A 230,686-nucleotide genomic window follows, 5' to 3' on the forward strand; every position below is an offset into this window, starting at 1 on the left:
TACAATAAAATTTGAAAAATTTGGCTGCTGCTGGTCTTTCAGAGCGCCGGCAGAAGCCGCCCGTGCCCTTTAGGGTATAGATTTTTCTTTCCCTCCCTTAGACCAGGGGCACTGTATTTTATAAGGTCTGACAGCAAAAAAAAAACAAGTCCTGCTTCAGTCGCAGGACTTGTTACCGGACTTATTGCTATTGGGCCTGACCGCTAAATTTGGACTTAACCTGAGCGATATCCTGGGGATTGGCATTTTGAACATTATAGTAGCCTTTTTGCTGCATAAGGTCAAAAATTTGTTTTTCCTGATTATGAACATCGCCTAAAATAGTCATATAGTCGCGACGGAGAGTTTCGTTGGCAGCCTCAAGGGCAAAAGAATTGACAGCGGCTGCGGTATATTTGCTTTCATTGAGGGCAAGCTGCAGGTACTCACGCTCGGAAATGCTGACGCCCTGGCCGCTCATCCCGCTCTGGGTGCTTTGCCCGGATTGTTGACCCATTTGTGCCATTGTGATTTTTCACCTCAAATTATTGTAAATTTTGTCCGGCATTTAAGTGCTTGCTGATCGTTTGGAAATGCTGCTGACTTTTTTGGGCAAGCTGCTGAAACAGTTGCTTAGTCTGGGCATCCTGTACATTGCTGGCAAAGAAATTCATCGTCTTGGCGCAGTTTTGCTCCAGGCCCAGGAAGTCTTCCAGGTGCATCAGCTCTTTTGATGATAACACAGGTAATCCCTCCTTTCCGTTACTCGTCAATAGCATGCGTAAGTCTGGCGCCAATTATTCTCTTTGCGGCCATAATTTGTCTGACCGGCTAACTACCGATGGCACTCAACCCGGTTTCGACCTGTTTGTTTCGCCCGGTACAGGGCCTGATCAGCGGCATCAATCAGACTGGTCCTGGGATTCTCCCAGTCAGTATGACTTTCGAAAGTGGCTACGCCGAGGCTGATGGTAATGGTAATCCTGTCGGCATCCACTGCAAATTTAGTTTCTTCAATATATTGCCGGAAGTTTTCCGCCAAAACGGCGGCTTCAGCGAGACAAGTCTCTGGTAAAACAACCGCAAACTCTTCGCCACCATAACGGGCACTCATATCAGTCAGACGGAAACTCTCCTTAATCATTGCCCCCATCTTTTGCAGAATCACGTCACCCGCCAAATGGCCCCAGGTATCATTAACCTTTTTAAAAAAGTCAATATCCAGCATAATAAGACTCAGTGGGCGATGATAGGTGAGCGTCCGGCTGATTTCACGCTCAAGATATATTTCCAGCTGACGCCGGTTACCCAAACGGGTCAGCGGGTCAGTCAGGGCCAGCGCCTGAAAATGTTCGTAGAGGTAAGCACGCTCAAGACCAATTGCGGTCTGGCTGGCAATGGTACTCAGGGCCAGTTCTTTACCTGGCGGAATTTCCTGTTTCGTATTATTCCAGCCAAGTACAATCAACCCTTGTAGCTTTCCGCTCGCCAACAGCGGTAAAATATTAAGGCGCCTTACCATAAACACCGACATAGTAATCAAACCATACTTATGCTCGCCGGCTGCCGCCTCATCAATGGCGCTGAGCCCGCTCCAGGGCCAGGACGTTTTGCTGTCCGAGAAGACCCTTTGCATATGATCAATCTCTTTTTGTTCAAAACCAATGTCAAAAACGGGCTCGGTATGAATGCCATCATCCCGGTGATGCATGATAAAAGCAACCGCACCATTGGCAGAAAACAGATTATATAGTTTTTCCGCTACTTTAGTCAGAATACCGGCTGGCGACTGCAGGCTGGCCAAATCCTTAACAATATCATACATCAGACTAAGCTCGGCAAAGTTTTCTACCGTTGTTTCATAAGCACGCGCGTTTTTAATTGCTTCCCCGGCATGATGGGAAAACACACTGAGGAACTGAGCATCATGCTGGGTAAAATCCCGTTCTTTACGGGAAAATATTTCAAGAACACCAATGACATCCCCGTTGTGCCTGATGGGCGCACCAACCATCGATTTTAGGCCGGCTTGCCGAACGGCCTCAATAATACGTTCAGGCAGGCTATCAATGTTATCGATAACGATCGGTTTCTTTTCGGTAAATACCTTGCCCATCAGACTTTTATCGGTCTGAATTTTCTCAGATGGTTTAAAACTGCTGACATAGGCCACAATTCTCAGCGTATCGTTTTCAGCCAGGGCCAGATAAACATGATCACATTGAAACACCGTGCCGGTAGCTGTAACAACCTGTTGCAGCATAGCTTCCAAATCGTTTTTAGTTGCCAGGGTTGCGCCGAGCTGGATAAAGGCCTGCTGCAATATCCGCTCACTGTCCTTGGTCTCTTTATAGAGGCACATGTTTTCCGATGCCATATTTCGCAGCGCACGATTTAAGCGGGAAATGCGCATGTACGGGCGCAAAATTGAGGTTTGCATAAGTGATTGCAGAATACAATAATAGGCCAATACCTTATATATATGGCCCACAAGACTAAAACTATCCTGCGCATTTACATGCAGTGTACAGGCGATACCGCCCACAAAGCTGAAGACCAGACTGACCCGCAGCAAAAAAACCCACTGCTGGGACGGATTGCGGTAGCCGTACAAATAAATTGCCAGGAGGTTCAGCAGCATAGCGACATACTCAAAAACGATCTTTTCGATTGTCTGCCCCTGTTCAGGCATGAACATTGGCATCAGGGCACTTTCAAACAGCAGTACCACCAGGATAAGAGTAAAGCTGCATGCTGCAGTGACTGACAAAAGATAGATACGATGGAATATTGGATTTCTGCTATGCCGGGGGATATACACGGCTGCTAGCAACCCAATACTGCCCAGCAGCCGGCCGATGATCCAATACAGTGACGCTTTGTTCTCACTGTTGCTAGTTATAAAATCTGGCATTCCTGTATATGACAGCAGATGGGAGAAATCAAAAAAACCAACAGCTAAAAATACCATGGCAATAACCAAGTCGCGGCTGTTTCTGGTTTGAGGCCAGCTAAACCACACTACACAAAACACACTTAAGGCAATTACCAGACAGCTGACCTCCGCAACTGTATGCATAAAAAGGTAAATATCATCAGGGAACACTACATAAAAAAGACGCGGCATCCAGGATATTAAGCCTAATATTCCAAACAACACTGACGTAAGTGCCGCTAAAAAAACATTGGCTTTCAGCGAAGTTACTAAAAGCGACATCCTTTATCCCCCCTTTGGCCTGGGTCACTTTTTCATCTACTCTCCTACTAACATAATATGCATAACAAAGCCTGTTGTGCTTTATGTATAGAGATCAGACCAAAGTCCCGGATAACCAGGACTTTAGAATATTTCCTTTCTCAGGTATTTTATGTATAATAATGGTAACATGATAAGGAGGACTGCCTTATGCTTATCAGCGAGGTAAAAGCTGGCATGGTGCTGGCACAGGATATTGTTGATGACAGGGGCAATCTGCTTTTAGAACAAGGCATGGCCCTTACCGACTACTATCTTAAACGGCTTCAACAGCTGGGAGTTAACAATATCCCGGTCTATGACCCCTATGCCGCCGAATTAAAGAAAACAATGCTTGTTGCTCCTGAAACCAGAGAACAGCTCAATGTCTGCTTCCGCGCTTTATTTAATAAAAAAAACCAGGAGATCATAAACCCCGGTCTTAATACAGTGTACATAAAACAAATTCAACTGGCTGCCGGCCAAATGATTGATGAGACCGAAAAAAATCTTGCCTATATTGTTAATGTCCAGGTACGTCAGCCAACCGCTGATGAAATCGGCCACGCTGTCAATGTCTGTTTACTGGCGGTGGCGGCAGGGCTGTATATTAAGCTGCCCCGGCCGGTACTGCTGGATTTGGCGCTGGGAGCGCTGTTTCACGATTTGGGCAAAGCAGTTGTCCCCAACATTAATAACCCGGCCTTTGACCAGGAACGCCTGCACCCTATTTACGGGCAGCAGCTGCTGCTGAAAAACAAGATTGGCTCCATTCCTGCCCGGATCGCCGCTGAGCACCATGAGCGGTATGATGGCCAGGGATATCCTGCCGGCCTGGCCGGCAAAGAGATTCATCCGCTTTCACGGCTGGTGGCCATTGCCAATTACTTTGATAATGCCATCAATGCCGCCGGTATATCAGGTGCGCCGCGTCACACCATTACTGAAGAAATGCTGAAAAATGGTAATTCTCAGTTCGACCTGTACCTGTTACGCGCTTTTTTCCATACGACGCCCCTCTACCAGGTAGGCAGCCTGGTCCGGCTCACGACCAACCAACTGGCGTATGTGGTAAAAAATAAAGTGCGTTTTGCAGCTACCCCCACTGTTGAGCTTGCTGAACAGAATGTCCGGCCCGGAATCCTAACCGCTACCGGCAAACTGATAGATCTGGCTTTGCGGCCAAATATTGCGATTGCCGGGGTAATTGCAGAATAATGATAAAACGTCACGCGAATTATGCGTGACGTTTTTAAGTTCACAGCCACTTGCCGGAGGCAAATCGCCGCCACAGAATAACGCTCCTGATTAAAAAATCGCCGGCGGTAATATACCAGGCTGCAATAACATCATAGTTCCACACAACAATAAACAGATATACCAGTGGCAGACGGAACAGCCAGACGCCGGTTGTTGTTACATACATCGGCCAGCGGGTGTCCCCGGCGCCGCGGAGAGCCCCGCCCAGTACAAAGCAAAGGGCCAGGGTCGGCTGCTCCAATACGGCGATCATAACACATAAAGAACCCCAATAGACCACCTGCGGATCGTTAGTAAAAAAAGCTGTCAGCGGTTTGGCCAAAAGAAAAATAACGCCCCCCATAACCGCCATACTCCAAAAAGCAAGCTTAGTGGTCAGCCAGGCATATTGGATCGCCCGGTGCGGCATTCCTCGCCCTAAATGCTGACCAACAAGGGTCATGGCCGCCACGGAAAACCCAAAACCGGGCATAAAGGACATGGACTCAATCTGCAGGGCGATTTGATGACCGGCAAACTGTATAGCCCCCACCCCGACCAGCATAAAAACAAACACCAGCCGCCCGCCCTGCATGGCCAGCTGTTCCAAAGCGGCTGGCACACTGATATTGATAATGCTTTTTAGCGTTTCTTTTTTTAACGGTAGTATATGCCGCCAGGATAGGCGAACCTGGGGAAGCTTGCCAAGCACAATTAATGCCGCCATACCGCCGGCCAGCTGGGCCAGCCCCAGCCCCCAGGCGGCACCATAAGCGCCAAGCAACGGCACTCCCTGACCGAATACCAGGAGATAGGAGATAAACACGGCCAGGACATTATTAAAAATAGTAATATAAAAAGCCGTTTTGGTCTTACCCATCCCGCGCAAAGCGGCATTGGCAACAAACATAATTAAATAAAATGGCGTAAACATAAACGTGATCTTCATTAAACCGGCCGCTAATCCGGCCACCGCCGGTTCTGCCGCCGTCAAAGACAAAACCTGTTCCGCCGCCAGCTGCCCAAATGCCGCCAACAAGACCCCAAATACGGCCCCCAGCAGGATTGCCTGACCGGTTATATAGCGAACTTCCTGCCAGTTGCCCGCACCGCTTGCCCTCGCAATCAGGGCCGCTGCCCCTGTACCGGCAGCGGCAAAAACCATGGCTGCCGAAAACTGCAGCATAGTTGCCAGACCAACGGCAGCCAGCGGCACAGCACCAAGCTGGCCAACCATGGCGGTAACCAATACATTTACCGCCATAATTCCAACCCCTTCGGAGATGACTGGCCAGGCAAGCATAATGATCTGCCTGCGCATATAGTGTTTAATCGATATAATCACAGGTATGAGTCCCCTTTACAGCTCCAATTCCACTACTTTCTCCACCCCTGAATAATAACCCTTTTCTCTAATATAATGCCTATCTATTGTTCTAATTGTGCAAACTGATTATAATAATAAAGTTAGGATAACTTATGAATAAAGATGGTGAACATATGCTTATTAGTGAAATACCTGCCCTGATTGCCCGCGAACTGGGCGTTAAACCCCACCAGATAACAGCAGCCACCGCCTTATTGGACGACGGCAATACAGTCCCGTTTATTGCCCGGTACCGCAAAGAAGCCACCGGTGAGCTGGATGAAGAACAGATTCGCACAGTCGAAGAGCGTACTCTATATCTTAGGAATCTGCATAAGCGCCAGGAAGAAATTCTTGCCAGTATTGAAACTCAGGGTAAATTGACCGTTGAGCTGACTGCTGCCATTCAGTCGGCAAGCAAACTGCAGGAGTTAGAAGATCTTTATCTCCCTTACCGCCCCAAAAAACGGACCCGAGCGCAAATCGCCCGGGAAAAAGGGCTGGAACCATTGGCAGGCATCATGCTGGCTCAGCAGTTGGCCGACGGTGATCCCCTGGCTATTGCCAGAGATTACATTAATGCCGAACAGGATATAACCACGCCCGAGCTGGCACTGGCCGGCGCCCAGGATATTATTGCCGAAACAGTCAGCGAACAGGCCGGTATCCGGGCGCTGCTCCGCAAAGAGCTGTGGCAAAAAGCCGAAATTACCAGCCATCTTGCCACGCCGGAAACCGATGCCAGGGAATTTCTTATGTACAAAGAATACCGGGAACCGGTTAAACGCATGCCGGCCCACCGGATTCTGGCCATCAACCGGGGGGAAAGCAAAGGTACGCTCAAGGTTGACTTACTGGCCGACCATGAAACGAATACCAGGCTGATTACTCAGAAAACCCTTACCGGTCATTCAATATTTAATGAAGCTATTAGAGCAGCGATTGCCGATGGCTACAAACGCCTGCTGTTTCCGGCCCTTGACCGGGAAATTCGTGCCCTGCTGACAGAAAATGCCGAAAAGCAGGCCATCCGTGTATTCGGCCTGAATCTTCGCCAATTGCTCCTGCAGACCCCTCTGGCCGGCCATACGGTTATGGGCCTTGATCCCGGCTACCGCACCGGCTGCAAAATGGCCGTTGTCAGCCCTACCGGCGCCGTATTGACCTATAATACCCTGTACCTGACCATGAGCGAACGTCAGCGGGAAGAAGCCGCTGCCAAAGTCCTTGATGCCATCAACACCCATGGGGTAACCCTGATTTCGATTGGCAACGGCACGGCCTCGTACGAAACGGAAGAATTTACCGCCACCCTCATCAACACTCATAACTTAAATGTTCATTATGTCATTGCCAACGAAGCCGGTGCTTCGGTCTATTCGGCTTCCAAACTGGCCCGCGAGGAGCTGCCTGAGCTTGATGTTACCATCAGGGGCGCCGTGTCCATTGCCCGCCGGATTCAAGACCCGCTGGCCGAACTTGTTAAAATTGACCCCAAGTCGATCGGGGTTGGTCAGTATCAGCATGACGTAAATCAAAAAGAACTGGGCGGCGCGTTAACCAATATCGTGGAATCCTGCGTCAATCATGTTGGCGTTGAACTCAATACCGCTTCGCCGGCGCTGTTAACCCATGTGGCCGGCATAACCGCCAGTATTGCCAAAAACATAGTGTCTTATCGCCTGGAGAAAGGCACTTTTACCAACCGCAAAGAACTTCTGAAGGTAGCCCGGCTGGGGCCTGCCGCCTTCACCCAGTGCGCCGGGTTCCTACGTATTGCCCAGGCGGCTAATCCCCTGGATAATACGCCTGTCCACCCCGAATCCTATGCATTGGCGGAGGCTGTTCTAGGCCACCTGGGTTTTACATTACAGGATTTATCCAACAAAAATAGGCTCACTGCCTTGCAGCAGACAGCCCCCGCCGCGGATGCCGCCAAACTGGCGCTGGCCCTAAACGCCGGCGAGCCGACAGTCCGCGACATTTTATCGGCGCTTGCCAAGCCTGGCCGCGACCCACGTGAAGATGTTCCTCCGCCTCAAACCCGTAAAAATATTGTTAAACTGTCGGACATTACCCCCGGTACTATGGTAAAGGGCACTGTGCATAATGTCACTGACTTTGGCGCCTTTGTTGATATTGGCATTAAAATTAACGGCCTTATTCACCGCTCCGAGCTTAGTCACCGGCCTTTCCGTCATCCTATTGACGTGATCTCTGTCGGTGACATCATTGATGTAATGGTGATCAGTATTGACGAAGAGCGCCAGCGGATTGGCCTGAGTTTAAAGCAAGTGCCAAAAGCGTAGGAAAACCCTGTATCCAGGTTTGCCCTGGATACAGGGTTTTTATTTGGCACAGCAGCGTGGTTAGCCCCGTAAAACACTAAACGGCTCCCGGCCATAAACAGTACCTTCAAGACCACCCTTAAGCTCATCGGCAGCTAATTTTAACAGATAAATCTGGCCTTTGAGCGCGCTAACCAGGGCCTCATCGTCAATTTCACTCAGGTTAATCGCTGCACTGAGCAAGCCGCCGGTAATCCCGGCATGAGCCGCAGCCGCACCGGTCATTAAATCACTGACCACCAGTTTGTCTACCCTGTTTACTATTGCCTTGCCAATCTCAATGACTTCCAGGCAGGTCCTGGCCGTTTCCAGCGGTACCTCAGCGGCCTGTTTCAAGGCTTTTTGCAAGGCTGTATTGCGCGACTGCCTGGCTTCAGGTGTCAGGTCAGGCAGTCCGGCAGCCGCCAACAACCCCCGCAGGGCCAGCGCATCCCGGTCAATAAGAATGGTTAGCTCAATATGCAGTCTGGCCAATTCGGCCTGTTTGGCAATCAGCAGTTCATGGTGCTCCACTAATTGAGGACTCTGTAATGAATGATTAATCGATAATTCCAGGAGCGCAGCTGCCGTCAATCCATACATAGCAGCGGCACTGCCCCCTCCCGGCGGCCCATCACCGACAGAAATTTTTGCGGCAAATTCAGTAATGCTAAGTGAGCTGAGCATCGTTTTATCCTCTCCTCATCAATCCGGTGTCGTCGCTTATACAATTATAAGACCGGTTCACTCTACACTGACAATAAACTGATAATGTGGTTGGCCGCCAAAATATACCTCAATCTCAACGCTGCTCAGGGTAGCCTGCAGCAGGCCGGCCAGGGCCTGAGCCTCAGACTTGGCCAGTCCGGCCCCGTAATACAGGCTGATCATTCCGGTCTCAGGTCCGGTCAAATATTCCGCCAGCGCGGCAAGCGCCCCTTGCAGGCTGTCGGCCCAAACGGCAACACGGCCTTCAATTACGCCAATATATGAACCTGCCGGGACTGTCTGGCCCCGGACCTGTGAATCACGGACAGCAATTGTCACACTGCCGGACTTAACTGTTGCCTGCGCCTCAGTCATCAGGGCGATATTGGCATCAAGCTCACGTTCAGGATCAAAAGCCAGTACGGCAGCCAGGCCTTGCGGCACATTAACTGTCGGTATAATAGCAACTCTATCGCCTAACAGCTTCTTGGCCTGGGCAGCAGCCAGTACTATATTTTTATTGTTTGGCAGAATAATATATTTTTCCGCCGGTCCATTATGAACGGCAGCCATAAAATCCTCAACCGGCGGATTCATAGTTTGCCCGCCGGAAATAATGACACCGGCCCCCATCTGGCGCATAATATCGATAAGGCCAGCCCCTGATACAACGCTGATAACCGCCAAAGCGGCCTTGGCCGGCAGCGGTTCCGCCGCCGCATTAAAGGTGGCTAACGGCTCGTTTTGGATAGTTTCTCGGTGTTGATCAGCCATATTGTCAATCTTAATATCATGAAGGGTTCCCCAGGCTATGGCCGACTCCAGTACGGCACCGGGATGAGCCGTGTGGATATGGACCTTTAACACACTTTCCCCCTGGGCAAGGACCAGAGAATCGCCCATCTGCTCCAGTTGCCGTTTAACCTCATTCAGCCCGGCGGTAAAACGCTTGACAAGGAACTCGGTACAATAGGGATGGGCAATGTTCGTTTCCGCCGCCACGGCCGGTACAGTCAGTGTGCGGCCAAAATCAGCCTCAGGTCCGCTGAAACGGCCTTCCAGCCCTTCCAGGCAGCCGGCAAGAAACACAATCAAGCCTTGACCGCCGGCATCCACAACGCCGGCAGCTTTGAGGGCCGGTAAAAGCTCCGGTGTACGTTTAAGCTCCTCCTGGCCGGCACGAATGGCCTCATTGAGAATATCAGCAAATGCCAACCGTTCGCGAACCGCCCGGTGTGCGCCTTTGGCGATGCCTTTGGCTACCGTCAGGATAGTACCCTCTACCGGCCTGGCAACAGCCCGGTAGGCGTAAAGTACCCCATATTGAAACGCTTTACCCACCTCAGCCGAGGTTGCTTTATCTTTGCCGGACAGCCCCCGGGCAATCCCCCGCAGGAGCTGGGACAGAATTACACCGGAATTGCCCCGTGCCCCCATAATTGCGCTGTCTGCCGCCCGGCGGGAAAGGGAACCAATCCCTTCATCCGGCGCCTCAGCCACCGCTTTCGCCACCGCCCCCAAGGTCAGCAGCATATTGGTGCCTGTATCACCGTCCGGAACAGGGAAAACATTTAAACTGTTAATATATTCGTGTTCGCGCATAAAGGCATTATAGGCGCCGGCGATCATGCGGCGAAAATCTTTGCCATCGATTACATCAATACTTGGCTGCAATACATCTACCCCCTTTGAGAAGTTATTCACACTTATGCTGAAATATCAGGCCAATAATTCCTGGTCCTAAGTGCGCTCCCAAACATGAACCGATGCTGGTCAACGATACAGGCACACCGGGATATTGCTGTTTGACAGCATCATACACTTCCCTGGCCACCGCCGGTGCTTCGCCATGGGCGATACCAATATAGGCAAGCTCCCCATACTTATTCAGTTCTTCAATCATCCGCGCCAAAGCCCGCGTCCTGGTCCGGACCTTATCCAGCACCTGCACTTTGCCGGCGCATAGCGTAAGTATTGGCTTGATTTGGAGAATCGAGCCAAATAGCACGGCCGCGCCGCCAATCCGGCCGCCCTTATGGAGATACTCCAGTGAGTCAGGCAGAAACAGGGTATGGGTAGCGTCAGCCATTGTCTGCAGCCGCCGGGCAATGGTACTCGCAGGCTGGCCTGCTGCTGCCATCGCGAGGGCGGCTTCCGCCATTTTTACCATGCCAATAGCAGAGGTACAGGAATCAATTACATAGATCTCGCGGCCCTTAAACTCCCGGGCGGCGGCGAGGGCGCCATTGACAGTTCCGCTCAAACCACCGGCAACCCCGATCATAATAATAGCAGCCCCGTCAGCCGCCGGCGCAAAGGCCAAGGCGAAATCGCCCGGAGCCGGTTGCGAAGTCCGCGGATGAATCCCCTGTTCCCGGACAAGACGAAATAGTTCAGCCGTGCATAGCTCCGGTTCATTCCACACACTGTCTCCCAATATAACTTTCAGCGGCACGACGTGGAGATTGGGATAAAGGGACAGTATTTCTGGCGACACATTGGCAGTGCTGTCTAGCACTATATGTATATTTGACAACTTTCGTAAACTCCTCTCTTAATGCCTAAACTATATTTTACCAAATAATCCGGCGCAAATACATAAAAATATTACCGGACTGTCCTCGCAAAAGATATAAACAAATACGATAATATTATCTTTTCTGACAGGAAACAGGCTGTGCGGCAGCGAAAATACCACTAAATACAAGTTATGCAGCCTACTGATGCCCACTAGTAAAGCGATCCATGCTGCACTGTGCCGCAAAAACATCGCCCAGGCGGGGTATTTGCAAGCTGCCGTAAGGAGTACCTAATGGATGATGATAACCAACTTCTGTTTGCATTAGATATCGGTACGCGCAGTGTCGTTGGCTTAGTCGGCAAAACTGAGAACGGAGTAATTACGCTCTTAGCCTCGGACCGTGAGGAACATCATACCCGGGCGATGCTGGACGGTCAGATTCATGATGTGCAGGAAGTGGCCGGCGTATTGGCAGCAGTTAAAGCGCGGTTAGAGATCAGCACCGGTCCGCTGGCCAGGGTTGCCGTAGCGGCCGCCGGCCGGGCCCTGTGCACACTGAGGGGCAGCTCTGAGCTTGAAACCGCTGCCCGCGGTACCCTCACCCTGGACGACGAACGCTTGCTGGAACTGGCTGCAGTCCAGGCTGCTCAGGTGGAACTCGCTACCTCGGGCGCCATACCGGACCCGGCCGGTTATTACTGTGTTGGCTATAGTGTTGTTAGCTTTACCCTGGACGCCAGCCGCATTAAAAGCCTGATTGGCCAGCGTGGCAAACGTGCCGGTATCGAGGTAATTGCTACCTTTTTACCCCGGCCGGTAATCGATTCACTGCAATCAGCCATCCAGGCTGTCGGCCTGGAAATGTCCACTCTTACTCTTGAGCCTATTGCCGCAATCAATGCCCTGATTCCCTCAACGATGCGTCATCTTAATCTGGTCCTGGTCGATGTTGGTGCCGGTACATCAGATGTGGCCATTACCCGTGATGGTTCGGTTATTGCCTATGGCATGGTACCTTTTGCCGGTGATGAGATTACCGAAACACTATCCCAGCATTTCCTCTTAGATTTTAATATTGCAGAAACAGTTAAACGTCAACTGGGCGGCAAAAATAAGAAACTTACTTTTACAGACGTACTGGGCATGGTTCACAAGCTGCCGACTAAAGATATTATTGCTGCCATGACCCCGAAAGTAGGTGAATTAGCGCAAGCAATCGCCACTGAAATTTTAACCCTCAATACCGCGGCGCCGCAAGCCGTACTCTTAGTTGGGGGTGGTGCGCTAACGCCACTGCTGCCGGAAGCCCTTGCCCAGGCACTTGATATACCGCAGGCCAGGGTAGCCATCCGTCGCCCTGATTCAATGGAAGGCTTCACCGGCATACCAGCAGAATTGTGTACCCCTGATGCTGTAACCCCGCTTGGTATTTTAAAACTAGCCAGCGGCCGGGCCTTAAACTTTGTTAATATCTTTGTTAATAAGCAGCCAATCCGTCTCTTTAATCTCAGCCAGTTGACAGTAGCCGACGCCCTCTTGGCTGCCGGCATTGATATTCGGGCACTTCGCGGTCGCCCCGGTATGGCCCTGACCATTACTGTTAACGGCGAAACCCGGTTTATTGCCGGCAGCCACGGCACTCCCGGCCAGGTATTGTTAAATGGCCAGTCAACCCCGCTGACCGGCGCCTTACATGACCAGGATATTCTGGAGGTTACACTCGGCACTGACGGCACAGAACCAAGGCCGTTGCTGGCAGAGGTAATTGCGGTGCCGGAACCGTTATCCATCCGGATCGATGGCCAAAGCTATACCGTCAGTCCGCCGCTGACAGTCAATGGCCAGCCGGCAACAACGGCTACGGTTTTATGTGACCGCGATCAGATTGTTTCCCCTTCCGCCCTTACCTTGTTGCAAACCCTCGAGCTTTTAGGCCTCAAACCCCAACCGGCCGAATACAGCTATCAGGTCAATGGCAGGCTGCGCGCCTATAAGGTCTGGCCTAAATATACCATAAACGAAACTCTCGCCTCATTTGACCAATTGTTGCATTCCGGGGATGCAGTTGAAACTCTCCAGCTGCCGCTGCCTACGCTGGCGGAGGTTCTGGGGATTAGCACCACTCAGCTTATGCCAGCCGTCAGTGTGCTATTTAATGGTGTGAATTGTCCGGTCCCCATCCGCCGCCACACAGTGATGGTTAACGGGCACCAGGCTGAACCGGCTCAACCGGCTCAGCCTGACAGTGCTATTGAATTGATCACCGCCGCCAACCCTCAGCCCCTAATCAGTGATGTGCTGCTGGCCGCCGATTTTGATCCGTTGCGCCTGCCGGCAGCAAGCAAGGTAACTATACTTTTGAATGGGCTGCCAACTGAATTTACAGCCTGTGTTAAAAATGGAGACAGGGTGGACATCGATATTAAGCAATACTAACATAAGCTCACACGGGACTGTGACGCACGTCACAGTCCCGTATTACTTACCTCTATAATGAAGCAAGAGGGCTTTTACCATCAGCTAAAACACAACACACCGGTTGCGCCCTTGCTTTTTGGCACGATACAGAGCGCTGTCAGCCTCACGGAAGGCATCTTGACAGTCTGCACTCGGATTTTTGCAGGACACGCCAATACTGATGGTAATTTTAACAGACTCGCCATTATGAAAAAAATTACAATTAGCCACCTGATATCTGAGGCGCTCTGCAATCTTAAGCCCCAGCTCCAGGGCTGTGCCCGGCAGCACCAGGGCAAACTCTTCACCGCCATACCGAAATGCCATGTCCTTATTGCGAATACCGATTTTTATAATATTGCCGACAGTTGTCAGTACCTGGTCACCAAACAGGTGACCGTAAGTATCGTTAAGTTTTTTAAAGTGATCAATATCAATCACTAACAATACATATTGCGGTAAGTCAGCGGTTTTTTCCAGATAAGCCCGGTGATTCAGCAAGCCTGTCAGCTCATCTGTATGCGCCATTGCATAATGGTGGGCATTTTGCCGCTTAAGCTCGGCAATTTGACCTTCATGCTGCATTTGCATTTCCATGACCTTACGCATATGGAGCGCCGTAATCGATAAAACAGCAAAGCCCATCACATTATAAACCATTTCCAGTAAAAAAGCTGCCGCCACAAAATCAGCCCTGATTATATTAGCGGTCAGATACACCAGGGTAATAGCCATAGTCCGCATGGCCCGGTCCCGCCCACGCCCAACCTTCAGCACCATTTGCATTAAAAGCAGATGGTACAGAACATTGCTGTATAATGCCCCCGCCAGCGTCAGGCCGGCACACAGCGATAGATTGGCAGCAAACTCACCCAGTTTAGGCTGCCTCCGCCGCCAGGATAATATGATATTATAAATGGCATAAGCAGAGCTTAGCATAACAATAATAGCCCAGTGCGGCCCCGGATTGAGCACTGCAGCCACCATCGTAAATACTGCTGAAATACTACTTATTCGCCTGGTTATAATCTGCAGCTGGGAGGCAGAATCACCCCATTCACTCGCAGTATGCACACGGTTTATTGCACTCATTCCCCTAAACCCCTTTACAATCCAGGAGCAAATTGGCATCTCTAGTAATATATTATCTTACTAATCAGAAGAAATGTAAAGGTCTACCACGCTCTATGAATTAAAATAATAACGCAATTTTCTGGAAATTTCCACAAATTTCGTCAAAAAAAGTAATTCCTATGTTATATTTAAATAACATAGGAATTACTAATTCCTGAATTTTATTGCTGACGATAGTACTTGGCCACTTTGGCAAAAGCATTACCGCTGGCCGCAATAGTAGCACCAATATCGGCATGGGTATGGGCACCTGACATAAATGCAGCTTCAAACTGGGATGGTGCCAGGTAAATGCCCTGCTCGAGCATGGCATGGAAAAACACATTAAAAGCCGCAACATCTGAATGCCTGGCACTATCATAATCATATACCGGTCTATCACTAAAGAACAGCCCAAACATGGAACCGGCCTGATGAAACTGGAAGTTGAAACCAAAGGCCTCGGCCTGTGCCTGCATGCCGGCGCATAACGCAGCCGTCATTGTTGTCACCTTCTCATAAAAATCAGGATTCTCCACAAGTAATCGCAAGGTAGCGATCCCGGCCGTCATCGCCAGTGGATTACCACTCAGCGTTCCGGCCTGATATACCGGGCCGGCCGGGGCGATGAGCTCCATAATATCCCGCCGGCCGCCATAGGCACCAACTGGTAAGCCGCCGCCGATTACCTTGCCAAGGCAGGTCAGGTCCGGGGTGATATTATAGACCTCCTGGGCCCCCCCGTAGGCAACCCGGAAACCGGACATAACCTCATCAAAGATCAGCAGGGCACCGTAGCGCTCTGTCAGCCCCCGAACCTGATCGAGATAGCCGGACCGGGGCAGCACCAAGCCCATATTACCGGGGACAGGTTCAATAATTACAGCCGCAATATCCTCACCGTGTTGTGCGAACAGTTCCGTCAAACCCTTGATATCATTATATTCCGCCGTCAGGGTATTGCCGGCAATACTTTCCGGCACTCCCGGGCTGTCAGGTACACCCAGGGTTGTAGCCCCTGAGCCAGCCTTGACCAGCAGGCTGTCATGATGACCATGATAACAACCGGCAAATTTTACGATCTTGCCGCGTTTCGTATAAGCCCGTGCCAGCCTGAGCACGCTCATGGTGGCTTCGGTGCCGGAGTTGACACAGCGAACAAGTTCCATCGACGGAACGGCTTCAGAAATCAGACGGGCCAGTTCAGTTTCTAACAGAGTGGGGGCTCCGTAGCTGGTTCCCCGTTCCAATGCTTCTTTTAACTCACCGACAACCTCAGGGTGAGCATGGCCTAAAATCATAGGCCCCCAGGAACCGACATAGTCAATATAGCTATTGCCGTCAATATCATAGATACGGCTGCCGGCCGCTTTGGCAATAAAGGGCGGCGTGCCGCCAACGCCCCGGAACGAACGGACCGGGCTGTTGACACCGCCGGGAATATATTGCTTAGCCTCAGCAAAGGCTTTAGCTGATTTATCTAATTTGAATGCCATTGTTTTTCTCCTCCTACAACCAGCGTACAGCATCTAAGGCATGATAGGTAATAATCGTATCGGCACCGGCCCGCTTCATACTAGTGAGTGTTTCAATAACCAGACGCGGTTCATCAATCAGGCCCTGGGCCGCCGCCGCCTTAACCATTGCATATTCACCACTGACATTATAGGCAGCAACAGGCAGCAGGAATTTATCCTTCACCTGACGGACAATATCAAGGTAAGCCAGGGCCGGCTTAACAATAACAATATCCGCCCCTTCGGCGACATCAAGCGCAACTTCTTTAAGCGCCTCCCGCGAATTAGCCGGGTCCATCTGATAAGCCCGGCGATCGCCAAACTGCGGCGACGAGTCGGCGGCATCCCGGAAAGGACCGTAGTACCCGGAGGCATACTTGGCCGAATAGGACATAATGCTGACATCACTGCAGTCCGAACGGTCCAACAGCTCCCGGATAGCGGCAACCCTGCCGTCCATCATATCCGACGGCGCAACCATATCGGCCCCCGCCTGCGCATGGCTGTGCGCCACCGCGGCTAAGAGCGGCAGGGTCGGGTCATTATCCACTTTATCGCCGTTCAGCAGGCCGCAGTGACCATGATCGGTGTATTGGCACAAACAGACATCGGTAATAACAACAAGCTCAGGTAAGGCTTGTTTAATAGCCATAACCGCCTGCTGCACCGGACTGTTCATGTCCCAGGCGCTGCTGCCGCGCTCATCTTTGTATTCAGGCAGACCAAAAACCAGGATGGCCGGAATTCCTGCCGCATAAACCGCTTTGGCGATGTCAACAGCCATATCAGGTGACAGATGATAATTACCCGGCAAAGACGCAATCTCCTTTTTAACCTTGGAGCCAGGAACAACAAACACCGGATAGATCAGATCGGCAGCCGCGAGTGCCGTCTCCCTCACCATGCTGCGGATGCCGCCGGAAACTCGCAGCCGCCGGGGACGCTGAACAATAGCCATATTTACTCCTCCCTGTACATAGCCGTAATAGCGGCAATTAACCCTTTAATGGTATATTCCTCGGCAATAACATCCGGTGTAATGCCATTTGCCAGACAGGTCCCGGCGGTAATTGGGCCGATACAGGCCACCTTGGCTTTAGCAACAAGCCCGGCCCCCGCAGGGCCCAGCAGGGACAGCAGGTTGGTAACAGTTGATGAACTGGTAAAGGTAACAAGTTCAATCTCACCCTGGTTTAACTTTGCTGCCAGTTCCTGGCCGTCTGTATCAGCGGTTAGGGTACGATACGCCGGAACGACATTAACAACAGCCCCCTGTTCTGCCAGTTTTACCGGCAAAATATCCCGTGCTACCAAAGCCCGGGGAATCAGCACCTTCACACCGGGTTTTATGTAGGGTCCTATCGCCTCAACGACGCCCTCGGCCCTGAACTCGGCCGGAACGATATCAGCCCTGATACCGTAATTCCTCAACAGATTTGCTGTCGGCGAGCCGATAGCAGCTATCTTGGCGGCAATTGCCCTGGTATCCAGCCCGGCAGCTGCCAACCGGCGGAAGAAATGTTCGACACCGTTAACACTGGTGAAAATCAGCCAGTCATATTCTTTTAGCCTGGCAATGGCCTCATCAAGCGGACCATAGCTTTCAGGCGGTACTATCTTAATGGCCGGGGCTTCCATACAGCAAGCGCCTAGTTTAGCCAGCCCGGCGGTAAGCACGCTGGCCTGTTCACGGGCCCTGGTCACAAGTACTTTCTTGCCAAACAGCAGTTTATTGTCAAACCAGGCCAGTTTATCGCGCAAAGCAACCACCTGCCCGACAATAAAAATCGCCGGCGGTTTTAAGCCCCTGGCGGCAACAGCCTGCGCCGCCTGGCCAACATTGGTTACCAGTACTTGCTGCTCAGGTTTGGTGCCCCAGCGAATGACGGCTGCCGGCGTATCCGCCGGACGACCATGTTCCATCAGCTTGCCGGTAATATAGGGCAGATTCTCCACCCCCATCAGAAATACTAAGGTATCCACAGCAGTAGCCAGTTTATCCCATTGGATTGTCGATTCGGCCTTGGTGGGATCTTCGTGGCCGGTAATGACGGCAAACGAGGTGGCAAGCCCCCGGTGTGTTACCGGAATACCGGCATAGGCCGGTACTGAGATAGCCGAGGTAATTCCGGGCACGACCTCAAAAGGAATGTTATGCGCTAACAGTGTTAGCGCTTCTTCCCCGCCGCGTCCGAAAACGAAGGGGTCACCGCCTTTAAGACGGACAACCGTTTTATGTTCCCGGGCTTTATCTACCAGCAGTTGATTAATGTCCTCCTGCCGCATGGTATGATCGCTTGCGGCTTTACCGACATAAACAAGCTCAACATCCGGCCGGGCATGCTCCAGCAGGCAGTCATCCGCCAGCCGGTCATACACGATGGTGTCAGCCTCTTTAATGCACTCTATTGCCTTTATGCTAATTAGCCCGTAGTCACCAGGACCGGCACCGACTAAGTAGACAAATCCCTGTTCCATTGGCATCCCCCTTACCCCTATCTCAATCATCTATAGTAGCAAATAAAGATTTATTTTGTTGTAAACAGCTGGGCCAGTATTTCACGCCCGCCATTGTCCAGCATACGCACTGCCAGTGTCTGTCCCAAAACCGCCGCCGCGGCCGGGCGGCCATGGGCCGTGTCCCGAACCACTTCTTTGCCGTCAGGCGACATAATAACTGCATTAAGGCTAAGCTGCCCCGCCCTGTCAAGCTGCCCGTAAACGCCGATCGGGATCTGGCAGCCGCCTTCAACCTCAGACAGAAAGCTTCGTTCAGCCAATGTAGCCTGACGGGTCGGCTCATGATCCAGGAATTGCAGCATTGCCAGGGTCGCAGTGTCCTCAGCGCGCGCTTCCAGTGCCAGTGCCCCCTGTCCGACAGCAGGCAGACAAATATCCTGCGGCAGTATCTGTGTAATATGTGCATCCCAGCCCAGGCGTTTGAGCCCGGCCACCGCCAGCAGGATAGCGTCAAGATTTTCGGTTGTCAGCTTTTTCAGCCGCGTATCCAGGTTGCCGCGCAGGTCAACAATCACCAGGTCAGGCCGGGCATTCAGCAGTTGCGCCTTGCGGCGGAGGCTTGAGGTCCCTACCCGGGCATTAACAGGCAGATTAGCCAGGGTTTTATAGGCCGGGCTGATGAGGGCGTCACCGGGGTCAACCCGGTCGGTAACTGCCGCCAGCACCAGGCCGGCCGGCAGCTCGGTGGGCATATCTTTCAGGCTATGCACTGCCAGGTCGATTTCTCCGTTCAGCATAGCCACTTCCAGCTCTTTCGTGAACAGTCCCTTGCCGCCGATCTTAGCTAACGGCACATCAAGAATCCGGTCACCTGTTGTTACCATATTCTTCAGGACAATTTCCACTGCCGGGTAGCGAGCCCGCAGGCAGCCCGCCACATAATTGGCCTGCCACAACGCCAGCTTACTGCCGCGCGTACCGATGACGAGTTTTTGTTTCACTGTTTTGTTCCTCTCCTAAATAGTCTTCCTGTTCACGTGCCATTTCCAGCGCAATATCCAGCTTAAACATCTTCCGGAGAGCATCCTGATAGTGATGCTCCTTGTCGGTACCGGCAGCTTCGTTCAGCCTGACAATCGGGTCGCGGAGCAGCTTTCTTACAATCATTCTTGACATATTCTCAAATATCTTGCGCTCGTCGGCGGTAATACCGGGCAGCTTAGCCATGGCCCGCTTAATTTCCCGCTGCCGGATGCGCTCGGCCTTATCGGTCAGGCGGACCAGTGTTGGCTGGTACGATAAATAGCGGAACCTTTCAATAATTCCGGCCATTTCTTCATCGATCAGCTTTTCGGCTTCAACGGCCTCCTGCTCCCGTCCCCGCATATTTGATTCAACAACCGCTTCCAGGTCATCAATGTTATATAAGGAGGCGCCGGCAATCGCGCCGACCTCAGGTTCAATATCGCGCGGTACGGCAATATCAATAAACAGGATCGGACGGCCCTGCCGTTTCGGCATCAGATGGGCCACATCCCAGGCATGGATGATATAGTGGGGCGCACCGGTGGAGGTAATAATAATATCGGCCTCAACCGCTGACTGCATAAAATTCTCAAAAGGTACAGCCACCCCGCGGAACTTATCCGCCAGGGCAGCGGCCCGGTCATAGTTGCGATTTGACACAAAAACCGTTTTGACGCCGCTCGCCACAAGGTGTTTAGCCGTCAGCTCACTCATCTCGCCGGCTCCCAGCACCAGGACATTGGCGGCCGACAAATTCCCCAGTATCTTTTTGGCCAGCTCGACGGCCGCATAGCTGACAGACACAGCACTGTAGGCAATCCTGGTCGTTGTCCTGATTTTCTTGCCGACAGCAATCGCCCTGTTGAATAGGGTATTCAGCACGGTGCTGGTGGTACCGGCCGTCCGGGCCATAGCATAGGCAGTCTTTACCTGACTTAAGATCTGCCCTTCACCCAGCACCAGTGAATCCAGACTGGCACTAACCCGGAACAGATGCCGGATACATTCCTCTTCCTGAAAATAAAACAGATAGTCATAGCTTGTCTCAGCTAACACACCCGGGGCCATATGATCGAGAAACTCCTGCATAACCGGCAGGGCATCATCAGCCTCTTCAACGACCGCGTACATCTCAGTGCGGTTACAGGTAGACAAAATAACGCATTCCCGGATATCATCATATTCGGGCAGACGCTTATAGGCTGCTCTGATTTTTTCTTCAGAAAAGGAGAAGCATTCTCTGACTTCTACCGGGGCAGTTCTATGATTCAGGCCCAGTACAACAAGCTGCATGTCGTATTCTCTCCTCTGCCTCGCTAAACTTACCACTTTTAATTAAATTTAGCGCCTCATGGTCAATAGTCTCGCGCCAAAATTTTTCCCGCTCTTTCGCTGTTGACAGACGGCCTTTTATCTCAGGCCGCAATTTGGCAATCAGTGCCAGGTAATGGCCGTATTCCGGACCATACCTGGCAGCAATGTCCTCTTTCAGGCGCCTGGCCAAAGCGGGGCTGCCGCCACCTGTCGAAACGGTAATGAGTAAATCGCCGTGCACAATATGAGCCGGCACGTAAAAATCAGACAGTTCAGGTGCATCCGCACAATTTACTAACGCACCGGCTGCCCGCGCCTCGGCAGCGGCCTGCCGGTTGGCATCAGGCTGATCGGTAGCGCAGAATACCAGAAAAAAACTATATAAATCCCCCGGGTTATAGGCGCGTGGCACCCAGGTCAGACGCCTGGCTTCAACCAGGCTGGCAAGACCGGGTGTAAGCACCGGGCTAAATACGCTCACTTCAGCAGCAACTGCCATAAGCAGCATTACTTTTCGCGCCGCAACCGCACCGCCACCGACAACAGCACAGCGCCGTCCGGCTAATTTTAGATTGATTGGGTATAACTCCATTTATTTCACGTCCCGGGATGAGTTATTGTGCCACCAACATCTTATCATATTTCGCGGTTGAATGGTAATTTTCCTTTTGGCATAAATAAAATAATGAACCAGACAGCAAATCTGGTCCTGCCTGAACTGCACCTGAACCTAATCTGTTTTGACGGGCGGCGGCAGTGTTTTACCCGGTATGGAAAAATACGACTCCAGTACCCGCCTGGCAACAGGGGCCGCGGCCATGGACCCTTCACCCCCGTCTTCAACAAACACAGCCACGGCAATTTCCGGTTTTTCCACAGGAGCATAGCAGACAAACCAGGAATGAGTGGTACTCCGACCGGTTTCGGCTGAGCCGGATTTTCCGGCCACAGTTTGGGGAAACCCTTTAAAAGTGGCGGCACCGGTGCCGCTGGCGGCAACGGCAATCATCCCCTCACGGATTGTCTCCCAGACCTCAGGCCGCAGATATATTGTCCGCAGAATCTCCGGCTGCAGCTTGTCGGCTAGGTTGCCCTCAGGCGTCAGCACCTTGTCAACCAGCATTGGTTTATAGACAACCCCACCGGTGGCAACCGCCATAGCCAGCAAAGCCTGCTGCAGAGGCGTTACCAGATAGTACCCCTGGCCAATGGCGGCAATCAGCGTTTCGCCCGGATACCAGCCTTCGCCATAAGTAGCCTGTTTCCATGCGGTAGTCGGCACAATCCCCTTTTGTTCGCCGGCGAGCTTAATGCCGGTCTTTTGACCCAGACCAAAGGTCAGGGCGTAAGAGGCCAGATTGTCGGCCCCCAGGCGACGGCCCAGTTCATAAAAGACCGGGTCGCTCGACCAGGCCAGGGCCCCGCTGACTGTCAGTTTGCCCAGGCCTTTGGTATCCCAGCCGTAAAAGCTCCAGCCGTTTAACACATACACCCCGCGGTCATCGAATATTTCCCCGGGGGTGGTCAGATTCATCTCCAGTGCAGCAGCTAAGGTAACAATCTTGAACACCGAGGCCGGCGGGTAAGTATTCTGGATAGCCCGGTTATTGAGCGGGGTATTGGCGGTGGCAATAAGCTTGTTCCACTCCCGGCTGGAAATGCCGCCGGCAAAAACATTGGGGTCAAAGGCCGGGTTGCTGGCCATGACCAGTACACCGCCTGTTTTTACATCAAGGGCCACAATGGCCCCGCCTTTAGCCGGTGCGCCCTGCTGCCGGCTGGCCGCTACCTGAACAGTCAGTGCTTCTTCAGCGGCCTTTTGCAGGTTGGCGTCAAGCGTCAGCACCAGCCCTTTGCCGGGAACAGCCGCCTGGTCCCCCAGTGACCGCACCTCTTCCCCACCGGCATTCACTTCCAGCTTCAGACCGCCGTCTGTACCGCGCAGTGCATCTTCCCATTCCCGCTCCAGGCCATCCTTGCCCACTAAATCGGTGGCACTAACTCCCTGACTTTTGCGCCTGACATATTCCTCTGCACCAATACTGCCGACAAACCCCAATACGTGAGCCGCCAGTTCTTTGTACATATACTGCCTGACCGGAATGGCCTCAATGATCACACCAGGCAGATAATCCTGCCTCTCCTCGACTTGGGCGATCATGGCAGCATCAATGTCCCGTTTGATCCGCACCGGGGTATAGAGGGAATCCTCACTGCCTTTTAGCAGCTGTTCAATCTCATCAGCGGGAACACCGGTAATCGCCGCCAGCAGCGGAGTAGTCTCCGGTGGATTTGTATACTCACCGGGAATAATTGATATGGCAAAACTAGGCCGGTTAGCCACAATCACGGCACCGTTCCGGTCATAGATTGTCCCCCGCGGGGCCTGGTCGGTAATTTGCCGGGTACGGTTTTGTTCGGCAATTTTTTTATATTGCCCGCCCTGAAACAACTGCATCCAAACCAGCCTAAGCACCAATACGCCGACAATACCGGCGGCAATGAGGGCTAATATGCCAATCCGGCGGCTTTTCTCGTCCCACATATCTATCCCCTTTTCTTAGTACCGTGCGTCACCTAAAAGTTCGGCTTATATTGCGGTCTTTTTCCGCACTGCTTCGTTGTCGTCGCCTTACAGATTGCCGATCTGCGCGGCCCGCGCAAGTAATAAGAGACCTATCACCTACCGGCCTCATTACAGCAGATCTTACTGAATCAGTTAGCGTCCTCCGCCTTGCATTGCGAAAAAATCTACGTTGTCTAAAACTAACATCTAACTGTGCCAGGGTACTAGCACCCAATTTATATTACTTAGTATCCCGGATTAAGCAAAAAAAATAGCAACCCTGTGGCCGGCGCCTGGTTGCTATCGCCCGTATTAAGAACTTTCAGGAAAACTTTCGCTTACTGCAGGTAATCTTTGCCGACTATGACCCGGACGGTATTGGCTTTGCTAGCATCCCGGTTAACCTGCAGCACATAGCGGAATGGCAGTCTTGTTAACTTGCTGCTGGCTTCACTGCTATTGGCAATGACCACCGTATTTCTGTTAGCGGCTCTACTGCCAGCCACACTGATCACATCATACCCCTGATCGCGGAGTGCCGCGGCCATCTTTTCACCGGCTCCCGGCGCACCACTGGCGTTCACCACTTCAAACCGCAGCTTACTGCCAGCGGCCGGCGGTTTGGCTTCCGGCACTTTAGGTTTGCCGGTTTCTTTAGGTTTGCCGGTCTCTTTAGGTTTGTCGGTTTCCTGCGGCTTATCAGGATCTTCAGAATCAATAATCGCTTTTGGTTTGGGGTCTTTTACCGCCGCCGGCTTTTTCGGCACGTCAATGATTTTCATTTCCTGCGGCACAGACCTTTCATACTGAGCTGCGGTGGAGCGGGCGGCGGCCACAAACTTGTCATCGGCAGTCATACCCTGGGAAAAAATCACATAGTTTCTCAATCCAATAATATCAGGCAGCCAATAACTGATATCCGCAATATAGGCCGGTTTTCCCGGCACCATATCCGCCTTTAAGCCGACCTTTGACGCATCATTTAACAGTTTCGCCAGATTTAGCATTTCTGCTGTTGTCATATCGGTATCAAGAGCTGCGTTTACCTCCCGGATAATGCCCGGTATCCGGGGCAGTATGAACGGGCTGCTTGCTTCTTTGAGCATCGCTTTAATAAACTTCTGCTGGCGCTCAATCCGGCCGATATCGCCATCCTCGTCACGGTAGCGAACATATTTAATTGCGGTCCTGCCGTCCATTTCCTGCAGGCCGGGCTTAAGGTCAATCAACAGGTTGTCATAGGGATCTTCGTAATACATACGTTTTTCAACATCAACGGTAACGCCGCCGACGGCGTCAACTATTTTGTTAAAGGCAGCAAAGTTAATGATCGCATAATAATCCATAGGAATACCCAGCAAATCCTCAACTGCCCGTTGTGACAGCTTATGGCCGCCTTCTGCATAGGCATGATTAATTTTGTCCCAGCCGTAACCGGGGATTCTGACCCTGGTATCCCGGGGTATGGACAGCAGGGTCACTTCTTTGGTGCCGGTGTCGGCAGTAATGACAAACATCGTATCCGAACGGCCGACATCATCACTGCGTTCATCTACTCCCAGTACCAGGATATTGACTTTGTGCGGCAGTCCGGTTACATTCGCCCCTGCCGGCCGGGCCTTTTCAAAGGTACCGCCTGTTGACCAGTAATAGGTGGCACCAGCCACGGTAATAAACAAAAGTAAGCAAATGAGTATCAGCAAAAAATGGCTGCGCCGGCTTTTGCGCTGATCAACAAGCCGCTTTTCGAGGCGTGATGTCATAACACAATCACCCTTCCATCGTCTTTATATTACCTTTTACTACATAACAAGACAAGCCCCCTGTCGCCGGGGACTTGTCTTGAAGTATAGCAAATTACAGTTTAAAAGGTCAAGCATTTTTACAAAAAAGAGCAGGCCAGCATTACAGCTTGTCGGTAACAGCCTTGATTTTCCCGGCCATAGTCAATTCTTTGTCCCGCCTGTCGTCAATTCTGATTGTCGTCATAACCCGCTGTGCATCGCTCATAAATGGCACTTCGTGCATTTGTCGAATAACCGCTAAAATCCGGTCAAGATCCCCTTCAATGACAGTTGACATTGGCGTTAATTGATATTTTAGGTCTGGGGCCTGTTCGAGGACTTTGTGGCAGCCGGCCACAAAGTGACTGACACTAGGGGAGCCTGTACCCAACGGGGCAATGGTAACTTCAACAACAGCCATAGCTATCTTCCTCCTTGCGTAAGAAATTAAGCCTTTACTGCCAGATATTCTCGCTATAGCAAAAAAAACCTGCCGCCGATGCGGCAGGGTGCCATTACTGTTCTTTGGGAAACTTCTTGTCGATAATGCCCCAAATCTCCGGTTGTTCCTGGCCAAGACGCCAGATCGCGATACCGGCCGGGTTATATTTGGCCACTATGTCCAGTTTAGCCGCTGTACTTTTATCGTTTTCAAACCATACTTCATGATTTTTGTATTTGAACCACGGTGCCTGTGCTTTGTCATCATAGTTAATTTTAGCACCGTTTTTTTCGGCCAAGACAATGGCATCCACATATTTAATGGTTTCCCCTTCTTTGCCCACCCAGTCATAGCCATAAGCGCTGATACCGATGATGACTTTATGGGGGCCGCCGGCTTGCTCAATTGCATATTTAACGTTTTTTTCAAACCACTCCACCGGCGCCACCGGCCCTGGTTCCGAGGTAGCCCAATGGTTATCATAAGTCATAATCTGCAGAAAATCGGCATTGGGGGCCAGTTGCGGATAATCGTAGGCCCCGGAAACATCTTCCGCCACCTCAACCCGGGGGAATACCGAAATAATCACTGTTTTATTTATGGCCTGCATTTTGGGATACAGTTCAGCCATAAAAGCAGTCAGGTTGTCTTTATGTTTGGGCGGCAAAAGTTCAAAATCAATATTGATGCCGTCATAGCCTTTTTCCTGGACCAATTTAACAATACTGTCGGTAACTTTGGTGCGTACTGCCGGATCGCCAAGGACCTCATCAGTAGAGCCGGTTTTGTTGGTTATTAACGGATACATCTTAAGACCGGATTGACGGGCAGTATCATAGACCATTTGGCTGTCCTTGGCCTCTAAGGTACCGTCTTTAGTAGCTTTATACCAAAAGGGACCCACAGCCGATAAACTCTTCGCATGCGCCTTCATACTGGGGAAAGAACCGCTCTGGTCAGGGGTGCCGGGCCAGGGGTTTTCATAATAGCCAATCACCATCCGCGGGGGCATAGTTACATTGCCAGGTGCTTGCTGGTTTTGATCCAGCGGTTTGGGCGCCGGTTTATTGCCGGTGCCACAGCCACCAGACAAAACAGCAGCTAAAACAAACAGGATGATGAGAATACTGACGATACTTTGTAAGCGACTGTTAGTACACAAAAACTCTCACCCTTTCCGTAACTTAAATTGATTTATTCAATCTTAGTATTGGCGGGGTGAAAGTTCTTATGCCCTATTTTTAAAATTTAATTATTTAAGGAAGTTTTGTTGCCAGCGCCTGGGCAACCAGTTCTAGTGTCTCCCACTTTTTGCAGAAGCAAAACCGGACCTGGTGGCTGCCTTTGGTTTTGTCAGCGTAAAAAGAGGATCCCGGGACAGTAGCAACACCGGTCAGTTCAATAAGTCTGCGGCTAAAGGCGGTATCATCGGTAAGCTTTAGCTGTTTCATAATACCACTGGCATCGGCAAGCACATAATAGGCCCCTTTAGGCAATTCACACTGGAAACCGGCCTCCCGGAGAACACGGAGGAAAAAATCACGGGCCTCGGCATAGTGATTTTTTAGTCCGGTATAATATTCTGGTTCAAAATTCATGGCCTCAGCAGCGGCGTGCTGGAAAGGGGTCGGTGCACCGACGGTAAAGAAATCATGGACTTTCCGGATCCGCTGCGTAATCCGGGGCGCGGCAATCGCCCAGCCCACCCGCCAGCCGGTAACAGAATAGGTCTTGGAAATAGAGTTAATCGTAATTGTCCGTTCGGCCATGCCTGGCAAAGAAGCCATCGATATATGCTCGGCCTCATCGTAGAGGATATGTTCATAAATCTCATCAGCAACAACGTACGTGTCCCATTTAACAGCCAGTCCGGCAATTTCCTGCAGTTCAGATCTGGTAAATACCTTGCCGGTCGGATTATTGGGCGTATTAATAATAATTGCCTTGGTCTTTTCATTAAAAGCAGCAGCCAGTTCGGTCGATGAAAAATGCCAGTCGGGTCCGTACAGTGTAATATAGCGCGGGGTGGCACCCGACAGGATGGAGTCAGGACCATAATTTTCATAGAAGGGTTCGAAAATAATGATTTCATCGCCTGGATTAATCAGCGCTTTCAGCGTGGCAATCATCGCTTCCGTGGCACCACAGGTAACCGTGATATCTGTGGCCGGATCACAGTCAATCTGATTATACCGGCGTACTTTGCGGCTGATGGCCTCCCGGAGTTCAGGCTCGCCAAAGGTAACCGGATACTGGTTGTACCCGGCTGAGATAGCGCGGATGGCAGCTTCCTGAATGGCCTGGGGGCTGTCAAAATCGGGAAATCCCTGGGAAAGATTATAGCCGCCGGCCGCATCGCAAATCCTGGTCATTTCCCGAATCACTGATTCGGAAAATGTTTCGGTAATCCTGGATAAGTTTTTCATAACATGCTCCCTCCGCCTTAGGTATTGGTATTGGCAGCCTTCCAGGCTTCCTCCCTGATAAGCCTCATAACCTGACGCTTGATTTGCGTAAATTGTTCACTCAGCTTCAGGTCAAAGGTGCGCTGATTCGGCAGGTCAACCTCTATTCTGGCTTTGATTCTCCCTGGCCGGGCTGTCATAATATAGATCGTGTCACCAATAAAAACGGCTTCATCAACATCATGGGTAACAAAAAGGATCGTCTTATGCGATTCATCCCATACATCCAGCAGCAGTTCCTGCATGACTGTGCGGGTTTGGGCATCCAGGGCACCGAATGGTTCATCCATTAACAGCACCTCAGGGTCATTAGCCAAGGCCCGCGCAATAGCTACCCGCTGCTTCATGCCGCCGGATAAATCACGGGGAAAGAAATTTTCAAAGCCTCTCAGGCCAATTTTATCAATATAGTGCTCAGACACCTCTTGGCGTTCTTGCCTGGTTTTGCCGGCAACATCCAGCCCAAACTCAATATTTTCCCGCACCGAAAGCCAGGGAAACAGGGTGTAGGTCTGAAATACCATGCCCCGGTCCCGCCCGGGTTCTGTGATTTCACGCCCGTCTAAGAGTACCCGGCCGGAAGTAGGGGACTCGAGACCGGCGACAATCTTTAAAATTGTAGATTTACCACAGCCTGACGGTCCGAGGATGGTAACAAACTCACTGGGTTTAACGGTAAAACTGGCCTCCGCCAAAGCCGTAACCTGACGGTCTTTCCCGGTGAATGTTTTACTGACGCCGTCAATGATTAATCTTGCCTGCGCTGTGTCTGTCATGCTACCGGCCTCCTTTCCCCAGCCAGGGGAACATCCTGGCATACAGCCATTTAAATGCCACATCGATGAGTATGCCAATTACACCGATAACAATAATGCCGACGATGATATTCCCGGTCTTTAAAAAGCGCTGGGACTGCATAATCATGTACCCCAGACCAGAGCCGGCAGCAACGATTTCGGCAACAACCAGGTACGTCCAGGCCCAGCCAAAAGCAATTCTCAGAGTATCAACGATACCCGGCAGGCTGGCCGGCAGGATAACCCGGCGGAACACGCCAAGCCGTGAGACACCCAGCGTATAGGAGGTGTCAATAAGGTCATGGGCCACATTTTTAGTAACATCCATAACCATCAGGGCCAACGGGAAAAAGGTGCCGAAAAGAATAACGGCAATTTTTTCGCTTTCACCAATACCGAGCCAGAGAATAAACAGCGGTATAAAGGCGGATGCCGGCATATAGCGGATAAAGCTTAACAGCGGCTCAACCAGCGCTTCACAAACCTTGAGGCTGCCCATCAAAATCCCCAGCGGCACTGCAATCACCGCCGCCAGCACAAAGCCGACCGTAACCCTGACAACACTGGCCCAGATATCAGCCAGCAGATCAAACTCAGTAAATAATAATACCCCATCTTTGAGAACTTTGTCCGGCGGGGGTAAAAACATAGGAGGAATAAGGTCGCTGTAAGTAAGCGCCGACCAGATGACGCCTAATAGAACAAAGGTCAATGCGCTCAAAGTTACGTACAGCGGTGCGGCAATTTCAGCTTTAGGTGTTAACAGTTTGCACTTGACCATAATTCCAGCCTCCTTATGGATTATATTCTTATATCCGGGGAAAAAGGCCGCGCAGAAGCTGAAAATGCCTCTAGCACGGCCGTATAGCCTTACCGGCTACTTAACCTTGGTTATAAAAGTGTTGTCGATATATTTGTTCAGATCCGGGGCCTGGGATAAAAGTTTTAGTTTAATATAAAAGGCACTGGCCCGGTTGCCCACTGCATAAATTGCTCCCGGCTTTTCCTGGGTGCCATAAAACTCCAGATTATCTTGCAAGCCATAAAACTTGACGGTCTGGCTATCGGCAGCCACCTCTTCGGGTTTCATCTTGAAGGCGGCTGCCAAAATTTTATTGGCTTCTTCGGGATTTTTACTAATAAATTCAGTGGCCTCAGCCAGAGCCGCCACCACAGCCTGTACGGTTTCAGGATTATTTTTAGTGATATCTTCCCGGAAAGCTAATACATCGGCAATAAGACCCGGGGTATCTTTGGTAGTAGCCAGCACTGTTTCACCGGCAGCCTTGGCCTTACCTAAATGCGGTTCCCAGGTAACAGCAGCATCTACTCTGCCGGCCATAAAGGCGGCGGCAGCTTCGCTGGCCTTCATATCAACGGCTTTAATATCACTGTCTTGCAGGCCGTTTTCCTCAAGCAAAGTGTTTAAAAAGAAATGCGCGGCCGATCCCCGATGGAAGGCAATCTCTTTGCCTTTCAGATCAGCAATGGTTTCAATACCTTGCCCTTTTTTTACAATCAGGCCGTCGGCGCCATTAGATGCATCAAATGCCCAGACAAATTTCATCGGCACACCTTCGCCGGCAGCGGAAACCGACACATCAAGGGAGGCAGCCATCGCTTGAATCTTGCCGGCCACCAATGCCTGTTTGCGGTCACCGACACCTTCGATTGACTGCAATTCGACATCAACGCCCCGGTTTGTAAACATGCCTTTTTCTTTGGCAACAAACAGGGCGCCATATCCCGTCCACGGGGTATAGGCAATAATGACCGGTTTTTTCTCTGCTGCCTGTGGCACTGCCTGCTGTGCCGGTTTATTGGCGCCGCAGCCGGCAGCCCCTATAGCCAGCATGGCTGCTATAAGCACCAGCAATACTATTTTTTTCTGCATAAAAATCCCCTCCGGTATAATATTTATAAAGCACAATCTTAAGGTATTTCGCCATTTTTCCCTGTATTTCCTGCCTGACACCAAAATTCATTTTGTGTTTATTTTTAGTGTTTTTATGCGAATTATCTTTAACGACTGGACGTTGCGCAGGGCACCACATTTCCTCCGTGGGGCATAATACTAATTCGAAACTCCTGCCGGCCAAGCGCTGCGGCCGCCAATTGTAAGGCAGCCTCCAGGGAAACTGCAAACAACATGCCCGCCTTTTCCAAAAAAACCTGGTTTTCCGGCTGTGAAACAATAATAACTGGCGTGGATTTGGCAATAAAGCCAAGCTTTAAGGCAACAAAGCCAGGTACTGTAAATTCCTCACGCAACGCTGTCTCACGGGCATAAAGTGTGGAATAGTCAAACCACTGACTAAAGTCGGGTGGCTCACTGATCTCCCGGCATTCCATAACAACGATCAGAATACCGCCGGCCCTGACAGCAAGACAGGCATTCTCAATGGCCTTGGATGCCTGATAGAAATTAATGTCTTTAAGATAACCACCGGCAGAAGCAATCACAACATCAGCCGGGTCCGACACCGGAACACCGGCAATCGCTGCTGCTTGGCGGCAGCCTGACAGCCAGGCCTCATACCAGTGGCCGGCAACAAAGCCGGCAAAGTCGCCGGCAGCCGTAAATACGGCATTGAGGAGAAAATCCGGCTTAACCATAGCCGCTATCTCGAGCATATCAAGATGCATCTCATTTGTCGCCAGATTACCCTGCCGGCATTCCGGGTTGGGACCGTTTCCCTGACCCGGGCTTAAGCAAAGACGGTGATTGGCCTGGATGGTTTCATACCCGGCAACGCCAGGGAGGATTGCTTTACGTCCGCCGCCAAAACCAGCCAGCGAGTGATACGTAATGCCGCCGGTCAGAATAACTTTACCGGCCTGGAGGACATGGCGGTTAATATAGACCGGTGTTCCCCGGCGGGTACAGCCGCAATAAGCAAAATCGGCCGTTTCTGCTGCACAGCTTTGGACAATATTTATCCGGTCTACGACCTCCTGGCCATAAGTCAGCTTATTGTCTTCCCAGGTATGCCGCCGGTGAGCTCCCAGCGCAGTCACCAGTGTTATATTGCTGTCAACAATACCGGCACTATTAAGTTCATCCAGCAGGTCCGGCAGGAACAGGTCATGCCGGACCCACTGCCTGGTAATATCAGAAGCGATTATTACAATTTTGTCACCTGGCTGCACCACTTCCCGTAAAGACGGTGAGGCAATGGGGTTATTCAGAACTTCACGGACAGCCAGGGAAACATCGTTAACAGGTACTGTTTCCCGGCCTTCAATGAACTCAATCAGGTTTTTCTGCGGCAGACAAATCGTTAGCTCCTGCAGCCCAAAAGCTAGTGAAATCTGTTTCATCATCTATAACTCCATTCCAACTGGATATCAATACAACTTTTCTAATTCTACCGATTTTCCTTTTATCCTTTTTTTCACTAAAGCAAAAAATAAAAAAAACACGGACTGCCTTAGCAGTCCGTAAAAACATAGCAATGATTAATCTTCATAGCTTTGCGCATAAGCCACTTGCAGTACATCGTCAGGCAGCTCTTTCTCCCAACGGGCAACAACTACGGCCGCTACACAGTTACCAATCAGATTACAGGCGGTACGGGCCATATCCAGAATACGGTCAACACCAAGAATAATGCCGATGCCTTCCACAGGCAGGCCGAAAGCGGCGGCAGTACCGGCGATAACGATCAGTGATGCGCCAGGTACCGCGGCAATCCCTTTGGTGGACAACATCAGGGTGAGAACCATAAGGATCTGCTGAGAGATATCGAACGGCACACCATAGACCTGGGCAATGAACACAACCGCCAAAGCACTGTACAGGGTTGAGCCGTCAAGATTGAAGGTATAGCCGGTCGGTAATACGAAAGTAATTATATGTTTGGGCACACCGAACTTCTCAAGCTTTTCCATGGCTATCGGCAGCGCGGCTTCACTGGAGGCGGTTGAGAAGGCGATGAGGATTGGCTCTTTTAACGCCCGGAGTAAATGGAAGAAATTCACACGGATAACAAACGAGGCACTGAACAATACCAGGAAAACGAAAGCAATCAAGGCAAAATACAGGGAACCGATCAGCTTACCCAATGGAATCAGCATCCCCAGACCAAATTTACCGACAGTAAAGGCAATCAGGGCAAATACGCCGATCGGCGCCAGCTTCATTACATACCAGGTAAACTTAAACATAATTTCGGCAACGCTGATACACATATCGACTGCCGGTCTGCCCTTAGCGCCCATAGCAGCGGCGGCAACACCGAAAAATGTCGAAAATAGGATGATTTGGAGCATATCGCCACGGCCCATGGCATCAACTATATTAGTAGGGACAATATTAACAAGCATTTGCGTCATATCAATGCTCTTGTTCGCGGCGGCAGCAGCGACACTGGCGTCACCGCCAGTAACATTAACACCAACACCGGGCTGGAAGACATTAACAACAACAAGACCGACAATCAGGGCCAACGTTGTGGCAATTTCAAACCACAAAATAGTTTTCGCGCCCAGACGGCCTAATTTCTTGAAATCGCCGGTGCCGGCAATACCCATAACCAGTGAGCTGAACACCAAAGGTACAACGATCATCTTGATCATACGGATAAACATATCCCCAACCGGCTTAAGCTCTACAGCATATTTAGGGAAGGCATAGCCAAAAATCACACCAAGAATAAGACCGATAAAAATCTGAGTTGTCAGGCCCATACCTTTCTTCGGGGCAGCTTGAGGGTGAGACATAAATTACCTCCTTATATTCTCTGCTTAAATAATCTGTCAGAATTTAATGTAAATGAGCCTCTATAAAAAACTACAAAAACATACACAAAGTTTCATTTATAAATAATAAGTATACATAATACAATGACCCCGCTTAAGCGGGGTCATTCATCTGCCAGAAACAGGAGGCCTTCGAGAAATTTCTTGATATTAATTTTTCCGTGATAGGTACCTTTGCCCTGAATAAAAGCCATCTCCTGTCTGATTTCTTTAAAATCAAACAACGCGCCGCTGTAAACCTCAAATTTGTCGTTGTGATAGTCTTCAATCCCCATATTGGCAACATTCTGCATAGCTTTCGCGATTGCCCGCCGTACCCGCTGCTCAATTGTCTTGACATCCTGGCCAATTGCCTGGGACAGCTCGTTATAGAGTTCATGCAGCTGGTAGGCCTGATGTTCATCGCCTGTTACCCGGGAGTCTACCTGTTGGATCAGTTGGTGAATGTTTTTAGCGCCCGCCTCACCAATAATGCCGAGTTCTGAAAACATCCGGTTAATCCGGTTCTTTTTGGTATTATCGTCTGCCTCGGCCGGGCGTGCTGGCGGACTGCCATATTTGGCAGTAGTCTGGGAAATCAACGACATCACGGCCCTCAGCCGCCTGCTTTCCTCAACCCTGCGGATGACGGAAACAATCTCCAGAACATTAATCGGCTTGTGAATATAAAAATCTATACCGGTTTGATAAGCTTTAGTAATCATCGGCTGGCTGGTACTCTCAGATACCATAATAAAAGAGGTATCCAGGGTGTTATCCCGCATTTTTCGAATCAGCTCAACCCCGTCCTGCCCCGGTAAAAGCATATCAATCAACGCGACATCCGGTGCATATTCTGTGATGAAAGCCTCGGCTTTTAACCCGTCACCACACTCGGCAACGACTGTCCCCAACTGATATTTATTGATAATATTGCTAATAATTTTCCGGACACTGACATCATCTTCAATAATTATAAACCGCATGGCTTATCCTACACCCCTTTATCATCCTGCCTACTTGCTCTCCCTGCTGACTGCCAGCTTGGCCAGCGGCAAAGCAACGGTAAATACTGTTTTTCCCGGTACGGATATAAAAGTGATCTCACCGCCCAGAAGTTCTGCCAGATTTTTAACATGAATTAAACCCAGGCCTGTTGACATTTGCCCGGTAACCTCGGAGAACTTTGTCGAATACCCTGGTGCAAAGATAAGTTCCCGGTCCTCAGGCCGAATGCCCGGGCCGTTATCGGCGACTGTAAGCACCAGTCGGCCACCGCTGCAAAGCCCGGTCACAGCAATGACGCCTGCAGACTGGGCGGCTTCAACCGCATTGGTAATAAGATTATCCAGGATAGAAACAATTGTATAGTATTGATCGGTAACAAGCTGGCCCTCATAGTCAAAGGTAATTGTGACCGGCTTGTCCAAACTGCTGATAAAGCGTCTGGTATTCTGCTCAACAATTTGAAAAAACTCGTCTAAGGGCAGACCTTCCTTAGTAACAGCCACATCCAGAATCTCTTCTATCCCGCGGGTTACGCGGTAGTAATCCTTTTTTACCTCATGGATGTCCCGGGCAATGGCCAAGGCCCGGGCGGCTGGCGAATCAGTCCGGGCCAGTTCACCCGGGCTGGCAGCATTAAGGGTTTGATACAGCGTATAGCCCTTTTCCATAACCAGCTCAATATCGCCTGAGGATTTTTTAAGATAAAATAACTCTGCTTTAAGCCTGGCGATAATCAGGATAAGTTCCGCATAGCGGGCTGCATGATCTTCAGCCAGTACAAAGTCCCGGTACCGTTTCAGCGAATAATAGCCGGCCACGGCCAGTAGCGCCCGCCCAACCCCCATTGATACGACACTTGTCAATACTGTCTCCAGACTTAGGCTGACCAATTCCCGGCGAATCATTAATTCAACACAATTGCTGGCAATGTCACAGATGCTCAATAACAGAACCAGAGCCGGTACATTGCCGGTATAATCCCGTATTCTGAGCACTCTGAACAAAAGACCGTAGGTAAGATAATAACAAAAGGATGGCAGATTATGGAGTGTGGCACTCAACAGTGTTTCATTAACAAAAGGATATTTGATGGCCGTACGGAATAAAAGAATGAGGCCGCCCGAGGCTGCCGCCACCCGTACAATAGGCAAACGTTCAAAATATAAGAGCAGTGTGGCAAGCACGGCCACACTGAGCGTAAACCGGAAATAACCGTCAAAGGGGTAAGTAAAAACCAGACCCGTAATACTCACTAACAGGATAATATGGGGAATCATACGTTCATAGCTCCGTCGGTGTGGTTACGGAAAGTATTCAGAAACTCCTCCAGAACACCGGCTGTCAGGCCCCAGATAACATAGTTTTTATATTGATAAAACAACACCTGGTATTTATATCGCCGCCGGTAGCCCTGAGGATAGTCGGGCGGCAGCAGGTCAAAGGGAAAACCGGCCAACGGTTTGGTTGCCATCTCCATCGACGCCACCCGCGGCTTGGTATTGAGTAAAAATTCCAGGGGAACGGTAAATACCTCTGCCACTTCAGCGGCGTTAGGTGTAAACGGTAACCCGGCCGCTAAGTGGATGACAAACGGGTAAATCATTACACCGATGGGATTAACCATAATGTCGAGCGGCCCCAGTACCTCAATCGCTTCCGGCTGCACGTACAGCTCCTCAATCGTTTCCCGTACAGCCGCAGCCAAGGGGCTGCTGTCCGCGGCCTCTATCCTGCCGCCGGGAAAACATATTTCGCCAGGCTGCCACTGCAGGTTGCCTGACCGTACCTCAAACAAAACAGAAGGGTGGCCATCAACATCAACCAGCGGCACGGTAACAGCGGCCTGCAGGTAATTATCAGCATTGGCAATCTTTACTGAGTGGCTGCGCAGCATGGCAGCCACCTGACTTCTTATTTGTTTTATATCCATAATATCCACCTAAAACTCTATTTTTCCCGTCAAACCGGGGGTTACAACTTTTTGCCCGTCATTAGTAATGAAAATAGCTTCGGTATCCGGAAATTGCTGTAATAATCGCTGACCCTTCTCAACCCCGAGCACAAACAGGGCCGTGCTTAAGACATCGGCATCATTATCGACCTTGGAGATAACAGTAACACTGATTACCTGCCGTGGCTGCCCCCCGGTACGGGGATCGATAATATGGGCATATCTCACATTATCTTTAATAAAAAAACGCTGATAATCGCCGGATGTTTCCAGTGAGTCCCACTCCGTCAGCGCCACTTTGGCGGCTAAGCCTTCCATATTCCGGGGATCCTGCACACCGACCCGCCAGGCTTGCCCGTCAGGCCTGGTGCCGACAACCCGCACCTCACCGCCGGCATTTATCAGCGCTGACTTTATCCCTTTAGCCTTTAGAACCTCAATTGCCTTACGGTTTGCATAGCTTTTGGCAACTGCCCCCAGGTCAATCCGCATACCTGCCTGAGGTAAAAACACGGTATTTTCCTGGTCATTCAGCTCCAGCAAGCGATAATTTACCAGTGGCAGCACAGCCTTAATTTCCGCCTGACCTGGTACAAATTCACCCTTATGCCCCACGCCCCAAAGCTCTGTCAGCGCCCCTACCGTTACGTCCAGCGCCCCCTCAAATTTTTCTGAGCGATCCCGGGCCAGTTTAAGCATCGCAATGATGTCCGGGTCAACTTGGACTTTGTTTTTGCCCGCGGCCTGATTAATCTTAGTAACCTGACTATTATCATCAAAGCGATTGGTTAGCTCATTAATGCGTTTAAACTCGTCAAACGCAGCTTTAACAGCTGCTTCATTACCCTGACCATAGGCTGTTATGTCGATAATGGTATCCATAAGAAATTGTGTTTCTTTGTAGGCTTTCGGTGCCAACAGCGCACCCGTTCCACAACCTGCACTAAATACGATCAGGATAGCCAAACAAACACTTATCAGTATGGGATGTAAACCCTTCATTAACAACAAGCCTCCGGATACATATTATTCTAAAGTACCTCCATAATATTCGGGTCCTAATAACTAAAAACCTGCATAATCAAAAATTTACACAATTCCGTTAATTTTTGACCTATCTTAAACTAATTAGCCTTTAACGAATAACAGCCACTCTAGTCTGAGTGGCTGTTTAATCGTTTGCTGATTAAAGAATCTCAAACACCTTATTCAGACGGGTCAGTTCAAATAATTCCTTAACAATGCCTTGAATGCCTTTAATGGCCACGCCACCACCGTTTTGCACAGCCCGCTTCTGTACAGCAACCAGCACACCTAAACCTGAACTGTCGATATAGTCAACATTCTGCATGGTGATAACAAAGCGCCTAAACCCCTGGTCAATATATTCAATTAACTTTGCTCTGATAGCCGTGGCCTCTTCCACATAAATACTGCCGGTAAGCGTGACCTGTACTTCGTTGTCCACCACTGAGAATTCCTGAAACATGCTCATCCCTCCTCTCCCCAAAAATCACACTCGCTTTTGCTATTTATTATTATAGCACTGATTTGCCGATTCGTTGATACATTAGCTGCCAACTATAAATAAAATAAAAAATTAAACCATTATAACTCTAGCAGGAATAAAGTAAGTCTATAACGAATAATTCATATTGATAAAAATATTCACAAAACAGCGTATCATGACGATACCTGAAGTTCTGAAGAGCTAACTCATATTTTATCCAACTAAATACCGGTGAAATAAGGCTACGAAAGTCTCATCCCAGCAGCAGTGCCTGGGGTTTCTTGGTAGTCTTTTTTTGTTGGTAATAGTGACCTGGCAGTCATATAAATAGTTAGGAGTTGATTTAACATGCATATGGCAGACGCATTAATCTCCCCGGCAGTCGGCGGGGTCATGTGGGCAGCAACAGCCGGTTTGGCTGCTTATGCCGCAAAAAAAGTCCAAAGCGAGCTTGATGATCGCAAGGTTCCCTTAATGGGAGTACTGGGAGCTTTCGTATTTGCAGCGCAAATGATTAATTTTTCAATTCCGGGAACCGGTTCCAGCGGCCACTTGTGCGGGGGGCTCCTGCTGGCCATTTTGCTCGGGCCACAGGCTGCCGCCTTAACGATCGCGTCAATCTTAACAATTCAGTGCTTGTTTTTTGCCGATGGTGGTCTGCTGGCCCTTGGTGCCAATATCTTTAATATGGGTTTTGTCGCCTGCTTTATCGCCTACCCTTTGATCTACAAACCATTAACGGCCAACAGCCCCTCACAGGGACGGATATTTTTTGCTTCCCTATTGGCAGCCGTCATTGGCCTGCAATTAGGTGCCTTCGGGGTTGTGCTGGCAACACTCTTCTCCGGAATTTCAGAGTTGCCCTTCTCGGCCTTCGTACTCCTCATGCAGCCTATCCACTTAGCAATCGGGTTAGTGGAAGGACTGATTACAGCGGTTATTGTTTTATTTATTATGAAAGAATCACCGGAAATTCTGCAGAAAACGGCACTGGGACAGCCATTGGGCCCTATTCCCGTCAAAAATGTTTTTATTACTCTGTTAATTGCCGCCGTACTCACCAGTGGGGCGTTAAGCTGGTTCGCCTCCGCCAACCCGGATGGGCTGGAATGGTCAATTACCAATGTAACCGGCGCACCTGAATTAAATGTCCCGGCAGGAATTCACAGTTTCTTTGCCGAAATACAGGAAAAAACCGCCTTTCTGCCTGGTTATAACGTTAAGCCGCCTGCAGAAGAAACCGCGGCGGCCTCAGTTGGAGTCAATGCAGTTGAGACGGAAGAAACGGCAGCCTGGCCGGCAGTTGACAGCGGCACCTCCCTGGCCGGGTTAATCGGCTCGGTCATGACTTTAGCCCTGGCCTATATCATCGGAAAAGGCCTCCAGCGTTTCGCAAGGTAATCGATAAGGGGATACGGCCCAACCGTATCCCCTTATCTAACCTCCCCTCACATTTATGGTTTCGTAAAAGAGGTTGATTTATGCTAAAAATTGAAGCAAACTGGCTCGATTTACGCTATCTTGATGCGATCTCCACCCAGGACACCTTGATTCACCGCCTCAACCCCTGCGTAAAGCTCATTACCACTCTTGTTTTTATCATTGCAGTTACTTCTTCTTCCAAATATGAGATTACCGGACTTTTACCTTTCTTTTTATTCCCTGCAGTTTTAGTTGCCCTCGGCAACCTGCCCTTATCATTAATTCTGAAACGATTGTTAATCATTGCACCTTTTATCGTGTTCATCGGCATTTTTAATCCGCTTATCGATCATACACCGGTTATAAACATCGGCTCACTGGTCATTAGCGGCGGTTGGATTTCCTTTGTCTCGCTTACAATCAGATTGTGCTTGACAGTCACTACGGCTTTAATCTTAGTAGCAACAACAGGCATTGATGCTCTTTGTTTGGCATTGCTGAAAATAGGCGTTCCTAAGATCATTGTGACCCAGCTGTTATTCATGTATCGTTATATACATGTCCTGGTGGAAGAATTTGTTCGCTGTATCACAGCCTACAGTCTGCGGTCTTTTCATGGCGAGGGAGTTCAGTTCCGGGCCTGGGGTTCCCTCTTAGGCCAGCTCCTGCTTCGTTCTATTGACCGTGCTAACCGTATTTATCAGGCAATGCTCTGCCGGGGCTTTGACGGCGAGGTCCGGCTGCTTCGCACCAGGACCCTGACAGGAGCAGACATAATATATCTCATCTTTTGGGTCACTTTTTTCATGGTTGGCCGCTGGTTTAATCTGCCGCAATTATTAGGCAATCTACTCATGGGGGTATATAAATGAGCCATCATATCGTTGAACTAACAGATGTGACCTACACTTATCCGGACCGGACGGAAGCGTTACGCGGCTTGTCGGTACGCATTACTCATGGGGAATCGGTTGCCATTGTTGGCGCCAATGGGTCAGGAAAAACCACGCTTTTATCCCACCTGATCGGAGTACTTTTGCCCACTTCCGGAACAGTAAATATTGGCGGTTATCCGGTCACTAAACAAACATTGCCGCATGTACGCCGGGCAGTCGGCATGGTTTTTCAGAATTCTGATGATCAGCTGTTTATGCCTACAGTGTATGATGATGTGGCATTTGGACCATTAAACCTGGGATTTCCTCCGGCTGAAGTGGATGCCCGGGTAACCGCCGCCCTAAACACGGTAGGAGCTTGGCCGCTTAAGGACCGTACTCCTTACCGGCTGTCAGGCGGTCAGAAACGGGCGGTCGCGATTGCAGCTGTTATCGCAATGGACCCGTCTATCTTAGTAATGGACGAGCCTACAGCCGGACTTGATCCACTGGCCCGCCGTCAATTAATTAATCTGCTCAAAACCTTTACACACACCAAGATTATAGCCACCCACGACCTGGATTTAGTATTGGATCTATGCCCCCGTACAGTAGTTATCGGCGCCGGCACGGTGCTTGCCGACGGGCCTACTCTGGATGTTTTTAACAACCAGGACCTTCTTAACCAAGCGCACCTGGAGAAACCTTTCCGAATGCAAGGCTGTCCGGTTTGTTGCCCCTCATAGCATAAAAAACCCCCATCATTAGCACCCGGCACGCCCGAGTCCTATGATGGGGGTTTTTATACTGTGTATACTCTGACACGATCAGTGACAGACCCCGAATAAAATTCATTCTGTCACCAATCGGCTATGTATACTTTATTCTTGTATTTATTATAACACCTGTGTATACAAAAATCAATCGGATTTTTTGACAGATTTTTGTTAGTCAAATTGCATTGGCCGGTGGCGTTTTTATCACGCAAATGAGCCGGTCTTGCGGGCCGGCTCATTGTAAGTAGAGGCTTCACTTCATATCGGCTAACAGCTGCAACTGTCTTCATCCCCGAAGCAGGTTAACAGCAATATTATGATGATAATCACAATACACCAACTGTTACCGCGACCATGCCCACCGTAACCACCAAAACCAAAGCCCATGTCATTCCCTCCTTCGTTTAACTACATTAATAAAGGTTAATTCAATGTAGTTTATGCAGTACCCAATCATTAAGTTACTAGACCCCTGGAGCCGAAACCACTTCGCCCTCAGCCGGCAACAAAAATGGATATCCTTTCGGCTATCCACAAAGGTAATTTTTTATTTTTTTATATAATCCTGGAGTCCCTCTTGCCAGGAACGGAAATAATCGCCCCCGGCCAGCTCCAGCATATAGTTGCGCAATACGGAATAAGCGGGCCTGGCTGCCGGCAAAGCCAACTCCGCCGTACTGATAGGCCTTATGTCTACGCTCTGGCCGGTAAGCCTCACAATCTCCCTGGCGAATTCATGCCAGGTGCATTGTCCTTTGTTGGACATATGATACGTACCATAGTCCCAAGTATGCACCAGGGTCATAATGCCCTGGGCCAGGTCCAGAGAATTGGTCGGTGATCCGATTTGATCATTAACAATGGTAAGAAACTCACGTTCCTTAGCAAGTTTTAAAATAGTATGGATAAAATTATGGCCCAGCCCATAAAGCCAGGAAGTCCTGACAATATAAAGCCGGGGGCAAATCCTGGCAGCAATTTTTTCCCCTTCCAGCTTGCTCCGGCCGTAAATATTTAGAGGATTCGGCTGGTCAAACTCGGTATAAGGGTGGCTGCTTTTTCCATCAAATACGTAATCAGTACTAATATATATCAATTTGCTGCTATAATGCAGACAAGCTGCGGCTATGTTCCGCGTACCAGTCACATTAACCTTAAATGCGGCGTCAGCCTGAGACTCGGCCGCGTCAACAGCGGTGAATGCACCGGCATGAATCACAGCATCCGGGCGAATTTGATTAAAGATAGTGCGAATCTGCTGGGTATCTGTAACATTTAATTCCCTGGAGCTAAAAGAGAAAAGCTGTACATCGGCGATATTTGTCAGCTCACTAAAAGCCCGCCCTAATTGGCCTGTTCCACCGGTAATTAACATTTTCATCCGTCTATCCTCAGTATTGGCAAACGCGCCAAAGGTATGGCTTTTAGTTCAGGGTACTGCTTATCTTTGACCGATAAAGCCGGTTCAGCCACTGGCCAGGTTATAGCCAACTCTGAATCATTCCAGCAAATACCGCCCTCATGTTGAGGGTAATAGAAGTCCGTGCATTTATAACTCAATAATGCCGTCTGGCTCACTACGCAAAAACCGTGGGCAAAGCCTTCAGGAATAAACAATTGCTTTCTATTGTCTGCAGTTAAGGTGATACCGACCCATTGGCCGAACGTCGGTGAGCCATTTCTGATATCTACGGCCACGTCAAACACTTCTCCCTGCAAAACCTGCACTAGTTTTCCCTGGGGATTCGGCTGTTGAAAATGGAGCCCGCGCAGAATGCCTTGTGACGATAAGGATAAATTATCCTGCACAAACGTTGCGGCAATACCTAGTTCCGCATAGCGGGAGGCATTCCAGGTCTCCATAAAGAAACCCCGGTTATCTTCAAAAATATCAGGCTCAATGACCCTTACCTCCGGCAATACCGTTGCATAGCATTTCATGATAGCGCGTCCCCCTGCGCTACATTCAGTAAGTACCGCCCATAGCCGTTATTGTTATACATTTTGGCGATGTTAAGGATTTGCTCGGCTGAAATATAACCCCTACGATAGGCAATCTCTTCCGGGCAGGCAATTTTTAATCCTTGCCTTTGCTCAATTGTTTCAATAAAATTGGCTGCTTGCAGCAGCATATTATGAGTCCCAGTATCAAGCCAGGCAAACCCCCGCCCCAGGCGTTCTACCTTAAGTTGCCCTTTAGTGAGATACAGCTTGTTGATGTCGGTAATCTCCAGTTCGCCCCTGGCACTGGGTTTAAGGCTCAGGGCCATATCGACTACCTGCTCGTCATAAAAGTACAAACCGGTTATCGCATAATTTGATTTAGGTTTTACAGGTTTTTCTTCAATGCCAATCGCTTCGCCCGCCTTGTTAAATTCAACTACGCCATATTGTTCGGGATTACTAACCCGGTAGCCAAAAACAGTAGCCCCGATATTTTTGCTGGCGGCATTTTGGAGTTTGCCCCCCAGGCCATCGCCATAATAGATGTTATCCCCAAGCACTAAGGCACAGCCGTCACTGCCAATAAAACTCTGCCCGACAATAAAAGCCTGAGCAATACCCCCGGGATACGGCTGGACTGCATAACTGATATTTATGCCCCATTGTGTACCGTCTTTCAGTAGTTGCTGGTACAAGGGCAGGTCCAGCGGTGTCGATATAACCAGTATTTCTTTTATACCTGACAGCATTAGTGTGGACAGTGGATAGTATATCATCGGCTTATCATATACCGGCATAAGCTGCTTGCTTACTACTTGAGTCAGGGGATACAGCCGGGTACCTGTACCGCCTGCCAGGATAATGCCTTTTTTAATCATCCCTCACACCCCTGACCGTTAATAAGCCCCAGACGCTCACCACGATAACTGCCTGTTGTAATTGCTTCACACCACTTCAGATTAGCTAAATACCACCCAACTGTCTTGGCGAGTCCGGTGGCAAAAGATTCCCGTGGAGCCCACCCGAGCTCAGTCTGCAGTTTAGAAGCATCAATGGCATAGCGCTGGTCATGACCGGGGCGGTCTTTAACAAAAGTTATGAGTTCACAGAAATCGTCCCTGTTCCCGCCAGGTTTCATTGTGTTCAGCAAATGGCAAATTGCCTGAGCTACCTGCAGATTAGTCTGCTCGTTATTACCACCGACATTATAGACTTCACCAGGGCGTCCACAGGTCAGCACTTTCAGTATGGCACTGCAATGATCCTGTACATAGAGCCAATCCCTGATATTGCTGCCATCACCATAAACAGGCAGCGGCTGGCCTGCGAGTGCCGTAAGGATGATTAAAGGAATAAGTTTTTCAGGGAATTGATACGGTCCGTAATTATTTGAGCAATTGGTTATCAAAACAGGCAGACCATAGGTATGAAAGTAAGCCCGCACCAGATGATCCGACGCAGCCTTTGAAGCCGAATAGGGCGAATTAGGTGCATACCTGGTTGCTTCAGTAAAATATCCTTCCGCCCCTAATGAGCCGTAAACTTCATCAGTGGATATATGGAGAAAACGAAACGATGTTTTCTTGTCCGGATCCAGATTAGACCAGTAATCACGCACACACTCCAGCAATTCAAAGGTCCCGACGATATTTGTCTGGATAAATGTTCGCGGACCGTTAATCGACCGGTCCACATGGGATTCGGCAGCAAGGTGGACAACCCCGTCCGGCCGGTATTGCTCAAGCAATTGCCGCAACAAGGTCCGGTCCTCAATAGATCCTTTAACAAAAGTATGGCGTGGCTGATGGTGCAGTGATTTCAAATTGGTCAGATTACCCGCATAAGTCAGTTTATCAAGATTGATAATGTGGCAGCCGGTATTTTCCATAATATAATGAACAAAATTACTGCCAATGAAACCAGCCCCGCCTGTAACAAGCAATGTCTGCAATAAAGTCACCTCCAGTTACTTCTGAGTTGTAGAATAAAGGATAAAGGGTTGCTGATTTATATATTTTTACCATCGGGATAAAGTGTTCCGGTATATGTACCAGGCAATGGCTCGTTAACTTTACCATAATTATTGACGGTTTGAATTACGGTACTAGCCATATTAATCTTTTGGTGAGGGCCGATAGGCAGACTTAATACCTCGTTAGCCAATAGTTCAGTTAACGGAAAATTGCCTGCTTTAAAGCCCAGGTCATGGTAAGCCCCTGACAAATGTGGCGGTATCGGGTAGTGGATTAATGTTTCAATCTCTTTGTCCTTTAGGTACCGCTGCAGCTCATCTCTACTCCTGCTTCTGATAACAAACTGATGCCAGACAGGTTCTGCCCATTCGGGAACATACGGCACTGACAGATTTTCGCCGTTTAGTTTCTGCAGGTATATCTCCGCCAGACTCCGTCTGCGGCGGTTCCATTCATCCAAATGCTTTAACTTTACCCGTAAGAATGCGGCCTGCAGCTCATCCAAACGTGAGTTAAACCCCTGAACCTCGTTACTATATTTAATCTTTGAGCCATAATTTCTTAATGACCGTATTTTTGCCGCCACCACATCGTCATTTGTTGTTACAGCCCCGGCATCACCGAAGGCACCGAGATTTTTACCCGGGTAGAAGCTAAATCCGGCCGCGTCCCCCAGGTTGCCGGTATGCCGGCCTTTATAAACCGCCCCCTGAGCCTGAGCAGCATCCTCCAGTACCTTTAGGTGATACTGTCTTGCTATACTATTGATGGCATCCATATCTGCCGGCTGGCCATAAAGATGCACAGCAATGATCGCCTTTGTATTCTGATTGATGGCTGCAGCTATTTTACCTGAATCCAGGTTGTACGTCTCCGGTTCCGGTTCTACAGGTACCGGCCGGGCCCCGGCATAAGTAACTGCCAGCCAGGTAGCAATATAAGTATTGGCCGGAACAATAACCTCATCACCGGTTCCAATCCCCCAGGCCCGCAGTACCAGGTGCAGTGCTTCCAGGCCGTTGCCTACACCAATACAATGTTTTACACCACAGTAACGCGCAAATTCGTCTTCAAAATGCCTGAGTTCATCACCCATTATATACCAGCCAGACTCCATGACACGGTGGTAAGCCACATCACATTCTGACTGGAGTTCCCGGTAAGTAGCCTTTAAATCTAAAAATGGAATATGCATATGCTCCCCCTTTAGCTGGCGGAAGTTGGGTCCTGAACGGCTTTAACAAACCCATCATAATCGCGAAAATAATCCGTTTCATCATAAAAATCAGAAGCCAGTACCATGCAGACAGACGCTGATGAAAAATTATCCAGTTCCCGCCATATCATCCCGGGGATATACAGGCCCTGATAGCTGCGGTTTAGATGTATTTTCGCTTTCCGGAAACCATCATCAACACTAACGTCAAAACTCCCCGACATAGCAACAATTACCTGCTCCAGCTTCATATTTGCATGGCCGGCGCGGGTTGCCCCGCCGGGAACATCATACAAATAAAATATTCTTTTAAACTCAAAGGGAATATGACGTCCGGTTTCAATGACACTGAGATTTCCCCGCGGATCATGGATTTTAGGTAATTCGATCAGCCTGATCTTCTCCACACCCATACACTAAATCCCTCCTAAGCAATCTATCTCATATCGCCGGCTGCCACTGTAGGTTCCCATATAATTACTAATCAGCGGCACTCATACTGCAGAGTGTCCAAAATAGAACCTGATTGACTTTTACCAGTCTCAACTTCTATCATAATATGCAGCAAGCAGGTAAAATTGACAGCGATCCGCAAAATTTAGCTGCCTGACTCCGACTTTCTGAAAAAAATAAAGCCCGCCAAGTTGTTATGAGTGTGCTCTCCTAAACAATCTGACGAAGCTTTATATTCCTGTTTGCATACTAATCAATGCTTATTTCCCTGACAACCTTGCAGGGATTCCCGGCAGCGACAACGTTAGCCGGAATATTATCCACTACGACACTTCCTAATCCGATCACTGAATTATCGCCAATAGACACACCTTTTAAGATCGAAGCATTGGACCCAATCCAACAATTCCTGCCAATACTGATTTGTCCAAATTTCCCTTTATTGCCTCTGCGGGCGTGCGGTTGAACACCATGGGCATCAAAGTCCATAATAGAAACATTAATGCCGATAAGCGTATCGTCGCCGATTATGATTTTATCAAGACAAATAGCTGTAAAATTATTATTAATCGTAACATTATTGCCGATTTCAATAAGCGCATTCTCGCTTCTTGTATCAAAATGGGAATTTCCACTCCAGTAGTGGGGTGACGGCCACACACCCAGCTTTACATTCTGCCCGCAGGCCACTCTACCCGCCCCGGTAAAAATGCAGGGATGAATAATATAGGGTTCCCCGCTGACGGCGCCGGTGCTCAGCAGGCTGTATAACCAGATTCTGGCCTGCAGGTATAAACATCCGGCTTTGCTAATATTGGCAACGTTTTTAAAGTCCATTTTGCTTCACTCCTGCCCCTCTGTATTTTCTTCAATAAAATTATTGCCATTTAACAGATACGCCTTATTGCATCTGCTGCATGTCAGTGCAGCATCTAATTTCTGACCGCAGTTACATATATAGGCCTTGAATATTGCCGGGTTGCCATACCACAAGGTGTTGTTGGGTATATGTTTAGTAACAACTGATCCGGCACCAACCATCGCATATCTGCCAATGGTATTGCCGGCAACAATCGTAACATTAGCACCAATTGTTGACCCTTCTTCGAGAAGTGTTTTTTCAAAGTGCAGCGGGTATTGCTTGGTACGAGGCCGTATATCATTGGTAAATGTCACATTGGGTCCTAAGAAGACATTGTCTTTGATCCTGACTCCATCCCAGATATACACACCGCATTTTACAGTAACATTATCGCCAATAAATACATCATTCTCAATAAATACATAAGCACAGATATTGCAGTTTCTGCCAATGACTGCTTTAGGCAATACATGGACGAATTCCCATATCCTTGTACCATCACCAATATTTTCAGAATCTACTATCGCCTGTTTGTGTTTAAAGAAAGGCATAAGCCAACCTCCTTAAACTTCTCAGTAGGCCTCTTTAGCCAAAACTGGAATAACATAACCCGCTCCGGTGTTGAAAATAGGCCCAAATAACATCACTGCTGGTAACAGGTTGCTCTTGCTCTTCCAACATTTTACCAGGTTTATGGCTGGCCGGCAGGCATGAATACAAGGTACTCAGATGCGCAGGCCAACCCAGATAATGTTTTTCAAGTATTGTATTTTTCAAATAATTACCTTGGTGGCTGCGGAAATCGGCATCACTTATTAATCTGTCGATTGCTGCAAAAAGATCGCTATAGCTGGTAAACAGCGTCTCGACAGTCCCAGGCATCACATCTGCGCTAAGGGTTGCAACATTAACGGCTAAACCAACCGCCGGAATACCTAAGACACCGGCTTCAAGTACTGCCGTCATTGACCCCATCGGCATTGAAACCAAATATATATCTGCCGCGCTGTGAAATAAATTCAGATCATGCTGAATGCCAAACGCTCTGATCCGCCCATTGCTCTCACGCTTGAGCCCGGCCCACTCACCGGCGTCGGCAGGTCCTATCACTAAAACCTCAACATTCTCGTGCAGCCTGATGATTTCACGGAGCAAACTGATAAAATTGTAATCACCACAAGGAACCAGCTTATAGGGAGTGGCGATTGTTAGAAAAACGATCTTATCTGAGCTTATACCCAGTGTTTGTTTTGCTAACTGCTTATCCTGCAGTGCCGGTGGCAGTTTAAGCGGTATGGGCAGCATAACGGATGCGGGCGAGTTTCTCCGGGTCATACTTAAAAGCTGGCCGGCAGCTCTAAGCTCCACCACCAGGTCGGCAATGCTCATCCCGATCGTAAAGGCATGGTCGGCGTGATTGAGAAACAATACCGGCGGACCGCCGTCATCACCAAAAGCAATCGGTGCAATGGGGTCATGGGGATGAATATGCAGAACAACCAAATCAGCCCAGGCCGCCGCTATATCACGCAGCATTTTTGCCCGCTGGCACAAATTAAGATTTGTGGTGTCGAGAGCATTGTACCAACCACCGGATTGCATAGCAGCTTCTATCAACCAGGGTGGATTAGTGGCGCTGTTCAGCGTACCGACCACGGAATGAACCGCTGTCTGATCCATAGTAATCCAACGCTCAACTAATCTGGTATGACCGCCGGAATGGTAACCTTGGCTCAATACATGCAAAACATTTCTCTTTTCAGTAGTTCTGGGTGGAAATGCTATAATTGGCGCAATTACACTGTCCTTTAATTTTTGCGCGACTTTGCGCAAAACTAATTCTGCCCGGGGTGAACTAAAAAAACCTGGATGCAAATGATGCGCAGCATCGGCAGCCTGCTTTACCAAGCTCACAGCGTTTTCAAGATTTCCGGTTAGCACCGAAAACTCAGCACGTTCAATTAATGCGTAAAATTTCCTTTTTGCATTTTCTATCCATTGTTTATAAAAGCTGACTTCATGCTCATAAGTAAACCATTTTTTGATCATTACATCTTGCGGCGGCTCATAAGGGGCGACAGCATGCGGCGGCAAACCCCATTTTTCGATAAACTTTTGTTTGTTGGTCTCCAACAGGCTATTATATTGAATAGCCTGTTCGCCAAAAGAAATACTGCCAAAATGATGAATAAAGGTATCCCAGCATAAGATCAGGCGATAGCCGGCATTTCTGATGCGCAAGCAATAATCGTCATCTTCATAATTGCCAGGCGAAAAAGCTTCTTCCAGTAAACCGATTTTATTGATTATTTCAGTCTTAATTAGCATGCAGTAACCAACAAGGCGGGTTCTGGGCTCCCAGAGATCCGGATTAGAATTGTTTCTCTGCCTTGCAAAATCGAGCATTTCGGCAATACTGGAATATTCACAGGGGGTGCTTTGAAAATTGGAACAGGAATTGGTTACTGCCCCGACAGCCCCTATGTCCTCGGCGCTAAACAAACATCTTCTCAGGTTAACTAGCCAGTAAGGTGTTACAATCGTGTCATTGTTTAATAGAAGTACACTATCCCCGCAGGCAGCCTTAATACCTTGATTGCAGCCTGCGGGAAAACCAATGTTTTCATTATTGGCAATTAACTTTAAATCAGGCTGGGCTTGCAGCCACTCGACCGTTCCATCTGTTGAGTGATTATCGATCACAATGATTTCATACGAACCTGGTTCTGTATAATCTCTAATGCTTTCAATGCACAATTTATTGTAGTCCAGTTTATTGTACGTTAAGATAACGATACTTGTTAACGGCTGAATAATTTCATTTTTGCCAGCTTCGTTATTTACGTTAACTGGGCCACTCTCGCCTAAGCTGTTCACTCAAATGCCTCCTCTAATTCCGTTCAGCCTGCTTCCGGGTTCCCGCCTGCCGGCCAATATAACATTTTTCATGTTTGCCCGAATATGATCCCCTTGCCTGTTTGCAAGGTCCAATATATATATGCTGACCCTCCTCAAAAATCAACTGGCGGCTGTATTAAAAAACGTTCCACCATTTCTGAAATGACAATATCAGGCTTAATTTGAGTAAGCAGCTCATAATCCAGACAGGGTGTATGGCATAAATATATTTTACTAAAGCTTTCCATAAGAAATGGTAATAAAAACTCGATAAATGAATCGTGAAAAACTACTGCCGTCGGTAAGCTGGTATTTTTGTTTAAGGTAATCTGTATTTTGCCGGAGTTAATTAGTTGATTATCATAGATTATCTGGGCCCGCGGCTGCTTCACCTTGCCCCAGGAAAAAATTGAGGTTCTGGGAGGAGTAAGTTTGTTGCCTAAATCCTGAGATGTTTCCTCGTGTACGAAGCTTATGTCGCCCCAAGCCAGAATTGGTATATTAAAGTCTTTTCTAATAATATTCATTAGATATTCATAGGCAATAAAACCGCCGATACCATTCCAATGCGTGTTCCCGGTGGGATACAGTTGATATTCGGTTTTATAAAGTTTTAGAATGTCAACCGGAAAATATAACGGTAAATTATTTAGGTTGCAGGCATTTATTAGCTGATAAACCAATCTGGTCTCATCCATTATATAATCATCAGGTAAATGTTCCGGATAGATACTCTCTTTATTAGGCGCAATCAGAAAATAATAGTTAATTCCTCTGTTTTTGAGAATAGCAAATCTGGCTTCTAAGGTCCGCAGCCATCTTCTAAGTTCAAATTCTGTTAATTTTAAAGTGCCGTTATTTTGTTCGACAACACGATTTGTATCATTCTGTAAAAAAAGCCAGTTATCTTTTCCAATTAACACTTTTATATCACTCATTACAATGCTCCTTATATCCGAACTAACTTCAAACGTGAACCGTTGCTGCCAAACACCAAACAACGAGGCTGGCCATTAGCAGTTTTTTCATCTATAGTATTCTATGTTCAACCTTATTGATATGGTTATACTGCACCACAATAGAGCGGGCTGTTGATCATAGACACTTGGCGGAAAAACAGTTATATGAGCAATCAGCTTTTAGCAAGCCGGTAATTGAAACATTTGTTCCTGTACGACAATAATAACCTTCTGCATCAGCCTCTAATTCACTTATTAATGCTATTTTATGCCCTAATTAAAATTAGTTGCCAAAAAAATTCCGCTCGCTATCAACTTATATCTTACAAAATTTGAAGTTCAAATATAGTATTAAAAACCATAAAGCAAGGCTTCGCATAGTATAATTACGAAGCCTTTTAATCCATATAAATGACGCTGAACGCTGGAAATGTGGTTGCCTTCCGGACTACGGGTATAAGCCAGTTAAATTAATAATTAGTCCCAGTATCGACTCGCAGTTGATCTAGTTAAGGAAGCTCACATACCTCCAAAGTGAAATGATCCCCGTCCTATGGACGGGGATCATTTACATAATAGCAAATATAAATCACATTGAATATATTATTAAGTATACCAATATATTCCTTCTATTTTGCAAGACATGTACTTCTCACGCAGAGCTAGATGATAATAATTTACCAGAATTTTTTAGTAGCAAGACTTTGTATGAAAGGGGGAACAGGAAATTTATTTAAATACAGAATTAGGGTATCCACAGTGTCAAAATGGACTAATAATTCAGTAGGTTTTATGCTACTTACTTGAAATGTTTAACATTAATTAATTGTATAATTGAAAACCATATCCACCCAGAAGATTACCCAATGCTGCTTCCACGATAAAATTAAGGAGGGAAAACATTCTGAGTGCAATAAGTCTTCAGCTACAAAAATTTGGAGCTGGCCAAATTCCATTAAATGGCAATGTTGTTTTTGATACTATATACAACGACTTTGGATCTGTAAGTTATGATACGTCAACTGGTGAAATAACCATAGCCAAAACAGGACGATATCTGATCAATTGGTGGATAGCCACCACTACAGGCGGAAGTACTACAGCAGCTTTTTCAATTGTAACATCTCAAGGTGATACCTTTCCCGGAGAAACACCATTAAAAAGCAATCAAATCGTTGGTTTCACAGTTATTCAGGTTGATACAGCACCTATAATAGTAAGATTAGTAAATCAATCAACAAGTTACGTAAATGTTCCGAATCAACTTAATGTTAAAGCAGCTTTAGTACTAGTTGAAGTACCTGATGAGGAGGGAGCTACTGGTGAAACAGGAGCTACGGGCACTACCGGTGTCACTGGAGCTATTGGTGAGACTGGCGCTACGGGCGTAACTGGGGCCATTGGTATAACAGGAGCTACCGGTGAAACCGGAGTCACTGGCGTAACCGGAGTTACAGGCGTAACCGGAGCTACTGGTGAAACCGGAGCTATCGGCATAACCGGCGCTACTGGTGTGACTGGAGCTACTGGGGAAACTGGTGCCACCGGTGTGACTGGATCCACTGGCGTAACCGGGGTTATCGGTGAAACAGGAAGCACCGGCGAAACCGGAGCCATCGGTGAAACCGGAGCCATCGGTGAAACCGGAGCCATCGGTGAAACCGGAGCCATCGGTGAAACCGGAGCCATCGGTGAAACCGGAGCCATCGGTGAAACCGGAGCCATCGGTGAAACCGGAGCCATCGGTGAAACCGGAGCCATCGGTGAAACCGGAGCCATCGGTGAAACCGGAGCCATCGGTGAAACCGGAGCCATCGGTGAAACCGGAGCCATCGGTGAAACCGGAGCCATCGGTGAAACCGGAGCCATCGGTGAAACCGGAGCCATCGGTGAAACCGGAGCCATCGGCGAAACTGGGTCTACGGGTGTAACCGGTGCCATCGGCGAAACCGGATCCACCGGTGAAACCGGCGCTACTGGCATAACTGGGGCTATCGGTGAAACTGGGGCCACTGGCGAGACTGGAGTAACCGGGGCTACCGGCGAAACCGGGGCTACTGGCGAGACTGGAGCTACTGGTGTAACCGGAGCTACTGGCGTAACCGGCGCCACCGGTGAAACCGGAAGCACTGGGGAAACTGGGGCTACTGGTATAACAGGAGCCACTGGAGAAATCGGGGCTACTGGAGAAACCGGAGCCACCGGCATAACCGGTGCCATCGGCGAAACTGGAGCTACTGGTACAACTGGAGCCACCGGTGAGACTGGAGCCACTGGCGAAACAGGCGCAATTGGTACAACTGGGGCTACTGGCGAAACCGGAGCTATCGGCGAAACAGGCGTTACTGGCGTGACTGGAGCTACTGGTGAAACCGGGGCCATCGGCGAAACCGGTGCTACTGGCGAAATCGGGGCTACTGGCGAAACTGGAGCCACCGGCGAAACCGGGGCTATCGGTGAAACCGGTGCTACTGGCATAACCGGCGCCACTGGTGTAACTGGGGCCACCGGTGAGACTGGGGCTACTGGCATAACTGGGGCTACCGGTGAAACGGGAGCCATCGGCATAACTGGAGCTACTGGCGAAACTGGTGCTACGGGTGAAACTGGTGCCACCGGTGAAACTGGTGCCACCGGTGAAACCGGAGCTACTGGCGTAACCGGTGCCATCGGCGAAACGGGAGCTACTGGTATAACTGGAGCCACTGGTGAAACCGGCGCTACTGGGGAAACCGGAGCCACTGGCATAACTGGAGCTACTGGTGAAATCGGCGAAACTGGGGTTACTGGTATAACCGGAGCAATTGGTGAAACAGGCGCTACTGGTGTAACTGGAGCCACTGGAGAAACCGGATCCACCGGCATAACTGGAGCTACTGGCATAACAGGAGCCATCGGCGAAACCGGCGCCACTGGGGAAACTGGAGCTACTGGGGAAACCGGGGCTACTGGCGTAACAGGTGCTACTGGCGTGACTGGAGCTACCGGTGAAACCGGGTCCATCGGCGAAACGGGGGCTACGGGTGAAACGGGAGCCATCGGGGAAACCGGAGCTACCGGTATAACCGGAGCCACTGGCATAACGGGAGCTACCGGCGAAACTGGGCCTATCGGTGAAACCGGCGCTACTGGTATAACTGGTGCTACTGGCATAACCGGCGCCACTGGTGAGACCGGAGCTACTGGGGAAACTGGGGCCACCGGCATAACCGGAGCTACCGGCGAAACCGGAGCTGTCGGTGAAACAGGCGCTACTGGCATCACTGGAGCTACTGGCGTAACCGGTGCTATCGGTGAAACAGGCGCTACTGGGGAAACTGGAGCCATTGGTGTAACTGGAGCCACTGGCGTGACTGGAGCTACGGGTGAAACCGGGGCCATCGGCGAAACGGGGGCTACTGGCGTAACGGGAGCTACCGGCGAAACTGGCGCTATCGGTGAAACCGGCGCTACTGGCGTAACAGGAGCTACTGGTGAAATTGGAGCTACCGGGGAGACCGGAGCCATTGGTGTAACGGGTGTCACTGGGGAAACTGGGGCTACCGGCGAAACTGGAGCTACTGGCATAACTGGGGCTACCGGCGAAACCGGATCTTCTGGTACAACTGGGGCTACCGGCGAAACCGGATCTTCTGGTACAACTGGGGCTACTGGCGAAACCGGCGAAACCGGGGCTACGGGTGTAACTGGGGCCACCGGTGAGACTGGGGCTACGGGTGTAACAGGAGCCACTGGCGAAACCGGTGCTATCGGTGAAACCGGCGCCACTGGTATAACTGGGGCCACTGGCGTGACTGGAGTAACCGGGACTACCGGCGAAACAGGAGCTACTGGCATAATCGGAGCTACCGGTGAAACGGGAGCCATCGGCGAAACTGGAGCTACTGGGGAAACTGGAGCCACCGGCGAAACCGGTGCTACTGGCGAAACTGGCGCTACTGGGGAAACCGGCGCTACTGGCGAAACAGGCGCCATCGGCGAAACTGGGGCCACTGGTATAACTGGGGCCACTGGTATAACTGGGGCCACTGGCGAAACAGGCGCCACCGGTGAAACCGGAGCTATCGGCATAACCGGCGCTACTGGCGAAACGGGAGCTACCGGTATAACTGGTGCTACTGGCGAAATCGGGGCTACTGGTGAAACTGGAGCCACCGGCGAAACTGGGGCTATCGGTGAAACCGGTGCTACGGGGGAAACCGGGGCTACGGGTATAACTGGTGTAACCGGAGCTATCGGCGAAACGGGAGCTACCGGCGAAACCGGTGCTACCGGCATAACAGGAGCCACTGGCGTAACCGGAGCTACTGGCATAACCGGAGCTACTGGTGTAACGGGGGCCACTGGCGAGACCGGGGCTACTGGCGAGACCGGTGCCACTGGTGTAACCGGGGCCACTGGGGAAACCGGCGCTATCGGTGAAACCGGCGCTACTGGTATAACCGGAGCTACCGGCATAACAGGAGCCACTGGCGTAACTGGAGCTACCGGTGAAACAGGTGCTATTGGGGAAACTGGGGCCACTGGTATAACTGGGGCTACGGGTGTAACCGGGGCCACTGGCGAAACCGGAGCCACTGGGGAAACCGGAGCTACTGGCATAACAGGAGCTACTGGGGAAACTGGCGTAACTGGATCTACTGGCATAACCGGCGCTACTGGCATAACCGGCGCTACTGGTATAACCGGCGCTACTGGTATAACCGGCGCTACCGGTATAACTGGTGCTACTGGGGAAATCGGGGCTATTGGTGAAACTGGAGCCACCGGCGAAACTGGGGCTATCGGTGAAACCGGTGCTACGGGGGAAACCGGGGCTACGGGTATAACTGGTGCAACCGGAGCTATCGGCGAAACGGGAGCTACCGGCGAAACGGGAGCTACCGGCGAAACTGGGGCCATCGGTGAAACCGGTGCTACTGGTGTAACAGGAGCCATCGGCGAAACTGGAGCTACGGGGGAAACTGGTGCTACTGGCGTAACGGGAGCCACCGGTGAGACTGGAGCCACTGGCGTAACCGGGGCTATCGGGGAAACAGGAGTCACCGGCGAAATCGGAGCTACTGGGGAAACCGGGGCCACTGGCATAACTGGAGCCATCGGCGAAACTGGGGCCACTGGTGTAACCGGTGCCACCGGGGAAACCGGAGCTACCGGCATAACCGGAGCTACTGGCGTAACCGGAGCTACTGGTGAGACTGGCGTAACTGGGGCTATCGGGGAAACCGGCGCTACTGGCGTAACGGGGGCTACTGGCGAAACAGGCGCTACTGGGGAAACCGGGGCTACTGGTATAACTGGTGCAACTGGAGCTATCGGCGAAACTGGAGCTACCGGCGAAACCGGTGCTACTGGTGTAACTGGAGCCACCGGCGAAACTGGAGCCATCGGCATAACCGGTGCTACTGGCGAGACTGGAGCCACTGGGGTAACCGGAGCTACTGGCGTAACGGGGGCTACTGGCGAAACCGGAGCCATCGGTGAAACCGGAGCTATCGGCATAACTGGAGCTACTGGCGTGACCGGTGCTATTGGCGAAACCGGTGCTACTGGCGTAACGGGGGCCACTGGCGAGACTGGAGCCATTGGCGAGACCGGGGCCACTGGCGAGACCGGGGCCACTGGCGAGACCGGGGCCACTGGCGAGACCGGGGCCACTGGCGAGACCGGGGCCACTGGCGAGACCGGGGCCACTGGCGAGACCGGGGCCACTGGCGAGACCGGGGCCACTGGCGAGACCGGGGCCACTGGCGAGACCGGGGCCACTGGCGAGACCGGGGCCACTGGCGAGACCGGGGCCACTGGCGAGACCGGGGCCACTGGCGTAACTGGAGCTATCGGTGAAACCGGCGCCACTGGTGTAACTGGTGCTACTGGCGAAACAGGCGCTACTGGGGAAACCGGGGCTACTGGCGAAACAGGCGCCATCGGCGAAACTGGGGCCACTGGTATAACTGGGGCCACTGGCGAAACAGGCGCCACCGGTGAAACCGGAGCTATCGGCATAACCGGCGCTACTGGCGAAACGGGAGCTACCGGTATAACTGGTGCTACTGGGGAAATCGGTGCTACTGGGGAAACTGGGGCCACCGGCGAAACTGGGCCTATCGGTGAAACCGGCGCTACTGGTATAACTGGTGCTACTGGCATAACCGGCGCCACTGGTGAGACCGGAGCTACTGGGGAAACTGGGGCCACCGGCATAACCGGAGCTACCGGCGAAACCGGAGCTGTCGGTGAAACAGGAGCTACTGGCATCACTGGAGCTACTGGCGTAACCGGTGCTATCGGTGAAACAGGCGCTACTGGTGCAACTGGAGCCACTGGCGTGATTGGAGCTACGGGTGAAACCGGGGCCATCGGCGAAACTGGAGCTACTGGCATAACTGGGGCTACCGGCGAAACCGGATCTTCTGGTACAACTGGGGCTACTGGCGAAACCGGGGCTACGGGTGAAACGGGAGCCACTGGGGAAACTGGGGCTACTGGTGTAACTGGGGCCACCGGTGAGACTGGGGCTACGGGTGTAACAGGAGCCACTGGCGAAACCGGTGCTATCGGTGAAACCGGCGCCACTGGTATAACTGGGGCCACTGGCGTGACTGGAGTAACCGGGACTACCGGCGAAACAGGAGCTACTGGCATAATCGGAGCTACCGGTGAAACGGGAGCCATCGGCGAAACTGGAGCTACTGGAGAAACCGGAGCCACCGGCATAACTGGTGCTACTGGCGTAACTGGCGCCATCGGCGAAACTGGGGCCACTGGTATAACTGGGGCCACTGGTATAACTGGAGCCACCGGTGAAACCGGAGCTATCGGCATAACCGGCGCTACTGGCGAAACGGGAGCTACCGGTATAACTGGTGCTACTGGCGAAATCGGGGCTACTGGTGAAACTGGAGCCACCGGCGAAACTGGGGCTATCGGTGAAACCGGTGCTACGGGGGAAACCGGGGCTACGGGTATAACTGGTGTAACCGGAGCTATCGGCGAAACGGGAGCTACCGGCGAAACTGGGGCTATCGGTGAAACCGGTGCTACCGGCATAACAGGAGCCACTGGCGTAACCGGAGCTACTGGCATAACCGGAGCTACTGGCGAAACCGGAGCCATCGGTGAAACGGGAGCCACCGGGGAAACCGGAGCTACTGGCATAACCGGAGCTACTGGCGTAACCGGAGCTACTGGTGAGACTGGCGTAACTGGGGCTATCGGGGAAACCGGCGCTACTGGCGTAACTGGAGCTACTGGTGTAACCGGGGCTACTGGTATAACTGGTGCAACTGGAGCTACTGGCGAGACTGGAGCCACTGGGGTAACCGGAGCTACTGGCGTAACGGGGGCTACTGGCGTAACCGGCGCCACCGGTGAAACCGGAGCCACCGGCATAACCGGTGCCATCGGCGAAACTGGAGCTACTGGTACAACTGGAGCCACTGGTGAAACCGGAGCTATCGGCATAACTGGAGCCACTGGCGTAACTGGAGCTATCGGTGAAACAGGCGCCACTGGTGTAACTGGTGCTACTGGCGAAACAGGCGCTACTGGGGAAACCGGGGCTACTGGCGAAACAGGCGCTACTGGGGAAACCGGGGCTACTGGCGAAACCGGGGCCATCGGCGAAACTGGGGCCACTGGTATAACTGGGGCCACTGGCGAAACAGGCGCCACCGGTGAAACCGGAGCTATCGGCATAACCGGCGCTACTGGCGAAACGGGAGCTACCGGTATAACTGGTGCTACTGGGGAAATCGGTGCTACTGGGGAAACTGGGGCCACCGGCGAAACTGGGCCTATCGGTGAAACCGGCGCTACTGGTATAACTGGTGCTACTGGCATAACCGGCGCCACTGGTGAGACCGGAGCTACTGGGGAAACTGGGGCCACCGGCATAACCGGAGCTACCGGCGAAACCGGAGCTGTCGGTGAAACAGGCGCTACTGGCATCACTGGAGCTACTGGCGTAACCGGTGCTATCGGTGAAACAGGCGCTACTGGTGCAACTGGAGCCACTGGCGTGATTGGAGCTACGGGTGAAACCGGGGCCATCGGCGAAACTGGAGCTACTGGCATAACTGGGGCTACCGGCGAAACCGGATCTTCTGGTACAACTGGGGCTACTGGCGAAACCGGGGCTACGGGTGAAACGGGAGCCACTGGGGAAACTGGGGCTACTGGTGTAACTGGGGCCACCGGTGAGACTGGGGCTACGGGTGTAACAGGAGCCACTGGCGAAACCGGTGCTATCGGTGAAACCGGCGCCACTGGTATAACTGGGGCCACTGGCGTGACTGGAGTAACCGGGACTACCGGCGAAACAGGAGCTACTGGCATAATCGGAGCTACCGGTGAAACGGGAGCCATCGGCGAAACTGGAGCTACTGGGGAAACTGGAGCTACTGGCATAACAGGAGCTACTGGGGAAACTGGCGTAACTGGATCTACTGGCATAACCGGCGCTACTGGCATAACCGGCGCTACTGGTATAACCGGCGCTACTGGTATAACCGGCGCTACCGGTATAACTGGTGCTACTGGGGAAATCGGGGCTATTGGTGAAACTGGAGCCACCGGCGAAACTGGGGCTATCGGTGAAACCGGTGCTACGGGGGAAACCGGGGCTACGGGTATAACTGGTGCAACCGGAGCTATCGGCGAAACGGGAGCTACCGGCGAAACGGGAGCTACCGGCGAAACTGGGGCCATCGGTGAAACCGGTGCTACTGGTGTAACAGGAGCCATCGGCGAAACTGGAGCTACGGGGGAAACTGGTGCTACTGGCGTAACGGGAGCCACCGGTGAGACTGGAGCCACTGGCGTAACCGGGGCTATCGGGGAAACAGGAGTCACCGGCGAAATCGGAGCTACTGGGGAAACCGGGGCCACTGGCATAACTGGAGCCATCGGCGAAACTGGGGCCACTGGTGTAACCGGTGCCACCGGGGAAACCGGAGCTACCGGCGAAACTGGAGCCATCGGCATAACCGGTGCTACTGGCGAGACTGGAGCCACTGGGGTAACCGGAGCTACTGGCGTAACGGGGGCTACTGGCGAAACCGGAGCCATCGGTGAAACCGGAGCTATCGGCATAACTGGAGCTACTGGCGTGACCGGTGCTATTGGCGAAACCGGTGCTACTGGCGTAACGGGGGCCACTGGCGAGACTGGAGCCATTGGCGAGACCGGGGCCACTGGCGAGACCGGGGCCACTGGCGAGACCGGGGCCACTGGCGAGACCGGGGCCACTGGCGAGACCGGGGCCACTGGCGAGACCGGGGCCACTGGCGAGACCGGGGCCACTGGCGAGACCGGGGCCACTGGCGAGACCGGGGCCACTGGCGAGACCGGGGCCACTGGCGAGACCGGGGCCACTGGCGAGACCGGGGCCACTGGCGAGACCGGGGCCACTGGCGAGACCGGGGCCACTGGCGAGACCGGGGCCACTGGCGAGACCGGGGCCACTGGCGAGACCGGGGCCACTGGCGAGACCGGGGCCACTGGCGAGACCGGGGCCACTGGCGAGACCGGGGCCACTGGCGAGACCGGGGCCACTGGCGAGACCGGGGCCACTGGCGAGACCGGGGCCACTGGCGAGACCGGGGCCACTGGCGAGACCGGGGCCACTGGCGAGACCGGGGCCACTGGCGAGACCGGGGCCACTGGCGAGACCGGGGCCACTGGCGAGACCGGGGCCACTGGCGAGACCGGGGCCACTGGCGAGACCGGGGCCACTGGCGAGACCGGGGCCACTGGCGAGACCGGGGCCACTGGCGAGACCGGGGCCACTGGCGAGACCGGGGCCACTGGCGAGACCGGGGCCACTGGCGAGACCGGGGCCACTGGCGAGACCGGGGCCACTGGCGAGACCGGGGCCACTGGCGAGACCGGGGCCACTGGCGTAACTGGAGCTATCGGTGAAACCGGCGCCACTGGTGTAACTGGTGCTACTGGCGAAACAGGCGCTACTGGGGAAACCGGGGCTACTGGCGAAACAGGCGCCATCGGCGAAACTGGGGCCACTGGTATAACTGGGGCCACTGGCGAAACAGGCGCCACCGGTGAAACCGGAGCTATCGGCATAACCGGCGCTACTGGCGAAACGGGAGCTACCGGTATAACTGGTGCTACTGGGGAAATCGGTGCTACTGGGGAAACTGGGGCCACCGGCGAAACTGGGCCTATCGGTGAAACCGGCGCTACTGGTATAACTGGTGCTACTGGCATAACCGGCGCCACTGGTGAGACCGGAGCTACTGGGGAAACTGGGGCCACCGGCATAACCGGAGCTACCGGCGAAACCGGAGCTGTCGGTGAAACAGGCGCTACTGGCATCACTGGAGCTACTGGCGTAACCGGTGCTATCGGTGAAACAGGCGCTACTGGTGCAACTGGAGCCACTGGCGTGATTGGAGCTACGGGTGAAACCGGGGCCATCGGCGAAACTGGAGCTACTGGCATAACTGGGGCTACCGGCGAAACCGGATCTTCTGGTACAACTGGGGCTACTGGCGAAACCGGCGAAACCGGGGCTACGGGTGTAACTGGGGCCACCGGTGAGACTGGGGCTACGGGTGTAACAGGAGCCACTGGCGAAACCGGTGCTATCGGTGAAACCGGCGCCACTGGTATAACTGGGGCCACTGGCGTGACTGGAGTAACCGGGACTACCGGCGAAACAGGAGCTACTGGCATAATCGGAGCTACCGGTGAAACGGGAGCCATCGGCGAAACTGGAGCTACTGGAGAAACAGGCGCCACCGGCATAACTGGTGCTACTGGCGTAACTGGCGCCATCGGCGAAACTGGGGCCACTGGTATAACTGGAGCCACCGGTGAAACCGGAGCTATCGGCATAACCGGCGCTACTGGCGAAACGGGAGCTACCGGTATAACTGGTGCTACTGGCGAAATCGGGGCTACTGGTGAAACTGGAGCCACCGGCGAAACTGGGGCTATCGGTGAAACCGGTGCTACGGGGGAAACCGGGGCTACGGGTATAACTGGTGTAACCGGAGCTATCGGCGAAACGGGAGCTACCGGCGAAACCGGTGCTACCGGCATAACCGGAGCTACTGGCGTAACCGGAGCTACTGGCGTAACCGGAGCTACTGGTGAGACTGGCGTAACTGGGGCTATCGGGGAAACCGGCGCTACTGGCGTAACGGGGGCTACTGGCGAAACAGGCGCTACTGGGGAAACCGGGGCTACTGGTATAACTGGTGCAACTGGAGCTATCGGCGAAACTGGAGCTACCGGCGAAACCGGTGCTACTGGTGTAACTGGAGCCACCGGCGAAACTGGAGCCATCGGCATAACCGGTGCTACTGGCGAGACTGGAGCCACTGGGGTAACCGGAGCTACTGGCGTAACGGGGGCTACTGGCGAAACCGGAGCCATCGGTGAAACCGGAGCTATCGGCATAACTGGAGCTACTGGCGTGACCGGTGCTATTGGCGAAACCGGTGCTACTGGCGTAACGGGGGCCACTGGCGAGACTGGAGCCATTGGCGAGACCGGGGCCACTGGCGAGACCGGGGCCACTGGCGAGACCGGGGCCACTGGCGAGACCGGGGCCACTGGCGAGACCGGGGCCACTGGCGAGACCGGGGCCACTGGCGAGACCGGGGCCACTGGCGAGACCGGGGCCACTGGCGAGACCGGGGCCACTGGCGAGACCGGGGCCACTGGCGAGACCGGGGCCACTGGCGAGACCGGGGCCACTGGCGAGACCGGGGCCACTGGCGAGACCGGGGCCACTGGCGAGACCGGGGCCACTGGCGTAACTGGAGCTATCGGTGAAACCGGCGCCACTGGTGTAACTGGTGCTACTGGCGAAACAGGCGCTACTGGGGAAACCGGGGCTACTGGCGAAACAGGCGCCATCGGCGAAACTGGGGCCACTGGTATAACTGGGGCCACTGGCGAAACAGGCGCCACCGGTGAAACCGGAGCTATCGGCATAACCGGCGCTACTGGCGAAACGGGAGCTACCGGTATAACTGGTGCTACTGGGGAAATCGGTGCTACTGGGGAAACTGGGGCCACCGGCGAAACTGGGCCTATCGGTGAAACCGGCGCTACTGGTATAACTGGTGCTACTGGCATAACCGGCGCCACTGGTGAGACCGGAGCTACTGGGGAAACTGGGGCCACCGGCATAACCGGAGCTACCGGCGAAACCGGAGCTGTCGGTGAAACAGGCGCTACTGGCATCACTGGAGCTACTGGCGTAACCGGTGCTATCGGTGAAACAGGCGCTACTGGGGAAACTGGAGCCATTGGTGTAACTGGAGCCACTGGCGTGACTGGAGCTACGGGTGAAACCGGGGCCATCGGCGAAACGGGGGCTACTGGCGTAACGGGAGCTACCGGCGAAACTGGCGCTATCGGTGAAACCGGCGCTACTGGCGTAACAGGAGCTACTGGTGAAATTGGAGCTACCGGGGAGACCGGAGCCATTGGTGTAACGGGTGTCACTGGGGAAACTGGGGCTACCGGCGAAACTGGAGCTACTGGCATAACTGGGGCTACCGGCGAAACCGGATCTTCTGGTACAACTGGGGCTACCGGCGAAACCGGATCTTCTGGTACAACTGGGGCTACTGGCGAAACCGGCGAAACCGGGGCTACGGGTGAAACGGGAGCCACTGGGGAAACTGGGGCTACTGGTGTAACTGGGGCCACCGGTGAGACTGGGGCTACGGGTGTAACAGGAGCCACTGGCGAAACCGGTGCTATCGGTGAAACCGGCGCCACTGGTATAACTGGGGCCACTGGCGTGACTGGAGTAACCGGGACTACCGGCGAAACAGGAGCTACTGGCATAATCGGAGCTACCGGTGAAACGGGAGCCATCGGCGAAACTGGAGCTACTGGAGAAACCGGAGCCACCGGCATAACTGGTGCTACTGGCGAAACAGGCGCCATCGGCGAAACTGGGGCCACTGGTATAACTGGGGCCACTGGTATAACTGGAGCCACCGGTGAAACCGGAGCTATCGGCATAACCGGCGCTACTGGCGAAATCGGGGCCACTGGCATAACTGGAGCCATCGGCGAAACTGGGGCCACTGGTGTAACCGGTGCCACCGGGGAAACCGGAGCTACGGGCATAACCGGCGCTACCGGCATAACAGGAGCCACTGGCGTAACCGGAGCTACTGGCATAACCGGAGCCATCGGTGAGACTGGAGCCACCGGGGAAACCGGAGCTACTGGCGTAACCGGCGCTATCGGTGAAACGGGAGCCACCGGGGAAACCGGAGCTACTGGCGTAACTGGAGCTACTGGTGTAACCGGGGCTACTGGCGTAACTGGAGCTACTGGTGTAACCGGGGCTACTGGCGTAACTGGAGCCACCGGCGAAACTGGGGCTGTCGGTGAAACGGGTGCTACTGGCATGACCGGAGCTACTGGGGAAACCGGGGCTACTGGGGAAACCGGGGCTACTGGCGTAACGGGGGCTACTGGCGTAACCGGCGCCACCGGTGAAACCGGGGCTACTGGAGAAACCGGAGCCACCGGCATAACCGGTGCCATCGGCGAAACTGGAGCTACTGGTACAACTGGAGCCACTGGTGAAACCGGAGCTATCGGCATAACTGGAGCTACTGGCGTGACCGGAGCTATTGGTGAAACCGGCGCTACTGGCGTAACGGGGGCCACTGGCGAGACTGGAGCCATTGGCGAGACCGGGGCCACTGGCGAGACTGGAGCTACTGGCGAGACTGGAGCTACTGGCGAGACCGGCGCTACTGGCCAGACTGGAGCCATTGGCGAGACTGGAGCTACTGGTACAACTGGAGCCACTGGCGAAACCGGAGCCATCGGTGAAACCGGAGCTATCGGCATAACTGGAGCTACTGGCGTAACCGGAGCTATTGGCGAAACCGGCGCTACTGGCGTAACGGGGGCCACTGGCGAGACTGGAGCCATTGGCGAGACCGGGGCCACTGGCGAGACCGGGGCCACTGGCGAGACCGGGGCCACTGGTGTAACCGGGGCTATCGGTGAAACCGGCGCTACTGGTATAACCGGAGCTACCGGCATAACAGGAGCCACTGGCGTAACTGGAGCTACCGGTGAAACAGGTGCTATTGGGGAAACTGGGGCTACTGGTATAACTGGGGCTACGGGTGTAACCGGGGCCACTGGCGAAACTGGAGCCACCGGCATAACTGGGGCTATCGGCGAAACCGGCGCCACTGGTATAACTGGAGCTACTGGCGAAATCGGGGCTACTGGCGAAACGGGAGCCACCGGCGAAACCGGGGCTACTGGCATAACCGGAACCACCGGGGAAACCGGAACTACTGGCGTAACCGGTGCCACCGGCGAAACGGGAGCTACTGGTTTAACCGGGGCTATCGGCGAAACTGGGGCTACTGGCATAACTGGGGCCACCGGTGAGACTGGAGCTACTGGCGAAACCGGCGCTATCGGTGAAACCGGCACCACTGGCATAACTGGGGCTATCGGTGAAACCGGTGCCACTGGCGAAACGGGAGCCACCGGTGAAACCGGAGTTATCGGTATAACAGGAGCTACTGGTATAACTGGTGCTGCCGGCGAAACCGGGGCTACTGGTGAAACTGGGGCTACCGGTGAAACGGGAGCCATCGGCGAAACTGGTGCTACTGGTACAACTGGCGCCACTGGCGCTATCGGTGAAACAGGCGCTACTGGCATAACCGGCGCTACCGGTGAAACTGGAGCTACCGGCGAGACCGGTGCCACCGGCATAACCGGGGCCACTGGCGTAATTGGGGCTACTGGCGAAACGGGCGCTACCGGCATAACCGGATCTACTGGGGAAACCGGCACTACTGGCGTGACCGGAGCTACTGGTGAAACCGGGGCCACTGGTATAACCGGAGCTATTGGCGTAACTGGAGCTATCGGTGAAACCGGCGCCACTGGTATAACTGGGGCTACTGGCGAAACGGGAGCCACCGGCGAAACCGGGTCCACAGGTGAAACCGGGGCCATTGGTGAAACCGGGGCCACTGGCGAAACGGGAGCTACGGGTGTAACCGGAGCTACCGGTGAAACGGGAGCCATCGGCGAAACGGGAGCTACGGGTGAAACTGGAGCTACTGGCGTAACGGGAGCCACCGGTGAGACTGGAGCCACTGGCGTAACCGGGGCTATCGGTGAAACAGGAGTCACCGGCGAAATCGGAGCTACTGGGGAAACCGGGGCCACTGGCATAACTGGAGCCATCGGCGAAACCGGAGCTACTGGCGAAACTGGGGCCACTGGTGTAACCGGGGCCACCGGGGAAACCGGAGCTACGGGCATAACCGGAGCTACCGGCGAAACCGGCGCTACCGGCATAACAGGAGCCACTGGCGTAACTGGAGCTACCGGGGAAACAGGTGCTATTGGGGAAACCGGGGCCACTGGTATAACTGGTGCTACGGGTGTAACCGGGGCCACTGGCGAAACCGGGGCCACTGGCGAAACCGGAGCTACTGGCATAACCGGCGCTACTGGTGTAACCGGTGCTATCGGCGAAACTGGGGCCACTGGTGCAACCGGGGCTACCGGTGAAACTGGAGCTACCGGTGAAGCTGGAGCTATCGGTGAAACCGGCGCTACGGGAGAAACCGGAGCTACTGGTATAACTGGGGCTACCGGTGAAACTGGAGCCATCGGCGAAACTGGCGCTACCGGTATAACTGGAGCTACGGGCGTAACCGGTGCTACAGGTGTAACCGGTGCCACTGGGGAAACTGGCGCCATTGGTGTAACTGGTGCTACTGGCGAAACTGGAGCCACTGGGGAAACCGGGGCTACTGGTGTAACTGGCGCCACTGGAGAAACCGGCGCTATTGGTACAACTGGGGCTACTGGCGTAACCGGTGCCATCGGTGAAACCGGAGCTACTGGTGTAACTGGAGCCACCGGAGAAACCGGAGCCACCGGCATAACTGGAGCTACTGGCGTAACCGGCGCCACTGGGGAGACCGGAGCTACTGGAGAAATGGGTGTCACCGGAGCCACCGGCGAGACTGGTGCTACTGGGGAAACTGGAGCTACTGGCGAAACCGGAGCTACGGGGGAAACTGGGGCTACCGGCGAAACCGGAGCTACTGGCATAACTGGGGCTACCGGTGAAACGGGAGCCATCGGCGTAACTGGGGCTACTGGTGTAACTGGCGCTACTGGCGAAACTGGAGCTATCGGTGAAACCGGCGCCACTGGTATAACTGGTGCTACTGGCGAGACCGGGGCTACTGGCATAACCGGCGCCGTCGGCGAAACTGGGGCCACTGGTATAACTGGTGCCACCGGTGAGACTGGAGCCACTGGCGAAACCGGGGCCATCGGTGAAACCGGAGCTACGGGGGAAACCGGGGCTACGGGTATAACTGGTGCAACCGGAGCTATCGGCGAAACGGGAGCTACCGGCGAAACCGGTGCTACTGGTGTAACAGGAGCCACTGGTGTAACTGGGGCCACCGGCGAAACCGGGGCCATTGGTGTAACCGGGGCCACTGGCGAAACGGGCGCTACGGGTGTAACCGGTGCTACCGGCATAACCGGCGCTACGGGTGAGACTGGAGCCACTGGCGAAACCGGAGCTATTGGTACAACTGGAGCCACCGGCGAAACCGGCGCTATCGGCATAACCGGAGCCACTGGGGAAACTGGGGCTACTGGTGTAACCGGAGCCATTGGCGTAACTGGCGCTACTGGTACAACTGGAGCCACCGGCGTAACTGGCGCTACTGGTGTAACCGGTGCTATCGGCGAAACCGGCGCTACGGGGGCCACTGGTGCAACCGGGGCTACCGGTGAAGCTGGAGCTATCGGTGAAACCGGCGCTACGGGAGAAACCGGAGCTACTGGTATAACTGGGGCTACCGGTGAAACTGGAGCCATCGGCGAAACTGGCGCTACCGGCGAAACCGGCGCTATCGGTGAAACCGGCGATACTGGTATAACCGGAGCCACTGGGGAAACCGGCGCTACCGGCATAACAGGAGCCACTGGCGTAACTGGAGCTACCGGGGAAACCGGGGCCACTGGTATAACTGGGGCTACTGGTATAACTGGGGCTACGGGTGTAACTGGGGCTACGGGTGTAACCGGGGCCACTGGCGAAACTGGAGCCACCGGCATAACTGGGGCTATCGGCGAAACGGGCGCCACTGGTATAACTGGAGCTACTGGCGAAATCGGCGTTACTGGTGAAACTGGATCTACTGGGGAAACCGGGGCCATCGGCGAAACCGGGGCTACGGGTGTAACCGGGGCCACTGGTGTAACTGGAGCCACTGGCGTAACTGGAGCTACCGGGGAAACCGGGGCCACTGGTATAACTGGGGCTACTGGTATAACTGGGGCTACGGGTGTAACTGGGGCTACGGGTGTAACCGGGGCCACTGGCGAAACTGGAGCCACCGGCATAACTGGGGCTATCGGCGAAACGGGCGCCACTGGTATAACTGGAGCTACTGGCGAAATCGGCGTTACTGGTGAAACTGGATCTACTGGGGAAACCGGGGCCATCGGCGAAACCGGGGCTACGGGTGTAACCGGGGCCACTGGTGTAACTGGGGCCACCGGCGAAACCGGGGCCATTGGTGTAACCGGGGCCACTGGCGAAACGGGAGCTACGGGTGTAACCGGTGCTACCGGCATAACCGGCGCTACGGGTGAGACTGGAGCCACCGGCGAAACCGGCGCTACGGGCGTAACCGGTGCCATCGGCGAAACGGGAGCTACGGGTGAAACTGGAGCTACTGGCGTAACGGGAGCCACTGGGGAAACCGGGGAAACTGGCGTAACTGGAGCTACGGGGGAAACCGGAGCTACGGGCGTAACCGGTGCTACCGGGGAGACTGGAGCTATCGGTGAAACCGGCGCTACTGGTGTAACTGGAGCCGCTGGCGAAACGGGGGCTACCGGGGAAACCGGAGCTACCGGCATAACCGGAGCTACTGGCGAGACTGGAACTACTGGTGTAACCGGAGCCACTGGCGAAACAGGCGCTACTGGTACAACTGGGGCTACTGGCGAAACCGGGGCCATTGGCGAAACCGGAGCTATCGGTGAAACCGGAGCTACTGGCGTAACCGGTGCTACCGGCGTGACTGGAGCTATGGGTGAAACCGGCGCTACTGGTGTAACTGGAGCCACTGGCGAGACTGGAGTAACCGGTGAAACCGGCGCTACTGGCGTAACCGGCGCCACTGGGGAGACCGGAGCTACTGGAGAAACGGGTGTAACCGGAGCCACCGGCGAGACTGGTGCTACTGGGGAAACTGGAGCTACTGGCGAAACCGGAGCTACGGGGGAAACTGGGGCTACCGGCGAAACCGGAGCTACTGGCATAACTGGGGCTACCGGGGAAACGGGAGCTACCGGCGAAACGGGAGCCACCGGGGAAACCGGCGCTATCGGCATAACCGGCGCTACTGGTGTGACCGGTGCCATCGGCGAAACCGGAGCCATTGGGGAGACCGGAGCTACCGGCATAACTGGAGCTACGGGTGAAACCGGGGCCACTGGGGCTACTGGCGCCACTGGTGTAACCGGGGCTATCGGTGAAACCGGCGCTACTGGGGAAACTGGAGCCATCGGCGTAACAGGTGCTGCTGGCATAACTGGGGCCACTGGCATAACTGGGACTACCGGTGAAACCGGGACCACTGGCGAGACTGGCGCTACTGGTGTAACTGGAGCCATCGGCGAAACGGGAGCTACTGGCATAACAGGAGCCATCGGTGAAACCGGTGCTACTGGTGTAACTGGGGCCACTGGCGAAACAGGCGCTATCGGTGAAACCGGAGCTACTGGTATAACTGGGGCCACTGGCGAAACAGGCGCTACTGGTCCAACTGGGGCTACTGGTGTAACCGGGGCCACCGGTGAAACCGGAGCTACTGGCGTAACCGGAGCTACTGGAGAAACCGGCGCTACCGGCGTAACAGGAGCTACGGGTGAAATTGGCGCTACTGGGGAAACCGGAGCTACCGGCATAACTGGAGCTACTGGTTTAACCGGTGCTACTGGTGTAACAGGAGCTATCGGTGTAACGGGTGCCACTGGCGAAACCGGGGCTACTGGCGATACTGGAGCCACCGGCGTAACCGGGGCCACTGGTGAGGCCGGAGCCACCGGAGAAACCGGGGCCACTGGTGAGGCCGGAGCCACCGGAGAAACCGGGGCTACTGGTGAGGCCGGAGCCACCGGAGAAACCGGCGCTACTGGTGTAACTGGGGCCGCTGGAGAAACTGGGGCTACTGGTGTAACCGGTGCCATCGGCGAAACCGGAGCCACCGGTGAAACCGGCGCCACTGGTATAACTGGCGCCACCGGTGAGACTGGGGCTACTGGTGTAACAGGAGCCACTGGCGAAACAGGCGCTATCGGCGAAACCGGGGCTACTGGGGAAACCGGTGCTATCGGTGAAACCGGCGCCACTGGTATAACTGGGGCAACCGGTGAGACTGGAGCTACGGGGGAAACCGGCGCTACTGGTATAACTGGGGCTACGGGTATAACCGGAGCCACCGGCGAGACCGGTGCTACTGGCATAACTGGGGCTACGGGTGAAATTGGAGCTACTGGGGAGACCGGAGCCACTGGTGTAACGGGTGTCACTGGCGAAACTGGGGCTACGGGCGAAACTGGAGCTACGGGCATAACTGGGGCTACCGGTGAAACAGGTGCCATCGGCGAAACTGGGGCTACTGGTGTAACCGGTGCCATCGGCGAAACCGGAGCTACTGGTACAACTGGAGCCACTGGCGAAATTGGAGCTACGGGTGTAACTGGCGCTACTGGGGAAACCGGCACCACTGGTATAACTGGGGCAACCGGCGAAACGGGAGCTACTGGCATAACTGGGGCTATCGGTGAAACTGGGGCCACTGGCGTGACTGGAGCTACGGGGGAAACCGGGGCTACTGGTATAACTGGGGCCACCGGAACCATCGGCGAAACGGGAGTTACCGGTATAACTGGGGCTACTGGGGAAACTGGCGCTACTGGAGCTACTGGTGTAACCGGGGCTACGGGAGAAACTGGAGCTACTGGCATAACTGGAGCTACGGGCGAGACCGGAGCCATTGGGGAAACTGGTGCTGGCGGCGTAACCGGAGCCACTGGCGTAACCGGAGCTACCGGCGAAACTGGGGCTACTGGTACAACTGGCGCTATCGGTGAAACAGGCGCTACTGGCATAACCGGCGCTACCGGTGAAACTGGAGCCACCGGTGAGACCGGTGCGACCGGCATAACCGGGGCCACCGGTGAGACTGGAACTACCGGCATAACCGGAGCCACTGGCGTAACCGGAGCCACTGGCGTAACCGGGGCTATCGGTGAAACTGGAGCTATCGGCGAAACCGGGACTATCGGTGAAACCGGAGCTATCGGCGAAACCGGGACTATCGGTGAAACCGGCGCTGTCGGTGAAACCGGCGCTGTCGGTGAAACCGGCGCTATCGGTGAAACCGGCGCTGTCGGTGAAACCGGCGCTGTCGGTGAAACCGGCGCTGTCGGTGAAACCGGCGCTGTCGGTGAAACCGGCGCTGTCGGTGAAACCGGCGCTACCGGTGAAACCGGGGCCACTGGCGTAACCGGGGCCACTGGCGTAACCGGGGCCACTGGCGTAACCGGGGCCACTGGCGTAACCGGGGCCACTGGCGTAACCGGGGCCACTGGCGTAACTGGGGCCACTGGTGTAACTGGGGCCACTGGTGTAACTGGGGCCACTGGTGTAACTGGGGCCACTGGTGTAACTGGGGCCACTGGTGTAACTGGGGCCACTGGTGTAACTGGGGCCACTGGTGTAACTGGGGCCACTGGCGCTAATCTCACCGCGACCTCAGGATTTGCCGTCAATACTACCGGGGCAGGTATCAATGTAATTCTACTCGGTACTTTAGTCTCACTGCCCACCCAGAATTTGTCGGCCGGTATCACAGCAAGTGGTGGTAACACAATCTTCACAGTCGCGCCTGCAGGCAGATATTATATTGCCTATCAACTTAATTTCACTTCTTCTTTGCTACTAGGATCCCGGTTAATAATCAACGGTAGTGCCAACACGGCTTCAACAATAACTCCTACTCTTTCTTCTTTATCGCGCAATAATGAAATTATCGTAACTCTAACAGCAAATTCTACCATCAGCCTTCAGTTATATGGACTCCTTGGCACTGCTACCTTAATAAACGGCGGTGCAGGAGCCGGATTAACAATTATACGTGTAAGCTAGATTCCGCTAAAGATATCACGTTGTGTAGGCATACGAAGTATTCCCCAACGTGATATCTTTTTTTCTACTTTAAAAGTATTTTAATCTATTTACCCATGGTCACTATTCGCAATTGCAGTTTCAATTACTAAACAGCCGCTAAAAGTAGTGGAATAAAGTATCACTCACTATGATATAAACTGTCACCACGCAATAGATAGGTCTTCATACTCAGCAAAGGCCTCCCCCACTAGGAATAAATTTTCAAGAATATTAAGGCATTCAGATTATGGCTTAGGGTTTTAATAAACTTGTGATAAATTAATCATTACCTCGAAATACAAATTTTTAAAAAAGCAAATTCAAGTCAATGCAGTTAACCTTTATCATTCTTTATCATATTATGTATTATGTAACTCATCCTAATAATACCAAAGGAGGGGAAAACGAATATGTCAAAAAATATTAATCCAGACTCATCTGATATCTCGCGCCATGGTCACTGGCATTATAATACTCCCTGCGATCACCATTCACCTAAACATTGTGGAGCTTGCGTGCCTTGTGTACCTACTGGAGTTACTGGAATTACTGGAATTACTGGGCCTACCGGTCCCACAGGTGTAACTGGAGCTACTGGTGACCCTGGGGTTACTGGACTTACCGGGGCTACTGGCGCTACCGGTACTACCGGCGCTACCGGAACTACCGGCGCTACCGGTACTACCGGCGCTACCGGAACTACCGGCGCTACCGGTACTACCGGCGCTACCGGAACTACCGGCGCTACCGGTGCTACTGGTACTACCGGAGCTACTGGGGCTACTAGCGCTACCGGGGCTACTGGTCCTACTGGCGCTACTGGGACTACTGGCGCTACCGGCCCTACCGGCGCTACTGGTGATGCCGGCGCTATTGGCGCTACCGGGGCTACTGGTCCTACTGGCGCTACTGGTGATGCCGGCGCTATTGGCGCTACCGGGGCTACTGGTCCTACTGGCGCTACTGGTGATGCCGGCGCTATTGGCGCTACCGGGGCTACTGGTCCTACTGGCGCTACTGGCCCTACCGGCGCTACTGGGACTACTGGCGCTATTGGCGCTACCGGGGCTACCGGTTCTACTGGCGCTACTGGCGCTACCGGCGCTATTGGCGCTACCGGCCCTACCGGCGCTACTGGCGCTACCGGCCCTACCGGCGTTACTGGGACTACTGGCGCTATTGGCGCTACCGGCCCTACCGGCGCTACTGGTGATACCGGCGCTATTGGCGCTACCGGCGCTACTGGTGATACCGGCGCTATTGGCGCTACTGGTGATACTGGCCCTACCGGTGCTACCGGCGCAGCAACCGCATTATCGGGACTTGAAGTCCAATTACAAGATCCAGCGGCTACAACTATTGCGGATGATGCTCCTATCATATTTGACACAATAGTAAATGACCTATCTTTAGACATTGCCTATGACCTGCTCGGCACAATAACTATCACAGCGCCTGGAGTATATTATATTAGTTGGTGGATCGCAACAGACGGAACAGACGGACCAGGGACTGTAACATTCTCCATAGTTACTTCCGCACCACAAACAATAGGCGCTTCAAGCCAAATGACACAAGGACAAATAACCGGAACTGCTTTAATTTCAGTTATAGCAGCCCCATTAACTCTGCAACTTATAAACAACACTGGCGGTACGGTAGGGTTTGCTGCAACGCCCTTTAAAGCAGATCTAACAATCATTAATGTAACATTTTAATTTTTAAACACACTATGAAGTTTGCCCTGCATAGTTTAAACGCGGAGGAAACGGTTGGCTACAATAAGGCACTCAATTGCAAAGACTTTTAGATGATACATTCTCTTGCTAGATTAACTAAAATTAAAACAAAATGAGATGGGTTCTAACCATATGGTAGGAACCCATCTCTCATATTAACAAATATTAACTTACTGAATAAGCTATTAAATATATATAGCTTCAGGAGGTATAATATGGAGATTGATAGAAACCAACAATCATCAATAACTATTAGTCTGTGCATGATTGTCAAAAATGAAGAGCAGACAATTGGGCGCTGCTTGAGTTCAGTACAAAGCCTTGTCGATGAAATCATAATAGTAGATACCGGTTCTACCGATAAAACTAAAGAAATCGCAAGTAAGTTTACAGACAAGATTTACGAATTTGAGTGGATTAATGATTTTGCTGCAGCCCGTAACTACGCCTTCAGACGGGCAACACTGGAATATATTTTATGGTTAGACGCTGATGATATCGTCTTGCCGGCAGACCGTGAAGCCTTACATAGTGTAAAAAGTACACTAAATCCCGACATTGATGTTATTAGTATGCCATATAATCTGGCTTTTAACGAGCACGGAAGGGTAGCCACTCAGATTCGGCGAAATCGCATTATTAAACGGCAAAAAAATTTTCAATGGCTTGGAGCAGTTCACGAATATCTGGAGGTATGGGGAAACAGACTTAGTATTGATGCAGCCGTTACCCATTTACCACTAAGTCATGATGACGGCAGAAATTTGTACATATATGAGCAGCGTCAGTTAAAAGGAGAACAATTTTCACCTCGTGATTTATATTATTTCGCTAATGAATTAAAGGATCACCAACTATATTATCGCGCAATTGAGCATTACCAAAAATTTCTCGATACTAAACAAGGATGGATTGAGGATAATATTGGTGCCTGTAGTAAATTGGCTGATTGTTTCTCTAATCTTAATGATGTTGAAAATCATCTCAAATATATATACATGTCTTTTCAATATGCTGCACCAAGGGCGGATTTCTGTTGCCGGCTTGGCCATTACCACCTTCATAGCAACCAAATGGAGCAAGCTATATTCTGGTATAAGCTAGCTACAGAATTAGAAACTCCTGGTGAATCATGGGGATTACTTAATCTACAATGTCAAACTTGGCTGCCTCATATTCAATTATGCGTATGCTACTCACGTATTGGACAATATCATCTTGCATATGAACATAATGAAATGGCTGCAACATACATTCCGTCAGATACCAGAATTGAATTGAACCGCAATTACTTACGGAGTATGATGGATATTTAAGTAGACGCCGAAAAAAGGCTGCCATCCTATAGATGACAGCCTCTTAGCTTTTTATTAAACGATTTCAAGCCCGGCACTTGCATAACCAGCGACAGTGTTAAGAAGAGTAAGTCCCGTTGCTGTTGCCGAAAATATCAAAATTAAACGGGTTTCTGCAGTTACTGGTATTGCCAAACCAGTAGTGACGCCATTACTAATAGCACCAAGTGTCACTAAGCCTGTAAGCGGTGGTGCCAATGTTACAACAGCACCTGGAATAGCAGTAAAGGTGTTGTTAGGTGTTGCTGAACTATACAATTGAGCAGTAATCGTTACCGTAGAACCCACCAGCGATAATCCAGCTGTAACACTATAGAAGGCAGCTATCGACGTAATTGTTCCATCACGTGGAACAGAAAACGCCATGTTGAGCAGGATACCAGGACCACCGGTAAGATCAACGGTTCCACCAAGTATCGATACCCCTGTAGCTGAAGCCCCAAAGCCAACAAGACTTGAAGTACCGACTAATCCGCCAGCGATAGTTGTCAATACTGTCGGAGTACCTGAGGCAAATGGAATTATTGCGCCAGCACCGTCAGCTCCGGTGGCTCCGGTAGCTCCGGTAGTACCAGCGCCCGTTGCCCCTGTGGCCCCGGTAGCTCCAAGAGCGCCGTCAGCGCCCGTTGCCCCTGTGGCCCCGGTGGCTCCAAGAGCACCGTCAGCTCCGGTGGCTCCGGTAGCGCCTGTGGCTCCAAGAGCGCCGTCAGCCCCCGTTGCCCCTGTGGCCCCGGTGGCTCCAAGAGCACCGTCAGCTCCGGTGGCTCCAGTGGCGCCTGTGGCTCCGGTTGTACCAGCGCCCGTTGCACCTGTGGCTCCCGTGGCTCCAAGAGCACCGTCAGCTCCGGTGGCTCCAGTGGCGCCTGTGGCTCCAAGAGCGCCGTCAGCCCCCGTTGCCCCTGTGGCTCCTGTGGCTCCGGTTGTACCAGCGCCCGTTGCACCTGTGACACCGGTGGCTCCAAGAGCACCGTCAGCTCCGGTGGCTCCAGTGGCTCCCGTGGCTCCGGTTGTACCAGCGCCCGTTGCACCTGTGGCTCCCGTGGCTCCAAGAGCACCGTCAGCTCCGGTGGCTCCAGTGGCGCCTGTGGCTCCGGTTGTACCAGCGCCCGTTGCCCCTGTGGCCCCGGTGGCTCCAAGAGCACCGTCAGCTCCGGTGGCCCCTGTGGCGCCCGTGGCTCCGGTTGTACCAGCGCCGGTGGCTCCTGTGGCTCCCGTGGCTCCAAGAGCACCGTCAGCTCCGGTGGCTCCAGTGGCGCCTGTGGCTCCGGTTGTACCAGCGCCCGTTGCACCTGTGGCACCGGTGGCTCCAAGAGCACCGTCAGCTCCGGTGGCCCCTGTGGCGCCCGTGGCTCCGGTTGTACCAGCGCCCGTTGCACCTGTGGCTCCCGTGGCTCCAAGAGCACCGTCAGCGCCGGTTACACCCGTGGCTCCGGTAGTACCAGCACCCGTTGCACCTGTGGCTCCCGTGGCTCCAAGAGCACCGTCAGCTCCGGTGGCTCCAGTGGCTCCCGTGGCTCCGGTTGTACCAGCGCCCGTTGCACCTGTGGCACCGGTGGCTCCGGTTACACCGGGATCACCTGTGGCTCCGGTTGCGCCCGTGGTTCCTGCACCCGTTGCCCCTGTAGCTCCGGTTGCGCCCGTTACACCGGGATCACCTGTAGCCCCTGTGGCTCCCGTGACTCCTGCCCCAGTTGCCCCTGTAGCTCCGGTTGCCCCTGTAGGTCCCGTGGCTCCGGTAAATCCAGTGAATCCGGTTGATCCGGTACATCCAGTAGGCCCATAAGGTGGTTTCGGATGACAAACCCCACATGCAGGAGCACAAGGATCATCATAATGATAGTGATTATGCCGAGAGCTATGGCTCATATTAGTTCTCTTTAATTCTTCGGATGTACCTGTGTACATGTTTTTTAATTTATCCATGATATTCTCCTCCCCTATTAATCAAATGTGTTACATAATATAATATGAAAGTCTTGTGTAAAGGTAACTTTTTTTCTATTTTTATTTTGTAATTTAATTCCTTCTAAATAAAAGGCAGCCTATACTCATGAAATTCTTAAAACAAGAGCGCCAAAACAATAAGGTGAAAAATGAACAGTCTTAATAATCTTATTGATTGGTAGAGGTTTCGAGCAATTTTTTTAGGTACGATCGATTGTGGTAAATTCGGGTATCTTCAGGAATAAAGGTACCTGCAATTTCGTTATGCTCATAGGCAAGTTCTATTTGTCCGATACGAGAGTAACACACACACAGTTGGAGATGGGGTAGCCAAGTTTGGCATTGATAATTTACCATTCCCCACGAATCAGAAGGCTTTTCTGATTTAGTAGCAAGCTTATACCAAAATATGGCCTCATCCATTTGGTTGTTATTAAGATGATAATAACCAAGTCGACAACAAAATTCAGCCCTGGGAACACCGTATCGAAAAGACATATATATATATTTAAGTTGATTCTCAACATCATTTAGATTATGAAAGCAATCTGCTAATTTGCTACAGGCGCTGATATTATCCTCAACCCACCCTTGTTTAGTTGCTAAAAATCGCTGGTAATACTCAATTGCCCGGTTAAACAGTCTATGATCAAGTAGTTCATTGGCAAAATAATATAAATCTCGTGGTGAAAACTGCTCTCCCTTTTGCAGTCTTTCTTCATAAATTTTAAGATTTCTGCCAGAATCATGACTTAATGGCTGATGTGTAACAGCTATTGTTGAATTCAAAATATTTCCATTTACCTCCAAATATTCATGCACAGCTCCAATCCAGGGGTAATTTTTTTCTCTCTTAACAAGTCGGTTTCTTCGACGTTGAAAAGTAACCTTTCCGTATTGATCAAATCCTAAATTATACAGCATACTGACAACGTCTATGTCATGATTGAGAGTTGATTTTATTCTCAAAAAAAGCTCCTGGTCCACTGGAAGAAAAACATCATCGGCATCCAGCCATAAAATGTACTCTTGTGTTGCCTGGCTAAAAGCATAGTTACGGGCGGCAGCAAAATCATTTATCCAGGTAAAATCATATATTTTATCTATAAACCGGCCAACTATTTCCTTGGTTTTGTCATTTGAACCGGTATCGACTATTATAATCTCATCGACAATATCTTTGACTGAGAGTAAGCATCGTTCTATTGTTTGTTCTTCATTTTTTACAATCATGCACAGACTAACAGTTATTGGTTTATGCGGAGTTCGTCCACATTCTTTCATATTATTGCCTCCCTGAAAATTATTTTTCCTAATAATATATTCAGGAGTTTTATACTTGTGAACGGAAGAAGAGAATGTCTAAAAAGCACTAGCCTTTTAGACATTCTCTTCTTTCATAAATACGCTATGTTAAAAGCAGTTGCTTTAATATACTGATTGGCACCACCTAAAAAACATTTGCATACACTATGACATATAGCTTAGATATTAAAACCACTGACAATTATCGGAAGCATTAAGCCTGGAGTCCCTAGCAATGAGTTAATAAAGCACTGCCTGGAGGTATTAAGATGAAATCAGCATTAATTACGGGCATTACCGGTCAAGATGGAGCATACTTGGCCAAATTGCTTTTGGATAAGGGCTATAAGGTTTATGGTTTAATTGCACGTAGAGCCACTTCAACTACCTGGCGCCTACAATTTCTAGGTATTGAAAATGAGGTTGAACTTATTAACGGTGATTTAACTGATTTGCCATCAATCGTTAGAGCAATCACTAAAGCTAAGCCCGCAGAAGTATATAATCTAGGCGCACAAAGTTTTGTAGGCACATCTTGGCAACAAACAGTCACAACTGTGCAATCTACCGGTGTCGGCGTTTTACATGTTTTAGAAGCAATACGGCTAACAGATTTGTCTATACGGTTTTACCAGGCTTCCAGCAGTGAAATGTTTGGATTAATTCAAGAGCCAATGCAGTCTGAGTCAACACCTTTTTATCCCCGCAGCCCGTATGGGGTATCTAAATTATTTGGGCACTGGATGACAGTAAACTACCGCGAAAGTTTTAATCTGTTTGCCTGCAGCGGCATCCTGTTCAACCATGAGTCGCCGGTACGTGGTATCGAATTTGTGACCAGAAAAGTTACAGATGCCGTTGCAAGAATAAAGTTAGGAAAACAGCAGGAATTAAAATTAGGTAATATTGATGCAAAACGGGATTGGGGCTTTGCCGGAGATTATGTCCAAGCTATGTGGCTAATGCTACAGCAAGATAAGGCTGATGATTACGTTGTCGCTACAGGACGCACAACTACGGTACGTGATATGTGTAAAAGAGCCTTTGAATATGTAAATCTCAAGTATGAAGATTACGTTGTTATTGATCCAGCATTTTATCGCCCTGCGGAAGTGGATATCTTACTGGGTAATCCGGATAAAGCAAAAAAGGTACTGGGTTGGGAGGCAAAAACCAGCCTAAATACATTAATTGAAATGATGGTCGAGGCAGATCTTACCCGCGTAAAAGCTGAAATATAAGAGACAAAATGGGTTCTCCAAAACAGTGTAAAATTACGCTAGTATTGGATTACTTAAATTTTATGCGCTCTTATAAATAAAAATTATGAGGTGTAAACTTAATAGAATGAAACCGACAGAATTTTTAACAATTGCTATTCTTGCAAAAGATAAAGCGCATGTCTTGCCTTTATATCTTACTTTAATTGAAAACCAGACTTATCCGGCCTCTAAAATCAAACTCTATATACGTACAAATAACAACAACGATCATACGGCAAGCGTACTTGAGCAATGGATAGAAAAAGTCAAGGATAAATACTCAGAAATTTATTATGATTCAAGTGATGTTAAAGAACCTGTACATGAATACAGCCCCCATGACTGGAACCCATTAAAGCTCGCAGTACTGACACGTTTGCGCCAGGAATCGGTGGATTGGGCTCGCACAAAAGGAACTCACTATTTTGTAGCAGATTGCGACAACTTTATTGTCCCGGAAACAATTGAAATACTTCTTAATACCAATTTACCTGTTATTGGGCCGCTGCTTCGGTTTGCCGATGAGCCAAAAGCAAATTATTCCAACTATCACTTCGTTACTGATGAAAATGGCTATTACAAACATTCAAGTCTGTATTTCGAAATATTAAATCAAACCATAAAGGGCTTGATTGAAGTAGAGGTAATCCATTGTACTTATCTGGTTCGAAATGAGGTTTTAGATTCGGTTAGTTATATTGATGGCAGCGGTCGTTATGATTATGTAATATTTAGTGACACGTTAAGAAAAGCAGGGATACCTCAATATATCGATAATCGCCGGCATTATGGCAAACTTACTTTTTGTGACACAGAAGAACAATTTAGTTTAGTTAAGCCAAAAATTTTAATTTGATTGTGCTGAAAAAAAGGCTGCCACCGTTTGAGTGACAGCCTTTTTCGATAAATATTATTGATTACACAAATTTGTATAGGGCTTGCATAAATGAGGTGGTAAAGGTTTATTGGCTCGTGCGAGTCTTAAGGAATAAACCTTAAAATTGATAAGTATTTTTATGTTTCTCGGGCTGATACGTTGAAATTCCGGAATTTCAACTAAACCTTTTAGCTGGGCATTCATTTCTGGGCGCATATGGCGGTGCCTAAGCATTTCTTCAAAGGGTAATTCAAATGAAACAAAATGTATAGGCTGCGTATCATCAGGAATACCAGCTACGTACTCAATACAAATAAGTATATGACCGGAAAAATTTATTGTTTTCTCTGCGCCTGCTCCTTTATTAATTACAGGTGTTGCCGTCACTCGTAACAGAAATTCAATATCAGGTTTATCTTCAGGTATTGTCAGGATATCGTTTATAGTAAGCTGAGTGCTTCTTTTATGATAATGCCGACTCATAATTGATTCCTCCTAAATTGTTAATATACTCTCAATATTTACTAGTAGTTTATGATCGCTAACTGATTTTGCTACTTATTTTCTTGAATCTTGCCGGCAATACAGATGATCGTTAATAATGTAATCCCTATACTTAAAATAATTATGTTTTCAATTTGATTCACAACAGCCGAAGCCACCTCGGAGTTTTAAAACAGTTTTATTCTTATGTCACCATTATTGGGAACCACTGTCGAATACACGACATATAATACTTTAGAAGGCAGTTCTTATTAAGCTCCGTAATCTGACCGCGCCTATTCCATTTATAAAATCCAAGGAGGTATGAAAATGGATAATACGTTAATCAACGTCACCGGAATTTGTGATGTATGTAAGATTGAATTACATGATGATGATAGTTGGACTGAAATAACAGTTCCAGGGAATTTAATTCTCCCTAAAGAAAAACCAGATATTGAACAGCTCATTTCATCTAAAACCATAGTGAGAATCATTAGACAAAAGGTGATTGTAACCCCTAGTACAGAAAGAGCGCCAAACTTTGAAGGCAAACTATTAACAGGCCGTAAACTCATTGTCGAGGGAGAAATTTGCCAAAGCATAACCTATACGGCAGATCTCTGTAACCAACCAGTCCACTCTGCTCGCTTTATTATTCCGTTTTCCGCTTACATCGTAACTCCAAAATGCGTAAGGATAATAGATAAAGTTACTTGTTGTGAAAGAACACTTGATTCATTATTTATCAACTATCAAATTAATCCCTGTGTAGAAAATGTATTCATTCAGGAAATTAGTAAAAGGCGGATAAGACAAAATGTATTACTATTTCTGCATGCCATACCTGTCACAACCAGTGGTCGTTAGATTAAATGGAGCAAATCCATATTAAAGGGAGGAAGGAAGATGAATAATTACTGCGACTGCAAAGAAGGCGAAGAAAGCACTGTCGCTGTTGATGGCAATGTGACCAAAAAATTCGAGAAATCGCTTGCCTGTGGATGTGAAAAAAATGACCACATGCTTATCATTAATGGTGTCTGTTCCAAAGATGAGTTGCAGTGCTTTTTAGATTGCGGAAATATCAGAAGATGGACGCAGGTATTTATACCGGAAGTTTTGTGCATACCCTGCCCCAAACCTGATATTGAACAGTTAATAAGTATTTCGGCGTTAGTAGAAATTTTATCTCAGCGAGTAATACGCACACCAGGAGAATATGGTCTCCCTCTAACAAACGAAGAATGCACTGATATCACAGGTAGAAAACTAATAATTGAAGGTGTCCTGCGACAAAAAATTATATATGCTGCTGCAGTAAAAGAACAAAGTGTTCATTCCGTACATTTCGATGTGCCTTTCTCGGCATTTATTGTGTTATCCCCATGTGATCCACTGACTAGAAAATTCGAAATAGATGTTTGTATTGAAGATATCTTTGTCACTGATATTGCACCAAGAAAAATATTTAAAAATGTTTCTTTTGTGATTAGGGCATTGCCTATTATGTGCCCAGAGATTTGCATTTAGATTAGGAGGGATACTATGAAAGCATGTCGTTGCATTGGGCAAAACGTTGTTGAGATAATAGGGTTATGCGATTTTGATCAATTTGCGATCGGCTTAAATAAGTGTGATTTAGGCCAATGGACACAAATATCAATCCCAGAAGTACTTCAGCTGCCTTGTTCCAAACCGGATATCGCAACAATTGATACAATTTTAATTGATGTGCAGATCAAGTTGGCAAAAGTTATAAGGACACCGGCAGGTGAATGCGGCTACCCTATTGTAAACAGTGAGGGTCTCAGACTAACAGGGAAGAAATTGGCAATTGAAGGTGTGTTACAGCAGAAGATAGTCTACACAGCAGCACTGTGTGACCAACCTGTTCATTTTGTTCATTTTGAGATACCGTTCTCGGCTTTTATTGTATTAGCATGCGATACATGTATGGATCAGAAATTTTTTATAGAAACTTGTGTTGAAGATGTTTTTGCAATTGATTTTAATTGCAGAGAGATATTTAAGAATGTAACATTATTTATACAAGCTATTCCCATTGAGTCATGCAGACGTAATATTTACTAATGTATATGGCTTCGTTTTTGCACAAGATTAACTCAATACAGATCAAGTTGTTTGGCCGAAATTTAATTCGGCCAAACAATTAAGGTTGTACAAACAGTTAACCTGAGCGACTTTGCAAAATAATTACTCGGCAATTGCCTTTGAATATCAGAATAAGGCAGATAAGCCCATTATAGTCCTTGCCAAGATTACTGCAGTTAGGCATTGAATGGGCTCAGAAAAATAACCAAGGAAATACTCGTATCGAGATTTTTCCTTGGTTATTTTTCTGATAATGTTACTACTGTTGCTATTATTACGTCATTATCTTAATCTTAGTTTTATGCTATGGTGCGGCGGATTTCCTAGTATTAACCAGTCGAATTGATTGTGGGAGGTAAAATTCACCATATTTAATAACTTCGTTATCCTTACTACAATTTTTATGTTTATTCTTAAATCCAGAATGGTATAGCTTATTTTTACCAATTGGATGGTGCGGCGGGCCCTCTTTATAAGCAGGATACAACGCTTCATTTTTACAGCCTAAATAATGCGTTTTATCCTTACAATCAGGAGGGTATGCTTCATCTTCACAAGCTGGATGATACGACGGCTCTTCTTTGCAAGCAGGATACACCGATTCATTCTTATAGCCTAAATAATGCGTTTTAGCTTTATAGTCAGGAGGGTATGCTTCATCTTCACAAGTTGAATGATACGCCGACTCTGCTTTGCAAGCAGGATACACCGATTCATTCTTACAGCCTAAATAATGCGTTTTAGCTTTATAGTCAGGAGGGTATGCTTCATCTTCACAAGTTGAATGGTGCGGTGACTCTTCTTTACAAGCAGAATATAGGGGTTCATTGCAGCAAAACTGGGGCTTTGATGAACAAATATGTTCATCAATATTTCCTAAATAGGAACAATGTTTCGGTGTATATTTTTTAATACGGATAAACTTGTGTAAACATAGCTTTAAGGTTATTATTTTTCTTATTGTTCTTGGATCAATAATGTCATAATGCTGAAATAAAATTTTTGTTTTCAGGCAAGCCTTCAAATTAGCACGGGCATAGCGGTGACAGAACAAACCATTAAAAGGTATTTTAAAAGCAATAAAGTAAATAGGCTGTGTACCATCTTGAGCACATGCCACATACTCCACACAAATACGTACATGACCTATAAAAATTACTTTTTTTTGCATTGTTACAGTCGTATCAATTATTGGCGTTGTTGTCACACGGAGTATAGATTTAATATCAGGTTTATGTTGGGGAATGGTAAGATTACCATTTACGGAAATTTGAGTAGCTGTGTGCCCCATATTCAAATCTCCTCCTTATCTCAATTTTAAGTTTTGAAATATTTTTATGATAAATTTATTTTCCATAATAATAACGGCCATCAACACGGATGACTTCAGTCTCATCATCTGCAGGCCACTCTGATAACGAACGGTAGTTTTTTAAATTAGCCTGAAAATTATTGTAATCTTTTTCAGGGTTAGCATAGCCGGCTGAGTTATTATTTTGACTCTTGCATGAATCATGGCATTCACAGTTGTAAGTTGAACATTCATGCTGCTTTTTAAATATCGGACATAAAAATATAATACTGGTAACCATTAAATGCCTGTTATCTAAACGTTTGATAGTTATGTCTTCTATTGCCGTACTAACTTGAATTACTTCATGTTTTATATCGCCTAACACAATGGATGTGCAAAAAGGAATTTCAAATTGAGCAGAATATACAGACCGACAAGAGTCATCAGTTGAAAATTTTATTTTAATTTGTTTTTTAGCCTCAATAACCAGCTTTTTGCCTATTGGTGTACAGATTTCTCTGGTTGAGCATATGATTACAGATACACATACTTCCAATAATTTATGAATATCAGGATTTGGATAAGGTATACATAGTTTATCAGTTTCACAGAATTGAGTATGCGGATGGCCGGGTGAACACTGTGGAAAGTGCGATGGTGGTGTAATGCCTAGCACTTCAGCAGATTTACGAGTCACTATATGTTTCCTCCTTATTGTTAAATGTATCTTCTAGTCGTTATATCTTATGGTTCCCGGCGCATTTATGCTACTCTGAAGCAAGCTATTAATAAAAAACCTTATGTTTTGTATTAATATGATATTCCTCCAACTTACAATGACATTGCAGATCAAAATAGCTTGCTAGTAACCTTTTGGCTTACAATGGCATTCAGGTCAGCAATATTTTTCCGCTCACTTTATGCATTTATTCACCTCCTTAAATTGATCCTGATACATTACATAATATTAATATATCTAACTAAGTGTTACAGTTGAAATAAGTTTATCTATTTTGAAAGAAGGCTTCTTGTTACTACCTATTCACTATTAAAGTTGTTTTTTTACTCACTAACAGAGCACACAATTTCAATATATAAATAAAAAACCACCTACAAAAAATTTGCAGGTGGCGATAAGATAACAATATATTTTTTCCTTATTCCCTGAAAACTTCACAGAAGAAAGATTTGCGCAATATAAGATACTGGTTGCCAGCTCGGAGTTACAACATACATTATGGATGTTATCGCTCCGCTCTAACTAAGCGATTCGCACAAAACAGCTTGTTCGCTATCGCTCTCACTGTTTTGGCTCTCTGCTTAAAGTCAAGTCCTCGGCCTATTAGTACCAGTCCGCTCCATGAATTGCTCCACTTCCACTCCTGGCCTATCTACCTTGTCTTCTTCAAGGGGCCTTACTTCTTGCGAATGACAGACCTCATCTTAAGGCTGGTTTCACGCTTAGATGCTTTCAGCGTTTATCCTTTCCGGACGTAGCTACCCAGCTCTACCCCTGGCGGGATAACTGGTACACCAGCGGTCCGTCCACTCCGGTCCTCTCGTACTAGGAGCAGTTCCCTTCAAGTCTCTTGCGCCCGCGATGGATAGGGACCGAACTGTCTCACGACGTTCTGAACCCAGCTCACGTACCACTTTAATGGGCGAACAGCCCAACCCTTGGGACCTACTTCAGCCCCAGGATGTGATGAGCCGACATCGAGGTGCCAAACCTCCCCGTCGATATGGACTCTTGGGAGAGATTAGCCTGTTATCCCCAGGGTAGCTTTTATCCGTTGAGCGATGGCCCTTCCACTCGGTACCACCGGATCACTAAGCCCGACTTTCGTCCCTGCTCGACTTGTCTGTCTTGCAGTCAAGCTCCCTTCTGCCTTTACACTCTTCGCGCGATTTCCAGCCGCGCTGAGGGAACCTTTGGGCGCCTCCGTTACTCTTTCGGAGGCGACCGCCCCAGTCAAACTGCCCGCCTGACACTGTCCTCAGTTTCGTTACTCCTTGAGTTAGAACTCCAGTAAATAAAGGGTGGTATCCCAACATCGACTCCATACAGACTTGCGTCCGCACTTCCCTGTCTCCCACCTATCCTGTACATCATTTACCAAAACTCAATGTCAGGTTGCAGTAAAGCTCCATGGGGTCTTTCTGTCCAGTCGCGGGTAACCTGCATCTTCACAGGTATTTCAATTTCACCGGGTCCCTCGTTGAGACAGTGCCCAAGTCGTTACACCTTTCGTGCGGGTCGGAACTTACCCGACAAGGAATTTCGCTACCTTAGGACCGTTATAGTTACGGCCGCCGTTTACCGGGGCTTCAATTCAAACCTTCGATTGCTCTAAGCTCTCCTCTTAACCTTCCGGCACCGGGCAGGTGTCAGCACCTATACGTCAGCTTTCGCTTTAGCAGGCACCTGTGTTTGTGGTAAACAGTCGCTTGGGCCTCTTTTTTGCAACTCATTCCCGCTTCGTTCGCTTCTGATCTACACGGTTTACAAGCTCCCCTTTTCCCGAAGTTACGGGGACATTTTGCCGAGTTCCTTAACGAGGGTTCTCCCGCGCACCTTAGGATTCTCTCCCCGCCTACCTGTGTCGGTTTACGGTACGGGCACCTGGTCTCTCACTAGAAGCTTTTCTTGACAGTCTGGGATCAGCAATTTCGCCATTATCTCTAACAGCTGCCCATCACTCCTCAGGTTTTAGCATCACGGATTTGCCTGTGATGCACCCTACAAGCTTAGACGCGAATTTCCATCCTCGCGCTTGCCTACCCTCCTGTGTCACTCCCTCGCTCAATCGATTCCAGGTGGTACTGGACTTTTTACCAGTTGTCCATCGCCTACGCTTTTCGCCTCGGCTTAGGGCCCGACTAACTCTGAGCGGACGATCCTTCCTCAGAAATCCTTAGGCTTTCGGTGGACAAGATTCTCACTTGTCTTTTCGCTACTCATACCGGCATTCTCACTTCTATACTCTCCAGCACTCCTTACGGTATACCTTCTCCGGGTATAGAACGCTCCCCTACCCATTCCGTTAGGAATGCCATAGCTTCGGTTCCGTACTTTAGCCCCGGACATCTTCGGCGCAGCGACACTCGACCAGTGAGCTATTACGCACTCTTTCAATGGTGGCTGCTTCTAAGCCAACATCCTGGTTGTTTTTGTATCTCCACATCCTTTGCCACTTAGTACGGCATTCGGGACCTTAGCTGATGGTCTGGGCTGTTTCCCTCTTGACCACGGGTCTTATCACTCGTAGTCTGACTCCCAGGGTTCGAGTACATCCATTCGTAGTTTGACAAGGTTCAGTAACCCATTAGGCCCCTAGCCCTATCAGTGCTCTACCGTCTGTACTTAATTTCCTGAGGCTAGCCCTAAAGCTATTTCGGGGAGAACCAGCTATCTCCGCGTTCGATTGGCATTTCACCCCTATCCACAACTCATCCCAAAGCTTTTCAACGCTCACGGGTTCGGTCCTCCACGCATTTTTACCTGCGCTTCAACCTGGCCATGGATAGATCACTGCGGTTTCGGGTCTACAATATCCAACTCTCGCCCTCTTTAGACTCGCTTTCGCTTCGGCTCCGTGTCTGCCACTTAACCTTGCTGGATACTGTAACTCGCCGGTTCATTCTTCAATAGGCACGCCGTCAGCCTCATACGGGCCTTCGACTGCTTGTAGGCATACGGTTTCAGGTTCTCTTTCACTCCCCTCCCGGGGTGCTTTTCACCTTTCCCTCACGGTACTATGCGCTATCGGTCGCCACGAGTATTTTGCCTTGGAGGGTGGTCCCCCCTGCTTCCCACAGGGTTCCTCGTGTCCCGTGGTACTCTGGATTCTGACCCTCAAACTCTGCTTTTCGCCTACAGGGTTGTTACCTTCTGCGACTCATCTTTCCAGATGATTCGGCTAAGCCTGATTTGATTGTTGTCAGTCCTCAACCCCTGTTTGGATGTTGGATGTTAGATTTTAGATGTTGGAAGTCTAAGAATATTTTACGTTCCTTTTATCCAATGTCCTATGTCTAATCTCCAACATCCAAACAGGTTTGGGCTCTTCCCCGTTCGCTCGCCGCTACTTAGGGAATCTCGCACTGTTGGCCCTTTGGGGGCCTCCAGCATTAGCAGCCTTGCGGCTGCGTCATTTGATTACTTTTCCTCCGGGTACTTAGATGTTTCAGTTCCCCGGGTGCCCCCCTAACCTAAGTTAGGTAATGGTGCATGACCACCATTGGGTTCCCCCATTCGGAGACTCATGGATCAGGGCCTGCTTGCGGCTCCCCATGACTTTTCGCAGCTTACCGCGTCCTTCTTCGGCTCTTGGCGCCTAGGCATCCACCGTATGCCCTTACTAACTTGACTTTGCTCCGACTGTCTATAAACGGCCATCTGCGTTGTTGCTCCTCAACCCGATTGTTTGCGTACGCGAGTACGCGGCACGGCTCGGGTTTCCGGGGCGCCTAGCAGCTGACACCTTCTAGCCAGTCTCCGCCTCAACTTAAACTTTGCTTGTGCTAGGTTTAAGTTTGTTAAATAAATCCTAATTGCGCTTCGTTAAGTTACTTCTACATATTTGCATATGAGAGGTAATTTTACTTTTGCTTTCTTCTGTGCAGTTTTCAAGGAACAGCAGAACATCTATGTTATCACAGCCACTTGTTGAGTTCAACAAGTAGGTTGTGGTAATTTCAGTTCCGGAACCAGCAACTTCCTACTCTCCCGGGCCGTTTCCAGCCAAGTACCTTCGGCGTTTGTGGGCTTAACTACTGTGTTCGGTATGGGAACAGGTGGAGCCCCACAGCTATCGTCACTGGATATCTTGTTTTCAGGAATATCCATGCTATCATAATCACTCATCTATTGCAACAAGTAACTTCTGGTAACACAGCCATTCCCTCAAAACCAAACAATGTAAAGGGATACTACAGCAAGCACATAAGCTCCGTCTAGTATCTTTTGCATCTGCCAAGATGTACCGACCTTGGAAGTAGTTTGGGGGTTACCCCAAACGGTTCTCCCTAGAAAGGAGGTGATCCAGCCGCACCTTCCGATACGGCTACCTTGTTACGACTTCACCCCAATCATCGGCCCCACCTTAGACGGCTAGCCCCTGTCTGGATATTGGACGTTAGATGGTGGATGTTGGATTATGGTAGAATACTGCGTATTCTGTTCATCCAATGTCTAAAATCTAAAGTCTAATATCCAGACCGGTTACCCCACCGGCTTCGGGTGTGACTGACTTTCGTGGTGTGACGGGCGGTGTGTACAAGGCCCGGGAACGTATTCACCGCAGTATGCTGACCTGCGATTACTAGCGATTCCGACTTCACGGAGGCGAGTTGCAGCCTCCGATCCGAACTGAGAGCTTATTTCTGCGTTTTGCTTACCTTCGCAGGCTTGCTTCGCTTTGTTTAAGCCCATTGTAGTACGTGTGTAGCCCAGGACATTAGGGGCATGATGACTTGACGTCATCCCCGCCTTCCTCCGCATTCTCTGCGGCAGTCTCCCTTGAGTTCCCGCCTTTACGCGCTGGCAACAAAGGATAAGGGTTGCGCTCGTTGCGGGACTTAACCCAACATCTCACGACACGAGCTGACGACAGCCATGCACCACCTGTTTTTGCGTATCCGAAGATAGGGATTCATCTCTGAACCTTTCGCTCAATGTCAAGCCCTGGTAAGGTTCTTCGCGTTGCGTCGAATTAAACCACATACTCCACCGCTTGTGCGGGCCCCCGTCAATTCCTTTGAGTTTCAACCTTGCGGCCGTACTCCCCAGGCGGGGTACTTATTGCGTTAACTCCGGCACAGAAGGGGTCGATACCCTCTACACCTAGTACCCATCGTTTACGGCCAGGACTACCGGGGTATCTAATCCCGTTCGCTCCCCTGGCTTTCGCGCCTCAGTGTCAGACACAGTCCAGAAAGTCGCCTTCGCCACTGGTGTTCCTCCCAATATCTACGCATTTCACCGCTACACTGGGAATTCCACTTTCCTCTCCTGCACTCAAGCCTGGCAGTTTCCTGCGCCCATACGAAGTTGAGCTTCGCACTTAGACACACGACTTACCAGGCCACCTACACGCCCTTTACGCCCAATAATTCCGGACAACGCTTGCCACCTACGTATTACCGCGGCTGCTGGCACGTAGTTAGCCGTGGCTTCCTCCTTTGGTACCGTCATTAGTCTACATTATTCACATAGACCACGTTCGTCCCAAACGACAGAGCTTTACGACCCGAAGGCCTTCTTCACTCACGCGGCGTTGCTCCGTCAGACTTTCGTCCATTGCGGAAGATTCCCCACTGCTGCCTCCCGTAGGAGTCTGGGCCGTGTCTCAGTCCCAGTGTGGCCGTTCATCCTCTCAGACCGGCTACTGATCGTCGCCTTGGTGAGCCGTTACCTCACCAACCAGCTAATCAGACGCAGACCCATCTCTTAGCGATAGCTTCTTCAGAGTGGCCATCTTTCTTAACTCCGTTATGCAACCGAGTTACCACATTCGGTATTAGCACCACTTTCGCGGTGTTGTCCCCAGCTAAGAGGCAGGTTGTCTACGCGTTACTCACCCGTTCGCCACTAAGTAGTTATTGCTAACTACTCCGTTCGACTTGCATGTGTTAGGCACGCCGCCAGCGTTCGTCCTGAGCCAGGATCAAACTCTCCAATAAAGTGTATAGTCGGTTACGACTATATATATTGAAGCCGTTTATCGGCTCAATTAAATCAAATTTGTGTTGGTTGTGCTGCAAGCAGCACACCGCACATCTGGCATTTGTATGATGCATTTCTTTACATTGTTCAGTTTTCAGGGAACGACGGGCATGGATGCACTAGGATCACAGACGTATCAGGACGATACGCTTTGTCTGTGACCGACGCGCATGGATGCGCTAGGATCACAGACGTATCATGTGCTTTATTGTCGCATTTTGTTACTGCTGAATGCGACAGCTTTTATATACTATCATGTTTATCTCCTTATTGTCAATGACATAATATTACTTATTAAGTTATATTATGTCAAAATATATACAATAACTTTGTTCTTAGCGTAGCATACTCTATCCTGGCATGTCAATAATTATTCACTCTATTCAGAAAAATCCACCAACAAGAAAAGAGCTGTCGATTAACAAATCACAGCTCTTTTGGTCTCCTGACCTTTACTTAAGTACGGCACCAATATTTGCAGATGAAACTAGTTTAGCATATCTTGCCAAGTATCCAGTGGTGACTTTTGGAGCTGGTTTAATCCAGGCATTCCTACGTTTGTCTAATTCTTCGGGACTAATTTTAAATTCAAGCTTACGTCCCGGAATGTCAATATTAATAATATCACCATCTTCCAGGAAAGCAATTGGACCACCTTCCATAGCTTCAGGAGAAATATGGCCGATACAGGCGCCTTGGGTAGCACCGCTAAAGCGCCCGTCTGTCAACAGCGCTACTTTAAGACCCATACCCACAATAACAGCAGTCGGATTAAGCATTTCTTTCATACCAGGTCCACCCTTAGGCCCCTCGTAGCGAATCACCACAACATCACCATTTTTAATCTTTTTACTAATTATAGCATCAATGGCTTCTTCTTCAGAGTTAAATACGCGGGCAATTCCTTCAAATGTAAGCATATCTTCCTTTACAGCGCTTTCTTTCACCACAGCACCGTCCGGGGCCAGGTTACCATTTAAAATCGCAATACCACCTGTGTGGCGATATGGTGCTTCAACTGTCTTAATCACTTCAGGTCGGTAAATAGAGGCATATTCGATTCTATCAGCAATAGTGCCATTAATCGTCAAAGCATCTGTATGAATTCCACCACACTTACTAAGCTCTTTTAACACTGCTGAAACACCGCCAGCTTCGTTAAAATCCTGAATGTGGTAAATTCCTCCAGGGCTAAGTTTAGTAATATAGGGAGTTTTGGCACTAATCTCATCAAAAAGCGCCAGCGGTAGTTCAATCCCCGCTTCATAAGCAATTGCTGTAAGATGTAATACAGTATTTGAAGATCCACCTATACCCATATCAACGGTCATGGCATTTTTAAATGCATCAAGCGTCATAATATCACGAGCCTTAATATCACGCCTGACCAAATCAACGATAATTTCCCCTGACTGCTTGGCCATCATCCGGCGAGCGCCAAAATGAGCTGCGGGAATTGTACCATTGCCTGGTAATGCCATGCCAAGTGCTTCAGTCATACAGTTCATAGTGTTGGCAGTAAACATGCCAGCACAGGAACCACAGCCAGGGCATGCAGATTTCTCCATTTGATCTAGTTCGCCGGCAGTAATCTTACCGGCTTCAAATAGACCTGCTGCTTCGAACATGGTACTCACACTGATGTCGCGTCCCTGGTAGCGTCCTGCAAGCATAGGTCCGCCACTCATTACCACACAGGGGATATTAAGCCTGGCCGCCGCCATCAGCATGCCTGGGACAATCTTGTCACAGTTAGGAATCATCACCAAGCCATCAAACCGGTGACCTATAGCTACAGCTTCGATGGAATCAGCAATAAGTTCACGGCTAGGTAACGGATATTTCATACCATCGTGCCCCATAGCAATACCATCACAGATACCTATGGCCGGAAACTCAACCGGCATACCGCCCCCTGCGGCCACGCCAACTTTTACGGCTTCAGCTACATCCCGCAGATGCATATGCCCAGGAATAATTTCATTAAATGCATTAACAATTCCAATCATTGGTTTCTCTAGTTCTTGGGGAGTATAACCCATCGCGTAAAATAGCGAACGATGAGCCGCTCTAGTTGATCCCTTTTTTACAATATCACTCTTTAGTGTCATCGCATTATTCTCCTCCCGCTGTAAGAAATCCATTTTAAAAATACATTAATACCTTTCAGGCGTCACAAGCAGTACATTGTATTATATATTCAACAAAATACAGGCAATTCCTGCTCATATTTAATCATAGTCATACTTTGCAAAGGGGATCCTTCTTAGTAAAATGAAAAGAGTCATCTCTTGTCATAAAAGATGACTCAAAAATTAATTACTTTCTTTTTTTGTTCTTTCTAGTAGGCTTTTGTTTATTAACTTTTGTAGCTACAGGCCAAGCTGCTTTAAAACGTGGTACACTCAATGTCCGCTCTTCTTCCGGCAATTCATTGATACGTGTACCCAAATATATTTCAGCAAGCGGATAAAGTGTCGCTCTGTGGTTAGTGTTAATCTCAAAGTCAAAGTTAGTTGTCGCTGCCACTTGTTTTTGGGTATAATGAGCCATAGCTAGCTCACTAGGCCTTGGTAATATATCAATTTTTTTACCGCTTTGATTGTAGATATTAATCAATATAATTAAAGCGCCAACAACAATCTCTCTAAGATCATAAGCCGGCAATGGATTATATTGATGTGCAAAAGCCATTGCTTGTCTTAGGTGTTCTGCTGCAAATTCAAATTCATCACAATCCAATAGGATTTGACCTAGGGAAAAATGCGCTTCTACTTGTCCCTTATCAATATGTAAAGCCAGCTCGTAGGCACAAGCAGCTAGCTCTGGCCTTTTGCCTTTATAATATATATTCCCTAAACGGTTCCAAAGATAAGAATCCTGAGGATTTTTTGCCAGTTTATCAAGAAAATACTTTTCGGCATCACTCCCCCAAGCAGGTGCAAACTCGCTATCAATAAGCGCTTGCCCAAAAACGATACCGGTAGCCACTTTCTCTATAGGTTCAATAGTTTCCACTGCCATTTTCCCTGCAAGTACTGTCTGCATACGCGGCGAAACTTCCCAGTCACCGGCGGCATTACAATACTTGCAGCGAAAATAGCCAACTGCCTGAAACTTATTTAGTGTATTCTTGTCAGTTATATCTAAAATCAAAGTTCCTAAATCATAATCTCCGTTTTTTCCACATATTGCACACTTTAACCGAAAAATGTTTTCCGGAAATTGGCGGTTAATTTTTTGCATAAATTTATAAGCTCTTTTAGGGTATTTACCTGGCAAGAATGCAACTGTTGGTCGCAAAGGGACATTATTTACAGGCTGACCCGCAGCTATACTGATAAGAAAAGGGTTAATACCATACTTTTGATACTTTTCCACTTTATTTTATCATTCCTTCATAATAAAATACTACTGGTAATGCTACTAAGATACTAATCTGAAAAAAGCCCACCCGTAATTAGTGGGTGGGCTTTTTTATATTCTTATTATATACTATATGCTAAGATTTGAGAAGTCTCAATTATTTAATTTATGCTTTAAATCCAATAACTAAAATGCTTAACTATATTAATATCAGACTTACGCAACTTCCTACTCTCCCGGGCCATCCAGCCAAGTACCTTCGGCTGCTACGACCGTCCATAGCACCCCAGCTGCTGCGTTGTCACTGCGGGCGCCCCCTCCGACGTACTTCCAGTACGACTACGGCGGCGTCCTCGCTCCGCCTCGCAGCTGGGGCACTCTGAACGGTCTAAGCCTTTCGCTTTCCATAATAAAAAGCACTCACTGCAACAGTGAGTGCTTTTCTTGCTAACCAGCAACTTCCTACTCTCCCGGGCCGTTTCCAGCCAAGTACCTTCGGCGTTTGTGGGCTTAACTGCTGTGTTCGGTATGGGAACAGGTGGAGCCCCACAGCTATCGTCACTGGATAAGCAGAGAACCAGGTTTTTAGGAGCGATAGCGACGCGGAAACCTGCGTAAATCGCTTAGTTCCAAGCGGAGCGCGGAACCTCCTAATTATCTCTTTGTTCCCTGAAAACTTCACAGAAGAAAGATTTGCGCAATATAAGATACTGGTTGCCAGCTCGGAGTTATAACATACATTATGGATGTTATCGCTCCGCTCTAACTAAGCGATTCCCACAAAACAGCTTGTTCGCTATCGCTCTCACTGTTTTGGCTCTCTGCTTAAAGTCAAGTCCTCGGCCTATTAGTACCAGTCCGCTCCATGAATTGCTCCACTTCCACTCCTGGCCTATCTACCTTGTCTTCTTCAAGGGGCCTTACTTCTTGCGAATGACAGACCTCATCTTAAGGCTGGTTTCACGCTTAGATGCTTTCAGCGTTTATCCTTTCCGGACGTAGCTACCCAGCTCTACCCCTGGCGGGATAACTGGTACACCAGCGGTCCGTCCACTCCGGTCCTCTCGTACTAGGAGCAGTTCCCTTCAAGTCTCTTACGCCCGCGATGGATAGGGACCGAACTGTCTCACGACGTTCTGAACCCAGCTCACGTACCACTTTAATGGGCGAACAGCCCAACCCTTGGGACCTACTTCAGCCCCAGGATGTGATGAGCCGACATCGAGGTGCCAAACCTCCCCGTCGATATGGACTCTTGGGAGAGATTAGCCTGTTATCCCCAGGGTAGCTTTTATCCGTTGAGCGATGGCCCTTCCACTCGGTACCACCGGATCACTAAGCCCGACTTTCGTCCCTGCTCGACTTGTCTGTCTTGCAGTCAAGCTCCCTTCTGCCTTTACACTCTTCGCGCGATTTCCAGCCGCGCTGAGGGAACCTTTGGGCGCCTCCGTTACTCTTTCGGAGGCGACCGCCCCAGTCAAACTGCCCGCCTGACACTGTCCTCAGTTTCGTTACTCCTTGAGTTAGAACTCCAGTAAATAAAGGGTGGTATCCCAACATCGACTCCATACAGACTTGCGTCCATACTTCCCTGTCTCCCACCTATCCTGTACATCATTTACCAAAACTCAATGTCAGGTTGCAGTAAAGCTCCATGGGGTCTTTCTGTCCAGTCGCGGGTAACCTGCATCTTCACAGGTATTTCAATTTCACCGGGTCCCTCGTTGAGACAGTGCCCAAGTCGTTACACCTTTCGTGCGGGTCGGAACTTACCCGACAAGGAATTTCGCTACCTTAGGACCGTTATAGTTACGGCCGCCGTTTACCGGGGCTTCAATTCAAACCTTCGATTGCTCTAAGCTCTCCTCTTAACCTTCCGGCACCGGGCAGGTGTCAGCACCTATACGTCAGCTTTCGCTTTAGCAGGCACCTGTGTTTGTGGTAAACAGTCGCTTGGGCCTCTTTTTTGCAACTCATTCCCGCTTCGTTCGCTTCTGATCTACACGGTTTACAAGCTCCCCTTTTCCCGAAGTTACGGGGACATTTTGCCGAGTTCCTTAACGAGGGTTCTCCCGCGCACCTTAGGATTCTCTCCCCGCCTACCTGTGTCGGTTTACGGTACGGGCACCTGGTCTCTCACTAGAAGCTTTTCTTGACAGTCTGGGATCAGCAATTTCGCCATTATCTCTAACAGCTGCCCATCACTCCTCAGGTTTTAGCATCACGGATTTGCCTGTGATGCACCCTACAAGCTTAGACGCGAATTTCCATCCTCGCGCTTGCCTACCCTCCTGTGTCACTCCCTCGCTCAATCGATTCCAGGTGGTACTGGACTTTTTACCAGTTGTCCATCGCCTACGCTTTTCGCCTCGGCTTAGGGCCCGACTAACTCTGAGCGGACGATCCTTCCTCAGAAATCCTTAGGCTTTCGGTGGACAAGATTCTCACTTGTCTTTTCGCTACTCATACCGGCATTCTCACTTCTATACTCTCCAGCACTCCTTACGGTATACCTTCTCCGGGTATAGAACGCTCCCCTACCCATTCCGTTAGGAATGCCATAGCTTCGGTTCCGTACTTTAGCCCCGGACATCTTCGGCGCAGCGACACTCGACCAGTGAGCTATTACGCACTCTTTCAATGGTGGCTGCTTCTAAGCCAACATCCTGGTTGTTTTTGTATCTCCACATCCTTTGCCACTTAGTACGGCATTCGGGACCTTAGCTGATGGTCTGGGCTGTTTCCCTCTTGACCACGGGTCTTATCACTCGTAGTCTGACTCCCAGGGTTCGAGTACATCCATTCGTAGTTTGACAAGGTTCAGTAACCCATTAGGCCCCTAGCCCTATCAGTGCTCTACCGTCTGTACTTAATTTCCTGAGGCTAGCCCTAAAGCTATTTCGGGGAGAACCAGCTATCTCCGCGTTCGATTGGCATTTCACCCCTATCCACAACTCATCCCAAAGCTTTTCAACGCTCACGGGTTCGGTCCTCCACGCATTTTTACCTGCGCTTCAACCTGGCCATGGATAGATCACTGCGGTTTCGGGTCTACAATATCCAACTTTCGCCCTCTTTAGACTCGCTTTCGCTTCGGCTCCGTGTCTGCCACTTAACCTTGCTGGATACTGTAACTCGCCGGTTCATTCTTCAATAGGCACGCCGTCAGCCGCATACGGGCCTTCGACTGCTTGTAGGCATACGGTTTCAGGTTCTCTTTCACTCCCCTCCCGGGGTGCTTTTCACCTTTCCCTCACGGTACTATGCGCTATCGGTCGCCACGAGTATTTTGCCTTGGAGGGTGGTCCCCCCTGCTTCCCACAGGGTTCCTCGTGTCCCGTGGTACTCTGGATTCTGACCCTCAAACTCTGCTTTTCGCCTACAGGGTTGTTACCTTCTGCGACTCATCTTTCCAGATGATTCGGCTAAGCCTGGTTTGATTGTTGTCAGTCCTCAACCCCTGTTTGGATGTTGGATGTTAGATTTTAGATGTTGGAAGTCTAAGAATATTTTACGTTCCTTTTATCCAATGTCCAATGTCTAATCTCCAACATCCAAACAGGTTTGGGCTCTTCCCCGTTCGCTCGCCGCTACTTAGGGAATCTCGCACTGTTGGCCCTTTGGGGGCCTCCAGCATTAGCAGCCTTGCGGCTGCGTCATTTGATTACTTTTCCTCCGGGTACTTAGATGTTTCAGTTCCCCGGGTGCCCCCCTAACCTAAGTTAGGTAATGGTGCATGACCACCATTGGGTTCCCCCATTCGGAGACTCATGGATCAGGGCCTGCTTGCGGCTCCCCATGACTTTTCGCAGCTTACCGCGTCCTTCTTCGGCTCTTGGCGCCTAGGCATCCACCGTATGCCCTTACTAACTTGACTTTGCTCCGACTGTCTATAAACGGCCATCTGCGTTGTTGCTCCTCAACCCGATTGTTTGCGTACGCGAGTACGCGGCACGGCTCGGGTTTCCGGGGCGCCTAGCAGCTGACACCTTCTAGCCAGTCTCCGCCTCAACTTAAACTTTGCTTGTGCTAGGTTTAAGTTTGTTAAATAAATCCTAATTGCGCTTCGTTAAGTTACTTCTACATATTTGCATATGAGAGGTAATTTTACTTTTGCTTTCTTCTGTGCAGTTTTCAAGGAACAGCAGAACATCTATGTTATCACAGCCACTTGTTGAGTTCAACAAGTAGGTTGTGGTAATTTCAGTTCCGGAACCAGCAACTTCCTACTCTCCCGGGCCGTTTCCAGCCAAGTACCTTCGGCGTTTGTGGGCTTAACTACTGTGTTCGGTATGGGAACAGGTGGAGCCCCACAGCTATCGTCACTGGATATCTTGTTTTCAGGAATATCCATGCTATCATAATCACTCATCTATTGCAACAAGTAACTTCTGGTAACACAGCCATTCCCTCAAAACCAAACAATGTAAAGGGATACTACAGCAAGCACATAAGCTCCGTCTAGTATCTTTTGCATCTGCCAAGATGTACCGACCTTGGAAGTAGTTTGGGGGTTACCCCAAACGGTTCTCCCTAGAAAGGAGGTGATCCAGCCGCACCTTCCGATACGGCTACCTTGTTACGACTTCACCCCAATCATCGGCCCCACCTTAGACGGCTAGCCCCTGTCTGGATATTGGACGTTAGATGGTGGATGTTGGATTATGGTAGAATACTGCGTATTCTGTTCATCCAATGTCTAAAATCTAAAGTCTAATATCCAGACCGGTTACCCCACCGGCTTCGGGTGTGACTGACTTTCGTGGTGTGACGGGCGGTGTGTACAAGGCCCGGGAACGTATTCACCGCAGTATGCTGACCTGCGATTACTAGCGATTCCGACTTCACGGAGGCGAGTTGCAGCCTCCGATCCGAACTGAGAGCTTATTTCTGCGTTTTGCTTACCTTCGCAGGCTTGCTTCGCTTTGTTTAAGCCCATTGTAGTACGTGTGTAGCCCAGGACATTAGGGGCATGATGACTTGACGTCGTCCCCGCCTTCCTCCGCATTCTCTGCGGCAGTCTCCCTTGAGTTCCCGCCTTTACGCGCTGGCAACAAAGGATAAGGGTTGCGCTCGTTGCGGGACTTAACCCAACATCTCACGACACGAGCTGACGACAGCCATGCACCACCTGTTTTCGCGTATCCGTAGATAGGGATTCATCTCTGAACCTTTCGCTCAATGTCAAGCCCTGGTAAGGTTCTTCGCGTTGCGTCGAATTAAACCACATACTCCACCGCTTGTGCGGGCCCCCGTCAATTCCTTTGAGTTTCAACCTTGCGGCCGTACTCCCCAGGCGGGGTACTTATTGCGTTAACTCCGGCACAGAAGGGGTCGATACCCTCTACACCTAGTACCCATCGTTTACGGCCAGGACTACCGGGGTATCTAATCCCGTTCGCTCCCCTGGCTTTCGCGCCTCAGTGTCAGACACAGTCCAGAAAGTCGCCTTCGCCACTGGTGTTCCTCCCAATATCTACGCATTTCACCGCTACACTGGGAATTCCACTTTCCTCTCCTGCACTCAAGCCTGGCAGTTTCCTGCGCCCATACGAAGTTGAGCTTCGCACTTAGACACACGACTTACCAGGCCACCTACACGCCCTTTACGCCCAATAATTCCGGACAACGCTTGCCACCTACGTATTACCGCGGCTGCTGGCACGTAGTTAGCCGTGGCTTCCTCCTTTGGTACCGTCATTAGTCTACATTATTCACATAGACCACGTTCGTCCCAAACGACAGAGCTTTACGACCCGAAGGCCTTCTTCACTCACGCGGCGTTGCTCCGTCAGACTTTCGTCCATTGCGGAAGATTCCCCACTGCTGCCTCCCGTAGGAGTCTGGGCCGTGTCTCAGTCCCAGTGTGGCCGTTCATCCTCTCAGACCGGCTACTGATCGTCGCCTTGGTGAGCCGTTACCTCACCAACCAGCTAATCAGACGCAGACCCATCTCTTAGCGATAGCTTCTTCAGAGTGGCCATCTTTCTTAACTCCGTTATGCAACCGAGTTACCACATTCGGTATTAGCACCACTTTCGCGGTGTTGTCCCCAGCTAAGAGGCAGGTTGTCTACGCGTTACTCACCCGTTCGCCACTAAGTAGTTATTGCTAACTGCTCCGTTCGACTTGCATGTGTTAGGCACGCCGCCAGCGTTCGTCCTGAGCCAGGATCAAACTCTCCAATAAAGTGCATAGTCGGTTACGACTATATATATTGAAGCCGTTTATCGGCTCAATTAAATCAAATTTGTTTTGCTTGTGCTGCAAGCAGCACACCGCACATCTGGCATTTGTATGATGCATTTCTTTACATTGTTCAGTTTTCAGGGAACGACGCGCATGGATGCGCTAGGATCACGGGCGTATCATGGACGATACGCTTGGCCCGGGACCGTTGTTCTTTGCTGCGCTATGTTACTGCTGAATGCGACAGCTTTTATATGTTAACACGTTTATATAAACATGTCAAGACTTAAAATGCTTTTGTTTTAAATCCAATTCTCACTGTTTATTAAGTGTTGGGATATTTTACCGCACCGATTGGCGACTTACTTATAATAGCACGTCTCTATTGATTATGTCAATCTACTTAATCTAAAATAAATTTTCTCAGGCTTGTGGACATTATTTTTCTTTCAGGCAAAACCTTTAGCAGGCTTCACATGAAACTACGCAAATCCTCTATTGCAAGCTAAATCGCTTATCACAAATATTCGTCATTAGGATCCAAATACATAGAATAATCAACTGGAAACAGAGGATAGATCAAATCAAGCATTTGCGTTTGGTCATTCCAGTCTGTTGCTACATTGTAGACTCTGCTGATATCATTTACTGATATAAACGGCTGCCCACTTATCAGTTTAACTGGCGCTGGTTTCCCACGTATAAGCAGTTCTCCGGTTTGAGACTGCCAGGTTACGCGTTCGCCTAATTCATTGGCTATAGCAAGAGCCGGTACCGCCAAGATATTGTCCATACGCTGAATACCACCTGATAGTATTTGCCCATCCAACCTGGCAACAGGCAATAGCAGTTCCAGACAATTTTGCTCATCATTCCAATTTTCCCGCCCTCCGAACAACATTGGCACATGATCAACAGTAACATATAGTTTATCACCAAGCTTAACACCTGGAACTGTCTGGTTCTGACGGGTTACTGTCCGGCTCACTGCATTCCATTGTACAGTAGTACGCAAACTATCGGCTAAAGCCAAAACTGGTATATACTTTTTACCCTCTCTGGACAGTATATGCTCAGAACGTAAGCTTCCGTTTATCTTAAGGTTATGAAGCTGAGCGAATACAACTTGATGATCGGGAACAGCCTTTATAAGAGTCCGCAGGAAATCATCGTCAACAAGATTGTCTAATGCAGCCTGCTGCAATGCATCTTTAACATCAGCCAGAGTAACTGTCTGCTGATTATATACATCGGGGTAAATGCCAATAGTGGCCTCCCCGCTGGCATTAATCCGTATTTTAATCCGCTCATATTCAATCTTGACTGGAGTATCACAATCAATAATTTCAAATAATTCTTCAGCATCTATTTCTTGCATCCGAATACAGCCGTTAGAAATTGCCAATCCAATTGACCAGGGAGCGTTCGTACCATGAATACCATACAGGTCTCCCAACCCCATCCACCGGTATCCCAGTGGGTTTTCAGGCCCGGAAGGCACGACATAGTTCTTGCCGGGAGGATACCAGGCAGGATCAACCTCTTTCTCAAGTATTGAAAAATCACCAATCGGTGTAGGTGTATCCGCTTTGCCAATGGCCACCTGATACTCTTTCACCAGAATATTATCCTTATAAAGCTCCAGGGTACGACTGGGGAGATTAACAACAATTTGAGGCGAAGCTACCTGTGCCATCGCCTGGGCATAAACCGGCGTAGCAAAAGTAATAAACCCGAAAATGAAAATTAGCCAGATAGCCCGTTTCCCTAGCTGGTTACCCATGCAGACATCCCCTTTATAAATGCCTAAGACAATAACATATATGACAGGAGAGCCGCAGTTATTCGTTAATTATTTGTACAAGCTTAGAAAAACTTGCTTGTTTCAAGGCCGTTGGCTAGATTGCCTATCCTATGCTATAGCATTGCTTTTTATAAATTCTAATAGGGTAAAAAAACAAGGGCACACATTACAAAATGTGCTGCCCTTCCTGTTAACATAATTTAAAACCCTAATTCTTCTCCAATAATAATGATCTCAACATCACTTGCCGCAGGCTTCTTGTGCATGACTGTAGTTACATTACATATCCGCGTAGGCCCTTGGCAATCCATACATTCACCAGTTACAGTACATGGGTTAGGGCGACTTAGACGTTTGTTATTAATCGGAGCGGCAAACAACTCAATCCGGTCCATGGCTGCATCAACGTCGGTAACAATCTTATTTATACCGGTTAGGACAATAACCTTTTTAGGACCAAAAATCATCGCCGCCACCCGATTACCAGCCCCGTCAACATTAACAAGTTCACCTTTCAGGGTTAAGGCATTAGTCCCGGTAAGGAAAACATCACAGGTCAGTTCCTGCCGTCGCAGTGCCAGAGATTCTGCTGGTGCCAGTCCCGGTTTATTATGGTTAAATACTGTGTTGCCCCGCTCTTCCAGCAAGGTATCAATCCCGACTTCTTTAATCGTCCACGAGCCGCCGATCCCGACAGTAGCATCCCCAGGAATCAACGCAGCCAGTTTGTCTAACGCTTCCTGCCTTGTGCTGACATAGGTGGCGGTAAAGTTATTCTTTTGCAGAGCTTCAACAACTTTTCCCGCAATCGTCTCGTTGTGCCAGTCTTTAAATTCACTCATCACAAACCACTCCTCCCAGCGTAATTTATAAGGAAACCATATGCACGCCAGCCATGTCCGCCATTGCTCCAGCAGTGTACTGGTTGTACACCATGTTAAGGTGTTTCGCGTAGGATAGGCCATTGAAGCTGCCGTTAGCCTGAGTTGTTATAGATGAATTAAGCGTATTGGCAAATTCAGGCGTCATAAATATCTCCCTCACAGCCTGTACAATACCGTCGTCAGCATTTACAAGTGTGACTTTAAGAATAGCAGAATCTGCAGCTTCTTCTGGATACACCCGAATGCCCCGCGGCACGGTATGCCAGGAGAATGGAACATCGTTCCAGTTTTCGGTTCCAAATCTAAAGAGTAAAAAAATAACAGGACCATCAATATATATACTTAGTGTAGCCATCCCATTCTGAATATTTTCTATTTCCTGGTTAATAAGTCCTGCTTTGACAATAAGAAGTCTATGACCTTCACTATCTAAACGGTACATGATTTTTTCTTCTAATTTGTTTTGGCCTGATTCGTACAGTTGTCCTGCTTTGCCTGCTCGCATCATGCTCCACCACTTCCCTCTATAGTCTGTTTTATATTATACCATTGTATTTATGGATAATAAACCAATAAACAAGCCGCCGCAGCTCCTGCCTGTTCGTAAAAAATTGCCACCATGACCGCTTAATAAAATGGTCTTTGTTTTCAGAAACTATAGCAGCGTGATATATTTAAGCTCAATAATTCTCAGGAGGTGATTTTGTATTATGTACAAAATCAGAGGATGCACTGATTGCATCGAAAGTAGTTCCTGTGAGTTTTCCTCTGAGTTTTGCCCTAAAGCAATACTTGATATCTGTTTGGATAACGACTTAGCCGCTGATCCTGTATTAAGAAAATATCAGGAACTATACCAACGCTTAGACAAATAATCTATTCGCAGAGGAGGTCGAGCCGTGAAAACTACGATCAAATATGCTCACGGTAAGGGATTTAGTAAAAACCTGTCCTCAGCTACAGTGCTGGCCAGTCCGCGTATTAACCGCGAAATTCAGGAAAACATAAAGAAAACACGCTTGCGCCAAGCCTTTAGCGAAAGCCGATGTTGCCCTTATCCAGGCGAAAGTTATACTTTCTATCAGGACAAAAGGTCCGCCCGGAACTTACCAGGCGGACGAAGCTATTAATTATGCTAAGATATTATTCAGGTATTGAAAACACGCCTGCGACTCAGGGCTGCCACTTGGCAGCCTATATTTTTTACTGCTGTTAAATCAATCCGGCTTGGCACCTTATATATTTCATCTAGAGCAACGGCCACTTCCTCTAAGGCGGCATTGCCTGACCGTTCCCCAATACCTGCAGCAGTTACACTGGCAAATACAGCTCCATTTTGCAATGCCGCTAATGTATTGGCTGTAGCCAGGCCAAAATCATTATGGCCATGAAATTCAATGGGTAATGGACAGCGAACTGTAAGGTCAGCCATAATTTCCGCGCTAGAAAACGGATCTAACAGACCAACCGTGTCTGCATAACGGATCCTTAGCACGCCAAGGCTGGCGCTAAGCTCGGCGAGTTCAAGAAATTGTTCGGAACTGGCCCTTGATGCATCTTCGGCTCCAACCGACACATAACAGCCATGGCTTTGTGCTAAAAGTATCGCAGTTCTCAGTTGAGCGATCACCCAGTCACGGCTTTTCTTTAGTTTACGATGAATATGAAGATCTGATACAGGAACAGAGATATGCAAAAATTCAAAGCCACACGCAATTGATGCCTCAATATCTTCCCGGTATGCACGATTCCAGGCAAATACGACTGCTTTTAGACGGGCATCAAGAATAAATCGCAAAGCCTCGGCTTCTTCTTGACCCATAACCGGCGTACCTGCTTCAATCCAGGTCACGCCTGCTTTATCAAGAGCAGTGGCAATAGCCAGCTTTTCCATGGCTGTAAAAACAATACCCGCTGCTTGCTCTCCGTCTCGCAAGGTGGTATCAATTAAAACAGCCTGATTGAGTTCTTGCATATATCTGCACCTCTCAGCCTGATAAGTATAGACGTTGTAATTCATCATCACTAATTGCCGACTTGTTGCGCACAGCTAGTGCCCGTACACTGGCAAGCAGCTTTTTGGACTCAACTTCTTCCAACCTTATCCCCCAGGCTGCAAACTTAGTTTTCAAAGCAGTGGTTCCTGAATGTTTACCGATAATAAGTTGCCTGCTTAATCCAACAAGCTCCGGGGCAAAGGGTTCATACAACCAAGGGTCCTTATTGACGCCATCAACATGCAAACCCGATTCATGAGCAAAAATCGCCGGGCCAATAATGGCTTTAGCTGCGGAAATCGTAAGCTGCAGGGCCGCAAGAACCTGTTGACATTTACCCGCTAAAGCAGGTGGTATTTCAATATCCTGTCCGGTAAATTGTTTAGCAGCCATAAGTGCCTCTTCCCAGGGAGCACAGCTGCCGATCCCGGCTACCGCCGTCATTACCTGCCGGACACCGGCCTTCATTGCAGCCAGTGTATTGGCAGTTGCCAAACCGTAGGCATTTCCGGCTCGGATACCGATAGGACAATGCAAATTATTTTTCAACAGGGTTATTTGATCACAGATGGTTAAATAATTGCCGCTCCCATTTTCATCTCCATAGAAAACAGTCTTTAGGGAATAGCTATTGATTTTGCCAATAACAGCTGCCAAGTCATGTTGGCCCAAATTGGCCAGACCTTCCAGCAATAGAGCAACATCCAAACCAAGCCTGCCTGCTTTGACCATTACAGCTTCCAGGTTAGCGATACCATCGTCCGGACAAAAATTACGGACCACAACTATTACCTGTTTAATACCGGCCTGTACTAACCACTCAAGTTCACAAACCGTTATATCGATTATTCCCCAAAGCTCAAGCTGTTGCCTAACACCGGACAAATCCGGACAATATTGTTGCCAGTCTGGCATATAAATACCAGCTTTCTGAACCCCTAACCCAGACAGCAAACCGGAAATCCCTGTAAGTTGGTCACTGGAAAAACGCAACTTGACGGCTGCATTTAGTGTCTGATCAATCCAGGTTGGCTTGCTCATTATACTCACCACAACTTTTTTTCTTTATTGTCAACTTAACACCGTCTGCAGCCCGCTCGGCTGTACAATCAAACTTGCCACAGGCCCAGTCAGCCTCTAACCAGGGCGGAATATGGCCGCATAAAACTTCAACAAGATAGAAATTGCCATTTAACAAGGGTTGCAATACTTGCTTAGAAGTCATGCCGGTACCGCTTTGCTGCAACTCCTTAAGTGATACCTGATAGCAGCCTGGCCCGGTCTCAACAACCGTCGGAGTTACAGCCTTGAGCGGAGCTGGCTGGCGGGCGGCAAGTTCTTCCTGAATTAATATATATTCCAGAAATTCCAGCGGACGGCCGTCAAATTCCCAAATACTGAATCCTGCCTGCTCAAGTTCTTTGTATAGAAGGCCGGAGACAGCCCGGGCAACAAATACACGGCACCGTCCGATAAATTCAATCATTGCTGCTAATTGTTGCCGTACTCCTGCCATGCCGCTTGTGGGATCAAGCTGAAGCACTGCCTCGCTAACCGGTTGCCACTTACCCTGCTGGCGCCGGTAAACAATAACTTTGCCTGGCTCTCCCAGGGCAGCAGTACTGCCATTATTCCCCACAAACACTGCTATTTCCCGCGCCATTTTTATTACCTCCCTGCCCTTAAACGGCTGCAGCTTTCAAATCCAGCTGTTCTGTTGCATACCCAAGCCCGCTTTCTATGGTATAGCAGTACTCAACTGACATAATGCCCCGCTTTAAGAGACGCTTCTGGGCCTGATAGCCGATACGCATAGTCAATACCGCATCACAGTCCGATAAAGCCATTAATATGCCATCTTTTCGTTTATCCTCATTATCGCAGGCAACATTACCCACACAATATTTTTCCAGCTGCCGCGTCTCCACCAGTTCAAAACGGCTGCCATTCACCTGGTAAATCAGGAACTCTTCTGCCTGGCCAAAATGTAAATCAACCAGCTTGCCGAATTTGCTGGTAACAGCAATTTTGTAATGGGGAACAAACGGTACCGGTTTGGCCTCAACCGGTTCCACCTGCGTGGCACAGCTCCTAAACTCACCGGCTCTGTCTTGCCCTAATAAACCAATAGCATCAGCCCGGCATTGCCGGCAATGAGTCATTTGTCTCAGTTCACTGGCACAAGCTGTACGAATGGCTGTAACATCGCGCATATTTGTTTGCGGCAGGCCGGAAAAGACACTGCCTGGCGCGGGAATAAATGGCATAATATTAGTCATGCAGGCACCTAGCTGCTTAACTTTTTTGACAACATCGGGAACATGCCAATCATTGACCAGCTTAATCATGACAATATTTACCTTGACGGTAACACCATGCCCGGCCAGATACATAATACCCTCCTGTTGATTATTCAGAAGAATTTCCGAACCCTCAACGCCAACATAACGCTTGCCCCGATAATTAACAGTTCCATAAACCTGGGCGCCAACAACCGGGTCCGTACAGTTAGCGGTTACAGTTACATGCTGCACACCTAGTTTAATTAACTCTGGTGCATATTCAGGCAACAACAGCCCGTTTGTTGATAGACAGACTATGATGCCGGGATCAACCTGCTTAATAAGCTCAATTGTCGCCCTTGTTTCCTCCCAGTTAGCCAGGGCATCCCCCGGACCGGCGATACCGACAACGCTTAGATTGGGAATTGCCGCTTTGACTTGGGCGAATTTTTCTTTAGCTTCCTGGGGTGACAGGATTTCGCTGGTTACCCCAGGGCGGCTTTCGTTTACACAGTCAAACTTGCGGCTACAGTAATTACAGCTGATATTACACCGGGGAGCCACCGGCAGATGCATGCGGGCGTATTGATGCTGAGCTAGCGCTGAAAAGCAGGGATGTTTATCGGTAAGCACGCTCGTCATAGAGCGGCCACCCCCTTTCTTTGGCGTTCATTTTTTGGCTGTTGAAAGTATTTATTAAACATATTCTTACGGTAATCTCTATATTTATCTTCCAATAGGGTATTGGTAATACGGTCTAAAAATAGTGCAGTGCCGGTATAGCCAACAGATAAAAGCCGTTGTCCTCCCACCCGGTCATGAATAGGAAATCCCAGCCTGACCAAAGGAATACCATCCCGTTCGGTAAGAAAGCGTCCGTCAGAATGACCGATCGCTATATTGGCCGCACCAGTTCCGGCCCGTTCCTGCACTAAATTAAAGTCCGGATCTGACAGCACAATAGTTTCACTGGTCATTTCATTGTCTGGCAGCAGCCTGGACAAGTTACCATTTTTATCACCAGTCACGACAATGGGGCGGATGCCATTCTCCAGACAGGCCTGCGTAACCGCATACACCAGCTCAGGATCACCAAAAATAGCAGCGCGACCGGCAAAGTTGTATTTATGAGAGTCAATCATGGCGTCAAGCAGGCGCCCCCGCTCAAGCTCAATTGCCGCCGGCCGCTTTTTGCCGCTGATTGATTCAAGGGCCGCCATAAAGGCGTCTGTATTCTCAATGCCAATTGGGATCGGCACTCTGTAGAGAGGTACGCCAAACGTATCCTCCAGGTATTTCCCCGGCGACACGCCGCCATCAATAGTAACCCCCAGTTCGATTGTCGCCGGCGCACCACTCATCCGGCAGAGATCTGCAACCGGGGTGCCGCCGGCCGGCACTTTGCTATACACAGGCAGATATGGCTGATCCATAGTATCCGAGATATCCGGGCACAGGGTATAATCAAGCCCCATTGCTGCCAAAAAGCGCTTTAGCTCACGGATATCTGCCGGACTCATACTGGGAATGATCACATTGACCTTGTTATGCCGCTCAGTAGTTGTAGCCAGTGTTTCAACAATTCGCCTGACTGTCAGCCAGTAGCCTTCGTTGTGGCTACCGCCATACCCGGGCGTACTGGCCGCAACAATCGGCATATCAATCCCGTTATCCTGCCGGTACTCTTTTACAATCCTGGCAACGTCTTCACCAATGGTCTCCGCCAGGCAGGTGGTAACAACGCCGACCAGCTTGGGCTGATATACCCGCCTAATGTTATCAAGAGCGGTGCGGAGATTAGCCGCCCCGCCATATACGGTCCCTTTTTCATTAAGGGAAGAGGAGCCGACATCAACCGGTTCGTTAAAATGCTCGGCAATATGCCGCCGCATATAAGTACTGCAGCCTTGCGAGCCATGAACAATAACCATCGACTTTTCGATGCCTTTGAGCGCCAGAATTCCACCCATCGGCATACACATATGACAAGGGTTCTCCATATCAGCCACCTCCTTTTCCCGCCGTATATTTCCACACCGGGGAACACAGGGTAGAGTAAACTTCCTGTGCAAAATTTACCGCGCCGTCATAACCGCTTAAAGGATGCTTGCGATCATGATTATGATCAATAAAGGCCAACCCCAGCTTATAGGCTAGTGGCCGTTCCTTTACACCGCCAACCAGCAGATGGGCTCCCTGACTGGTCATAAACCGCTCCAGTTCGGCCGGATTGGCATCATCCAGGATCACCGTGCCCTCGGCAACAAGCTCATGGATAGTATCGTACTCTTCGCGCCGGCCGGTTTGGGTCCCAATCATAACAACCTCAATACCGATCTCCCGGAACTGTTTGATAAGTGAGATGGCTTTAAAGCCGCCGCCGACATAGACGGCGGCTTTTTTGCCGATAAATTTCTCCCGGAACTTGTTAATGTAAGGCAACACCCGGTCGGTTTCCCGGCGAATGAGCACCTCGGCCTTAGCCCTGATCGCACCGCCCCCCATAGCAGCGGCGATACTACGCAGGGATTTAGCCGTATCCTCTATCCCCAGAAAGGATACCTGCATATACGGTATGCCATACAGTTCCTGTAACTGGGCAGCCAGATAATTCATCGAGCCTGCGCATTGTACGATATTCAGCGAGGCATTGGCGGCGCCCTTGAGGGTGGCACTGGTTGAGTCGCCAGTAAAAACAGTGTTTATCTGAACCCCCATTTGGGCCAGATAATCCCTGATGATCCAGGCTTCACCCGCCAGGTTGAAGTCGCCCAGATAATTGATTGTCCGGCTGGCCGCAGCCTGAGCCCGGTCAACCGGAGCAATCAGTTTTAACAGAGCCTCACAGGCCGCCCGGTAGCCGGCTGATTTATTACCAATAAAACCACTTGACTCGACCGGAATAACTTCTAGATTGTTCCTAAGTGCCGCAGCTTTGCAAACAGCAGCCAAATCATCGCCAATTACCCCGACAATACAGGTGGAATAAACAAACATAAGCTTCGCCGGGTGCTTGGCAACAAGCTCATCAATGGTTTTAGCCAGTTTCTTTTCGCCGCCAAAAATAATGTCTTGCTCCCGTAAATCGGTACAAAAGCTGTTGCGGTACAATTCAGAGCCACTGGACAAACTGCCCCGAATATCCCAGGTGTAGCTGGCGCAGCCGACCGGGCCATGTACCAGGTGGATTGCATCGGTAACCGGATTAAGCACCACTCTGGCACCACAGTATACACAGGCCCGCTGACTGACACAGCCGGCAATGCTGTCAGCATCACACTTTAATGAATTTTTACGCCGCCCTTTCGTGGCTATAAACTGTTCTCGTTCCGAAATGGCTACAGTCGTCTCGCTCATTTGCTTCACCCCGCTTATTTACATAACCAGTTCGAAATCTTCGTCTGCAGCATCACGGTCAGCCCGTTCTAACAACGCCCCGCTGATACTTTCAATCAGGCGCATCGCTCCCCGGTAGCCAACAACCGGCAAATAGGAATGCACACTGCGGTCCAGGACCGGAAAGCCAACCCGTACTAAAGGAATATCTTCGGCCCGCGCAATATATTTTCCGTAGGTATTGCCGATGATAAGGTCAACCGGCTGATTCTTGATCCACTGATGCAGGGTAAATAAATCACCGCCGGCTTTAACGTTAGCGCTAATCCCGGCCTGGGTCAAAAGTTCATTAATGTCATCTTCAAAGCTGCCGACTGCTGAACCCATAGCGCCTCCCGGCGTACCGGTCAGAATGTGCAGGGGCACCATCCCCAGACTGAGAACGAATTCAGTCAGTCCGGTAACCACATCAGGATCACCGAAGATTGCTACTGTTTTACCATGAAAGTGAAAATGGGTGTCTGTCATAATATCGACTAACTGGCCGCGTTCTTCTTCCAGTTCTGCCGGCACTTCCTGGGCGAAGGTCCGGCGCAGGGATAACAGCAGCGCATCGGTAGCCTTAATACCAATCGGCGTCTTAAGCACGGCTGCCGGCACCTGACATTTCTTGGTTAGTGCATCTGCTGCATCACTGGACGCAAACCGGCCGAGAGCCAGCGTTATTTTGGAGTTGCCGCTGTCTTTAATCTGGGCTACGGTAGCGCCGCCTTGGGGATACATGGTAAACTTCCCGGTCATAGGTGCATCCATAACCCCGGAGGTGTCTGGAAACATGATGAATTTAATGCCCATAGCTTTGACAATGCGTTTTATTTCCCGCATATCACCGGGATTAACGAACCCGGGAATAATATTAGCCTGCTCTTTTTTCACCGGTGAAGCAGTCTCGGCAATATAGGCAACCATACCTTTGGTCATATTGGAGAAACCCGTAATATGAGACCCCTGATAACTGGGGGTATTGGCGTGAATAACCAGCTTACCTTCAGGCACCTCTGCCGATTTAATAATACTGGGTATATCATCGCCGATCGTTTCCGTCAGGCAGGTAGTATGAATAGCCATAACAGCGGGGTTATAGATCGAAAAAACATTTTTAATCGCTGTTTTTAAATTGGCGCCACCGCCAAATACCGAAGCACCTTCCGTGAAGCTTGAGGTGGAAGCCATCGCTGGCTCCCGGAAATGCCGGGACAGGTGCATGCGATGGAAAGAGCAGCAGCCTTGCGAGCCATGGCTGTGGGGCAGGCAACTATGAATGCCAAGGGCTGCATACATGGCCCCAATGGGCTGGCAGGTTTTTGCCGGGTTAATGACTGCGCCGTGGCGTTGTTTCATCTCTTTTGGTGTACAATCCAGCATATTAGGCCACTCCTTCCTCATTTACAGTACCGCTGAGCAGGGGTTCATCCTGCCATGGCGGCACTATGAAGTTCCAGGTAGGGGAAGCAAAACCCATGCTAACATCCCTGGCAAAGTTTACTGCACCGTTGAAACCGGCATAGGGACCGCTATAATCATAAGAATGGAGTTGTTTGGCAGGGATGCCCATTTTTTGAATAACATATTTATCTTTAATACCTGATGCGAAAATATCTGGTTTGAGAATCTTGATAAATTCTTCGGTCTCAAAATGATTGAGATCATCAACAATGATGCTGCCGTCTTTCATTTCCGCATTCATACCGGCATAATAGCTGAGCGGAATCTTCTTTTTCAGTTCTTCCATCTTTGCCGGCGATACCTTCAGCCGAAAACGCCGTTCATCGGTAGTAACATGCAGTTCGGGAATATTCTTCGAATCAGCATCGGTCTTAATCGTGGGAATAACTTCACGCCCCTCATAATCGTCCCGGTGGGCGAATTCATACCCGGCCAGTACTGTTTCAATACCTAACTCGGAGAAAAGCCCCTGGTAATGATGGCCGCGGGAGCCTCCCACAAAACAAAAAGCCGTTTTGCCGTCGCAAATCTTTTTATACTGATCCAGCAAGGGCTCAACCCGTGCCACTTCCCGGGCAATCACTTCCTCGGTTTTCTGGATAAGCGCTTCATCGCCGAAGTACAAAGCCATGTTCCGGAGAGAATCTGTTGTGCCCTGGACACCGATAAAATTTACTTTAAGCCAGGGTGTACCATATTTGGTCTCCAGCATTTCCGCAATATAGTTGATGGAGCGGTGGCATTGGACCAGATTAAGCTCAGCCGTATGGGCGTTTCTTAAATCCTTATAAGTGCCGTCACCAGTCATAACCGACACGATGGTATAGCCGATTTCCTTGAGCACGCGCTCAATTTCCCAGCTGTCGCCGCCAATGTTATACTCCCCCAGAATATTGATTGCATATTTACCGGGAGCCTCTTCCAGATCAGATGCACCAATGACCTTATCCATAAGAATATTATTAGCGATATGGTGACCGGCAGACTGACTGACACCTTTATAGCCCTCACAGCTAAAAGACAGTACCGGAATACCATGGCGGCCCTCAGCGGCTTTGGCCACTGCCCCCACATCATCGCCGATAAGCCCTACCGGACAAGTGGCGGATACGGTAATCGCTTTGGGATGAAAAATTTCCACGACGTCATCAATAACCTTAGCCAGCTTCTTCTCACCGCCAAATACGATGTCGCTTTCCTGCATATCAGTAGAGAAGCTATAGTTAAGAAAATATTGACTGGGATCATCGTTTTTGGCCTTATTGCGGCGTGTACCCCAGGTATAGTAAGCACACCCGATCGGGCCATGGGTAATATGAACCATATCTTTCAGCGGGCCAAGCACTACGCCTTTACAGCCGGCATAGGCACAGCCGCGATTTGTAATTATACCAGGCACTGTACGTGTATTGGCTTCAATAATTTGAGCGCCTTGCTCGCCGTCCTTAATCAAAATATGTTTCTTGCGGTTTTTCTGAACTTTGGCTGGATATTGGTCAAGTATTTCCTGTAATTGTTTTTCAGTAACAGCCATGCTGCTTTACCCCCCTTGCACTTGCTATTTATACTGCTTCTTCACCGGATTCACCAGTACGAACCCGAATTGCATCCAACATAGGTACGACGATAATTTTACCGTCACCTACTCCGTTTTCGGTACGGTTCACCGCCATGATCGCCTCAATGATAGTGTCGGCGTCTTCATCGTGAGCCAGGATGGTGAATAGCCGTCGTGGAAACAACCGGTGCCCGTCAAGAAAACCGTCAATTAACATCTCTGCATCTTGTTCATCTGCACCAGCCAGCGCCATCATTTTTGCTTTTCGCTCGGCTACAATCGCCGGGTCATCGACTAATTGGCCACGGCCCATTACCTTAAAGGCGGTGAAACCGGCCACGCCAGCGTCTACAAGAGCTTTCTTCGTAGCGCCTGTTTTATTCATGCGCACGATGGCAATGATCTCTTTCATGGTGTCACCCTCCTTTTACAACTCTTTCATGCCGCTCGATACAGTGTATACCTCAGAAACAGGGCTGACGAAAATTTTACCGTCACCGTAAGCTCCCTTTTCGCCGGTTTTCGCTGCTTCCATGATTACTTTAACAATTTCCTGTTTGTATTCGGCCCGCACAGCCATCAATAATAAGCTTTTGGGGATTTCATCATATACGACACCGCCAATTTTGATGCCCTTTTGCTTACCTCGTCCGACGACGTCGACAACGGTAACAGCGTTAAATCCGGCTGCCGACAGCGCCGCCAATACCTCGTCTTTTTTGTCCGGTCTGATGATTGCTCTAATTAATATCACAATACTCACTCCTCATTTTATCGTCGGTCCGGCTTAGGCGATGGCATCAAGAAAACCGTGCTGCATCATCAGTTCTTCCAGGCGATCTTGGGTCATGGGTTTAGGGATAACAAACAGTCTGTTTTCGTCAATAGCTTTGGCCAGGTTACGGTATTCCTCGGCTTGACCAGCCTCAGGTTCAAAGTGAACCACTGTTTTCTTATTGATTTCCGCCCGTTGGACAACATTATCCCGCGGCACAAAGTAAATGAGCTGCGAGCCAAGCTCTTCGGCAAATGCCTTTAACAGCGGTAATTCATTATCTACCTTCCGGCTGTTGCAGATGATGCCGCCAAGCCGGACTTTACCTGATGCGGCATACTTTTGAATCCCCTTGGCAATGTTATTGGCAGCATAAAGGGCCATTAACTCACCTGATGCTACAATATATATTTCTTCGGCTTTGCCTTCACGGATTGGCATTGCAAAGCCGCCGCAGACAACGTCACCTAATACGTCATAAAACACATAGTCAAGGTCGGAAGTATATGCCCCCAGCGATTCAAGCATATTGATAGAGGTAATGATGCCGCGGCCGGCGCAGCCTACCCCTGGTTCCGGGCCGCCTGATTCAACACACATGGTATTTTTAAATCCTGGCTTTAAAATGTCATCAAGATCAATATCGTCGCCTTCGTCACGCAGGGTATCCAGTACTGTCTTTTGACAAAGTCCGTTTAGCAGCAACCGGGTTGAGTCAGCCTTCGGGTCACAGCCAACCACCATTATGTGTTTCCCGGCTTCAGCCAATGCTGCCACGGTGTTTTGGGTTGTCGTTGATTTTCCTATACCGCCTTTACCATAAATAGCAACCTGTCTCATGTAAATTTCCTCCCTTATATTAAATAATGAGATAAACTGGCTTCCGGGTTTATGTTGAAAAATGTTAGTGTGTAGAATATAATGTAGATGGGCATGTCAATAAACCCTTGCCGTCACTTGGGAATGTGATGTTGCCCCCGGCTTCACGGGTACTCGCACTACCCGTGAAGCCTTTTATTATGCACGAAAGCGATCACCTCCTTTATATTGTTGTAAAACGACAAAGGCTTACCGCATTGGTGAATGCGGTAAGCCTCATTGCTTTTGCAACCTATTCTTTTGATAAAATAAAAAGCTATAGGCAGAAAAATGCGCCATAGCTTCATTGCTGAAATCAAAGATTGATTAGCACCACTATAACATAGATAAAACGCTCCTGCAATACCCTGCATCAATATCAGAAAATTAAGTCTTACGCAACTCAGGACAAAGTAAACTTTTTTATTGCTTTTCCGCAAATATCCAGCTATAATCCCAATAGGCAAATGAAAAGGACCTGAAAATTCCCTGCCGCCTGGCAGGCAGTCTAATCCCTGTAAAAAAATGGAGGCCTAATCTAAATGGAATCAGACAAAGATCCGGTGCACGACCTGCTGACAGCAATCGTATCTTCCCTCAATAACACCCTCTATGATCTAGCAGCCGAAAACGAAAGAGGCGGCAGCAAAGTAACTGCTAAGCGCCTTGAATTCTCCCGGCAAAAAATTATGAGTGCGTGGGACGTATATAGCCAAACCCGCAGTACCAGGTAAAACAAAGAAGCTTTATGGGTTAGCGACGCCCATAAAGCTTCTCTTACATTTTGCTGAAAACAATATCCTTAACCACTTCACCGGCAATAATCAGACCAGCTACAGAGGGTACAAAGGCAATACTGCCCGGAATCTGGCGGCGTGTTGTACATTTGCGCGTTGTTCCCTGGGGGCAGACGCACCCTGCACTACAGCTAGAGTTTTCTGTTGCCAAAGGTGTAAGCGGCTCTTCTTTAGAATAGACTACCTTTAATGAAGTAACGCCCCGCTTCCTCAATTCCTGCCGCATTACCTTGGCCAGCGGACAAACGGAAGTATTGAAAATATCTGCCACTTCAAACCTGGTTGGGTCCAGTTTGTTGCCGGCGCCCATCGAAGAGATAACCGGAATACTTCTGGACTTAGCTTGCATTACCAAATCTAGCTTACCGGTAACCGTATCAATGGCATCTACGATATAACTATAATCATCGGCAAGCAGTCCGGCGGCGTTATCCGGCATATAAAACTCCTGAAAAACAGTTACTTCAGCCTTGGGGTTTATCTCCAGAATGCGGCTGCGCATCACTTCAACCTTAGATTTGCCAACTGTTTTTCTGGTTGCATGCAGCTGCCGGTTAATATTTGTGAGGCAGATACAATCATCATCAACCAGTACAAACTTGCCCACACCGGAACGAACCAGGCCTTCAGCCACAAATGTGCCTACTCCGCCAATGCCAAAAATGGCGACTTTGCTTTGGGCAAGTTTCTTAAGGCCTTCTGCGCCAATTAACAATTCGGTCCGGGAAAACTCATGCAGCATATTGTCACCCTTTATATCAAATTCATGTGTATTTATTAGTGTAACAAAATTCCCCAGACCAGTCAACGCCGCTCGGCTACTTGCGCGAAACCCGGGGTTTAATCGTTTTTCCGCATTTCGGGCAAATATGAATACCTTCCTGATCAACCTCCATAACCACACCGCATTGAATATGCACCAACATCCTGCCACCTCCTTCAATGAATTCCACAATAAACAGTATATGAGAATTAGATAAAAATAGACCAGGATAATTTTTGTTAAAAAAAGCCGACTGGCCCTTTAGTACATTTTATACCTTACCCCTAGGATGGAACGGTATAGATTCAGCCTGTATAATAATATTTTCATTCTTGGCTAACCTCGCTACAACAGCAGAACCTCCCCTGGAGTAAAAAAAACTTACCGGCAGCACCGGCAAGCTTTTCATATTCCCTTAGCAATTAAGATATACTAATGAAGGATTTTTACTGGCAACCAGTTTAAACGTGCCGCTGCCAGTGCCAAGCTGCTGAAGCAGCCAGTCACGGTTCAGGTCTTGCGGGGTACAAATACTGATCTCAAACGCTTTTCTGGCTTTCGATAAAAGTTGACCGGGGAAAGCAACATTATCAATGACCGCAACATGGATCCCTGGATTAACCTTGTCATCGGCAATATGGCCTACCTTAGCTAATATCTCAGTACTAATCTGAACGTGGTTTTTACCGGGTTCAGGCTCCACCAGCACTTGGAATACATACATTTTGTCGCTGCTCAACCAACCATCACTCCCTTACATCCGCACTATTTTCAGATACATTTTTATACAAATAATTGTATCACAACCGTTTTTTTCCTGCAATGTGCAACATGGTAAATATACATATGACACACTAACGCCCCCCCGCCATACACCCCCCCGGTATCCGGAACTTGCTAGCTGCCAATCTAAGAAATTCCATACTTGTTTTTTTTAGCAAGGAATTCGTTTATGATCATAGAAAAAGGTAAGTAAAACTCCGTTGAGCTTTTACTTACCTTTTTCGCTACTTATTCAGCTTCTTGCTCACCACATGATTTACGCTTTAACAATTCCGGTTGAAACATTACAATTGCCGGCTTTTTAGGCATGCGCGGTGCTTTTAGGCGTTTTATCAGCATCATCGCCGCTTTATTGCCCATAGCATAAACCGGCTGGGCAACAACAGTAATTGGCGGTTCAATAAGTTCAGCCCAATCCCAGTCGTCAAAACCAAGTACACTGACTTTGTCCGGTATGGCCACCCGCATCTTTTTCAGGGCTCTAACCACCGACATGGTAATCAGATTGTTGGCACAAAAAATTGCTGTCGGGCTGTTCTCGTGGCTTCCCGCCCCTACCAATGCCTGCAGTTTAGCAGCAACCTCGGTTTCATCGCCACCAGTACGTATCAGCCATTCTTCCCGGAAAGGCAACCGGTGCCCGGCTAAAGCGGCTTGATAAGCCTGAACCCGCTCCAGACGGGGGCTGATATGATCATACGGTAAAGTAACCATGGCAATCCGGCGATGGCCAACACTAACCATATGATCGATAGCCTGCCGGACACCGCAGGCACTATCGACAGTAACCGTATCTATATTAATCTCCGGAGCCTTTCTGTCAATAAGCACAACCGGGGTTTGTTGATTTACCTGGGCAATTAAAGGATTATTACAGCCGGTTGTATTGATAATTAAGCCATCAATCTGCTTATCAACAAGCATATTAACATAGTCCCGCTCTTTGGCCGGATCATCATCGGCATTACATAAAATAAGATTAAAGCCTGCTTCCTGCAGTGTATCCTCAATCCCCCGGATGATGCTGGTGGAAAAAGGATTTAGAATGTTAGCCACAATAGCGCCGATGGTATGGGTACGTTTTTGTTTCAGACCCCGGGCCAACGTATTGGGCCGATAATCAAGTTCAGCGATGACCTGAGCGATACGCTCCTGTGTATCTGCTCCCATATGCTCATACATACCATTTAAATAGCGGGATATTGTACTTTTAGAGACACCTGCTCTCCTGGCCACCTCAGCAATAGTAACAGGCATTTCCGGTTACCGCTGAACGCGCCCGGAACCATCGCCGCCCATTAGTGCTTTTACTTCACTGACAGTCACATGGTTATGGTCACCTTCAATTGTATGTTTGAGGCAAGATGCGGCCACTGCAAACTCAAGAGCATCACTATTAGAGTAGTTATTTATAAGCGCATGAACTAAGCCGCCGCCGAATGAATCGCCGCCACCTACACGGTCAATGATGTGAACCGCATAATTACGGGAGAAATAGAATTCATTATCCTTATACAACATGGCCGCCCAGTTATTATCAGAAGCGGAAATGCTGCCACGTAAAGTAATGGCTACTGCTTTAAAGCCAAACCGTTCTTTAAGCTTTGTAGCCACATCCTTATACCCCTCATGACTAAGCTTACCACCGGTAATATCGGTATTATCGGCTTTGATGCCGAATACTTTTTCCGCATCTTCTTCATTGGCAATGCATACATCAACATACGGCATAAACTGAGCCATAACCTTACCGGCTTTTTCGCTTGTCCACAGGTTTTTGCGGAAGTTGAGATCACAGCTCGTAGTCAGGCCGGCTTTTTTAGCCGCTTTACAGGCATCTAACACACACTCGGCAACAGCATCCCCCAAAGCAGGTGTAATCCCTGTAAAATGAAACCAGGTTGCACCTGTAAAGATTTTCTCCCAGTCAAAGTCTGACCTTTGCGCCCCCGAAATAGAAGAGTGAGCACGGTCGTACACTACCTTGGAAGGGCGTTGGGAAGCGCCTTTTTCGCAGAAATAGATACCCAGACGTTCGCCGCCCCGAACCATGTGCCGGGTATCAACACCATAGCGTCGCATTTCATTAACAGCAGCCTGCCCGATAGGATTCTCCGGAACCTTGGTTACAAATACAGCTTCTTCCCCATAATTAGCCAGTGATACACATACATTCGCCTCACCCCCGCCATAAACGGCTTCAAAACTGGGAGTTTGTTCAAATCGCTGATACCCCACCGGCGCCAGACGCAGCATAATTTCACCAAAACAAACGACTTTCTTCAAAATATCCACCTCTTAAAAATTTAATTATACTTATTTACCACGAGCCTGGCGTACTTTGTCAATAAATTGTCTGCCAATCTCGGTAATCGACTCATAATCACCCTTTTTAGCACCGGCCGTTAAATTACCACCAACACCGACAGCTACACACCCGGCTTTAATCCAGTCCTGCACATTATCGAGGCTGACACCACCTGTCGGCATAACCGGTGCCTGAGGCAACGGTCCCTTCAGCGCTTTGACAAAGGCTGCCCCCAAAGCTTCGCCCGGAAATAATTTTATAATATCAGTACCGGCCTCCATAGCTTCAACAACCTCTTTAATTGTCATACAACCGGCCATGATCGGTACCTGATAACGGTTGCACAGTTTGACCGTTTCAGGATTAAATGATGGGCTGACAATATATTGCGCACCGGCTAATATGGCAGCACGAGCCGTCTCCGGATCAAGTACTGTACCGGCGCCAATAATGATTTCACCCTGTTTATAAGTAGCGGCAAGGCCCTTAATTACCTCAACAGCGCCAGGCACTGTAAAAGTAATCTCAATGGCAGCAACCCCGCCTTTAAGGCAGGCATCAGCAATTTTCACTGCCTGCTCAGAGGTCTCGGCCCGTACGACAGCAACTACCCCCGCCTCCATAATTTTTTGCAATACATTTAATTTGGGTATCATTAATATCATCCCTTCTTTTGTAAACCGGTTTAGGAAACCGGTTTACATAGCTAACATTCGCTTATATTAGCCATTTTTTTAAATATTCCTGCTACATTGCAGGAATATCACCCAAAAAATATTTACTAGACTAAATGAGCTTTCCTATACAGTCAGAATAACTTGGCCGGCATTGACTTGTCTTGCTATGCAAGGGTATAATTAACCTATAATTATAATGGAGGCAATATATATGGATATTGCGGCACTTTCCTCAGCAGCCTCGCAAATGAACGTTAGTAATCAGGCCAGTATTTTAGTTATGAAAAAGGTCATGGACGCTGCTTCCGCGCAAAACCAGGGCTTGCTTGAGTTGCTCCCGGCAACAGCTGCCCGTATTTCACCGTCTCATTTAGGAAATAGTATCAATATATCTGTGTAAACTTCTGGCTGAACCAGAAGTTTTTTACATTATTAAGTATTCCTTTCTATAAAAAATAAGTAAAAATCGCTAAGGCTTCTGCCGGCGTCCTCAAGGCTTGGCACAGCCAAGTCTTTCCTCTACTTATACCCTGTACTGCAAAATACTATATAGAAAGAGAAGAGCAGGATAATGAATAAAGTATATGCGCTTATAGGCCCACCGGCTGCAGGCAAAACCACTATTCAAAAGGAACTTGTCAAATACGGCATTCCCGACATTCTCAGTCATACCACACGCAAACCCCGGGAGGGGGAACAGCACGGCGTCCATTATTATTTTGTGAGTAAAGAAGAGTTCCAGAAAACGGAGATTATCGAACGGGTTGAATATTCCGGCAGTGTGTACGGACTGAGTAAAGCCGAGGTATTAGACAAAGTTAACCGTCATCCTGTCAGTACAGTGGCAGTAGATACACAAGGCTTTATCCAACTGAAAAAGCTGCTTGCCAACCGTGTTGAATCGATATTCATTATGGTCGACTATGATACTGTGATTAGCCGGTTATTAGATCGTGGTGATGATAACGGCCTGATCAATCGCCGCCTTGAGTACGCCAATAGTAGTGGCGAGTTTAACAACTGGCAAACAGCTGACTATGTTGTAAAAAATACTTGCTGCCTGGATATTGCCGTACGGCAAATACTGGCGATTGTCGGCAAACTAACCCCTCCGCCAAATTGATCAAAAAAGAGGCCGCCATTAATGGCGGCTTTTCCTCCCTGTCAGAATGTATAAAGCTCATTGCTGTGTCTATCAGTCGGTTGTTAACTCCAGGGCAAACCGGGGAACTTCCCGGCCTTCAATAATGAGGCCTTCACAAAACATTGTCTTGGGTCTGACCCACAAACCGAATTCTCCATATAAAGCCCGATAGACCACCAGGGGTTCAAGGGTTTCACTATGGGCAGCTTCCCCGATCACCAGATACTGTTGCCCCTTATAATGCCGGTAAATACCCGGTTTTAGTTTTTCCCGCTTACCTTCAGTCATGGCCAATCTCCCTCAAATCCCTGTTAATGCAAAACAGGCGAAACTTTTTTGTATACCAGCATTGTGATTATCGAAACAACAATCCCTTTAAACAAATTGAATGGTACAATAGCAAAAACAATAAATGTTTTTAAATCAATAATTAGCGGATTCGCCACCCTGCCCATATTGACGATTGCCTCAGGCGGCAAATGCAACGCCATTTGATATAAAGGTATCAACAGCCAGTAATTAAGAGCCGCCGCTGCCAGCGTCATCGAGATCGTTCCCGCCACCAGCGCAAGCATTGCACCAGTACGGTTTTTTTTGCCTTTATAAATCATAGCAGCCGGTACTATCAAAGCTGTCCCCACAAATAGATTTGCCATCTCGCCAATGCCTGCTGTCTGCGTACTGGTTAAATGAATCAGATTTTTCAGCAATACAATCAGAAACCCGGCAAGCGGTCCTAAGGCAAAAGCGCCAATGATAGCCGGTATATCACTAAAATCAAGTTTTAAAAAACCTGGCATAAGAATAACCGGCAGTTCTAGTGCCATTAAAATTGCTGCTGCACTGGCCAGAATTGCAATTCGCGTTGTATAAGCCATGTTAGTATGCAACATTTAGCCTCCTTACAGCTTCATGAGCAACCTCTTTTGTTGATCCTATCCTGCTGATAAATCAATGTAAGGCTTGCGGATTATCTAGCATTGGGTTGTGTAAAGCCACAGCAATAAACTCAGTGAGTGCTGTTTCCATTACTGTCTCGTGGACTGCCATAATATCATTCATGTCTAACCCGTGCCGAACACTCATATATTCAAACACCCGGGCCAGGCTCTCGGCATAAACACCCTGAACCTCCTCCGGCATTTTGCCTCTAAGCACATCATAATAAAGTATTCCGTAACGCTTACTAATATCTTGCAGATGGAGGGCCAACAAATACTTATAATCTTCAATCAGATCAATCATTGGGTTCCTGCCTTTCTTCTGTTGTTAGCCTTAAACACTTTGTTCTTGCAGGCCTGAACTTCGCCAGGCTGGAAGAATAAATTTAGGCTTAACTATATTTATGTATTCGCACCGGATTGCCAAATCCCTACATACTGCCTGATAATAAATCATTGTATTATAAAACTTGGCTTGTGCCAAGTCCTGGAGAACACCGGCAGCAGCCGCCTGTGCCCTTTGGGCGTAGACGGATCTTTGGCAAAAGCGGCCGCCGCTGCCCCTTATTCGTTAGAAAGTTATACTTTCTTTCTGCCTGGATAAAAAAGCCTTTACACCATGGGGATGTAAAGACAATAAAAAGTTATACAAATTCTCCAGGGGAATCATGGCTACCCTGGCTGGTCCCCTAGTACATAATCCTAAGAATGATGGAGGTTATTATGAACAAATTAAAATGCATCCTGGTAATTTTCGCTTTATTTGTCTTTACAGCAGTAACCAATACCGACCAGGTAAAAATTTTTTCTGAACCTACACCCGCAGGCACTGTTGTAAGCGTGTTGCGGTTAGGTGATGTGGTTAAAGTATATCAAAAGTCCCCGGATGGACAATACCTTGAAGTTGAGCACAAAGGCAAGCATGGGTGGGTAATCTTTAAATATTTGAGTCCCAAAGACAATAGGTATAGCACTGAGATATGATAATGCCGCAGACGCTCAACCAGCCAGCGCTAATTTTTCTAAATACCATCTCCATAAAGCCCGCTTAAGTCTCCCGAATCATTCAATTTATCTAAGTCAAAAGGTGTACCCTGGTATACATAATAATTCAGCCAATTTGAAAACAGCAAATTCGCCGCACTCCGCCAGCGAACTACGGGTGTTTGCCGCGGGTCATCATTAGGGTAATAATTATCAGGAATATTAATTGGCAGCCCTTGGCCAACATCCCGGTCATATTCAGCTTTAAGGGTCAACGGATCATATTCGGAGTGACCAGTAATAAACAAATGCCGGTGTTTTTTATCAATGATTGCATAGATACCCGCTTCCGCCGATTCAGACAATATGCATAACTGTGGTATCTTCTCAATGTCTTCCCGCCTTACCTCTGTATGCCGGGAATGAGGCACATAGAAAACATCATCAAAGCCACGAAACAGCATTTTTTCTTTAATATTCACCGTATGAGGAAAAACACCAAACATTTTTTGGGCCAGGTTATATTTAGGTATTCCATAATGATGGTATAAGGCGGCTTGGGCACCCCAACAGATATGAAGCGTTGAATAGACATTGCGCCTGCTCCAGTCCATAATCTCACAAAGCTCCTGCCAATATACGACTTCTTCAAACGGGATTTGTTCCACAGGCGCCCCGGTAATAATCATGCCGTCATATTTACGTGTTTTTACATCGTTGAAGGTTTCATAAAATTTAACCAAATGCTCCTGTGAAGTATTTTTCGGTTCATAGGTAGCGGTATATATAAAGTCAAACTCTACCTGAAGCGGGGAATTACCCAACAGCCGCAGCAATTGCGTCTCGGTCACTATTTTGGTAGGCATCAGATTTAATAATAAGATCCGAAGCGGACGTATGTCTTGCGCATAGGCACGATCCTCGTCCATCGCAAAAATGTTCTCCTTTTCGAGGATGTTGACAGCCGGTAAATTATTAGGAATTTTAATAGGCATATTTCCCGCTCCTTTGTGGTTAAGTCTCTGCTGACAATACACAGGTTTTTTAACTGGTTCGTATATGGATATCCAAAAGGCCCTATTTGCCCTGAATTTGACAAATAAAGCCTTTTTAAGAACATTTTTAAGTTTTTTGCAGCCCCGGTAGTAACAAGCAAAAATATATCAAATTATTATAAACATTATACTCTTTACTCTAAAAACATTCAATACACAATTTATATATGTTTGCGATTTTGTTGCTGCCGGTTGTAAACAGCGACAGAGTATCTCGTACTGAGCCGGCTGTATCCTACTATGCGGGTTTTTGACAGTTGAATAATACCAAAAACGCTGGAAGCCTTGATTTAGGCTTATTTTTTTGTCAAAATCCCCACTTATATATTGCGTGATATAGCGTGATGTGGTATAATATAAGTAGTTTGGGGGTCTGCTTATGCGATTGAAAGTATCACGTTCCAAAAATTCCGCCTCCCTTTATGTCACAAAAACAGTTTATGTTGATAAAAAAGAAAAGACCATTACCGTTGAAAAGCTTGGCACGGAAAAAGAACTCCGGGAAAAGCTCAATGGGCAGGATCCTTATGTGTGGGCAAAAGCGTATATTGATAAATTAACTAAAAAGGAAAAAGAAGCAGCTGGACATATCTTTATAAAGCGATCCCAGTCCAAGCTTATCCCTAAAGGGGACCAGGTATCCTTCAATGGTGGCTATCTTTTTCTCCAACAGTTGTACCATGACTTAAACCTTCATCATATTTGCCGCTCTATTTCTGAACGCTATAAATTTTCGTTTCCCCTTGATTCGATTCTCTCAAGGCTGGTTTATGGCAGAATTCTATTTCCTGCCTCTAAGCTCAATACCTGCCAGCTTTCCAAGACGCTTCTGGAACAGCCTGATTTTGAAATCCAGCATGTTTACCGTGCTCTTGAAGTCATTGCCAAAGAATCCGATTTTATTCAAGCTGAGCTTTACAAAAATAGCCTGGCTGTCTCAAAACGCAATGATACAATTCTTTACTACGACTGTACCAACTATTTTTTTGAAATTGAGCAGGAAAGTGGCGATAAACAGTATGGCCCTTCCAAAGAAAACAGGCCCAATCCGATTGTGGAAATGGGACTGTTTATGGATGGGGATGGCATTCCCCTTGCTTTTTGCATTCACAGCGGCAACACTAATGAACAACTTACCCTACAGCCGTTAGAAAAAAAGATTCTTACGGATTTCTCTCTGGCTAAATTTATTGTTTGTACGGATGCCGGACTCTCTTCCATCGATAATCGCAAATTCAATGACAAGAAAGACCGTGCCTTTATTACCACTCAGTCTGTGAGAAAGCTGAAAAAACATCTCAAGCAGTGGGCTTTAGCTACAGAGGGCTGGTCTCTGCCTCAGGTAAGGGGAGCGTTTGATATTTCCCAAATAGCTCAGTCCGAAGAGGCCAAAGAAAACTATCAGAACGCCACCTTCTACAAGGAGCGCTGGATAAAAGAAGACGGTTTAGAGCAGAAGCTCATCGTTACTTTCTCTTTCAAATACCAAAACTACCAGCGATGTATCCGAAGCCGGCAGATAGAACGCGCCTGTAAACTGCTTGAATCAAATCCTTCCTCATTAAAAAAACACCGCCAGACTGATTGTAAGCGTTTTATCTCAAGGACAAATGTGACAACTGAAGGTGAAATTGCCAAAAATGAATTCTACACTATCGATCAGGAAATCATCGCAAACGAAGAAGCTTATGATGGCTTCTATGCCGTCTGCACAAATCTCGAAGAGGATGCTCCTGCTATTACTAAGATCAATCACAAGCGTTGGGAAATAGAAGAATGTTTTCGCCTGTTAAAATCCGATTTCAGGGCAAGACCGGTATATCTTAGCCGGGATGACCGGATTAAAGCACATTTTACAACCTGTTTTTTAGCACTAACAATCTACAGATATCTGGAAAAAAGGGTAAAAGAAAATTTTACAAGCACCGAAATCATTAGCCAGCTACGGACCATGAATTTTTATTGCGTTCCTGGAGAAGGGTATGTTCCCACTTATACCAGAACCGATTTTACCGATGCTCTACATGAGACTTTTGGCTTCCGTACCGATTATGAGATTGTAGGTACAAAGCAAATGAAAAAAATTTTTAAGTCTACAAAAAAACAATAAAAGGTACGCATTTTTTTGCTTCTTAAAATAGTCTGAAACGCCTTATATACAAGGCGTTTCAGACTATTTTTATCTCCCAACTGTCAAAGATGGGATTATACTCTTTACTCTAAAAACATTCAATACACAATTTATATATGTTTGCGATTTTGTTGCTGCCGGTTGTAAACAGCGACAGAGTATCTCGTACTGAGCCGGCTGTATCCTACTATGCTACGCCGTTAGAGCAACGCCGTCGTTGCCTGTATTGTAAATATAAGCTCCCGTTTTGAACTATAGCTTTGCCGGTAAACCGGTACCCCTGCTTACCTGAAACCGCAACCGCCTGCAAGCGGCCGGTTTCCATTAAATCTACCTGCGTTTTCTCCATTTTATACACACCAAAAACCAACTGCCTGCATTTGTTATCTGCTTTACTTTTCCCACCACAATCAAGTGAGACTCCCCCTGCCTGGGAACAGACGCTAAGCCCATAAAAGGCGATGCTAAATGCACTTCAGAGCTAAGCACGGCAGGCTGATGAGTGGCATTCAATTCAGTGCCCATGTTTATCACTCCTTGTATTAGGTATACGGTAACTAATACAAGAGTACTCCGGGAAAAGAGGATATGCTATTAACTATTTAACACTTATTAATCCCCGTCTCTGTTAAATGTTTTATATTCTTAGCTACAATGACATCTATAATTAGAGCAAGGAAATAACAGGGAGGTAAATCAAATGGCAAATAGACTCTTATGCTGTGAGATGCTACGCACCGAAGCTGAGCAGCTTTTAAAACAGAAAAATATTGAAGTGCAATACGTGGAAGCTGGTTTGCATGCGGATTTTAAAAACTGGAGTCTGCGCTAAATCCGGCTTGCAAAAGATGGGTAACAGTAAGAATATTATTGGGGTTCAGAACCATGTGTCATCCGGATATAGAAAACATTGCTGCAGACTGTGGCAGCAATACCTTGCCAGCAAAAAACTGTATTGAAATCCTGCTTGGTGGTAGATTAAAAGAGTTGGATGCCCAGGCAAAGATGTTTTATATTACAGGTGGCTGGCTTGAGAACTGGCGCAAAATATTTATTGAACAGCTTAAATGGGACAGCATTGATGCCAGGCAGAATTTGGGGATTTTACGACCGCATTCTGCTGTTTGATTCCGCCTGGTCCCAGTAGAAGATGAGCAGATATTAGAATTCTTTGAGTACACGCAAGTACCTATTGAAATTAAATACGCTTTTCCCTGCTATCCAGCTGCCCAAGCTATACTGTGACTAAATCAGCAATTTATCAATCAGTTTCAGCAGAATACATGTCCCATAACCAAGAGCCTCAGTGTTAAAGCGCATTGCCGGATGGTGCAGGCCCGGCATTACATCGCCGCCTAACCCAATATAGCAGGTTTTGAGTATAGGTTTCGATTGTTTGTAAAAATGAAAATCTTCGCCCCCTGGGGTATTAATATTCGCAAGCAGTCCTGCCGGACTCAGGATTTCCGTAATTGCCTCTCCAGCTGTGTGAATAAGCACAGTGTCATATTCTGCAGCCGGCACTAAGCCCTTAATCCGGGTCACTGCCGTTGCCCCCACCGCAGCTGACGCGGTGACCACCGCGCCCCCGGCCTTAGCGATCAAATCCGCCATTACCTGGTTATGCTGGGCCCGAAGATCCAGCGCCAGTTCGGCCCGGTCCGGAATAGCGTTAAGCGCCGGACCGCCGGCATGCAGTTTGGTTACTTTAACCGAAGCCGGCACTACGGGGTTAACATGAATTGCATTAACGGCGTGCACCACTGCCGCCGCCGCATCGATCACATTGACCCCCAGATGAGGCCTGGCGCCATGAGCAGCAACGCCGTTAATTTCCGCCTCAATAATAGCACTAGCCCCGTGGTAAAGAGCCGGGGTCGCCTGGCCAAGCCGCGCTTCCTCAATTGGACGTAAATGAATACCTATAAGTATATCCACATCTTCGATAGCCCCGGCCTCAATCAACCTGCGGGCCCCCTGTAAGGTTTCTTCGGCAGGTTGAAAAATTATTTTTAACACGCCTTTGCTGAGGCCCTTGGCAGCAATGGCCTCAGCCATAGTCAGCACCATAGCTGAATTAGCATCATGCCCGCAGGAATGAATCGCTGTTTCCCGCCCTTCTACGGTGTGCGCCAGAGCATCCATGTCAGCCCTGACCGCCACTACCGGCCCGGCCTGCGGGCCGTGCAGCCTGCCAATTACACCTGTCCCGCCGATTTGATCGGCAACCTGATAGCCGGCCTGACGCAAACCTGACGCTAAAAAGGCAGCTGTCCGCTGCTCCATGAAACCTAGCTCCGGCAGTTGGTGTAATACCTCATAATTCTCAATAACCTTAGACTTAATATCCATGCCAGCATCGCCTCCGCCGAATGGTAGGTTGGGGCTCAAATGATTTGCCGCGTCATCGCCGGCAAAGTCTTCTAGATCCGGAATGTTTCACTATATAATGTATATTTATCAATCCGCTCATGGCACAGAGCATAGCCAATACCCGGCCGGTCAGGTACCTCAATAACACCATCCTGAACGGTAACCTCAGGTTCGATCAGGTCTTCTTCCCAATACCGGCTGGAAGCAGCTGTATCTCCGGGCAAAGTAAACCCGGGCAGGGTGGTAATGGCAATATTATGGGCCCGGCCAATCCCTGATTCAAGCATACCACCGCACCAGACCGGTATACCCCTGCCCACACATAAATCATGAATAGCTTTGGCCTCAGTAAGCCCCCCTACCCTGCCCACTTTAATATTAATGATCCGGCCACTATCCAGTGTCAGTGCCTTACGGGCATCCTCAACTGAATGGATACTTTCATCAAGACAAATAGGCGTCTGTATATTTTTTTGCAATACGGCATGATCAATGATATCATCATGGGCCAAAGGCTGCTCAATCATCATCAGATTATATTGGTCCAGGGCCGCCAAGTGGGCCGAATCGGCCAGTGTATAAGCCGAATTGGCATCAGCCATCAGCTGAATTGACGGAAACCGCTGCCTGACGGCAGCAACAGTATCAATATCCCAGCCAGGTTTTATCTTGATTTTAATTCTTTTATAACCGGCCGCCACATATTTTTCTACCTGCGCCAGCAGCTTATCGACTGTACTTTCAATCCCCAGGCTGATACCGACATCAATTACTGTCCGGGTTCCCCCGAGTACCCGGTACAAGGGCATGTTTTCCGCTACAGCATACAAGTCCCAGACAGCCCCTTCCAGAGCAGCCTTAGCCATATAATTTCGGCGGATTGGGCGAAAGAGACCGGCCACTTCCCGGGGATGCCCGGGTGGCTGCTGCAGGAGTGCAGGAATCAGAAATTCCTTCAATATTAGCCAAACTGTGCCTACCGTTTCTTCATTATATAAGGGCGCTTTCATCGCTACCGCCTCGCCCCAGCCGGAACGCCCTTCTGTATCTTTGATTTCCACCAGAATAAAATCCTTATCCCACTCAGTACCAAAGCTTGTGGTAAAAGGCGCCTTCAGACGCATTCGCATCGCCCGTAAGGTCACAGCCGCTAACCGCATTCTCATCATCCTTTTCTTTTAATCTTTTTCCCAGGGGGGCTGGGTCAACCCCAACTGCTCCAGCCGCACTAAAATATATTCATTGACGGGAATTCCTGGCAAACGCCGGAAACCAGCCACAGCCCAGCCGGCAGCAAATAATGCAACAAATGCCTGCCGGGTTACCAGCCGCCAGGTTTTGGCCAAATCGTTATTGATAATTTTCATTGCCTGAATATCTGCCGGCACCACGACCGTTACCTGCACCACTTTCGCTAGAATATCAGCCGTTAGCTCAGCTGTCTCTACCGGTTCAATCAGTCCCTGTTCGCGAAGTTGCCAGCAGACAGCCTCGCAGGCTAAGCCTTGTGGCAGTCGTGGCGCCGGCGGTTGATTTAACCACCAGGCTACCTGAAACCGGTCAGAGGGCAGCCCCTGATTGAGACTATCATTCATCTCGCCATAACAATTAACAATATAGGTCGAGCAAACCGCCCCCAGCTTACTGATGTTAAGATTGGCGTTAACTGACTCCAGCGGATCATATGTCCAGGTAACCAAAGAATACCCTAAGGCTTTCGCCGCTTCAGCCTGGGCCAGCTTTAATTTTTTCCCCAACCCGCACTTGCGCCAACCCTCCCGGATCCCCAGCATATGTGAGCATAGATAAACCTGCCGGCCAAGATACCCGGGGAAACTATACAAAAGCCCAACCATAAGGCTGCCGGCAAAAGCGCCCAGCAGAATACCGCCGTTTTTAGCTACGGTTACCAGTTGATGCAGGGGTACGGAATGGGGCATCTGCCAGACCAACTGCTCCAATTCCTGCATTGCCAAAAAATCCTGAAGCCGATTAGGAGTAATAGGCCTCAATTCAATTGTACAGTCCTGGTTCAACTGTTCACTTTCGCTGCTCATTGTTCTTTCCCAACCTCACTTGTGATAAAATAATATCTTCGACTGCATTACTTAAGGCAGCTTATAACAATCTTCTAAATCCTTCCATAAAATCCTGCTTTGATTCTCTATTTATTTAACCACAGCAATAATCCAATGGCACCGGCCGGTGATAAAATGATCATTCTTTATGCCACTGGCTCTCAATAAAAATAGAAGCAAGTATTGCCTGCTGGCAATTAACCTGCTTCCATTAACACACATATTAAAAAATTTGCGGATCTTCTGTGGCGGGAGCGTGTAGGAATCGAACCCACCTTGGACGGGTTAGCGCCCAACGGACAGTTTTGAAGACTGCAGAAGCCACCAGGCCCCATCCACTCCCAACGTATATAATATATCACGGGCGGTAGAATTATTCAAGGTAGAGAGACTCTTGCCGGCAATACGAGCTTTTTTTCTACCCGCAGCAAACATTTCTTGTGTTTTCCAGAGATTTTGCTTGACACAGGCATATTCAATTTGGTATAGTGACTACAATAAGAAAATGACTTAGGCAATGGAGCCTTCGCACCTATAGCGAAGGCTCTTTCTGTCTAATTACCTGGTTTTCCGGACAATGGCGTCCTAAAGGTTTATTGACCTATAGGACGCTTTCTGTTTGGTACATGGGGGGGATGCATTGTCCAGATAACGGCTGTTACCTCAAAAAATCTAATTAAAAGGAAGGGATTACCTGTGAAGAAATTATGTACTATCTTTTCTATGTGTTTACTGTTAATGTTCATCCTGGTACCGGTAGTTTTTGCCGCCGACGCGCCCGCTGAATCGGCAATTGACACCGGCGACACTGCTTTTGTTCTCATATGCGCTGCTCTTGTTATGCTTATGACTCCTGGTTTGGCACTATTTTATGGTGGTATGGTCAGAACAAAAAATGCACTTAGCACTATCATGCAAAGCTTCTTTATACTCGGCCTTATAACTGTGCAATGGGTTCTTTTTGGTTATTCGCTGGCCTTTGGCCCTGACATCAACCATTTCATCGGCTCTTTAGACTGGGCAGGCCTTAGCGGGGTTGGCCTGGACCCGAATCCTGATTATTCTGAAACAATCCCCCATCAGGCGTTCATGATTTTCCAGGGAATGTTTGCCGTTCTTACCGTAGCTCTTATTACCGGCGCTTTTGCTGAACGTATGCGGTTTCCTGCTTTTGTTGTATTTGCTTTGGCCTGGGCAACATTTGTGTATGACCCGGTCGCTCACTGGGTATGGGGCGGCGGCTGGATCGGCGAATTAGGGGTCCTTGACTTCGCTGGCGGTACTGTAGTTCATATTATTTCCGGGGTTTCCGGTTTGGTTGTTGCTTTGATGATTGGTAAACGCAAAGGCTATGGCACTGACGTTATATTGCCCCATCATCTGCCAATGACCGTTCTTGGTGCCGCCCTGCTCTGGTTTGGCTGGTTTGGCTTCAATGCCGGCAGCGCCCTCTCCGCCAACGGCCTTGCGGCCGGTGCTTTTGCAGTAACCCAGATTGCGGCTGCAGCCGCCACCGTCTCCTGGGTGCTTACTGAATGGGTACAGCATGGCAAACCTACCATCCTTGGTGCGGTGTCCGGTTGTATTGCCGGTCTTGTTGCAATAACCCCTGCTGCCGGTTTTGTCGGCCCCATGCCCGCATTGATTATCGGTCTTGGCGCAGGTATTATTTGCTTCCTGGCAGTAGCTGTGGCGAAAGCGAAACTGGGCTATGACGATGCTCTCGATGTCTTCGGCATACATGGTATTGGCGGTACGTGGGGGGCAATTGCAACCGGTTTATTTGCCTCGACCGCAGTTAATCCGGGCGGCGCTGACGGGCTGTTCTACGGCAACGCCGGTCAGCTCACAACCCAGCTTATCGGTGTTGTTGCCAGTTGGGTAGTGGCTGCGGTGATGACCTTCATCATCCTGAAAGTCATTGGCCTCTTCATGCAAATCCGTGCTACTGCCGACCAGGAAATTCAGGGCCTTGATATCACTGATCATGGCGAACGCGGTTATGCCTATCAAGACTTTATGACTGGTTCACACATCGGACTTGGCTCAGCCAGTCAGGATTCATCTGCCAAAACAACTTCAGTGTAGCTTTAGTTTAAATTTTGCTCTGAGAAAAGGGGGAAATCGGCATGAAACCAATAACCAAAATTGAGATTATTACCCGCCCGGAAAAATTAGAAGAGCTTAAAGCAGCCATGAATAAGATTGCGGTTACCGGCATGACCGTTACTCAGGTTTACGGTTGTGGCCTCACTAAAGGACATACCGAAGTCTATCGTGGCCAGGAGTACAATATTAACCTTGTGCCAAAAGTTAAGGTTGAGATTGTTGTTTGTGAGGTACCGGTGGAAAAGGTACTGGAGGCTGCTAAGCAGGCTTGTCAAACCGGTAAAATCGGGGATGGAAAAATATTTGTATACCCGATCGCCAATGCGGTTCGTATCCGCACCGGTGAAGAAGGCGATATTGCCATTGTCGATCCGGCTGATATGCCGAAATAGGGTATTCGATGCAAAAGGACCTCAGACCTCAGTGCAAGCTGACTCTGAGGTCTTTATTATTTATACTTGCACGCCCCGCAGGAAATAGTTGCCAAAGTATTCCTGGTAAATTACACTATACTTAATAATATTGTTAGGATTAGGAGGAAAGTAAATGCGCCCAATAACAAAAATTGAAATTATGACCCGTCCGGAAAAGCTTGAGGAACTAAAAGCGGCCATGAACAATATTGGCGTTACCGGTATGACAGTAACCCAAGTGTATGGCTGCGGCCTGACAAAAGGTCACCGGGAGATTTACCGTGGGCAAGAATACAATATCAATCTGGTGCCCAAGGTTAAGGTTGAAATTGTTGTCTGCGAAGTACCGGTAGAGCAGGTGCTCGAAGCTGCTAAGACAGCATGCCGTACAGGCCAGATCGGCGATGGAAAGATTTTTGTTTACCCTATTGCCAATGCTATCCGCATCCGGACTGGCGAGGAAGGCGATATTGCCATCATTGATCCTGCTGATATGGCTAAATAATGTTACGATTAGAAAACCTGGCTTGACAAGTCCTTTTAGGCCGCCGGCGGAAGCCGCCTGTGCCTTTTAGGTAAGGATTTCTCTTATCCCTTGAAAAAGACCTCAGAGTTCCCGGCTCTGAGGTCTTTTTCATTCGTAACACTTCTTTTTTGCTTTGCACTCAGTGCACTTCCGTCACAGTAAGTCCGCAGTAATTTATGGCAGCGGGGACAACGTATCTCATCCTGCCCACATACTGTTTTACATTGCTGGCAAATTTGTTGCATTACCTACCCCTCTTCAGGCGACTACGAATATAAGTGCGATCACTGCTCCCTAGAAACTTAGTAAGTGCGGCTGCCCGGGAAATTTTTATCAGGTTCAGGTCATGGTCAAAATACCTCCGGATAAATCAATTTTGCCAACTGCTCAACCCCCTCAGCCAAACGGAAGGTCGGGCTTGAAACTAGCTTCTCGTCAACAATATAGACTTGTTCCTGTCGTACTGCCTTGATTTTATCAAAGCCCGGGCGCTGCTTAATTGCGTCGACAGTAATCCCGGGGTTCATTGGTCCCCGCTGCGCCAGAAAGACGTCTATTTCATCGGCCTTCATCAGGAGACGCTCACTGCCATAAGCAGCAATGCTGCCGGTTGTTTTTATTGCCTGCGCATCGGCAGCCACGTTGATGGCGCCGGCCAGATTAAGTACGGTCCCGGGCGTACTTGCCGGTGTAATTGTCCGGTACTCAGTGGCAGTTGACTCAAAGTAGACCTGCTTTTTAACAGGCGCCTTAGCTGTACGGTCAGCGATCTCTGTGAGCTTGTTATGAAAAGCAGCCAGACGGTCAGCAGCCTGTTGCTCCCGGCCTGTTAATACCGCGAGTTTATGAATATAGCTGTCAAAATCCTCGAATTTCTCAGGGTAAAGGCAAACGATTTTAATATTTGCCTGCTCTAAGGTTTTAATAAAATCCGGATAACTTTGTTTAATGAAAGGTCTGATAATAACAATATCAGGCTGGGCAGCCAGGACTTTCTCCGGGTCGGCGCGGTAGTCAAATACCGGTTTATTTTGAGCAACAGGATCCGATTCAGTCGTACTGACACCGATAATCTCCGGCCCCAGACCAAGGGCTATTAGGTTTTCAGTATGGGCCGAATACAAAGAAATAATCCGCTTTGCCGGCTGCGCAAGAACGATCGTTTGGTTTAAATCATCAACAATACTTATGTTGCCCTCACCCGGACTAACCGGCTGTTTAGGAGATCCACAGCCCAGCAGGGACAACAGCAGCACAACAATGCCAGTGATGCTTAGAAATTTTATTTTCATTGCCTTATATCTCCCCTTCACGAAAGTTCATCCGTTTACAAGTCGGAGAGTACGGCCAGGCCTGCCTCACCGGCACGTACTACCTTGATCTTAAACACATCCCGGATAAGTTCAGGGTTAAGTACAGCTGATGCCGGCCCCTGTTCGACCAGCCGGCCGGCCTTAAGAACAGCAGCCTCTGAACAAAAAACGCTGGCAAGATTAAGATCATGGATAATAGCTACTACTGTTAATCCCTGCTTTGCACATAATTCCTTGAGCAGATTCAGACACGTAATGCTATAAAAAATATCCATATTAGAGAAGGACTCATCTAAAAACAGGATTTCCGGCTGTTGGGCCAGGGCTTTGGCAAATAACACCCGTTGACGTTCGCCACCACTTAGTTCTGTAATAAGCCGCCCGGCAAAAGTAAGCGTATTAGTAATCCGCATGGCATTTTCAATGATTCTTAAATCGCCGTCGTTCAGACCCTGCAGCCTGGCCTTAAACGGCGTACGGCCCATGCCGACAATATCCAGACAGGTATAAGGAAACCTGATATCCATATTTTGCGGTACAACAGCAATATAGCGGGCCACTTCCTCAATTCTGTAGGAAGTGATATCCCGGGCTTTTATTGTTATCCTACCGGCAGCCGCCTTCAGCTGACCTGTCATGATATTGAGCAACGTCGTTTTCCCGGAGCCATTGGGTCCTACGATACCGGTAAAACTACCTTGACGAATAGGCAAGCTAATATCACGCAGCACTGGTTTATCACCATAATTAAATTGTATGTTTTCTACTTTAATCATCATAAACGCCCCTACCCAAGCGTCTTATTGCGTATCCTGAAAATATATACAAAGAAAGGGCCGCCTAATAGTGTTGTCAATACGCCGACAGGTATCTCAATATTGCCAACCGACCGGCCAAAAGTATCAGCTGTCAAGAGTAGCAACCCACCGGTCAGACCACATAACGGAATCAAGGCCTTATTATCCGAACCAGTTACCATCCTGACCATGTGAGGCACAATCAGGCCGACAAAACCAATAATACCGCCAATAGCGACACATACGGCCGTAATAAGTGCGCCGGCGCCCAAGAGAATTGTCCGCAGTCGTGACACGTTAATACCCAGACTGCGCGCTTCACGGTCACCGAGTGACAAAATATTGAGATCGCCGGCATAATAATAGCACAAAAAACAAGCAGCCATAATCAGCGGCCAGGCATACACCACATGCTCCCAGCTTTTAGCCGCCAAACTGCCAATCAGCCAGGTAACAATAGCTGATACCTGCTCACCGGCCAGACTTTTAACCATTGTGATTGCTGCGGACAGGATACTGCTGACAATAATGCCGGCAATAACCAGATTCGCCGATGACACATACCCCTTTACCCGCGCCATTGACATAACAATTAACAATGTAAGGACAGCACCGCCAAAAGCAAACACTGTCACAGGCAGGCCCCCCTGGGCAAAAATATTGAGATAGATGGCAACGCTGGCACCAAAAGCAGCGCCGGTTGATACACCCATGGTATAGGAGTCAGCCAGAGGATTCATCAGCAACGCCTGAAAAACCACTCCGGCCACAGCCAGGCCGCCGCCAACAGCAATAGCAGCCAGAATACGCGGCAGGCGAATATCCCAGATGATTGCCGTCTGAGCAGCATGAATAGAGCTATAGGCTTCCTGGCTGCCAGTCAGCTTACCATAAATAACAGCCGCCGCATCAACCATGCTGATATCAGCCCGGCCGAACCCAACCGCCGCTAAAGCAAACAACACCGTTGCCACCAGCAGGATCAAGCCTGCTATACGGACATTAGCCTGTTTGCGCCGCAGAAGTGCCGCTAAAGAACTGCTGCTCATGCCAATGCGTGTTTACTCACTTTGGAGCGTTTAGTAAGAATGGTCGATAAATAGTTTACTTTCTTACTGCCGGCGGTTATCAGGTCGTGAATAATTTCTTCACCCTCCAGACCACATTTCGAGACCATAACAGCATTTTCAACCATGCCATGTTTCTGCAGTTTTTCGACAATTTCCGTATAATTTTTATATACTTTCATAAGAACAACATTATCAGATACCGCCAGTACCTGCTCCAGCCGCTTTTCATCAATGGTGGCCGGTACGATGCTCAGAATATCGCCACCTTCAGCCAGTGCCACTCCCAGGCGGTTGCCAATAGCAGAAAACGAGTTAACGCCAGGAATATTAACGATTTCATGACCTGAATCTTCCAGCAGCCGATACACATACATGTATGTGCTATAAAGCATAGGGTCCCCCAAGGTTAGAAAAGCAACTTTCTTGCCGGCATCTAACAAGCCAAGGATTATGCTTTTATTGCTCACCCACGCCTCAGACAAGGCTTGGGCGTTATAGTTCATGGGAAATACCAGTTCCAAAACCTCACTGCCTTCTTGAATATATGGACGGGCAATCGACATCGCCGTACTTTCGTCTTTTTTCTCAGTCCGGGGAGCAATTACTACATCGGCCGACTTAATGGCATTAATGGCTTTCAAAGTGAGTAATTCGGGATCGCCGGGGCCTACACCGACACCGTAAAAAATTCCTGACATAATCTAAACAACTCCTTAAAAAATAAAATCTCTGTCCACGCGCGGCGTGGCAGAGATTATTTGCCGAATTGACGCAAATCCCCTCCCCATCGCGCGTGGGTGAAAACGGTGATTGTCAAACAGGCAGTTCTTCTGACTTAGGCTCATCACCAGACTACGCCTTCCCAAAATAGGTTACTATTTCAGTGGCTCATTGCAGTTGGCTCACCATTACAGCGGCGGGACCGTGCCGGATTCGCACCGGCTTCCCTTTTAAGCCCGATCGGGCGCCTGTTCCATATAGAATTACTTAAATTGTATGATTAACAGTACTAAAAGTCAAGATAATTTATGTCTACGCCAATGCAACTACAGATACATTAAATGAATTTATTTAATTATGTATAATCCCCAGGGATGCCAGGTATGCAAGCGATTAGAGCCTAACATTATTACCGTAATAACTTCATTTATTTTGTTTCATTTGTTATAATTAACAAATGAAACAAAATATGTAAAAAAAGGAGGGAGGGGAAGAAATGATAAAATATCTTTTGCTATTACTGCTATTTGCAATAATTATGTACATTTTAAGCCCCTATCTCGTTCCGGTTAATCATGTCTAGATAACCAAACCCCAGCACTTTAAGCAACATAAGCGCCGGGGTCCTGTATTACCTGATTATATCTACACCCATGTAAGGCCGTAAGACTTCCGGCACAATGACTGACCCGTCTTCTTGCTGGTAATTCTCCAAAACAGCGGCAACCGTCCGGCCAATTGCCACACCCGATCCGTTTAGAGTGTGGACAAACTCTGGTTTTGCTTTTGGCTCACGGCGAAATTTAATCTCTGCCCGCCGGGCCTGGAAATCTTCAAAGTTAGAACAGGATGAAATCTCGCGATAGGTGTTAAAGCTAGGCAGCCATACCTCCAGATCGTATGTCTTTGCCGATGAGAACCCCATGTCACCTGAACACAATAACATGGTTCTGTGCGGCAAACCTAACAGCTGCAATACTTTTTCCGCATTAAGAGTCAGCTTTTCCAGCTCATTATACGACTCTTCCGGCAGGCTGAACTTAACCATCTCTACTTTGTTGAACTGGTGCTGACGAATAAGGCCCCGGGTGTCTCGGCCGGCAGCGCCGGCTTCAGCCCGGAAACACGCGCTGTAGGCTGTATAATAAAGCGGCAGATCCTTGGCATCCAGAATTTCCTGGCGATGCAGGTTAGTAATTGGTACTTCGGCCGTTGGAATAAGATAATAGTCAAGACCTTCCAGCTTAAACATATCCTGCGCAAACTTAGGCAACTGACCTGTGCCAATCATGCTGGCTTCATTGACAATAAATGGGGGGAAAAACTCAGTGTAGCCATGTTGTTGGGTATGCAGGTCAAGCATAAAGTTGATTAACGAGCGTTCCAGCCGGGAACCCAGACCTTTGTAAAAAGTAAACCTGGCGCCGGTTACTTTACCGCCCCGCTCAAAGTCAAGAATACCTAATTTTTCACCAATTTCCCAATGAGCAAGCGGTGTAAAAGCAAAGTCACGCGGCGTACCATAGCGGCGAATTTCTTTGTTGTCATGTTCATCTTTACCCACAGGCACAGAGGCATGCGGTACATTGGGAATGCTCATAATAATAGCGGCCAGGGCGGACTCGGCTTCTTTGACTTTGGCATCAATAGCGCTAATGCGGTCTCCTACCGCCCGCATCTCCAGAATCATATCCTCAGCATTATCACCATTTTTTTTCTTTTTGCTGATTTCCTGAGACACAGTATTCCGCTTGTTTTTAAGTATTTCTACTTCGGCTAATAACCCCCGCCGCTCTTTTTCCCGGCTGATAAACTCATCCAAGCTCATGGCTGCTCCCCGGTTGGTCAGCGCCAGTTCGATTGCCCCGGGGTTATCCCGCACGAATTTGATATCTAACATGCTTATCTTCCTCCTTAACATAAAAAACTCCCGTCCCTGTGATAGGGACGGGAGTATAATTTCTCCCGCGTTGCCACCCTGATTGACTCGCTGAGTCCGCTCGGCACGCATAACGGGCGTGTTCCGTACGGCTCATCACCGCATGCTCATAGGGTGGATGACATAATTACGTTACCGGCTCGCACCTCACGCCAGCTCTCTGAAAACTCCAAATTATGCGCTGCCCTGTCATTGCAACAAACGATATTGAGATTACTATTTATTATGCATTATAAAATTATACATTATTCAATACAAATTGTAAAGTACTGGCAGTACTGCCAGTTTTAAATGCACTTAAGCATGAGCAGCGGTTAAAGTATCATACTTTTGACAGTCATTAATAAAATCAATAAAACACCGGCTTATTACCGGATCAAATTGCGAACCGGCACACCGGCTAATTTCATCCAGCGCTTTAGCGATACTAAATGGCTCCCGCCGGTAACAACGCACAGTTGTCATGGCATCGAAACTGTCACATACCGCCAGCATGCGGCTAAAAAAAGGGATAGAGTCCCCTGCCAAGCCGGTACCATACCCTTTACCATCATATCGTTCATGATGATGACGGACAATTGTGGCGATCCTATTCAGTCCCTCAACCTCAGCCAAAATATCAGCACCAACATCAGGATGCTGTCTGATAACTGCAAGTTCAGCGTCTGTCAGGTCTCCTGATTTATTTAAAATATCATCAGGAACACTGACTTTACCCACATCATGAACGATCCCGACAACATAAGCAAGGGTCACATCTTCCACAGGGAGTTCTGCATATTCAGCGAAACCAGCCATTAGGCAAGCCACATTTTTGCTATGTTCGACTGTATATCTATCCCGTTCGCCGATCACATCACAAAGCGCCTCAATTATGCTCATGAACTTTAATTCCTTTCTTGATGTGGTCCAGCCTTTTACCGGCATCTACAGTAGACAATAAAGTTTATAAGGTAATATTATGTAATTAATTCTATTCTAATTGGCAGGACAAGGAGCGTCAAGCTATTTTATTTACACTCTATTAAATTATATTGCCGGCAAAACAATTATATCCTACTATTTAATACATAAAGTTTACTAAAAATACATGCTTGCCTAGTCAATTGAGCAGCGGCAGCAGGGACTAGATTTTTTTCCATTTCTCCAAAGGAATTTTAATTTTGCAAAGCGAAATAGAATACTGAGGTGAAATCATGACACAGGACACTCACGAACAACTTGAGCAATCGCTTCTGGCTTGCAGCGCCTGCCACCTGCGCCAGGACGCGATCGGCCCCACCTCCTATAATGGTACACCTTACAGTCCGTTGGCCATTATCGGGGAAGGACCAGGCGGGGTTGAGGACGAATATGGCGTACCTCTGGTAGGCCCTTCCGGCCAGCTTCTAGATAAGGCACTTACCAGTGTCGGCGTTACCCGTGATAAGATTTATACGACTAATATCATAAAATGCCGCCCCCGAAACAACCGTACCCCAACAGTAGAAGAAGGCCTGTTTTGTGCCCTTACCTGGCTGGACAAGGAACTGGCACTGGTTCAACCTAAGATTATCATTGCGCTTGGCAGTGTGGCTTTAAAATATTTGCTGTCGCCTAATGCCCGTATCACCAAAGACCGCGGCCGGTGGTTTACTACCAAATATGGCATTCCTGCTATTGCCACTTATCATCCTGCCTATCTGCTCCGTCTGACCGGTAAGGATTTGGTCAAAGGCAAATGGGAGGTATATTATGACTTGAAAGCCGCGGTAGAAAAATGTGCAGAGCTAGCTCCCGACTATTTATTAAAATCACCTGAACCGCCTGACTTGCTGGCGTTGTACAGCCGCAGACGTGAAGAACGGCAAACGACAAAGCGACTTTAATCATATATACCTTGTTTATGGAAACAAAACGAGACTGAGCCTTACATCTGATAATGATCTGGCGGGGTTATCCCAGCCATCATTTGCGGCAGGCCAAGCAGTCTCGCTTTTTTATTTCACTTGTTTATCAATATAGGTAATCGCACTTAATACAGCTACCAGACCTTCACCGGTTGCTTTGGCAATCTGCCATGGTTTACCGGTACAGTCACCGGCGGCAAATACCCCGGGGATATTTGTCGACAGATCCCGGTATACCTTAATCACTTCACCATCAAGCTCCAGACCAGGCAGCAGGTTTTCAACCGGATCAGACTGACGCATGATAAAAACACCATGTACCTTCAATTCTTCTTTATCAGTTACCAGCTTTTCTACCTGCCCATCGCCGGTGATGGCCTTGGGCTTAGCTGTCAGAACTTTTACAGGGGAACGCAGATGGCTAAAGTCGCCCTTATACTGGGGCAAGAAGTACACATTACGACAAATTTCTCCTAAGAAAGCAGTTTCATTCTCGCCTTCCTGGGTATAGGAGATGACAGCTACATCCCGTCCCTCAAACATCCGGCCGTCGCAGGTGGCGCAGTAGCTAACCCCCCGGCCAAGCAGGTCGCGCTCCCCTTCAAAGAGCAGTGTGCTAACCACACCGGTAGCAAAAATAACAGCCTTGGCTTCATAGGTAGTTTTAGGTGTGAGTAAAGTAAACAAAGCCTCTCCCGGAAATACATTAAGCACCTTTTCCTTAATCAACACCGGTTCGTGAGCCAGCGCATGCCCGGAGAAATGCTGCATGAGCCCTTTGCCGGTTACCGCCGGCAAGCCCAGATAGTTATCTACTAAATGGGCTTTCTGCAATTTTTGGCTAAAGTCAAGGTGTTCAAATAAGGCAATCCTTTTATTACGGATACGTCCTGTCAGGGCGGCAGACAGCCCGGCTGGGCCGCCGCCGATAACAGCAATGTCAAATTTGGTTTCTTCAGCCATATTTTTTCCTCCTTGTATCTCTACCCGAGATCCTGGGCCACCTGTTTCATGCGGGTGCGGATCGGCAAATTATACGGGCAACGACTTTCGCATTCACCGCATTCAATGCAAGCAGAGGCTTTGACCTCAAGGCCTTTATACCGCATGGGAATTACATTTTTCATATTATATCTTGTATATTGATGATGAAAAATAAACGTGGACGGGATATCAATTCCTGCCACACAGGGCATGCAATATCCGCAGCGGCGGCAGAATACAGGCCCCAATGCCGCTGCTTCGGCCTTCAATATAGCTGTTTCCTCTGCATTTAACGGCTTAAAATCTTTGGTTGGCGCCAAATTTTGGTCAAGATGTTCAATTTGGTCCATACCGGGAATTGCGACCAGCCCGTCATGCTGAAGAACAAACCGCAAAGCCAGTTCAACCTCTGAAATCATGCCTCCCCCTAAGGGTTTCATAACTATGATTCCCACATCCATTGCTTTCGCCAACGGTATCAGTTCCTGCAATGCCCCCTGCTCAACACAGTTGAAAGGCACCTGCACTGTGCTGAATTCACCAGTTTTAACGGCTCTTACCAGCATGTCCATATTATGTCCGGTTATACCAATATGGCCAATTCTACCAGCTGTTTGCGCCTCCTTTAAAGCTTCAAGTGCACCGCCGGGAGCCATGGCCGTATTCCAGTCCGCTGCCGATTTGACATTATGAAGCTGATACAGGTCAATATATTCAGTCTTCATATTAGCAAGACTATTTTGGATATCAGTGGACATAGCGGCTTTCGTCCTCGCCATACTTTTCGTCGCTAAATAATATTCCTGGCGACGATTTGCTATACATACCCCGATCTTTTCTTCACTGTCAGTATATGCCCTGGCAGTATCAAAGAAGTTAATGCCGGCATCCAATGCAGTATTCAGCACCTGATTGGCCTCTGCCATTGTACACCGCTGTACAGGTAACGCCCCGAAGCTAATGGGGGTAACCATCAGCCCGGTACGCCCTAAGCGCCGTTTATCCATAAACAAACCTACCTCCTATTGGATGTCATTTCCGCCAGCGTCGGCCCCTAGTGCCTGCAGGCGCTCCCGGGCGTGAGCAGCTTCCGGTGCCTCCGGGTCGGCAAGTTGTAAAAATTTCTGATAAGCAGCAATCGCCTCGTTATCTTGTTTTTGCATTTCACAACAAAGAGCTTTGTTATGATAAGCAAGGGCATTGTTGGGGTTCAGGTCGGCTGACCTGGTAAAATCAGCGATTGCTTGGTCATACGACTGCTGGGCCGCATAGGCTATTCCCCGGAAAAAATAGGGTCTGGAATCTTGAGGGTCAAGTTCGATGGCCCGGGTAAAATCGGCAATTGCCTCAATCAATTTCCCTTGACCTAAATATACCGAGGCCCGTATGGCAATAGCCTGAATATTATCCGGTTCAAGTTCAATCACTTTATTATAATCAGCCAGGGCTTCGTCATGTAAGCTCAGCTCATAGTAAGCCTGCCCCCGTTTAAGCAGGGCCTCGGTTTCTTCAGGAAACTTGTCCAGTACCTTACTATAGTCGGCAATGGCCACGGAAAATAAATTGCGGGCGGCATAGGCATCACCCCGGTGTAAATATGACCCCAGGTCTTCCGGTTCGAGTTCAATCGCTTTATTAAAATCATCAATCGCATGCTCAGTCATACCATTATTAAGATACAATACACCACGGTTAGCATAATTAACCCAGTCCTGGGGATTGTAAAGCATTGCTTTCGAATAATCTAAAACGGCATTTTTAATGTCGTCAAGCATTGCGTAAGCGCTGCCACGGTAAGAGTAGTAGGACGCTTTGGTATCATTAAGTTCAATTGCTTTGGTATAATCAGCAAGCGCCTGTTTAAAATCACTGGTGACAGCGGCTACAACACCACGCCAGAAAAAAGCATCGCTATGTTCCGGGTCCCCGGCAAGTTCTTGCGCACACTCTGCAAGCATAACTGCGGTTTGCCCCTGTTGGTAAAGCTCTTGCATCCGTGCGTTAAAATTACTTTCCTCGGCGCCGCCACAGCTTGTGCAACCACAATCGCAAGCAGCACAAGCGTCAACATTGCAACCTGTTTCTTTATCCATACTAACAGCTCCTTTTTGATGCACAAAATTGAATTACTATTAATTACTATATAATGTTCGCGTTTCCATTTGTTAACACCTGCTATTATTGTAAAAAATCGGGTCCATTCTCCTAATGTAAACAGAGCGGTTATTAAGTGGTAAGAAAAACCGGCCTCCTAAGCTGCGGTTATTGGCACCTAGAAGACCGATGATATTATTATAAGCCTTTTTGCTCAATTCCACTATATAAAAATCCCAGATGATTCGTTGAATTCAGGAGCACCAGCCGCCACTTTCCATCTTGATATTCAAACACATTAATACAGGTATTATCCTGTTTAATCTGCCAAAAGTGAGACAAATCAATGTCCAGTATATCACACAATACAGCCTTGTTAACCGCATCGTGAGCCACTACCAGCACAGTTTGTCCCTGATGCCGGGCGGCAAAATCCCTAAACGCGGCCATAGACCGGTCACGAACAGTCGTAATATCCTCCCCGCCCTGTCCCGGCATGGTAACACCTACTACCGAACTCTTCCACTGGGCTAATAGCTCCGGATACGTTTTGCCAACATCATCACTTAGAAGACCTTCCCATTCACCATGGTTAATCTCCAGCAACCGGCTGTCGGTATTGACGGCTAAGCCATGAGCAGCCACACACATCATGGCTGTATCCACAGCCCGGGACAGGGGGCTGGCATAACAGATATCGATGGGAATATCCTTAAGGGCCTGAGCTGCCAGCTGGCCCTGCTCCCGTCCGAAGGCGGTGAGCGGTGTGTCAATCTGGCCCTGATAGCGTCCTTCCTTATTCCAGGTTGTTTCGCCATGCCGGACTAATATAAATCGGGTAACTGCCATATTTTCCTCCTTAAACTCTATCTCTTAGATCATTTGCAGTGCTGCCTGCTATGCATATTCTTTGTAAAAAGACAGCATAAATTCACGCAATGCCTGACAGGATTCATAAGGAACGGCATTATAGGCGGATGCCCGGCAACCGCCCACAGAGCGATGCCCGGCTAAACCAACAAAACCATGCCCTTGGGCAGCCTCAAGAAACTTTTTTTCCAAAGCTTCACTGGCCAGCCGGAATGTGATGTTCATTAATGAGCGCGCAGCCGGCTGGGCGTGGCCAAGGTAAAAGCCGTTGCTCCCATCAATGACATCATAAATAAGTCCCGCTTTCTGCCGATTATGCTGATAGAGGGCCGCTGCCCCGCCCTGCTCTTTTACCCACTCCAGCATCAGCTTTACCATATAAATACTAAAAGTGGGCGGCGTATTATACAGCGAGTTATTTTTGCCATAGATTCCGTACCGCAGCATTGTCGGTATATTTTTATTGGCCTTTTCCAATAAATCGCGCCGGATGATAACCACCGTCACACCAGCCGGCCCAAGGTTCTTCTGGGCCCCGGCATAAATCAGGGAAAACTTGCTGACATCAAAGGGCTTGGACAGGATATCGCTTGACATATCGGCTATGAGCGGTACGGCCTCGGTATCAGGGAACTCCTGCCAGGCTGTACCAAAGATGGTATTGTTGGAAGTAATATGTAAATAGGCCGTTTCGACATTATATTGTATCTCGGCCAGGGCTGGTATCTGGCAGTAGTTGCCGGCTTTGGCGGAAGCAGCAACAAATACCTCACCAAGCCTTTGCGCTTCTGCATACGCTTTTTCAGACCAGACACCGGTCAGGACATAACCGGCTTTTGTTCCTGCGGTCAAGAAGTTAAGCGGTACCATGGCAAATTGGAGACTGGCACCGCCTTGCAGAAATAAAACCTCATACCCTGCCGGGATTGCCAGGAGTTCTTTTAATAGCTCAATTGCCCGGTTATGGACGGCCTCATACTCTTGGCTGCGGTGGCTCAGTTCCATAACCGACATGCCTGTACCATTAAAATCAAGTAGTTCTGCCTGTGCCTTTTGCAGGGCTGTAAGCGGCAGTGCTGCCGGCCCGGCATTAAAATTATATACCCGTTTATAGTTCTTTTCCATAAATCCACCTCATAAAAGTCTCGCCCCCCATGTGACTATGAAGCAAGCAAGACAGATATTTCTCAGACCGAATATGTTTTAGCCTAAAAACAAAAAATCCCTCATCCCATTACAGGGACGAGAGCTATTTCCCGCGTTGCCACCCAGATTGCCTTTCGGCCGACTTTTGCCGCTATACCGGGCGCACCCGTCAGATTTATCATCAGCCACTTCCAGGCGGAATTAACTGTTACTCACGCCAGCTCTCACCAACCGCCGGCTCTCTGAAGATTGTAAGCAATTAACTTCCTGTTCATCATGTTAAGCAATTTAACTTGTTTTCGATTATACAGGATACGCCGTCCGCAGTCAAGTGTATTCAAGCCAAAAACTTTTAAAAAATCCAGGCTGTTTTTTATCCTGTGGCTAACCTGCTCTAAGACTTCCGCTTCGGCAAAGGGGCGCCAAGAGCGGCTGAATCCCTGGCGAAGGGCAACTACTCTTCAAATGGGGTTAAGCCCTGAAGCTAAGGGTTCCTTATACGCCGAGCACGGGCATCAAGGGCAGCGACAAGCTCATTACGGGTATTACTTAGCTGCCCGGCCTGAATTCGTTCTAACAAATTCCGCTGAAAACAACCTACACCGGGGCCACCGCCAATGGCGGCAGCAATTTCCTGCCCACTCAGCCTAAGCTGGACAGGAAAAAACGGTACCTCCTGCACAAGCCGGCCGGCAAGTTTCCTGATATTTTCCAGGCCGTTTATGTCCGGCTGGGTATGGCCTGCCAACCGGTCAGCCTGATGCAGGCTGAATAGCTGTGCCAAGGCAACAGTAAATTGACTGTTGCTTTTAAAATCACCGGCTAAACGTTTAAGCCATTTTAAAACAGCCTTACGCTCTGCTACCGGTAAAACCAGATGCTGACGAACAAGCCACACTACTCTATCCATTATCCGGCGTTCGACCCGTAACCTTGACAAAATCGTCAATGCTGCCAGGGCCCCGGCTTGATCGTGCCCAGGATCAGACGGCTGCCCAGCCCGGTTCAAAGTACGCACTCCCGGCCAGCCTTTAGCAATATCATGCAGGAGCGCGCTCCAGCGCAGGTGTAGCTCCGGCGGTGTCAGGGCCACAGTTTCCAGCGTATGACGCCAGGCATCATACAAATGATATTGCCGGTTTTGCGGTAAACCGCGCAAATGCTCAAGCTCCGGCAGAACAGGCACACTATATATTTTCCCCTGTTCTTTAGCCTGGCAGGTAGTTCCCAGCAAGCCGGTTGTTTGCAGCACTTCAAACCCTTGTGCGGGAAATTCAGCTAATAGTGTTTTTTCGATTTCGCACCGCACCCGCTCCACGGACAAACCATTCACCCGGCCCAGATTAGTTGAAATGGCAGCCATTGTGGCGGTTTCAATGGCAAAACCTAAACGGGCAGCAAAGCGGGCAGCCCGAAACATTCGCAAACCATCCTCGGCAAACCGGTCATGCGGATTCCCAACTGTTCGAATCAGTCTGCCTGCAAGGTCCTGCCGTCCCCCAAATAAATCAACAACCCTACCGTCAGCACTCATAGCCATCGCGTTAATTGTAAAATCCCGCCTGGCCAAGTCCTCGGCCAGGCCTACCCCGAAAGCAACACTTTCCGGCCGGTGGCTGTCAGTGCCATAACGTTCGCAGCGAAAGGTCGCTACCTCATAGTTACGCTCACCAATAACTACCACGACTACCCCAAAAGCAGCGCCCACGGTGACAGTCTGCCAGCCTTGACTCATGGCAACAGCCACAATCTCCGCCGGGACCGCATTTGTGGCCAAATCAATGTCGGCAGGCTCTACCCCGCGCAATATGTCCCGCACTGCACCGCCCACTATATATACTGCATGCCCTGCAGCGGCAAGGGCCTGCATAATTTCTCCTGCTGCCTGCATAGTCTCTACTCCCTTAAGCGCTGACACGCCTGCCAGTCAATTCAACAAATACATCTTCCAGATTAGTATGACGCAGCGTTGCATTTGTCGCCAGGGTTCCGGCAAAGGCCGCAGCTTCAGTCCGGCCGGTAAAGAAGCGATACTGCGTCCCCTCGCTCTCAATCCACTCCACCACATAGTTGCCAAACCGATTACAAAGCGCTTGCGGACTGTTGAGAGCAATTAACCGGCCCTTTTCCATAATGGCAACGCGCTGGCAGAGGTTCTCAGCCTCCTCAATATAGTGAGTGGTCAAAAGCACAGTCAACCCATCGGCATTCATACGGCGGATAAGATCCCACAATCGTCTTCTTACCTGCGGATCCAGACCCACTGTCGGTTCATCCAGAAATAAAACCCGGGGGTTATGCAGCAGTGCCCGGGCGATCATCAGCCGCCGTTTCATGCCGCCGGAAAAAGTATTCACCATATCACTGCCGCGTTCTGTAAGCTCAACATAATCAAGCAACTCATTAATCCGCCGTTCCCTTACACCACCGGGCATATGGTGGAGACGCCCATGTAAGTCGAGGTTCTCTTTAGCCGTCAGGTCAATGTCAAGGTTTAAGTGCTGAGGCACAACGCCAATCACTGACTTAACAGCCAGTTCATCCTGCGGCAGCTGCCAGCCATTTATAGTTATATTCCCTGCTGTTGGCCGGGTAAGCATGGTTAAAGTCCGGATTGTTGTAGTTTTACCGGCGCCGTTAGGCCCCAGCAAACCAAAAGTTTCGCCCTGCTTGATCTCCAGACTCAGATTATTCACGGCTATGCGGTCACCGAATTTTTTTATTAACCCATTAATATAAATCATAAATAACCTCGCAAAATATTAATGCTGATATTTTCAACATTGCCGGCAGTAACTCCTGCCGGCAATGTGATTTCTCCCGGGACCAAAGTCCTATATAGTCAAATTCCCACCAGTGTTATGATAAAATTACATAAGTATATTTAGGAGGTACAGCCGGGTGTGAATCAACCAGATTCCAACTTTGACGAATTTCAACAGATATTTAATTCTGCTGCTGACGGCATGTGTGTAATTGCCCGTGATTTCACTATCCTCAGAGTAAATAATGCTTTTACCGCGATGACCGGCTTCACCCGGGAACAAACGCTCGGGACAAAATGCTATGCATTAACGCCAAATCCTCGTTGCCAGACTCAGTCCTGCCCGCTGCTGCATATTGTAGAATCCTTACAACGTTTCGATTGCGATATAACTTTGAAGAACAGGACCGGGGAAGAAATAGACTGTATATTAACGGCTACTCCCTTATTAAATCAGGCGCGCGAATTAACCGGCATTATTACTTGCCTAAAAGATATTACTGAACGGAAGCGCCTTGAACATGAACTGCTCGTAATGAATGAGAAATTAGAGAAAAAGGTTGCCGAACGTACGATCGCACTTAAAGAACAAGAGAACCAGCTTGTCAGGCTACTCTATACCGATACACTAACCGGCCTCCCGAACCGCTTACGCTTACTCAGGGATGTTGCCAAATCCAAAGTCCCGGTTGTAGCCCTGATTAATATTGATGACTTTGAACAAATAAACAACTTTTACGGTTATGCAGAAGGCGATTTCATACTTGTTAGCCTGGCCCGGCTTTTACTGGATATTTTACCCAACTCTGGCTATTCACTCTATAAAATGCATGCCGATGAATATGCTATCTTTCTTGATGCTCAGTCCACGCTTAACCTGCCGATAATTTTAGATGACTTTGAGCGGCTGGCCAAACATATTGCCTTAACTATTCAATCTACCCGTTTTTCGAGTAATCGCCAGGAAGTTTTATTACGGGTAACCACCGGTATTGCCTTTGCTGCCAGTGCTGATCCGAAAAGATTGGTTATCAAGGCTGACATCGCCCTGCGCGAAGCCCGCGCAGAACGCAGACCTTATCTCTTCTTCCGGGAAACAGATGGCATTGACGCCCGCTATCAGGATAATATCAAATGGGCAAAATTACTCCAGGAAGCCATCAAACATGACCGTATTATCCCTTATTTTCAACCAATATATAACCACCGGGAACCTAATAGCCCCCATTATGAAGTGCTGGCGCGGCTAGCTGATAACCGCGGTAAGATTATTTCTCCTTATCAGTTTATTGATATTGCCAAAGCTACCAGACAATACCCGGCCATCACGAAAGCTATGGTTCAAAAATCGTTTCACCTGTTCAAGGATCTGCCCAATGAGATATCTATCAATCTTGATGTGGAAGATATGCTTGATCCGCAAACAACGGCTATGATTCAAGAACACCTGGAAAAATACAAAATGAATCATAAAATCGCCTTTGAAGTACTGGAGAATCATAGCCTGGAAACCCACACCGCCGCTGTACGCTTTTTAAAGTCCCTAAAAAAATCCGGCTGCAAACTGGCTGTTGATGACTTTGGCTCAGGGTATTCAAATTTTGCCTATGTGTTGTCGTTAGACTTTGACTATTTAAAAATTGACGCTTCGCTGATCAGAAACATTGATCATGATGTCAATTCACAATCCATTGTTAAAAGCATCGTTGCCTTTGCTCAAGACATGGGTATAAAAACAGTCGCCGAATTTGTCCACTCCGAGTCAGTATTTGCCAAAGTCCAGCAATATAATATCGATTTCTCTCAAGGTTATTATATTGCTAAACCAAGTCCCTGGCTGCTTAAGGATTAGAAAAACTTGACTTAGGCCAATTCCTTCAGGACGCCGGCAGAAGCCGTCTGGGTCCTTTTTTATCCGTTTCCTTTAAAGAACAAAAAAAGGCTTCCTGCAAAGGAAGCCCTGGATTGCAGATAATTATAACGGATAACATGGACGCGGATAACACTGGCGCCAAGGGTAGCAGCCTTGGCGTGGCTGGCAGTAACGGCGGGGATAACAGCCATAGTTATATCGCGGATTGCAATTGCGCCGCGGAGAACAGCCAAAGCCAAAGCCTAAACCCAGGCCAAGTATAAAAGGCAGCACCTGTCTGTCGTTGCTTATTCTGGCTTCTTCTTCCCACTCATCTTCCTCATCGTCCCATTCGTCAATCTCGGGCGGATCCCAATAAGGTTTTTTATTATTTGACACCTCAACTCTCCTCCTTTACCACTCACTTCAAACTAATTTTGCCTCCTGCTCATCAGGGCAATTGCGGCCAAGTAAAAGTGCGCTTACACTACATAATATGCAAATACTATGCTTTGGTTACAAAACCTGTACTTATAACTAAAAAGCCGATGGACACGATTCCATCGGCTTTTCATCGTCTATACCTTAAACCGCACCACCATATCTTTTAACTCAGCGGCCATACTTGTTAACTCCTCCGCACTGGCAGCCACTGTTTCAACAGCTGCCGCCGTTTGCTCAGCGGCCGTAGCTACATCTTTACTTAAGCCGGCAGTCTCTTGCAAACCATCAGTCAGACTGTCAATTAAAGCGACAATCTGGTTAGAAGTAGCAACCTCTTCATCAGCCACTTGCATAATCTGATTAATATCTGTAACTGTTTCACCAGCCGCTGTCAAAATGCGTTCCAAGGCGGAACTGGCGGCATCGGTAGACTTTACTACCTGTTCCATGCCTGCCCGGCTTTGTTGCGCCGCAGCTACCGCCAGCGTTGTGCTGTCAGTTACTTTACTTAAGAGGGCCCCCACATCTTGCGCGCCCTTGCTGGATTGTTCGGCTAGCTTACGCACTTCTTCGGCCACAACCGCAAAACCACGCCCTGCTTCGCCGGCGCGGGCCGCTTCAATTGCAGCGTTTAAGGCCAGGAGATTAGTCTGAGCCGCAATACCGGTTATGGTTTCGGTAATAACACCAATCTGGCTGGAATAATCATTGAGTTTGCCAATAAGCTCTTCAGTTTCTAAAATTTTAGACTGCATCGCCGTAATACTGGCGATTGTCCCGGATACTGTTGACTGTCCGTTGGCAGCCGCTTGAGAAGCCATTGCCGAAACATCTTGAGCCGACACAGCCCGTTCTTTCGCTAATGCAATCAGTGATGCCAGCTGGACCAGAACCTGAGCCGCCTTTTCAGCAGCTGACTCTCCTGATTTTGAGTTGCCTGCCACCTTGCCAATACTACCGGCAACCTCATTAACAGTCGAACTCATTTCCTCACTGGAAGCCGCCAGATGCTCGGATGCCGAAGCAATCTCCTGGCTGGCCCTCATTACCGCACCAACAAGCTCCCCCTGATTGGCAATCATACTATTAAACGATTGCGTCAATCTGCCAATTTCGTCTTGCGACTTCACCTCCGCCCTGACTGTCAAATCACCCTGGCCCACATATTGCATCAAGGCTGTCAGCTCTTGCAGCGGTTTGGTCAACTTTCGTGCAACCCAAGCTGAGAAAACAATACCGACAACAAAGATCACAAAACCAACTGCCCCCATGGTAAGCAGGCTCTTATTGCGTACCGTAACCGCCTCAACCTCTGATTTACCGGCAAAAAGCACCCCGACCGGCTGTTGATCACTGCCCAGCAACGGCTGATAATAGGTAACATAGGGCATCCCCAGAATATTGGCATTGCCGGCAAAGGACATCTTATTGCTTAACACCGCAGTGGCAATATTACTATCAAGCTTAGTGCCAACGACCCGTTTACCGTCTTGCTCAATTGTTGTGGCTACTCTCACATCGCCGGCAAAAATAGTAGTATCAACTTTATGTACTGCTTTTACTCTGTCGACAAAAACATCTTCGGAAACAATAGTTCCGGACACAACAGCCCCGACAACACTGCCATCTGTACTTTTTACCGGTACCACCGCGACACTCATAACAACCTGGCCTGGTATCGCCTCATAATAGGCAGTTGTCTGGCCTTGCTGGACTGCTTTGACAACGGCTTGACTTGTTATCGCTTTGCCATCACTGGCTACGCTTCGGCCTTGACTATCCAGCACCTGAACAAAAGAGACCTTGCCCTGACTGCTCATGCCCGCAACCGCCTGCATGGCGGCAGCAGGGTCTTGGGCAACAAGTGCTTGCCTGATATCAGGTCGTCCGGCAACCAGAGCCGAGGCTGTGCTGACACGCTCCCGGCAGTCTTCAAGCTCCAGGCTCAGACCGGCCACTCCCTGGATGGCGGCGTCACGGTTAACCCCGTCAGTATACTCAAACAAGAAGTAACTACTCGCAGCCAACAGCAGGACTGAGATTACGAGTATGATAAGACCAGTATAAAGCGATTGTTTAAACTGAATACTTTGAAACATTACACAGTACCCCCTTTTTCGTTTGTTTGGTGTAATTATTTATAAAAAATAATTATTTTTTAATATTTGCATTCTACGCAGATACAACAAATTCCTTTTTTTTATTACCTAAATAAGTCCTTTTTTTCTATAAACCGGATGCGCCGCTAACCGCCATAATGGCAATTTCCAGGCAAAAACAATGCCCCCGGCAAGGGCCAGTAATCCACTAATGAAAAATGTAGCAGGCGTGCCAATGATGCCGGCTGCATGACCGGCAAGCAAACTGCCAATCGGTGTAATCCCGCCAAAGGACAATACATATAAACTCATAACCCGGCCCCGTTTATCTTCATCTACCAGGGTTTGAATAATTGTATTGGTTGAAGCCATCTGGGCGATAAGGCCGAAGCCCATTAGAAAAGCAACAGGCAGCGAAAGCCACAATGCGTCGGAGAGGGAAAACGTAATTAGACCAACGGCGAAGAGAACGGAGTTGATCGCAATCACCTTTTCGATACCAACAATAGTTTTACGGGCTGCCAAACAAATAGTGCCAATAAGGGCCCCCAGCCCAAAAACAGCCATTAACCACCCCAGTGTCTCCGGTCCGCCCCCCAAAACCTGCCCGGCAAACAGCGGCATCAGCGGCATAACCGGAAAGCCCACCAGGCTTGTAAGCGCCAGCAGTAAAAGCACCATCCGGATCGGCAGGCAATGGTATGTATAAGTACATCCTTCCTTTAATCCCCATAGTATATTAGCGGATGTAACTGAAACCGTTTGCTGCCCAGTCAGCTTCAACGCCAGCAATGCTCCCAGGATGGCAATATAGCTCAGCCCGTTAAACAGATAGCATAAGCCCTCCCCGAAAGCGGCAATCGCCAGCCCGGCGATGGAAGGGCCAATAATCCGCGCACCATTAAACATAGCGGAGTTAAGAGCAATGGCATTGGCCAGGTCTTCTTTATCTTCGACAATCTGAGAAATAAAGGACTGCCGGGCCGGCATATCAAAGGAGTTAATCATACCTAACATGGTGTTTAGTATTACTATGTGCCATACCGCCACGGTACCGGCGAACACCAGGGCAGCCAGGGTTAACGCCTGCACCATACTTAAGACCTGAGTCCAGAGTATTACCCGGTACCGGTTCCAGCGATCTAAGAGTACCCCGGCGACAGGTATCAACACGACGCCGGCAATTTGTCCGGTAAAATCGACATTTCCCAGTATTTCCGGTGACTGGGTCAGGCGGTATACCAGCCAGATGGTCGCCGTTCGCTGCATCCACGTGCCAATTAGCGACAGGCCGTGCCCAAAATAAAACAACCGGTAATTCCGGTGCCTTAATGCCCTAAAGGTTTGTCGAATATCTAACAAAAGCACCCGCCTCATCTCCAATACGCCAGATAACTATTAGTTTATTCCCGATTATGACAGGCGTCAACTCCGGGCAGAAATTTAATTAACAAAGCCGGGGGAGGGGTTCTGCCCTGAACCCTGGTGCTTTTTAGACTATTCCCTATTTGCGGGGCAACAAAAGCCGGTCAATTCATTGTTGCTTCAAACTCTTCAGCATGATACTATCGGTTATATAAAACGTTAATTGAATTAGGAGATTGCCGTGAATAATCATCGCATTTCTATAATGCTCGTTGGTGTCATTTTCCTATGGGGCATCAATGTGGTCATGATAAAATATTTGACTAATTTTTATCCACCACTGGCCCTAGCCGGTATCCGGATGGTACTGGCTGCCGTCTTCTTACTGCCGGCAGTATTGTATCCGGGCGGCTGGCAGCCTGTACCGCGTACTGCTTGGTGGCCAATCTGCGGCGTAGCGGTTTTCTGCATATTCCTGCATCAGCTCAGCTTGTCCTGGGGCATAAAGGCTACAAGCGCCACACATGCGACCCTGATCCTTGCGCTCAATCCATTGCTAACCACCCTGCTGGCCAGCTGGCTTATCCGGGAACCGCTTAGCCGAAACAAATTACTTGGTGTTGCGTTCGGCCTGGCCGGGATACTACTGATTATTTCCGGCAAATCCGATACAGTCGGAGCCACCCTTCTTGGTGATGGTGTTATGGTCGTTGCCATGCTCACTTATGTCCTGGGTTCGCTGTGTGTAAAAAAAGGCACTATTTTTGTTCCCCCCCTCGTTATCACCACTTACAGTCATTTATTAGCTGCCCCGGCGCTGATAGTGCTCGGCTTATTCGCTAATCCGGTCTGGATGTATGAGGGCGCACTGGATTTCTGGCCTCTGTCTGTTTTGCTGTTCTCCAGTTGGTTCAGTACAGCTTTGGGAGCACTGCTATGGAATACAGGGGTTCATCATATCGGCGCCTCAACAGCTTCATTGTTTTTAAACGGCCAGCCAGTCGTCGGACTTTTTGCATCAGCCTTGTTTTTAAATGAACAATTGGGTTGGCAGCATTATCTGGCGCTCATTTTTGTGCTCACAGGCGTCAGTCTAGGCACAGGCATACTGAACAGCCGGCAAAAAGTTACTCCTTAGAATAACCTGGATATAATAAACGAGGAGAGTCCGCGGCAAGGTTGCCGCGGCTCTCCTCGTTTTATTACTTACTTAACTTTGATTTTACTGCACTAACGACCTCGCGGGCAAACGGACCAAGATCATCATCGGCATAAGCCTTCATTATCCCGGCAGCAACCTGGCGAATTGCACTTTTAATTACATCAGGGCTTGCGTAAGGTTGGCTGCGCAATGTCTCTTCAATTAATACCGCCGCCGTCAGGGCTTGTTCAGCAGCCTGCGTATTAATATACGTAACGCAGTCTGCCTGACCTAAGATTATCTTTCCTACCGGCGCAAATATCTCCTGCACCAGGGCGGCAAGTCCTGCCGGCTGCTCATCAACAATAATAATGGGCTCAGCCCCCTGTGCCATCTCTCTTGCCTGCGCAACAAACTTAGCCCCAATGCAGCTAAGATGAGTAGAAGCAGTTACCGCCAGCACATCTTTAGTGACATTAGTCGCCACATTGATCATATTAATCGGCTGCCCCAGTTGATTGAACTCTTTGATTAAACTTATGACTTCCCGGTCAGGCACAACCAGGATAACTGTGCCCAATTCGGCCAGTTCTTCCAGATTAGCGGCCGCTGTAACCCCCAATTGCCGGGAAACTGTCAGCAGTCTGTTCTTATCGCGGTCAAAAATTTTAAGATTGACATGACCAGCTAATTTACCTGTAAGCACCTTCCCCATACGACCCACGCCAATCAAACCAACCGCTTTCATCTTTGCCACCTCATCTAATCAGGTTACCTTTCCTCTCTCTCACTCATACAATATTAAGAAAAGACTTGCCTTTCGCAAAGTCCTTGAGGACGCACAGATTTAGTCTTTTCTTACATCATCGGCAAGGGATGTTTTTAATGTTAAACCAAATTCTTTGTAATATATGCCTCTTGCCCCGAGGTGGTGCAGATTGGGGTATCGGGCCGAATTTAACGTCTAATTAACAAATTACTAACATACTTAGGCCTCAGCACAAGTACAATTTAACATAGGCACCTAGTTTACCCAAACCAGTGCGGCCATATTAGCTAAAGAAGGGGGATTGCCTTTTTATAGTTAGAGCGTTACGTCATACTTAAGGGGGCCATAGTCAATGTCAAAATGTTATGTACTTGATACCAACGTTTTGCTTCATTCTCCCAATGCCTTATTCGCCTTCAACGAGCATATGATCATACTCCCGGAAGTTGTGATTGAAGAACTTGACCGCTTTAAAAAGGAAAGCAGTGAGCGTGGTGCCCATAGCCGGCACGTCAGCAGACTGATAGATAAGTTCCGGTTGCAAGGTAATTTATTAGAGGGTGTCACCCTGAACGAGTTTGGTGGTATTTTACGGCTTGAGGCCAACCACACCTGTACCGAAATGCCAGTTCACTGGGACAAGGAAAAAGGTGATAACCGTATCCTGCAAATCTGTAAAGGCTTAATGGAAAACGGCCATCAGGCAATTCTGGTCAGCAGGGATACAAATATGCGGGTCAAGGCAGCGATTCTCGAAATTCCGGCAGAAGACTTCCGCAATGATAAAGTTGCTACAATTGACCAACAATATACTGGCCGCCAAACAGTGTATACCACGAGTGCGGTCATTAACAATTTTTACAGTGATGATATTAATTGTCTGGACCCGGCCAAGCTTTTTACCTATGATGAAAACTCAGGAATAATGGCCCCTGCTAATTTTATTACCAATCAGTTCTTATTGATAAAATCATCTGACAATGACAGGCATACCGCCCTTGGACGATTTGACGGACAAAAGATTGTCCAGCTTCGTTATCGAAGCCGGAATCCTTTTGGCGTAATTCCAAGAAATGTGGGACAAATATTTATGCAGGAATGCCTGATGATGAGTGCGGAAGAGGCGCCGCTTGTCATTATTAAAGGTCCTGCCGGCACAGCCAAAACTTTTTATTCGCTGGCAGTAGGGTTGTATAAGCACATGGATTGCCGCCCGCGCGAGTACCATCATATTTTAATTTGCCGGCCTCACTGTATGCTTGATGAAGGGCTGGGTTACCTTCCCGGAACAGAAGCGGAAAAGCTGGAACCTTATATGCGGTCGATAAAAGATAATCTGTTTACCTTAATGTCAGGCAATTCAATAACCGATGATAAAGATGTTGCTCAAGCAGAAGACACTGTTAGTATGATGTTTGAAAAAGGCATTATCCAGACAGAGGCCCTGGCTTACCAGCGTGGTCGTTCACTGCAGCGATACTGGGTTATGTTTGACGAAATGCAAAATTCTACTCCCCGTCAGGCAAAGGCGGTATTAACCCGGTCAGGCCAGGGAACAAAGATTATTTTGCTGGGCGATCCGGCCCAAATTGATAATCCCCTCCTAGACAGCCAGTCAAACGGGCTATGCTATGCCGGCGAAAAAATGATTGGCTCCAAACTTTGCTACCAGCTGACGATGCTGTCTGAAGAATGTGAACGCTCCCCATTAGCCGCTGAAGCTGCTATGCGTTTGTAAAAGATAACCCCAGCCTGCTGAACTGTGCTGGGGTTATCTTTAATTATTGTATTATAATAGAGTTTTCAGGACCACTAGCCCCAACCCGGCCAGCCCACCGACCAGAACACCGTTAATTCGAATCCACTCCAGGTCTTCACCGGCTTTCTCCTCAATAAAACGATTAAGGTCTTCATCAGATAACTTCTGTAAAGCCTGCCTGGCAACGGTACCCACAAGATGATGTTCATTATTAATCAATTTATTGAGGAACGTTTTGATATAGGCCTCCGCCTGACTTTGCATCGCGGGACTCTGTTTAAAATTTTCCCAGCTGCTTTCCATCTTATTCGCCAGCCATACAGTCAAGTAATGACGGTAAGCCGATGGCGCTCCCAGTTCCTTCACAACAACCCGGATTAATGCCGTAAGCGGCTCATAAAGAGAAATCCGGATAATAAGGCTATCCTTCCAAACATTAACCGCGTTTTCCCACTCCGGAGCCTCCAATTTAACAATCAGTTCCGCAAGCTGATCTTCAAACCAAAGCCAGACTGGATGATCATCCTCATAAAGTTCATCCACCGTCTTTATGAGCTCCTGCTGTAGTGCCTCAGCAGCATCTGACAGATTGATACCATCTATACTTTCCATAAATCCTGTCACCATTGCCGATAACCAGTTTTTCTTCGCTGTTTTCTGCTTAACCTGTTCCAGGTAAAGAAAAATCGTGTCGCGGGTTTTCTCCGCCCGCGCCACTATAGCAAGTTCACCAATAATTGCTGTATACACTTGCCGGCCTTTACCTTGTTCCAAAAACCAACGAATAGCCTCGCCTGAGTGTCCGGCAACCGGTTGATGTTTTAAAAGGAACTTAATTACTCTCTCGGCATATCTTGCGGCAATATCAATGTTAACTGACATTACCAGCCCGGAAATCAGTTTATCAGCTGCTTGTTTAATGAACGGCTTAAAGGTACTGGTTTCGGACTGGGCCATTCCCTGTTTAATAATTGCAGCCTCCATAAGCCGGGCAGTTATCGACTTCTTGCTAAGAAAATCCTGCTCCACGGCACTTACTAAACCTTCAATAAGCCGTTCACGATTACGCGGAATCAGCGCAGTGTGATAAGGAAATCCCAGTGGCCGGCGAAATAATGCAGTTACTGCAAACCAGTCCGCTACACCGCCGGCCAGACTGGCTTCAGCCACAGTCAATAACAGCCGGAACCACCAGTTACCCGGATAAATATATACTAGCACCAGCGAAACCACAAACAAAGCGGCTGCTGCTAACAGGGCCTGATTTGCCCTCCCTTTAACAGCCTTCATGGTCCCACTCCGACAGCTGTTATAATGAGGAATAATACGATTCCAACCAGGCCGCCAACAATAGAGCCATTAATCCTTATCATCTGTAAATCATTCATTACCTTAGTCTCTATATATTCTACCAATTCGGCATCGCTAAAACCATCCAGCCATTTGGCTATAAAGCCTCCAATCTCGCCCTGGTTTTTATTTACCCAGGCAACCAAACAATCAATCAGCAGGGTATCAACCTTGTTTTGTCGGTCCCCATCATCGGTCAGTTCATCGGCTAGCTTTATTACCTGCCGGATTAACCACTTGGACCAGCCGGCGGCGATTTCCGGTTCAGCTGCCTGCTTTTCCCCCAACCGTGCTGCCAGCTTCACCGCCAGCGGTCTTAATTTTTGTTCAGCCTGCCGGCTAAGGACAGCGTCAGTTTGCAGATTGCCGGCAAGCTCAACCAGCCAGCCTCGCAACCGCTGACGCAGCGGATGGTCGTGGCTGTGCATTCCTTCCAGAAACTCCGCCATCTGTTCCTGGATCAGCCCGGCAACCGTAACCGGATTAAGACTGAGCAGGTTTTCTAATATCCACCCCGCCAGCTTACGCTGATTTTGCCTGGCAACATAGTCCTTGAGAGCACTGCTGTACATTGTGGCAATAATATCGGTCATATACTTCTCACCAGTCATTTGTTTGATTTCTGAAATCGTAAAATCAATTAATTCTTCAATAAAACCGCTTGCTAAAGACCATTCCAATGCCTGACCGGCCAGTGGTGCTATTTTTACTTTATCCTCATTTTCCCTCAACAATAGGTCAAGCCTGGCTGCTGCTTTCCCGATATCGATAGGGCCGCCGGCACCTAGAACAAGACCGCTTACTAAAGAATGCAACTGCTGTCTGGCTTCAACCTGGCCCGCATAATGCATGATCATTCTCGCTAAACCAACCTCACGGAGTGTTTCTCTAATATTATCAACAGTTAGGAGTTCTTCTTCAACCATAACAATAATTGCTTTTAAAATGCGTTCGCGGTTTCTGGGAATAATTGCGGTACGGTAGGGGATCTGCAAAGGTTTTCTGAACAAAGCCGTCACAGCATACCAGTCAGCCAGACCGCCAACCAGAGCAGCGCTAAAAGCACTTGTTGACAGTGCCCCCCAGAAAGTGTGCTGATAAGGATAGCTCAGAAAAAAACCAGCAGCGGCCCCCACTAAAGTTACTGTTGCAATATGACGATTGTCAGCCTTCATCGCTCCACCTTCTATCCTCTTTTTCCCAAACTATAGGCAAATATTGAAAGCAGTCTTCTATCCGGTAAAATCGTGAGATTGGACGATGCCTGAGTTCAGGACAGACCATTACTTCCTGCGGTTCCCGTTTTCGGCCTGCCACGTCTGTTGCTATCCTTGCTCCCACACGGTAAAATATGATTACTATTATTTATCGAAAGGGTGAGACAATGTCTATCACACGCTGGTTTTATCATGCAATTACCGGATGTCCGGAGACAGACCTAGACCACACCATGTACGGTACAACCCATTGCCGCACCTGCGGACGGGTTACCTTCGTCTCAGACACCCTGCCCAAGATTAGCCGCTTAAAAAAATCAAACTACTTTATCTATCGTTGAAGATAACCCCGGCTAAGCCGGGGATATTTACATAACCGCCAGGCTGGTTCCTACAGACTGGCGGTTTATTATTTCCCAATAAGCCAACCTAGTACCTTGACACAATTAAATCTTTGGTTATCTTACGGATCTTTTCCCGCGCTGCTGCGTTGTCGTCACCTTACATATGTCCGATAGGCGCGGCCGCGCAAGTAATAAGAGACATATCACCTACCGGTCTCATTAAAGCAGATCTTCCGAATCGGTTAGCGTCCTCCGCCTTGCATTGCGAAAAAATCTACGCAAACTATTTCCATGGTTTTAAGAAAGTGAAGTACTAGTTTAAAGGAAATATGTCCAAGTCTGTCGAAAATAATGGAAAATATCACAGCCCCTGGTTTTTTTACATAGTATATAGCATTGAAGAGCTTGGAGGGTTAATATGCAGTTTATTAGAAATCTCGCAACTGCCAAAAAAATAATTGGTCTAGTATTGCTGGTCACTGTCTTTTTAACTTGTGTCGGCTATGTTGGCTATCACTTTACTGCTAAGCTGAGTGACAGCTTAGACAACATGTATGCAAACAGGTTGCTGCCGGTAAAATATTTAAATGCTATGCGAGCACACTCCCGGGCCATTGAAGCAAATATCGTCGAACTATTCCTGCCCAATATTGGTAAAGCCCGTGAAAATCAGCTTGCGGCCGATATTGCCACGCGGGTTGCCGAATTTAATGAAGTTCTGACTGTTTATGAGCAAACCCCACTGGATACTTATGAACAGGAGCGGCTGGGCAAACTCAAAGAAGCCCTCAGCGCCTATCGAACTACCCGTGATCAAAGTCTCACCCTGGTCATAACCGGACAAAAACAATCTGCATATGAAAACTACGAGCAAAATGCGCTACAGTACTTAGATGCCATTAATGTTCTGCTGAAAGAACTGGCTGATTACAGTGATGACAAAGCCCATACAGCCAGCGAACAAGGCAAACAGGAATCGATAACCGCGGCAACAACGATTCTGGCAACAGTTGTTACCGCAATTATTCTGGCTTTATCTGTCGGTTTGTTCTTCTCCCGGCTGATTGTCAATCCGATTAAACGTCTGCAGGCGATGACAGTCGAAGTCGGGCACGGCAACCTGACTGTACAGGAGCATGTGGACTCCACAGATGAAATTGGGCATTTGACACAGGCTTTCAATACCATGATTGATGATCAGCGCAAGATTGTCAGCACTGTACGCCAGGCCGCGATTGAGCTGGCTGCAGCTTCAGAACAACTGGCCGCCTCCAGTCAAGAGGTGTCAGCAACTGCCACCGACGTGGCCCGCAACGTGCAGGAAGTGGCGCAGGAAGCTGAATCCGGCAATAAAGCAGTAGTGGACACCTCCAAGGTATTGCTGGAATTATCATCAATGATTCAAATTGCCAGAAAACTAGCCGAATCCTCGGTCAGAAATTCTAAAAACACCCTGAAAACCGCCACTGCCGGTTCAGAAACGGTATCTGAAGCGGTTGCCCGGATGTCAGGCATAAAAGAAAAGACAGTCGAAACAGAAGAACAAATTGCCGTATTAAGCAAATACTCCGAGCAGATCGGCCTGCTGACTGATACGATAACAACCATTGCCAGCCAAACAAATCTGCTGGCTTTAAATGCCGCGATTGAGGCGGCCCGGGCCGGTGAAGCAGGCCGGGGCTTTGCCGTAGTAGCTGAGGAAGTTCGCAAACTGGCAGAACAGTCTAACCATGAGGCCGGTGAAGTTGCCGAACTTGTTAAAAAAATTGCTGAAAGCACGGCTGCCGCCGTTGCTGTAACGCAACACAGCCGCACCGAAGTAGAGTATGGGGTATCAGCAGTCAACCATGCCGGCGAAGCCCTGAACAATATTTTAACTGCAGTTAATAGTACAGTCAATGATATTGATAGTATTGGCAATATTACTGCAGACGAGGTGGCCACATCCGACAAAATAATCAAATTAATTAATACTGTAGCTTCCGGTATTGAAACAACAGCTGCCAATGCGGAAACAGTTTCGGCCTCAACCGAGGAAACAACTGCCACAATGGAAACTATCGCTGCCAGTGCCGAAGAAATGAGCGCAATGGCTAATCACTTGCGGGATGCTGTCGAAAGGTTTAAAGTATAAAATTCACGCTTACACAATCAGCCGTTTAGTCAGCAACCTGACTGCCAGGGGCGTCAAAATGACGGCAATGGCTAACAACACCCCGGCATGCACCAGCAGGCCGGGGTTAATATTTCCTAACGCCATGGCCCGGCACACCTCAACACTATGGTAGATTGGGTTAAACCATGCCAGAACCTGCGCCCAGCCAGGCATAGATTTTATGGGAAAGAACACGCCGGAGAACAAATAAGACGGTGTCAAAAACAAAGTAACATAGTAATTAAATTTGTCAATATTGTCAGTTATCCCTGTATAGCATATGGCTAAGAGCGAGAATGTCAGACCAGGAATCACGAGAAATAGTGGTATAATTACTGCCCACCAGGATTGAACCTGCCCGAGGACAGTAATTACGCTCAGGATGACCAGCCCAAACAGCATACTTTTAAAGGTGGCATACAAAATATCAGCGGCAACGATATCGCGGACAGTCACCGGTCCAACCAACATAGCCTGAAAGGTTTTTTGATAATGAAGCCTGATAAAACTTCCGTATGTACATTCAAAAGAGGCAGCAAACATTGACGACGAAGCCACCATACCGGGGGCTATATACTGAATATAGGACAGGCCGTCAATATCCCGAACAAATGCCCCTAAGCCATAGCCCATGGCCGTAAGATACAACAGCGGCTCAATAAAATTAAACATAATATTGCCAAACCAGATCTTACGAAATACCGCCAAATGGCGGGCAAAAATTTTCAGCATCGCCATTACTCTTCTTTCCCCATGCCAGTAAGTTTTAGGAAGACATCCTCCAGGTTAGCTGGCCGCAGCAGGCAGACCTGCTTGGATAGTCCCCACTCTTCTAAACGGCTCCACAGAGCTTCACCATCAGCAGCATACAAAAAGAGACCGTCAACCACCTTGATTGCTTCACCGCCCCAGGCCCCGACCCTGGCTTCCAGACCCGCAGGTACCTGGGCCAGAGGCAAATGCACCTCAATCACAAAAGGCAAAACACAGCGTTCGATTAACTCACGCGGGCTGCCTTCCGCCAGAATAATGCCTTCATGCATAATAACTAACTGATCACATAACTGTACTGCTTCTTCCATATAGTGAGTCGTCAGGATTAAAGTAACGCCTTCAGCTTTAAGGCTCCTCAGTTTCTGCCACACTAAATGCCGGGCCTGGGGATCAAGTCCGGTGGTTGGCTCATCCAGGATAACAAGCTCCGGTCTGCTCATGAGTGCCCGGGCAATCACTAACCGCCGTTTTAAACCGCCTGATAAACTCTCAATCGAACTGTGCTCTTTATCTTCCAAACCCATAAATCCCAGCAGTTCTTTACCCCGAGCCAGTGCCTGGGTACAGGTTAAACCATAAACCCCCCCATATACCGCCAAATTTTCAATAACAGATAAATCATCGTCAAGATTATCCTCTTGCGGTACAACCCCCAGCCTGCCTTTAATGGCCGGCGGAGTTAGTCTAATGGGTTGCTCAAACAGCCAAAGTCTGCCTTCTTCAACGGTAGACATACCATAGATCATCCGCATTGTCGTTGTCTTGCCGGCACCATTATGTCCCAGAAAGCCAAAGCACTGCCCTGTTTTTATGGTAAAGGAGATTCCTTTAAGGGCCTGGAAGTTACCATATGTTTTCCCAAGATTCTCAGCTCGTACAACAGGTAAACTCATACAATCCCCTTTCATTCCGACCAATTATATCTATATGATACCACTGTAAATTCAGTTTGTCTGTAATGACCTACACTCTATGCGCTCACTGCAGGAAAAACACTGACAAAAACAGCTATGACCTCCTAATAAAAATAAATTTACGGAGATCATAGCTGCTTCATTATTTGGCCGGCACTTTAACACAACGGGTTATTCTGCATCGACATAGGCGTCCATTGCCCCGCCCGGAGCGATCATGGGTGAGACCATGTCATCTGCAGCAATATTGGCAACAATCATTGACGGCCCCTGTCGTTCCCAGGCCCTGGCAAGTGCCGAGCCAAACTCATCCGCAGTATCGGTTACAGTTGCCGGAATACCAAAAGCATTGGCAAATGCGGTAAAATCCATCCGCAGAGGCAACAAGGAGGCAGAATAGCGTTTATTGAAAAAACAATGCTGCAACTGCCTGACCATCCCCAGGCTGCAGTTATTAATAACAATGGAGATAATAGGCAATTCCTCTGCCGCGACAGTGTAAAGCTCACAGCCTGTCATTTTCAGGGCACCGTCGCCGACAATATGGATTACCCGTTTATCCGGACGTGAGAGTTGGGCCCCCAGGCTTGCCGGCAAACCAAATCCCATGGCCCCCAGACCACCTGAGGTCAGGAACCCGCGCGGACTGTTTACAGCAAGCCCCTGCGCCGCCCACATCTGATGCTGGCCGACATCGGTAACATAGATTACCTCCTTATCGCCTAGCTGACGATTCAATTCACTCATCACCCAAGGGGCCGAGAAGTCATGCCTGCCGGCAGGCGTATCATACCTGCCCTGCCAATCCCTGATCGTTTGCCACCAGCCGGACAGGTCACCTGGCTGAACGGCCTGCGTAAGTACAGTAAGAATATGATTCATCTCGCCAACTAGCGGCACCGCTGCATCGACATTTTTATGCACCTCAGCCGGATCAATATCAATATGAATGATAATTTTACCGTCGGCGTACCGGGCCCGGTCGCCTGTTACCCGGTCATTAAACCTGCTGCCGGTAACAATCAGCACATCGGCTGTGTGAACAGCATGATTGGCCGGCTTAAGCCCATGCAAGCCGGTCATTCCCAGCAGATTCGGATGATTGCCGGGCATGGCGCCGATTCCCATCAGGGTAGTTACCACCGGCAGACCACACTGTTCGGAAAACTGCTGCAGCGTCTGGCCGGCATTGGCGCTGATACACCCGCCGCCGGCAATAATAACCGGGCGCCGGGCATTGCTGATAGCAACTGCCGCTTTCGCGAGCAGGGCCGGCAAGTCAGGTGACTGTCTAAGCAGCTGCTGCCGGGGATACTCGGCTGCAAGGCCGGCAAAATCATACGTATTGGTCTGGATATCACGGGGTATATCTACAAGCACCGGGCCAGGCCGGCCGGACCTGGCTATGCAGAAGGCATGCTGCAGAATTTCCTGCAGCCTGCTGATATCCTTAACCAGGAAGTTATGCTTGGTGATGGGCATGGTAATCCCGGTAATATCAATCTCCTGAAAAGCATCCCGGCCGATCAGGTTTGTTTGCACCTGACCGGTAATCGCCACTACCGGGACTGAATCCATAAACGCAGCGGCCAAGCCAGTCACCAGATTCGTGGCTCCCGGGCCGGATGTAGCAATACAGACCCCCACCTTGCCACTGGCCCGGGCATAGCCGTCAGCAGCATGGGCAGCGCCCTGTTCATGCACTGTCAGTATATGGCGGACAGGCGATCCATACAATGCATCATACAGGGGCAAAATTGTGCCACCGGGATAACCGAATACAATATCTACCCCCTGCTTGCTCAGGCACTCGACAATCGCTTGTGCACCGGTCATAATCATAGCTTTCGTCACCTCAGTCTGGCGATTACTTGCCGGCCCATTTCTTCGGTCGATACCTTGGTAAAACCGGGCTGGAAAATATCCGCCGTCCGATAACCATCATTCAGGACCTGCTCAACCGCCTGCTCAATCATTATGGCCGCCTGTGTATTGCTGAGCGAATAGCGGAACAGCATTGCCGCCGACAATATGGTTCCCAGCGGGTTGGCTAGTCCCTGGCCGGCAATGTCCGGCGCCGAACCGTGAATTGGTTCATACAAGCCGGTACCATCACCCAGACTGGCTGACGGCAGGAGGCCAATCGAACCGGACAACACTGCGGCCTCGTCGCTTAAAATATCACCAAACAGGTTGCTGGTAACAATTACGTCAAAATTTCCCGGATTCAATACCAGCTGCATCGCACAATTATCGACATACATATGACTGAGTTCAACCTCGGAAAAATCCTGCGCTATTTCAGCAGCCACTTTACGCCATAGGCGGGAGGTGGCCAGTACATTGGCTTTGTCGACCGACGTTACCCGGCCTTTACGGCCGATCGCTGCCCGGCAGGCCAGCCGGACAATACGCTCTACCTCCGGCCGGCTGTACATTTCGCTGTCACATGCCTGCTCCACCCCGTTAACAACACTTGCCTCTTGGCGGGCACCATAATAGATGCCGCCATTGAGTTCTCTGACAATCAGGATATTTACGGCACTGACAATCTCCGCTTTTAGCGGCGACTGGCCGGCAAGAGCCGGGAAAACTTTTATCGGCCGTAGATTTGCATATAACCCCAGTTCCTTGCGCAGTCCTAAAATAGCTTTTTCAGCTCTAAGTTCGGGAGCAACATGATCCCATTGGGGGCCGCCGACCGCACCTAGCAGCACACCATCAGCCTTGCGGCAAGCCTCAATAGTCTCTGCCGGCAGCGGTATTCCATACTCATCAATCGCGGCTCCACCGGCCTGTTTTGTTTCATAAGTAAAACTGGATCCGCTTTGGGCAGCAGCCGCCTGGGCTACCTGTAAGGCCGCAGCGGTAATCTCGGTCCCAATGCCATCACCGGGAATAATAACAATGTTTTTACTGCTACTCATTTTTTTCCCTCCCTGGCCGCAAGTACTTGGCGGGTGTAATTAACCAGCCCCCCGGACTGGGCAATCTCCTGGATGAACCCGGGAAGTGCCGGCACAACAAACTCTTCACCGGTTGCCAGATTCTGCGCGGTCCCCCTGTCCAGGTCTACGGTAAGGGTATCGCCGGCTTTTATATTAACCTCACCTTCGCCCAGCTCAATCAGCGGTAACCCAATGTTAATGGCATTACGGTAAAAGATCCGGGCAAAGCTCTCGGCAACCACACAGGCAACACCAGCGGCTTTTAAAGCCCCCGGGGCATGTTCCCGCGACGAACCACAGCCGAAATTTTTGCCAGCCACAATAATATCCCCCTGCTGTACCTTACCGGCAAAAGTAGGGTCAATATCTTCCATGGCATGCGCGGCCAGCTCTTTCATATTGGCAGTATTAAGATAACGGGCCGGAATAATAACATCGGTATCCACATTATCGCCATAACGCCATACTTTTCCTGAAAATTCCATTATTTAACCTCCTCTGGTCCGGCAATTCGCCCTAATACGGCGCTTGCCGCCGCTACCGCCGGGCCAGCCAGATAAACTTCACTTTCAACATGTCCCATCCGGCCCCGGAAATTACGGTTAGTGGTCGCCACAGCCCGCTCACCCTTCGCCAGAATGCCCATATGGCCACCCAGGCAAGGTCCGCAGGTTGGCGTACTGACAACAGCCCCGGCTCTTACAAAGGTTTCCACATAGCCTAAATTGACAGCTTCGAGGTATACTGCCTGGCTGCCGGGAATGATAATTGCCCGGACATTAGCATGAACCTGACGCCCTTTCAGAATAGCAGCAGCCTGCTCCAGATCCTCAATGCGCCCGTTGGTACAGGAACCGATAATTACCTGGTTGATAGGCGTAGGCTCAAGGTCATGTACCGGCCGTACATTCTCCGGTAAGTGTGGCAGCGCAACCACCGGTGTAAGCTGACTTAAATTGATGGTAACAGTTCGTACATATCCAGCCTCGGGATCGGCAGCCACTGGTGTATAGGCTCGCGTAACCCGCCCGGACAAATACCGCTCAGTAACCGCATCCACCGGAAATATTCCGTTCTTGGCGCCGGCTTCAATCGCCATATTGGCAATCGTCAGACGATCTGTCATTGTGAGAGTCGCCACGCCTTCACCGGCAAACTCCAGGGACTGGTAGCGGGCCCCATCAACCCCAATCATACCGATAAGGTATAGTATTATGTCCTTGCCGGAAACCCAGCGAGGCAGCCGGCCTGTCAACTCAACCTTAATGCTGGCCGGAACCTTAAACCAGGTTTCACCGGTAGCCATCGCGCAAGCCATATCAGTTGATCCAACGCCGGTGGCAAAAGCCCCCACAGCCCCATAGGTACAGGTGTGGGAATCGGCGCCGATAATCACCTCGCCAGGGGCAACAAGCCCCTGTTCCGGCAGTAAGACATGCTCAATCCCCATACGGCCAACCTCAAAATAGTGAGTAATATCATGCTTCCTGGCAAATTCTCTCATCGTCTTGGCCATTTCGGCAGATTTAATATCTTTATTCGGCGTAAAGTGGTCAGGCACTAAAGCAATTTTATCTTTGTCAAACACCTTAGCGCTGATTTGCTCAAACTCTGTAATAGCCGGTGGCGCAGTAATGTCATTACCCAGTACCAAGTCTAACCTGGCCCTGATAAGTTCGCCGGGTGAAACCTCATTCAAACCGGCATGGGCGGCAAATATTTTTTCAGTCATTGTCATTGGTCTAGCCATCTTGTTACCTCCCTGCCGCCTGCTCAATTGCAGGAAACCCGCATACAGCCAGCATTTTATTAATTGCATTTACATACGCTTTGGCACTTGCTTCAATAACGTCAGTTGATAACCCCCGCCCGTTAAAGGTGCGTCCATCACGTTCAATCCATACTGTAGACTCCCCCAGTGCATCCTCACCGGCGGTTACTGCCTTAAGCTGATAATCATGAAGGCCAACCGCAAACCCAACTGCCTGCTCAATCGCCTTAAATGCCGCATCTACCGGCCCGTCGCCGCAACTGGCGGCTTCACAAATCCCCGCACTTGTTTTAAGCTGCACAGAAGCAGTAGCCAGAGTCTGATTCCCGCTCACAACATGATAATACGCTAAGGTGTACCATTCCGGGCGTACTGCTGCTTTTTCCACAATAAGTGCTTCGATATCCTTATCAAATACCATTTTTTTGCGATCAGCCAGATCTTTGAACTTAATAAACAGGTTATTAACCATATCGGTGTCAATTTCATAACCTAAATGTTTTAGGCGTTCCTCAAAAGCATGGCGGCCTGAATGTTTTCCAAGCACAATGGCGTTACGGCTGACACCAACCACTTCCGGGCTGATAATTTCGTAGGTCAGCGGATTATTGAGCACACCATGCTGGTGAATACCGGATTCATGAGCAAAGGCATTGTCGCCGACGATTGCTTTATTGGGCGGTACCGCGATGCCGGTTAGGGTACTGACAAGGCGGGATGTCCTGTATATCTGCCTAGTATTTACATTGGTTATGGCGCTATAAAACTCCCGGCGGGTATTTATGGCCATAACCACTTCTTCCAGAGCAGCATTGCCGGCCCGCTCACCCAGGCCATTGATAGTACATTCCACCTGCTCGGCCCCAGCCGCCACTGCCGCCAGTGAATTGGCCACCGCCATGCCTAAGTCGTCATGACAGTGTACACTGATCGCAGCCTGACTGATATTAGGAACATGCTCACGGATATAGGTGATTAGAGCGCCAAATTCCAGTGGTGTTGTATAGCCTACCGTATCCGGGACATTAATGACTGTAGCCCCGGCTGCAATTGCCCTGGTAAATACCTGACACAGAAAATCACGGTCCGACCTTGATGCATCTTCCGCTGAAAACTCGATATCGGCAGTCAGACTTTTAGCAAAACGCACAGCCTCATCAACACGTTCTAACAGCTGGAGCCGGGTCATTTTCAGTTTATGCTCAAGATGAATATCGCTTGTGGCAATAAAAGTGTGTATCCGGGGCTTCGCGGCTGCCTTAATGGCCTGGTAAGCCGTGTCTATGTCCTTTACATTAGCACGGGCCAAAGCTGCAATCACCGGACCTTTGACCCTCGCGGCAATCTGACTCACTGCTTCAAAGTCACCAGGCGAGGCGACCGGAAATCCGGCTTCAATAACATCCACCTGCAGTTTGGCAAGCGCCAGGGCAATTTCCACCTTTTCTTCTGTTTGCAGACTGACTCCCGGCGTCTGCTCGCCATCACGGAGAGTTGTGTCAAATATTTGAATTCTCCGAATTTCCACATCATAACCTCACCTTCATTAAATACCGACTCACGGGGACGGTTCTCTTGAGTCATTTTTTGGTGAATTAAGGGACGGTTCCGCGGCTATTGTTGCAAGGAAGTTACTAAGTCACTGGAACCGCTCCGCTTTACTCACCACAGCTAATAATTATTTTTTTAACCAGGACATCATGCCCCGCAGCTCAGTGCCAACAATTTCAATGTTGTGGGCAGCTTCCTGGCGGCGTTTGGCATTAAACATCGGCCGATTGGCCTGGTTTTCCAAGATCCAGTTACGGGCAAAGGTTCCATTTTGTATCTCGGATAACACTTTTCTCATTTCGGCCCGTGTTTCCTCAGTAATAATCCGCTGGCCGGTTACATAATCTCCGTACTCAGCAGTATCGCTGATAGAGTAGCGCATAGCAGCCATACCGCCTTCATACATGAGATCAACAATAAGCTTCATTTCATGCAGGCATTCAAAATAAGCCAACTCAGGTTCATAGCCCCCCTCAACCAACGTGTCAAAGCCTGCTTTGATTAATTCTGTTACACCACCACACAGCACGGCCTGTTCACCAAAAAGATCAGATTCGGTCTCGTCCTTGAAGGTTGTTGTCAGCACCCCGGCCCGGGCACCACCAATGCCTTTGGCATAGGCCAATGCCAAGTCCTGGGTACTGCCGTTAAAATCCTGATATACAGCCATAAGACAAGGTACGCCTTTCCCTTCGGTAAATACCCTGCGGACCAAGTGTCCCGGGCCTTTGGGAGCTATCATAAATACATCTACATTGGCCGGGGGTACAATCTGGTTAAAATGGATGTTGAAGCCGTGGGCAAAAGCTAACGCCGAGCCGGGCTTAAGGTTGGGGGCAATCTCGGTCGCATACACATTAGCCTGTTTCTCGTCAGGAATAAGAATCATCGTAATATCTGCACACGCAACTGCCTGAGCAACATTTGTGACCGTCAGGCCGTCTTCACGCGCTTTGGCTGCTGATTTGCTGCCTTCATGCAGACCTACAATAACTTTAACACCACTGTCTTTTAGGTTTAACGCATGGGCATGGCCCTGGCTGCCATAGCCAATAACAGCTACAGTTTTACCTTGAATAAGCTCCCAGCGTGCGTCTTGTTCATAATACATTTTGCTCATCATTTTCTCTCTCCTCATATTGATAAATTGTATTTTCACCCCGTTCCAGCGCTACAAGGCCGGTCTGGATGGTTTCCAAAAGTCCGTAAGGAATTAACAGTTCCGTCAATGCATTAAGCTTGCTTTCTTCCCCGGTTACCTCAAGGGTAACAGTGCTGCCGGAAATATCTACGACATTGGCCCGGAAAACTTCGGCTATTTTGAGTATCTCAGAACGATTATCATCGGCTTTGACCTTTAAAAGCGCCAACCCCCGGACTACCGAATGGTTGAGCGGTAAAATCTGCACAGCCACTACCTCTACCAGTTTTTCGATCTGTTTCTTTACCTGGTCAATAAATGCCTGATTACCGCAAACAGTTACTGTTATCCGGGAAAACTCCGGGTCTTGTGTAACGCCGACAGTCAGACTGTCAATGTTAAACCCCCGTCTGGAAAACATACCAGCCACTCTTACTAAAACCCCCGGCTGATTGTGAACTAATACCGAAAGAACGCTAGGTTGCACATTTACCACCTCCACTTGTTATAGCCTACCTTCTAAGAAATAAAAACGCCCCTATGACAGATCTGACTCTGACATAGGGGCGCCTAACGCGCGGTACCACCCTACTTTGGGCTCATTGCGCCAATGAATTTCTCATGGCTACCGGCTAACGCCCGGTGTCGCTTTTGCCTAAAGCATATTGTATATCGTATACAATATACACTTCAACAAAAGAGTTCCTGGGTGAGTATTAGCTCGCCTCACTGCACCGGTTCGCACCAACCACCGGTTCTCTGAACAGGAAGAGAGTTGTATCCCAGTCATTACTTTTACCATTATTTTACTGAAAATAGTTACAATAAAGCTCTGCGAATAGTTTTTACTTTTGATAAAGTAAGAAACTTTCCGCAGAGCCTTTTATACTCACGGTGTAACACGGCAACAGCCATGTTTTGCGTCGCTTGGCCCAGTCCTGTAAAACAGCGGAACCCTAGACACACTTTCTTACGCGATATGTAACTTTGTATACATTATGCCAGCACGGCTATTCTTTGTCAAGAGGTTTTTTATGACGAAAAAACTTATTCCTACAGGAGATGTGCTTCTAACTGTCGCCGGGTAGGCTAACCTTCCACATCGCCTTGGACAGTAACTGCCACAAACCAACGCATTGCCGCGGACCACGGGCCGGTTTCAAACCAACGCCAACGCCGTTTTACCAATAAAAATTAGGCACCGTACCGGTTTCATCCTGATATGGATCAGCCGGTCTTCCTTCGCTGTTAAGCAAACGTTCGGCTAAGGGCAGATTATCCACTTTTAATACTACCCGCGCCGTTTCGGCCGAGGTGGCCGCAAAGGCATACACATACTCAACATTAACACCGGCTGCACTGAGTCTGTCTACCTGCTCGAACAGACTGCCAGGCTGGTCGGTTACCAAAATTGTCAGCACCGGCGTAACCTTAACAGTAAAACCGGCTCCCCGCAAAATATGCTGCACCTTTTCCGGTTCATTGACGATAATCCGAAGTATGCCGAAATCAGAGGTGTCGGCAACAGCCATCGCTCGTATATTAATTTCATGCGCTTTTAAAACACCTAATACTTCGGCCAGTTTACCTCCCTGATTCTCAATAAATACCGATAATTGATGAATAATCATGCTATCCCTCCTAAATCGTTCTATGACTCATTTGATAACCGGAGCCAGAACCACCTGGACGCTAAGCTCCCGGATAACGCCAACTAATGCTTAGCGTCACCGCCAATCAAAGCTGGCGTTTATCAATAACGCGTTTAGCCTTACCCTCACTGCGCTCAATTGTTTTAGGGCCGACAAGCCGCACGGCAGCCGATACATTAAGCACACTAGCTAATTCAGCTTTTATCTTGCCCTCTAATTCCTCTAACCCACGGACTTCATCAGAAAACATCTCATCTGTCACTTCGACAAGCACAGTGAGAAAATCAAGGTTATCCTTCCGGTCTATAATCAGCTGGTAGTGGGGTGACGTTTCGCCAATACCTAAGAGCACACTCTCAACCTGTGAGGGAAACACATTTACCCCGCGAATAATCAGCATGTCGTCGCTACGTCCCAGGACTTTGCTCATTCTGACCAAAGTCCGGCCACAGGCACACTTCTCACGATACAAGACCGTAAGATCTCTCGTCCGGTATCGAACCATCGGCATCCCCTCTTTAGTAAGCGTTGTCAGCACTAACTCACCTTTTTCGCCGTCAGGCAAGACTTCCCCTGTCAGGGGATTAATAATCTCGGGATAAAAATGATCTTCATGGACATGCAGGCCATCTTGTACACAGCATTCAATGGCTACACCCGGGCCAATGATTTCACTTAACCCATAGATATCAAGCGCTTTAATGCCCAGCTGAGCTTCAATCTCCAACCGCATACGCTCAGACCAGGGCTCAGCCCCAAATATTCCCGCTTTAAGCGAGGTCTCGCGCGGATCAATCCCCATCTCCCGCATTGTCTCAGCAATATATAGCGCATATGACGGCGTACAGGCGAGAGCGGTTGTGCCAAAATCCTTCATCAACATAATTTGCCTAGCCGTATTGCCGCTTGATATCGGAATTACAGAAGCGCCCAGGAGTTCGGCACCATAATGAATGCCCAAGCCGCCAGTAAACAAACCATAGCCGTAAGCAACCTGAATACACGATTGCCTGCTCAAACCGGCAGACACTAAAGAACGGGCCGCTACTTCTGACCAAATGCCAATATCACGCTTAGTATAACCAACGACAGTAGGTCTGCCAGTCGTGCCGCTGGAGGCATGAATCCGGATAATCTCAGACATAGGAACAGCAAACAGTCCGTAAGGATAGTTATCACGCATATCCTGTTTTGTTGTAAATGGCAACTTTTCAATATCCGCTAAGGTAACGATATCTTCAGCCAACAATCCTTCTGTTTGCATCTTAGAGCGATAGAAGGGCTGTTGCCGGTACAATCGGGCGATAATCTCCTTTAAGCGCCCGGCCTGTACATTAGCCATTTCCTCCCGCGCCATTGTCTCCGCCGGTTTATTCCAGTATGTATTCATATTTTACTCCTCCCAGATAATATAAGAAAAGACTTGGCTTGTGCCAAGTCCCTAGGACGCCGGCAGAAGCCTTAGTCGTTCTTACTTATGATCAGCAACCGATATACTTTCTGATCATATGAAAAACCCCAGGCAAAGTCCTTTGCAGGAACTTTCCGCTAGGGTTTTTTTTACCCACGGTGTGACCCCTCCGGGCCCTGTGCCGCTTGGACCAGCCGCAGCGCTAACTGCCGGAACCCTAGGCACACTTCCACTCAATAGTAAATATTTTTAGTAATCTTTTGTATACTGTATTCGTGGAATATAATACCAGCTAAAAAAGACAAAGTCAAGAAATATTTGTCCCCTACCTTTATTGTCATACATTTTGATGGTATCATAAGTTATGATTAATGCTAACGAGGTGAGCCTGATGAAGAAAACCGTCGCACTCATTGCCCATGATCGCAAAAAAGAAGAAATGCTGACATTTGTATTGAAAAACAAAAAAGTACTTTCCTCCTGCCACATAATCGCTACTGCTACGACAGGAAAAATTATTAAAGAGAATGCCGAGCTGGATGTCACCACTTATCTCTCCGGTCCATTAGGCGGTGACCAGCAAATTGGTGCTCAGATAGCCTGTGAGAAAGTTGATGCCGTCATTTTCCTTCGCGACCCGTTAACTGCGCAACCCCATGAACCGGACATTACTGCACTTTTGCGGATATGTGATGTTCACAACATTCCTGTTGCCACCAATACCGCAACAGCGAATTTAGTTCTATGCTGTTTTACATCGGATAAGGAATAAATTTAATCCCCGTAAATAAGATCTCATCTGTACAGTTTGCTGTTCCTCAGATTGAGATCTATTTTATTTACCAAAAATTCATTGTTTACATAACGCGTTAACTATGATATTATTAGTATGTTGTTGCTATAAAATAATGTGATAAGGAGGGCGTGATGAAACATTTTACGCGTAATATAACACTGATTCTTCTCTTCACCCTGTTTACTACCCTGTTTATGCCGGCAGCACCTGCAAAAGCCTTCTCACTTACAGACTTAACTGGTTCTTCCGCCCAAAGCAGCAGTAGCTCCGGCGGAATACTCAACATCCTGTTAGCACTTTTGCTAGGCAAATTTCTTGGCAGCTCAGACAACAGCGGCAACGCTAATAATATATCTTCTGTCCCTGTGACTCCAATAAGCCCTAATACTGGCAATGCTTCTACTAAAGGAGCAACGATCGTCAAAAGTGCCCAAAAATATATGGGAGTACCATATGTCTGGGGTGGCACAACAACTGGCGGCTGGGACTGTTCCGGCTACACACAATATGTGATGAAAGAAAATGGAATTACTATTCCCCGGACGGCAGCAGAACAATATAGTAAAGGGGTTGCTGTAGATAAAGCTAATCTAAAAGTAGGCGACCTGGTCTTCTTTACAACCTACAAACCCGGTGCCTCGCATGTTGGCTTTTACATGGGCGACGGCAAATTTATTCATGCCAGCTCTGCGGCCAAGCAGGTAACCATTAATTCACTGTCGGAAGAGTATTATATTGAACACTATGTTGGTGCCCGCAGATATATACAATAACGTCTGACTATAAGTCATCCATTAGCTGGGTGGCTTATTTTTTTGCAATCTTTTAGAGCGGCAACCGGCTTATGTGGCGTTCAAGCAATTATATTGCATTATTGTATCTGCAGAGTTTAGCCTATAAAGATGTCTCCACCGAAAAAAAATTTCTTACTATATCTTGTATATCGCTAGGCAATTGTAAATTGTCAAAGTTATTTAAGACATAAGCCTGGAGACCTGCCAAAACTTCGGGGGTTACAACAATTGTGCTTGTATCCGGTATAGTAGGCGAAGAAGTGGAACTGACGATAGTTATGCGACTAGCTGGATTCATAAGCGCCGGCAAGTTTGTATACACAAAATTAGTTAAAATATCCTGCCAATCTGATTGAATCATATTAATATCCTCTTTTCAATCTGAATTGCGCGTTAATACGCGCTTGCACTCTTATTTCCATGCTGCCAGGAGGTTAATAGTCAAACCTAATATCAAATTTGGTGGCAGTGTCTGTCGACTCTACAATAAGCTTAGCCTTATGTCGGGCTACAATACTATAACATATTGCTAATCCCATACCCATACCTGTATCTTTGGTAGTAAAAAATGGCGTACCTAATTTATCCAGCACTTCCGGCGGTATTTTCTTGCCATCATTTTCCACTGTAAGGATTACTTCCTGATTCACCTGTGAAGTTCTTATTGTAATGGTACCGCCACAGTCAGTCGCTTCAATAGCATTTTTCACTAGGTTTAAGATTACCTGCCTAATCTCTCGGGTATCCAAAGGAATCTCAGCAATTACACCCAGCTCGGTTTGGATGGTTCTGCCTTTTTGGTCAAAGTTAGTACTTAGCAGGGGTAAAAGACCAGTAATTATTTCATTAATATTTGCTTTTGAAAATTCACTGCGTTTATTTTTGGCCATAGTCAAAAATTCAGTTATAATTGTATTGGCCCGGTCAAGTTCTTCAATCATGACAGCGGCCGCATCTGTCATGGTTATACTATCTTTTCGCCTTTGGAAAAGCTGAAGGTACCCCCTAACTGTTGTTAATGGATTTCGTATCTCGTGACCAATACTAGCAGCCATTTGACCAATAAGGTTAAGACGCTCCAGGCGCAACCATTCTCTTTCCAAACATCGACGCTCAGTAATATCCGTAAGTGTAATTAAAGCACACTTATTGATGCCAAAATCTATAATATCTGCTGACATATATGCAGTTTTTCTTTCATGGGAATTTGTAACATAATGGATTTCTTCATTCCTAATCTGTCTATGATCTCGCATTATTTGCCTGAGTTTTACTGCTATGCTGCCACCATCGCCAAGATTAACTGAGCTAATGGTTCCATTAATAATATCATCTCTACTCATACCCGTATTCTCTTGAAAGGCTTTGTTAACATCAACATATTTGCCGGCAAGAGTAACTATCGCCATCATACATGGATTAGTATGAAATAAAATAGTAAAACGTTCTTCTGCACTTTTACGATTATTAAAATAATCTCTTATTGTAGTAAAATAGATTCCTTTAAGAAAATAGAAATACCCTGCTACTTTATATATATGATAGATAATAGGATCAGAATCATTATTATATATTACATAGATTAACTCGCCGATTAATGCCAGGATAACGCCCTGAATAATATAAATCCCAGCTAGGCTCTTGGCAAACCGGTAGCGATAAACTACTATAACAAGGGTAATTGTCCGCAAAAGGCTAATTATATACTCTACATTACTTCTACACTCAGTTGGTAAATTGGGACTGGCAGGTAAAACGGTTGGTAGAAATACAACAGACCGATACCAACTTACTGAAACTACAATACCTATAACTATTAGAAATATGGCAACCGGCTTTAGCGGCTGAATGTTAATTGCCTTATCAGGTTTTGTAAAAATTAAAGTAATCCCTGTTGCTTCCACTATTCGGGCAATAGTCCAAAACCATGTCGCTGCGTCAGGGTTAAGGTCAAATGGCATTCCTGAAAATGAAAGAGTATGAAAACCATCAAATATTCCCACATAAAAAAAGAGTACACTAAACATAAATATATAGCGGGATTTAGTTAAAGGGTATATGACACATCCCAAAATAGTGATAACAAAACAAATAGCTATACTTAAAAACTCCAATAAAATGTGGATAAGCAAAAGAGAATCGGAACTAAAAAATGAAATAAATGTTTTACTATAAAAATCATATAATAGAAAAATAATCAGCGCTATTACAATTAACAATACACTGTTACGCTCATGCTTAGCAATACAGGAAGACAAACCCAACTCCTCCCTCTCTGTATATACATTGATCCTGAACCAATACATATTCCATTGAAATAATCTTCACCTACCCTTATGTTTATATGGACAGTAATAATAACTAACTTTTAAACATTAGACAATAAATTTCAAAATCCTTCCATTTTTTTGAAGCAAATTTCACCACTTTGAGACAAATTCTGTAAAACTAGTGGTCTGACTACATTGAAAGCGTAAAATAATTCACGGATTTTTTCGCAAGGCGAGGCGGAGGACGCTAACTGATTCAGTAAGATCTGCTTTAATGATCCTGTATGATATGGGCCTCTTATTACTTGCACGGGCCGCGCAGATCGGTAATCTGTAAGGCGACTTGGCTTCGAGCACTGTACTGCAGACCGTGTAATGAGCTTTACTGAAGTACTCTAACGGTCAAAACCTTGTCTTTTTACATAACAGAAAGCACTCACAAACAGTGAGTGCTTTTCTTTAACCAGCAACTTCCTACTCTCCCGGGCCCATCCAGCCAAGTACCTTCGGCTGCTACGACCGTCCATAGCACCCCAGCTGCTTCGTTGGCACTGCGGGGCGCCCCCTCCGACATACTTCCAGTACGACTACGGCGGCGTCCTCGCTCCGCCTCGCAGCTGGGGCACTCTGAACGGTCTAAGCCGTTTCGCTTTCTCATAATAAAAAACACTCACTGCAACAGTGAGTGCTTTTCTTGCTAACCAGCAACTTCCTACTCTCCCGGGCCGTTTCCAGCCAAGTACCTTCGGCGTTTGTGGGCTTAACTGCTGTGTTCGGTATGGGAACAGGTGGAGCCCCACAGCTATCGTCACTGGATAAGCAGAGAACCAGGTTTTTAGGAGCATCGCGACGCTAGAACCTGTGTGAATCGCTTAGTTCCAAGCGGAGCGCGGAACCTCCTAATTATCATCATTCCCTGAAAACTTCACAGAAGAAAGATTTGCGCAATAGTAATTTACTGGTTGCCAGTTCGGAGTTACAACATACATTATGGATGTTATCGCTCCGCTCTAACTAAGCGACTCACACATCTTCCCGTTTCGCTTTCGCTCGCGGCAAGCTGGTTCGCTGCTTATGTTTGCACGTCGTGCAAACGAGGTTAAGTCAAGTCCTCGGCCTATTAGTACCAGTCCGCTCCATGAATTGCTCCACTTCCACTCCTGGCCTATCTACCTTGTCTTCTGCAAGGGGCCTTACTTCTTTCGAATGACAGACCTCATCTTAAGGCTGGTTTCACGCTTAGATGCTTTCAGCGTTTATCCTTTCCGGACGTAGCTACCCAGCTCTACCCCTGGCGGGATAACTGGTACACCAGCGGTCCGTCCACTCCGGTCCTCTCGTACTAGGAGCAGTTCCCTTCAAGTCTCTTACGCCCGCGATGGATAGGGACCGAACTGTCTCACGACGTTCTGAACCCAGCTCACGTACCACTTTAATGGGCGAACAGCCCAACCCTTGGGACCTACTTCAGCCCCAGGATGTGATGAGCCGACATCGAGGTGCCAAACCTCCCCGTCGATATGGACTCTTGGGAGAGATTAGCCTGTTATCCCCAGGGTAGCTTTTATCCGTTGAGCGATGGCCCTTCCACTCGGTACCACCGGATCACTAAGCCCGACTTTCGTCCCTGCTCGACTTGTCTGTCTTGCAGTCAAGCTCCCTTCTGCCTTTACACTCTTCGCGCGATTTCCAGCCGCGCTGAGGGAACCTTTGGGCGCCTCCGTTACTCTTTCGGAGGCGACCGCCCCAGTCAAACTGCCCGCCTGACACTGTCCTCAGTTTCGTTACTCCTTGAGTTAGAACTCCAGTAAATAAAGGGTGGTATCCCAACATCGACTCCATACAGACTTGCGTCCGCACTTCCTAGTCTCCCACCTATCCTGTACATCATTTACCAAAACTCAATGTCAGGTTGCAGTAAAGCTCCATGGGGTCTTTCTGTCCAGTCGCGGGTAACCTGCATCTTCACAGGTATTTCAATTTCACCGGGTCCCTCGTTGAGACAGTGCCCAAGTCGTTACACCTTTCGTGCGGGTCGGAACTTACCCGACAAGGAATTTCGCTACCTTAGGACCGTTATAGTTACGGCCGCCGTTTACCGGGGCTTCAATTCAAACCTTCGATTGCTCTAAGCTCTCCTCTTAACCTTCCGGCACCGGGCAGGTGTCAGCACCTATACGTCAGCTTTCGCTTTAGCAGGCACCTGTGTTTGTGGTAAACAGTCGCTTGGGCCTCTTTTTTGCAACTCATTCCCGCTTCGTTCGCTTCTGATCTACACGGTTTACAAGCTCCCCTTTTCCCGAAGTTACGGGGACATTTTGCCGAGTTCCTTAACGAGGGTTCTCCCGCGCACCTTAGGATTCTCTCCCCGCCTACCTGTGTCGGTTTACGGTACGGGCACCTGGTCTCTCACTAGAAGCTTTTCTTGACAGTCTGGGATCAGCAATTTCGCCATTATCTCTAACAGCTGCCCATCACTCCTCAGGTTTTAGCATCACGGATTTGCCTGTGATGCACCCTACAAGCTTAGACGCGAATTTCCATCCTCGCGCTTGCCTACCCTCCTGTGTCACTCCCTCGCTCAATCGATTCCAGGTGGTACTGGACTTTTTACCAGTTGTCCATCGCCTACGCTTTTCGCCTCGGCTTAGGGCCCGACTAACTCTGAGCGGACGATCCTTCCTCAGAAATCCTTAGGCTTTCGGTGGACAAGATTCTCACTTGTCTTTTCGCTACTCATACCGGCATTCTCACTTCTATACTCTCCAGCACTCCTTACGGTATACCTTCTCCGGGTATAGAACGCTCCCCTACCCCTTTTGGATGTTGGACTTCAGACGCTGGATTTTGGATCTTTTATCGCCTGAATGAACTTGCTTGTTTGTTTTCCCAGCCGTTCATACGAATTAAGTATTTCTCTACTTTCTTCTTGGCTTATATATCCTAAATCTTTCACCATTTTTATTAAAACAGTCGTCTCATTGCATGATCCTACTGCTGTGATTAGGAAGTTCCTGAAATCTTGTTGATGTTCTTTCCGTCCATATCCTTCTGCTATGTTTAGCACTACTGATACAGCCGCTCTTCTCATTTGACTTCCTATCTCATAGGTTTCATGCTTTGGAAATTTTGTCGTTAGCTTGTGTATTTTTATGGCCATCTCATAGGCTAACTTATATATTTCTAAGTTCTCATATGACACCTTATACACGTCCTTTTTCTAACGTCCAATGTCCAAAGTCCAACATCCAAAAAGCCATAGCTTCGGTTCCGTACTTTAGCCCCGGACATCTTCGGCGCAGCGACACTCGACCAGTGAGCTATTACGCACTCTTTCAATGGTGGCTGCTTCTAAGCCAACATCCTGGTTGTTTTTGTATCTCCACATCCTTTGCCACTTAGTACGGCATTCGGGACCTTAGCTGATGGTCTGGGCTGTTTCCCTCTTGACCACGGGTCTTATCACTCGTAGTCTGACTCCCAGGGTTCGAGTACATCCATTCGTAGTTTGACAAGGTTCAGTAACCCATTAGGCCCCTAGCCCTATCAGTGCTCTACCGTCTGTACTTAATTTCCTGAGGCTAGCCCTAAAGCTATTTCGGGGAGAACCAGCTATCTCCGCGTTCGATTGGCATTTCACCCCTATCCACAACTCATCCCAAAGCTTTTCAACGCTCACGGGTTCGGTCCTCCACGCATTTTTACCTGCGCTTCAACCTGGCCATGGATAGATCACTGCGGTTTCGGGTCTACAATATCCAACTCTCGCCCTCTTTAGACTCGCTTTCGCTTCGGCTCCGTGTCTGCCACTTAACCTTGCTGGATACTGTAACTCGCCGGTTCATTCTTCAATAGGCACGCCGTCAGCCTCATACGGGCCTTCGACTGCTTGTAGGCATACGGTTTCAGGTTCTCTTTCACTCCCCTCCCGGGGTGCTTTTCACCTTTCCCTCACGGTACTATGCGCTATCGGTCGCCACGAGTATTTTGCCTTGGAGGGTGGTCCCCCCTGCTTCCCACAGGGTTCCTCGTGTCCCGTGGTACTCTGGATTCTGACCCTCAAACTCTGCTTTTCGCCTACAGGGTTGTTACCTTCTGCGACTCATCTTTCCAGATGATTCGGCTAAGCCTGATTTGATTGTTGTCAGTCCTCAACCCCTGTTTGGATGTTGGATGTTAGATTTTAGATGTTGGAAGTCTAAGAATATTTTACGTTCCTTTTATCCAATGTCCTATGTCTAATCTCCAACATCCAAACAGGTTTGGGCTCTTCCCCGTTCGCTCGCCGCTACTTAGGGAATCTCGCACTGTTGGCCCTTTGGGGGCCTCCAGCATTAGCAGCCTTGCGGCTGCGTCATTTGATTACTTTTCCTCCGGGTACTTAGATGTTTCAGTTCCCCGGGTGCCCCCCTAACCTAAGTTAGGTAATGGTGCATGACCACCATTGGGTTCCCCCATTCGGAGACTCATGGATCAGGGCCTGCTTGCGGCTCCCCATGACTTTTCGCAGCTTACCGCGTCCTTCTTCGGCTCTTGGCGCCTAGGCATCCACCGTATGCCCTTACTAACTTGACTTCTTGCTCCGACTGTCTATAAGCCGCCATCTGCGTTGTTGCTCCTCAACCCGATTGTTTGCGTACGCGAGTACGCGGCACGGCTCGGGTTTCCGGGGCGCCTAGCAGCTGACACCTTCTAGCCAGTCTCCGCCTCAACTTAAACTTAGCTTGTGACTAAGATTAAGTCATTTACATAAATCCTAATTGCGCTTCGTTAAGTTACTTCACATATTTGCATATGAGAGGTAATTTTACTTTTGCTTTCTTCTGTGCAGTTTTCAAGGAACATGTTTTCAGGAATATCTATGTTAGCATCGTTGCTTGTGTTTTGCAACAAGTAACTTTTACTAACACAGCCATTCCCTCAAAACCAAACAATGTAAATTTAATGCATCTGCCAAATGTACCGACCTGGAATGGAGCTCGCTTAATGATGTTCTTCGCTTACGCTCAGAACTAAGCGATTCGCACCAATCAGACTTCGCCTCGCGGCTCGCCTTCTTGGGCTCTCTGCTTATCCCTAGAAAGGAGGTGATCCAGCCGCACCTTCCGATACGGCTACCTTGTTACGACTTCACCCCAATCATCGGCCCCACCTTAGACGGCTAGCCCCTGTCTGGATATTGGACGTTAGATGGTGGATGTTGGATTATGGTAGAATACTGCGTATTCTGTTCATCCAATGTCTAAAATCTAAAGTCTAATATCCAGACCGGTTACCCCACCGGCTTCGGGTGTGACTGACTTTCGTGGTGTGACGGGCGGTGTGTACAAGGCCCGGGAACGTATTCACCGCAGTATGCTGACCTGCGATTACTAGCGATTCCGACTTCACGGAGGCGAGTTGCAGCCTCCGATCCGAACTGAGAGCTTATTTCTGCGTTTTGCTTACCTTCGCAGGCTTGCTTCGCTTTGTTTAAGCCCATTGTAGTACGTGTGTAGCCCAGGACATTAGGGGCATGATGACTTGACGTCATCCCCGCCTTCCTCCGCATTCTCTGCGGCAGTCTCCCTTGAGTTCCCGCCTTTACGCGCTGGCAACAAAGGATAAGGGTTGCGCTCGTTGCGGGACTTAACCCAACATCTCACGACACGAGCTGACGACAGCCATGCACCACCTGTTTTCGCGTATCCGTAGATAGGGATTCATCTCTGAACCTTTCGCTCAATGTCAAGCCCTGGTAAGGTTCTTCGCGTTGCGTCGAATTAAACCACATACTCCACCGCTTGTGCGGGCCCCCGTCAATTCCTTTGAGTTTCAACCTTGCGGCCGTACTCCCCAGGCGGGGTACTTATTGCGTTAACTCCGGCACAGAAGGGGTCGATACCCTCTACACCTAGTACCCATCGTTTACGGCCAGGACTACCGGGGTATCTAATCCCGTTCGCTCCCCTGGCTTTCGCGCCTCAGTGTCAGACACAGTCCAGAAAGTCGCCTTCGCCACTGGTGTTCCTCCCAATATCTACGCATTTCACCGCTACACTGGGAATTCCACTTTCCTCTCCTGCACTCAAGCCTGGCAGTTTCCTGCGCCCATACGAAGTTGAGCTTCGCACTTAGACACACGACTTACCAGGCCACCTACACGCCCTTTACGCCCAATAATTCCGGACAACGCTTGCCACCTACGTATTACCGCGGCTGCTGGCACGTAGTTAGCCGTGGCTTCCTCCTTTGGTACCGTCATTACCCTATATTATTCACATAGGATACGTTCGTCCCAAACGACAGAGCTTTACGACCCGAAGGCCTTCTTCACTCACGCGGCGTTGCTCCGTCAGACTTTCGTCCATTGCGGAAGATTCCCCACTGCTGCCTCCCGTAGGAGTCTGGGCCGTGTCTCAGTCCCAGTGTGGCCGTTCATCCTCTCAGACCGGCTACTGATCGTCGCCTTGGTGAGCCGTTACCTCACCAACCAGCTAATCAGACGCAGACCCATCTCTTAGCGATAGCTTCTTCAGAGTGGCCATCTTTCTTAACTCCGTTATGCAACCGAGTTACCACATTCGGTATTAGCACCACTTTCGCGGTGTTGTCCCCAGCTAAGAGGCAGGTTGTCTACGCGTTACTCACCCGTTCGCCACTAAGTAGTTATTGCTAACTACTCCGTTCGACTTGCATGTGTTAGGCACGCCGCCAGCGTTCGTCCTGAGCCAGGATCAAACTCTCCAATAAAGTGTATAGTCGGTTACGACTATATATATTGAAGCCGTTTATCGGCTCAATTAAATCAAATTTGTGTTGGTTGTGCTGCAAGCAGCACACCGCACATCTGGCATTTGTATGATGCATTTCTTTACATTGTTCAGTTTTCAGGGAACGACGCGCATGGATGCGCTAGGATCACGGGCGTATCAGGACGATACGCTTGGCCCGGGACCGACGCGCATGGATGCGCTAGGATCACAGACGTATCAGGACGATACGCTTGGCCCGGGACCGACGTGCACGGATGCACTAGTGTCACGGGCGTATCATGGACGATACGCTTGGCCCGGGACCGTTGTTCTTTGCTGCGCTATGTTACTGCTGAATGCGACAGCTTTTATATACTATCACGTCTATTCCATTGTGTCAATAACAATTTTGAGCTTTACCTATGAATTCAATTTGGCAATTATTTAATTATGGTTAATACCTTATTTAATATATAAACCAGTTATTATATATTGCACAGTTTTTTCCCCTAACCAAACAACTCCCTTTTTTACAGCCTGCATTTGCGGATATCTAACATAAAAACAAACAGCCTGACCTTGTCTTAAACCAGGCTGTTTTTCTCCATTACCAGAAGGTACGTGGCATAATTCGTTCCAGTGGCCAGACCGGATTACCCATACAATCAGCGGGGCCAATTTTCTCAGCGATCTCAGCTATTGCGGCAGTAGCTACTACAGGTATGCCTATACGGCAGGCAGCCTCGCTGATGACCTGAGCGCCACGCTGGACAATTTCAACAGTAGTTTCTTCAGCCATGTGAGTATTATTGAGTACGGCATCAACCCTTCCCAGGGTTGCGACATATTCTAAAATATTATCTACAGTTGAGGTAAAAGGGCGTGACATATTAAGTACAGCAATAATTTTAAGATAGGGGTTCTCAAATGCGCCTTCTACCAGATTAAAAATCCTCGCACCATGTACGCCATAGCCGACGTCCATAATGATATTGCCTTTACGCCGCAATACCCAACGCATTGAGCCTTTAATGACACTGCCTGCTTCTCCTAGTCCCATGGTATCATGAGTTTCCCATGCCACTACATCAAGCCCCTGATCCTCGAGTTCCTTCTTGATCGGCCGCAGAGTATAGCAAGGCTCAACCGTATCCAAATCAACAAGAGTAACAGGCAAACCCTGTTTGTTAAGATAAATAGCCCTGTTTACAGCATTTTCACTTTTACCGCTGGCATATTCGCCGACATAGGCTTCAATAATTGGTTCAGTTAAATGCACTGTTTTTACAGTATCCACCGCTTAATACACTCCTTGCCCATGCAATTATAAGCTACAGGCTTTCTCTGTGCGCAAATTTAAACCTCATCTGGCTAATTAATAAATATTTTAAACAATATCAACAAAACAACCCCCGGTAAACCCAAAAAACCTGCTACAAGCGCAGTAATGGCGTTAATACCAATCGTAAACCCGAAGTATCCGCCCACAAGATTAACAACCCAGAGCATAATCCCCCCCACTAAACCGTTATATATCAGTTTAAACACCAGTTTTATGGGCATTAAAAACATCCGGCCGATAAGGTAGATTAAAATAATACCGAATGCATAGGCAATAATAACATTAAATTCTAAACCTGCCGGTAAAAGCTGCATCTCCTCACGCCCCTTCAGAACTAGCTTTGTTTTAATTTTACCATCTAGAATACTCTGCGTATAGTTCCCGCATCAGAAATTTCTGCTATACTGACGGCCAAAGGATATCGAACACCTTCCTGCCGGGCTTGTCTGAGCAAATACATATATCTGCGTTCACAGGCTTTAGTCAGATAAATAGCATAATCGATTAAATCGGAATCAGTAACTGAATTATAATAATTCTGAGCATACAACCAGTCCCGCCGGGCCTGATCCACTACCTCCGCCAGACCGGGCAGACTCTTACCTCCAGAATGTTCGGTATCCCACAAACCCAATAGTTGCCGCCATGCCACCATCATTATCCCTCCACTAAGTAACTTAGCTGAATGTGATAAGTTACCACATTCTGCTTACAGACAATATATGTCGGCCAGTCCAAAATAATGAAAAAATACCGGAATCAAGATTCCGGTATTAGACATGCAGCTTAATTGAATGGTGCATAACGAACCCCTTCATACCGTGCGCGCTTTAACAAATATGTATATTTCTTTTCAGCAGCGTGAATAAGAAAAGTAGCATGATCGACTAAATCAACATCAGAGACATTGTTGTAGTAGTTTTGGGCACTCAGCCATTCCTGTCTTGCTTGCTCAATCTGTTGGGCCAAAGGCGGAATACGAGGAACAATCGTTACATTTTGTGGTATAAAACCATTGATAATGTTCATTAACACTGTCTTCATTTTATCTCCTCCCTGTTATAGTATTCCCATAAACAGGCAGGATAAACAGTGGCTTTACATTTCCCTGCGGTTTTCTAGCGCTTTGGACAACGTGACCTCATCAGCATATTCAAGGTCTCCCCCCACCGGCAAACCGTGAGCAATGCGAGTGACTTTAACACCAAGCTGCTTAAGCAGCTTGGCAATATACATAGCCGTAGCCTCGCCTTCGACATTAGGATTAGTCGCCATAATTACTTCCTGAATCCCCCGGTTGATCCGGTCTAAAAGCTCTTTCACCTTGATATCGTCAGGGCCCACGCCCTCAAGCGGCGACAGTGATCCATGTAATACATGGTATAAACCGTTAAATTCACGGGTACGTTCCATTGCCGTCACATCTTTAGGGTCTTCGACAACACATACAAGCGACTTATCCCGCCCTTCAGAGCGACAAATCTGACAAGGATCAGAATCTGTCAAATCAAAACAAACCGTACAATAACTAACCCGCTCTTTGGCATCGATAATCGCTTGTGACAAAGCAAGTACCTGGCTTTTATCCATTTTCAGCACATGATAGGCAAGGCGGGCCGCAGATTTAGGTCCAATCCCCGGCAAACGGCGAAAATGCTCAATTAACCTGGCAATTGGCGCAATATAGCTCATAAATTAAAACATTCCTGGTGGCAGATTAAGACCGCCGGTTAATTTCCCCATCTCCTGGGCCATCATATCATCTACCTTGGTCATGGCCTCATTAACAGCAGCCGCAACCAAATCCTCCAGCATTTCCACATCCTCAGGGTCAACGGCAGAAGGAGAAATTTTTACAGACTGAATTCTCTTTTCCCCGGTAACTACGACTTTAACTGCGCCACCCCCGGTGGATACTTCGATGGTCCGGGATTTAAGCTCTTCCTGAAGTTTGGCCATATCCCCCTGCAATTTTTGAACCTTTTTCATCATTCCAGCCATATTTCCCATATTTCCAAACATGTGTCAGCCTCCTAATTTTTTTTTTCTTCCTCTATCTTTACTATTGTACCGCCAAACATCATTTGGGCCTGTTTGACAGCCGGGTGATTAATACCAGGATCAGGCTGCACAGCAGTTACCGGCAGTGATGCTTTTGGTTTGGCAGCAGGTGTATCCTGTCCCAGTACACAAATAATTTTTACTTGTTGCCCGGTAACCTGAGCAAGCGCTTTTTCAACGATTGCCCGGTAATCGTCTTTTTCTGTCCGTTCTTTCGGAAAAGTGGCAGAAAAACGTACCGTTGCCTGATTATCAGCAAGAGCTATTAAGTGACCTTGCATCACACAGGCGTGTACCGACCGCTTACCACTAGCTAAGAGTTCTTTGAGCACAGCTGCCCATATCTCATTTAAATTGCTTATATTACCTGCCGCGTCAGAAGGAGGCGGCGGTATAACAGGTTCAGCCCCCACCGGTGGCGCCCCAGCCGGCCGGGGAGATTTCGGAGCCTGCCGGGGCAGCTCAGATGAGCTAGCGACCGGCTTGAGCGGCGTAGGCGGCGCCGGCGCCGGCTGCGGGCTTACATTGGCGGGACTTGCCTCCACCACCGCCGTTTGGTTGGTAAAACGAGACTCGAGCACGGCAATCCGCTCAATTAAAGCAGCAATATCTGTACTTACCGCCCGCCGGCATAATGTAATAAGTGCCATTTCCACAGCAATACGCGGTTCAGCCGCCCATTTTGTCTCGTTCGCGGTCGAATGCAAAAGCTCTAGCATCGCCACTAGTTCCTGATGAGAAAATTTGGCACTTTGGGCAGCTAATACTGATTTATCCTCACTGTACATTTCAATGTTTTCAATAGCGGGAGCAGCTTTAAACAACATCAGGCTGCGGGCATGTAGTGCCATTTCAACAAGCAATTGACGTACATCTTTCCCTAGATTAATAACTTCGTCGAGTTTGAGCAGCAAGCTGTGAGTATCACGTTCAGCTATTGCATCGGTTAGCTGCCACACCCATTCATGGCCAATTAATCCCAGCAATTGTCTAACATGGGCAGCCGTTATCAAACCGCTGCTATCCAAAGCAGCGCATTGATCCAAAATGCTGAGAGCATCACGCAGACCGCCGTCAGCCTGAACGGCAATCAGCTTAAGTGCCTCAGGTTCCACCTGTAAATCAGTGTGTTTTGCAACTAGCGCTAACCGCTGCTCAATTTCTCTTACACCTATGCGGCGGAAATCATAGCGTTGGCAGCGAGAGTGAATTGTCGCGGGAATCTTATGCGGCTCAGTTGTGGCTAGAACAAACACTACGTGGCCAGGCGGTTCCTCCAGCGTCTTCAGCAGCGCATTAAAGGCCTCTGTCGTTAACATATGGACTTCATCAATTATGTATACTTTATAACGCCCGTCTACCGGTGAAAATTTAACTGTTTCTCTGAGATCACGAATTTCGTCAATGCCCCGGTTGGAGGCCGCATCTACCTCAAAAACATCCATTGATGTGCCGGTGGTGATCTTTTCACAATTAGGGCAGGCGTTACAGGGGATAGCGGTAGGGCCCTGTTGACAATTTAGCGACTTCGCCAATATTTTGGCTGTAGTCGTTTTCCCTGTCCCCCGCGGCCCGGCAAACAAATAGGCGTGGGCAATCTTACCGGAGACAATCGCATTTTTCAGAGTTATACTAATATGATCCTGACCGACTAAACTGCCAAAATCCTGCGGTCGCCACTTTCGATACAATGCCACATAAGTCATTCCCACACCTCCTTGCCTTACAAGATTGTTATATTCCACACCAGTAAAATGTTTCCCTTTTTCGGGAAAATAATTAATATAAAAAGCCTGTTAGCGCATCAGTCTGCAAACTTCTTCCTTATTTATATATATAGCAAAAAAGCAGCCCTGCGTTGGCTACTTTCAATAAATCTATAGCTTTCAGTTAGTAAACAAATAGCTTTTGTTTTCCACGACGGGCCATAGCAGCAGCCAGGCACCCTTACGGCACATAAAAATGATCACTTAGCGCTGCTTCCTTCCGGATCTGACGCGGTTCATGAGTTCCTATTGCGTAAGACCCGGCACTGCTGTAGCCCGGCCTAGAAAACAAAAAGCCGTTTTAGGCGGCCTCGCGCTTGTAGAAGTTATGGCGGAGAGAGAGGGATTCGAACCCTCGGTACAGTTTCCCGTACACACGCTTTCCAGGCGTGCTCCTTCAACCACTCGGACATCTCTCCGTGTGCTCTCAACAGAAATTCATTATATACTATTCAACCAGACAATGCAAGCGCCATTTTATTACATATAACAGATATAACAGCATACTGCACAAGATCTAATCAGCCTTTGCCAGATACTTTTTAATTATAACTAGTGCTCAAAGCCTTGTCAAGCTGCTGGCAAAAACGAATTTGAGCAGCTTCTTGTCTAGTTTTTTTAATACAACACCAGTTAGACAAATCTAACGGGGGTAATATCTGCTTAGCAAAAAATCTTATTAATAATTATACTATCCGCAGGATCGCAACTTTCTATTATCTATCTTAACTGCCTATTACCGGCTAAGGCACGAGTAAAGTCCAACCCCTTGCTTAAGGGTTGGACCTTTACACCAAAATTCCAAATACAAAAAGTGCCCAAATTACGCTTGAACTCCACCTTGTTGCCGTTCTGCGATTAAATCTTCCAGACGTTCTTTTTGACGCATCAACTCGTCTATCGGAATTTCACCTACTCCCTGGGCAGTCGCCACTGGAGCAGCCGGCGCCACAATACGCATTGATTGTTCCGACATCAGCTTGTACCCAAATGCCCCAGCAATAGAGCCAACAACCAAACCTATCCAAAAGTCAGTTCTTGTAAACATCTATGTTCACCTCCTTTCCCTCCATCTACCACCGCTTTTTATGAGCCACTAAAATCCGAGCACTATTAAGCACTACCCCAATAGTCGCCGCATTATGAATAAGAGCTGAAATCATCGGATTGGTTCGCCCAATCGCCCCCAGTAACATTGCTGCCGTATTGACAGCAATGGTGGCAGTAAAGTTCTGCTGCACAATCTTCATCGTCTGCTTCCCTAATGCAACTACCTCCGACAGTACCAGCGGATCCTCTGAATTGATAGTAATAGCAGCTGACTCTACAGCAATATCGGTTCGCCGTCCGCCCATAGCTACGCCTACATCGGCAAAGGCCAAAGCAGGAGCATCATTAATGCCATCACCTACCATCAGGACCTGAGACCGCCTCTTTATCCGATTCACCAGCGTTGCTTTGTCCTCCGGCAGAACCTCGGCATAATGAGCGTCAAGATCCAGTGCGGCGGCAACATGTTTTGCTACAGGTTCAGTATCACCGGTAATCATGACAACCTCATCAACCCCCTGGCGCCGCAACTGATTAATTGTCTTTTTCAGATTAGGGCGTATAGGGTCACTGACCACCAGCAGACCCAACAACGCTTGATCTCTCGCCACATAGACCAGATTATAGCCGCATTCTGCCCCTGGATCATCGCCAAAGCCCCGGCCTTCAAGCTTGTACTCCTCCATAAACCGCCAACTGCCAACCAAAATCCGTCCGCCGCGAATATCCTCAAAATCAGGGACTTCAGCCCAAATACCGCGGGCAATGATAGTTTCAGTACTGCTGTGCGGCGGGATCTCCCAGCCTTGTGTTTCCACATGATCCAGGATAGCGCAAGCCAAGGGGTGAGCGGAATGTAATTCCGCCGAAGCGGCCAAAAGCAGCAGCTCCCGCTCAGTAATGCCTGGTGCAGTTTTAACAGCGACAATTTGCGGCTTACCAACAGTAATTGTACCGGTCTTATCCATCACCACCGTATCGATGCCAGCCAAGGCCTCCACATAATTGCCGCCTTTAATCAGTACCCCCCTGCTGGCCGCCCGCCCAATCGCCGCCGAAATAGCAGTGGCGGTAGACAGTTTCAGGCCACAGGAAAAATCAATAAACAGCATATTGAGTACACGCTGCCAGTCCTTGGTAGCCCCATAAACCAAACCGGCGGCAATAAAGGATATGGGTACCAGCATATTGGCCATCCGGTCAGCAAAATTTTGCACCGGCGCCCGGCGGGCCTGCGCCTCTTCCACCATATGCACAATACGTGCTAAGGCCGTATCGTCCCCCATTTTCTCTACCACGATCTCCAGAAAACCATTTTGAAGTACAGTGCCGGCATAAACATAATCACCGGCATTTTTTTCGGCAGGTATGTATTCACCGGTAATTGATGATTGGTCTACAGCTGCTGCCCCGGATAACACCCGGCCGTCAACACAAATTTTTTCTCCGAGATGTACACCAACCCGGTCTCCCGGCTTGAGGCTTTCCACGGCCACACGGACTTCATGGCCGTCTTCCTCGATCTTCCAGATATATTGCTGATCAAGCCGCAAGAGTGTGGAAATATGCTTACGGGCCCTCTCCGCAGTATAAGTAGTCAGCATCTCGGCAAAATTAGAAAGAGCCAGGAGCGTCAGGCTCGATTCGGGTTTTCCGCCTAAAATCGAGGCCATTACTGCAGTTGTCGTCAGCGTGTCAGCATTAGGCTGCCGTTCAACCAACAAGCTGCGCACCCCGCTGGCAATAAATTTCCGGGCTACAAAAAGAACAAAGGCACTACGCCCCCAATAAACAGCAGTGAAGGCTGCCGGCATAGCCATACGCAGCAATTGCAGCCCCACCAGACCGGCGCCTGCCAGTATTGCGTCCCGGCGATATTCAATGAACGAAGTATTTTCCTCGCCATTATACTGCTTAACGGCGACAGCCTGAACCGGACGATCCGGACGACCTGCATTCTGAATTTTTGCCACTATAGCCGACATATCTAACTGCCCGGCAAAATATACAGTCAGCTTGCCAGTGTCACCAACAAAGGCACTTCTAACAGCCGGGATTTTCCGTATACTAATCTCCAAAAGTGTTTTTTGTTGTGCAGATAAAGCCTTATTTACAGGCAAAGTAACATATCGGTATCCCATCAGTGACGTCCTCTCAGCAGAGAGTAGGCCCACCATATCATCTGTGGTCCTGATGGACGCTGGCCAAGATTCCATATTTTGGCCCCTCCGCGCACTAGCATCAATAACGCCATAATTGTACGCAAATCCAAGGTACTTGCGGTATTCTGAAATATTGTACGGTTCATTCGCCGGAAAAAACGTTGAATCTCCATGCCAATCCTGCCATAATCGGATCGTGGCCCCGGCAGCCTGTGCAGTTGCTCAAGGTACTCCATCACTAGGTCAAGGTGTTCCTCCGGTAATGTGTATTCTACAAGCAGACTGCCTGTTTCCGGGCTTACCTTAACCTGGGAAATTCCCTGGATACCGGCTAAATGGCGCTGCCATTCCAACCCCAGCTCCTTGTTTTGCAGCAGATCCTCATGCTGATACCGCCGCCGGCCTGGCAAAGCATGCACTAAAGAAAAGCCGTCTCTACGCAGCAGTTGATGGAGCTGACGTCCGGCAGAAATACCTAAAGCTAATCCGGTAAGATAAGTCATTTTGCATCACCTTCCATATTGTTCAGCAACTAGTTTCTCTATATCGCGCAGCAGCGGGTTTTGGGAAATATCTTCAGGAGAATAATGGATAAGGAGTGAACCAGTAGCAGCATTAACAGTGAAAGATTTAATTTCCGGTATTGCTTCCAGATGTTCGCTTACCTGCCGGGCTACCGCCTGATTATTCAGCAGGTGCTGTGAGAACAAACGAACACGGCCGGGCATATAATGTAAGACTTGAGTCTGCTGTAAAAAAAATTTCACTTTTGTTGATGAATTAACAACCAGGGAAGCTAGGTCCATCTCATGTCTCTCCTTGTGCAAATAATGGGTAAACTGCCTGCGATGCTGCCATGTATGAATAGTCGCCAGCAGGACAAAGCCTACTCCGAGCCACCAATGAACCCGTTTGTTAAGCGGCAGAGTAAGAATGCTCCCTAATAACGACACTACCAATCCTAAATTTATTCTTCCATGGCATAAACTCATCACATCAGCTCCTTTACCTTAGAAATGAACATCATTATCAATTAAATATTATAATTATCATACTATTGATACCAATTGATGTCAATATATTTGCCAAATTATGCTTTTAGCCCCTTGCCCACGCAAAAGCCCCCGACCTCAACGGCGGGGGCTTTGTCTTACATGGGTTACTCTTCTTGCTTGTGACAGCTGGATCCGCAGCCACCAGAGCAATGGCATTGCGATTTGCCTTGTACTTCACGCCAAACTAATCTAGCTATATAACCAACCGCAACCAAACCAATCACAACTAAAGCTATCGTATCCATCTTGTTCACTCCTTTTGTCTTAATACCCCATTAAGGTTCCAATTTGATATACCAGGAAGGACATTATCCAAGCCAGGGCCGTCGTGTAAACGCAGGCGAAGGCCGGCCATTTCCAGGAATTGGATTCCCGCTTGATAACCGCTAACGCGGCCAGACAAGGCGAGTAGATAAGCACAAACACCATCAGCGAATAAGCAACTAACGGAGTAAAGTTGGGATCGTCAGCCAGTGCTTGCTGCAGGGCAACCGAACCTTCGTCTTCTGTACCAAGATTATAAATGGTACCCATTGTACTAACCAAAACCTCTTTGGCCGCAAAGGAGGCCACTAAACCAATACCTGACTTCCAGTCAAACCCTAGCGGTTGAATTGCCGGCTCAATAAATTTACCTATCTGCCCGGCATAACTGTGTTCCAGCTTTTCATGGGCCTGCTCGCTCTCATAAGCGGCAAGTTGCTCATCACTTTCACCTTTAAGCTCTAAGTAACGGGCAGCCAGTGGATACAATTCAGGATTAGTCGTTTCCAGCTCTTTGACTTTGGCATCTTTTTCAGCTGTCAACGCTGCTAGTTCCGCACTTTCTTCCTCTAGTTCTTCACTTTCTGCGGCAAACTCCTCATCAATTGCCGTCAAATCGGCAATTAACACTTCCAGATCTTTATTATCTTCAATTGCCCCAATATTTAACGGCTTAACAATCTCCTCGTCGACTTGCTGACTAAAGCTGGCTTCAGCCTGGGCAGCCAAGGCTTCATAGTCTTTGCTGAAATCAACCTGACTCGGATAATTAACCATAAACCAAACCAGGATAGAAACAGCCAGAATTATCGTACCGGCTTTTTTCAGGTAGAGTACACTACGCTCCCACATATGCATCAGAATGGATTGTATCGTCGGTATACGGTAAGGCGGCAACTCCATAACAAAAGGCTCCGGCTCGCCGGTAAAGAGCACACTCCGGAAAATACGCGCCATAACGATAGCCAGAAATATACCTAATATATAGATGGAAAACAGAACTGTACCGGCAATACTTTCATGGAAGAAAGCAGCAATAAGCAGGGTATAGACCGGCAATCTCGCACTACAGCTCATAAGTGGTGTTACTAAGATTGTAACCAGACGGTCACGCGGGTTCTCGAGAGTTCGCGTACCCATAATTGCCGGTACACTGCAGCCAAACCCTAGCAACAGCGGGATAAATGACTTACCATGCAATCCCACCGCATGCATAACTCTATCCATGATAAATGCAGCCCTGGCCATATAGCCGGTATCTTCAAGCACTGCGATACCTAGAAACAGTATGATAATATTAGGCAAAAATGAGATAACCCCACCAACACCGCCGATTATCCCGTCAACCACCAGCGATCTCAGATCACCTTCAGGCATTGTTTGTCCAGCCCAATTGCCCAAAGCTCCCATACCCTGTTCAATCCAGTCCTGCGGATAGGCACCTGCAGCAAACACAAAATTAAATAATAACCACATAAGTCCAAGGAATACGGGTAACCCAAGCATACGATTTGTTAAAACTCTATCGATTTTATCAGAGGCAGTTAAAACCCCCTCACGTTTGGAAGTAATAACCTGCTGGCTCAGCGTGCCAACAAACTGATATCTGAGATTGGCAATAGCCAGTTCCGGATCCATGCCGGCAGAATCCTGCAAGCTTTTCCGGGCCGCATCAACAGCAGTTAAAACCCGGGCACCTTCAGCCAATCCCTTTACTGCATTAACGATCTCGGTATCGTTTTCCAGCAGCTTCAGGGCCAGCCAGCGCTGAGGATACCGCAGTTCATGCTTTACTTCGACCAATAAATTACTGATTTCAGTTATTTTGCTCTCGACGTAATCACCGTAATTAATAACAAACGTTTTTTGTGTTTTATCGCCCGCTACTTTTACAGCAGCTGCCAAAAGATCATCCAAGCCAGTGTGACGGTTGCCAATTGTGCGGACTACCGGCACTCCCAGTTTTTCGGATAACACTTTTTCGTCAATTTTTGTGCCTATGCTTTCTGCAACATCAACCATGTTAAGGGCAACTACCATTGGCCGTTCCAGTTCCAGCAATTGTACTGCCAGGTATAAATTACGTTCCAGATTACCGGCATCCAGGATATCGACAATAACATCAGGTTTATCCTGCACGATAAAATTGCGGGCCACCAGTTCATCCAGTGAGTGAGCAGTCAGGCTGTATGTTCCTGGCAAATCAACCACCAATAATTCATGATTTTTAAACTTTCGGTACCCTTCACGTTTTTCAACAGTTACCCCGGGATAGTTGCCAACATGCTGTCTGGCCCCGGTAACACTGTTGAAGATCGTTGTTTTGCCTGAATTGGGGTTGCCAGCCAGAGCAATGCTCACTTTAGTATTTTCCAACGTAAAAATCCTCCTTCTTCCTGCTCCCTATTTTACTGTAATGTTGCAAGCCAGGGAATTGTTTAGCATAATTCGACTGCCTCGAACTTTAACAATGACAGATTCATTGGTACGGCTTAGTACACAGACCGGTGTTCCCGGTGTAAATCCCAGATCGGTAAGGCGCGAGCGTACTTCCCGCGGGCCGCCCAGTGCAGCTACGACCATCAACTGGCTTGGAACAGCATTATGGATCGGCATATCTCACCACTCCCTACTCATTCAGCTTAATTTCAATATTTTTGGCTTCGACCTTACGCAGCGAAAGGTTAAAACCCATTACCTTGACTTCCATCGGATCGCCAAGCGGAGCATATTTTTGCACCTCTACTTTTGAGCCGGGTACTACCCCCATGTCAATAATACGGCGTTGGACAGGTCCATTACCATGGATCTTCGCAACTGTCCCCCGATCTCCAGGCGATAATTCACTTAATAATTTAACCATTTCTGATTCCTCCCCATTACTTTAACCTATCACCAGCACTCTGGCGTTATCTGGCTGATGAACTATATCGTGACATTAATAATCATTATCACCATAATAACACATATCGGTTAAGAAAACTATAGTACACCCCGTTTTTTTACAAGTTCGAATTCAGTTTCCTGCAAACTCGGGATATTCCGGAAATACGAAGTATAATCCTGAGCATAGCAAATTATTTTTAATATTTGGCCGGAAGCAATGACCATCTCGAGAATTTTTCTGTAGACAGGCGCACTTTTACAATGCAGTGCATTTCCACAGGCAAAATCAAAAACAATACTTGGGGGTTGATTTTGCAGTATCCCCTCTATTGCTTTTGTCAAATCGGCAAAGTCAACTGGCGCAAAATCACGTAAAGTAGTAATTCTAACAATATTCGCATCATTATCTACAGCAAACGCCATTTTGGCAGTCAAAGGTTTTTCATTGGCATTCATGACTACAGGCTCAGAGACAACAGAACTTATTCCACCGGTCGTTGCGCCTAACAGCTCATTAATGATCGACAGCAGCTTTTCCTCTGTAAACGGCTTCAAAATATAACCTTTCGCCCCGTGTTGCAACGCATCAAACACCTTATGTTTTTGGCCCAGGGCACTCACCATAACAACTCTGGCCCCTGGATCAAACGCTGTAATTTGCTCCAAAGCACCAATTCCATCCACGCCAGGCATAGTGATATCCATCGTTACCAGGTCTGGAAGATGCTTTTTGTACGCCGCAACTGCCTGTTCGCCAGTTGCAGCTTCCTCTACCACCACATGACCGGCTCTGATTAAAAACGTTCCAATTGTTTTCCGCATCATTAAGGCATCGTCAACAACTAACACCCGCGCCATTTTCCTCGCCACCTTTCACCATAAATGCGATTAAGCTTAGCTGCATTTCTCCCAAGGCAGTTAATAGCTTCCAGGAATAAATAACTGCTTCTCTATATTTAGCGGTAGCGCCTTCTGCCCAAATGGTCACCGGCGTACCAATATCTATCGCTTGTTGCCAGTCAGGCAGCTGCAACAGTGAATTGCCGACGGCAGTATTAAAAAACTCAGAGAAGGCACTTTCTAACCAGATACCCTCATAACCATCCGCAGCCAGATCTTGTAAGTAATACCTGGCAAGCTGTTTAACTAATTCCTCATTAGCACTGATCATGAGCCGGCCTAAAAAAGCCCCCTTGACATCAATAAAGGTGGAAATATCATGCATGCTGACTATCCCGGAGCTTGCTTCTTCTTGGTGGATTTCCCGTACTTGAATCCCAAATTCTCCATTTAAAAGCGTTCTGGCCTGCTGCATAACCTGTCCACCAAAACGGGAAACATCAAACCAATCTTTATGTTCATCAGCCGACAGCGGCAGGCTAAAGATAAATTGTGTCCCTTTTCCCACTTCTGTCAACACTTCAATAGATCCACCGAGTTTTTCAATCTCGTATTTGACGGCAGACAAGCCCACGCCCCGGCCAGATAGTTCACCGGCAGTTGCCACACTGGAAAATCCATCGCCGAAAATGAGTTGCACAACTTCAGCATCTGTTAGACTGCAAGCCGCCGTTTCAGTACATATCCCTTTAGTAACGGCAAGTTGCCTAATAATGGTTTCGTCAATGCCTCTGCCATCATCAGCAATTGTCACCACCAGATTCGCACCAGCCTCTTGCAAATCGCAGCGAATATAGCCGGCAATTTCTTTACCTGCCGCCAGCCGTTCGTCCGGCGTCTCCAGGCCGTGTGCTACTGCATTCCGGAAAACATGGACAAGCGATTTAGTAAAATCATGGTATTTTACCGGATCTACCAAAGTTTTTGTCCCTGATATTACTAGCGGTTTGATCTCTTTACCTTGATTTAAGGCAACATTGGCAATGTATTCGGGGAACATGCCCAGCAAATCTGCAAAGGGTTTGTATCGCAGGCGCTGCAGCTCGGCAATAAGGATTCGGGCCTGACCAGGCGAAAGCAAACGCTGAACCTTATCCTCTAATTGGCGTAGCTTGCAGCTCTCTATAACAATCGTCTCATCCTGTAAGAAAAACTGATCCCCTAAAATCCGCCGCAGCTGTGTCAGTTCTTGCTCCAGCCAACTATACAACACCTCCGGCGGGTAAGCGGTAAAGCATGCCACCAGCTCCTGCTGCTCAATGCCAGCAGCCGCCTTGTCCCGCAATTTGGCTAAATCCGACTCCAATTCATGCAGGCCTGCAGCCACACGGCACATCCCTAACTGGCCTAACGTACCTTTCCAGGTATGGACAGCCCGAAAAACCGTATTTATTTTATGTACTGCCGATTCTTGTCCAGCCAAAAGCTCTGGCAGTTCCTGCCGGCAGAACACCTCATATTCTTGCATTGCTTTGTTAAACTCTTGGTAGTGCGTAACAGCCCGCACCACCATCGACAAAACATTTTTCTCTTCCTGGATCTTTTTCTCCATGTCCCGCTGCTGGGTAATATCTGTCAGAACCAATAATATTTCCTTACGCTCCGGCTCAACGGGATGATTAATCAGCTTATAGGTTATCTGTATATAGTTATCAGCAAATTGCAGTTCATCTGGCAGCAAGGAAAAATAATTATCCCGGAGAAACACATTTTCTTCCTGGAAAATCTTCTTAAATAATGCCTCTAAAAAAACCTGCTGCCCTTTATCGTCCGGATATAATAACGCCGGGACCGGTTCTGCCTGTATCTCCTGGTTAAAGATCACCACACACTCCGCGCTATACTCACCGGCTACTTTTAAGTCTTCACCAAAGGAAAGAAAACCCTGTCCCGCATTATCTAATAAATTACGTACTTTTGCTACTGCCTCTGTTAAAGCCAGTGTCCGGCCCTGCAATTGATGTTGCACTATCAGCTGCGCCGCATTTACCGCTTCTAACTCTTTTTTCTGCAATTGAATCTCAGCCTGCGATTGTTCAAGATCACTAACGACCTGTTTAAGTTCAGACTCATGCACCTTAATGCGATGAACCATCCAGTTCATGTCCCGCATTAAATCAACTAGCTCGTTTTCATTGTCTTCTGTGTTACGCTCAGCAGGAACACTGAGCAGCACATCATAACGGCCTGTTTTTACCTGTTGGCAAAACTCTTTCATTTTTTGTATTTGATTGGAAAAAAACCAATACCGGATAAGTCCCGGCAGCAGTAGGCCAACCAGAACAGTCACCATCAACGCGATTGCCATAGTATTTTGAAATTCGCGATTCGTATTTAGCCCTGCTTGATTGCCGGCCACAACCATAATCACAATGGGCAACAACCCGAAAAACAACGAAATAACAAGGAGCCGCGTTTTTATAGTCAATTGAGTTCCCACCTTCATCATTTAGAACGGTTATTTCTGCATGCCCGCTTTATTTAGAATGAGAATTATTATCATATATATATTGTTTATATTATTACAGACATTAAAATTCCTGTCAATAATTTTTTCCATAACATTCCTTAATTTCTATTTTTATCTTTATTACTAAATAACAGCAGTTCCGCCAATGCGATGTAGTAATAGTCGTTTAGTTTTTAAATTACTGCTGTGAATGCTAAAATCAAAATGCCCTGAAAATATTAAATACAGCTGGTTCATTCATTAATGAAGCATGTATTGAATATATATATTATTGCTATAGGATTTCTAAAAAAGGGGGGCTGCTTTTGATTCCCGTATTTTGGATAGGCCAGTTTGTTTTTTCCTGGACGATGTGGCTGATCTTTGCCAAAAAAGGCCGGTGGCATAAATACCTTTCAGTATGTATATTTGCCTCCTGGCTCTCACTAGTGGCAGAAGCCATTATGGTTCATTATCATCTTTGGTCATATTCCGGTCATCCCTTAATCGGATTATTAATTAATGGTTTCGGGGTATATATAGTGACCCTTTACCTCTTTATTCAATGGTTACCAAACGACCATTCTTTTAAGACATTGTTCTGGTATTTCTTTAAATGGACCTTGGCTGCCATTATCTTTGAAATGATTCATGCCTGGTTTGGGCATATTACTTATCATAAATGGTGGAACATCGGCTTCTCGTACCTGGCAGACTGGTTTCTTTTTTGGCTATTATTCAAATATCATTTATTCGTTACTACCGAGCGGCATTCTCTATCTTAATAAATTATATATTATGTCATATTTAAGCAATAAAAAATTAGAGCCTGCCAATATTGCGAAGGCTCTAATTCTTTATTGTGAGTTTTAGGAGGGCCATTATTCTCACAACAAACAGCCGCCTCATCCCGGAGGATGAAGCGGCAAGATTTTTCTGGTTCTGGTTGCGGGGACAGGACTTGAACCTGTGACCTTCGGGTTATGAGCCCGACGAGCTGCCAACTGCTCCACCCCGCGATGTTCATTTATGGTTAACTATTTATTTAAACTTATATCTATTATAGCACACTTCACTCGAAATTATTACAATTTCAAAAAATAAAAGGCCCCTACTCCCCCGAAGGACCAAATCCACTACGCTACCGGCATCCGTCAAAGTTGATGATTTGTCAGAAACCTCCTCTTTTATCCCTGCCTAACACGTTATCCACTTGCTTTTTTTGGTTTTTGCTTACTGATTTGCCGGCTGGCCATATTTAACTTTTGTGGACAGTCAGGTTGCTTTACGGTCTTTAATGCCCCTAATCAGATATTGCCGGCAGTGTCAGATGGGGGCGAGAATCTCACCATAAAAGTAGTACCGGCTTCTCCTGTTTTTACATCTATGCTGGCATTATGCCGATGGGCGATACTGTAGCAGATGGGCAACCCTAAGCCGGTGCCCGTTTCCTTGGTTGTCAAAAAGGGTGTGCCTAACTTCTGCTGCAGTTCGGCGGGGATACCGGTGCCTTGATCTTTAATGAATAAAACCACCTGCTTATCTTCTATAAAAGTACCCACTGTCAGTTGTCCGCCTGGCGCCATCGCTTCAAACCCGTTGCGGGAAAGATTGAGCAGCAATTGCCGCATTTCTTGAACATCCAAACAGAAATCCGGGATGTCAGCCGATAATTCGGTGACAATTACCATTCCTTTGAGAAGCGCATCAGACACCATTAAGGGCAGCAGGGTTTCAATAATTTTATTAAGGCTCTGCCGAGACTGATTGACCGGTTTGTTCCTGGCGAGAGAAAGATATTCTGTAATAATGGAATTGGCTCTATCCAGCTCCGAGATCATCAACTCCAATTGGGAATTAAACAGGGCAAATTCCTTTTTGCGCAGAAAAGATTGCAGAAATCCTCGTACAGTCGTCATAGGGTTCCTAATTTCATGAGCAATGCCGGCGGCCATTTCGCCTACAAGATGCAGCCTGTCCATACGGGAAATTTCCTTTTCGATTAACTTGCGTTCGGTTGTATCGGCAATTATCGTTCTGTATTGCAGATCAAGGCCATTGGTATTTAACAGCGGCATACTAATAAGCTGGGCATCGGTTACCGCAGTGTTAAGACTGGCAAGCCTTACTTCCGTAATGACCTTTTTCTCGCTTAGTCTGCAGGACCGCAGATGGTCGAAAAATTTCTTACAACTGTCTTTAGCAATAAAAACAGCCATCGGCATACCAAGCAAGCGTGATCGCTCCATGCCTAAAAGCTTCGCGCCGGTGAGATTAATCTCCCGGATACAGGCCTTGTCATCAAACGTTACGTAGCCTACCGGCGCAAAATCATACAGGGCGGCATAACGGTTACGGGATTCCTCCAACTCCCCTAAAACATCTTGCATAGCCTGACACTGGATTTCCAGATCCAATTCCCGATCCTGCAGCTCATATTTTAACCATTGAGCTTCCTGTGTGCCGGCATTGTCCGAAGATTGGCTGGACTTGGCAAGAGCAGTACCTTCGCCCTTACCTGATTCATCAGACCCGGCCATATTTTCACCCCCTGCTGACGCGCCCTTATTTCACCTGGTACTCTGTAAATCCTGGTTAGCAATGGTTTCAAAGGCCAGAAGAATCCGTTTGGTTTTGTTGTGTACGTTCACAACCCGGCGGGCACTAATCAGCATCCTGCCGATATCCGGAAAATCGCAATTGATCGAAAAACCTTCGAAAGCCGTGTCCTGCTCCTGAATATCAGTCAGCAGGCTACGCAGTTCCGGCACGTCCCACTGACCGCCTTTCATTTGGAAGATAGATTGACCCGCTATTTCCTCAGGTGCAATCTGGAATTGCTGATAAAAGGCCTGATTGGCTGTTTTCAACAGTAAATCAGCGTCCAGAACAATTAACGGATGCCGCACGGTCTCCACAATCGCTTCAGCATATTCACGGGCTTCCTGGGCAGCCTCATAGCTTTTCTTGAGGGTGTTAATATCGGCGAAGCTAATAATAACACCCTCGATCTTATTATCTACCGTCTTATAAGGACGTATTTGCATGGAATACCAGTGTCCCCACCGATCCTGCACTTCTTGCTCCCGCCAGTTAAGGGTATCAATCACCTCCAGACTTGCCTGTTCCAAATCAGGAATATCGATATTCGGCTTGATATTGTTAATGGGTCGTCCCACATCAGTGCTGATTAAGTTAAATGCTTTTTCTGCAACAGAATTAAACCGCCGGATGCGCAAATCACTGCTCAGAATGAGAATTGGGATACTGATGCTGCGCAGCAAATTAATCATATCATTGTTAACCTGGCTTAATTCTAGATTACGGGTGCGCAGTTCCTCATTGAGAGTCATTAATTCCTCATTGGTTGACTGTAGTTCCTCTTTGGCGGTCTCTAACTCCTCATTCATGCTTTGCAATTCTTCGTTGCTCGACTGGACTTCTTCGTTAGCATACCTGATGTCCTCATTGGCAGCTTCATGCTGGGCAATGATTGACTGCAGGTATTCCTTGGTAGCTGCGATCTCCTGTTTCAGGCCCAGAATCTCAGCCGGATCCTCGGCCTGGGAAAAATTTTGGTTGGCCGCCGCAGCACTGTCAGACCTGGTTTCCGGCAAATGCTGCGATATTGTATCTCTGAATAATACCAGAAAATATTCACCTTTTTGAAAGGGGCCATTCATAGGGACAACATCGACACTGACAGGGAAAGAATGGCCGTTTTTCATGACATGCAGGCCTTCTTTTCTGACCAGAACATTCTCTTTTCGGGCTTGGTTAACGGCAGTCCGCAGCGACAGAAACAAACCGTCCCGGGCCATCTTTAAGAGGTTTACACTCGGCAGCCCCGCTGCCGGTTCAAGATAAACGCCGGTGCGCCCCCGGTACTGAATTATATCCATTTTACTGTTGATAATGACACCAGGCGGAGCGTATTTATTCACAACAATCCGGTCGGCTTCTTTTTGAATATCTAACCAGGACCCGCCACTCGGAGTGCCCTGATCCTCTTGGGTATGATTGCGTATCGTCGCCGCCTGTTCAGCCGTGGAAAAATCTGACATCAGCGGGGTGGCTACCGCCTTTTTTATATAGATTCTGTATTTTTTATCCACCAAATCAAATAAATCGGCAAAAACACCAATAGATTCCGAGGCCCCCAGAATAAGAAAGCCGCCCGGATTCAGCGCATAATGGAACAGCGGAAACATTCGCTTATGCAATGCCGGTCCGAAGTAAATCATTACATTGCGGCAACTGACGAGACTGACCCTGGAAATAGGCGGATCCTGCCCCATGTCCTGCCTGGCAAAGACGCATATGTCGCGGATATGCTTGCTGACCTGATAGCCTTGATCCACTTCAATAAAGAAGCGGCTGAGCCGCGACGGCGAAACATCGGTCATAATACTTTTCGGGTATATCCCGGCCCGGGCTTTGTCAATAACTGTTTCGTTTATATCTGTGGCAAAGATCTGAATATGCCTGTTAAGAGTATTGTTCTCCAAAAACTCCAACAAAGCGATTGCCAGTGAGTAGGCTTCCTCACCGCTTGCACAGCCCGGCACCCATAACCGAATAGGCGTATGCGGGGCAGTATTCTTAATGATTGCGGGAAAAACCGTTGTTTGCAAGGTATCAAAAGCTTGGGGATCACGAAAAAATTTCGTAACGTTAATCAGCATATCCTGCTGCAAGGCGGCAAGCTCGCTGCTACTCTGCTGCAAATAAACGGCATAATCCACAAGCTTGTCCAGCTTGTGTAAGACCATCCGGCGCAAAATACGCCGTTTTACGGTAATTTGCTTATATTCGGCAAAATTAATACCGCTGGCCTTACGCAACAGACTAATAATTCCGTCAAGTATGGCGGCGCCGTCGGGGAATAAATTACGGTCTTCTGCTATTGGGCTGGCTATAATCCGTGATCGGCTGAGCAATGAAATCTCATCGGCAATCTCCGCCGGCGGCAGGACAAAATCCACCAGGCCGGTAGCGATTGCGCTGAGCGGCATGCCTGCATATTCTGCCGACTGCGGCTCCTGCACAAATGTAAAACCGCCGGAATTTTTTATCGCCTTCAATCCGCGCGAGCCATCTGTCCCGTTGCCTGATAAAATCACGCCAATTACCCTGCCGCCTTTATGCTTGGCCAGTGATTCCATGAAAGTGTCAATCGGAGTATACCGTCTCACCCCATCCGGTTGCGCCCTAACAGTTAAAACCCCGTTAACAACAGTCAACTCGGTAGCAGGGGCAATCACATAAACATGATTAGGCTTCGCAGCTACACCAGCCTCCGCTTCACTGACCTCCATACAAGTTACATTAGCCAAAATGCTAGCCAAGGCGCTTTCATTTTGGGCATCAAGATGCTGAATGACGACAAAAGCCATACCGGTTATTGCCGGCATACTTTCAAACAGCTGCATTAAAGCCTTCAGTCCGCCAGCCGAGGCCCCGATACCGACTATCGGACAGCCCTGTGAGGTCGTCACAGCATTGGTGGCGGCAGTTGCCATCACCCTGGGTGACTGTTTGCCTGCTCGCCCGCTGGCGGTGGAGCCCTTGCCGGAATTAATCTTCTTCAAAATTGTCCTCCTGTGCGATAATCTCCAGAAACTATTATGCACCCTGTGCGCCAATAACGCAGCTGGTAACTACTATGCCAAATCTTTGCCTTTAAAACCGCATATCAATTATCTTTCTCTGTAAGTAACTTGTTCAACGTCCTGAGGCTGAATCCTCTTCAGTCCCCATTAATAGTAATTTATTAGAAAATATTTTTGCGGCAGACCTTAATTTCCGGAAAGATACGGGCCGGATTATATAACGACAAACCCTGCAATTCATTAGTTTCTGAATTGCAGGGTAATTATCATTTATATCGCAATTATTTACAACTGCTATTGCTTCCCAGCTTTCTTACTAATAGCTAATATCCACTCCAGCAGCCACCGATGGCTGATAGCAATCATCAGGTATACCGGGAAGGAATAACTAAATTTCCATGTTACTACTTGATATATACCCATAAACGCCAGCGCCGGTTCGGCAACCCAGGAAAAAATTGCCGACATGACAATCATGGCCATAATGTACGAAGACCACTGCCGGGCATACTGGTATATCAGCATATAGATGATTGGCAATATTGAATAGTTAATCGGAATTAACTGTGGATACCAGGGAATAACCTTATAGGGATAATACCATAATATTAGATCAGTGCCAAGCTCGTCCATCCAGGATGCCGTGGCGAGAACGAACATTCCGAATAAGCATATTTCGCAAAGACGTTTTCTGTCTACCAGACGCCACCATATGATCCATGGCAGAAATAAGAGGACCACAAGCAACCACCATTGCCAGGACCACAGACAATCCCCAAGCCATGCCGCCTCTCTCAGCTTGCTAAATTCCACTTGGGCCTGAAGGACTTGCCGGCTTGATTCGTGAACAGTTCCCATCTGCAAAACTACTCCTTACGCCCCAAGCTCAGGGCCAAATGACCTGACAACACCTTCTCAACCATTTCCCCTTCTGACTTTTGGCAGCCCACGATCAATAGCACTTCGTTATTGCAGGCGGCAGGCTGCCTTTGGACATATAGCTTATAATACATATATTTACAGGCAAATCCCAATGCCCCGCCGGCAAACAGGGCAATCAACCCCCAGATAATAGGTCCCCAGGTCCACATAAACCCCCACATTACCCCAAATAGCATAAATACCGTGCCTAAAACAGTGGGCAGGTCAAACATGCTCATGCCGTCTGCCCGGTGAATGGAATCAAATATTTCCATATTCTTTCGCGGGGTGTTCATCGGAATAGCACAGATATGATCCGGCGCTATACCTTTGTGCTCCAGTTCTGAGATAGCGAGTTCCAATTTGAGCGAATGCTCGAATGTGGCCGTAATATGCATGTCAGTTTCCACCCCTGTCGGCATTTTGAAATCAGGGTTTTGATAGTTCTTCTTAAAAAAAGCAGCTTGCTCTTTTTCGAACAGGCGATTATACTCCACCGTATTTACATAGGCATCATAGATGGCAAAACCATATATCGAGGGAAGGTACATAAGCCATTCCGGATCGACAATAGCCTTGGCCTGCTCAAATAATCCCAGTGCCGAATACTGGGTACTTTGAAAAAGGAAAGAATAGTAGGCTATAGCTATCCACCATATTATCAGGAAAAACCCCGTCGGTATCCGGTGCGTATAAATATGACCCAGACCAGGGGCGACAACTGACCAGACTACGGCCACCCACGGTGAGCGCCGGTCTAAAGTGTTGATCTCCATGATAGATATATGTACCGGCTGGATTGTTTCTTCGTGTCTGTCGGCCAGGATGGCTAACTGGTTGAACTGCAGTGCCAGCCGATAGCTGTCCCATATCGCAAAAATAAACACGAGGACATAAAGCAATAGCCATCTATTGTCCACTATTTCTTTGGCCATGTCATATCTGCCTGTAAACGAATACAGTATGGCTAGATTGACTTTAGCCTTAGTATTGACTACCATTTCCCAAAAAAACAGTAAGAAGCCGCTGACATAATTGCCCATGCTGATATGCCCGAAACCGGGGTAACTGGTCGACCACCATGCGGTTGTATAGGGATTACGGAAGTGAAAGAAGTTCGTCGCAAGGGAGTTCATTAGCCCTTTGGGCCGCCGGGAGGAACGTTCCAGAGATTGCTGCATGAATGAAATCTCCTGGTAAGATAGTATTCTGGTTATTATTATCCTATTAACATAACTCTATACATATATAGTCGTTATATAAAAAAAGCTGCTCTCCGTATAGATAAGGCGGCAAGCTGCAATGTGTATTGACTGACAGATTAGGCGGCCGGCCATAACTTATCTAGTGTATAAGAAAAAGCCCTGCCGATTACCCAGTTGAAAATCGGGGGTATTGCCTCGGTAAAACTTTAATGCGGCGCTGTTATGGACCCAGCTTTGAGCACAAGTTTACCATAACTAACAAAATAATTAAGCCCCCGCAAACCTGCGGCGGCTAATTTGCTAGATCTATGGCGGAGAGGGTGGGATTCGAACCCACGGTCCCTTTGACAGGACACTTGATTTCGAGTCAAGCACCATCGACCACTCGGACACCTCTCCATTAAATTACTTACGCCTTTGGCGGAAAAAGTCTTTCATGAGGGTAGAGCATTCGTCGGCACGGACACCAGCGGTCACGTCCAGGCGGTGATTAAGGGCTGAATTCTGCACAACATTAAAAAGAGATTCCACGGCTCCGGCCTTATAGTCGGGGCTGCCATAAACCAATCTGTCGATACGGCTCATAACAATAGCACCGGCGCACATCGGACACGGTTCTATAGTAACATAAAGGGTAGCTCCCGTCAATCGCCAGCGGTTCAAGGCCTTACAGGCTGCTCTGATAGCAATAACTTCCGCATGGGCCGTAGCGTCATGCCAGATCTCCCGCATATTGTGAGCACTGGCCACAACCTGCTGATCCACAACCAGCACGGCGCCAATCGGCACCTCGCCCAGGTCATATGCCTTCTTAGCTTCACCTAATGCCAGTCCCATATAGTAACTATCATCCATATTCGCTCACCGCCACAGGGACTATTTGAATGTCACTTAGATATTATATCCCGGGCTCGGAAAAAAAGTCAACTCCTTACCCGCCGGTATATTGTGGATCATCCCTTACCATTATTCAGCGCCGCCTGCGGGTACGCAGGTCACAGCAATTTGCAACCCCGTATTCTTAGTTGCGCTGCCTCGCGCTTATCATCATCTGTTCAATAGCAGCTGCAAATCGCTGATCATCCTGCTCCGTTCTTTTGCGCGGACCGCTTGTCCTGCCGCCGCCCCGGCGAAACTTCGCTTTCAATTCCCGCTCTTCCAGCAAGAATTCAATATTATCCACACTGTACACTTTACCGGCCGGGCTTATACAATAGGCCGGCTTGCCCAACACCATCGAGGCCAGTCCCCAATCCTGCGTGACAATGATATCACCCGGCTCTGTGAGATTGATTATTTTTATATCCGCCTCCTGAGCCCCACCGCCCACTGTAACATGATGGTCAGATACAATATTATGATTGAAACTAGCCACCGTCCAAACGGGAAGGCCGTATTTCTGCCCCAGCCGGACACAGATCTGCAGGGCTGGCTTTGGACAAGCGTCAGCATCGATTAGTAATTTCATAGTACCCCTCTTTGGTTTAATTCTTTCTGTAATACTTTCGATGCACAAAATTCTGTTCCTTTATATTAATTAACTATAGTCAGGTACTTGCGCCAAATATGCAATCACTCGTTAACAATGCCGGCTTGTTGACTGCCACGATAAAAGTTATAATAATACCAGTACAAATGACAATTGGAGGAGTACCCGATGAAATCACCGATGGCCATGTACCGGTCTATTGCCGTAGACCTGGCCCAGCGAATTGTTAATGGCGAGTACAGTGTACACGAAAAGATTTCGGGTAGATCATTATTGGCCAGCCACTATAATGTTTCGCCAGAAACTGTCCGCAAAGCAATCGCCCTCCTAAAAGTTAAAAATGTTGTCAGTGTTTCCCAGGGAAAAGAAATAACCGTACTATCCGCGGAAAACGCCTACAGCTTTGTCGAACACTACAAAAGCACCGACTCTGTCGATTCCCTGCATCATGATGTGGAGCAGCTTTTACAGCAAAAGCGTGAGATTGATGCCAGGCTGGAAAACCTGCTCACTGATATTATTAATTATTCGGATAAACTGCGCAACCTTACCCCCTACAACCCGGTTGAGGTCGAAGTACCGGCAACCTCACATATCATCGGCCATAAAATTGCTGAAATCAGACTATGGCAGCACACAGGGGCTACGATTGTTGCCATCCGGCGGGCTGGCGATATTATCATATCCCCTGGTCCTGATGCCATAATCGAACCGCTTGACCGGATTGTGGTTGTCGGCAATCATGAGATCCTGACAAAAACGACAAATTTTGTTAACAGCCCTCTATAAAAATGCGCCGCCCTTCCATGAAGGGCAGCGCATTTTTATATTACCAAGCTTTTATGCGTAGCTCCCGGCCAGGGAAACGACAGCATCACTATGCAACCGTTCTTCTGCGTAACTCGGTTTTCTAAGACCATACACATCTTTCATTTCATAAAAGCCCTTACGCCCATAGATGAACTGAGCTGCTTTAAAAGCCCCCTCGGCATATGCTGTTCTGGAAAAAGCCGTATGGGTAATCTCTATTTGATCATACTGCCCGCAAGCCAGCACCTTATGGCGCCCGGTAATATCACCCGCCCGGATCGAGTGAACAGGTATCAGTTGTTCCCCGTCCGCTTTTTCAAGGCCCCGCTTTATGGCGGCAACAATTTTTTCGGCCGTGCCGGAAGGGCTGTCTTTTTTATTTCTATGATTCTCGTCAATAACCTGAAAATCATAATCGGCTTGAAGAGCCGCCGCTATTTGCGCCATCACCAGTAAGACATTGACCCCCCGGGTAATATTAGGGGCAATGACCACGCCGATCTCTCTTTTCCGGGCCAAGACCTTTACTCTTTTAATATCCATCTGGCTATAACTGGTGACTGCAGTTACCACATTGACTTTGCACCGCGCAAGGGTTGATAAATGTTCGCGCAGAAAGGCAGGCGACGAAAAATCGATTACTATATCAGGTTTATACCTGTTTAATTTTTCCTCAAGGTTGGCGGTCGTTTCGACCGCTACCCCCATATAAGGTCTATGTAGCAATTCGCCTAAGTCGTTACCGGCATCAGGGCTATTTTCCCGGCATAACACCAGTGACAGCACCTGCTCTTTATATAAATATTCCGCAACAATTCTCCCTGTTGTTCCTAAACCAATTAACGCAACTTTCATCCGAACACCTCCATGGTTAACTTACAACTTAATGATATCATTTGAGTTGTAAGTTAGTCAAGCCTATTCTATTCTTTGAAATTATTCATTATATTCCACATTTACAGATTAAAACAATTTAACCCCTGCCGGCCTGGCAGGGGTTTGTATATGGTGCTTTACGTATGCGCGTTATTCAATTCAATGTTTTCGCAACCCTCATAATCTTGGAGGACACCTATTACATGTCTAGTATTACCGGTTTATATTCATAATATACATGCATCGCCTATCGTGGGTTACTCGCTTTTGCCTTAATAATTTCTGAAACCTGAACTGCAGGATGATGATAGCGCCGCCGGCCGGCTGTACGGCTGCCAAAATCAATACTGTGGACAGGACAAAAATGCAAACAGGCCAGGCATTCCAGACACCGGTGCCGCCACGCAGGCTTACCTTTAACCAGACGAATATTATCAGCCGGACACACTTTTTCACAGACACCGCAGGAACTGCAGGCTGATGAACAGGAAAACTTCTGATCTGCTTGCCCCAGAAGTTTTTGCCGCCAAAAGTTGTTGATAGCAACAGACGGCAGCCACAGATATTCCGGCTCATAAACACTGGCCTGAGCCCGAACCGCACCGATAATATTTTCGATTTTTCTGTCTGCCGCCGCTAATCGCTGCTGCTGCTTAGCCAGCGGGGGCAGATCAGACAGCGGTATATAACTTGAAATCATTTCTATATGGAAGCCGGCCGCAAGCCGTTTCCCTTTTTGCCGGAGCAGATTGCCTACTTGCCGGAGTCCGCTGTTGATAAGACGGCTGCCGCAGGTTGTCACAGCAAACGAATACTGTGCCTGTTCCATATCCAGCTTTTTAATAAATTGGGTGACCAGTGGCGGCATCCCAAAATAATGAGTGGGAAAAACAAAGCCGGTACAGGCTGTGCCGGCGGCCGCAGTCTCTGCGTTCAATGAACGGAGCATCGGCACAGGCGTACTCCCATCTATTTGGGCGGCTATTGCCTTAGCTACATGCAAGGAGTTGCCGGTAGCCGAAAAATAGAAAATAGTAGTCTTCATCCCTCTACATTCCTTTCTAAGCTCCCTGATTATGTTATTATCCCGTCTTTGTATTCAGGAACTATTGTGAATAAGTCTGTTCGCAAACAGTATTCTATATCCTCCTTGCGCCCCAAAGCCTGTAAGCGGCTGCCATTTCTGCCGGCAGCGCCGATAGCGGCCAGGGACGCTTTGGCCTGACCGTACATCAGTAAAGCCCCGCTGGCGGCATCTGTCAACAGGGCCGCCGGCAGCGCTTCCCTGTGCAGTGTCTCTGTCAGGCAGCCCGCACAGAGAGCATCCTCCAGCGAAAAAAGACCGTCTGTCCCGGCACAAACAATCAAAACATCCTGGCCGCATTGTCTGGCTGTATGGCAAACCGCGCCGGCATTGGCAAATGAGCCAATTAAAGTCCTGGCGGCACCTGCTGTTGCTTTGATTGCCGCTGTACCGTTGGTTGTGGTCATAATAACCTCTTGCCCCCGCACACTGGCCTCTGCAAAATCAAACGGGGAATTGCCCAAATCAAACCCCTCTATCTTAATAGACTGACGCTCACCCGCTAACAGGGCCCCCGTCTTTTCCCGGGCCAGTAACCGGGCATCATTAACGGATAATACCGGCGTCACGCACTTGCAGCCGTTGGCCATAGCGGTAACAATACTGGTTGTTGCCCGAAACACATCCACTACAATACAAGTCGTCCGGGATAAGTCCAGCCCCCGGACTGCGGACGGCAAAAACGCGACATCAATTCTCATATCTTGTCTCCTTATATCAGCATTCTTACTGATTTATCCTAACGTAGGCCAAACTCCTGCCATACCTGCGGACAACTAAGAATAATCCTTAATGCCGCTACGAAGCGGACAGACTTTCCGGCAGAGGTTACAGGCATACACGCCACCACCGCCGGCAGTATATTTTGCCGAAGTACTGCGGCACTTGTATTGCTCAATAGTAACCCCGTCCAGCGCCTTCGCCGGGCAAGCCTCCAAACAAATTCTACAGTTAGGCCGGCAGGTTTGATAATCTGCCAGGGTATCAGGTTCAAGATCCTGATCGGCTATAATCGCCCCCAGCCACAGCATATTGCCGAACTGCGCGTTAACCAGAAGTGTGTTTTTCCCTATTTTACCTAAACCGGCCCGCACTGCAGCATGTTTTAACGACAATATCCCTTGCCCGTGCCGCCGGTCATCATCCCAGTAATCATATGGATCGGCCGACGGAACAGGCACCGCGCAGCCGCCGAGTTTTTCCAGTTCGGCAGCAACCTGCACTGTAATGGAGTCGATCTTATCCGCCAGTTTATTACGGACAAAGGTATACGCCGCCGGCGACGAACTTGACAGCGTACTTACCGGGAATTGCACGGCCACAACGATCACACTCTGGCAATCTTTAATAATGTCGGTCGGGTGAAAACCTGCCGGCGCATCGGCAAAGCGTGCTACAGAGGCTATCTGGCATAAATCGGCGCCCAACTCCCGGACCCGGCCCTTGATTTGTTCGGCTGTCATTGTTCTTAGCATCCCTTTTGCCCTCCAGATCAATCTTATTTCGAGGTATTAGCAAAACCTCAGCAAAATTGTATAGACTGCTATTAGAAATTATATTAACATAGAGTTATCAATAGGTAAAATTGATAATACTGATAAAGTGTTTCATAAAATCTGATGGGTGGAATATGAGATGGAACTGCGCGAGTTAAAAACTTTTGTTACCACAGCTAAATTATTAAGTTTTACCAAGGCAGCTAAAGACCTCGGCTATGCCCAGTCAACGATCACCAATCAAATCCAGGCACTTGAGCAAGACTTGGGCACCATGTTATTTGAGAGATTGGGCAAACAAATAAAACTGACCCAGGATGGTGAGTATTTATATACCTATGCCGACCAAATCCTTAAACTGGCCGACGAAGCCAAAGACCTGATTTCCAATTCGCTGACCCCCCGCGGCTCACTGACAATTGGCACAGCGGAATCTCTTTGTACGTACCGCCTATCTGAGGTTTTCAATTCATTTCGCGCTCTTTATCCTAAGGTAGAACTCAATATTCGTTTTGATACTTGTTGTGACTATCGGACACATCTGCGCAAGAACACAATTGACCTGGCCTTCCTGCCTGACATAACCTGTACCGAAAACGATCTTATAACCCATGTCCTTTTTGATGTGCCGATGGCGGTAATCGCAGCCCCTAATCATCCTTTAGCCAAAATGCAGCAAATTCTGCCGGCGCATATGAATGAGCAGGCCCTCATCCTGACAGAGCCCGGTTGCAGTTACCGCCGCCTGTTTGAGAGCATGCTGACGCAAGTGGGAGCAAAACCGGCGTCGGTATTAGGGGTAAGCAGCAATGAGGTTATCAAGCGGTTTGTTGCTGACGGCTGGGGCATCGGCTTTTTACCCTATGCCACTGTCAGACAGGAGCTGGCTGCTAACCGCTTACTGGCATTACCCTGGCAGGGTCCGGCTTTTGCTATTACAGCCCAATTACTGTACCATAAAGAAAAATGGCTCTCACCCGCACTGCGTGAGTTCATCAAAGTAACACTGGAGATACTAAAAAATACTACCGGCGCTGGCGTCGAATAACTTATTGCCGCTATACATATAAAAAGCACCAAGATTTGCTAATGCAAACCTTGGTGCAACCGGTTACTTGGCCGGATCACAAATCAGCACTATAACCTTCTTCACTAATTGCCGCCATTATATCCCGCAAAGTGATGCAATTAGGATCGAAGTCCACCTTTAGTGTTTTGGTTGCCAGGTCGGCCACCGCTGAATCCACACCATACAAGGCAATAATTTTGGATTCTACCGTATTTTTACAGTGTTCACACGTCATCCCTTCAACAGTTAAGGTAAAATTAATTTTAGAATTGTCGATCATATACCTTGGCCCCATAATAATTCCCCCATAACATTGTTGTAGTCTCCCCACTGCCCATTACAAATATTTCCATATTCATTATACTACAAAATATTCATTGCTGCTAGTACCTTCGGAGATTACTATTTGCCGTTATCGCCTCAGCAGGAAAAAACACCAGCCGCAGAACAAAAGCCTGCCGTTTTGCTTATCGAATATCTGCCTAATCTACAAATATTTTTTTAAACCCTTGGACAATATCTTTGGGATAGCCCATAGCTTCATAAAAGCTATGGGCCTCTTGGCGCCGGACGTGAGACAACAGAATAATACAATAGCAGTTTTGCGCACGGGCCTGTGCTTCCAGATATGCCATGAGCTTTTTCCCCACTCCCTGCCGCCGGCTCTGCCTGCTGACAATAATATTCTCCAGTACCATAAACGGCCGGCATTCACCGACGGTATCACTGCAGACAATCCCCATGACCGAGCCAAGCAATTTTTGCCGCTCATCTTTGGCACCAATGAAAATATAGCTGGCGTCAGCCTGAATCTTGGCAAACACGCTTGTTAAATTCGCCCGATTGGTTCCAGAGCCAAAAAGTTCCTCACCCAATACGGCAAATTGTTCTAAATCTGCCTGTTCAATAGCGGTTATTGTGATGATTGTCCCCCACACTCCTTTACAGCAACAGTATTATTTGTTGGTGATACTGCCAATGTTTTTTAAGGCAATGGATAATGTACCATCAGCATTATTAATAAACTCAATAAACTCTTTGTTTTGGAAATAGTCTGCCGGAAAGGTGATCTCAATCCCGGTATCGGTTTTAATCTTATGATTTTTTCCCTTCTGCAGGGCTAGAGTTCGATCCAGCTTTACGGTTTCGGGAATGCCGGCGCTTTTTACTTCATTAATATATTCTGCTTGCATTAATGGCGAAGAACGAAATACTTCCTTGCCTAACTCGACCGGATCGAGATATTCGGATATCTCAGTATTCTCGACAATAAATTTTTTTGTTTTCGACACAGCCTCAACACTGCTTTGGCCATGGTTCTCGGCCACCATTCTGGTAATTGAACTGACTAATTTAATTGTCTCTTTGGCCGAAATAAGCGAACTGCATTCCAGAATACGATCGGCCAAGATATAAGACTCTTCGCCATTGATACTGCGCTTTTTATCAATAAACCGAATAGCCAGCGAGTCCGCCTCAATCAGTGCATACTCATCCAGCTTCTGCGTCAGGCCGGGCAATATTGCATAATGGTTAATAATTTCATTTCTAATTTTCTCATCCTGATGCGTAACCTGATGAATGAAGCCGATTTTGTTATTACACTTTAACAGCGCAATAACGCGCTTACTGTCTATCTCACAGTCGCAAATAATCAAGTCCGTAGAGTCTGCGGCCTCTGACTGGGATATGGCTGTATATATTACATCCGCTATATATACGGAAAAGCCGGTAAAATCCGCCCTACCGTCCATATACTCTGCCAGTTGCTGTTTAAAATTGCTGTCAGGGTGAAAAGTTCCGGCTTTGGCATTGTGATCAGTAAAAGATTTTTCAATATGTTTTGCTAAAAATGTTACCACGCTGTTGCTTGTTATGTCCAGTTCCTGCTCGGAGAAGACAGTAATTCCGGAGTTGAAATCCAGGATATGTAAAATCGCGTGATTGACCGTTATTAACACAGACATCTTCCTTTGCTATTTCTGCAGTTAGTATAATGTAATGAAGCTGGGCCCACGTTTCCCTATTGAGGTTCTTCATTCGTTAGCTATTTCCTTTAATAAGGCCAGACAAAACTTACAAAAATCAAGCGGCCGGTTGCTGAAGCGGCCACTTAGCTTTTTGTTTAAAACCAGTCAGGCTGTTGAATACTATAAGAAACCAAGGCTTGTACTAAGCCTTAGGCAAAAATGGCAGCCGCTGGCTGCCCTTAGCCAGAGAAAGTTAACATTTTGCTCTGCAGAACAAAAATCCCGGGTGAGGACGGCATATACATATGATTACCTCTAATTACCAGTGGCTGCTCATACTGGCGCTGATACTAGTGGCAATAGTTTTTTTTGCTAAATCGATAATCCGCTTTAGCATTAAACACGCCATCAACTCTGCGCTGACAATGGTCCTTACAGATACCTATGATAAAAATCTGGCAGAATTATTGCCATCATTAACACGCTTTTCTCTGGTAAATCTGATAGAAATCAGTTTACGGGCCGAAACAGGCAAGATTATCGGCCGCCCCATAGGTTCGCCCAAACATTATCCGGATTATGATAATTTATTGTTTTCTCCCCGGCAAATGACAAAACTATCCCTGCCGCATAGTACGCATATAGATATGGGTGTAACCCTTGGCGTACAGGCAAAAAAGCCTCTGTATATTAAGATTCCGCTGATGATTGGCGGTATGGCCTATGGCTTAGGATTAAGCGCCGAAGCTAAAATTGCCTTAGCCAGGGCATCAAAAGCCCTGCAAACGGCTACCAATTCCGGAGAAGGGCCGGTTTTACCTGAAGAACCGGGGGAATCAGGTAAATATATCCTGCAAATATGCCGCTGGCCGTGGGGAGAGAGAACTGACCAGCAAATTGGCGCTGCCGATATGCTGGAGGTCCAAATGGGGCAAGGGGCAGAAATGGGCACTTCCCGCCTGGAAGCCGCTGATTTCGCCGGCCGGGCCCAGAAACTTACAGGGATAGCACCAGGCCAGCCGGCTATATCCTTTCCGGCTCCGCCCGGGGTTCATAACCCCGGCGACTGGCCTGGTTTTATGAGCAAATTACGCACCAGAGCCAACGGTATTCCCATTGCGTTGAAAATAATGGCGACAAACCGGCTGGAGGAAGAATTAGCGGTTGCGGTTGAATTAGGCTTTGATGCGGTTGTAATTGATGGCGCCGGCGGCGGGACTCATGCCACAGCCCCGATTATACAGGATGATTTCGCTATCCCCAGCCTCTATTCCCTGGCTCGGGCCAAACGCTATTTGAAAAATACGCAGATTAGTGTAATCGTCGCCGGCCGCTATTTCACACCAGGACAATGCCTCAAGGCCCTGGCTTTAGGAGCGGATGCTATCTACTTAGGTACCATTCCCCTGTTTGCCCTCACCCACAAGCAGATCACAAAAGTGACCCCCTGGGAACCGCCGACAACGCTAGTGTACTATAACTCGCCCAAAAAAACCCAGCTAAACATCGCGCAGGCGGTCACCAGTGTAAAAAATGTACTAACGTCCATGGTTTTAGAGATGGAAGCAGCCATGCGGATATTAGGAAAGTCGTCCCTCAAAGAACTTAGCCCTGATGACCTCGTTGCTTTGGATGCCCTGACTGCCGCGGCTACCGGTGTTAAACAAATGCCCCTGCCCGGCTTCAACTGCCAGAACAGCAGTCAATCCATGCCCGGCAATGAACAGTGCCGAAAGTCTCTGGCACATTTGCGTAACACTTTATGCGTTTCCCGGCGGTTGGTCAAATTGATGGAAGACCTAGCGGCCGAAATCAAACACTGCCAGGATATGCCGCATTTACAGCAATTGAAAATTGATTATAATATATTGGTCAAACAAAAAACTGATTTGGACAGTGTCTGACAAATTAACAGCCTCACATTAGCCGACACCGTTTTGCTGATACCAGATACCTTTTCCTCTCAGAATATTACCACCGCTCCCCGGTTTATCCCCTGCTTTCAGCACCCACAAATCCCAGCGCTCCACACTATGCTGAGGACCGTATTTACCTTGCGGATACCCGTTTTCCGCATAGCCGGGGTTACACCCGTCCATATTGTCGGCAGCCTCAGCATGCGTCATAAAGTGCTGTATATCAATGGGTATACTAAGTGCCTTGCTTAACACCGCAATCAGCTGGGCCATGGCCTCAATCTGCAGCGCAGTCGGCGGCTCCGGGCCCAAATCATTACAGGAATGGGCATTGTAAGCACAAGCCGCCACGATACCGATCGCACCGCTATTGCGAAAATAGGTATGACTTTTTTTTTCGCTCAAATCACTGGTGCTTACAAACACAGCGCCATCTTTACCAATATTAAAATGGTAATCATTAAAAAACTGATCATAGTGGCCGGCCGACCAATGCAAATATACCTTAACCGGCCAGCCATACCCCTGGGCAGACTGCTGCAGGGCTGCTTTAGCTGTAAAGGCCATTTGTTTGATCTCCGCTAAAGTCACTGGCTGCATGAGCCTGTCGTCCTGCCGCCCACTGCTTTCTTCCTGCTCCTGATCCTCATGTAAATCGGGTGTACCGGCAGCTTTCTGCATCTCCCGGATGGCGGCAACCTCGGTATCAATTACCCAGCCGATCAGTACTGTCGGCACCAGGATCCCCCGCCAGCCCAGGATTGCATTGACCTGGCCGATAGCCGCTGCCCGTTTTTCACTGTTGGCCATGCTGTCAGCAAACTTATCAAGTTGCAATATAATGCCGCGAATCAACTCGCGAAAGTGTCCGGCCGGCAACTTGGCAAAGAGAACAAATAATCCCATCGCCAGAATATTGGCCCCAATCAGTATACTTGCAATATATCCCAGTATCTGAAATTCATTGGAACTTATCAATAATAACGACCTCCTTTATTGTAATATATTTATGCAGTATGCTTTCTGACACATAAACGGTCCGGCGGTCTGAATTTTTTTCAATTACCGGCAGCCGGTCCCCTTCCCAGCAGCCGACTAAGGCAATGGGTGGGGGAAAACAATAATCCATAGACAAAAGTCTATGGATTATTGTTTTGCAAACAGCACTGCGAAGCCTATCCCCCCCGGGACAGTGGTTCGTTGCTCCAATTGTTATACGATATTAACAAGATCAGACTTCAATAAGTTCGTAGGCTTTTCTCCCCAGCCCGATCTTCTCCGCATAATCGACGCACACCAGCCAGTTTGTTTCCGGATGGGCAGCATGAAAATGATCATCCCCGGCCGCATTAGAATTTTTGTTTTTTAGCTGCTCTGCCAAATAACTGCCGGCAATCACTGGCGCCTGATTAGCCATATCGGCACAAGCCATATCCAGCGCCACCGGATCAAAGGAAGCAAACATGCCGATATCAGGTATAATCGGCAGGTCATTTTCCGCATGGCAGTCACAAAAAGGAGCTACATCAATCACCATGCTGATATGAAAATGCGGCCTGCCGTTCAATACCGCCCAGGTATATTCGGCAATTTTTTTATTAAGAACATCATTAGACTCATCCCAGGCCGCAACAATTGCATTAAAATGGCAGGCACCGATACAGCGGCCACAGCCAACACACTGCCGATGGTCAATTGCAGCCTTACCGTCGGCAACGGTTATGGCCTTATGAGCACAGTTTCTTGCACAGGCCCCGCACCCTACACAAGCTTTACTTCTTACCGCCGGTTTCCCGTCACTGTGCATCTCCATTTTGCCCGCCCGCGAGCCACAGCCCATACCGATATTCTTCAGGGCGCCGCCAAACCCGGTAAGCTCATGACCTTTAAAATGTGTCAGGCTGATTACTATATCGGCATCCATGACGGCCCGTCCAATTTTGGCTTCCTTTATATATTCGCCACCGGGTACCGGCACATAAGCCTCATCGGTTCCTTTCAGACCGTCGCCGATGATAATCTGGCAGCCGGTGCTGAATGGATTATAGCCATTCTCATAGGCGGCATCCAAATGCTCAAGGGCATCTTTCCGCCGGCCTACATATAAGGTATTGCAATCAGTAAGAAATACCTTGCCGCCTAAATCTTTTATCAGATCGGCAATCACTTTAGCGTAATTGGGCCTGAGATAAGCAAGATTGCCCGGCTCACCAAAATGAATTTTAATGGCGGCAAATTTACCTTTAAAATCAATCTGTTCAATTCCTGCCTGCTTCACCAGCCGCTCCAGCTTCTGCAGCAAATTCAGTTTGGCAGTGGCCCGCAAATTCGTGAAATAAACCTTTGACTTCTCCATTACACAGCCTCCTCTAGTTATATAAGTAAAAATCAGCTTTTATGAGCTGGATTGCAAACGTCGCCGCCGGCTCCTGCCGCAACCTTTTCGTAACACCCCAGTTTCTTATTAATCCTGGCCAGGCAGCCCTGCATCTGCTCAATCCTCTGTTCAACAGCCAGTTTGTGGCGTACTATCATTTGCCTGCGGGTTTCCATAGTACTGTCTCCTTCGATACAAAGGTCCACATAGCATTTGATCTCGCCGACAGGCATGCCTGTATCCCGCAGGCAGCGAATCAACATAACCCATTCCAGGTCATTATCGTCAAACACCCTGTTGCCGCTATGATCGCGTTTAACGAACGGCAGTAAACCTGCCTTTTCATAATAGCGAAGAGTATAGGCGGTCAGATTAAGCTTTGCGGCTACCTCCTTAATAGCATATCCCATAAGTCAACCTCCCACAGCATTCAGCTAAGCATGTTAAACCAGGCCGGAAGCGCAGTAACATGCCTGCATTTTATCATACACCTTAGAGTGTGCTCTATGTCAATAGGCACAGGTGTGAAAAACCTCCCGCTTCCCGGCTGCGGCCGGAAACAAAGACCGGAAGGTAGATAAAAAAGATCCGCAGACGCTTATTATCTGCGGACCCTTATTGCTTTACGGCCTTATTGTCTCCTTATAAACCTGCTTGCCCTCTTTCATTTCTATAATAACAACCCCTCTGACCGCATCATGAGTATCGTTCAGATCCATGTCGCCGCTTACACTCCTGAAATTCCTGGTTGCGGCCAGAGCCTCGCTAATCTTCGCTGCGTCCGTACTATTGGCCCGTTTAATGCCATCAATCAGCAAATAAGCGGCATCATAGCCCATCGCCGCCATGGAATCCGGTATTTGGCCGTATTCCTGCTTGTAAGCCTCAACAAAGGCATTAGAAACGGGATTTTTATCTTCTACTGAATAAAAGTTAGTAAAATAAGTATTATTCAAGGCGCTGGCGCCGCCGATCTCAACAAGGCGGGGCGAATCCCAGGCGTCGCCGCCCAGAACCGGGATATCAATGCCTAATTCCCTGGCTTGTTTTACAATCTTACCCACATCTTCATAGTACCCGGGAATGTATAATAAATCCGGATTTTGCGCCTTAATCTTGGTCAGCACCGACTTAAAGTCCTGGTCTTTTTGAAGATAGGCCTCTTCGGCAACAATTTGGCCGCTGCCCTGCGTAAAGGCAGTTTTGAATACACGGGCCAGGCCTTTGCTATAATCACTTGAATTATCAATCATAATCGCCGCATTTTTCGCATTGAAATTATGTAAGGCAAAATTAGCCCCCACGGTACCTTGGAAAGAATCAATAAAACAGGCCCGGAAGGTATACTTCTTTACTTGTCCTGTTTTTTCGTCGACAGTAACCTTGGGGTTAACGGTAGCCGCGGCTACAAAAGGAATCTTGTTGTCTTCCGAAACCGTTGAGCCTGCGATACCGCAGGAACTGACGGTAAAGCCGGTCACGGCAATTACCCGGTCCTGCGTGATCACTTTCGTCATCGCATTGGCCGACTCAGAAGGTTCCCCCTTATTGTCAGCGGCAACGATTTGAATCTGCTTTCCTAACACCCCGCCGCCGGCATTTATTTCTTTAAAGGCCAGCTTGGCACCGCTGGCGGCCGAGGTGCCGTAGGTTGCGGTGTTGCCTGTAAGTTCATAGATCATGCCAATTTTAATATCCTCGCCGGCCTTATTGCCGCACCCGGCAATTAAACCGGCAATCCATATCAATACAATGACCAGGCACCTCACCTTGGGCAATCTTCTCATCACAGTCATCCTCCTTACAAAATAATCAGGAAAAAATACCAAATCCGGTCTTGCAGCGAAAAATACTCCCCCCTCCCCGTATCAATGCAGCTGGCTAATGACAACCTCTTATTGGCATAAATTTTATTATAATTCAGTGTGTTTAGCAAGGACTTTTTATTATCTTGCCCGGGCACTATGCATGGCCGGTTGCCAGTGAATCGCCGGTTCACAGACCAGGTTAAGCAAGGAACGCCCGGTGCCGCTGATGCACTGACAGGCGGGCGGATTTCTGGCGATTGGAAAATAGTCCAGGAGCATTTGGCAATATATCCATTTACTCCGGCTCCGGCTCTTGCTATCCTAGTGGATAAGCACTGAGATTAATCCTCATTTACATTGCCTGCAATTATAATTACTTGCCCCGACAAGGCACCAGCCTAAACGTATGCAGAGGAGTCGAAGAGAATGAAGAAAAAAACGTCCCGCACCAAAAAAAGCCTGCTCTATGCCCTGATCGGCAGCAGTCTCTTTTGGCAGGTCCCGGTAAGCTATGCCGAAGAAGCGCCGGCCCCCGCCCCGGCTGAACAAACAGCCGCCGGATCGCGTGAATTTACTCTGGAAGGAGTAGAAGTTACCGCCAGCCGTGAAACCCTCCCGCCCGCCTACGCCGGCGGCCAGGTAGCCCGCGGCGGCAACCTGGGCATATTGGGCAACAAGGATTTTATGAATACGCCGTTTAGCATCGTCAGTTATACCGCTGAGACCATCGAAAATCAGCAGGCCGCCACCCTGCAAGACGTACTCAGCAATGATGCCTCCATCCGTTTCACCACCTCCAGCGGACATGCCAATGAAAATTTCTCCATCCGCGGCTTCGATGTAAATTATGAGCATCTTTATTTTAACGGCATGTTCGGCCTGGCGCCCGAGAATCGCGTGCCGGTCGAGTTTCTGGAGCGGGTGGAAGTACTCAAAGGGCCCAGTTCCTTTCTCTACGGCGGGGTAAACACCTCGGTGGGCGGCGCCATCAACCTGGTGCCCAAACGCGCCGGCGAGGAAGACATTACCAACTTTACCACCAGCTACACCTCCGAAGCCCATTTGGGCGGCCATCTCGACATTGGGCGCCGTTTCGGCAAGAACAAGGAATGGGGCATCCGCTTCAACGGTCTGTATGCGGATGGTGACACCGCAACCGACGGCCAGTCCAGGGAGCGGCTGCTGGCCGCGCTGGGGCTGGATTACCGTCATGACCGCTGGCGTCTGTCCCTGGACGCTTACGGCTCGCAGGAAAGCTTCGACAACGGCTATATCTCCATGTACAATCTGCCGCAGGGATATGTGAAAGCGCCCGACGGCTCGACCAATGCGTATAAAGGAATCTCCGGCACTTCCCGGAACAACGGACTGCTGTTTAAGGGCGAATACGACCTGCGGGACAATTTGACCGCTTACGCCAGCTTCGGCCAGGCGTCCAACAGGCAAACCGGCATGAGTACCGGCAACCACGTCAGGCTTCTGGCGGACGGGACGGCGCTCCGCCGCAATCTCTGGAAACAATATATGTGGAGCGACACAACTTCCGCCGAGGCAGGACTGCGCGGCTCGTATCAGACCGGTTCGGTAAAACACGAGTTGGTATTGAACGCCAGTAATACGGTTATCGATTCCGGTAATCCTAATAACTATCTTGTAGCACCAGCCTTATGGTATGCTTGGCCAGGTTCGTCGGTAGATCTATCTAATCCGGACTCGATTGGCAGCATTTTTGATAGTGTAGCCTGGCCGGAAAAGGGCAGGAAAACGAGTGAAACGAACCTGTCCGGCCTGCTGCTGGCCGACACGCTGTCTTTTGACGAAGAAAAAGTCCAATTAACACTGGGAATACGGCGGCAGAATGTAGAAACGAAAAACTTTAACGCAACTACCGGCAACACAAGTTCCGCCTATGACTCGCACGCGAACACGCCGGTCGTAGGGTTGGTCATCAAACCCTGGGGGGAATCGGTGTCACTTTACGCCAATTACATTGAGATGCTTTCCCCCGGCACAACCATCACGAATGCAGCCTATGCCAACAATGGGACAGTATTGGCGCCCTATAAAAGCAAGCAGCACGAATTCGGTGCTAAATGGGACCAAGGCCGTTTCGCCAATACCCTCTCCTTCTTTCAAATCACTAAGCCAAGCTTAGCCGACACCGTCATTGGGAATGAGACATTTCGAGACTATGACGGCGAACAGAAAAACCGCGGCATTGAATGGAGTGCTTTCGGGCAAGTGGCTAAAAACCTGCGTCTTTTGGGCGGGGTTACCTATCTGCGGAGCGAACTGGTCCGCACAGATAAAGGGACAAATCAAGGCAATACGCCTTATGGAGTTCCTAAATGGATGATGAACGCCGGCGTGGAGTGGGATACCCCGTGGAACGAGGATGTAACGTTATCACTCCGGGCCGTATACACCGGGACACAGTATCTCGACAACGCCAATACGACTAAACTGCCCAGTTGGGTGCGCTATGACTTCGGCGCGCGGTATAAAACTAACGTCAACAATGTCCCGGTTACCTTCCGTGCCAATATTGAAAATCTGTTTGATAAGCATTACTGGGCAGGAGCTTTTAACGATAGTCATGTCACCCTGGGCGGTCCCCGCACCGTTAAGCTGTCGGCCACAATGCAGCTGTAAGCGGGGTAGCAGTAATGAATATTACCATAGGTAATTCCGTCCGCCGGCTGCGAGAACTGTTGGCCGGCACCGACCCAGTAACCCAAACCGTTTTGCGCATTCTGGCCGCCGTTTTCGGCGGCTATGCGCTCAATGCCAGCGTCCTGACGGCCCTGGCGCTGCTGCTGCCCTGGCCCAAAGTCGAGATATTGTTTTTTACCGCCCTTTTCTCCGCCCTCATCTATCCGGCGGTACTGCTTTGGGTTTTTGCCGCCCCCACCGCCCAGCGCGCCTGGCGGGATTTGCTGAACGTTATCCTGCTGAGCGGGCTGCTGGCGCTGGTTGCCGCCTGGACAAACTAGAGGAGAAAATTCATGAATCAGTCTACATTCACCCGAACTTTTACGCGGGCCATGAGCGAGCTGCATACCTGGGGCGGCTTAGTGTTCGGCTGGCTGCTCTTCGTCATTTTTTTCACCGGTACCCTGGCGGTGTTCTCAGCGGAAATCACCCACTGGATGCAGCCTGCCGTCAGACCTGCTCAGACCGAACCGGCCCAGGCCATCGCCGCCGCCGATAAAAAGCTCCGTCAGCTTGCGCCCAAGGCCGATCTCTGGATGATCGCCATGCCGCAGGAGCGCTCGCCAGGCCTGGAGATCATCTGGAAAAAAGGCCTGGCCACCTTAGAAAAACAGCTTGACCCGCAAAGCGGAACTCTCCTTAAGTCGCCGGAGACCGAAGGCGGTCACT

180 protein-coding genes, 4 tRNA genes, 10 rRNA genes and 1 riboswitch (1 of these 195 only partly in view) are annotated in these 230,686 nt (G+C 48.7%); of the genes, 40 read left to right on the top strand and 154 right to left on the bottom strand.

Annotated elements, in window-relative coordinates:
- Positions 1 to 187: 187 nt before the first annotated feature.
- The 3 genes from SPTER_RS20555 to SPTER_RS20565 form a co-directional block, all read right to left on the bottom strand.
- A complete protein-coding gene (locus SPTER_RS20555; RefSeq protein WP_144352107.1) occupies positions 188 to 505 on the bottom strand; it encodes a spore coat protein in 318 nt (105 codons plus the stop codon).
- A gap of 19 nt (positions 506 to 524) precedes the next feature.
- The gene (locus tag SPTER_RS20560; protein WP_144352108.1) at positions 525 to 722 is read right to left on the bottom strand and encodes a ferritin family protein; all 198 of its coding nucleotides are present in this window, start codon (positions 720 to 722) and stop codon (positions 525 to 527) included.
- Positions 723 to 814: 92 nt separating this feature from the next.
- A complete protein-coding gene (locus SPTER_RS20565) occupies positions 815 to 3,196 on the bottom strand; it encodes an MASE3 domain-containing protein (protein ID WP_144352109.1) in 2,382 nt (793 codons plus the stop codon).
- Positions 3,197 to 3,385: 189 nt separating this feature from the next.
- On the opposite strand from SPTER_RS20565, the gene SPTER_RS20570 reads away from it, so the two are divergent.
- A complete protein-coding gene (locus SPTER_RS20570) occupies positions 3,386 to 4,432 on the top strand; it encodes an HD-GYP domain-containing protein (RefSeq protein ID WP_144352110.1) in 1,047 nt (348 codons plus the stop codon).
- Positions 4,433 to 4,472: 40 nt separating this feature from the next.
- Here SPTER_RS20570 and SPTER_RS20575 read toward each other — a convergent pair whose 3' ends face one another.
- Positions 4,473 to 5,798, bottom strand: a complete 1,326-nt coding sequence (locus SPTER_RS20575) for an MATE family efflux transporter (RefSeq protein WP_246105378.1) — start codon at positions 5,796 to 5,798, stop codon at positions 4,473 to 4,475.
- Between the two features lie 155 nt (positions 5,799 to 5,953).
- On the opposite strand from SPTER_RS20575, the gene SPTER_RS20580 reads away from it, so the two are divergent.
- Positions 5,954 to 8,128 carry a Tex family protein gene (locus tag SPTER_RS20580; RefSeq protein WP_144353016.1) on the top strand — a complete coding sequence of 725 codons (2,175 nt, stop codon included), beginning with the start codon at positions 5,954 to 5,956 and terminating at the stop codon, positions 8,126 to 8,128.
- Between the two features lie 60 nt (positions 8,129 to 8,188).
- Here the strand turns inward: SPTER_RS20580 and SPTER_RS20585 are convergent, their stop codons facing one another.
- From SPTER_RS20585 to SPTER_RS20595, 3 genes are read right to left on the bottom strand one after another with little or no spacing between them, the layout of a single operon-like run.
- Positions 8,189 to 8,833 (bottom strand): cyclodeaminase/cyclohydrolase family protein, encoded by a 645-nt coding sequence (locus tag SPTER_RS20585; RefSeq protein ID WP_144352111.1) that lies wholly within the window; start codon positions 8,831 to 8,833, stop codon positions 8,189 to 8,191.
- A gap of 57 nt (positions 8,834 to 8,890) precedes the next feature.
- A complete protein-coding gene (locus tag SPTER_RS20590; protein ID WP_246105379.1) occupies positions 8,891 to 10,558 on the bottom strand; it encodes a DAK2 domain-containing protein in 1,668 nt (555 codons plus the stop codon).
- Positions 10,551 to 11,390: a DegV family protein gene (locus SPTER_RS20595; RefSeq protein ID WP_144352112.1), complete on the bottom strand. Its 840-nt coding sequence runs from the start codon at positions 11,388 to 11,390 to the stop codon at positions 10,551 to 10,553. Before SPTER_RS20595 ends, SPTER_RS20590 begins: the two co-directional genes overlap by 8 nt.
- Positions 11,391 to 11,666: 276 nt before the next feature.
- Here SPTER_RS20595 and SPTER_RS20600 point away from each other — a divergent pair, with 276 nt between their 5' ends.
- Positions 11,667 to 13,811 carry a cell division FtsA domain-containing protein gene (locus SPTER_RS20600; RefSeq protein ID WP_144352113.1) on the top strand — a complete coding sequence of 715 codons (2,145 nt, stop codon included), beginning with the start codon at positions 11,667 to 11,669 and terminating at the stop codon, positions 13,809 to 13,811.
- Between the two features lie 84 nt (positions 13,812 to 13,895).
- Here the strand turns inward: SPTER_RS20600 and SPTER_RS20605 are convergent, their stop codons facing one another.
- From SPTER_RS20605 to SPTER_RS20710, 22 genes are all read right to left on the bottom strand, one after another.
- Positions 13,896 to 14,924: a GGDEF domain-containing protein gene (locus tag SPTER_RS20605; RefSeq protein ID WP_170233349.1), complete on the bottom strand. Its 1,029-nt coding sequence runs from the start codon at positions 14,922 to 14,924 to the stop codon at positions 13,896 to 13,898.
- Between the two features lie 203 nt (positions 14,925 to 15,127).
- Entirely contained in the window at positions 15,128 to 16,441 is a 1,314-nt protein-coding gene (hemL, locus tag SPTER_RS20610; protein WP_144352115.1) for a glutamate-1-semialdehyde 2,1-aminomutase, read from the bottom strand.
- A 13-nt stretch (positions 16,442 to 16,454) separates the two neighbouring features.
- Entirely contained in the window at positions 16,455 to 17,420 is a 966-nt protein-coding gene (gene hemB, locus SPTER_RS20615) for a porphobilinogen synthase (RefSeq protein WP_144352116.1), read from the bottom strand.
- A gap of 2 nt (positions 17,421 to 17,422) precedes the next feature.
- A complete protein-coding gene (cobA, locus tag SPTER_RS20620; RefSeq protein ID WP_144352117.1) occupies positions 17,423 to 18,940 on the bottom strand; it encodes a uroporphyrinogen-III C-methyltransferase in 1,518 nt (505 codons plus the stop codon).
- A gap of 50 nt (positions 18,941 to 18,990) precedes the next feature.
- Positions 18,991 to 19,923 (bottom strand): hydroxymethylbilane synthase, encoded by a 933-nt coding sequence (hemC, locus tag SPTER_RS20625; protein ID WP_144352118.1) that lies wholly within the window; start codon positions 19,921 to 19,923, stop codon positions 18,991 to 18,993.
- Positions 19,886 to 21,241: a glutamyl-tRNA reductase gene (gene hemA / locus SPTER_RS20630; RefSeq protein WP_144352119.1), complete on the bottom strand. Its 1,356-nt coding sequence runs from the start codon at positions 21,239 to 21,241 to the stop codon at positions 19,886 to 19,888. Before hemA ends, hemC begins: the two co-directional genes overlap by 38 nt.
- Positions 21,210 to 21,854 (bottom strand): precorrin-2 dehydrogenase/sirohydrochlorin ferrochelatase family protein, encoded by a 645-nt coding sequence (locus SPTER_RS20635; protein ID WP_144352120.1) that lies wholly within the window; start codon positions 21,852 to 21,854, stop codon positions 21,210 to 21,212. The genes hemA and SPTER_RS20635 overlap by 32 nt, the downstream gene beginning before the upstream one ends.
- 138 nt (positions 21,855 to 21,992) lie before the next feature.
- Positions 21,993 to 23,807, bottom strand: a complete 1,815-nt coding sequence (gene mrdA, locus SPTER_RS20640) for a penicillin-binding protein 2 (RefSeq protein ID WP_144352121.1) — start codon at positions 23,805 to 23,807, stop codon at positions 21,993 to 21,995.
- 359 nt (positions 23,808 to 24,166) lie between these two features.
- A complete protein-coding gene (locus SPTER_RS20645; protein ID WP_144352122.1) occupies positions 24,167 to 25,591 on the bottom strand; it encodes an LCP family protein in 1,425 nt (474 codons plus the stop codon).
- 142 nt (positions 25,592 to 25,733) lie between these two features.
- The gene (locus tag SPTER_RS20650) at positions 25,734 to 26,033 is read right to left on the bottom strand and encodes an MTH1187 family thiamine-binding protein (RefSeq protein ID WP_144352123.1); all 300 of its coding nucleotides are present in this window, start codon (positions 26,031 to 26,033) and stop codon (positions 25,734 to 25,736) included.
- 94 nt (positions 26,034 to 26,127) lie between these two features.
- Complete coding sequence (locus tag SPTER_RS20655; RefSeq protein ID WP_211367352.1) at positions 26,128 to 27,216, bottom strand: glycosyl hydrolase family 18 protein; 1,089 nt, start codon at positions 27,214 to 27,216, stop codon at positions 26,128 to 26,130.
- Positions 27,217 to 27,310: 94 nt separating this feature from the next.
- Entirely contained in the window at positions 27,311 to 28,480 is a 1,170-nt protein-coding gene (locus SPTER_RS20660; protein WP_144352124.1) for a pyridoxal phosphate-dependent aminotransferase, read from the bottom strand.
- Positions 28,481 to 28,497: 17 nt separating this feature from the next.
- On the bottom strand, positions 28,498 to 29,295 hold the full coding sequence (locus SPTER_RS20665) for an ABC transporter ATP-binding protein (RefSeq protein WP_144352125.1): 798 nt from the start codon (positions 29,293 to 29,295) through the stop codon (positions 28,498 to 28,500).
- 1 nt (position 29,296) lies between these two features.
- The gene (locus SPTER_RS20670; RefSeq protein WP_144352126.1) at positions 29,297 to 30,097 is read right to left on the bottom strand and encodes an ABC transporter permease; all 801 of its coding nucleotides are present in this window, start codon (positions 30,095 to 30,097) and stop codon (positions 29,297 to 29,299) included.
- 96 nt (positions 30,098 to 30,193) lie between these two features.
- Entirely contained in the window at positions 30,194 to 31,210 is a 1,017-nt protein-coding gene (locus SPTER_RS20675) for an ABC transporter substrate-binding protein (RefSeq protein WP_144352127.1), read from the bottom strand.
- Between the two features lie 128 nt (positions 31,211 to 31,338).
- Entirely contained in the window at positions 31,339 to 32,640 is a 1,302-nt protein-coding gene (gene larAH10, locus SPTER_RS20680; protein WP_144352128.1) for an NPN-dependent 2-hydroxyacid racemase, LarAH10 family, read from the bottom strand.
- 135 nt (positions 32,641 to 32,775) lie between these two features.
- Positions 32,776 to 34,038: a dicarboxylate/amino acid:cation symporter gene (locus tag SPTER_RS20685; protein WP_144352129.1), complete on the bottom strand. Its 1,263-nt coding sequence runs from the start codon at positions 34,036 to 34,038 to the stop codon at positions 32,776 to 32,778.
- Between the two features lie 143 nt (positions 34,039 to 34,181).
- Positions 34,182 to 35,042, bottom strand: a complete 861-nt coding sequence (locus SPTER_RS20690) for a response regulator (protein ID WP_144352130.1) — start codon at positions 35,040 to 35,042, stop codon at positions 34,182 to 34,184.
- Positions 35,043 to 35,072: 30 nt separating this feature from the next.
- The gene (locus SPTER_RS20695) at positions 35,073 to 36,341 is read right to left on the bottom strand and encodes a sensor histidine kinase (protein ID WP_144352131.1); all 1,269 of its coding nucleotides are present in this window, start codon (positions 36,339 to 36,341) and stop codon (positions 35,073 to 35,075) included.
- Complete coding sequence (locus tag SPTER_RS20700) at positions 36,338 to 36,994, bottom strand: NUDIX hydrolase (RefSeq protein WP_144352132.1); 657 nt, start codon at positions 36,992 to 36,994, stop codon at positions 36,338 to 36,340. Before SPTER_RS20700 ends, SPTER_RS20695 begins: the two co-directional genes overlap by 4 nt.
- Positions 36,995 to 37,003: 9 nt before the next feature.
- Positions 37,004 to 38,017 (bottom strand): FAD:protein FMN transferase, encoded by a 1,014-nt coding sequence (locus tag SPTER_RS20705; protein ID WP_144352133.1) that lies wholly within the window; start codon positions 38,015 to 38,017, stop codon positions 37,004 to 37,006.
- Between the two features lie 184 nt (positions 38,018 to 38,201).
- On the bottom strand, positions 38,202 to 38,504 hold the full coding sequence (locus SPTER_RS20710) for an STAS domain-containing protein (RefSeq protein ID WP_144352134.1): 303 nt from the start codon (positions 38,502 to 38,504) through the stop codon (positions 38,202 to 38,204).
- Positions 38,505 to 38,873: 369 nt separating this feature from the next.
- Here SPTER_RS20710 and SPTER_RS20715 point away from each other — a divergent pair, with 369 nt between their 5' ends.
- The 3 genes from SPTER_RS20715 (at position 38,874) to SPTER_RS20725 (ending at position 41,568) form a co-directional block, all read left to right on the top strand.
- Positions 38,874 to 39,926: an energy-coupling factor ABC transporter permease gene (locus SPTER_RS20715; RefSeq protein ID WP_144352135.1), complete on the top strand. Its 1,053-nt coding sequence runs from the start codon at positions 38,874 to 38,876 to the stop codon at positions 39,924 to 39,926.
- Positions 39,927 to 40,006: 80 nt separating this feature from the next.
- On the top strand, positions 40,007 to 40,819 hold the full coding sequence (cbiQ, locus tag SPTER_RS20720; RefSeq protein WP_144352136.1) for a cobalt ECF transporter T component CbiQ: 813 nt from the start codon (positions 40,007 to 40,009) through the stop codon (positions 40,817 to 40,819).
- A complete protein-coding gene (locus tag SPTER_RS20725) occupies positions 40,816 to 41,568 on the top strand; it encodes an energy-coupling factor ABC transporter ATP-binding protein (protein WP_144352137.1) in 753 nt (250 codons plus the stop codon). The genes cbiQ and SPTER_RS20725 overlap by 4 nt, the downstream gene beginning before the upstream one ends.
- 577 nt (positions 41,569 to 42,145) lie before the next feature.
- On the opposite strand, the gene rfbD is transcribed toward SPTER_RS20725, so the two are convergent.
- From rfbD to SPTER_RS20775, 10 genes are all read right to left on the bottom strand, one after another.
- Positions 42,146 to 42,979, bottom strand: coding sequence for a dTDP-4-dehydrorhamnose reductase (gene rfbD, locus SPTER_RS20730; RefSeq protein WP_144352138.1), 834 nt, complete (start codon positions 42,977 to 42,979; stop codon positions 42,146 to 42,148).
- Positions 42,976 to 43,539, bottom strand: a complete 564-nt coding sequence (rfbC, locus tag SPTER_RS20735) for a dTDP-4-dehydrorhamnose 3,5-epimerase (RefSeq protein ID WP_144352139.1) — start codon at positions 43,537 to 43,539, stop codon at positions 42,976 to 42,978. Before rfbC ends, rfbD begins: the two co-directional genes overlap by 4 nt.
- Positions 43,536 to 44,420: a glucose-1-phosphate thymidylyltransferase RfbA gene (gene rfbA / locus SPTER_RS20740; RefSeq protein WP_144352140.1), complete on the bottom strand. Its 885-nt coding sequence runs from the start codon at positions 44,418 to 44,420 to the stop codon at positions 43,536 to 43,538. Before rfbA ends, rfbC begins: the two co-directional genes overlap by 4 nt.
- Entirely contained in the window at positions 44,417 to 45,493 is a 1,077-nt protein-coding gene (rfbB, locus tag SPTER_RS20745; protein ID WP_144352141.1) for a dTDP-glucose 4,6-dehydratase, read from the bottom strand. The genes rfbA and rfbB overlap by 4 nt, the downstream gene beginning before the upstream one ends.
- Positions 45,494 to 45,549: 56 nt before the next feature.
- Positions 45,550 to 46,710: a DegT/DnrJ/EryC1/StrS family aminotransferase gene (locus SPTER_RS20750; protein WP_144352142.1), complete on the bottom strand. Its 1,161-nt coding sequence runs from the start codon at positions 46,708 to 46,710 to the stop codon at positions 45,550 to 45,552.
- Positions 46,711 to 46,721: 11 nt separating this feature from the next.
- Positions 46,722 to 47,144: a sugar 3,4-ketoisomerase gene (locus tag SPTER_RS20755; RefSeq protein WP_144352143.1), complete on the bottom strand. Its 423-nt coding sequence runs from the start codon at positions 47,142 to 47,144 to the stop codon at positions 46,722 to 46,724.
- A 289-nt stretch (positions 47,145 to 47,433) separates the two neighbouring features.
- Complete coding sequence (locus SPTER_RS20760; protein WP_144352144.1) at positions 47,434 to 48,021, bottom strand: DapH/DapD/GlmU-related protein; 588 nt, start codon at positions 48,019 to 48,021, stop codon at positions 47,434 to 47,436.
- 6 nt (positions 48,022 to 48,027) lie between these two features.
- Positions 48,028 to 48,597 (bottom strand): acyltransferase, encoded by a 570-nt coding sequence (locus SPTER_RS20765; protein ID WP_144352145.1) that lies wholly within the window; start codon positions 48,595 to 48,597, stop codon positions 48,028 to 48,030.
- Between the two features lie 34 nt (positions 48,598 to 48,631).
- The gene (locus SPTER_RS20770) at positions 48,632 to 50,923 is read right to left on the bottom strand and encodes a glycosyltransferase (RefSeq protein WP_144352146.1); all 2,292 of its coding nucleotides are present in this window, start codon (positions 50,921 to 50,923) and stop codon (positions 48,632 to 48,634) included.
- Positions 50,924 to 51,057: 134 nt separating this feature from the next.
- On the bottom strand, positions 51,058 to 51,882 hold the full coding sequence (locus tag SPTER_RS20775; RefSeq protein WP_144352147.1) for an alginate O-acetyltransferase AlgX-related protein: 825 nt from the start codon (positions 51,880 to 51,882) through the stop codon (positions 51,058 to 51,060).
- Between the two features lie 1,534 nt (positions 51,883 to 53,416).
- Between SPTER_RS20775 and SPTER_RS20780 the strand changes: the two genes are divergently transcribed.
- From SPTER_RS20780 to SPTER_RS20790, 3 genes are all read left to right on the top strand, one after another.
- Positions 53,417 to 73,141, top strand: coding sequence for a hypothetical protein (locus SPTER_RS20780; RefSeq protein ID WP_211367354.1), 19,725 nt, complete (start codon positions 53,417 to 53,419; stop codon positions 73,139 to 73,141).
- Between the two features lie 431 nt (positions 73,142 to 73,572).
- Complete coding sequence (locus tag SPTER_RS20785) at positions 73,573 to 74,880, top strand: collagen-like domain-containing protein (protein WP_144352149.1); 1,308 nt, start codon at positions 73,573 to 73,575, stop codon at positions 74,878 to 74,880.
- A 236-nt stretch (positions 74,881 to 75,116) separates the two neighbouring features.
- Positions 75,117 to 76,217, top strand: coding sequence for a glycosyltransferase family 2 protein (locus SPTER_RS20790; protein WP_144352150.1), 1,101 nt, complete (start codon positions 75,117 to 75,119; stop codon positions 76,215 to 76,217).
- A gap of 54 nt (positions 76,218 to 76,271) precedes the next feature.
- On the opposite strand, the gene SPTER_RS20795 is transcribed toward SPTER_RS20790, so the two are convergent.
- Together SPTER_RS20795 and SPTER_RS20800 are read right to left on the bottom strand one after the other, a co-directional pair.
- Positions 76,272 to 78,179, bottom strand: coding sequence for an exosporium glycoprotein BclB-related protein (locus SPTER_RS20795; protein WP_211367356.1), 1,908 nt, complete (start codon positions 78,177 to 78,179; stop codon positions 76,272 to 76,274).
- Positions 78,180 to 78,368: 189 nt separating this feature from the next.
- Positions 78,369 to 79,484 carry a tetratricopeptide repeat-containing glycosyltransferase family 2 protein gene (locus SPTER_RS20800; RefSeq protein WP_144352151.1) on the bottom strand — a complete coding sequence of 372 codons (1,116 nt, stop codon included), beginning with the start codon at positions 79,482 to 79,484 and terminating at the stop codon, positions 78,369 to 78,371.
- 290 nt (positions 79,485 to 79,774) lie between these two features.
- On the opposite strand from SPTER_RS20800, the gene gmd reads away from it, so the two are divergent.
- Both gmd and SPTER_RS20810 read left to right on the top strand, forming a co-directional pair.
- Complete coding sequence (gene gmd, locus SPTER_RS20805) at positions 79,775 to 80,746, top strand: GDP-mannose 4,6-dehydratase (RefSeq protein WP_144352152.1); 972 nt, start codon at positions 79,775 to 79,777, stop codon at positions 80,744 to 80,746.
- 106 nt (positions 80,747 to 80,852) lie between these two features.
- Positions 80,853 to 81,623 carry a hypothetical protein gene (locus SPTER_RS20810; RefSeq protein ID WP_144352153.1) on the top strand — a complete coding sequence of 257 codons (771 nt, stop codon included), beginning with the start codon at positions 80,853 to 80,855 and terminating at the stop codon, positions 81,621 to 81,623.
- 54 nt (positions 81,624 to 81,677) lie between these two features.
- Here SPTER_RS20810 and SPTER_RS20815 read toward each other — a convergent pair whose 3' ends face one another.
- Entirely contained in the window at positions 81,678 to 82,127 is a 450-nt protein-coding gene (locus tag SPTER_RS20815) for a DUF3794 domain-containing protein (protein ID WP_144352154.1), read from the bottom strand.
- Between the two features lie 330 nt (positions 82,128 to 82,457).
- On the opposite strand from SPTER_RS20815, the gene SPTER_RS20820 reads away from it, so the two are divergent.
- Genes SPTER_RS20820 through SPTER_RS20830 form a run of 3 tightly spaced genes read left to right on the top strand, consistent with a single transcriptional unit; the run spans position 82,458 to position 84,221 of the window.
- Entirely contained in the window at positions 82,458 to 82,997 is a 540-nt protein-coding gene (locus SPTER_RS20820; protein WP_170233351.1) for a DUF3794 domain-containing protein, read from the top strand.
- Positions 82,998 to 83,036: 39 nt separating this feature from the next.
- A complete protein-coding gene (locus SPTER_RS20825) occupies positions 83,037 to 83,660 on the top strand; it encodes a DUF3794 domain-containing protein (RefSeq protein WP_144352156.1) in 624 nt (207 codons plus the stop codon).
- A 15-nt stretch (positions 83,661 to 83,675) separates the two neighbouring features.
- Positions 83,676 to 84,221, top strand: a complete 546-nt coding sequence (locus SPTER_RS20830) for a DUF3794 domain-containing protein (protein ID WP_144352157.1) — start codon at positions 83,676 to 83,678, stop codon at positions 84,219 to 84,221.
- 325 nt (positions 84,222 to 84,546) lie between these two features.
- On the opposite strand, the gene SPTER_RS20835 is transcribed toward SPTER_RS20830, so the two are convergent.
- From SPTER_RS20835 to SPTER_RS20900, 14 genes are all read right to left on the bottom strand, one after another.
- Positions 84,547 to 85,533, bottom strand: a complete 987-nt coding sequence (locus tag SPTER_RS20835) for a DUF3794 domain-containing protein (RefSeq protein ID WP_144352158.1) — start codon at positions 85,531 to 85,533, stop codon at positions 84,547 to 84,549.
- Positions 85,534 to 85,588: 55 nt separating this feature from the next.
- Positions 85,589 to 86,233: an SPOCS domain-containing protein gene (locus SPTER_RS20840; RefSeq protein ID WP_170233352.1), complete on the bottom strand. Its 645-nt coding sequence runs from the start codon at positions 86,231 to 86,233 to the stop codon at positions 85,589 to 85,591.
- 625 nt (positions 86,234 to 86,858) lie between these two features.
- Positions 86,859 to 89,908: ribosomal RNA gene (locus tag SPTER_RS20845) — 23S ribosomal RNA — on the bottom strand.
- Between the two features lie 336 nt (positions 89,909 to 90,244).
- Positions 90,245 to 90,361, bottom strand: a 5S ribosomal RNA gene (gene rrf / locus SPTER_RS20850).
- Between the two features lie 207 nt (positions 90,362 to 90,568).
- Positions 90,569 to 92,220 (bottom strand): 16S ribosomal RNA (locus tag SPTER_RS20855).
- Together the 16S, 23S and 5S rRNA genes form the textbook arrangement of a ribosomal RNA operon.
- Before the next feature lie 495 nt (positions 92,221 to 92,715).
- The gene (gene ilvD / locus SPTER_RS20860) at positions 92,716 to 94,374 is read right to left on the bottom strand and encodes a dihydroxy-acid dehydratase (RefSeq protein ID WP_144353020.1); all 1,659 of its coding nucleotides are present in this window, start codon (positions 94,372 to 94,374) and stop codon (positions 92,716 to 92,718) included.
- A 208-nt stretch (positions 94,375 to 94,582) separates the two neighbouring features.
- A complete protein-coding gene (locus SPTER_RS20865) occupies positions 94,583 to 95,644 on the bottom strand; it encodes a tetratricopeptide repeat protein (RefSeq protein WP_144352160.1) in 1,062 nt (353 codons plus the stop codon).
- 434 nt (positions 95,645 to 96,078) lie between these two features.
- Positions 96,079 to 96,195, bottom strand: a 5S ribosomal RNA gene (gene rrf / locus SPTER_RS20870).
- A gap of 261 nt (positions 96,196 to 96,456) precedes the next feature.
- Positions 96,457 to 99,506: ribosomal RNA gene (locus SPTER_RS20875) — 23S ribosomal RNA — on the bottom strand.
- Between the two features lie 336 nt (positions 99,507 to 99,842).
- Positions 99,843 to 99,959, bottom strand: a 5S ribosomal RNA gene (gene rrf / locus SPTER_RS20880).
- Between the two features lie 207 nt (positions 99,960 to 100,166).
- Positions 100,167 to 101,818 (bottom strand): 16S ribosomal RNA (locus tag SPTER_RS20885).
- 517 nt (positions 101,819 to 102,335) lie between these two features.
- Entirely contained in the window at positions 102,336 to 103,514 is a 1,179-nt protein-coding gene (locus SPTER_RS20890; protein WP_170233353.1) for a L,D-transpeptidase family protein, read from the bottom strand.
- Positions 103,515 to 103,822: 308 nt separating this feature from the next.
- Positions 103,823 to 104,464, bottom strand: a complete 642-nt coding sequence (locus SPTER_RS20895) for a lactate utilization protein (RefSeq protein WP_144353021.1) — start codon at positions 104,462 to 104,464, stop codon at positions 103,823 to 103,825.
- 25 nt (positions 104,465 to 104,489) lie between these two features.
- Entirely contained in the window at positions 104,490 to 105,014 is a 525-nt protein-coding gene (locus SPTER_RS20900) for a hypothetical protein (protein ID WP_144352162.1), read from the bottom strand.
- Positions 105,015 to 105,405: 391 nt separating this feature from the next.
- Here SPTER_RS20900 and SPTER_RS20905 point away from each other — a divergent pair, with 391 nt between their 5' ends.
- Positions 105,406 to 105,636, top strand: coding sequence for a hypothetical protein (locus SPTER_RS20905; protein ID WP_144352163.1), 231 nt, complete (start codon positions 105,406 to 105,408; stop codon positions 105,634 to 105,636).
- 17 nt (positions 105,637 to 105,653) lie between these two features.
- Here the strand turns inward: SPTER_RS20905 and SPTER_RS20910 are convergent, their stop codons facing one another.
- Genes SPTER_RS20910 through nifH form a run of 11 tightly spaced genes read right to left on the bottom strand, consistent with a single transcriptional unit; the run spans position 105,654 to position 116,800 of the window.
- Positions 105,654 to 106,481 carry a beta/alpha barrel domain-containing protein gene (locus tag SPTER_RS20910; RefSeq protein ID WP_144352164.1) on the bottom strand — a complete coding sequence of 276 codons (828 nt, stop codon included), beginning with the start codon at positions 106,479 to 106,481 and terminating at the stop codon, positions 105,654 to 105,656.
- 13 nt (positions 106,482 to 106,494) lie between these two features.
- Entirely contained in the window at positions 106,495 to 107,544 is a 1,050-nt protein-coding gene (locus SPTER_RS20915) for a homocitrate synthase/isopropylmalate synthase family protein (protein ID WP_170233354.1), read from the bottom strand.
- The gene (locus SPTER_RS20920; protein ID WP_144352166.1) at positions 107,522 to 108,166 is read right to left on the bottom strand and encodes a Fe-only nitrogenase accessory AnfO family protein; all 645 of its coding nucleotides are present in this window, start codon (positions 108,164 to 108,166) and stop codon (positions 107,522 to 107,524) included. The genes SPTER_RS20915 and SPTER_RS20920 overlap by 23 nt, the downstream gene beginning before the upstream one ends.
- A 19-nt stretch (positions 108,167 to 108,185) precedes the next feature.
- Positions 108,186 to 109,427: a nitrogenase cofactor biosynthesis protein NifB gene (gene nifB, locus SPTER_RS20925; RefSeq protein WP_144352167.1), complete on the bottom strand. Its 1,242-nt coding sequence runs from the start codon at positions 109,425 to 109,427 to the stop codon at positions 108,186 to 108,188.
- Positions 109,424 to 110,785 carry a nitrogenase component 1 gene (locus SPTER_RS20930; protein ID WP_144352168.1) on the bottom strand — a complete coding sequence of 454 codons (1,362 nt, stop codon included), beginning with the start codon at positions 110,783 to 110,785 and terminating at the stop codon, positions 109,424 to 109,426. Before SPTER_RS20930 ends, nifB begins: the two co-directional genes overlap by 4 nt.
- 1 nt (position 110,786) lies before the next feature.
- A complete protein-coding gene (gene nifE, locus SPTER_RS20935) occupies positions 110,787 to 112,142 on the bottom strand; it encodes a nitrogenase iron-molybdenum cofactor biosynthesis protein NifE (RefSeq protein ID WP_144352169.1) in 1,356 nt (451 codons plus the stop codon).
- Positions 112,143 to 112,160: 18 nt separating this feature from the next.
- Positions 112,161 to 113,546 (bottom strand): nitrogenase molybdenum-iron protein subunit beta, encoded by a 1,386-nt coding sequence (gene nifK / locus SPTER_RS20940; protein ID WP_144352170.1) that lies wholly within the window; start codon positions 113,544 to 113,546, stop codon positions 112,161 to 112,163.
- A gap of 1 nt (position 113,547) precedes the next feature.
- Positions 113,548 to 115,161 carry a nitrogenase molybdenum-iron protein alpha chain gene (nifD, locus tag SPTER_RS20945; protein ID WP_144352171.1) on the bottom strand — a complete coding sequence of 538 codons (1,614 nt, stop codon included), beginning with the start codon at positions 115,159 to 115,161 and terminating at the stop codon, positions 113,548 to 113,550.
- 28 nt (positions 115,162 to 115,189) lie between these two features.
- Positions 115,190 to 115,597 carry a P-II family nitrogen regulator gene (locus SPTER_RS20950; protein ID WP_144352172.1) on the bottom strand — a complete coding sequence of 136 codons (408 nt, stop codon included), beginning with the start codon at positions 115,595 to 115,597 and terminating at the stop codon, positions 115,190 to 115,192.
- A gap of 15 nt (positions 115,598 to 115,612) precedes the next feature.
- Positions 115,613 to 115,939 carry a P-II family nitrogen regulator gene (locus SPTER_RS20955; RefSeq protein WP_144352173.1) on the bottom strand — a complete coding sequence of 109 codons (327 nt, stop codon included), beginning with the start codon at positions 115,937 to 115,939 and terminating at the stop codon, positions 115,613 to 115,615.
- A 33-nt stretch (positions 115,940 to 115,972) separates the two neighbouring features.
- Positions 115,973 to 116,800 (bottom strand): nitrogenase iron protein, encoded by an 828-nt coding sequence (gene nifH, locus SPTER_RS20960; RefSeq protein WP_144352174.1) that lies wholly within the window; start codon positions 116,798 to 116,800, stop codon positions 115,973 to 115,975.
- A gap of 560 nt (positions 116,801 to 117,360) precedes the next feature.
- Here nifH and SPTER_RS20970 point away from each other — a divergent pair.
- Positions 117,361 to 117,552 (top strand): hypothetical protein, encoded by a 192-nt coding sequence (locus tag SPTER_RS20970; RefSeq protein WP_144352176.1) that lies wholly within the window; start codon positions 117,361 to 117,363, stop codon positions 117,550 to 117,552.
- 43 nt (positions 117,553 to 117,595) lie between these two features.
- On the opposite strand, the gene SPTER_RS20975 is transcribed toward SPTER_RS20970, so the two are convergent.
- The 6 genes from SPTER_RS20975 to SPTER_RS20995 form a co-directional block, all read right to left on the bottom strand.
- A complete protein-coding gene (locus tag SPTER_RS20975; protein ID WP_144352177.1) occupies positions 117,596 to 118,357 on the bottom strand; it encodes a tRNA threonylcarbamoyladenosine dehydratase in 762 nt (253 codons plus the stop codon).
- A gap of 76 nt (positions 118,358 to 118,433) precedes the next feature.
- Positions 118,434 to 118,541: an endonuclease Q family protein gene (locus SPTER_RS25470; protein ID WP_246105380.1), complete on the bottom strand. Its 108-nt coding sequence runs from the start codon at positions 118,539 to 118,541 to the stop codon at positions 118,434 to 118,436.
- Between the two features lie 252 nt (positions 118,542 to 118,793).
- Complete coding sequence (locus tag SPTER_RS20980) at positions 118,794 to 119,117, bottom strand: hypothetical protein (RefSeq protein ID WP_144352178.1); 324 nt, start codon at positions 119,115 to 119,117, stop codon at positions 118,794 to 118,796.
- Positions 119,118 to 119,389: 272 nt separating this feature from the next.
- Positions 119,390 to 120,418, bottom strand: a complete 1,029-nt coding sequence (locus SPTER_RS20985) for a LacI family DNA-binding transcriptional regulator (protein WP_144352179.1) — start codon at positions 120,416 to 120,418, stop codon at positions 119,390 to 119,392.
- A 6-nt stretch (positions 120,419 to 120,424) separates the two neighbouring features.
- Complete coding sequence (locus tag SPTER_RS20990; RefSeq protein ID WP_211367358.1) at positions 120,425 to 121,447, bottom strand: sugar kinase; 1,023 nt, start codon at positions 121,445 to 121,447, stop codon at positions 120,425 to 120,427.
- A 30-nt stretch (positions 121,448 to 121,477) separates the two neighbouring features.
- Entirely contained in the window at positions 121,478 to 122,125 is a 648-nt protein-coding gene (locus SPTER_RS20995; RefSeq protein ID WP_425474297.1) for a bifunctional 4-hydroxy-2-oxoglutarate aldolase/2-dehydro-3-deoxy-phosphogluconate aldolase, read from the bottom strand.
- A 232-nt stretch (positions 122,126 to 122,357) separates the two neighbouring features.
- Here SPTER_RS20995 and SPTER_RS21000 point away from each other — a divergent pair, with 232 nt between their 5' ends.
- Both SPTER_RS21000 and SPTER_RS21005 read left to right on the top strand, forming a co-directional pair.
- Entirely contained in the window at positions 122,358 to 122,546 is a 189-nt protein-coding gene (locus SPTER_RS21000; RefSeq protein WP_144352180.1) for a YjfB family protein, read from the top strand.
- Positions 122,547 to 122,717: 171 nt separating this feature from the next.
- Positions 122,718 to 123,269, top strand: a complete 552-nt coding sequence (locus SPTER_RS21005) for a guanylate kinase (protein WP_144352181.1) — start codon at positions 122,718 to 122,720, stop codon at positions 123,267 to 123,269.
- 72 nt (positions 123,270 to 123,341) lie between these two features.
- Here SPTER_RS21005 and SPTER_RS21010 read toward each other — a convergent pair whose 3' ends face one another.
- Genes SPTER_RS21010 through SPTER_RS21020 form a run of 3 tightly spaced genes read right to left on the bottom strand, consistent with a single transcriptional unit; the run spans position 123,342 to position 124,535 of the window.
- Positions 123,342 to 123,578: a DUF1653 domain-containing protein gene (locus SPTER_RS21010; protein WP_144352182.1), complete on the bottom strand. Its 237-nt coding sequence runs from the start codon at positions 123,576 to 123,578 to the stop codon at positions 123,342 to 123,344.
- Positions 123,579 to 123,601: 23 nt separating this feature from the next.
- Positions 123,602 to 124,183, bottom strand: a complete 582-nt coding sequence (locus SPTER_RS21015) for an ECF transporter S component (RefSeq protein ID WP_144352183.1) — start codon at positions 124,181 to 124,183, stop codon at positions 123,602 to 123,604.
- Between the two features lie 58 nt (positions 124,184 to 124,241).
- On the bottom strand, positions 124,242 to 124,535 hold the full coding sequence (locus SPTER_RS21020) for a hypothetical protein (RefSeq protein ID WP_144352184.1): 294 nt from the start codon (positions 124,533 to 124,535) through the stop codon (positions 124,242 to 124,244).
- Positions 124,536 to 124,954: 419 nt separating this feature from the next.
- Between SPTER_RS21020 and SPTER_RS21025 the strand changes: the two genes are divergently transcribed.
- Positions 124,955 to 125,215, top strand: a complete 261-nt coding sequence (locus tag SPTER_RS21025) for an SH3 domain-containing protein (protein ID WP_144352185.1) — start codon at positions 124,955 to 124,957, stop codon at positions 125,213 to 125,215.
- Between the two features lie 38 nt (positions 125,216 to 125,253).
- Here SPTER_RS21025 and metA read toward each other — a convergent pair whose 3' ends face one another.
- Positions 125,254 to 126,210: a homoserine O-acetyltransferase MetA gene (gene metA / locus SPTER_RS21030; RefSeq protein WP_144352186.1), complete on the bottom strand. Its 957-nt coding sequence runs from the start codon at positions 126,208 to 126,210 to the stop codon at positions 125,254 to 125,256.
- A 439-nt stretch (positions 126,211 to 126,649) separates the two neighbouring features.
- Between metA and SPTER_RS21035 the strand changes: the two genes are divergently transcribed.
- From SPTER_RS21035 to SPTER_RS21040, 3 genes are all read left to right on the top strand, one after another.
- Positions 126,650 to 128,380 (top strand): IS1634 family transposase, encoded by a 1,731-nt coding sequence (locus SPTER_RS21035; protein ID WP_144350283.1) that lies wholly within the window; start codon positions 126,650 to 126,652, stop codon positions 128,378 to 128,380.
- 721 nt (positions 128,381 to 129,101) lie between these two features.
- Entirely contained in the window at positions 129,102 to 129,233 is a 132-nt protein-coding gene (locus SPTER_RS25730) for a hypothetical protein (protein WP_281289467.1), read from the top strand.
- A gap of 53 nt (positions 129,234 to 129,286) precedes the next feature.
- A complete protein-coding gene (locus SPTER_RS21040; RefSeq protein ID WP_144352187.1) occupies positions 129,287 to 129,529 on the top strand; it encodes a DUF1638 domain-containing protein in 243 nt (80 codons plus the stop codon).
- Positions 129,530 to 129,646: 117 nt separating this feature from the next.
- Here SPTER_RS21040 and SPTER_RS21045 read toward each other — a convergent pair whose 3' ends face one another.
- From SPTER_RS21045 to SPTER_RS24905, 4 genes are all read right to left on the bottom strand, one after another.
- Positions 129,647 to 130,753, bottom strand: a complete 1,107-nt coding sequence (locus SPTER_RS21045) for an amidohydrolase (protein WP_144352188.1) — start codon at positions 130,751 to 130,753, stop codon at positions 129,647 to 129,649.
- A gap of 71 nt (positions 130,754 to 130,824) precedes the next feature.
- On the bottom strand, positions 130,825 to 131,934 hold the full coding sequence (menC, locus tag SPTER_RS21050) for an o-succinylbenzoate synthase (protein ID WP_144352189.1): 1,110 nt from the start codon (positions 131,932 to 131,934) through the stop codon (positions 130,825 to 130,827).
- Between the two features lie 18 nt (positions 131,935 to 131,952).
- Entirely contained in the window at positions 131,953 to 132,744 is a 792-nt protein-coding gene (locus tag SPTER_RS21055) for a GNAT family N-acetyltransferase (protein WP_170233355.1), read from the bottom strand.
- A gap of 354 nt (positions 132,745 to 133,098) precedes the next feature.
- Positions 133,099 to 133,195 (bottom strand) — tRNA-Sec (locus tag SPTER_RS24905).
- 353 nt (positions 133,196 to 133,548) lie between these two features.
- On the opposite strand from SPTER_RS24905, the gene SPTER_RS21060 reads away from it, so the two are divergent.
- The 3 genes from SPTER_RS21060 to SPTER_RS21070 all read left to right on the top strand — a co-directional run bounded on the left by SPTER_RS21060 (position 133,549) and on the right by SPTER_RS21070 (position 135,879).
- Positions 133,549 to 134,940: an ammonium transporter gene (locus SPTER_RS21060; protein WP_144352191.1), complete on the top strand. Its 1,392-nt coding sequence runs from the start codon at positions 133,549 to 133,551 to the stop codon at positions 134,938 to 134,940.
- A gap of 41 nt (positions 134,941 to 134,981) precedes the next feature.
- Entirely contained in the window at positions 134,982 to 135,353 is a 372-nt protein-coding gene (locus tag SPTER_RS21065) for a P-II family nitrogen regulator (RefSeq protein WP_144352192.1), read from the top strand.
- A 154-nt stretch (positions 135,354 to 135,507) separates the two neighbouring features.
- Positions 135,508 to 135,879, top strand: a complete 372-nt coding sequence (locus tag SPTER_RS21070) for a P-II family nitrogen regulator (RefSeq protein ID WP_144352193.1) — start codon at positions 135,508 to 135,510, stop codon at positions 135,877 to 135,879.
- 371 nt (positions 135,880 to 136,250) lie between these two features.
- Here SPTER_RS21070 and SPTER_RS21075 read toward each other — a convergent pair whose 3' ends face one another.
- From SPTER_RS21075 to SPTER_RS21100, 6 genes are all read right to left on the bottom strand, one after another.
- Positions 136,251 to 137,192 carry an ABC transporter substrate-binding protein gene (locus SPTER_RS21075; RefSeq protein ID WP_144352194.1) on the bottom strand — a complete coding sequence of 314 codons (942 nt, stop codon included), beginning with the start codon at positions 137,190 to 137,192 and terminating at the stop codon, positions 136,251 to 136,253.
- A 35-nt stretch (positions 137,193 to 137,227) separates the two neighbouring features.
- Positions 137,228 to 137,992 (bottom strand): ABC transporter ATP-binding protein, encoded by a 765-nt coding sequence (locus SPTER_RS21080; RefSeq protein WP_144352195.1) that lies wholly within the window; start codon positions 137,990 to 137,992, stop codon positions 137,228 to 137,230.
- An 8-nt stretch (positions 137,993 to 138,000) separates the two neighbouring features.
- Positions 138,001 to 139,059 (bottom strand): FecCD family ABC transporter permease, encoded by a 1,059-nt coding sequence (locus SPTER_RS21085; protein WP_144352196.1) that lies wholly within the window; start codon positions 139,057 to 139,059, stop codon positions 138,001 to 138,003.
- Complete coding sequence (gene cobI / locus SPTER_RS21090; protein ID WP_144352197.1) at positions 139,056 to 139,778, bottom strand: precorrin-2 C(20)-methyltransferase; 723 nt, start codon at positions 139,776 to 139,778, stop codon at positions 139,056 to 139,058. The genes SPTER_RS21085 and cobI overlap by 4 nt, the downstream gene beginning before the upstream one ends.
- Positions 139,779 to 139,883: 105 nt before the next feature.
- Positions 139,884 to 140,067, bottom strand: a riboswitch (cobalamin riboswitch).
- Between the two features lie 364 nt (positions 140,068 to 140,431).
- Positions 140,432 to 141,700 carry a serine--tRNA ligase gene (gene serS, locus SPTER_RS21095; RefSeq protein WP_144352198.1) on the bottom strand — a complete coding sequence of 423 codons (1,269 nt, stop codon included), beginning with the start codon at positions 141,698 to 141,700 and terminating at the stop codon, positions 140,432 to 140,434.
- A gap of 336 nt (positions 141,701 to 142,036) precedes the next feature.
- Positions 142,037 to 142,621, bottom strand: coding sequence for an HD-GYP domain-containing protein (locus tag SPTER_RS21100; protein ID WP_170233356.1), 585 nt, complete (start codon positions 142,619 to 142,621; stop codon positions 142,037 to 142,039).
- A gap of 314 nt (positions 142,622 to 142,935) precedes the next feature.
- Between SPTER_RS21100 and SPTER_RS21105 the strand changes: the two genes are divergently transcribed.
- Positions 142,936 to 143,607, top strand: a complete 672-nt coding sequence (locus SPTER_RS21105) for a uracil-DNA glycosylase (protein WP_144352200.1) — start codon at positions 142,936 to 142,938, stop codon at positions 143,605 to 143,607.
- 111 nt (positions 143,608 to 143,718) lie between these two features.
- On the opposite strand, the gene SPTER_RS21110 is transcribed toward SPTER_RS21105, so the two are convergent.
- From SPTER_RS21110 to SPTER_RS21140, 7 genes are all read right to left on the bottom strand, one after another.
- Positions 143,719 to 144,591 (bottom strand): NAD(P)/FAD-dependent oxidoreductase, encoded by an 873-nt coding sequence (locus SPTER_RS21110; protein ID WP_144352201.1) that lies wholly within the window; start codon positions 144,589 to 144,591, stop codon positions 143,719 to 143,721.
- A 20-nt stretch (positions 144,592 to 144,611) separates the two neighbouring features.
- A complete protein-coding gene (locus tag SPTER_RS21115; protein ID WP_144352202.1) occupies positions 144,612 to 145,619 on the bottom strand; it encodes an aldo/keto reductase in 1,008 nt (335 codons plus the stop codon).
- A gap of 15 nt (positions 145,620 to 145,634) precedes the next feature.
- Positions 145,635 to 146,705, bottom strand: a complete 1,071-nt coding sequence (locus SPTER_RS21120; RefSeq protein WP_144352203.1) for a tetratricopeptide repeat protein — start codon at positions 146,703 to 146,705, stop codon at positions 145,635 to 145,637.
- A 199-nt stretch (positions 146,706 to 146,904) separates the two neighbouring features.
- Complete coding sequence (locus SPTER_RS21125) at positions 146,905 to 147,555, bottom strand: histidine phosphatase family protein (RefSeq protein ID WP_144352204.1); 651 nt, start codon at positions 147,553 to 147,555, stop codon at positions 146,905 to 146,907.
- A 48-nt stretch (positions 147,556 to 147,603) separates the two neighbouring features.
- Positions 147,604 to 148,701 (bottom strand): 3-phosphoserine/phosphohydroxythreonine transaminase, encoded by a 1,098-nt coding sequence (gene serC, locus SPTER_RS21130; RefSeq protein WP_144352205.1) that lies wholly within the window; start codon positions 148,699 to 148,701, stop codon positions 147,604 to 147,606.
- Between the two features lie 505 nt (positions 148,702 to 149,206).
- Complete coding sequence (locus SPTER_RS21135; RefSeq protein WP_144352206.1) at positions 149,207 to 150,613, bottom strand: CCA tRNA nucleotidyltransferase; 1,407 nt, start codon at positions 150,611 to 150,613, stop codon at positions 149,207 to 149,209.
- A gap of 13 nt (positions 150,614 to 150,626) precedes the next feature.
- Positions 150,627 to 151,466, bottom strand: a complete 840-nt coding sequence (locus SPTER_RS21140; protein ID WP_144352207.1) for an ABC transporter ATP-binding protein — start codon at positions 151,464 to 151,466, stop codon at positions 150,627 to 150,629.
- A 159-nt stretch (positions 151,467 to 151,625) separates the two neighbouring features.
- Here SPTER_RS21140 and SPTER_RS21145 point away from each other — a divergent pair, with 159 nt between their 5' ends.
- On the top strand, positions 151,626 to 153,338 hold the full coding sequence (locus SPTER_RS21145) for a bifunctional diguanylate cyclase/phosphodiesterase (RefSeq protein WP_144352208.1): 1,713 nt from the start codon (positions 151,626 to 151,628) through the stop codon (positions 153,336 to 153,338).
- A gap of 123 nt (positions 153,339 to 153,461) precedes the next feature.
- Here the strand turns inward: SPTER_RS21145 and SPTER_RS21150 are convergent, their stop codons facing one another.
- The 3 genes from SPTER_RS21150 to SPTER_RS21160 form a co-directional block, all read right to left on the bottom strand.
- On the bottom strand, positions 153,462 to 153,737 hold the full coding sequence (locus SPTER_RS21150) for a hypothetical protein (RefSeq protein WP_144352209.1): 276 nt from the start codon (positions 153,735 to 153,737) through the stop codon (positions 153,462 to 153,464).
- 179 nt (positions 153,738 to 153,916) lie between these two features.
- Positions 153,917 to 155,881, bottom strand: coding sequence for a methyl-accepting chemotaxis protein (locus SPTER_RS21155; RefSeq protein ID WP_144352210.1), 1,965 nt, complete (start codon positions 155,879 to 155,881; stop codon positions 153,917 to 153,919).
- Between the two features lie 108 nt (positions 155,882 to 155,989).
- Complete coding sequence (locus SPTER_RS21160) at positions 155,990 to 157,243, bottom strand: MFS transporter (RefSeq protein WP_211367359.1); 1,254 nt, start codon at positions 157,241 to 157,243, stop codon at positions 155,990 to 155,992.
- 244 nt (positions 157,244 to 157,487) lie between these two features.
- On the opposite strand from SPTER_RS21160, the gene SPTER_RS21165 reads away from it, so the two are divergent.
- Positions 157,488 to 158,384 carry a DMT family transporter gene (locus SPTER_RS21165; protein WP_246105381.1) on the top strand — a complete coding sequence of 299 codons (897 nt, stop codon included), beginning with the start codon at positions 157,488 to 157,490 and terminating at the stop codon, positions 158,382 to 158,384.
- 64 nt (positions 158,385 to 158,448) lie between these two features.
- Here the strand turns inward: SPTER_RS21165 and SPTER_RS21170 are convergent, their stop codons facing one another.
- Entirely contained in the window at positions 158,449 to 159,135 is a 687-nt protein-coding gene (locus tag SPTER_RS21170; RefSeq protein WP_144352212.1) for an NAD(P)-binding domain-containing protein, read from the bottom strand.
- 373 nt (positions 159,136 to 159,508) lie between these two features.
- Between SPTER_RS21170 and SPTER_RS21175 the strand changes: the two genes are divergently transcribed.
- Positions 159,509 to 160,894: a PhoH family protein gene (locus SPTER_RS21175; protein ID WP_144352213.1), complete on the top strand. Its 1,386-nt coding sequence runs from the start codon at positions 159,509 to 159,511 to the stop codon at positions 160,892 to 160,894.
- Positions 160,895 to 160,945: 51 nt separating this feature from the next.
- Here the strand turns inward: SPTER_RS21175 and SPTER_RS21180 are convergent, their stop codons facing one another.
- Positions 160,946 to 162,205, bottom strand: coding sequence for a DUF445 domain-containing protein (locus tag SPTER_RS21180; protein WP_144352214.1), 1,260 nt, complete (start codon positions 162,203 to 162,205; stop codon positions 160,946 to 160,948).
- Entirely contained in the window at positions 162,202 to 163,440 is a 1,239-nt protein-coding gene (locus SPTER_RS21185; protein WP_144352215.1) for a DUF445 domain-containing protein, read from the bottom strand. Before SPTER_RS21185 ends, SPTER_RS21180 begins: the two co-directional genes overlap by 4 nt.
- A 209-nt stretch (positions 163,441 to 163,649) precedes the next feature.
- On the opposite strand from SPTER_RS21185, the gene SPTER_RS24910 reads away from it, so the two are divergent.
- Together SPTER_RS24910 and SPTER_RS21190 are read left to right on the top strand one after the other, a co-directional pair.
- The gene (locus SPTER_RS24910) at positions 163,650 to 163,823 is read left to right on the top strand and encodes a hypothetical protein (RefSeq protein WP_170233357.1); all 174 of its coding nucleotides are present in this window, start codon (positions 163,650 to 163,652) and stop codon (positions 163,821 to 163,823) included.
- Between the two features lie 421 nt (positions 163,824 to 164,244).
- A complete protein-coding gene (locus SPTER_RS21190; protein ID WP_144352216.1) occupies positions 164,245 to 165,960 on the top strand; it encodes a methyl-accepting chemotaxis protein in 1,716 nt (571 codons plus the stop codon).
- Between the two features lie 9 nt (positions 165,961 to 165,969).
- Here the strand turns inward: SPTER_RS21190 and SPTER_RS21195 are convergent, their stop codons facing one another.
- The 11 genes from SPTER_RS21195 to SPTER_RS21245 all read right to left on the bottom strand — a co-directional run bounded on the left by SPTER_RS21195 (position 165,970) and on the right by SPTER_RS21245 (position 178,122).
- Entirely contained in the window at positions 165,970 to 166,719 is a 750-nt protein-coding gene (locus tag SPTER_RS21195; protein WP_144352217.1) for an ABC transporter permease, read from the bottom strand.
- Positions 166,719 to 167,648, bottom strand: a complete 930-nt coding sequence (locus SPTER_RS21200; protein ID WP_144352218.1) for an ABC transporter ATP-binding protein — start codon at positions 167,646 to 167,648, stop codon at positions 166,719 to 166,721. The genes SPTER_RS21195 and SPTER_RS21200 overlap by 1 nt, the downstream gene beginning before the upstream one ends.
- 192 nt (positions 167,649 to 167,840) lie before the next feature.
- Positions 167,841 to 169,505 carry a biosynthetic-type acetolactate synthase large subunit gene (ilvB, locus tag SPTER_RS21205; RefSeq protein ID WP_144353025.1) on the bottom strand — a complete coding sequence of 555 codons (1,665 nt, stop codon included), beginning with the start codon at positions 169,503 to 169,505 and terminating at the stop codon, positions 167,841 to 167,843.
- A gap of 14 nt (positions 169,506 to 169,519) precedes the next feature.
- Positions 169,520 to 170,596 carry a 3-isopropylmalate dehydrogenase gene (gene leuB, locus SPTER_RS21210; protein ID WP_144352219.1) on the bottom strand — a complete coding sequence of 359 codons (1,077 nt, stop codon included), beginning with the start codon at positions 170,594 to 170,596 and terminating at the stop codon, positions 169,520 to 169,522.
- Complete coding sequence (locus tag SPTER_RS21215) at positions 170,593 to 171,102, bottom strand: 3-isopropylmalate dehydratase small subunit (RefSeq protein ID WP_144352220.1); 510 nt, start codon at positions 171,100 to 171,102, stop codon at positions 170,593 to 170,595. The genes leuB and SPTER_RS21215 overlap by 4 nt, the downstream gene beginning before the upstream one ends.
- Positions 171,102 to 172,367, bottom strand: coding sequence for a 3-isopropylmalate dehydratase large subunit (gene leuC / locus SPTER_RS21220; protein ID WP_246105382.1), 1,266 nt, complete (start codon positions 172,365 to 172,367; stop codon positions 171,102 to 171,104). Before leuC ends, SPTER_RS21215 begins: the two co-directional genes overlap by 1 nt.
- Positions 172,368 to 172,371: 4 nt before the next feature.
- A complete protein-coding gene (locus SPTER_RS21225; protein WP_144352221.1) occupies positions 172,372 to 173,916 on the bottom strand; it encodes a 2-isopropylmalate synthase in 1,545 nt (514 codons plus the stop codon).
- Positions 173,917 to 174,066: 150 nt separating this feature from the next.
- Positions 174,067 to 175,059: a ketol-acid reductoisomerase gene (ilvC, locus tag SPTER_RS21230; protein ID WP_144353027.1), complete on the bottom strand. Its 993-nt coding sequence runs from the start codon at positions 175,057 to 175,059 to the stop codon at positions 174,067 to 174,069.
- Positions 175,040 to 175,567 carry an acetolactate synthase small subunit gene (ilvN, locus tag SPTER_RS21235; protein ID WP_144352222.1) on the bottom strand — a complete coding sequence of 176 codons (528 nt, stop codon included), beginning with the start codon at positions 175,565 to 175,567 and terminating at the stop codon, positions 175,040 to 175,042. Before ilvN ends, ilvC begins: the two co-directional genes overlap by 20 nt.
- Positions 175,568 to 176,261: 694 nt before the next feature.
- On the bottom strand, positions 176,262 to 176,711 hold the full coding sequence (locus SPTER_RS21240) for a hypothetical protein (protein WP_144352223.1): 450 nt from the start codon (positions 176,709 to 176,711) through the stop codon (positions 176,262 to 176,264).
- A 106-nt stretch (positions 176,712 to 176,817) separates the two neighbouring features.
- Positions 176,818 to 178,122: a phenylacetate--CoA ligase family protein gene (locus SPTER_RS21245; protein WP_144352224.1), complete on the bottom strand. Its 1,305-nt coding sequence runs from the start codon at positions 178,120 to 178,122 to the stop codon at positions 176,818 to 176,820.
- A gap of 385 nt (positions 178,123 to 178,507) precedes the next feature.
- Between SPTER_RS21245 and SPTER_RS21250 the strand changes: the two genes are divergently transcribed.
- Positions 178,508 to 178,915, top strand: a complete 408-nt coding sequence (locus tag SPTER_RS21250) for a methylglyoxal synthase (RefSeq protein WP_246105383.1) — start codon at positions 178,508 to 178,510, stop codon at positions 178,913 to 178,915.
- A gap of 155 nt (positions 178,916 to 179,070) precedes the next feature.
- Entirely contained in the window at positions 179,071 to 179,712 is a 642-nt protein-coding gene (locus SPTER_RS21255; protein ID WP_144352226.1) for a C40 family peptidase, read from the top strand.
- Between the two features lie 121 nt (positions 179,713 to 179,833).
- Here the strand turns inward: SPTER_RS21255 and SPTER_RS21260 are convergent, their stop codons facing one another.
- From SPTER_RS21260 to SPTER_RS21370, 23 genes are all read right to left on the bottom strand, one after another.
- Positions 179,834 to 180,094 (bottom strand): hypothetical protein, encoded by a 261-nt coding sequence (locus SPTER_RS21260; RefSeq protein WP_144352227.1) that lies wholly within the window; start codon positions 180,092 to 180,094, stop codon positions 179,834 to 179,836.
- Between the two features lie 73 nt (positions 180,095 to 180,167).
- Positions 180,168 to 181,991 (bottom strand): MASE3 domain-containing protein, encoded by a 1,824-nt coding sequence (locus SPTER_RS21265; RefSeq protein WP_170233358.1) that lies wholly within the window; start codon positions 181,989 to 181,991, stop codon positions 180,168 to 180,170.
- A gap of 711 nt (positions 181,992 to 182,702) precedes the next feature.
- Positions 182,703 to 182,819 (bottom strand): 5S ribosomal RNA (rrf, locus tag SPTER_RS21270).
- A gap of 284 nt (positions 182,820 to 183,103) precedes the next feature.
- Positions 183,104 to 186,578: ribosomal RNA gene (locus SPTER_RS21275) — 23S ribosomal RNA — on the bottom strand.
- A 505-nt stretch (positions 186,579 to 187,083) separates the two neighbouring features.
- Positions 187,084 to 188,735, bottom strand: a 16S ribosomal RNA gene (locus SPTER_RS21280).
- 609 nt (positions 188,736 to 189,344) lie between these two features.
- Entirely contained in the window at positions 189,345 to 190,034 is a 690-nt protein-coding gene (locus SPTER_RS21285) for a hypothetical protein (protein WP_246105384.1), read from the bottom strand.
- 74 nt (positions 190,035 to 190,108) lie between these two features.
- Positions 190,109 to 190,393, bottom strand: coding sequence for a pro-sigmaK processing inhibitor BofA family protein (locus SPTER_RS21290; RefSeq protein WP_144352229.1), 285 nt, complete (start codon positions 190,391 to 190,393; stop codon positions 190,109 to 190,111).
- Between the two features lie 44 nt (positions 190,394 to 190,437).
- A complete protein-coding gene (locus tag SPTER_RS21295) occupies positions 190,438 to 190,737 on the bottom strand; it encodes a YaaL family protein (protein ID WP_144352230.1) in 300 nt (99 codons plus the stop codon).
- Positions 190,738 to 190,865: 128 nt separating this feature from the next.
- Positions 190,866 to 191,123 carry a YaaL family protein gene (locus SPTER_RS21300; protein WP_144352231.1) on the bottom strand — a complete coding sequence of 86 codons (258 nt, stop codon included), beginning with the start codon at positions 191,121 to 191,123 and terminating at the stop codon, positions 190,866 to 190,868.
- Between the two features lie 54 nt (positions 191,124 to 191,177).
- Positions 191,178 to 191,771, bottom strand: a complete 594-nt coding sequence (gene recR, locus SPTER_RS21305) for a recombination mediator RecR (protein ID WP_144352232.1) — start codon at positions 191,769 to 191,771, stop codon at positions 191,178 to 191,180.
- A 3-nt stretch (positions 191,772 to 191,774) separates the two neighbouring features.
- Positions 191,775 to 192,101: a YbaB/EbfC family nucleoid-associated protein gene (locus SPTER_RS21310; RefSeq protein WP_144352233.1), complete on the bottom strand. Its 327-nt coding sequence runs from the start codon at positions 192,099 to 192,101 to the stop codon at positions 191,775 to 191,777.
- Between the two features lie 11 nt (positions 192,102 to 192,112).
- Positions 192,113 to 193,846 (bottom strand): DNA polymerase III subunit gamma/tau, encoded by a 1,734-nt coding sequence (gene dnaX, locus SPTER_RS21315; RefSeq protein ID WP_144352234.1) that lies wholly within the window; start codon positions 193,844 to 193,846, stop codon positions 192,113 to 192,115.
- Positions 193,847 to 194,235: 389 nt separating this feature from the next.
- A tRNA-Ser gene (locus SPTER_RS21325) sits at positions 194,236 to 194,325 on the bottom strand.
- A 404-nt stretch (positions 194,326 to 194,729) separates the two neighbouring features.
- Positions 194,730 to 194,954, bottom strand: a complete 225-nt coding sequence (locus SPTER_RS21330; RefSeq protein ID WP_144352235.1) for a 50S ribosomal protein L9 — start codon at positions 194,952 to 194,954, stop codon at positions 194,730 to 194,732.
- Positions 194,955 to 194,979: 25 nt separating this feature from the next.
- Positions 194,980 to 197,097 carry a heavy metal translocating P-type ATPase gene (locus tag SPTER_RS21335; protein WP_144352236.1) on the bottom strand — a complete coding sequence of 706 codons (2,118 nt, stop codon included), beginning with the start codon at positions 197,095 to 197,097 and terminating at the stop codon, positions 194,980 to 194,982.
- Positions 197,097 to 197,621, bottom strand: a complete 525-nt coding sequence (locus tag SPTER_RS21340) for an HMA2 domain-containing protein (protein WP_144352237.1) — start codon at positions 197,619 to 197,621, stop codon at positions 197,097 to 197,099. The genes SPTER_RS21335 and SPTER_RS21340 overlap by 1 nt, the downstream gene beginning before the upstream one ends.
- Before the next feature lie 6 nt (positions 197,622 to 197,627).
- Positions 197,628 to 198,110: an HMA2 domain-containing protein gene (locus SPTER_RS21345; RefSeq protein WP_144352238.1), complete on the bottom strand. Its 483-nt coding sequence runs from the start codon at positions 198,108 to 198,110 to the stop codon at positions 197,628 to 197,630.
- A 167-nt stretch (positions 198,111 to 198,277) separates the two neighbouring features.
- On the bottom strand, positions 198,278 to 198,418 hold the full coding sequence (locus SPTER_RS24915) for a FeoB-associated Cys-rich membrane protein (protein ID WP_170233359.1): 141 nt from the start codon (positions 198,416 to 198,418) through the stop codon (positions 198,278 to 198,280).
- 19 nt (positions 198,419 to 198,437) lie between these two features.
- Positions 198,438 to 200,813 (bottom strand): ferrous iron transport protein B, encoded by a 2,376-nt coding sequence (gene feoB, locus SPTER_RS21350; RefSeq protein WP_144352239.1) that lies wholly within the window; start codon positions 200,811 to 200,813, stop codon positions 198,438 to 198,440.
- Between the two features lie 27 nt (positions 200,814 to 200,840).
- Positions 200,841 to 201,053, bottom strand: coding sequence for a FeoA family protein (locus SPTER_RS21355; RefSeq protein WP_144352240.1), 213 nt, complete (start codon positions 201,051 to 201,053; stop codon positions 200,841 to 200,843).
- Positions 201,054 to 201,066: 13 nt separating this feature from the next.
- Positions 201,067 to 201,300: a FeoA family protein gene (locus SPTER_RS21360; RefSeq protein ID WP_144352241.1), complete on the bottom strand. Its 234-nt coding sequence runs from the start codon at positions 201,298 to 201,300 to the stop codon at positions 201,067 to 201,069.
- Positions 201,301 to 201,419: 119 nt separating this feature from the next.
- Positions 201,420 to 202,181, bottom strand: coding sequence for a response regulator (locus SPTER_RS25735; RefSeq protein ID WP_144352242.1), 762 nt, complete (start codon positions 202,179 to 202,181; stop codon positions 201,420 to 201,422).
- Positions 202,159 to 204,651 carry an ATP-binding protein gene (locus SPTER_RS21370; protein WP_170233360.1) on the bottom strand — a complete coding sequence of 831 codons (2,493 nt, stop codon included), beginning with the start codon at positions 204,649 to 204,651 and terminating at the stop codon, positions 202,159 to 202,161. Before SPTER_RS21370 ends, SPTER_RS25735 begins: the two co-directional genes overlap by 23 nt.
- Before the next feature lie 347 nt (positions 204,652 to 204,998).
- On the opposite strand from SPTER_RS21370, the gene SPTER_RS21375 reads away from it, so the two are divergent.
- On the top strand, positions 204,999 to 205,457 hold the full coding sequence (locus SPTER_RS21375; protein WP_144352244.1) for a CBO0543 family protein: 459 nt from the start codon (positions 204,999 to 205,001) through the stop codon (positions 205,455 to 205,457).
- A 158-nt stretch (positions 205,458 to 205,615) separates the two neighbouring features.
- Here SPTER_RS21375 and SPTER_RS21380 read toward each other — a convergent pair.
- The 8 genes from SPTER_RS21380 to SPTER_RS21420 all read right to left on the bottom strand — a co-directional run bounded on the left by SPTER_RS21380 (position 205,616) and on the right by SPTER_RS21420 (position 213,878).
- Positions 205,616 to 205,691, bottom strand: a tRNA-Met gene (locus SPTER_RS21380).
- 288 nt (positions 205,692 to 205,979) lie between these two features.
- Positions 205,980 to 207,212: an ATP-binding protein gene (locus tag SPTER_RS21385; RefSeq protein WP_246105385.1), complete on the bottom strand. Its 1,233-nt coding sequence runs from the start codon at positions 207,210 to 207,212 to the stop codon at positions 205,980 to 205,982.
- A 30-nt stretch (positions 207,213 to 207,242) separates the two neighbouring features.
- Positions 207,243 to 210,263, bottom strand: a complete 3,021-nt coding sequence (locus SPTER_RS21390; RefSeq protein WP_246105386.1) for a chemotaxis protein CheB — start codon at positions 210,261 to 210,263, stop codon at positions 207,243 to 207,245.
- 315 nt (positions 210,264 to 210,578) lie between these two features.
- The gene (locus SPTER_RS21395; RefSeq protein WP_144352245.1) at positions 210,579 to 211,142 is read right to left on the bottom strand and encodes a CBO0543 family protein; all 564 of its coding nucleotides are present in this window, start codon (positions 211,140 to 211,142) and stop codon (positions 210,579 to 210,581) included.
- An 8-nt stretch (positions 211,143 to 211,150) separates the two neighbouring features.
- Positions 211,151 to 212,386, bottom strand: a complete 1,236-nt coding sequence (locus tag SPTER_RS25480) for a hypothetical protein (RefSeq protein ID WP_246105387.1) — start codon at positions 212,384 to 212,386, stop codon at positions 211,151 to 211,153.
- 333 nt (positions 212,387 to 212,719) lie between these two features.
- Positions 212,720 to 212,809 (bottom strand) — tRNA-Ser (locus tag SPTER_RS21410).
- A 6-nt stretch (positions 212,810 to 212,815) separates the two neighbouring features.
- Positions 212,816 to 213,247, bottom strand: coding sequence for a tRNA adenosine(34) deaminase TadA (gene tadA, locus SPTER_RS21415; RefSeq protein WP_246105646.1), 432 nt, complete (start codon positions 213,245 to 213,247; stop codon positions 212,816 to 212,818).
- A 184-nt stretch (positions 213,248 to 213,431) separates the two neighbouring features.
- Positions 213,432 to 213,878, bottom strand: coding sequence for a YaiI/YqxD family protein (locus SPTER_RS21420; RefSeq protein ID WP_144352247.1), 447 nt, complete (start codon positions 213,876 to 213,878; stop codon positions 213,432 to 213,434).
- A gap of 189 nt (positions 213,879 to 214,067) precedes the next feature.
- On the opposite strand from SPTER_RS21420, the gene SPTER_RS21425 reads away from it, so the two are divergent.
- The gene (locus SPTER_RS21425; RefSeq protein WP_144352248.1) at positions 214,068 to 214,688 is read left to right on the top strand and encodes a GntR family transcriptional regulator; all 621 of its coding nucleotides are present in this window, start codon (positions 214,068 to 214,070) and stop codon (positions 214,686 to 214,688) included.
- A gap of 51 nt (positions 214,689 to 214,739) precedes the next feature.
- On the opposite strand, the gene dapB is transcribed toward SPTER_RS21425, so the two are convergent.
- The 4 genes from dapB to SPTER_RS21445 all read right to left on the bottom strand — a co-directional run bounded on the left by dapB (position 214,740) and on the right by SPTER_RS21445 (position 218,144).
- Positions 214,740 to 215,564: a 4-hydroxy-tetrahydrodipicolinate reductase gene (dapB, locus tag SPTER_RS21430; protein WP_144352249.1), complete on the bottom strand. Its 825-nt coding sequence runs from the start codon at positions 215,562 to 215,564 to the stop codon at positions 214,740 to 214,742.
- 268 nt (positions 215,565 to 215,832) lie between these two features.
- Complete coding sequence (locus tag SPTER_RS21435) at positions 215,833 to 216,630, bottom strand: EFR1 family ferrodoxin (protein WP_144352250.1); 798 nt, start codon at positions 216,628 to 216,630, stop codon at positions 215,833 to 215,835.
- 29 nt (positions 216,631 to 216,659) lie between these two features.
- The gene (locus tag SPTER_RS21440) at positions 216,660 to 217,370 is read right to left on the bottom strand and encodes a 2-phosphosulfolactate phosphatase (RefSeq protein WP_144352251.1); all 711 of its coding nucleotides are present in this window, start codon (positions 217,368 to 217,370) and stop codon (positions 216,660 to 216,662) included.
- Between the two features lie 75 nt (positions 217,371 to 217,445).
- Entirely contained in the window at positions 217,446 to 218,144 is a 699-nt protein-coding gene (locus SPTER_RS21445; RefSeq protein WP_144352252.1) for an epoxyqueuosine reductase, read from the bottom strand.
- A 160-nt stretch (positions 218,145 to 218,304) separates the two neighbouring features.
- Here SPTER_RS21445 and SPTER_RS21450 point away from each other — a divergent pair, with 160 nt between their 5' ends.
- Positions 218,305 to 219,213 (top strand): LysR family transcriptional regulator, encoded by a 909-nt coding sequence (locus tag SPTER_RS21450; RefSeq protein WP_144352253.1) that lies wholly within the window; start codon positions 218,305 to 218,307, stop codon positions 219,211 to 219,213.
- Between the two features lie 76 nt (positions 219,214 to 219,289).
- Here SPTER_RS21450 and SPTER_RS21455 read toward each other — a convergent pair whose 3' ends face one another.
- The 3 genes from SPTER_RS21455 to SPTER_RS21465 form a co-directional block, all read right to left on the bottom strand.
- The gene (locus SPTER_RS21455; RefSeq protein WP_144352254.1) at positions 219,290 to 219,529 is read right to left on the bottom strand and encodes a cation transporter; all 240 of its coding nucleotides are present in this window, start codon (positions 219,527 to 219,529) and stop codon (positions 219,290 to 219,292) included.
- 187 nt (positions 219,530 to 219,716) lie between these two features.
- The gene (locus SPTER_RS21460; RefSeq protein WP_246105388.1) at positions 219,717 to 220,172 is read right to left on the bottom strand and encodes a GNAT family N-acetyltransferase; all 456 of its coding nucleotides are present in this window, start codon (positions 220,170 to 220,172) and stop codon (positions 219,717 to 219,719) included.
- Positions 220,173 to 220,190: 18 nt separating this feature from the next.
- Positions 220,191 to 221,201, bottom strand: coding sequence for a nucleoid-associated protein (locus SPTER_RS21465; protein ID WP_170233361.1), 1,011 nt, complete (start codon positions 221,199 to 221,201; stop codon positions 220,191 to 220,193).
- A 308-nt stretch (positions 221,202 to 221,509) separates the two neighbouring features.
- On the opposite strand from SPTER_RS21465, the gene SPTER_RS21470 reads away from it, so the two are divergent.
- Positions 221,510 to 223,108, top strand: a complete 1,599-nt coding sequence (locus SPTER_RS21470) for an FMN-binding glutamate synthase family protein (protein ID WP_144352255.1) — start codon at positions 221,510 to 221,512, stop codon at positions 223,106 to 223,108.
- 18 nt (positions 223,109 to 223,126) lie between these two features.
- Here SPTER_RS21470 and SPTER_RS21475 read toward each other — a convergent pair whose 3' ends face one another.
- The 5 genes from SPTER_RS21475 to SPTER_RS24920 form a co-directional block, all read right to left on the bottom strand.
- Complete coding sequence (locus tag SPTER_RS21475; RefSeq protein WP_144352256.1) at positions 223,127 to 224,098, bottom strand: peptidoglycan recognition protein family protein; 972 nt, start codon at positions 224,096 to 224,098, stop codon at positions 223,127 to 223,129.
- Positions 224,099 to 224,351: 253 nt separating this feature from the next.
- Positions 224,352 to 225,476, bottom strand: coding sequence for a DUF362 domain-containing protein (locus SPTER_RS21480; RefSeq protein WP_144352257.1), 1,125 nt, complete (start codon positions 225,474 to 225,476; stop codon positions 224,352 to 224,354).
- A 32-nt stretch (positions 225,477 to 225,508) separates the two neighbouring features.
- On the bottom strand, positions 225,509 to 225,907 hold the full coding sequence (locus tag SPTER_RS21485) for a MerR family transcriptional regulator (protein WP_144352258.1): 399 nt from the start codon (positions 225,905 to 225,907) through the stop codon (positions 225,509 to 225,511).
- A gap of 213 nt (positions 225,908 to 226,120) precedes the next feature.
- Positions 226,121 to 227,284, bottom strand: coding sequence for an ABC transporter substrate-binding protein (locus tag SPTER_RS21490; protein WP_144353034.1), 1,164 nt, complete (start codon positions 227,282 to 227,284; stop codon positions 226,121 to 226,123).
- A 159-nt stretch (positions 227,285 to 227,443) separates the two neighbouring features.
- On the bottom strand, positions 227,444 to 227,584 hold the full coding sequence (locus SPTER_RS24920) for a hypothetical protein (protein ID WP_170233362.1): 141 nt from the start codon (positions 227,582 to 227,584) through the stop codon (positions 227,444 to 227,446).
- Positions 227,585 to 227,731: 147 nt separating this feature from the next.
- On the opposite strand from SPTER_RS24920, the gene SPTER_RS21495 reads away from it, so the two are divergent.
- The 3 genes in view from SPTER_RS21495 to SPTER_RS21505 are tightly spaced (at most 14 nt apart) and all read left to right on the top strand, a layout consistent with a single transcriptional unit that may run on beyond the window.
- Positions 227,732 to 229,957: a TonB-dependent receptor gene (locus SPTER_RS21495; RefSeq protein ID WP_144352259.1), complete on the top strand. Its 2,226-nt coding sequence runs from the start codon at positions 227,732 to 227,734 to the stop codon at positions 229,955 to 229,957.
- Positions 229,958 to 229,971: 14 nt separating this feature from the next.
- Positions 229,972 to 230,298: a hypothetical protein gene (locus SPTER_RS21500; RefSeq protein WP_144352260.1), complete on the top strand. Its 327-nt coding sequence runs from the start codon at positions 229,972 to 229,974 to the stop codon at positions 230,296 to 230,298.
- A 12-nt stretch (positions 230,299 to 230,310) separates the two neighbouring features.
- Positions 230,311 to 230,686: the 5' end (the start) of a PepSY-associated TM helix domain-containing protein gene (locus tag SPTER_RS21505; protein WP_144352261.1), read on the top strand. 1,169 nt of this gene lie beyond the right edge of the window; only the first 376 of its 1,545 coding nucleotides appear in the window; the start codon lies at positions 230,311 to 230,313; its stop codon lies off the right edge, out of view.

The sequence above is a fragment of the Sporomusa termitida genome, assembly GCF_007641255.1.
GTDB lineage: Bacteria > Bacillota > Negativicutes > Sporomusales > Sporomusaceae > Sporomusa > Sporomusa termitida.

Excerpts from the sequence above, each read along its gene's own strand:
- SPTER_RS20555 (WP_144352107.1), bottom strand. The coding sequence starts at position 505 with ATGGCACAAATGGGTCAACAATCCGGGCAAAGCACCCAGAGCGGGATG.
- SPTER_RS20565 (WP_144352109.1), bottom strand. The coding sequence starts at position 3,196 with ATGTCGCTTTTAGTAACTTCGCTGAAAGCCAATGTTTTTTTAGCGGCA.
- SPTER_RS20570 (WP_144352110.1), top strand. The coding sequence starts at position 3,386 with ATGCTTATCAGCGAGGTAAAAGCTGGCATGGTGCTGGCACAGGATATT.
- SPTER_RS20580 (WP_144353016.1), top strand. The coding sequence starts at position 5,954 with ATGCTTATTAGTGAAATACCTGCCCTGATTGCCCGCGAACTGGGCGTT.
- SPTER_RS20585 (WP_144352111.1), bottom strand. The coding sequence starts at position 8,833 with ATGCTCAGCTCACTTAGCATTACTGAATTTGCCGCAAAAATTTCTGTC.
- SPTER_RS20600 (WP_144352113.1), top strand. The coding sequence starts at position 11,667 with ATGGATGATGATAACCAACTTCTGTTTGCATTAGATATCGGTACGCGC.
- SPTER_RS20605 (WP_170233349.1), bottom strand. The coding sequence starts at position 14,924 with ATGAGTGCAATAAACCGTGTGCATACTGCGAGTGAATGGGGTGATTCT.
- hemL (WP_144352115.1), bottom strand. The coding sequence starts at position 16,441 with ATGGCATTCAAATTAGATAAATCAGCTAAAGCCTTTGCTGAGGCTAAG.
- hemB (WP_144352116.1), bottom strand. The coding sequence starts at position 17,420 with ATGGCTATTGTTCAGCGTCCCCGGCGGCTGCGAGTTTCCGGCGGCATC.
- cobA (WP_144352117.1), bottom strand. The coding sequence starts at position 18,940 with ATGGAACAGGGATTTGTCTACTTAGTCGGTGCCGGTCCTGGTGACTAC.
- hemA (WP_144352119.1), bottom strand. The coding sequence starts at position 21,241 with ATGCAGCTTGTTGTACTGGGCCTGAATCATAGAACTGCCCCGGTAGAA.
- SPTER_RS20635 (WP_144352120.1), bottom strand. The coding sequence starts at position 21,854 with ATGGAGTTATACCCAATCAATCTAAAATTAGCCGGACGGCGCTGTGCT.
- mrdA (WP_144352121.1), bottom strand. The coding sequence starts at position 23,807 with ATGTGGGACGAGAAAAGCCGCCGGATTGGCATATTAGCCCTCATTGCC.
- SPTER_RS20645 (WP_144352122.1), bottom strand. The coding sequence starts at position 25,591 with ATGACATCACGCCTCGAAAAGCGGCTTGTTGATCAGCGCAAAAGCCGG.
- SPTER_RS20650 (WP_144352123.1), bottom strand. The coding sequence starts at position 26,033 with ATGGCTGTTGTTGAAGTTACCATTGCCCCGTTGGGTACAGGCTCCCCT.
- SPTER_RS20660 (WP_144352124.1), bottom strand. The coding sequence starts at position 28,480 with ATGAAAAACTTATCCAGGATTACCGAAACATTTTCCGAATCAGTGATT.
- SPTER_RS20665 (WP_144352125.1), bottom strand. The coding sequence starts at position 29,295 with ATGACAGACACAGCGCAGGCAAGATTAATCATTGACGGCGTCAGTAAA.
- SPTER_RS20670 (WP_144352126.1), bottom strand. The coding sequence starts at position 30,097 with ATGGTCAAGTGCAAACTGTTAACACCTAAAGCTGAAATTGCCGCACCG.
- SPTER_RS20675 (WP_144352127.1), bottom strand. The coding sequence starts at position 31,210 with ATGCAGAAAAAAATAGTATTGCTGGTGCTTATAGCAGCCATGCTGGCT.
- larAH10 (WP_144352128.1), bottom strand. The coding sequence starts at position 32,640 with ATGATGAAACAGATTTCACTAGCTTTTGGGCTGCAGGAGCTAACGATT.
- SPTER_RS20685 (WP_144352129.1), bottom strand. The coding sequence starts at position 34,038 with ATGTCTCACCCTCAAGCTGCCCCGAAGAAAGGTATGGGCCTGACAACT.
- SPTER_RS20690 (WP_144352130.1), bottom strand. The coding sequence starts at position 35,042 with ATGCGGTTTATAATTATTGAAGATGATGTCAGTGTCCGGAAAATTATT.
- SPTER_RS20695 (WP_144352131.1), bottom strand. The coding sequence starts at position 36,341 with ATGATTCCCCATATTATCCTGTTAGTGAGTATTACGGGTCTGGTTTTT.
- SPTER_RS20700 (WP_144352132.1), bottom strand. The coding sequence starts at position 36,994 with ATGGATATAAAACAAATAAGAAGTCAGGTGGCTGCCATGCTGCGCAGC.
- SPTER_RS20705 (WP_144352133.1), bottom strand. The coding sequence starts at position 38,017 with ATGAAGGGTTTACATCCCATACTGATAAGTGTTTGTTTGGCTATCCTG.
- SPTER_RS20710 (WP_144352134.1), bottom strand. The coding sequence starts at position 38,504 with ATGTTTCAGGAATTCTCAGTGGTGGACAACGAAGTACAGGTCACGCTT.
- SPTER_RS20715 (WP_144352135.1), top strand. The coding sequence starts at position 38,874 with ATGCATATGGCAGACGCATTAATCTCCCCGGCAGTCGGCGGGGTCATG.
- cbiQ (WP_144352136.1), top strand. The coding sequence starts at position 40,007 with ATGCTAAAAATTGAAGCAAACTGGCTCGATTTACGCTATCTTGATGCG.
- SPTER_RS20725 (WP_144352137.1), top strand. The coding sequence starts at position 40,816 with ATGAGCCATCATATCGTTGAACTAACAGATGTGACCTACACTTATCCG.
- rfbD (WP_144352138.1), bottom strand. The coding sequence starts at position 42,979 with ATGAAAATGTTAATTACCGGTGGAACAGGCCAATTAGGGCGGGCTTTT.
- rfbC (WP_144352139.1), bottom strand. The coding sequence starts at position 43,539 with ATGAAATGCTATGCAACGGTATTGCCGGAGGTAAGGGTCATTGAGCCT.
- rfbA (WP_144352140.1), bottom strand. The coding sequence starts at position 44,420 with ATGATTAAAAAAGGCATTATCCTGGCAGGCGGTACAGGTACCCGGCTG.
- SPTER_RS20750 (WP_144352142.1), bottom strand. The coding sequence starts at position 46,710 with ATGCATATTCCATTTTTAGATTTAAAGGCTACTTACCGGGAACTCCAG.
- SPTER_RS20755 (WP_144352143.1), bottom strand. The coding sequence starts at position 47,144 with ATGGGTGTGGAGAAGATCAGGCTGATCGAATTACCTAAAATCCATGAT.
- SPTER_RS20760 (WP_144352144.1), bottom strand. The coding sequence starts at position 48,021 with ATGGACTTTAAAAACGTTGCCAATATTAGCAAAGCCGGATGTTTATAC.
- SPTER_RS20765 (WP_144352145.1), bottom strand. The coding sequence starts at position 48,597 with ATGCCTTTCTTTAAACACAAACAGGCGATAGTAGATTCTGAAAATATT.
- SPTER_RS20775 (WP_144352147.1), bottom strand. The coding sequence starts at position 51,882 with ATGAGTGATATAAAAGTGTTAATTGGAAAAGATAACTGGCTTTTTTTA.
- SPTER_RS20785 (WP_144352149.1), top strand. The coding sequence starts at position 73,573 with ATGTCAAAAAATATTAATCCAGACTCATCTGATATCTCGCGCCATGGT.
- SPTER_RS20790 (WP_144352150.1), top strand. The coding sequence starts at position 75,117 with ATGGAGATTGATAGAAACCAACAATCATCAATAACTATTAGTCTGTGC.
- SPTER_RS20795 (WP_211367356.1), bottom strand. The coding sequence starts at position 78,179 with ATGGATAAATTAAAAAACATGTACACAGGTACATCCGAAGAATTAAAG.
- SPTER_RS20800 (WP_144352151.1), bottom strand. The coding sequence starts at position 79,484 with ATGAAAGAATGTGGACGAACTCCGCATAAACCAATAACTGTTAGTCTG.
- gmd (WP_144352152.1), top strand. The coding sequence starts at position 79,775 with ATGAAATCAGCATTAATTACGGGCATTACCGGTCAAGATGGAGCATAC.
- SPTER_RS20810 (WP_144352153.1), top strand. The coding sequence starts at position 80,853 with ATGAAACCGACAGAATTTTTAACAATTGCTATTCTTGCAAAAGATAAA.
- SPTER_RS20815 (WP_144352154.1), bottom strand. The coding sequence starts at position 82,127 with ATGAGTCGGCATTATCATAAAAGAAGCACTCAGCTTACTATAAACGAT.
- SPTER_RS20820 (WP_170233351.1), top strand. The coding sequence starts at position 82,458 with ATGGATAATACGTTAATCAACGTCACCGGAATTTGTGATGTATGTAAG.
- SPTER_RS20825 (WP_144352156.1), top strand. The coding sequence starts at position 83,037 with ATGAATAATTACTGCGACTGCAAAGAAGGCGAAGAAAGCACTGTCGCT.
- SPTER_RS20830 (WP_144352157.1), top strand. The coding sequence starts at position 83,676 with ATGAAAGCATGTCGTTGCATTGGGCAAAACGTTGTTGAGATAATAGGG.
- SPTER_RS20835 (WP_144352158.1), bottom strand. The coding sequence starts at position 85,533 with ATGGGGCACACAGCTACTCAAATTTCCGTAAATGGTAATCTTACCATT.
- ilvD (WP_144353020.1), bottom strand. The coding sequence starts at position 94,374 with ATGACACTAAAGAGTGATATTGTAAAAAAGGGATCAACTAGAGCGGCT.
- SPTER_RS20890 (WP_170233353.1), bottom strand. The coding sequence starts at position 103,514 with ATGGCACAGGTAGCTTCGCCTCAAATTGTTGTTAATCTCCCCAGTCGT.
- SPTER_RS20895 (WP_144353021.1), bottom strand. The coding sequence starts at position 104,464 with ATGAGTGAATTTAAAGACTGGCACAACGAGACGATTGCGGGAAAAGTT.
- SPTER_RS20900 (WP_144352162.1), bottom strand. The coding sequence starts at position 105,014 with ATGATGCGAGCAGGCAAAGCAGGACAACTGTACGAATCAGGCCAAAAC.
- SPTER_RS20910 (WP_144352164.1), bottom strand. The coding sequence starts at position 106,481 with ATGCAAGAACTCAATCAGGCTGTTTTAATTGATACCACCTTGCGAGAC.
- SPTER_RS20915 (WP_170233354.1), bottom strand. The coding sequence starts at position 107,544 with ATGAGCAAGCCAACCTGGATTGATCAGACACTAAATGCAGCCGTCAAG.
- SPTER_RS20920 (WP_144352166.1), bottom strand. The coding sequence starts at position 108,166 with ATGGCGCGGGAAATAGCAGTGTTTGTGGGGAATAATGGCAGTACTGCT.
- nifB (WP_144352167.1), bottom strand. The coding sequence starts at position 109,427 with ATGACGAGCGTGCTTACCGATAAACATCCCTGCTTTTCAGCGCTAGCT.
- SPTER_RS20930 (WP_144352168.1), bottom strand. The coding sequence starts at position 110,785 with ATGGAGAACCCTTGTCATATGTGTATGCCGATGGGTGGAATTCTGGCG.
- nifE (WP_144352169.1), bottom strand. The coding sequence starts at position 112,142 with ATGAGCGAGACGACTGTAGCCATTTCGGAACGAGAACAGTTTATAGCC.
- nifK (WP_144352170.1), bottom strand. The coding sequence starts at position 113,546 with ATGCTGGATTGTACACCAAAAGAGATGAAACAACGCCACGGCGCAGTC.
- nifD (WP_144352171.1), bottom strand. The coding sequence starts at position 115,161 with ATGGCTGTTACTGAAAAACAATTACAGGAAATACTTGACCAATATCCA.
- SPTER_RS20950 (WP_144352172.1), bottom strand. The coding sequence starts at position 115,597 with ATGAAAGAGATCATTGCCATCGTGCGCATGAATAAAACAGGCGCTACG.
- nifH (WP_144352174.1), bottom strand. The coding sequence starts at position 116,800 with ATGAGACAGGTTGCTATTTATGGTAAAGGCGGTATAGGAAAATCAACG.
- SPTER_RS20970 (WP_144352176.1), top strand. The coding sequence starts at position 117,361 with ATGGAATCAGACAAAGATCCGGTGCACGACCTGCTGACAGCAATCGTA.
- SPTER_RS20975 (WP_144352177.1), bottom strand. The coding sequence starts at position 118,357 with ATGCTGCATGAGTTTTCCCGGACCGAATTGTTAATTGGCGCAGAAGGC.
- SPTER_RS25470 (WP_246105380.1), bottom strand. The coding sequence starts at position 118,541 with ATGTTGGTGCATATTCAATGCGGTGTGGTTATGGAGGTTGATCAGGAA.
- SPTER_RS20985 (WP_144352179.1), bottom strand. The coding sequence starts at position 120,418 with ATGCCTGTTACTATTGCTGAGGTGGCCAGGAGAGCAGGTGTCTCTAAA.
- SPTER_RS20995 (WP_425474297.1), bottom strand. The coding sequence starts at position 122,125 with ATGATACCCAAATTAAATGTATTGCAAAAAATTATGGAGGCGGGGGTA.
- SPTER_RS21000 (WP_144352180.1), top strand. The coding sequence starts at position 122,358 with ATGGATATTGCGGCACTTTCCTCAGCAGCCTCGCAAATGAACGTTAGT.
- SPTER_RS21005 (WP_144352181.1), top strand. The coding sequence starts at position 122,718 with ATGAATAAAGTATATGCGCTTATAGGCCCACCGGCTGCAGGCAAAACC.
- SPTER_RS21010 (WP_144352182.1), bottom strand. The coding sequence starts at position 123,578 with ATGACTGAAGGTAAGCGGGAAAAACTAAAACCGGGTATTTACCGGCAT.
- SPTER_RS21015 (WP_144352183.1), bottom strand. The coding sequence starts at position 124,183 with ATGTTGCATACTAACATGGCTTATACAACGCGAATTGCAATTCTGGCC.
- SPTER_RS21020 (WP_144352184.1), bottom strand. The coding sequence starts at position 124,535 with ATGATTGATCTGATTGAAGATTATAAGTATTTGTTGGCCCTCCATCTG.
- SPTER_RS21025 (WP_144352185.1), top strand. The coding sequence starts at position 124,955 with ATGAACAAATTAAAATGCATCCTGGTAATTTTCGCTTTATTTGTCTTT.
- metA (WP_144352186.1), bottom strand. The coding sequence starts at position 126,210 with ATGCCTATTAAAATTCCTAATAATTTACCGGCTGTCAACATCCTCGAA.
- SPTER_RS21035 (WP_144350283.1), top strand. The coding sequence starts at position 126,650 with ATGCGATTGAAAGTATCACGTTCCAAAAATTCCGCCTCCCTTTATGTC.
- SPTER_RS25730 (WP_281289467.1), top strand. The coding sequence starts at position 129,102 with ATGGCAAATAGACTCTTATGCTGTGAGATGCTACGCACCGAAGCTGAG.
- SPTER_RS21040 (WP_144352187.1), top strand. The coding sequence starts at position 129,287 with ATGTGTCATCCGGATATAGAAAACATTGCTGCAGACTGTGGCAGCAAT.
- SPTER_RS21045 (WP_144352188.1), bottom strand. The coding sequence starts at position 130,753 with ATGGATATTAAGTCTAAGGTTATTGAGAATTATGAGGTATTACACCAA.
- menC (WP_144352189.1), bottom strand. The coding sequence starts at position 131,934 with ATGCGGTTAGCGGCTGTGACCTTACGGGCGATGCGAATGCGTCTGAAG.
- SPTER_RS21055 (WP_170233355.1), bottom strand. The coding sequence starts at position 132,744 with ATGCAGGAATTGGAGCAGTTGGTCTGGCAGATGCCCCATTCCGTACCC.
- SPTER_RS21065 (WP_144352192.1), top strand. The coding sequence starts at position 134,982 with ATGAAACCAATAACCAAAATTGAGATTATTACCCGCCCGGAAAAATTA.
- SPTER_RS21070 (WP_144352193.1), top strand. The coding sequence starts at position 135,508 with ATGCGCCCAATAACAAAAATTGAAATTATGACCCGTCCGGAAAAGCTT.
- SPTER_RS21075 (WP_144352194.1), bottom strand. The coding sequence starts at position 137,192 with ATGAAAATAAAATTTCTAAGCATCACTGGCATTGTTGTGCTGCTGTTG.
- SPTER_RS21080 (WP_144352195.1), bottom strand. The coding sequence starts at position 137,992 with ATGATGATTAAAGTAGAAAACATACAATTTAATTATGGTGATAAACCA.
- SPTER_RS21085 (WP_144352196.1), bottom strand. The coding sequence starts at position 139,059 with ATGAGCAGCAGTTCTTTAGCGGCACTTCTGCGGCGCAAACAGGCTAAT.
- cobI (WP_144352197.1), bottom strand. The coding sequence starts at position 139,778 with ATGTCAGGAATTTTTTACGGTGTCGGTGTAGGCCCCGGCGATCCCGAA.
- serS (WP_144352198.1), bottom strand. The coding sequence starts at position 141,700 with ATGTTAGATATCAAATTCGTGCGGGATAACCCCGGGGCAATCGAACTG.
- SPTER_RS21100 (WP_170233356.1), bottom strand. The coding sequence starts at position 142,621 with ATGAGCATAATTGAGGCGCTTTGTGATGTGATCGGCGAACGGGATAGA.
- SPTER_RS21105 (WP_144352200.1), top strand. The coding sequence starts at position 142,936 with ATGACACAGGACACTCACGAACAACTTGAGCAATCGCTTCTGGCTTGC.
- SPTER_RS21110 (WP_144352201.1), bottom strand. The coding sequence starts at position 144,591 with ATGGCTGAAGAAACCAAATTTGACATTGCTGTTATCGGCGGCGGCCCA.
- SPTER_RS21115 (WP_144352202.1), bottom strand. The coding sequence starts at position 145,619 with ATGGATAAACGGCGCTTAGGGCGTACCGGGCTGATGGTTACCCCCATT.
- SPTER_RS21120 (WP_144352203.1), bottom strand. The coding sequence starts at position 146,705 with ATGGATAAAGAAACAGGTTGCAATGTTGACGCTTGTGCTGCTTGCGAT.
- SPTER_RS21125 (WP_144352204.1), bottom strand. The coding sequence starts at position 147,555 with ATGGCAGTTACCCGATTTATATTAGTCCGGCATGGCGAAACAACCTGG.
- serC (WP_144352205.1), bottom strand. The coding sequence starts at position 148,701 with ATGGAAAAGAACTATAAACGGGTATATAATTTTAATGCCGGGCCGGCA.
- SPTER_RS21135 (WP_144352206.1), bottom strand. The coding sequence starts at position 150,613 with ATGCAGGCAGCAGGAGAAATTATGCAGGCCCTTGCCGCTGCAGGGCAT.
- SPTER_RS21140 (WP_144352207.1), bottom strand. The coding sequence starts at position 151,466 with ATGATTTATATTAATGGGTTAATAAAAAAATTCGGTGACCGCATAGCC.
- SPTER_RS21155 (WP_144352210.1), bottom strand. The coding sequence starts at position 155,881 with ATGTTTCAAAGTATTCAGTTTAAACAATCGCTTTATACTGGTCTTATC.
- SPTER_RS21170 (WP_144352212.1), bottom strand. The coding sequence starts at position 159,135 with ATGAAAGCGGTTGGTTTGATTGGCGTGGGTCGTATGGGGAAGGTGCTT.
- SPTER_RS21175 (WP_144352213.1), top strand. The coding sequence starts at position 159,509 with ATGTCAAAATGTTATGTACTTGATACCAACGTTTTGCTTCATTCTCCC.
- SPTER_RS21180 (WP_144352214.1), bottom strand. The coding sequence starts at position 162,205 with ATGAAGGCTGTTAAAGGGAGGGCAAATCAGGCCCTGTTAGCAGCAGCC.
- SPTER_RS21185 (WP_144352215.1), bottom strand. The coding sequence starts at position 163,440 with ATGAAGGCTGACAATCGTCATATTGCAACAGTAACTTTAGTGGGGGCC.
- SPTER_RS24910 (WP_170233357.1), top strand. The coding sequence starts at position 163,650 with ATGTCTATCACACGCTGGTTTTATCATGCAATTACCGGATGTCCGGAG.
- SPTER_RS21190 (WP_144352216.1), top strand. The coding sequence starts at position 164,245 with ATGCAGTTTATTAGAAATCTCGCAACTGCCAAAAAAATAATTGGTCTA.
- SPTER_RS21195 (WP_144352217.1), bottom strand. The coding sequence starts at position 166,719 with ATGGCGATGCTGAAAATTTTTGCCCGCCATTTGGCGGTATTTCGTAAG.
- SPTER_RS21200 (WP_144352218.1), bottom strand. The coding sequence starts at position 167,648 with ATGAGTTTACCTGTTGTACGAGCTGAGAATCTTGGGAAAACATATGGT.
- ilvB (WP_144353025.1), bottom strand. The coding sequence starts at position 169,505 with ATGACCGGTGCACAAGCGATTGTCGAGTGCCTGAGCAAGCAGGGGGTA.
- leuB (WP_144352219.1), bottom strand. The coding sequence starts at position 170,596 with ATGAGTAGCAGTAAAAACATTGTTATTATTCCCGGTGATGGCATTGGG.
- SPTER_RS21215 (WP_144352220.1), bottom strand. The coding sequence starts at position 171,102 with ATGGAATTTTCAGGAAAAGTATGGCGTTATGGCGATAATGTGGATACC.
- leuC (WP_246105382.1), bottom strand. The coding sequence starts at position 172,367 with ATGGCTAGACCAATGACAATGACTGAAAAAATATTTGCCGCCCATGCC.
- ilvC (WP_144353027.1), bottom strand. The coding sequence starts at position 175,059 with ATGAGCAAAATGTATTATGAACAAGACGCACGCTGGGAGCTTATTCAA.
- SPTER_RS21240 (WP_144352223.1), bottom strand. The coding sequence starts at position 176,711 with ATGATTATTCATCAATTATCGGTATTTATTGAGAATCAGGGAGGTAAA.
- SPTER_RS21245 (WP_144352224.1), bottom strand. The coding sequence starts at position 178,122 with ATGAATACATACTGGAATAAACCGGCGGAGACAATGGCGCGGGAGGAA.
- SPTER_RS21250 (WP_246105383.1), top strand. The coding sequence starts at position 178,508 with ATGATTAATGCTAACGAGGTGAGCCTGATGAAGAAAACCGTCGCACTC.
- SPTER_RS21255 (WP_144352226.1), top strand. The coding sequence starts at position 179,071 with ATGAAACATTTTACGCGTAATATAACACTGATTCTTCTCTTCACCCTG.
- SPTER_RS21260 (WP_144352227.1), bottom strand. The coding sequence starts at position 180,094 with ATGATTCAATCAGATTGGCAGGATATTTTAACTAATTTTGTGTATACA.
- SPTER_RS21290 (WP_144352229.1), bottom strand. The coding sequence starts at position 190,393 with ATGCAGCTTTTACCGGCAGGTTTAGAATTTAATGTTATTATTGCCTAT.
- SPTER_RS21295 (WP_144352230.1), bottom strand. The coding sequence starts at position 190,737 with ATGATGGTGGCATGGCGGCAACTATTGGGTTTGTGGGATACCGAACAT.
- SPTER_RS21300 (WP_144352231.1), bottom strand. The coding sequence starts at position 191,123 with ATGAAGACAGTGTTAATGAACATTATCAATGGTTTTATACCACAAAAT.
- recR (WP_144352232.1), bottom strand. The coding sequence starts at position 191,771 with ATGAGCTATATTGCGCCAATTGCCAGGTTAATTGAGCATTTTCGCCGT.
- SPTER_RS21310 (WP_144352233.1), bottom strand. The coding sequence starts at position 192,101 with ATGTTTGGAAATATGGGAAATATGGCTGGAATGATGAAAAAGGTTCAA.
- dnaX (WP_144352234.1), bottom strand. The coding sequence starts at position 193,846 with ATGACTTATGTGGCATTGTATCGAAAGTGGCGACCGCAGGATTTTGGC.
- SPTER_RS21330 (WP_144352235.1), bottom strand. The coding sequence starts at position 194,954 with ATGTTTACAAGAACTGACTTTTGGATAGGTTTGGTTGTTGGCTCTATT.
- SPTER_RS21335 (WP_144352236.1), bottom strand. The coding sequence starts at position 197,097 with ATGGGATACCGATATGTTACTTTGCCTGTAAATAAGGCTTTATCTGCA.
- SPTER_RS21340 (WP_144352237.1), bottom strand. The coding sequence starts at position 197,621 with ATGACTTATCTTACCGGATTAGCTTTAGGTATTTCTGCCGGACGTCAG.
- SPTER_RS21345 (WP_144352238.1), bottom strand. The coding sequence starts at position 198,110 with ATGAGTTTATGCCATGGAAGAATAAATTTAGGATTGGTAGTGTCGTTA.
- SPTER_RS24915 (WP_170233359.1), bottom strand. The coding sequence starts at position 198,418 with ATGGATACGATAGCTTTAGTTGTGATTGGTTTGGTTGCGGTTGGTTAT.
- SPTER_RS21355 (WP_144352240.1), bottom strand. The coding sequence starts at position 201,053 with ATGCCGATCCATAATGCTGTTCCAAGCCAGTTGATGGTCGTAGCTGCA.
- SPTER_RS21360 (WP_144352241.1), bottom strand. The coding sequence starts at position 201,300 with ATGGTTAAATTATTAAGTGAATTATCGCCTGGAGATCGGGGGACAGTT.
- SPTER_RS25735 (WP_144352242.1), bottom strand. The coding sequence starts at position 202,181 with ATGGCGCGGGTGTTAGTTGTTGACGATGCCTTAATGATGCGGAAAACA.
- SPTER_RS21385 (WP_246105385.1), bottom strand. The coding sequence starts at position 207,212 with ATGGCCGGGTCTGATGAATCAGGTAAGGGCGAAGGTACTGCTCTTGCC.
- SPTER_RS21395 (WP_144352245.1), bottom strand. The coding sequence starts at position 211,142 with ATGGGAACTGTTCACGAATCAAGCCGGCAAGTCCTTCAGGCCCAAGTG.
- SPTER_RS25480 (WP_246105387.1), bottom strand. The coding sequence starts at position 212,386 with ATGCAGCAATCTCTGGAACGTTCCTCCCGGCGGCCCAAAGGGCTAATG.
- tadA (WP_246105646.1), bottom strand. The coding sequence starts at position 213,247 with ATGGGACTGGCATTAGGTGAAGCTAAGAAGGCATATGACCTGGGCGAG.
- SPTER_RS21420 (WP_144352247.1), bottom strand. The coding sequence starts at position 213,878 with ATGAAATTACTAATCGATGCTGACGCTTGTCCAAAGCCAGCCCTGCAG.
- SPTER_RS21425 (WP_144352248.1), top strand. The coding sequence starts at position 214,068 with ATGAAATCACCGATGGCCATGTACCGGTCTATTGCCGTAGACCTGGCC.
- dapB (WP_144352249.1), bottom strand. The coding sequence starts at position 215,564 with ATGAAAGTTGCGTTAATTGGTTTAGGAACAACAGGGAGAATTGTTGCG.
- SPTER_RS21435 (WP_144352250.1), bottom strand. The coding sequence starts at position 216,630 with ATGAAGACTACTATTTTCTATTTTTCGGCTACCGGCAACTCCTTGCAT.
- SPTER_RS21440 (WP_144352251.1), bottom strand. The coding sequence starts at position 217,370 with ATGAGAATTGATGTCGCGTTTTTGCCGTCCGCAGTCCGGGGGCTGGAC.
- SPTER_RS21445 (WP_144352252.1), bottom strand. The coding sequence starts at position 218,144 with ATGCTAAGAACAATGACAGCCGAACAAATCAAGGGCCGGGTCCGGGAG.
- SPTER_RS21450 (WP_144352253.1), top strand. The coding sequence starts at position 218,305 with ATGGAACTGCGCGAGTTAAAAACTTTTGTTACCACAGCTAAATTATTA.
- SPTER_RS21455 (WP_144352254.1), bottom strand. The coding sequence starts at position 219,529 with ATGGGGCCAAGGTATATGATCGACAATTCTAAAATTAATTTTACCTTA.
- SPTER_RS21465 (WP_170233361.1), bottom strand. The coding sequence starts at position 221,201 with ATGTCTGTGTTAATAACGGTCAATCACGCGATTTTACATATCCTGGAT.
- SPTER_RS21470 (WP_144352255.1), top strand. The coding sequence starts at position 221,510 with ATGATTACCTCTAATTACCAGTGGCTGCTCATACTGGCGCTGATACTA.
- SPTER_RS21480 (WP_144352257.1), bottom strand. The coding sequence starts at position 225,476 with ATGGAGAAGTCAAAGGTTTATTTCACGAATTTGCGGGCCACTGCCAAA.
- SPTER_RS21485 (WP_144352258.1), bottom strand. The coding sequence starts at position 225,907 with ATGGGATATGCTATTAAGGAGGTAGCCGCAAAGCTTAATCTGACCGCC.
- SPTER_RS21490 (WP_144353034.1), bottom strand. The coding sequence starts at position 227,284 with ATGAGAAGATTGCCCAAGGTGAGGTGCCTGGTCATTGTATTGATATGG.
- SPTER_RS24920 (WP_170233362.1), bottom strand. The coding sequence starts at position 227,584 with ATGCTCCTGGACTATTTTCCAATCGCCAGAAATCCGCCCGCCTGTCAG.
- SPTER_RS21495 (WP_144352259.1), top strand. The coding sequence starts at position 227,732 with ATGAAGAAAAAAACGTCCCGCACCAAAAAAAGCCTGCTCTATGCCCTG.
- SPTER_RS21500 (WP_144352260.1), top strand. The coding sequence starts at position 229,972 with ATGAATATTACCATAGGTAATTCCGTCCGCCGGCTGCGAGAACTGTTG.